Below are 230,686 nucleotides of genomic sequence, written 5' to 3' on the forward strand. Positions count from 1 at the left end.
GAGTCATGATATATTCCACTTATACCAATTATACTAAATATGTTGTCAATTCAGAGGTGCTCAAACATTTCAATTCAAGGCGCATTGATGAAAGAATGGTTATTCCCTTTTAAGTCAATGCAAAGCAGAAGTGGAATGTTTGAGAGCCTCCCGTAGGGCGGGTGTAGTTCAAAGCAAAGGGCAAAGCACTGCATACTACGTTGGATGATTTAGATATAGAATAACTATTAGCTTCAATCATCCGCCTTGCCTTCAGCACTTTGAATTCCCGCTGAATGAACAGATATTTGGTATAATTGGTATTATTACAAAAAATCCCAGCATAAATACCCTTAAGTACTCATACTGGGACAATACAACTTTCTGTTTTACTTAGTTACACGAGCAACATATTCGCCGCTACGGGTATCGACACGAATAACATCACCAATTTGAATAAACAGCGGCACACGTACTAAAGCTCCCGTCACCAAGTTGGCCGGTTTTCCGCCCGTTCCCGCCGTATCGCCCTTAAGACCAGGGTCAGTTTCAGCCACTTCTAACTCGACAAAGTTAGGTGGTGTTACGGCAATTGGTCTTTCATTCCATAGCGTTAATGTGTATATCTGGCTTTCAACTAACCATTTCACGCAATCACCCATTGCTTTTTCATCGGCAGCAAGTTGTTCGAAGGTGTCATTATTCATGAAATGCCAAAACTCACCATCTGCATACAGATAGGCTAACTCTGGGTCGGTAACATCAGCCGCTTCAACCGTCTCACCTGACTTAAAGGTCTTCTCAATCACTTTACCTGACAGAAGTCTACGGATCTTTACCCGGTTAAATGACTGACCTTTGCCGGATTTAACTACCTCGTTTTCAATAATGCTACAAGGTTCGCCATCCAACATAAATTTAAGGCCACCCCTGAAATCGTTAGTGCTATAATTAGCCATCTTATCCTCATTTATAAAATATCGGCACTCTATCCTGATGATACAAAGTATCGCCCCAACTTTGCAGTCCTGCTGGCAAAAAGAATTGGCTATGGCCGTAAGTAAGCCTGAAACATTGCTAAAAATCTTGTCAATCGAGCCTTCTTATTTCAATTCCAGCGATTTTGACGCACGAAAATTGTTTCCAGTTAAGGTCCCTCTTCCCTTTATCAATAAGATGGAAAAAGGAAACCCTAACGATCCTTTGCTTTTACAGGTCATGCCTGTACGCCAAGAGTTTCTCAAGGTGGCGGGATTTTATCAAGATCCGCTGCAAGAGCAAAGCAATCAACGACCAGGATTACTACATAAATATAAGTCCCGGGTGCTCATTCTGTTCCGGACTGGATGTGCGATAAATTGTCGATACTGCTTCAGGCGACATTTTCCATATAAAAACAACCACCTGAACAAGCAGTCTCTATTGGAAACTCTCGACTACATCGCCAATGACAATAACATCAATGAAGTTATCCTCAGTGGTGGTGATCCCTTGATGGCTAATGATGACGCCATTGAGTGGTTTGTCGATCGGCTAGAAAAAATTCCGCGTATAATACGCTTACGACTCCATACCCGTCTACCAGTGGTGATTCCTAACCGAATTACTGAACAGCTATGTCAACGTCTGTCCAGATCAAGGTTGCAGATTGTGATGGTAACTCATATCAATCATGGCAATGAAATAGATCAAGTGCTGACAGAAAAATTAACTCAGCTAAAAAATGCAGGGGTAACTCTTCTAAATCAGGCTGTATTGCTAAAAGGTATCAATGATAGCTGCCAAGCTCAGGTTGATTTAAGTGAATCACTGTTTGCAGCGGGTATCTTACCCTACTACCTGCACTTACTGGACAAGGTTGAAGGAGCAAGCCACTTTCATATTGAAGATAATGAGGCTAGCCAATTAATGCATCAGATGCTAATTGAGTTGCCAGGATTCCTGGTACCAAAGTTGGTACGAGAAAGCGGCGGTATGCAGAGCAAGACACCTATTGATTTGCATTTAGACTAGCAGGTGTTTTTGTAACATAGGCTCTCGCACTACAGTCACACTATGCAGATAACTGGCGTACGTCAGAGTTGGTAGCAGTAAATGCAACTCCAGCAGAAAAGAGTGATGCACTATCAATGCATCACCTTGTTTTTTTTAGAAAAATATCGAACGGTTACCGTTTAGATATCGATAACCTCAACGAAAATCAAAATTACAGCAGTTATGAGTTAACAAAAGGCGACTCATTAATGCAATTCTGAGAACAGCCCTGACAAGAAGGACTTCTCACAGTAATGGCACTTCAACTTTATATCGGATTTCGCTTGCTTAATATCGAAACGGCTATCGACGGGTTCGTTTAGACTAATACAGTTGCTATTAGGGCATGTAAACACCCCTGTGATGCGTTCTGGTATAGCAACCTTAAACTTCTTAACGACTTCAAAGTTTTCAATGACATTAATGGTGGCTTTAGGTGCAAATAAAGCTAACTGATTCGCCTGATTCTGATCAAATACCGTATTTTCAATCTTGATCAAATCTTTACAGCTCCCATCATGACTCGGTAGGTTCAAACCTATACTGATGCGCTGTAACCCTTCTGACAGCTCAAAAAACTTCAATATCTTAATACCCTGACCAGGTGAGATATGATCAATGACGGTACCATGCTCTATCGCTTCAACTGTTAATTGCTTCTTCATTACTGGTCTCCAAACTTATTGGTCAACACCAAAGCAAGCAAAGCTTGACGGGCATATACACCATTTTCAGCTTGTTGGAAATAATAGGCATAAGGCGTGTTATCTACGTCTGTTGTTATCTCATCTACCCTAGGTAGTGGGTGCAATACCCTGAGGTTATCCTTCACTCCTTCGAGCATCTCTGCGGTCAAGATAAAACTCGACTTCATATGCTGATACTCGGTCTCATCAAAACGTTCCTTTTGAACGCGCGTCATATAAAGAATATCTAAACTGTTCACGATAGGGTCTAACGTATCGTGTATCGTATATTTACAACCAGCCGCATCGAGCTCATCAATAATGTAATCAGGCATAGACAGGACACTCGGAGCGATAAAGTGAAACTCACAATTAAACAGCGCCAAAGCCTGCGTTAATGAGTGGACTGTGCGTCCATATTTAAGATCGCCAACAAAAGCCACCTGAAGTTTATCTAGGGTTCCCTGTGTCTCGTAGATAGTGAAGAGGTCGAGTAGAGTCTGAGTTGGATGCTGGTTAGAACCATCCCCACCATTAATAACCGGTACCGAGGAAAACTCACTTGCGAGTCTAGCCGCCCCCTCTTGGTTATGGCGTATAAAAAATGCATCACAATAGGAGGAGATCACTTTTACCGAGTCAGCAAGCGTTTCCCCTTTCTTTCCCAATGAAGTATTACCACTATCAGGAAAACCGATAATGTCTCCTCCTAACCTATTTACTGCCGTCTCAAAAGAGAGCCGCGTACGTGTAGAGGCTTCAAAAAAACAACTTGCGATGACTTTATTTTTCAACAAATCGGGGGAAGGATATTGTTTCAATTGTTTTGCTGTAGAAACAATGAGTTCAAGTTCTGAACGAGAAAGATTAGATATTGATATTATATCTTTATTATATAGGGGGTTACTCATTCTTGCAGTGTCCTTGTCCGATGATTAAATCGGAAAAGAATTATACCGTTTTCCCCTTGTTGAGTATAGATATATAGCCCCTGATACAAGAGATTTATTTTGGTAGGGCAAAGCCATTGATTTAACGGAAGAATAAACCGTTCACTCAACTACCCCAGTTCTTTTGAATCAATTTCACCTAAGTTTCTTGCAAAGGATAACTTTTTGAGTGAATAACAACTCTCCCCCCCACCAAACTTGATGTAGTAGCCATTTGGAAACTGGACGTTCGTAGATACTCAAGTGCACAGAATATGGCAGGAAAGCAGACCTGAAGATTAAAGCAATAACAGCTGGGCTCTCCAGAGAGAAACTAGAGAGAGCCCACTTTTAGGGGATCACAACAGAGGAGGCTGGCACCATCATAAAGCACACAAATTTTGCCGAGTTCGTCTTCAAAACTAAACCTTATGTGAAGCCGACTTAATTTGCAGCATGTAATAAAATAGCCGTGCTCATCAAAGGTCACGGCCACACCTCCCTATCACGTTAAGGGATACTTAAGGCTGACTTCCAAGCTTAAATTGGCTCACTATACCATTTAAGCTATTCGCCATTCCGCCCAGCTCTTGTGCGAGTTCCGTAGTGCTATCGGAGTGCTTATTTGTCTCTTTTGCCGAATCATTGATCTCAAGGACACTCTGGTTAATCTCCGCCGCAACCTGAGTCTGCTGCTCTGACGCCGTGGCAATCTGATCATTCATATTTAGAATAACTGAAACAGAAGTCGTTATTTGTGCCAGAGATTGATTCGCTTCCTCCGTCTTTGTCGAAGTCAGTCGAGCAAGCTGAGCGTTCGTACCCATCTTTTCTACCGCTTTTTTAGCCTCTGTCTGTAGTTTTTCTATCATTTCAGAGATCTCATTGGCACTCTCTTGTGTACGGCTTGCAAGACTTCTAACTTCATCTGCCACTACCGCGAAACCTCGACCTTGCTCACCGGCCCGTGCCGCTTCAATTGCTGCATTTAAAGCCAAAAGATTAGTCTGATCGGCAATGCCTTTAATCACATCGAGAATGCTACCAATATTGACAGTTTCGGCCTCAACGTTTTCGATGACATGGGTGACATCATTCATCTCATTGACCAGTGAACGGATATTGGCATTCATATCCTCTACCACCTTCATTCCAACCTCGGAATGCTCGTTAGCCCCCTGGGCCGACTCAGCCGCTTGCAGTGCACTTCGTGCCACTTCATCGACTGTGGAGGTCATTTCGTTCATCGCCGCCGAAGTCTGTTCGAGCTGCACAGTTTGTGCCTTTGAGCCGTCACTCATCGTCTCTGCTGACGATGAAAGGGAGACGGAGGAGCGATTAAGTTCACCTGTCGTTTCATTGATATTGGTGACTATGACCCTAAGGTTCTTTGTCATGGCGATCACATTGCCATAAATACCTTCCTCCAGCCCGGAGGAGGATAGATCCATACTCAAATCACCATCTGCCACTTGCTTAACAATATTTGAGATATCCAACGGTTCCCCGCCGATAGGTTTGTAGATAAGACGAATAACCATCCAGTACATAATGAGCATGAGCGCAACCAGGCAGATGACAATCAAGATAAGAGCGTCATACAGATTATTCATGCTGGCTGCTTCTATTTTCTTCACAGCTTCATAGCTAGCCACAGTCCAGTTACGAACCTTCAGCTTACTACTTGTAACGAAGTAATCGCCCAAACCGGGAGCAGTGTAAGTCATCGACTTGTTTGATTCAGATATCACCTTGTATTGCGGGCGTATCTCAAATATGTTTTTACCAATATTATCTTTATCCTCACTCGATAAAATATAGCCATCGCTGCGGTAGACGAACATCTGGTTCTTACTGGTAAGAGAGGCGGCGAAATCACTGAATAACTTAACGGGGATGTTAATTAACACGACCCCGGAAGTTCGCCCTTGATGCATAATAGGCACAGAAAGGCCAAACACTTCGACGTTCTTAGTTACATCCACAAAAGACCTTGAAACGACGTAATGCTCACCTTCAAAGATTTTCAAAAACCACTCACGCTTAGCCGTGATCGCATTGAAGTTAGCCACAACCTTACCATCACTAATCAGGGTGCCATCTTTCAAGCCCAGATAGATACCCGCCTCCCCTTTGACTGTCCTAGCAATCTGCTCAACCGTGATGTTTGCTCGTTCAAGATCGAGCTCGCCATTTTCGTCGAAGAAGAATGCGGCAGAGTCGATCACATCGAAAAAACGCATTAACTTTTCATCTAATGCCTGAGCCACCAGCTTAGACTGTGTTTCAACCTTTTCCTGGTAACTGGCTTGACTAAACTCTGCAAAATTCTGATAAGCAACAATTGATACGAGGAGCACCATAAAAAATGATAACGAAGTGAACAGCCCGGTTATTTTGTGTTTAAGCAGCATAGATATTTCAGTCCATATTTTAAGATCAAGCAATCAGTGATGTTTCACCGAGTCATCACTGTAGAGATCAGAAAAACCTCATTTCAGTTACATGTTAAGATACAAGTGGGATTCATAGTGAGCAATGTATTTGAGCCAGAGTTTTGAAGCATTCAGCAACGAAGAAAACATGTGCAAGCCCGGTCCACTTATGGAATTAATTCCAAACGGATAAACAGGTCAAAGACAAGAGGTACAAAGAGAACTTAAATACAAGGGCTGCGGATATCAGGGCTAGGAGCATGAACTATCGATGTGAAAAAAACCAAACAAAGAGAGGCCATTGGGACAATAGCCTCTCTTATTAACTAGCCCCGCTTATTGGATCTCGAGCTATCCTGTATGCGTTTATATAGCTTACTTTGACTGCGTCCCTGGGCACGTTTCTCGGCGATACTGGCACCATTTAGTGCCTGTTCGCGCAGCAGTTTTTGATAACTGATGAGGCGGCGCTCACTCAAGTTGCCCGATGAGATAGCAGCTTGTACCGCGCAGCCCGGCTCTTCTTGATGCTGGCAGTCGCCGAAACGGCACCGCTCGGCTAAGCTAACCAGCTCAGAGAAGGTGTCATTAACTCCATCTTCGCAATCCGCCAGTTGTAGCTCGCGCATACCCGGCGTATCTAGCAATAGACCACCACTTGGCATCAGATGCAGGGAGCGTCCCGTGGTCGTGTGTCGTCCCTTACTGTCATCGGCTCTAACGCCAGATGTGCTCTGCTCAGCTTGACCGAGTAAGGTGTTAACTAAGGTCGACTTACCCACACCGGACGAGCCTATCAGTGCCACCGTTTTACCCATGCAGCAGTAACTCTCTAACGCCTGCACGCTGTCATTTTCCAGACCATTGACAGTTTCAATCAACAAGTTACTGTCCAATGCCCTGAGTTGCTCGGTATAGGCACTAATATCATCACAGAGATCTTGTTTGGTCAGCACCACTACAGGTGTGACTTTAGCGTCATTGACCAACGCCAGATATCGTTCGATACGGTTGATATTAAAGTCGTGATTAAGCGATGAGACTATAAATACCCAGTCCAGATTCGATGCTATAAGTTGCCGCTCAGACCTGCACCCCGCCGCCTTGCGACTGAACAGTGAATCACGTTCAAACAGATGTAAAAAGCGATCCTGTTCATCGAGTAGTAGCCAGTCACCTACTGTCATAGGCGGGAGGTCACTCTTGATAGCTAAACTGGTTTCCCCCAGCTCGGTTAACAAGCCGTACTGACCACGGTGGTGGGCAGAGATTCGCGCCACTCTGCCGTCTTGAAACTCCTGCTCAGCTAACTGACGCTGAAAATGAGCACGCCAACCCATCTGCGACAGGCTTAACTTATCTGAACGTTCAACAACTTCTCTGTCAACAGAGTGCACGACAGCAGATTCCGGCTTAGCTGGCTCGGCTTGTAGTGTTGTAACGGTTTTTTTAGTGGAACGGATAGAGGCGAAACGATTTGATTTTGTCATATTGACCCCAGCGCAAAGCGCCTGAATATTTCATTCTGGGATTCTTAAACTTATAAGGTCCCGGTAAAAGTGAACATCACTACCGGACAGATGCAGGTTTAACTTAAGTGGAAGCCACTCTGGCAACTTAGGTTAGTTAACTTGCTGTGTTTGCCCGGTAAAGGGAAACGACAATCATCAAATACTCCTTGGATTAGCTATTAGTTTGAATTCAACCAATGACTAATTTACCAGCAAGCAAGCCGGCTTACCAGTGCCATCTCACACTTAAAGAAAGTTGATGCGCGAAGGTTGTGAAATTATATTGATTTAAATCTGACAGAACATGAGACATAATATGTCGAATCATTTAAGTTAAGGATAATAAATGAGATTCATCGCTTTTTTCGTGCAGTCATTATTGTGGTTATCCATTGCATGCTCACCAACACTCATAGGCGCTTTTATCGGCGTCATGATCAGCCTGCAATCGGGAGAGATATACTCATTAAACGTACCGCTATGGGCTGCGGTAGGATTTCTCATCGGCGCTTACTGGGCTGAGCATGTCAGAAAAACTATAGGTTTATCGGTATTTTTCGGCCGACTGATTGGTGCAAGGGATATCCCAAAAAACACCAAGTAATCGGGTTGATGATTTTCTATCTCACCTAGATGCCTTGAAGCTCGCCACATCATTGCGGGCTATCGCTTGCACAGGGCTTATGTGTAAGTAATCTATCGGTACGCTGGCTATTAATTTCATAAGAGCATACCTAGGCGCTCTGCGATTTCAAACAACATCCCTGCTTAAAAGCCTGTTAGGCCTCCATGCCTCTTGCTCGAAGAGCATCACTAAGTGATACCTCGCCATGAAATCGAGGTTTTCGATCTCACTTACACCGGGTAATTTGTCTCTTAGATTATCTTTACTCTTGGTTTCTATAACCACAATGGTCGTTGCTTCACAGAAATTTTACGGGCTCGCGGTTAAAATCGTTGCAAATATGTTGCACTAGGCAACTGAATTGGTTGGTTGTCAGTGAGTGAACTAAGCTGTTCAACAGACTAAATTGTTAAGTTTTTTGAAGGATTATTTTGTACAAACTCACAAAAATTCTGCTATCGATCGGATGTATATTTTGTTTACTTCCAACAATAGGCACTGCAAAAGAATCATTAAAGATTACGCTAATGGTTTCTAGTGCCGACCAGAGAAGCACTTTTTTTAATAAGATTAAAGAGTTTGAGAAGGAACATCCAGAAATTGAGGTTACACGTAGAGAGATAGGACAAGAAACTTATAAAGCAGCAATTGAAGGATGGCTTCATTCCAAGAAATTCCACAGTGATGTCTTGTTTTGGTTTGCGGGAGCAAAACTCGATGAGTTTGTGTCAAAAGAATGGGTAGAGCCGATTGACGACATATGGAAAAAACAAAATTGGGATAAAGAATTTTCTAAAACTTTCAAAACCGCTGTTACCACTCACGATAAAACCTACGGTCTCCCGATATCTTATTATCAATGGGGATTCTACTATCGGAAGTCGATTTTTAGACAACATAATCTCCGACCTCCTCAGACTTGGAAAGAGTTTATTCAAGTAGGGGAAACCCTGAAAGCGAATAATATCGTTCCTATTGCGCTAGGCTCTAAGGACCGTTGGGCTGCTGCCGGTTGGTTTGATTATTTGAATCTCCGCATCAATGGTTTACCCTTCCACCAAAACTTAATGAAAGGCAAAGTGTCTTATACCGACCCTCGCATAAAAGAGGTATTTCGATATTGGAAAGAATTGCTGGACCATCAATTTTTCCTTGAGCCTCACAACAAGCTCGATTGGCGAAGTACCCTACCATATATTTATCGGGGTAAAGCCGGAATGTTACTAATGGGAAACTTCCTTGTACCTCAGCTTCCTAAAAGTATAAGAGACGACATTGGTTTTTTTCGCTTTCCTCAGATCAAGTCAGACCTTCCATACTATGAGGAAGCTCCTATAGATATTCTTATCATTCCGCATAATGCAAGAAATAAGAAAACAGCGAAACAATTTCTGGCCTTTATGGGGAGGGCCGATATTCAATGCGCGATGAATAATCAAATGGGAATGATTTCTCCCAATCAAGCAGCTGAAAAAGGGAAGAACCAGCTCATACAGGCGGGATACACAATTCTCGAAGAGGCAGCTGGAATTACCCAATTTTATGATCGCGATACGCCTTCAGAAATGTCAGCTTCAGGTATGGATGCGATGATTCAATTCTTAAATCAACCGATGAGTACTGAGGAAATTGAGGAAATACTGGAAAAATTGGATAAGGTGAGAGAACAAGTATTCCAGTAACGGCTGTCGATAAAGAGTGTTGAAATAACGGCTGCATCTACGCTCTTTTACACTCTTTACCTGTTTGTGAGGGAGTTGCCTTTGCTAAGTTTCTCGTAGGTCTGCTGCAATTCACATAGTTCTATAATCTCAATCTATACCGACAGTACAGTGAACCTTAAAATTTGGAGTAACAATAGCTGTATCCAAAATACTGTTAAGTAAAAAACTAAAATCGAAGCAAAAATCAAAGCTAAACGCACCATTAAACTTTGATGACAAAAATGGAAGTCAGAGAACAGAAAAAGTGGCTGATCACTAGCCGCATCTAGTGTAAAATCTCCTCTTTCGTCCGCTGAATAAGCCTAACTATGACACAGACCCTATTTTATCTTATGCCAACTGAGCCTCGAAGCTCGGGAACGGCATTAGAGCAGATGTATCATTTGGCTTGTGAACTGGCTCAGCAGGCATTTACGCAGCAGCAACTGGTTTATCTTCACTGCCAGGATAGAGAGCAGGCTTATGCCATCGATGAACTTTTATGGCAGTTTGAACCGCGCTCTTTCGTTCCCCATAATTTGAAAGGGGAAGGACCCACCACCGGTGCTCCGGTTGAAATAGGCTTCGATAAGCTGGGTCCCAATAAAAATCGCCATCTTCTGATTAATCTTGCAGACCAAGTCCCCTCATTTGCGGTAAACTTTGGTCAGATTATCGATTTCGTTGCCAACGATACCGGCCATAAAGCGATCGCCCGCGATCGATATCGGCAGTATCGGAGCCTGGGAGTTACATTGAACACCCAGGATTTAGCAAAACAACCACTTAATTTAGTTTGAGAAGCACACGCTCCCATGGAAAAAACATACAATCCGCAGTCTATTGAACAGTCTCTCTACCAAAGCTGGGAAGAGAAAGGTTACTTCAAGCCACATGGCGATGAGTCGCAGGGCAACTATTGCATCATGATCCCGCCACCAAATGTGACGGGTAGTCTGCATATGGGCCATGCCTTCCAGGATACCATTATGGATACCTTGACTCGTTACCAGCGTATGAAGGGCAAAAACACCCTTTGGCAGGTCGGTACCGACCATGCGGGTATCGCGACTCAAATGTTGGTAGAGCGCAAAGTCGCCGCCGAAGAGGGGTTAAATCGCCACGATTTAGGCCGTGAAAAGTTCATCGACCGTATCTGGGACTGGAAGAACGAGTCCGGCGGCACTATTACTAAGCAACTACGTCGCCTGGGCGCATCGGTTGATTGGGATCGTGAACGTTTCACCATGGACGAAGGTATGTCTGAAGCGGTACAGGAAGTATTTGTACGCTTGTACGAAGACGACCTCATCTACCGCGGTAAGCGTCTGGTTAACTGGGATCCAGCCCTGCACACCGCTATCTCAGATCTCGAAGTTGAGAACAAAGAGAAGCAAGGCAGCATGTGGCATTTCCGCTACCCGTTGGCCGACGGCGCCCTGACTGCAGACGGTAAAGATTATCTGGAAGTCGCAACTACGCGTCCTGAAACCATGTTAGGTGACAGCGCTGTTGCGGTTCACCCCGATGACGAGCGTTACGCATCACTGATCGGTAAGTTCATCTTACTGCCAGTCGTTAACCGCCTTATCCCGATTGTTGCCGACGATTACGTCGACATGGAGTTCGGTACCGGTTGTGTGAAGATCACCCCGGCCCACGACTTTAACGATTACGAAGTCGGTAAGCGCCATGCATTGCCAATGTATAACATCTTAACCTTCGATGCGGCGATCCGTTCATCTGCCGAAGTGGTTAACACAGACGGCACGGCTAACAATGAATTAGATAACAGCCTGCCTGAGCGCTATGCCGGTCTGGACCGCTTCGAAGCCCGTAAAGTCATTGTTGCCGAATTCGACACGCTTGGCTTGCTGGGTAAGATCGACCCGCACGGACTGAAAGTGCCTTATGGCGATCGCTCTGGCGTAGTTATCGAGCCACTATTGACCGACCAATGGTATGTCTCTGTTGCGCCGATGGCGAAAACGGCGATGGAAGCTGTTGATAACGGTGATATCAAGTTCGTACCTCAGCAGTATGAGAACATGTACAACTCTTGGATGCGTGACATTCAGGACTGGTGTATCTCACGCCAACTTTGGTGGGGACACAGAATTCCGGCTTGGTACGACGAAGCAGGGAAAGTCTATGTTGGTCGTGATGAGGCCGAAGTTCGTGCTAAGCATAAGCTTGACGACTCTGTGGTACTTCGCCAGGACAACGATGTGTTAGATACCTGGTTCAGCTCTGCGCTTTGGACCTTCTCTACACTGGGCTGGCCAAAGAACACTGAAGAGTTGAAAGCCTTCCACCCTACCGATGTGTTGGTTACGGGCTTTGACATCATCTTCTTCTGGGTTGCGCGCATGATCATGATGACCATGCACTTCATCAAAGATGAAAACGGTAAGCCTCAGGTGCCATTCAAAACGGTTTACGTTACGGGTCTTATCCGTGATGAAGCCGGTAACAAGATGTCTAAGTCTAAAGGTAACGTACTCGATCCACTGGATATGATTGACGGTATCGACCTTGAGTCACTGGTCACTAAGCGTACCGGTAACATGATGCAGCCTAAGCTTGCAGCTAAAATCGAGAAGAGCACACGTAAAGAGTTTAGTGACGGCATCGAAGCCCACGGTACCGATGCACTACGTTTCACCCTAGCGTCTATGGCTTCTACCGGCCGTGATATCAATTGGGACATGAAGCGTCTCGATGGTTACCGCAGCTTCTGTAACAAGATCTGGAACGCATCACGCTACGTGTTGATGAATACCGAAGTTCAGTCAGAAAATGCTGATGAAGATGCGATTGGCGAGCCATTAGATTGTGGCCAAAACGGCGGCACACTAGAGCTATCATTAGCCGATCGCTGGATCATCAGCCTGTTCAACGAAACCGTTAAAGCCTATGACGAGCACATGGACAACTACCGTTTCGACTTGGCAGCTAACACCATCTATGAGTTCACCTGGAACCAGTTCTGTGACTGGTACTTAGAGCTGACTAAACCTGTTATGCAGAGCGGCACTGAGGCACAACTTCGCGGCACACGTCATACACTTGTGACTGTACTTGAGAAGATGCAGCGCCTGATGCACCCTATGATGCCTTACCTGACTGAGACCATCTGGAAGCGTATCCAGCCTCTAGCTGGCGTTGAGGGTGATACCCTGATGTTGGCCGAGTTCCCACAATATCAAGCCGACAAGGTTGATAGCACTGCGATGGAAGATATTGAGTGGGTTAAGCAAGTGATCACTGCGGTACGTAACATTCGCGCCGAGCTGAATATTGCTCCATCTAAGCCACTAAACGCACTACTACGTGGTGTGAGTGAGCAGGATAAGGCTCGACTTGATGCTAACCAAACCTTCTTTAAGACGCTGGCTAAGCTTGAGTCTATGACGATTCTTAGCGACGGTGAAACCGCCCCTATGTCGACCACTCAGTTGATTGGCGATATGGAGCTGTTGATCCCTATGGCCGGTCTTATCGATGTGGCAAAAGAGGTCGCTCGTATCGACAAGCTACTTGAGAAAGCAGCCGGTGAGTTTAAGCGTATCGAAGGTAAGCTTTCTAACCAAGGCTTCGTTGCAAAAGCACCTGCTGCCGTGATTGAGAAAGAGCGTGCTAAGCAAGCAGAGTACCAACGCGATATCGAGAAGCTAACCGAGCAGAAAGCAGAACTCGCTAAGCTTGAAGGTTAAGAAGCAAGTTTTAAGTTCTAAGCGATAAGCTTTAAGTTCAAGACAGAGCAAAGAAAGGCAGCCATTAGGCTGCCTTTTTTATTGCCTGTGTCCCGGCAGCTTATTGGCCGAAACCCACGCTTTTATCGGGAAGAAATGAGCTAATAAATAGTGGCGAAGCTGGATTCTGAATTATTCGCGGCTAAAGCAGCTCCTACATAAAGAATGTCGACCGTTATAGTCGAGTGACTCGTAGCCTTTAAGAATTCGCGGCTAAAGCCGCTCCTACATATAGAGCCCCTACCTCGCACCTCGCACCTCGCACCTCGCACCTCGCACCTCGCACCTCGCACCTCGCACCTCGCACCTCGCAGCCAACATAAAAAAGGGCTGTCATCGCGTCAGCCCTTTTTACGCTCTCAATTCAAACTATCAATTCCAACTCAAATAACACTACACCCGATACTGCGCGATCTCCTGCTGCATAGATTCAGCCAGATTAGCTAACTCCTGGGTAGCTACATTGCTCTGCTCTGCCCCTGCTGCGGTCTGATCTGAGATATCACTGATATTGATGATGTTCTTATTTATCTCTTCGGTGACCGAGCTCTGCTCTTCGGAAGCGGTCGCAATCTGCGCATTCAGGGCATTGATCTGTTCTATACTGGCCATAATTTGCTGCAGCGCATCACCGGCTTGCTGTGACTTATCGACACTCAATTTCGCCTGCTCGGTGCCACGTTCCATCATCACCATAGAGTCACGAGCACCTTGCTGTACTCGCTGGATCATCTTCTGGATCTCTTCCGTGGAGTCCTGAGTACGCTTAGCTAAATTACGAACCTCATCGGCCACGACCGCAAAACCTCGTCCCTGCTCACCGGCGCGAGCAGCCTCGATGGCAGCATTGAGTGCTAACAGGTTAGTCTGTTCAGAGATCCCCTGAATAACATCGACCACAGAGCCAATTTCATCTGAGTGTTGTGACAGTAGCTTCATCGCCTCGGTCGCACTGTCCATCTCTTGTGAGAGTGTTTCTATGACCTTGATGCTCTCATCGACAACACTCTGACCATTACTTGCAGCACTATTAGCTTCTTCCGAGGTCGTCGCTGCGGCGGCTGCACTCTGAGCCACCTCACGTACCGTCGCCGTAAATTGATGAATAGCCGTAGCGATCAGCTGAGTCTGCTGCTGTTGATCGACCACATTTCGTTGGGTCTGAGTCGATACCACTGAGTTTTGTTCGGCCGAACTCGCCAACCTGGATGTCGAATCATGGGTATTTAGCACCGCACTTTGAAATCTGGAAGTAATATGATTCACGAACTCTGCAATATGTGAAAACTCATCATCTCCACCCAGTTTGATACGCTTGGTCAGATCGCCATTAGTGATGTCGACCGCAGTATTTTCAAGTTGTGTCACTGACTGGTTAACTCGTCTGACAATCATAATAGAACAGATACTGATAATCAGCGTACTGATGCAGGAAAGCATAGCGACTAACAGAATGAAGGATGCCATATTCTCCTGAGACTGCTCAAAACTCTCTTCCCCTTCGGCTATCTGCAGATCCAAAAATGACTGCGCTTCTGTGGTGATATTCTTAAATAGAGGGTTAATTTGAGTCAATAATATGTGATTCGATTCCTCATACTCTCCCCTTCTTAACGCATCGAGTGCGGGCTCAAATCCTGAAATGGTGACCTTATCCAGCAGCTCAGTTAATCGATTAATTTGCTCACGTTCCTCAGCTTCCAGAGGAGAGCTTAAAATCTCATTATCAACGATATGATGCAGCAGCTTAATAGAGGCTTGAGTATCCTTGATATGCTTTTCCAGTGGGTGATTATGCATCTCTGAAAATTTGCCACTCGGGTCGTGTTGAAATGCCAGCAAAAGTCCACTGCGAGCACTTGCAAGCTCATTCAGCACCTTGCCAGCCCTTATGCTGTGCTGCATGCCCTGGCTGTAGAGATTCTCGATAGAGTCTCCCGCATCCTGCATGCCAGTGATCCCCTTATACCCCAAAAGTATAAAAGAGATAACCGTAAGAAATACAATTAACTTGAGTTGAAACCTAACTGATTTTATCTGCTGCATAAGACCAGATCCCGATGTAATGGACCTTTGAGCACTTCCATTCCCTGATTGAGCGATTAAAGCAGACATAATGATTCCCTATTAATATCTAATACAGTTCAGCTAAAGGTGGGCACTTTTAATAATTTTAGATATACAAATATAGGTATCAGCTTAGTACATTACCTACAATTAAGTAGCTTGAAGTAAAAGGAATGTAAAAAGAGTTGAGCCCTATCACATCATAAAAATGATTATCTCTTAACGCACAATAATAAGATTGAGATAGTGGTCTTACTGGGGCTGGTAAAGCTGCGCCTTATGCTTATGGGTGTTGCTAAAGACAGTGCTAAAGACAGAACAAAGAAAGGTACTAGCTTTACTTACCACTTATAACTTACGGCTTACGGCTTACGACTATTTGACCCGAAACATTCGCGGCTGAAGCCGCTCCTACATAAGGAACAACCTACCTCGTAGCCCGTAGCCCGTAGCCCGTAGCCCGTAGCCCGTAGCCCGTAGCCCGTAGCCCGTAGCCCGTAGCCCGTAGCCCGTAGCCCGTAGCCCGTAGCAAGAATAAAAAAAGGGCTGTCATCACGACAGCCCTTTTGCGTTCTCAATTCCAACTCAAATAATGCTACACCCGATAGTGGGCTATCTCCTGCTGCATCGACTCGGCCAGGTTAGCTAACTCCTGAGTGGCCACATTACTCTGCTCGGCCCCTGCTGCGGTCTGATCCGAAATATCGCTGATATTGATGATGTTTTGGTTTATCTCTTCTGTAACCGAGCTCTGCTGTTCGGAAGCGGTCGCTATCTGAGCATTCAAAGCATTGATCTGCTCGATACTGGCCATGATCTGCTGCAGCGCATCACCGGCTTGCTGGGATTTATCGACACTCAACTTCGCCTGCTCGGTTCCACGTTCCATCATCACCATAGAATCACGGGCACCTTGCTGTAGTCGCTGGATCATCTTCTGGATCTCTTCCGTAGAGTCCTGAGTTCGCTTAGCCAAGTTTCGTACTTCATCGGCCACGACGGCAAAACCTCGTCCCTGCTCTCCGGCGCGAGCGGCCTCGATGGCAGCATTGAGAGCTAATAGGTTCGTCTGCTCTGAGATCCCCTGAATAACATCGACCACTGAGCCAATTTCATCCGAATGTTGTGACAATAGCTTCATCGCTTCGGTGGCACTGTCCATCTCTTTAGAGAGGGTTTCTATGACCGAAATGCTCTCATCGACAACACTCTGACCATTAGTCGCGGCGCCGTTAGCCTCTTCCGACGTCGTCGCTGCGGCGGCGGCGCTCTGAGCCACCTCACGTACCGTCGCCGTAAATTGGTGAATAGCCGTTGCGATCAATTGGGTCTGCTGCTGTTGATCGACCACGTTACGTTGGGTCTGGGTCGATACCACTGAATTTTCTTCGGCCGAACTCGCCAAGCGGGATGTCGAATCATGGGTATTTTGCACCGCATGCTGAAACCTGTAGGCAATTTGATTCACATAATCTGCAATATGTGAAAACTCATCGTCTCCACCCAGCTCTATGCGTTTAGTCAGATCGCCGTTAGCGATATCGACCGCCGTACCTTCCAGTACGACAACCGCCTTACTAACCCTACGGATCAGCAAGGTTGATGAAATAGTAATGATTAAAATACTTATAGTAGAGAAGAGAATAACCATAGGAATAAAGGTGGCGACACTCGATTGGGACTCATCAAACTTGATCTTGGCTTTGTCTAATTCTAACGTCAGAAAAGCCTCCGTCTCGGCAGTGATCTCTTTAAACAGAGGATTAATCTGAGTCAGTAAAATTCGATTGGAACCCAGATAATCTCCTTGCCCCAGTGCATCTAAAGCCGGATTGAAACCTGATGTAGTCACTTTATCAAGAAGTCGCTCCAGCTGCTTAATCTTGGCCAGCTCATCTCCGGCCAGTGATGATTCTAAGAGCTCATTATCGATGATCTGATGAAGGCTTCGGATAGAGCTCTCGGTATCGGCAATATGTTTATCGACTTCATGGTTGTGCATTTCGGAAAATGGGTTAGTTGGATCATGCTGAAATGCCAGCAGCAATCCACTACGGGCACTACCTAACTCCTCAAGAACCTTAGTCGCCCGAATGCTCTGCTGCATCTCTTGGTTATACAGACTTTCTATCGATGAGCCTGCCTGCTGCATTGCCGTCACGCCTTGGTAGCCAAGAAACAGAAATGAGATGATCGTGAGGAATGCTATTAACTTTTGCTGGAACCGGACCGATTTAATTTTATCCATCAATCCGTTCGTTTGGTTATTGGAGTGTTGAACACGAACATTCCCTGTGAGGTGATCTACCGCAGACATAATGACTCCCGTTATCTCTTTATAAATCCAAAGCGGAATATTTAAGAGCTTTGATTTTTTGTTGGTACTAGTACGCACTGGTCTTAACAGTACGAATATAGCGACCAGCATAAAGTAATACCTCCAATTGGGTAGCCATTAGTTAAGGAAGGGTTAAAATAAGTGACGAGGGTCACACCTAAAAAAACAAATATTCAACATGACTCACAGAGCATCATGCTCAACCAATGGAAATCGGGATCCTGTTACGACCAAAGTGACCCGGAGCACCGGAGAAACATCCCGGCAGTTGAGTCCCGCAATAGGTACATTTACCCTCTGCGTTAAGGTGGTACTCTCCGAGCTCATACCAATCTCTGTTTATCACCTGCTTCTTGCAACCCGGACAGTAGGTACTGCCACCTGCGACATCGAACACATTACCGGTATAAACATGATTGAGCCCCTGTTGAAGGGCGATATCCCTGGCTCGTAGTAGGGTCGAAGCTGGGGTTTTTGGCTTATCCAGCATATGAAAATCCGGGTGAAAGGCACTAAAATGCAGGGGGACATCCGCCCCCAGGTTGTCATGAACCCACCTGCACTGCTGCTCCAATTCGGTAGAGCTATCGTTTTCTCCGGGGATCAGCAGGGTGGTGATTTCGAACCAGACCTGTGTTTCATGATGAAGATAGAGCAAGGTATCGAGCACATCACTGAGGTGGCCACTACAGATCTTATGATAGAAGTTTTGAGTGAAGCCTTTCAGGTCAACATTAGCGGCGTCTATATATTTGAAAAATTCGACTCTGGGTTCAGGCTTGATATAGCCTGCAGTGACGGCAACGGTTTTAATCTTATGCTCCCGGCAGGCCTTGGCAACATCGACGGCATACTCGAGAAATATCACCGGGTCATTATAGGTAAACGCGATGCTTTTACACCCCATTCTTGCAGCCGTTAGTGCCAGCTCCTCAGGACTCGCGCTGGCGCTGAGGGTATCGAATTCACGGGACTTGCTGATATCCCAGTTTTGGCAAAACTTACAGCACAGGTTGCAGCCGGCTGTGCCAAATGAGAGCACTGAGCTACCTGGATAGAAGTGATTCAGGGGCTTTTTCTCTATGGGGTCGATACAGAAACCGCTGGAGCGTCCATAGGTGGTCAGTTTTATCATGCCATCGAGATTCTGGCGTACGAAACACACTCCCCGTTTACCATCACGCAACTGACACTCTCGCGGACAGAGATCGCACTGTATTCGGCCATCATCGAGTTTATGCCAGTACTTGGTGGGAACAATGTGGCTATCGATATCCATGATATTGGTTTCTGCCTTCACCGCAGACCTCCTGCATCACCTATACTTAAAGCCTAGTTTAAATTTGTTTATTAAGCTTCCAGAAGCTTCAAGAAGGTTCAAATGTTAAGCTCGATACGCCAAGCCGCCGTTGCCGATCTTTTCTATCCTGCAGATCCCGTTGAACTGACAAATCAAATCAAACAATTCCTCTGCGTGACTAACGATAAAAGCTGTGGACAGGGAGTGAAAACCAGCGACAGGCGACGAGCTAAGGCGCTCATCGTTCCCCATGCGGGATATATCTATTCCGGAGCCGTAGCCGGGCGCGCTTTCGCTCAGATCCTTGACGATAATAAGATAGAGACTGTGGTATTACTGGGACCTGCACATCGAGTCTACCTCCGGGGCTGCGCCCTCCCCGAGGCTAATACCTTTGCAACCCCCTTAGGGAAAATCCCCATTGAGCAACAGAACTATGAAGAATTAAGCGGCTTGGATAAGGTGGTCATATCAGATCTCCCCCATCTGGATGAACATTGTCTGGAGGTACAACTGCCATTTTTACAGCTCTGTCTGCAGCAATTCCGTTTGCTTCCCATCGTAGTGGGTGAATGCTCTCCCTCTGTGGTAGCCGATATTCTGGAGTTATTCGGCCAGCGGGAAAATACCCTAATCGTGGTGAGTACAGATCTCAGCCATTATCACTCTTACGCCGAGGCCTGTAGACTCGACCAGGAGACCTGTGAGCAAATATCAGACTTAAGCACGCAACTCTCATCTCATCAGGCTTGTGGCTGCTATGCCCTCAATGGGCTGAACATGTATGCTAAGAGGCACGACCTGGCCATTGAGCAAATATGTTACCTCAACTCCGGCGACAGTGCTGGAGATAAGAGTAAGGTGGTAGGCTATGCCAGCTTCGCCCTGTATTAATCTCACCATAGAAGAGAAACAACGGCTGTTAGCCTTAGCCAGGCAGACTCTGGTCGATTATTTTGACCCGCAGCAAACTGACATCGAAAGCCTGTCAGATGATCCCCTGCTCTCCCGCCATGTCGGTTGCTTTGTCACCCTATTTCTCGATGGGGATCTCAGCGGTTGTATGGGGGATATCGAAGGTCATCGCCCCCTGTCAAAGAGCATTCCCGAACTGGCGCTTTGCAGTGCCTTTAAAGATAATCGATTTCTTCCCCTGCTCGCATCACAAATGGAGCGGCTCACGGTTGAGCTCTCGGTGCTCTCCCCCCTCAGCCCGTTAAAGGTCAGCGATGAGGATGCACTACTTCGTTATCTGGCAGATCATCGATACGGCGTGATATTGAGCGATGCCTTTCATCGCTCTGTGTACCTGCCTCAGGTATGGGAGCAGCTTCCTGAGCCGGGCCAATTTATCAGAGAATTAAAACGTAAAGGAGGCTGGAGTGCTGATTATTGGTCTGATGATATGCGGGTAGAGTTATTCACCGTAGAGCATTTCAGAGAGCAAGAACGTACCGATAGTGAATAAGCAACCTCGGCAGGAGTTAGGTCAGGGCCGGATATAGTGCTATCTGGTCCTATAACACTATCCACAAAGGTGAAGACTCATACGTGTAAATGCATAGGAGTGCCCATCTATCCTGAACATATCTTCAAGCTCACCATTTTTGATAAAACCCGTCGCTTCATAGAGACTGATAGCAGGTAAATTTTCAGATAATACCCAAAGATCTATCCACTCAATTTCAGCCTCATCGATAGCCCACTGCTTGGCGGTTTTTATAAGCTGTTGACCCAATCCCATGCGTCTGGCATCTCTATGTACCCCCATGCCAAGCAAGGCCCTGTGCTGCGTATGAGCCTCTGGATGACCACGAAGATCAATATGACCCATGATGACTCCATGCTTATCGAACGCTCCCCACACTCGTCGCCAGCCTGATTGTGGAAAATCCACGGTCATTCCTGACGTGAAGCGCAGTTCCATCTCTTTTGTTAACCCGTCCGAGTCTGGTGACTGGGGCTGGAAAAGCGGGTTAGCTCCCCGTCCGTTTTCAGCTAACTGTTCACTTAAATAGGAAAAAAATTGCACAAAATCATTCTCAGCAATAAGACTAACTTCAACCTTACTCTCTTCCATTACTTCACCTTTCCTTTAGTCACGCCGAGTCTCATAGAGGCACCAGCTCATCGGCTGGTTCCAATTCAATATTTATCTCATAAACAGGATAAACATGCATCACAATCATGATGCTACCAACTTAATCACTAAAGCCATGAAAATCTAACAATAAAGACAAAACAAACTTAAATACAATCAGTTACATACTCAGTAAATAATTTTCCTCCCCTACAGATGCAATGGGTTCTTTTCAATTTAAACGGGTCTGGATGACTCATAAACCGCAATATATCGGTGCCTGGCGCGGCTCAAAGGCAAAGATGATAAAAGCTCTGAAACATGAACTCTGTTTAAATATCCATATTCACTTTGGTGTTTTTCACCAAATTAGGTAAAGTGTCGGCAGCAATCATTAACGTTCCGGTAATCTGAATAACCGTTATTACCACGAACAATTAAAATAAAACCAAAAATTATAATATTAAAGGGAAGGGTATGAGCGACTCCAAAGATGCTTACGCAGGTAATGACCTGCGAGAAGTCAAGCAGCTGGGTATGTGGGCCTCCATTGCCAGCTTAAGTTACATTTTCTGGATCGTCGGCGGCATGGAGCTCGTTGAGCGAATTGCCTACTATGGCGTTAAAGCCAGTGCGGGCCTTTATGCGAAGGCGCCCGTTTCCGAGGGTGGCTTAGGAATAAGCCTTAACGACTACGGTATCATTATCGCTCTCTGGGCCTTGATGCAGACCTTTGTCCCGGTATTTACCGGCGGGATCTCCGATAGAGTCGGTTATAAAGAGACCATCTTTGTTTCCACCCTGATCAAAATCTCCGGCTACTTAGTGATGGCCTTCTTCCCGAACTTCTATGGCTTCCTGTTCGGAGCCATATTACTCGCTGGAGGTACCGGTATTTTTAAACCCGGTATTCAGGGAACTCTGGTGCTGTCCACCGGCAGGCAGAACACCTCCATGGCGTGGGGTATTTTCTATCAGGTGGTCAATATTGGTGGTTTCCTTGGCCCTCTGGTTGCGGTACATATGCGCCAACTTTCCTGGGATAATGTCTTCTACGCTTGTGCGGCGATAATTTCCTTCAATTTCCTGTTTCTACTCGCCTATAAAGAGCCGGGGAAAGAGGAGCGATTGGAACGTAACCGCAAAATAAAATCCGGTGAAATTCAGCAACAAGCACTGTGGCGAGATGCACTGCATGAGCTTAAAAAGCCTGTGGTTATCTACTATATGCTGGTATTTGCCGGTTTCTGGTTCCTGTTTAATTCACTTTTCGATGTACTGCCTATCCACATCGCCGAATGGGTAGACACCAGCGTCATCGTCACATCCCTGTTTGGTCCGGAAGGCACCTCAAATGGTTTCTTCCAATTCTGGCTGGGACTGGACAACACCGGAACTAAGGTGATGCCGGAAGGTATGCTCAACCTCAATGCGGGTATGATCATGACGACCTGCTTCCTGGTCGCGGCATTGACCGCTAAATACCGCATTACCACGGCTATGCTTGGTGGCTGTTTGCTGAGTATTTTCGCCTTCGTATTAATTGGCGCAACCAATGCGGCCTGGATGATAGTACTGGCCATTGCCATGTTCTCTTTTGGTGAGATGATGATCAGCCCCAAGAAGAATGAGTTTATGGGTAATATCGCGCCGGAAGGTAAGAAAGCCATGTACCTTGGTTTTGTCATGTTACCCCAGGGAATAGGCTGGACACTGGAAGGTTATTTTGGTCCTAAACTCTATGAGATGTATGCCTCGAAAGAGATCTTCTCTCTGGAGCTATTGTCGCAGCGTGGAATGAGTGCGGCCGATGTCAGCGCCATCCCACAGGGTGAGGCCTTCAGCACATTGGTCACCTATACCGGCGAGCCGGCTCAAGAGCTCACAACCTTGCTATATAACACCCATAACATAGGTATGGCCTGGTACATCATTGCCGCGATTGGCACCATATCCGCCGTGGGGATCTATCTGTATGGCAAATGGTTACTGAAGCTGCAGAGAGCTTAATCCCGGTATAGATACCGAGTGGTATTAGCTCAAACAGAAAAGGCTGACATCAAATGTCAGCCTTTTTTTTGAATCTGATATCACTCGCTATAAAACAGCGAATTAAGCGGCTTTTAGATGAGGTTCAGCTTGAAAAGACTGAGTCGCCTTCGGCGCTAGTTCACCAACAGGTAAAATAGTGCGGCCATACTCAGCATTCAGCACCTGCGCCATGGCGAAGTAGATAGCGCTTGCACCACAGAAGATACCTTCGAAACCGGCGATTGTGCCGATAAGCTCACTGCCGGTAAAGTCTCTGGCAGCCAGAAGGAAGAACAGAATAGTTAATGAACCGAATACTACTTGCTTAGCACGTGGATAGCGCAATGAGCCGACAAACATAAACGCGGTAAATATACCCCACATAGTCAAGTACCAGCCCATGAAACCTGCTGGGCTTGCAGCTGCCAGTCCCATCTTAGGCAATACAAGTAAGCCAACAAGCGTTAACCAGAACAGGCCATATGAGGTGAAAGCGGTAGTGCCGAATGTGTCACCGCGCTTAAAGCACATGCAGCCAACGATTACCTGGCTTAAGCCACCGTAGAAAATTCCCATTGCCAGGATCATAGAATCAATTGGGAAGAATCCCGCATTGTGTATGTTTAATAGAACGGTGGTCATACCGAAGCCCATAAGGCCAAGTGGAGCCGGGTTAGCTAGTTTCGTCGACATCGATTTCCCCTACAGGAATTTTCCAACAGAATTAAATTGATTTAAGTACACCCAAGCCACTTGTCGATCTCCTCAAACTAAAATCTTGAAGTGGTTTGGGCATAAATCATGCGCGGCGCATTCTAGAGGAAGGGATTTAACATATCAAACGAGTAAACAGCTGCGTGATTCGGACGGATAATAATCGGTGTACCTATTAACAAATGCAGGAATGAAATACGATAACACTCTGATTACAAAGCTATTAAACATAAATTCATTCATATTAAAAGCTTATTCGCATCATGAATGGAAAAACAGTCATGTTACTATAAAGTCCACTTATTTCAAAAGCTTAACACATGGCGGGCATTAGGTCTGAAACCTTGCCAAAGACAGAGCGTGACAGCCGTCACGCAAACGCAGGCAAACGTGAAGCAACACGCAGGAACGTGGCATTAGATATAATATGCGAACTCCCTAAACAATCGAAACTGCACGCCTGACGCAGCAAGATCGCAAATATCAAATTTATTGAGAGCACGATCACAGAATAACTAAAAGGGATCTCTATTGAGTAAAACTCACATGCTTTAGCTCTGGCTCTGCAGGGATTAACTTAAAATATCTGAAAGAAATGATGTTGTTAGGCACACTTGGGAACACTCAACTTAGTTACAAGATAGCATCAAATCGATAAAAAATGGGGCCCAAGGGCCCCAGAATTAACAAAGAACTGTTAACAAAACACCATTTGCAAAAGCTGTTTTCAAAAAGCTGTTTGCAAAAGCTGTGGGCTGCAGGGATGCGCCCACAGAGGGTGATTATTATCTCAGCTAGTGAGCACCTCCCGCATGCATTACGTCGATACCATACTGCTTACCTTCGCCATGACAGGTTGAGCAAGATTCGACTGGTAAATCAGCAGTACTACCTTCATCTCCCTCAACATAAGCACCGTTGCTCTTGAAGTGAGCTAGTGCAGCAGGTCCAGAGTGAGCGTGGCAAGTACGGCAAGCTTCTGCGACAGGTGAGATAAACCCTGTATCACTAATTTGGATAGAACGTTTACCTGAAGTCAGACCACCGTCTGCGCCAAAGAGCTCTGCACCATCTTTATGACACTCACTACAGTTAGTTTGTACTGCTGGATAACCGTGTAGTTCTCCATCTGCATCACGATAGACTAATGGTGTACCATCCCAATTACCACTGTGGAATCGATGTGCAACCGTCACTAAGTCACGGTTAGCATAAGTTAACCCCTCAACAGCTTCCCAAATAGCCTCACCATCGGCATCGACTTCATCAGTTTTGAACGTAACACTTGGATGATATGAAGGTCGTGAACCCAAGTTTTCACTATGGCAAGCCATACACTGAGTAAACTCGGTAGCACCATGCGTTCCTTTAACGTGAGTTAAATTTCCATGACATGTATTACACTTAGCTTCACTGATAGTCGTTCTATCCGGGTCAGCAATGCGCGCAGCAACCTCTACCGCTCCAGAGTCTGAAAGATTGAAGTATTTAACTGGTGCACTGTTAGCAACAGCGAGTTCATTAACGTCTCCGTCTTCATCCAGAGTACATTTAACAATCATTTCGTCTTCTGAACATAATTGAACTTCCGCAGTCGCATAGATAGGGCCAACTAAATCTACTGTGTCAAATTCAGTCTTATTAACCAGCATACCTGCCGTCATGACACCGCCAGTAAATGGCATTTTGAAGCTACCTGCGGCGCCATAACCATGGGCAACTGCACCTGTATCAGGGTTTAGACGACCGATTAAGAAGCCACGACCAGAATTTGTCATATAGTCTGTAATCGCTGCGTAAGTTGCTGCATCTACAGGTACACCATTCATGGTGACTTGAGAGGTAACGGTCAAATAGCTCATATCTAGTGTTGCCGAAGCTTCAACCACAGCGGATTGGATTTCAATCACGAATTTTTCAGCGACTTTATCTCTACCACCCACACTATGAGCAATCACAGGACTCAAGCTACCAGCCCCGTGACAACCGGAACATGCTGCGTCGCTTCCAGGAACGATACCGCGATGGTTTTCACCGGTGGTGAAATCAACGTCCATATGACAGCCCTGACATGCTTCGGCGTAAACATTATCATTCCAGCCCGATGCGCCATCGTGACAAGTCATACATTCATTAAGCTCTGCAGGAAAAGCTATTTCACCAAACTCGTCTAACGCCTCACCTGTTAGCTCATCGGCTAGGTGGTGACCGGCATGAATAGTATGGATCATCGCATTGAAGTTAGCGTTAAAGCCTTTTTCCGGATCGTCCTGTCCACCAGCGTACGCCGGGTTATGACAGGTGATACAGTTTTCAACTTTTTGATAGTTGTGGTGAGCACCGATATTGGCGATACGAACATCACCTTCTCCATAGCCTTCCATCTTAGTGTGACATTTGATGCAGGCAGCGTTGGAAACGATATCCTTTGTTGAAACAGCGAGTTCTCCGGTGGATGGGTTAAAGTCCAGAGGCGTAGAGAGTAACTTATCTGAGATCCCTTCGCCTTGACTGTCGACCACATTATATGAGCGGATCATGACCCGATAGAGAGTATTTGGATCGCCATCTGCCAATACGACAGGTGCATTACCGTCATGCACCCATGAGCCAGTATAAGTACCTGGGTTTTCAGCGTCTTCAACTAAGGTACATGCATCCACTTCTGCACCACCACGAGCCGTGGCCTTACCTGTTGGTGTACAGTACATGCTTGAGCCAAATTCATTGGTTAGGGCATTGTTGGCCCACAGCATGGGGGCACCGGTATCAGTGGTATTAACGGTCTGATTCGTCACGTATAGTGCAACTTTATCTAACCCTACAAAAGGTACAGCTTCACCTTTAGTGTTTTTACCGGTAACGGTGAATTTGAGTGAGAAATCTTCAGTTCCAACAACAACGATATCGGCTGGCGCTAAGGTCAGTACAAAATCAGCTGCTGAGTTTACAGTGTTAGTAAATGAGCCTGCTGGTAACCCCGGAGTACCGGGTGTTCCCGGTGTTCCAGGCTCTCCCGGAGCACCATCTTTACCATCATCGCCATCACACGCTGTCAGGCCAATGACACCAATCAGTGCCATGGCCATTAAGGATCTATTATATTTTTTCATCATCAGTCCCTATATGAGTTTTTTCCTGCTATCGCAGTAGATCAAATATAAAAGAACCAGAACAGAATGTTGTAATTAGGTGATCAACTTGTGATTAATAATTGAAGATTCAGATATCGTAATTTCAATATCTGAAAAACGTAATTTCGATAAGTAGAATTGAATTAAGAAATCCTTACGATCTCAATAACCCCTTAATAATATTGATTATCATTTCACGATTTTCAGCAGTATAGCGGCGATGGGAAGCTGGTTTTTCTATTAAATAGTATTGTGGAGACAGCATATTCCCATGAAGTTTCTTCACCTCGACTTCGGGCAACTGCTCTACACGGATCCCCGGCATGTTCTTACAAATTTCAGCTTCTACCGCAGGAGCAAAAGCCAGGCTCCCCATGGTCAATAAGTTGCTGTACCACTGCTCCTTACCTTTGACCTTCTCAGCACTAATAAGCTCTATTCCAGACTGACGGCTATAGACCTCCAGGGGGTCCACCTTGTCATTGAATCCTTTCCCCTCAAGATAGAGAAAAGGGTGCTTACAGATTTCATCTAAGGTCAGGTGAGGAAGGCTCTCCCAAATGGGATGTCTGGTATTTCCCGCCAGGTAAACCGAGTCTAAGGTACCTAAGTGTTCAAAATTGAGATCGAGATGATGAGAGGTATCGAAGGCTAACCCTAAGTCCAGCCCTCCGCTGTGGATCAACTCGGCAGAGTCATCTTTCCAAGGGTGGAGGCGAATCTTGCCTATAGTTTTAAGAGAGTCATTATTACATAAAACAAGAGAGAGACTCGCCATGATGCCCGGCGTCACTGCGATATTGAGGATCGGCGCAGCGTCGTAATGACTGACTTCAAACGCCACTTGTTCGATTTTAGCCACCGAGTCGCAAAACCGACAGATGGGCTCATACAGGTGCTCGGCTAACGGGGTTGGTTTCAACCCCAACTGACGACGATAAAATAGCTCATCATCAAACGTTGTCCGTAACATTGTCAGGCAGCGGCTGATTTTAGGTGCCGAGACATTCAGCTCTTTTGCAGCCGAATTAGCATGACCGGTTTGAAAAATAATTTTAAATACCAATAAACAAAATACATCGAGTTCACTGATTTTCTTGATTGCATGATTAGTCATTTTTTATTGAATTTATCTATTCATGCTGATAGGTATAGCACATCGGATATGTTAATTGAATGATCTAGATTAATTGAACCTTAAATCATCTCTTTGACTTTATTAGAAACTACAACGCTATTTCATCTATAGTGAGCGCCCTGCTTTGCCCGGATTTCAAGCCGTCATCGAGCACTATATTTCCTACTGAAATTCGATGTAATCCTATGACAGGGTTGCGAAAACGGCCGAACATGCGCTTAATCTGGTGGTAGCGTCCCTCATAAAGAGTCACCAATGCCGTATAACTATCGACAATTTCGAGCTCTGCCGGCAAGGTGGTAATATCTTCAAACTCAAAATACATACCTTGAGCAAACCCGGAAATATAGTCGGGAGTCAGAGGGTTCTGCAAATGAACACGATAAAGTTTACCTACCTTATGCTCAGGATCCATTAACCGCTTCGACCAACGCCCATCGTTAGTGAGTAAAAGCAGACCTGAAGTATTGAGATCCAACCTACCCACGATATGCAGGCTCTCCTTATCATCTCTGTCCAAGAGGTCTATCACTGTCTTATGTTTATCGTCTATCGTCGCACTCACTACTCCAACGGGCTTATGCAACATGATATAACTGGCTTTGTTCGCTTGTAACACTTTGTCATCCAGACAAATATGAGAAAATTCATCCACGACTTGGTCGATATCACGGGCAAGCTCACCATCGACTCTAACGCGACCTTTGGCCAACATAAGCCGAACATGTTTACGGTTAATACCTGTATTGACGCTGATAAACCGGTCTAATCTGGCGCGCTTCGATTCCATCTCTTTTTTACCACTAGTTAATCGGTGTTATCCGGTAAGCACAACGACGTGCGCCCTCGATAATATGCTCTTCACGGCTAACTTCTGCCTCCTCCTTTAACAGGGTTTGAAACAGATTTAACTCCGAGCGACAGAAGTTAAGGCACTTACTCGCCGCGGCGCAGATAGGACAATGATTTTCCAATAGCCAAAAGTCACTTCCCGCTTCGTTAACCGTTGCCATATAGCCCTCAATCGATCTCAATTCGGCCAATGCTCGGAGCTTAGACTTAAGCGTATCTTCACCGGCTAACCTCTGCTGGTAGAGCTCGAGGGAGCTTTGCTCTCGGTGCAAAATAAGCTTATCCAATCCACTATCGCCAAATACCGTGATAACAGAATCGATCAGTTGAACTGAGAGCTCTTCGTGGCGATCGGAAAAGTGGCTGTTGCTTTTTGGCGTTAGAGACCAGTACCTGGTAGGACGTCCCCGGGGGGCTTTTTTATCCTCGAAGCAGATATCCCCTTCCTCCTCCAAGGCTTGCATATGCTGACGCACTCCCATTGTCGTGAGAGACAACTCAGTGGCAAGCACCTTAGCGGTAAGCGGACCTTGAGTCTTAAGTAGCTGAATGATCTTTTCACTGGTTTTCATAACATCTCCTCTCTGCACCCTATTATTACCGATCCAGATCTTAAGTAAACTTTTTAATTTACTTTTTAGTGAATATCCTCTGTAGCCCCTTTACAAAGTTTAATAAAGCATCTACCTTATAAAACAATTAGTAAATAAAAAGGTTTATTTAAATGAGGTTACTTATTGTCAGTGGCAGCCAAAGAGCTCAGTCACAGAGCGCTAAAGTTGCGAAATATATGAGTTCGGTAGCGACAGGTTATTCAGAGGTCAGTCATATAGAGCTGTGTCGTTTCGACCTACCATTTTGGGACGGTGAGCCCGAGAGTAAATCCGGAGAGGGAAATCCATGGGCCATGATAAGTTATAAGGTTCGTCGAGCCGATGCACTGATCCTAATCACTCCGGAATGGGGTGGGATGGCCTCTCCACTTCTGAAAAACTTCCTATTGATGTGCAATAACCAGGATACCGCCCATAAGCCAGCCCTGTTGGTTTCGGTCGTCAGTGGGATCAGCGGTGCCTACCCGATTGCAGAGCTTAGAATGAACGCACTTAAGAACAACAAACTGGTTGCGCTACCGGACCATCTGATTATTCGAAACGTGACAGAAGTCCTCAATACTCCCCCCCTTCTCGCTAGTTCCTCCCTCGATGCTGAGCTGGATATTGAGTGTGAACTTGGACGTGAATTTGAGTCTGAACGTGAAATTGATTTAAGGGCACGCATCGATTACAGCTTACACATGCTGCATCAATACAGCGGCGCCTTGGTTGGGATCCGTGAGAGACATGAGTCAACTCCCTACCCTAAGCAACAGGAATATTGCTACGGCATGTAGTTTTAGAAAGAGGTCAGAAGCATGAGGATGAATCAAATCACTTTTCCGGTATATGAGATGAAAGCTGCAGTCGACTTTTACCAAAAGATGGGCTTCGAATTGATTGTCGATACCCCCCATTATGCAAGGTTTCACTGCCTGGATGGCGATGCCAGTTTTTCGCTCTCTTTACAGGAAAAAAGCGAGAAGAATACCAGCACGATATACTTCGAGCATGAACGACTCGATGAGCTGGTTCTGCAATTAATCGAACGCGGTTTCGTATTCGACCAGATGCCAACCGACCAGACATACCTCTGGCGAGAGGCCATACTTCATGATCCCAGTGGAAACCAAATTAAACTTTTTTGGGCCGGAAAAAACCGTTTAGACCCGCCCTGGCGAGTAAAAAAGCAGGATCAATTTTAGAAGTTCAAGCTACAAACAACGAGGAGCAAATCATGATACATCTCGAGCACGTAAACTTAGTCGTTGAAGATATCCCTAAAACACTGCACTTTTATCAAACGGTATTCCCACACTGGAAGGTTCGGGGAGGCGGCGTGGGAAACTGGCATGGTAAACCCAGAGACTGGGTCCATTTCGGTGACGACTACCAATACTTAACCTTTAACAATGATGGAGTCGGTGAAAACCGAGATCTAACGGGTCATCAAATTGGGCTGGCTCATTTCGCATTTGTCACCGATGATCTGGATGCAATCATCGAACGACTGGATAAGGCTGGATACCCGGTTGATAAAGAGGGTGCTGAAGATGATTTCAGGCGTAATGTTTACTACATAGACCCAAATGGCTTTGAAGTGGAGTTTGTAGAGTACCTGAGCGATATCCCGTCTGAACGAAACAGATACGATTAACAAAGCGATATAGGATAGGAAGATAGAGAAATAGCATTGAGCCTGATCGACTCAACTTTTCTCATAAACAAAACTGAATATGAAAACCACATGCTCTAAACAAGAGTGTCGCTTGCACTTATCAATGGGGCGCTCCATAGATAAAGCAGCAGATATTATTCAAATAAGAACGATGAACGAGGCTAGCCCAACCAGATGACCAGAGTAAGCAAAATGAGATAGAAAAAGAACCCGGTGATATATACAGAAAAGAAATCATTCTTCGCCAGACGCTTTTCACTATTGAAGACAACCGGGAGATAGAGCGGCTTTTGTATGCGACCAAAAGAGATCACGCCTAACACCACAGCTCCTGTGGTGTAGAGGAGGAATGAGAGTAAAAACTCCCAGAAAAACCAGAAAAAAAGTTCAGCTATGCTTCCTAACAACATGCCTTCTCCTTAATCATCATCTCATTCAACCAACCAGGTTTTATCTCAAGATTGACACAGTACCACTCTAACCACCCGAAGTGTAAATGTCATGTTAACCTTTGTTAACTGCAGGTTTAATGTTCTACTTGTCACATTTTAAGTCTGGCTGAACAATAATCTTAATTAATACAAGGCGAACACGGGGCGATACAGGCAAGCCTGTAGAATCAAGGCGCAGAAGATTTCGCATTAACGGTTGATATAGGGAGTCCAGAGAGTCGAGCGGGTGATAAAAATGATCATTCATCAAGTCGAAGCTGACTGGGGAGGCAGTACAGCCGATAATCGCCCGGAGAAATGCCAACAGCCCAAGCAACTTTCTAACGCTTAACTCTGTCTGATACTAACCGGTATAAAGAAGCTAACAAGCTTTCGGCCTGAATATTCGCTTGCTCAAGCCCTTAATGTCTCTATTGTCTCATTAAGAGCACTGAGTATGATGACCAGGCAGGAATAACAGTCATCGACTTTTCTTTACTTCAAGGTCATTGACTAACGGGGAATCCTTGTGAGCAAAGAAGCGGATCTCAAACTCTGTATCATCCGTTAATGGCTCGACCCGGTGCCAATACTCAGGGTGAGATATTGCCGTTTCATCGGCCTTTACCAGCACTATCTTTTCCGGCTCCCCAAGCCTATCTGCGTAACCATAAAACTTTAACTCTCCACTAAGTACATGGAGCTGACCATAGACACCTATTTTTGTATAGTGAGGTTCCAGCAATACCTTAGGCACACTTTTTCTGGTAAATACACAGGTCGATTGGTAGTTAATATAGCCCTTGGGAACGAATGACATCTCTATACCTTAACGAATTGCCTATCATCATTTGATTATAGGTTCCCCATTATAAAAATTACTAGATTTGAAATGAGATAGGTTAAGGTTAAACTAAGGTCAAACTCCACCAAGCCGATACCAATGAACTCTCCTTTTAGTTTCACCAGTCGCTATATTCTTGATAAAACACATTTCAGTGAATGCTTCGATGAGTCGGTAACTATCGATAAATCCCCCAGAGCTTACTACAAGGCGATTGGATTTATTTTAGTAGGTACGGCGTTATTGCTCACAGGCACGAATGCCTATGCTTCTCTCTTTCTTGTCGGCCTGGGCGCTTTAGAAGCCTTAAGTGTTAAATTTAAGAAAACCTGGTGGTTATGGCGGCAGATGATGAGCAAGGCTGCGAGCAATGAAGTAAAACTCACTATAGATGAACAAGGAATTAGCAGCGAATCAATCTATGTTAACAGCTCTATTTTATGGTCTGAGATCACCGAGTTAACTGTGACAAACAGAGGTTTTCTAATCAAAAACTCGAAAGGTATGAACTATATCTCTAAACGTTCTCTGGATGCTGCGGCCATCGAATTTATTAAGAGCAAGGCATAATACCAGTCTCATTAATATAGGTCATCACGCTCTCAGCCTCCCCTCTCCATTATTCATCTCATTAATACAGGGCTTGCCTCTCGACAGGCCCGAGTACTCATTCAAAACCAAATAAAAAAAACCATAAAAACAGCCTGTTAAAAAAGTAGACGATTAAGCACTATAAAAGGGTAATCTTAGTCAAAATCATTCTTATTTGGCCCACTTCTTTTGCTGATGTTTCGTCTACAGTTTACCAAGGGTTCCTAAATCAGATGAGCGTATTTATGATTGCATACAGACATATCTTAGCCGTAGTCGATACTCGCTCACCGACACAAAATGCCCTGCGTAAGGCGCTAATTTTAGCCGATAAAACTGACGCTAAACTGACCTTACTGGAAGTCCCCCCTAAGCACACTTTACTCTCAAGGCTGACCCACTCAAGTTCAAGCATCAATCCGTTCGTGGTTCATGAAAAAATTATTGAACAATACCGTGCTCAGGGAATAGAAATAGAGAGCAAGACTCGCCTCAATAACAGTGTCTCCAAAGCGATATTGGAGGAGCTCGAGCACGAACAATACGATCTCGTCATTCTCAACTATAAGCACCATCATCCTCTATTTCATGAGTTTTCATTTGCAGATGAATGGCGACTACTCAGAGAGAGTGACGTTGCCGTAATGTTGGTTGGGGCAAATGAGTGGGGAGAGAATGGCCATATCCTTACCGCGATAGAGACAGATGACGGGAGTCATCAACACAACACCTTCAATCAAAAGCTACTCGATGAAACCGAGCATATTGCCAGCCTTCTCAGTAGCGACATTCATCTTGTAAACTGCTTTCTTGAGCAAAACATCAGTATGGCGATAAAGCCACCCAAGGTGAAACATCATCGTATGAATGACCAGAGTCGTCACTGGATAAACTTAGTCGATTCGGCCAGGGCCCATCAGATCGAAAACAGCCACTTACATTTAGAAGAGGGGTTACCGGATCACATAATCCCCAATATGGCAGAAAAGTATGGAGCCAACATAGTCATACTTGGCGCCGGAGAACACCATGGGTTATTCAGCCAATTTAAGGGACACACCAGTGAACACATCATAGATCAGCTTAACTGCGATATCTTCGCAATCAAACCCTCATCAAGCTAAATACGGTGTGAATCATTCGTGTAGATGAGATCGACAAACTGGCTATTTTTTATCTAAATAACCGTCTCTAATAAACCCCTCGCATTAACTAGCCGTTTATCATGGCTATAGCAGCCTCAACGATGCTCTCTTTACTCGGTAGCGGCAGTATTGACGCATCGGCCAGAGGAATAAAGCAATCATCGGCTGTTATTCTGGCCAAGTGTGGGCATTGCTCACCTAAAATTTCTACAAACCCAGTCATAACCGCCTCGCTTATAGACCCAGTCTTACGACACTCATCGACGATTAAGATATGTTTACACAGCCTTGCACTCGCAACGATTGCATCAAGGTTTAACGGTGCCAGCCAACGAATATCAACCACCCTGACCCTAATACCTCTTGCCAACAAAACGTGCTCGGCCTGACGGCTCAGATAATAACCATTAGCGTAACTGATAATGCAGAGTTCAACTCCTTCACCATATTGTGCAATTTCACCTACTGCTAATGGCTCAGCCTCTTGCTCGGGGATATAGTCGCTCGCCCATAACCCGTCATCTTTCTCATGAAGATCTTTAGTCATATAAAGCGCGATGGGCTCAAGAAAGACAACAAGCCTTTGCTCCTCGAGCGCCAACCTGACACTCTCCCTGAGCATCCTTATTGCGTCGGCGCCGTTTGAGGGGCAGGCGATAATAACTCCGGGAATATCCCTTAGAACGGCGAAGGAGTTGTCATTATGAAAGTGTCCTCCAAACCCTTTTTGATAGGCAAGACCTGCAATGCGGATCACCATAGGATTGGTGAATTGGCCATCGGAAAAGAAGGAGATAGTCGCAGCCTCCCCCCTAATTTGGTCTTCCGCATTATGAAGATAGGCGAGAAACTGGATCTCCGGGATAGGTAATATTCCATTGTGGGCCATGCCGATAGCCAAACCAAGAATCGAGGTCTCATCTAAGAGTGTATTGATCACTCTGTTGGGACCAAAACGCTCAACTAAACGGGAGGTCACATGGTAGACCCCTCCCTTTTTCCCCACATCTTCGCCGAACACTAAGATCTGCTTATAACGGGCCATCAACTCCGTTAATGTAAGGTTGAGCAACTTGGCCATATGAAGAGGCTTTTTCAATGCCTGCCTGTCGGCCTTAAGTAACGCTTCCCTCCTGGCTGCATCCAGAGGCAATACCTCAGAGACAACCGCCTTATCAGGCACTATCGATTTCATTATCTGCTCTGCGGTCTCAAGCTTTGGCCTTGTCACCGCCACTTTGGATAGTGCCTCAATCTGTTCTTTCAGGCTCAGATAGAGTGTGATGATCTGCCCGGCATTCATGAGGCCCGCCGCAATAAGTTGTCCGGCACTGACCAACAAGGGGTCTTGGGATTCATTATCTAAAATTTGTTGCTCGCTCATGTAGGCTATCTCGGCATCACTGCCTGCATGACCCATCAGGCGAACGGTGCGAACATGTAAAAAAACCGGCTTTCGGAACTTCCGGGCATAATCCGCGGCAGCTTTACTCACCTTGTAGCAGTCCAGAATATCTCTGCCATCACAATGAAAATATTGAAGGCCTGCTCGTTGACTGAAATTTGCCGAGATCCACCCCTTAGGTGTCGGCGTCGAAATGCCTATGCCATTATCCTCACAGATAAATACTAAGGGCAACGGCACCTGTTGATAGGCCGCCCAACAAGCTGAGTTGATCGCACTTTGAGCGCAGGCATGATTAGCCGAGGCGTCACCAAAACTACATAGGACCACGCTATCAGATGGCATTTGTGACTCGAGCGACAAGCGGTCGCCCAAAGGGATACTTAATGCGGCGCCAACAGCTTTGGGGAGGTGTGAGGCGATAGTTGAGGTTTGGGGAGGAATATTGAGCCCTTTACTCCCCAACACTTTATGGCGCCCACCTGAGATCGGATCTTCACTGGATGCAGAAAAAGAGAGCAGCATATCGTAGAGTAACGTCTCTTGTGTAAGGTGACGTCCCCGCTCTAACATAAAGGCGGCACTCCGATAATGAAGAAATGCCATATCCTGGAGCTTAAATGCGAGCCCATATGCGGCATTACCTTCATGGCCAGAGCTGCCTATGGTGTAAAATCCCTGATTGCGAGCTCGCATCTGTCTCGACTCTAAATCCAATAGGCGGCTCTTGAGTTGAGACTCAAATAATCCGATAAACTCGCTATCTGATAAACCCAGCCTCAGATGTGACCAGCCCTCACCTATCTGACTGAACTCTTGTTTTCTGACCCGCTCGATGAAACATCGATCTATTGCTATGCCTCTATCTTCCATAATGCGGGTTACCTTTTTGATTAATCCACTCCAGGGGAAAAGACACCAAAGCTTAGTTATTGATCCTTATACCTATTGGTATGCCTCAACAAAATGCTTGAATACCTGTCTGAGCCCTTCCTAGAATCAATGCATGAATATCATGGGTTCCCTCATAGGTATTTACCGCCTCCAGGTTCATAACATGACGAATAATATGAAATTCATCGGAGATTCCGTTACCGCCATGCATATCACGAGACATACGGGCAATATCCAGAGCCTTACCACAGGAGTTGCGTTTAATCATAGAGATGGCTTCGACGGCTAATGCGTCATTATCCATTAACCTTCCCGCCTGCAAGCACGCAAAGAGACCCAGACTGATCTCGGTTTGCATATCTACCAATTTCTTTTGGATCAACTGGTTTGATGCTAAGGGGCGATTAAATTGAATACGATCCAGCGTATATTGACGAGCCGCATGCCAGCAAAATTCGGCGGCACCTAATGCTCCCCAGGCGATCCCATAACGAGCCTTATTCAAGCAACCAAATGGCCCCTTCAATCCCAGTGCATTTGGCATCAGCGCCGTTTCAGGCACTTCGACATTATCCATGACAATTTCACCCGTAACAGAAGCCCGAAGAGAAAACTTCCCCTCGATTTTCGGTGCACTCAGTCCAGGCATCCCTTTTTCGAGAATAAAGCCACGGATCTTGCCCTCAAGTTTGGCCCATACAATGAAAATATCGGCAATGGGTGAATTGGTTATCCACATTTTGGCCCCATTGATTCGGTAGCCCCCCTCTATGCGCTCGGCTCTGGTCTTCATTCCCCCGGGATCAGAGCCGGCATCAGGCTCTGTTAACCCGAAACAACCGACCCATTCGCCGCTGGCAAGTTTTGGCAGATATTTTTCCCTTTGCTCTTCCGTGCCATAGGCATGAATTGGGTGCATCACAAGAGAGGACTGCACGCTCATTGCCGAGCGATATCCACTATCGACCCGTTCAATTTCGCGAGCTATTAAGCCATAGCTCACATAGCTGACGTTTGAGCAGCCATATTTTTCAGGTAGAGTAGCACCCAGCAAACCCATTTCACCGAGTTCATTCATGATGTCTCGGTCGAAATGTTCATCTCGATTGGCCATCAAAATCCGGCTCATGAGTTTGTCCTGAGCGTAGTCATAAACACTGTCACGCACCATCCTCTCCTCTTGGGAGAGTAGAGCGTTAAACTGCAGGGGATCTGTCCAGTCAAAATGCACTCGCGCCATTTTTATTATCCTTTCTTGAGACTATAACCAGTTATGATGAAACGGGTTTATCGATAAGAACTCGATGAAACAGCTAGCTTAAGCATAATTAAGTTTCAGGAAAAATATTCTTTTTCTTTAGCCTCCATAGCTTTTTTCTATAACGATCTGCTCTGACAGCTGCTCTGACAATGGGATAGCCAGTACGTACAAGGTGGATATCATGAAGTGGGTAATGACAAATTGGATTGAAAATAGATAACAAAAAACAAAAGATTGTAATGAACAAAACGGAACGTCATCAGTTTGTAACCAGATCCCCGTCAAAAACACACAAGCCAGGATCACAATAAAAACACAACAAACACAAGTTAAAAACACTCCGTGCCACGCTGTATCAGTTTGCATCAAAATTGATTAAATCACTGCCTAATCTTGTTTGAAGTGATACTCTGTTACCCATTATGTTAATTCTGTGATGAGTATATAAACGGCGTCATGAAAAAGCTAAAAGTGCTTCTGCTAAGCTTCATCCTTCTTCCCGTATCGGTCTGGGCCGATGTGGTGGACTCCTGTGGGGAAAAGGTTGAGTGTATAGAGATTGGCAGATGGGATGTAGGCCTTGCACTTGGCTATGGTAACAGAACCAACCCGCTCAAAGATTATGACGATATACCTATCTATTTAGTCCCGACCTTTGCTTACTACGGAGACTCCTGGTTCTTCGAAAATGGTAATTTCGGCTACACACTCTCCGAACAGGAGAAGTTCACGATCAACCTGACCACGAGTCTCAGCAGCGATAGCGCCTACTTTCATCGCTGGGACCCATCAAATATTTTTATCGCCGGCACCAATAAATTTGAGCCTAAAGCACTATTAAATTCGACCTCCCAGACACCAACGGTAGTGAGAGCGGTACAGGAGCCCGAGATTGGTAAATTAGATAAACGACACTTTACCTATTTAGGTGGAGTAGAAGCATTTTTCTACACTCGTGCCGGCACAATTAATCTATCGTTGGCACATGACCTGTTAAATGTGCACCAGGGAACAGAAGCTAAGCTCAAATGGCTTTACAACCTGGCGGTCGAAGATTGGAAATTTGAATTGGCCCTCACTTTCGACTGGAAGAGTGAAGAGCTTGTAGATTATTACTATGGTATCAGACCCGACGAGAGTCGCTACTGGAGCGAGGCATATCAAGCCAAGTCTGCACTGAATACCGGGATCGAACTAACGAGTCACTATATAATCACCCAGCATTGGGATCTGCTATTTTTAGCCAGATACACGCATATCGGCGATGAAATTGTTGCAAGTCCCCTGCTAAATGAAGACTATACCAGTACCTTTTTTGTCGGCGCAGCCTACAGGTTTTAGCACGGGTGTTATTGTCGATATTTAGATTTATATTTTTTGGGAGCATTAGCCTCGCCTTAGCGAGCTGCTTTGCCGTGGCCGCTGATGAATATGATACATCAGGCTATAAACTTAAGATGTCACCCGAGTTTTGCATCACTTCAGAAGATGAACTGACCTGTGAACTCACTCTCGTTCTAGAGTGGGATAATGAACCTTTCAGGCCCATATGCATCTTATCTGATTATAAAGAGATGACGAAGTGGTGTGCCGAGTCGGCACAGACCCACTCCTTAACTTTGAATATCAAAGCAACTGACGATATTCAATTTGTAATGATCGATAAAGAGACACACCAAACATTAGCTGGAGTCAAACTCAAAGTTACACCGGCCTCCGAGCCGAAAGTTCGACGACGCTATCGCAACCCATGGAGTTTATTCTAATGACAGACCCTCAATCGACCCATAGAGTTTTACTGGTAGAAGATGACATTCGTCTCGCAAACCTGATTGTGGATTATTTAAAGTCGCATGGAATGCACGTAGAAGTTGAGCGCCGGGGAGATACGGTTTTAACTCGGCTAATCAGCTACAAGCCTGATATTATTCTATTGGATATCATGCTACCCGGAATGGATGGCCTGACACTGTGTGAAAAACTACCCGACTACTTTGCCGGCCCGATTCTGCTTATGAGTGCACTAGGCTCAAATGAGGATCAGATCAAAGGACTGGAGTTAGGTGCCGATGACTACGTTGTTAAACCCGTCGATCCTGCGCTGCTGATCGCCAGAATTAACAATCTGTTACGCCGTACCGCTAAGCCACCTAAGGTTGAATCTCACTGCCTGAGCTTTGGTAAACTAAGTATCGACCCACACACACAAGCCATCAGACTCGGTGATATTGAAGTCGATCTGACCAGCCATGAATTTGAACTACTATGGCTATTGGCCTCACAAGCCGGACAAGTATTGAGCCGCCAATATATCTATCAATACCTGCTCAATATTGATTTTGACGGTAAGGATAGAAAAATTGATGTCAGAGTCTCCCGCCTGAGAAAGAAATTGGGCGATAATATCGAGACACCATTCAGGATTAAAACGGTCTGGGGTCAGGGATACCTGTTTGCTCCTGAAGCTTGGAGCAACTAGTTGCTAGGGTCAATTTATCGAGTGGCCAGTTCAACATATTTATTATGGAAAAATAATTGAAACGACTTTTTATCAGTCTCTACCTGCTGCTAAGCCTCAGTGTTTTAGGTATAGGCTGGACACTCGATAGCATCTGGCAGAATAATGTCGAAGAGAGTGGTGCATTAGATGCACCACTTATCGCTTTGGCGCAGTTGCTGGCTAAGCTCCCTGAAGAGCAGCGCCATTTATATCTTCAAGAGTTAAACCAAAATCCTGACTACCCCATAAAGCTGATTGATGCCGGTCAAATAGCGATGACGGACCAAAGCTCACTCACAGCAAACAGTGTGCTTATCACCGAACAAGACGATGACCATGAGCTTCACTTCGTTAAAGTAAAAGATCAGATCTTAGTCGCCGGCCCAATCGAGATCGACCCCAGAAAGAGATTACGCGGGCTATTCACCCTATTTTTCTACCTCTCTTTAGCCTTTATCGCCTTAATCTGGGTTTGGCCACTCTCGAGGGATATTAAGACTCTGAGAAATGCGACTAAGGAGTTTGGTCAGGCAAATTGGGACACCCAGATAACCTTATCCTCTCGCTCTCAGGTATTGCCTCTGGCTATCACCTTTAACGAAATGGCGCAGCAGATCAGCACCCTTATCGAGAATCAGAAACATCTTTCGAACGCCGTTTCACATGAGATCCGTACCCCACTTGCCCGACTGAAATTTGCCTTGGCCTTAATGCCGCAATATTGCAAACCTGAATCTGACGAGCAGCGAAGAACTGATTTTTTAAACGATATGCAGCAAGATGTGAAGGAGATGGAGAATCTACTTCAGGAGCTCTTAACCTACGCCAGCCTTGAATCACAACGCAAAGAGGTTCAACTCGAACATTGTGATCTCAGCGTGTTAACTAAACAAACCATAGATAGGCTTTCTTCAACAACAGCGGCACCGATCGTGTTTGAAAACAGTGAAGACCCAGTCTATCTCATGGGCGATCCCTCTCTCATAGAAAGGGCGATACAAAATCTGATCACCAATGCACAACGATTTGGGCGTCAATCGATTCAGGTTGAAATAAAGCAGACCCCAGAGCTGATATCACTCTCGGTTACAGACGATGGTCAGGGGATCCCCTTTGAAGACCAATGCAAGATATTTGAGCCCTTCTATCGCAGCCAGTCAGTTCAGAATGGTAATAAAGGCCATGGACTAGGACTGGCAATCATCAAGCGAATCATGGAGCGTCACAACGGCAAGGTTACCCTCGAAAGCCGGGAGGGATACACCAGCTTCACACTGATGTGGCCTACACCTGCCCAGTCTAAAAATAAGGCTCAGAATAAGAGCCGGATAAAAAAATGAGCAAGGAAAGCAAAATCGATTAAACAGCTGGTGAGTCCGGATCAGCATCCTCGCCGACACCAAAATCTAAAGATGAGTTTATCACAGCCCTCTGCTGCACCAGTTGGGCTTTTTTCGTCTTTAATATCGCCAGCTGCCTGCGACGCTTACGCTGTTTGCATAAACGGATCACATCATATTTTTTGGCATCAGAGAACTCGAGCCAGTTAAAACGCTCATCTCTATTTCGCAAACAGCCCTTACAATACCCTCTCGCATCGGTCTGACAGATACCGATACAGGGACTGGGGATCTCAAAAAACTCTAACTGCTCCATACCCTAACTGTGCCAAAACCCTTTGGTTATCTGAATATGTAATACCTTAAACATAACTGATAACTATTCAGCTGGCTAAGTTTTATTCATTTAAAGCTGATACTATTAAAGGGTTCGTTAATATCGCATTGAATGAATCTGTCCTTACATAGAGAAATTAAGATGAAACTTAGTCGCTTATCCGCTTTACTCCTCTCTGGTTTATTATTGTCTGCTTGCGCCGCTAAACCTAAGAGTGACTACGATGTCGGCTACGACTTCAGCCAGCTAAAGAGTTTCATTGAGTTCTCACCGACTCAGACTAACGATCCCATCAGCTCTACCAGAATCATCAATGCCATCAATGGTGCATTGACCGCTAAAGGATTTATCAGGGACGAAGTAGATCCCAGTTTCAAGATCACATACACCTTCAAGGTCGATAACAAACCTAAAGACTCCGGCGTATCGATAGGGCTGGGGACTGGCACTTGGGGAAGTAATGGCGGCATCAGCATAGGTACTAGCGTGGGTGTGCCTATCGGAAGTGATACCGCTAAAATTCAGACCATACAGATAGATATCATAGACGCACAGAGCAACAAGCTCATATGGCGAGGCAGTGATAAGTTTAACTTCGATGCAGGCGGCGAAGAAAAGGCCGAGGATACTCACAACACAGTGTCAAAAATTCTCTCTCAATTTCCGCCTAAGAAAGCAGACTAAATAATTTGAAAACACTATGGGGAGTTAAGTTTAGATATAACTCCCTAATTTCATTAAGCGTTGGTGTTAATACCCGCACTAATCACAGATTAAAATCATCACTCTGGAGGCAGCTTAAAACTAAGCGATATTGCATGACATGGCAACATCTCCCCCTGATAGACCCAAGTCGATAGTGCTTCAATCCCAGCTTGATCGAAAACACCAGCTGGAGATGATTCTAACATAGTAATATTGATAGGCTTTCCATCAACAGAGAGATCAAACTCCATCGATACATGCCCCTCTACTCCAAGCCTTTTAGCATTAGCGGGGTAGATAGGCTCACGAACGATTTTAGTCCTAGCTAGGTGATGGTTATACTCATAATGCTCAAACTGATACTCATCAACTCGTATGCACCTAGAGGGATATTGCTTCACCCCCTTGCTCACTAAAAGCTCTCTCTCTATCTGCTCACTATTATTAACTCCACACCCTGAAAGTGACGTAAATGCCAGACCGCATAATAGCAATCGGCCGAATATAAGCTGAGTTCCATTCATTTCATTATCCTTATATTTATAATACCGAACAGTAATAAGAAGGTCATAAATCCATTTATACAGATAATAACTCACAAAACAATGCTCAAAAATTTAGCATCAATAAATGAAGAAAAAACGATACAAAATCGATAACAACAGAGCTTAAATAGATATTATGAGTTTCTATTGATGCGCATTTACAGTTCGTTCCGAAGCCCAATCTCTGAGTGCCTGGAGCTTTTCTCGCATCACCACTGAAAGTGGTCTGGTTTTCATTAACTCTTCGATGAGCAGGCTCTGTTCCACCTCTCTGTCCGATGCCTTTGCCGTATAGATGGCGGAGATGATCGCTTGCTCTATCTCTGCCCCGGAAAATCCCCGGCTCACCTTCGACAGTTGAGCCCAATCAAAGCGGTTAGGATCTAACTGACGACGCTTGACATGAATAAGAAATATCGCCTGACGGATCTCGTCATCCGGCAGGTCGACGAAGAAGATCTCATCCATACGACCTTTGCGCATCAGTTCGGGGGGCAATGCCGATATATCGTTTGCGGTCGCCACCATGAAGACATCAGATTTTCGCTCAGACATCCAGGTCAGAATGGTGCCTAAAATTCGTTTTGAGGTACCGTCATCACTACTGCCGCTACTTAAACCTTTCTCTATTTCATCGATCCACAATACACAGGGCGACATAAGATCGGCCAACTCTAAAGCATGACGCAGGTTCTTCTCTGTCTCACCGATATATTTATTATAAAGGGCCGACATATCCATTCTCAGCAAGGGACGTTGCCACATGCCAGCTACGGCTTTCGCCGCCAGACTCTTACCACTGCCCTGCACGCCGAGCAGCAGTATCCCTTTGGGCTGATCTTCGAGGGCCTGTGTTTTACCCGAGGGCGCTCTCTGATTTAACCACTTTTTCAAATTGTGCAGACCCGCCACCTCAGAGAAGTCACTGGTATCGTATTCAAACTGCAGTACACCTTTCATATCCAGCAGCTCAAACTTGCCCCGGTTTACCATATCGACATCTGAGTGAGTGATCGCCCCGTCATCGACAATGGCTTTATGGGCAAGACGGCGGGCATCATCAAATGTCAGCCCCCTTAGGTTATTAGCGAGTTTAGATACTGCGGAGTCATCTACATCAAGTACCAGCCCCTCACTCTTAACTTGCTCTACCTGCTCATAGATAAGGTTTTGTAGCTGAGCCGTGTTAGGCAGAGAGATACGAAAATGGGCGCAGTAACGCTTAATCTCTGGCGGGATCTGAAAGGCATGACTCACCAACACTATGGTATGTTTTAAAGACTCATACTCCAGCGCTATCTCTTTGAGCAGACGCACATTCTTAGGCGCGTTTTCGACAAAGGGATGAAAGTCACACAGCACATAGATCCCCTGCTGCTCGGTAGATTTAATCTGGCCTAAGATATCGGCAGGTTCACTATTAAATTTTTGAGTGCCGATAGCACGATCGACCCGCGTCAGTCCCTGAGTAATACTCCAGGTAAACAAAGGTTGATAGAGAATCGAAGACACTTTCTTCAGCAGTTCGACGACCCGATACTCCTCATAGGTTTCGATAACCACAATCGGGGTATTTGAGCGTAATACGGCGGTTAAATCTCTGATATCTTGCATCGATTAATACCAATTCAGTTAATTATCTGATTATTCAGCGGGAGCCCCCGCTACTCCATTTTGGTATTACCTGATAAAAAAAGTAAAGGGACAATCTAATGTCCCTTTATTTATTTTCAGCTCGTAGCTCGGCAGTATTAACTCACTGCATAGTTAATGAAACAAATAGTTGAGCCAGCCCAGCATTCTCAGTATAACTTTGCGCATTACAGCAACATGAGAGAAATGCTCGGTATAGATGGCCGCCTGACCCGCCACACCTGCAGGGAATGCGCTTTTCACATCATGATCGTCAAGCTCAATCAGCACGACAGCCCTTCCTCTCGGCATTAATACCATAGAGGAGATCAATACGCCTCGCGATTGTAGCTCTCCCTCGGCCATTGCGGGTAAGATTTTGGCTACCCGTCCCTTAAACACGACACCAGGGGCCGCATCTAAGATCACTTCGGCCTCATCGCCTTCTTTTAATCGTAACAGTGAGTTTTGCCAGAAAGCGCCGGCAAAATAGCGCTGCTCATCGGGAATAAAGCTCACCAATGAACGCAGTGGCATAGGTACCGCCACAATACCGGGACGCAGCGCCATCTGAGTGACCATGCCATCGCTCGGCGCCCTGACAACCGTCATCTCCAGATCGAACAGCGCTTTCTCGAGCTCTCCCTGGATCCCTGCAACTTTAGTATTGACGCCATCGACATTCGATTGGAACGCGAGCCGGACTCTTAGCTCTTCTGCTTTAACCGAGCTCAGTTGTGCTTCCGATGCTAAATAGAGCTGACGCTTGTTATCGAGCTCAAGCTCGGTAAATGGCGAGTTAACACCACCTTTTTTCTTACCTTTGGCATAACGTTCGAATGCCGACTTAGTCCTGTCTTTGTCCGCTGTCGCTCGCTCGACACTGGCCAGTGCAGCCTGCCATGCAGCTTCGAGCTGTGGCACCTCTTGCTCTGCAGAGACTAACGCCGCACGTTTCTGCTTAACCACAGCCTCAAAGGGACGTGGATCGATGCGAAATAGCACATCCCCTTTCTTAATAGGAACATTAGGTTTAACTTCAACTTCCGTCACTATTCCACGTACCGCTGGATTAATCGGTACCGTAACAAACACCTCTTTCGCAAATGGAGTATAGGGGTGGTTGTAGTTCATCAGCAGGATCAAGGCGCCTACGATAAATATTCCGCCTAAGATAGCCGTTGGAACTGTCCACTTAGTCAACGGAATTTTAAAAATCTTAAAAATGGCAATACAGATCGCTGTGTAAGTAAGAATCAGTAATAGATCCATCTTATACCTCCGTCTTACTTGTTGTGTGTTCACCGACATCGGTTTGCGCGTCGGCGGTTATGACCGGCTTTTCACCAGACTGCTCTATCGATTGCAAGCGTAACTCTAACTGAGTCACCGTTTCACTAAGCAGCTTCACCTCACCTTCCAGGGCCAACTCGCGTTCGATAACAGAATTGAACCCCCAACCTCGATCTTCCCGATACAAGGTGGCCCAGATCCAGAGAAATGGCCAGATGGCATGCAGGGTAAACAGGCTCACCCAGCCGGCTACATGCAGCGCATCCTGCTGCGGGTGGTTACGCTTCTTGGCAATTTCGTAGGGAATATCATGAATGACGATAACACCGTAAAAAATGAAAATTGCGACAAAGAAAATCACACCTAATGCAAAGTAATCCAGAAACACTACTCGCTCCTTACACCCGTATATCCACCGTCATCGGTCATATTTAGGTGTTTGTTTTTATTGGTTAAGACAGCCCCAACCTCTGAAACATTCTCTCAACATTTCATTAGCAATACCAGTGGTATTTTAAGCAGAAACACAGTATTCCGTGCCCCTAAAGTGATCCACTACACACTTGTAACCCTTGTTTCAACTATATTCAGCCATCAATGTAATATAGTGAATAAAAGAGCAAACATAAGCTCAAAAACAGAAAAAAACTAACTTAGCCTTAACAGCTAATACCTGTATAAAAAAAATAAGGTACCCACAATGATAGGAACACCACATTCAAATGGCGCACTTCGCGCCATGCTTCTCGGCTGCGGCGAACTCGGCAAAGAGGTGGCAATCGAACTACAGCGTATGGGAGTAGAGGTGATCGGTGTCGATCGATACCCTAACGCTCCTGCAATGCAAATCGCCCACAGATTTCATGTCATCAATATGCTCGATGGCGATGCGCTGAGAAACATTATTGAACAGGAGCAACCCCATCTGGTTATTCCTGAAATTGAGGCCATCGCGACCCAAACCTTAGTTGAGATGGAAGCGGAAGGTGTCAATATCGTGCCTACAGCTAAAGCTACACAGCTGACTATGGACAGAGAAGGGATCAGACGTCTGGCAGCAGAAACCTTAGGCCTTCCGACCTCACCCTACTTTTTTTGCGATACACAAGCCGAGTTTGAGCTAGCCATCGAAAACATTGGCATGCCCTGTGTCGTAAAGCCGGTAATGAGCTCATCGGGTAAAGGACAAAGCGTTATCCGCGAATCGGGGCAGGTACTCAACGCATGGAACTATGCCCAGGAGGGAGGTCGTGCGGGTGGAGGCCGGGTTATTGTAGAAGGCTTTGTCCCCTTCGATTACGAGATCACCCTGCTCACGGTAAGTGCAGCTAATGGCATCCACTTCTGTGATCCCATAGGACACAGGCAGGAAGATGGTGACTATCGTGAATCCTGGCAGCCTCAGGCCATGTCTGCTCAAGTGTTGGCCAAATCCCAGGAGATAGGTCGTAAAGTTGTCGAAGCACTTGGTGGCTACGGTCTATTCGGCGTCGAACTGTTTATTAAGGGCGATGAGGTCTATTTCTCTGAAGTCTCCCCGCGCCCACACGATACCGGGCTTGTGACCTTGATAAGCCAAGACCTATCCGAATTTGCCCTGCATGCGCGCGCCATTCTTGGTTTGCCTGTCTCCAATATCGCTCAGCATGGCCCAAGTGCGTCAGCTGTGATTCTGGCGGAGGGAAAATCTAACAATATTCGCTATCAGGGAATGGCAGCGGCGCTGGAAGCCCCAGACACTCAGCTGCGTCTGTTCGCAAAACCTGAGATCGATGGACGTCGCCGTCTGGGTGTTGCCCTGGCCCGTGGTGAAAGTATCGATAACGCGATAGATAAGGCGCTGGTTTGTGCCGGTAAGGTTGAAGTTATCTTATAGAAAGCGGTTTATATGAAAGCCACCTCCCGGATCATAACGTCCGGGAAGATGGGCTCAGTTCACCCTGTTCACAGGCTCTGCCAATAGAAAAGCCCGCAAATTATCTACCGCTATATCCAGTAAACTTTGCCTGGCCTCACGTGTGGCCCAGGAGTTATGGGGAGTGATACTTATGTTGACGGCACTGAGTAACGGGTTGTCTGCCTGTGGTGGCTCTGTCGAGAGCACATCGACACCGGCGGCCGCGATCTCCCCTTCGTCTAAGGCCTGTTTCAACGCCGCCTCATCGATTAATCCCCCACGTGCGGTATTGATCAAGATAGCACTCGAGCGCATCTTATCAAGCACAGTGCGGTTGATTATCTTATCTGTCGCCTCAGTCAAAGGACAGTGCAAAGATAGGATATCGACCTGAGGTATCATCGAGTCGAAGGCGGTCCATTTTACACCCAGTGGCAAGTCGAGGGGCTCTGTGCGCGTATTGACTAACACCTTCATTCCGAAGGCTAAGGCAATATTCGCAACCTGTCTGCCGATAGCGCCATACCCCATCAAACCTAAGGTTTTTCCCTTTAGGGATTGCAGCGGTGCCAGGGTAAAACAGAAGTCTTCACAGCCAGTCCACTTTCCCTCTGACACGGCACTATGGTGAATACTGACTCTCTGGGTATGGTGAAGGATATGAGCGAACACCATCTGCGCCACGGCATCCGGGCCATAACCGGGCACATTGGTCACGATAACTCCCCGCTCTGTTGCAGTGTTCAGGTCAACCACATTTGTGCCCGTAGCAAGCACTCCTATGTATTTAAGGTTCGGAAGCTGAAATAAGGCTTCGGCTGTAATAAGCGTTTTATTGGTGAAGATGATATCGGCACCCGATGCGCGACAGATAAGCTCAGCCTCAGAGGTTCGGTCAAAGCAGTTAAATTGTCCTTCACCATCCTGTTTGGCAATATCAGCCAAGGCTTGCCAGTCAAGATCGCCGGGATTTAACGTATAACCATCGAGTACGACTATATTCATCTGTCACCTTAGAATTCAGGAGTTAAGACTTAGAGCTTAGAGCTTAGAGCTTAGAGCTTAGAGCTTAGAGCTTAGAGCTTAGAGCTTAGAGCTTAGAGCTTAGAACTTAGAACTTAGAACTTAGAACTTAAAACTTAAATCTAGTACCTAGAACTTAAGCTTAACGCCGAGATTCGCCTGCCCCTGCCACATGATGTCGGAGCTAATAGACCAGAGGCAATCTCCACCGTCACAAAACAGTGCGCTACTACTATTAACAAAGGTGGCATAACCTCTGGCGTCGGCAAACAATGAGAAAGCCTCTGTCATCTGATATTCGATGCCAGCACCGAAGCCCATTGAAAATCGTGATTCGGTCGAGTAATTATCACCCGGACGCATCTGAGTCAGGCCTAAACTGGCCGTTACATAGGGCTTGAGGTTTCCATTGGGAAAGTAGAGTGAACCACCGAGGTGGAAATAATCCACATTTAAGTCGGTGATAACATTGGGGCTGAAACTGCCTCCGGTTCTAAGGTCAGTATCTTGGTGACTATAGAGAAAATAGATATCGCCCGGGTCATTGGTCGTTACGCCCGCAATGAATCCGTAATGTCCGGACTCAGAGATCTTTAATGAACCCGGCTCCCCTGTATTTTCGGCAGTGATATCAAACTCGCTGGCACCGAAACTATAACCACCAAAAGGGGCGACAAACACTTCGGCCACGACCGGTGTAGTAACAAAAACAGACGCCGCAACTAAAACCGAAAACGGCAAGTGGTCTCTAATTTTCATAACAAATCCTTTTATATACTCGACAAAATTATATCTATATATGCCACAAGTATACACATGCCTACTCGGCGTGACACTTTAAACCCTGACCACCAGTGATAAATCATCGATCCCAGCCTGAGAAGCTTAACGCATTCCTCTGTCGCTCTTCACTCTGTCATAAGCCGCCTGAATATCTTGCGCTTTCACTTTGGCTAACTCCATCATCTCTTGTGGTAATCCCTTAGCGACCAACTTATCTGGGTGGTGTTCATTCATTAACTTGCGATAACTACGCTTAACCTCTTGATCCGAAGATGCTTCTGATAACCCAAGTAGGTCATAAGCATCCTCAATCGTGGTCTGATTATTATTGCCACCTTGATGAAAATTAAATTCTGCTTGCCAGCGTTTGAGTAGTTCGTCCAGCTGACTGGCACTGAAACCTAACTCTTGAGCCACGGTTAACAGGACCGAGTGCTCCTTAGGATCGAGTTTGGCGTCAGATAAAGCGGTCTGGATCTGGATCTCCAGAAACATCTGCAGCAACTCTTTTCGGCCCATAGAGATGAGTCGAAATGTCTTAAGGCAAGCCTTAATATCGAAGTCACTCTCTTTACCCTCTTTAAAGGCCGCTTGGGCTTCTTTTCTCGCCTCTCCCTTGAGTTGCATCTGATCCATCAACAAGGTGGCGATACGGATATCATTTTCGGTGACTTGACCCGAAGCTTTCGCCACATGCCCCATCACGGCAAAGGTTGTATTAAAAAAGAGTGTCTGCCTATTGGCGCCTTTGCCTATGATGCCGCTAAGTTCGGCGCTTTTCTTATCATAAAGATGGCCTAACCACAGACCAATCAAACCACCAATGATTCGACCAAACATGAAGCCGATAGCGAAGCCAAAAAACTTACCCCAAATACGCATCAATAAACCTTACTCATAACATTAGTTGAAACTAAAAAATAAAAATTGAGATCTGGGTAGCCGATATCGATCGGCTTATCCCACCTCTTGCTGTCGACGCTCTAACTTGTCTAAACGTTCCTTCGTCCCTACATCACACCAAAAGCCCGGAAAATGTGAACCAGAAACCGCCCTTAACGCCATTTTCTCTCTTAGTAACGGCGCTAACGGAAAGCCATTATCCGGTGTATTTTCAAAAAGTGAAGGGTGATATATCCCCATACCAGAAAACGTTAGTGTCGGTTCATTATCAAGGATATCAGCTGCAACCAGGCCATCTCTTAAAGGAAAGTCCCCCTTGGGGTGCTGCTCCGGGTTATCTACCAACCATAGATGGGCAAGCTTTCCATCAAGCAGTTCGGTCGAATTCGGCTCGGAAAAATCGGGCAAGTCATCAATAAAGATGTCGCCATTAATCACCAGAAAAGGACGATTGCCCAATAAAGGTAATGCCTGTTTTATCCCTCCACCGGTTTCTAATGCGCTGGACTCTGCACTGTAGAGAATAGTGATGCCCCACCGACTACCGTCTCCCAATGCTTGAACCAACTTATCACCTAGCCAGGCGTGATTGATGATAATCTCGCTGATACCAGCCTTAGCCAGACGCTCTATGTGGTAGACAATTAATGGCTTGCCATCGACTCTGACCAGAGGTTTCGGAACCGAGTCGGTCAGAGGACGTAACCTCTCTCCCCGACCCGCCGCTAAGATCATCGCCTTCATCTGTTTTCCTCAAAAGTTGGAATAATCAGAGTTTCAACCCAATGACAAAAGTCAGACAGCTCGTGGTAACACCCTGAAATATCTCGGATATATTGTAGTGTTAACGGGATATCATTCATATAAGCAGGCTTGTCATCTCTGTATTTCAGTCTGGCAAAAATCCCCGCGGCCTTAATATGGCGCTGTAAGCCCATAAGGTCGAACCATCTGCGATAGGTTTCCAGCGGAAGATTCTCATCTAGCGAACCGGCCTCAATCAGCTGATGAAAATGCCTTAACATCAACATTTCCACGAGCTCATCAGGCCAGCGAACATAGCAATCTCTGAGCAAAGACACCGCATCATAGGTTATCGGTCCTAATACGGCATCCTGAAAATCGATAACATTCAGTTGGCCATTTTTCAGCATTAAATTACGGCTATGATAATCCCTATGCATCCCGACCACAGGCTGTTCTGCGGCGTTATGGATCAAGACTGAATAGGTTCTATCCAACATAGATTGCGTCGTATCATCGAGTTCAATATCGAGATGATGGTTTATCAACCATTCAGTAAAAATTTCCAATTCTCGTTTTACAAATTCGCCGTCGTACAGGGGCAGTGGAAATTCACCGTTATCCCTGACCCTGCTCACCCTATCCAGGAGGGCTAGAGCTTGTCCGTAATATCGTTCAACATTATCTGGGGTTAACTCAGATAGCAGCTGCACGTCCCCCAAGTCGCTCAGTAAAAGAAAACCATCTTCAACATTTATTTCAATAACTTGTGGCGTGAGAACCCCTTTGCTTTTGTAGGCGTTTGCCAGCTTAACAAACGGCATCACCGGAATCAGTTCTGGCGGAGAGTCCATAACGATAAAACTCTTGCCGGCGCTCTGAACCCGAAAATAGCGCCTGAAACTGGCATCACCGGAGATCAATTCCGGGGTGACTTGTGTATCAAAAATTCGGTTTAGCCATGCATTTAAAACAAGAAATCTGGGATCTGACAAGGGCACCTCATGGCTCTTATGGAAAAATTGCTTTATTATAAAGCAAAATGGAAACAGCTAATAAGCTCAATCTCGATATTTAGCTGTGTTGTCTGATTGAAGCGGCAACTTTTCTCACCAATACTTGTCCAGACTAAGAAATCATATTAAACGACTTAAGATGCAGATCCGTTATTTATTGGCACTAAGCCTACTTCCCCAATTAGTCTTGGCTGAAGAAACTCCAGTTACTACCAACTCCGATACTCAGTGTATCGTCGAGCCTCCGGTTCCCCGTTTGACGCCGCCGGAAAATAGCGATGTAAAGATAGATCTCCAGGAGATCCGCATCATCTCAGATCGCTCAGAAGCCCAAATGGGTAAACAAGCTAAATTTAATGGTGATGTCTCATTCAGTCAGGGCGGGCGTAATATCGCTGCCGATGAAGCCATTTTAGATCAAGAATCGGAACGTTTAGACGCTAACGGAAATCTTGTCTTCCAGGATCAAATGTTTACCGTCACCGCCGATTCTCTGGTTGCCGAGATGCGCAGTAACAGTGCCACCTTGTCGGGTGCTCAATACTGGTTGCATGGGCAACAGATCCATGGCGATGCTGAAAAGCTGGAGATCACACCAGACAACAACCTCTACCTGACCAAGACCAACTTTACCACTTGTCCTCCGGAGGATACGTCTTGGCTACTCGAAGCCGAAACGATAAAAATTGACAGTAAAGAGGAATGGGGTGAATTATGGGACGCCAAACTAAAAATTGGTAACGTGCCTGTTCTTTATATTCCCTATATGACAATACCTGTATCGGATAAACGTAAGTCAGGTTTTTTGTTTCCAACTTTCAGCACCAGTACCACCAATGGTGTTGAAGTTGCTACCCCCTATTATTGGAATATTGCACCAGACTACGATCTGACCCTCACGCCTCACTATATGTCTGCCCGTGGCCTGTTCTTAAAGAGTGACTTCAGATATCTGGCCGGTGATGCTCAACAGGGTCAACTGAATATCGAGTATTTGGGTAACGATGATATGTTGGCTAACTCGCCTAATCGCTATCTTTACCACTGGGAACATCAGGGTGCAATAGATGAAAACTGGCGAGTGCTCGCTAACTACACCGATGTTTCGGATAACAACTATTTCAACGATTTAAAGTCTGATGTTCAGCGCGCAACCGATAATCAATTGACTCGAATTGGTGAAGTCAGCTATTTCGAAACAAACTGGAATTTCAATGCCAGGGTTCAAGACATAAAAGTACTGGGCGAAGATGAAAAACCTTATAAGGTGATGCCACAGCTTGGTTTTAACTACCGTTCTCCCGATGTCTGGAAAGGTTTAGATCTTGGCTTCTTAAGTGAAGTGACAAATTTTGAGCATGAAGACAGCGACAAAACGACGGCAACACGACTTCATTTTGAACCTAGTATCTCTTTCCCGCTTCATGGGCCTGCCGGGTCGTTAACCAGTGAATTGAAGCTGCTGCAAACATACTATTGGCAGGATGATGCCCGTATTGATGCCAATAAAGATCTCGATAGCAGTGTGAGCCGTACTCTGCCACAAGTGCGGATCCATGGTCAGGTCAACTTCGAGAGATTTACCGACTACTTTAACGAAAACTATCGCCAGACTTTAGAGCCTCAATTCCAGTACCTCTATGTCGGTTATGAAGACCAATCTAATATTGGTGTTTATGATACGGCACAGCTTCAGGAAGATTACTTCGGGCTATTTCGTGAGCGACGTTTTTCAGGTCCGGATAGAGTCGCCGACGCGAATCAGATGACCTTAGGTTTGACCACCCGTTTATTTGATTCCCATAACGTCGAGAAGTTTAAGTTCAGTCTGGGTCAGATATTTTACTTTCAGGAGAGCCGGGTTGGCCTACCAGATTCCTCTTTTCAAGGTGAAACTTTTACCCAGGAAAATACTTCAAACTCAGTGTTAGCTGCCGAATTGAATACCCAGATTTACCAAGACTGGTATATGAGTGGCTCTATTCAGTATGATACTAAGCAGAGTGATAATAAGAAGAGTGAGGTAACTCTAGACTTCCGTCCAGGTGCCAACAAGCTATTACAATTTAGTTATCGCTATGTCCCGGACCTTCTGAATAGCAATACCAACGAGTCGGTCAATATTTCCCAGGCGGGCATGCGAGGAGCGTGGCCACTGAATGATAGTCTTTACTTGGTCGGTAACTGGTATTACGATCTCAACGAGAGCCGTAGTATCGAAACCTACGCCGGTTTTCAGTATGAGTCCTGCTGTTGGGCCTTACGTTTGAGTTATCATTATAGAATCAAGACTAATTATGATGATGACTATAATCCGGTACTGGATAATAGAGAGCTTTTCGAGAGCGGTTTATATCTCAACTTTGTAATAAAGGGGCTCGGTGGCTCTGGCCCATTAGGCGTATCAGATATGCTTAACGATGGTCTGTTTAATTACCGAAAGCCGCTTTACCTGAAAAACTAGTAAAACAATTGCATTTTCGATGAACCATGAGTTAGACCTGTAGTCCAACTTTTGATAATAGATTTTTTAGCCGGCATCATTTAATGCCGCACCAGACGTTAATATGCCAAGGATTTTTGTTGATGAAACCCTGTAAACATTTTATTTTTGCTTTTCTTACCCTGGCAATGAGCCACACAGTTCAAGCTAAAGTAGAGCCCCTGGACCGTGTTACAGTTCAGATAAACGAAGGTATTGTACTGGAAAGCGAGATTGCCGGTATGCTGCAGACAGTAAAAGCCAATGCCAGCTCAGCAGAACAGGCGTTACCATCAGATCAAGCGCTTAGAACCCAGGTTATTGAACGTTTAATCATGACTCGGTTACAGATGCAGATGGCCGATAGAATTGGTTTGCATATTGGAGACCTTCAGCTGGATCAGACCATAAGTAATATTGCCAAAGAGCAAAACCTTACCGTCGCTCAGATGCGAGAGAAGATTGGTCAAGAGGGAATGAGCTGGAGCCAGTATCGTGAGCAACTACGTGAAGAGATCACCTTAGGTGAAATCCAACGGATTCAGGTTCAACGCCGTATTCAGGTCTCACCTCAAGAGATAAATAACTTAGTTAAACTTATCGAAGAGCAAGGGCTGCAGCAAGTTGAGTTCCAGATTGGACACATACTGATTGAAGTACCAAGTAGCCCAAGCAGTGAAGAGCTACAAAAGGCAAGTGATCGTGCCAATACAGTGCTGAAACGTATTAAAAATGGTGATGATTTCCGCCGTACTGCGATTGCAGCATCGGCAGGTCCAAAAGCCCTCGAAGGCGGTGTTTGGGAGTATATGAACGTCAACGAAATGCCAACGCTGTTTGCTGAGGTGTTGGGTGGAGCTAAGACAGATGACGTCATAGGTCCAATTCGAAGCGGTGCAGGCTTTCATATCATCAAGGTGCTCGATGCCCGTGGCCTTCAAACAAAAGAGGTTGATGAAGTCAGCTCAAGACATATTCTAATTAAGCCATCACCGATCCTGTCAGAAGAAAGAGCTAAGGCGATGCTTGATAAGTTCGTGGAACAGATACGTTCCGGCGATGCTGATTTTGCAGCCCTTGCCCGTCAATACTCTGAAGATCCAGGTTCAGGGGCTAAAGGTGGTGAGCTGGGCTGGGCAGATCCTTCCGCTTATGTTCCAGCATTCGCTCAAACCTTGAATGCATTAGAAATTGGTGAGATCAGTGAGCCATTTCGTTCGAGTCACGGCTGGCATATAGTACAGCTTGAAGAGCGTCGAACAACGGATGCTACAGACAAATTTAATACTAATCGGGCGCACCAACTTATCTTCCGCCGTAAGTTTAATGAAGAGTTACAGAACTGGCTGGATGAGATGAGATCTGAAGCGTATATCGAAGTTTTCGATGCTGATTTCAACCGAGGTTAATTATTTTGACGACTAAACGAATTGCCATTACCCCGGGAGAGCCCGCAGGAATTGGCCCAGATTTAGTTATCCAACTAGCTCAGCAGGCTTGGCCTGCTGAGCTAGTTGTTTGCGCCGATCCTGAACTTTTGTCCGCCAGAGCTAAAAAGCTTGGACTTCCGCTTCAGTTAAAGCCCTATCAGCCGAATCTTGAGCCTAAAGCTCAAGAAGCGGGCACATTGACACTGGCTCCCTTTGCTCTGCTCAATGAAGCGGTATGTGGTCAGCTCGATGAGCAAAATAGTGCCTATGTCGTTGAAACACTGCGCTATGCCGGTGAGAAAAACATGAACGGTGAATTTGATGCCGTCGTCACAGGCCCTGTGCATAAAGGTATCATTAACCAATCCGGTATTCCGTTTAGCGGACATACCGAATTTTTTGCCAATCAGGCAAATTGCCAAGATGTTGTAATGATGCTGGCCGCGCCAGGTTTACATGTGGCCCTGGTGACAACCCATATTCCATTAGCCTACGTATCTAAGGCAATAACCCGTGACAGACTTCATCAAATAGTTAAGATCCTTCATACCGATTTAGTTGAGAAGTTTGCACTTGAACAACCTAAGATTTACGTCTGTGGGCTTAACCCACACGCCGGTGAAGATGGGCATTTAGGGCGAGAAGAAATTGATACCATCATACCGGCCCTCGAGGAATTACGAGCCGAGGGTATGAATATTGTCGGTCCACTGCCCGCAGATACTATTTTTCAGAAAAAATATCTGGAAGATGCCGATGTTATCTTAGCTATGTATCACGATCAGGGTTTGCCGGTCCTTAAATCCCAAGGTTTTGGCAGCTCTGTAAATATCACATTAGGGCTTCCCTATATTCGCACCTCTGTCGATCACGGTACCGCACTAGAACTCGCCGGAACCGGACAAGCAGACATTGGAAGCTTTGTCTGTGCACTTAATAAAGCCATAGATTTGGCTGCCAAATCTGAGTAGTTGAAAAAAGTAATGAGTAATAAAGTACATTTAGGCCATACAGCCAGAAAACGTTTCGGTCAAAACTTCCTGACCGACGGCAATATTATCAACCGCATCGTGGGTGCGATTGCACCCGATAATGATCATGTTATGGTTGAAATTGGCCCGGGTCTCGGCGCCCTAACCGAACCGGTAGCCAATGGCATCGATAAGTTAACGGTAGTTGAGCTGGATAAAGATCTTGTTGAGCGACTCAAAGAGCATCCGACACTGAAGCATAAGTTGGATATCCATCAAGGTGATGCACTCAAGTTTGACTTTAGTCAGCTGATCGAAGAAGGCAAACAACTTAAAGTATTTGGTAATCTGCCCTATAACATCTCGACACCTCTCATGTTTCATCTGTTCGAATTCGCAGAACAGATTAAGAATATGCACTTTATGCTCCAAAAAGAGGTGGTATTAAGACTCTCTGCCAGCCCTGGAACTAAGGCCTATGGCCGTCTAACTGTAATGGCCCAGTATCACTGTCAGGTACTACCGGTATTAGAAGTCCCACCGGGATGCTTTACACCTGCACCTAAGGTCGACTCGGCAGTTGTTCGCCTCGTGCCTTATAAGACAAAGCCATGGCCATGTAAAGATGTCGATCTGCTCAGACACCTGACCACCACGGCATTTAATATGCGCCGCAAAACGCTGCGCAACAACCTCAAGCATATGATCACCGATGAAGAGTTTACACAACTCGGCATCGACTCTTCGCTGAGACCGGAACAGATAAGTGTTGAGCAATATGTCGCTATGGCTAACCTCGTTATCGACAAGAAGTAAGCTTGCGATAACTGATTGCCATTGACAAATATTGATTAAACATCATAAATTTCAGGAGGGCTAAGCCCTCCTTTCTTTCGCCATAAGGAAAGTCATGTCAGCACCAGAAGACTCCATCAAGGTCGAAGTAAAAACTGAATATATTGAAGACCAATCTTCCCCGACAGAGGAGAAGTACCTGTTCAGATATACCATCACTATCATTAATCTCGGCGAAAAAGCAGTGACACTGAAGAGTCGCTACTGGTCCATTACCGATGCAAATAACAATAATAGTGAAGTGCGCGGTGAGGGCGTCGTTGGCGAGACCCCCACAATAGAGCCTGACAGTGCATACCAATATACCAGTGGCACAGTACTGGAGACTCCTCTGGGGATCATGCAAGGCAGCTACACCATGCTCACCGGAGAAGGAGAAAGCTTTAAGGCACAAATACCTCCTTTCAGGCTCGCAGTACCAGGTCTGCTCCACTGAAATGAATTTTTTAACCCTAATTGAGGCGACATAGATGGCGCATTATTTTGTTGGTGATATTCAAGGATGCTTCGAAGAGTTACAGCTTCTTCTGAATAATGTCGACTTTAACCCATCAAAAGATCAGCTTTGGGCCGTCGGAGATCTTGTGGCAAGAGGCCCGGGCTCACTGGAGACTCTGCGCTATTTTCAGCAACTGGAGGGCTCCGGTCGTGTGGTACTGGGAAATCATGACCTTCACCTTTTGGCAGTAAATGCCAAAATTAAAAGAGCAAATCCCAAAGATCAACTCGGTCCATTACTCACGGCCCCGGATATTGGCTCTCTGATTGACTGGTTACGACTGCAACCGCTTTACCAAGAACTGCCAGAACACAAGCTGGTCATGACTCATGCGGGAGTTCCTCCCCAATGGAGTCTTGAGACTTTAAGAGAGGAAGCGGACCAGGTCGCAGCAGCGCTTAGATCAAGTGATTACATCACCTCACTTATCAGTCATATGTATACCAATGGTTCAAATTGCTGGCACGACTCCATGTCTGAACTGGAGCGAAAAATATACTGCATCAATGCCCTGACCCGAATGAGGTTTCTCCATAGTGACGGGAGACTCGACTTTGGCTGTAAGCTGCCTCCGGCTGCGTGTGAAGATCCCGATCTCTCCCCCTGGTTTGAACGCGCCGGAGTCATTAATGAAACCCATACTTTAGTTTTCGGACATTGGGCCGCCGTTATGGGTAAGGTGCCCTCAACAAGGATCCATGCACTAGACACTGGTTGTTGTTGGGGCGAGCACCTGACACTCTGGCATTTAGAATCTAATCAAAAAATAACCCAAAGCAGGTTAAAAAAGAGTTAAACTAACTCATTAATTGGCCGATAAAAATTAATCACTAGAGCCAACCTGCCCAAGCTATGAATTTTAAAGGTATTTTTGCGAGGGAAGAGTAACTGACAGCTTTAAGCTGAATAGTTGTAGGAAATATAATAATAATCGGAGCACCCTATGAAAATGAATGTCGCCACAAGAGTCATTGGCGGGTTTAGTGTTGTTACCCTGTTACTCATCGCCTTAGGTGGAGCTTCTCTACTCACTAATAGTAAACTCAAGACGAGTACTCAAGTATTGCAGGAGCTCAGTCTTCCGGCACTCGAGTCCAGTGGCCATCTTGTAGAGAGCCTCTCAGTTCAGGAAACACAGCTACTTACCGCCTACCATAGCAGTAAATCGGCTCAAATCCCGGCAATCGAATCCAAATTTTCTAAATCCAGCCAAGCGTTTGTCAACGAATTAGATTCGCTATCCAATATTGTCAGTTCACAATCTCAAGCTGATTTTACCAGGGTGATCTCAGATCTGCGTCAAAGTTACCTTAACTTTGAAAGCAATGGTCTGAAGATGATTCAGACCAGAGAGAGTGCGCTGGTGACCCGGGAGAACTTAGCCTCAAAACTAGAAACACTTGAAGAGACGGCCGACGATACAGCATCTATCTTGCTAGATCTTATCGATCTTGAGATAAGTGAAGATCCCGTGGAGCAGCAAATTGCCGCGACAGCAGGTGATATTGATAATAGTTTGAGTGGTATTGTCAGCACCAGTATAGACCTGGTGAATAGTAGTAGTAAGCAGCAACATGAAACTATCACCAATGAGCTCGACTACTACATAAGAAACATCGGATATAAGCTTGAGTATATCAAGACAAACTGGGGAGGCGAAGTTGACGAGGAGTTACTTACCGAAATCAGTAACGAGGCAAAGAAAGTGTTCTCGATGCTTGAAGGCAATGACTCTATTCAAGCCTTAAAAGGTCATCAATTAAACCTTGAGTCTTCAACGGACCAGATGCTCGATCGGGTCGAAAAAGATACTCAGAGCCTCAATCAGAACATGAGAGCCTTAACCGATGCGGTAGAGTCCGTCTCTAAAGAGGTGAGTGACAAGGCTATCAGTGATATAGACTCGGCCAGCATCAACACCATGATCTTGGTAATCGTTGCAATTATTGTCTCTATTATTGTCTCTATTGCTGTGATCCGCCCCCTCACCCAATCACTTGCCAAGGTGAATAATGCACTTAATATTCTGGCATCGGGAAATTTAACTCATAAGTTGGATGATAGCGGGCATGATGAATTTGCCGAACTTTCCAAAAACTGTAATCGCCTGGTGGATAGTTTACGAAGCCTGATACAAGGGATTTTAGATCGCTCCAATCAGCTGGCAGCAGCAGCAGAGGAAACTTCGGCCATCACGATGCAAACGACCGCCAGCATACAGGAACAGAAGAGTCAGGTCGATCAAGTCGCTACCGCAACGACTGAATTGAGCTCCAGTGCGCAGCAGGTTACTACCAGTGCCGATGATGCGCTGCAACAGATAAAACAAGCCGATGATGAAGCGCAGCATATGCGAACCATCGCCGATGAGAATAAGCAGACAATTCTAGCTCTCGCCGACGAAGTAGGTAAGGCTGGGGTTGTGATCAATAAACTCCACTCAGATAGTGCCTCCATCGGCTCCATCCTCGATGTAATTCGAGGCATTGCCGAACAAACTAACCTGCTGGCACTTAATGCTGCAATCGAAGCAGCCAGAGCCGGAGAGCAGGGGCGTGGGTTTGCAGTCGTTGCAGATGAAGTCAGGAGCCTGGCTTCAAGGACTCAAGATTCTACCCAAGAGATACAGCAGATGATCGAAGTTCTGCAGCAAGGTGCTCAGGAAGCGGTCTCAGTGATGGAGTTGGGACGCGATCAAGCAAGCTCTTGTGTCGATAAGACCGAACAGGCCAATATTGCACTGGAGAGTATCAGTGAATCAGTCCATCAGGCACACGATTCAGGCACTCATATCGCCCATGCAGCACAAGAGCAAAACATTGTTAGCCAGCAGGTTTCAGAGAAACTGGAGCATATTGCAGCCATCTCGGAAGAGACCTCAACAGGCGCCGAACAAACTGCGCAATCGAGCCATCAAGTTGCACAACTGGCCGAGGAACTACAGGCTTCGGTAAGGGAGTTTACCGTTTAATCAAGGTTATTCCATAAGACTTGGTTCCATAAAAAATGCCGGGCTCATCAGCCCGGCATTTTTATGGAAACTCTGTTACTTAGTTACTTGCTATACGCTCATTAATTGCAGCCGTAATCGCACTGCCGTCATGTCCATTTGCCTCAGACCATTGCACGATCGTCATTCCATCGGCTTCTGCCGCCTTTAAATCTGTTACAGAGAGGCGTTTCGCAACAAATGTTCCAACCTTATCAGAGCCACTATCCATCGCGGTACGAAGCAGGCTACCACCATTACATGAGATACCATTATAGATATTGCGTAATTTTACGCGGCTCTCTTTTAGCTTTTTACGTAAACGGTTCTTATCATCAGCCTGCACATAGTTACAAATATTTGCCGCCAGCTGATCGTTAGCTTGAGCAGGAATAGAGAAAGTAGACGCTGCGATAACCACAGCAAGGGTAGTAGGTAACAGACGCATCTGATACTCCTTTATTATTATTTATTTTTATACTGTAGAGCACCAAACAATTATCTTTATATGCCCCACCCTGAACTTGAAACATAACAACTACGATAATTTAACATTTTTTCACCAAGTTGATAAAGCTATATTCCAACCCTTTGTCATTAATTGCAGTCTCTTTGCTAAGAAGCTCCCAACTATCATCGTCCCATGGGGGGAAAAAGGTGTCACCTTCCACATCGAGATTTATCTCTGTGAGGTACAGTTTATCGGCCTCTTTGAGTAAAGATGAGTACAACTGCCCTCCTCCGATAACAACCAGCTCCTCACAGTCACCGACCAAGGCTTTTGCATCTTCGAACGAAGTAACACAAGTCACCCCCTCAATATTCAGTGACGCTTGGCGGCTAATCACAATATTATGCCGACCAGGCAAGGGGCGCCCTATAGATTCAAACGTCTTTCGTCCCATCACAATGGGCTTACCTAATGTCATCGCCTTAAAGTGTTTAAGGTCCTCAGGAAGGTGCCAGGGCATTTGATTGTCTTTACCGATAACACGATTGTTAGCCATCGCCGCTATCATGGCAATTTTCATAATATCTCCAATTTTTGTTTTTAGAATAATAAGACTGAATGTATATTCCCAAGCCACTTCAAAATTTCGTTTCAGAACTCCCGAAGGGCAAGGAGAAGCAACATATTTCTGCATTCTTTATTTATAAGAATAAATAGTGAATTAGAATAACCAGTCCCGCTATTTCATGAAGACCACCACGGATGGTGAGAATGTCGTTAATGCAGGAGCAATTAACTACCTTGAACTCAGTCACTGCTCGATATGCTGAATCCTGCATTTCGAGGTCGTTTGGGTATAGATTAAATGACCGGGCGGGTACGAAAGTAGAGCAGACTAGGCATAGCTAATCCTACAGACAGAGCCCCCAGAATAAACACCGTTTTTAATCCGTTACTGATAACTTGCGAGGTCAATTCCGGACTGATCTCAGACTGAGCAGTAAGCTGAACGAGTGCTATCACGGTATTAAATGCATAGGTCCCTGGGATCATAGGAATTATCGCAGCAACTGCATACATCAAGGGTGGTGCTAAGTGACGTTTAGCGAAACCGATAGTCACCAAACCGACGAGAGCTGCAGCTGCGAATGTCGCCCACTCTATCGGTAGCCCTATATGCAGTAAAAGCGTCCTGAAACTATGTCCTATCGCGCCGGCAACGGCACAGTATGGCAGGAAACGTTTAGGTACATTAAACACCATAGCAAACCCTACAGCCGGAATTGCTGAGAAAAACGCATCATTGAGTAAGGCTAAGAGAAGCTCCATCATAGGAACAAGCCCCCCAATTGCATCGCTATGGTAATTCCTATTACCGAAGAGACAGTCAATAGAGTTGCATGCCCCCATCTCGAGATTCCGACATTAAGATGCCCTTTCACCATATCTGATATCGAGTTGATCATGGGAAAACCCGGCACCAACATCAACACACTCGCGGCCATAGGAAGTTTAGGCGTATCAGTTAGGGAAAACTGATAGCCAAGTTGAGCAATCAGGGTCGTAACGAAAGCCGTAACGGCAAAGTTAAGCAGCAAGTTGAAGTGATGCTTAGCAATGGAGACCCTGACAAACATCCCTAACGACGAAGCGAAAAAAGTGATCACACAGGCCGCTATATCACCACCAAAGAGATGACAAAAACTCGCACATGACAAACCTATCATCGGCACTAAATACCGCTTGGGATAAGTTCTGGGTTCTATGCGTGAAACACGTTTTCTGACTTCGTTAAGCCCATATAAGCCTTTTTCGGTCAGCAGACAGATCCTTTGAAGCTCACAGACTATGGTCATGTTGATACCATGCTCTCGAGTACGGCGAGTAGTAGTGATACAACGACCATGGACCAGACTGGTTAAAACAAGGGAGTTTGAGGAGATGGATATTTCGACACTGGCGAGTCCCAGTGCATGACCTAAACGCTGACTTATCTCTTCGACAAGTTCTGATTCAGCGCCATAGGCCAACAAGAGTTGAGCAACCCGGACAATCTGCCGGGTTATATCATTTTGAGTATCTGCGTACACACTAATCTCGAACAGTATAGTCTCAAAAAAATAGCCTCAATTTAAAGGTTATCGATGAAGCGAGACAACGACTACCTTTGATAGATAACTTCGACATCATAGTCATCGTCATCGAAGTCATCGTCGTCTGAATCATCATAATCTTCGTTTAACGAATCACTGTCTTTATGATAATTATCCCACTTGAATTCGACTTCGGCTTCTACATCCACCTCTTCCTCTTCAGGAAGCGAGTCGATGAAGTCAACGAGTTTCAGGCTAAGCTCTTCGGTCCCGTCACGATTATAAGCTGAGATGGTATAGACTTCGCCCTTCCACTCTAACTCGTTCACGATATGGTCGATACGCTCCTGAAGTTCCTCTTCAAGCAAGAGATCCGTTTTATTGATCACTAACCAGCGTGGCTTGCCTGCAAGCTTTGGTGAGTGCTTTTCAAGCTCACCAACGATAGCTCTTGCCGACTCGACAGGATCACTGCCGTCGATTGGATCGATATCCACAAGATGCAACAACACACGACAACGCTCGAGATGCTTCAAGAAGCGAACACCAAGACCCGCACCATCGGCAGCGCCTTCGATTAGACCAGGAATATCGGCAATGACGAAACTCTGACCATGTCTTGGGTTAACGACACCAAGGTTAGGAACTAAAGTTGTGAAAGGATAATCGGCGACTTTAGGCTTAGCTCTGGATACCGAACGGATAAACGTTGATTTACCAGCATTAGGCATACCAAGTAGACCAACATCGGCAAGCAACATGAGTTCGAGCTTAAGGCTTCGAACTTCACCGGGGGTTCCCAACGTTTTCTGTCTTGGCGCACGGTTAGTACTACTCTTAAAGCGAGTATTACCTAAACCATGGAAACCACCTTTAGCCACAAGCATTCTTTGACCATGAGCAGTTAAATCTCCGAGAGACTCTTCAGTTTCTTCGTCGATAGCGCGTGTGCCAACAGGAACTTTAAGCACTAAGTCCTCACCACCATGTCCGGTACAATCACGACCACGGCCATTTTTACCACGCTCGGCACGATGAAAACGTTCAAACTGGAAATCGATTAGTGTGTTAAAACTTTCATCTGCTTGCAGATATACATCACCGCCATCACCACCATCGCCGCCATCAGGGCCGCCATCGGGTACATATTTTTCGCGTCTGAAACTCACGCAACCACTACCACCATCACCAGCTTCAACTCTGATCACAGCTTCATCGACAAACTTCATACTTACTCCTGGCACCACAGACTAAAAGGATTATACGTCTTTCTATCCAAGGTCGCCAAAAAACAATTTGTAAACCCATTAAAACAATAAAGCCCCACCAAAGGCGGGGCTTTAATAAGCAATCTTAGCAGAAGCTAAAGATTAGCCTTCGATGCTAATGAACTTGCGGTTCTTAGGACCTTTAACTTCGAACTTAACTTTACCGTCAGTCAAAGCGAATAGAGTATGGTCACGACCAATACCTACGTTTACACCAGCGTGGAATTTAGTACCACGTTGACGAACAATGATGTTACCAGCAAGAACTGATTCGCCACCAAAGCGCTTTACACCAAGACGTTTACTTTCTGAATCGCGGCCGTTACGAGTCGAACCGCCAGCTTTTTTATGTGCCATGAGTTAACTCCTAATTATGCGCTGATAGCAGTGATTTTAACTTCGGTGAACCATTGACGATGGCCCATCTTCTTTTCGTGATGCTTACGACGGTTGAACTTTTGTATCGTAACTTTTTCACCGCGGCCATGACTGATAACTTCAGCCTTGACTAGACCAGTGGCAACAAGAGGTGCACCAACATGAACAGTCTCACCGTCAGCAACCAAAAGAACTTGGTCAAATTCAACAGTTTCGCCTGTAGCGATTTCTAATTTTTCTAGACGAACAGTATGGCCTTCAGCAACACGATGCTGCTTACCACCACTTTGAAAAACAGCGTACATAGCTATTTTACTCCGATATTTCAAACACGCCGGCTCATTATGTGAGGCAGGGGTGTTATAAAAGCTTTAATGACAATGGTCGCGGAGTTTACGCTAAGAACTTCAACCTGACAAGCCCTAATTGAGTAAGAATAAAAAAAGATCGGAATTAATCCCACAATCTCCTTCTAATGCTGTCTTGAATGGCGTTTCTTAGGTAGAATCCATATCATTATAACATTCATGCCTTCATTTGGGCCGCCTTTTTTATTGCAGCCCCACAAAACCAGAGCCTATATATGGATTTAAACGCCATTCGTCAGTTAGCCGATAACGATATGCAAAACGTTAATAAGCTAATATACAAACAACTAGAATCTGATGTCGCCCTAATCAATCAGTTAGGCTTCTATATTATCAATGGTGGTGGCAAGCGCATGCGTCCACTACTATCTATCCTGGCAGCTCGTGCAATTGACTATAATGGTGAGGCACACTTAAAGCTGGCTGCAATTATCGAGTTTATCCATACCGCCTCGCTGTTACATGATGATGTTGTCGATGAATCTATGTTACGCCGCGGTAGAGAGACGGCCAACGCACTCTTTGGTAACAGTGCGAGCGTATTGGTTGGCGACTTCCTCTATACGCGTTCATTTCAAATGATGACCGAACTTGGCAACATGGAAGTACTGGAAGTGCTTGCCGATGCCACCAATGTTCTTGCCGAAGGTGAAGTATTACAGTTAATGAACTGTAATGACCCTGACACGACTGAAGAGAGTTACATGCGTGTCATCTATTGTAAAACCGCTAAACTCTTCGAGGCGGCCACACGTTTAGCCGGTGTACTTGCCGAAAGCCCTATCGAAATGCAAAGCGCACTGGCCGACTACGGAAAGTTCTTAGGCACGGCATTCCAGTTAACCGATGATCTATTAGACTACACTGCCGATACCGAAGAGTTAGGCAAGAATATCGGTGATGATCTTGCTGAAGGTAAACCAACTCTGCCACTTATTTATGCCATGGCACATGGTACTGAAAAAGAGCAAGGCTTGATCCGCACAGCAATAGAAAAAGGGGATGGTACTCAGAACATTGAAGAGATTCTCAACGCATTGAATAGCTGTGGCGCCTTGGACTATACATTCAAACGCGCACAAGAGGAGTCAGAGAAGGCAATAGAAGCCTTGTCAATCATCCCTGAGAGCGATTACAAGCAAGCGCTGATATCATTAGCCAAGATTGCTGTAGAGCGTAGCAACTAGTCTTACGCCCTATACGCGATACCATTAAAAAAGGAGCCCTGAGGCTCCTTTTTATTTGCTTGGCTAATATCGGTATAAATTACTTAACGAACTCGACACCTAGCTTGATGTCGGCCTTGAGTGTATCTAGCATAGCATCACGAGCATTGGCTTCGAATTCACTGACTTCACCGTAAGCCAGTACCGACTCAACCCCATTCTTACCAAGCAGGATTGGCTGTGCGAAGAAGTCGGCATGTTCACTGCCGCCATCGACATAGGCACACTCGATGACATTCTCTTCACCTTGAAGGCCACGTACCAGAGACAGACCGAAACGACATGCCGCTTGTCCCATAGAAAGAGTTGCGCTTCCGCCACCGGCTTTAGCTTCAACCACCTCCGTACCCGCATTTTGGATACGTGTAGTCAATGCAGCAACTTCTTCATCGCTAAAGCTTACGCCTTGAACCTGAGAAAGAAGAGGAAGGATAGTCACACCACTGTGACCACCGATAACATTGATCTTAACATCATCAACATTAAGACCTTTGGCTTCGGCAATAAAGGTTTCAGAACGGATCACGTCAAGGGTAGTTACACCGAAAAGACGATTCTTATCGTATACACCAGCAGCTTTTAATACTTCAGCAGCAATAGCAACTGTCGTGTTAACCGGGTTAGTAATAATACCGATAAGCGCTTTAGGACAAGCAGCGGCACACTTTTCGACTAGATTTCTAACGATACCGGCATTGATGTTGAATAGATCCGAACGATCCATACCAGGCTTACGAGCCACACCGGCAGAGATCAATACAACGTCTGCACCTTCAAGTGCAGGTGTTGGATCTTCACCCGCAAAACCTTTAACTTCTACGGCCGTCGGGATATGACTAAGATCAACCGCAACACCAGGTGTTACAGGAGCAATATCATAAAGTGACAATTTAGAACCTGCAGGCAATTGAGTTTTTAATAGTAGGGCAAGAGCCTGGCCAATACCGCCAGCGGCACCAAGTACAGCAACTTTCATAGTTATCTCCGTCATTTCTTGGATATTTGTGATTTAGATCTACATCTCTCGATGCCGCAACATTACTGCAATCACAATAAAAATTCAATTATCCCTTAGTCTTGGTTAGATTTAATTTTTGTTCTACATCAATAAACAAGCTAAAGATGAACAATAAAGCAGCATAAGAGCAAATTCCCCCTCACCGTCTAGCACTAAAACATTTTCGCCATGTAACCAGCCTCTTTGCCGGGGTTCTTTTTTACTTGCTTATGCATCCCGACACACGCCCCAGGTTGCATTTTTATTCATCAAACTCGGATATTTGTTGACATAAACACCAATTATATTCAACATAGCAATGATTTTTGAATAAAGAACAATAAAATTATGCAAGCAAATAGAAGTCAAGATGAGCTAGTTAAGACCTTTAAGGCAATTTTAAAAGAGGAGCGCTTTGGCTCTCAGAGTGAAATTGTCATCGCCCTTCAAGCTGAAGGGTATGGAAATATTAACCAATCCAAAGTATCTAGAATGCTAAGCAAGTTTGGTGCTGTGCGCACCCGTAATGCGAAGCAAGAGATGGTTTATTGCCTTCCGGCGGAGCTGGGAGTACCTACAGCAGGTAGTCCACTCAAGAATTTAGTATTGGATGTCGATCACAACCAAGCCATGATCGTGGTAAGAACGAGCCCTGGTGCGGCACAGCTTATCGCTCGACTTCTCGACTCGATAGGGAAACCTGAAGGTATTCTGGGTACGATTGCCGGTGACGACACGATTTTCATTACGCCATCGAATATTCAAGAGATAGAAAAAACCTTAGACACGGTTAAGTCACTGTTTAACTTTAATGACTAACTAAGCTAACAGGCTAGTGATTCGTGGCCTTTGCTCACAAGCTTTTATCGGAACTCTCCGATAACTAACCAAGATTCAATTATCCCACATCCAAAGAGACGCTTCGCGTCTCTTTTTGTTTTCCTTTATCTGTCACAGTATTTGATTGTATCCAATATATTGAATCAAATTGGCATTCATGAGAAATTGGAAACTCGAAAGCTATATCGAGGGCTAAGGATTCTTTATGACAACAACCAAAATAATTAAAGTCGATGATATTTGCTGGGAGTCCTGGCAACATTCAGCTCAATATACCAGCCAACAAAAACACATAGGTGATGCCGTAGGTTGCGAAAAAATCGGCGTTACCATGGAGCGTCTCGCCCCGGGAAAGATGTCGACAGTTGCGCATTACCACACTAAAGAGGAGGAACACTTATACGCCCTGCAGGGCGAAGCAAGCTTGCTTATTAACGGAGAGCCTCACCCTTTTAAGCAGGGAGATTATGTCTGTTTTAATGCCGATACAGCCATTGCACATACCCTAAGAAATGATTCGAATGAAGAATTTACTTTTCTGGTCATCGGCAATAGAGATAAGCACGATGTCGTTGTCTATCCGGAGAATAATAAGGTATTAGTCAGGGCTGTCGATGAAATATACGCCAAACGCCCGACGAATTACTGGGATCCTGATACCGAAAAGTCGTGACTTCTCGACTAAATACCTTATTTGAGACATAAAAAAACGCACTCAAAATAGTGCGTTTCTTGTGTCAATCACTCTAATTTCATTCGCCAGCCTGACTTTCCAGGAAGTCGAGCGAAGGGGCGAAGAAGGAGGAGCCGGTCAGTGCCTGGGTAAAGTGCAGCAGATGATCATGATTTCCATGACCGTCACCGTGAACCATACTCTTAAGCATCTGCTCAAAGTTTACTGAATTACGACAAGTAGAGATAAACATCAATCCTTGCTCTTTCACTGAACCGTAAGGCATGCTCTGCCTTAAGATCTCCATTGATTTACCATCCGCGTCTTTTAAGTTAACACGCTTAATATGACTGGTTAATGGCTTGTCCTCTGAGGCATACTCTATATTATCTAACTTGGTTCTGCCGACAATATCTTCCTGCTTTTTCTGCGGTAATCGATTCCACTTACTCAAGTTATGAGCAAACTTCTGCACATGGACGTAACTTCCCCCCTTAAACATCTCATCTTCAACTCCGACAAGTGCCACCTCTTGGCGGCTACGACCCTTAGGGTTTTCGGTGCCGTCGACAAAACCTGTCAGGTCACGGTTGTCCATGAAGCGGAAGCCGCGCTCTTCGTCAATAAGTTCAACCAAGCCTTCAAACATCTGGCAAACTTCATTGGCAACCAGGTGAAGGATATCGAATCGGTCACAACGGATGTGTACGAAAAGGTCATATTCTAATGCGGGGGCATCACGCGTATCTGCGTTCATGGCAGGAAAAGGCTTTAATGCCACGGGCCGGCCCGATGGATATAGGCTATCCCAATAATTCGCGCCAATGGCCACAAAGCCATTAAAGGCACTATCGGCATATTGATCGGTAAGCTCATAGATATATTGAGCCACATTAGCGATACAAGGTCGTAATTGAGATTCTACACCTTCATTGGCATTGAACATCAAATACACACTGTGCAAGTTACCTTCAGCACACACTCCCAACTGTTCACGTGGCATAGCCTGATTATCCATCTCTGATTACCTTTTCACTAATTCATATTCGGCATCATTATCCATAACTTTAGATAATAATGGTATTAACTGACGCACAATTAACATTTTATTTGAACCAGTTAAATCAATATGAAACATTAAATAACCTAAACTAGGGGGAAAAACCTAATATCCTGCAGCCTGGCCATCTTTTCTACTCTCTGATGCCCCTCTATAAACACCTGTTTCATTGTTTATCGAAATGGCTTGATACCCACCGAAAGCACCAAGACTATCCCGAATAACATGTCCTTTTTTCTGCAGTTGCCGGCGTATCGTCATCTCAAACCCTGACTCTAAGCTGATAAAACCACCATCTAACATCTGCTCTCCCGTTGGCTGAGAAGAGCCGGTATGCAAAATTCTAGGCGCGTCTCCCGCTTCCTGCAAATTCATATCAAAATCGATCAAATTTATTAAAATTTGCGCGTGCATCTGCGGCTGTGTGGCTCCTCCCATAACACCAAAACTCAACCAAGGTTTATTGTCTTTAGTTACAAATGCCGGAATGATGGTATGAAATGGTCTCTTACCCGGCGCATAGCTATTAAAGCGTCCGGGCTTCAGGTCAAACAGCTGACCACGATCCTGCAGAACAAACCCTAAACCCGGTGGCGTCATTCCTGAGCCCATACCACGATAATTGCTCTGAATAAGAGATACCATGTTGCCCTCTCCATCGGCGGTAGTCAGGTATACAGTGTCGCCATGAAGCAACGCCGGATGACCGGCATCGACACGCTTAGCGGCCCTGTTGGCATCAATTAATTTTGAGCGTTGATAATTGTATGTTTCACTTAGAAGCTCAGAAACCGGAATGGTATTGAATGCCATATCGGCATAAAATTTTGCTCGATCGGCAAAGGCTAGTTTTTTTGCCTCTACAAAATGGTGTACGTATTCGGGGCTCCTTCGCCCCATGCCTCTCAAGTCGAAGGGTTCCAGAGTTTTAAGGATCTGCAACGCGGCGATCCCCTGGCCATTAGGTGGCAGTTCCCAAACATCATAGCCACGATAATTAACCGAAACAGGGTCAACCCACTCACTCGTGTGTTCGCTTAAATCATCATATGAAAGGTAACCTCCCTGCGCTTTCATATAGCCGGAAATAGTCCTGGCAATATCACCTTTATAGAAAACATCCCGCCCCTGCTCCGCTATTTTCTCATAGGTAGATGCCAGTGCCGGGTTCTTGAAAACCTCCCCGACTTCGGGCATGGAACCGCTTGGCATATAGGTTTCTTTGAACCCCGGAAATATGGCTAACTTTGTGGCGCTACGCGCTAAATAATAGGCAATTAATTCGGAGACAGGAAAGCCTTTGCGGGCGTAGTCGATTGCAGGCGCTAAATTGTCTGACATATCTAACTTACCAAACCTATTATGCAGCTCAAACCAGCCATCGACAGCACCGGGAACCGAGACAGGTATGGGCCCATAAGGTGGCAGGTAGTCTAAGTCTAAGGCTTGTATTTTATCTAAGGTAAGGCTCTTGGGACTTCTGCCCGACGCGTTGAGTCCATAGAGGCGTTTATCTTTAGCACTCCAGATAATGGCAAATAGATCGCCACCGATCCCGGCGCCGGTAGGCTCAACCAGCCCAAGCATAGCGTTGGCGGCAATGGCTGCATCGACAGCGCTGCCACCCTGCTTAAGAATATCGAGTGCGACCTGTGTGGCTAATGGCTGACTGGTAGCCGCCATGCCATTTGTGGCGTAGATCTCTGAACGTGTTGCGAATGACTCGCCCGTGACTCTATCCATGGCGCACACTCCCATAGAGAAAAAGGCTGCAGTTATTATTAATTTTTTAAGCATAACCCCTCCGATAACTTTCTAAGCTACCATATAAGGGGTTTAATTAACTCAGAATACGACTAAAGAATGAGCCTGCGCGTAAAGGCCCACTTTCTGACCAGGAACCAATTGACTAAATTGACTTTTAACCTCATAAAACTGCTGAGCAACCTGAACCTGATAGTGACAAATATTCCCCAAAAAACGCCGCTCGACTATGACTCCTTCCCCCTCCTCGTCGGCTGTTATTTCAAGCTGCTGGGGTCTTAGCAATATCTCTCCATGATAACTCACAGGTTGAGATAAGGCGCGGGTACTGACTAACTTCCCCAGAGGAGTCTCGACGCTGAATGCATCGGTAACCGATGCGGGTATGTAGTTACCACTGCCTAAGAAGTCGGCCACATACCTATCCTTAGGGGATGTATACAGCTCTTCGGCGGTACCATATTGAACAATATAGCCATCTTTGAATAGCGCCAGTTTGTCAGCAAAAACGAAAGCCTCATCCTTACTATGGGTCACAAATACCGCACTGACATTGCGCTGTTTCAATATTGAACGTATCTCCAGCATCATCTCGCCTCGAACCTTAGCATCGATATTTGAAAATGGTTCATCGAGGAGTAATAGTTCCGGCTCATAGGCTAAGGCTCTGGCGATAGAAACACGCTGTTGCTGACCGCCGGAAAGTTCATGGGGAAATCTTTGCGACAGCCCATCGAGCTTGACCAGTGCAAGCATCTCATCGAGCCGCGCTTTCCTCTCCTCTTTGGTCACATCTTTAACGCCGAACAAGATATTATCTGCAACATTAAGATGAGGAAAGAGCGCGTAATCCTGAAAGATCATGCCGATACCACGCTGCTCACTTGGCTCAAAACGATCGGGGCCGGATAATATCTGCCCATTAATACAGATCTCCCCCTCAGTGATGGGCTGCAGGCCAGCAATCGCTCTAAGTAAGGTTGTTTTACCACAACCGCTGGGACCAAGAAGAGCAGCAATCTCCCCCTTTGCCAGAATTAAATCCAGGCCTCTTAAGACCTGTTGCCCCTGATAATGGCTGTGAACACCTTTAATACTTAATGTCGACATAATCGTTTACTTACTCAAAGAGCCGTGAAGATGAATGAATAACGAGGACTACAGCAAAAGTTACTGTGAACTCCATAAATCGGCCAAATAAGGCCGTTTAGCTTTCCTGTTCCAAAGAACGATTGAGATAGATAAGCGGGACTAAGCCCACCAATACAATAACAATTGCGGCCAGTGCACCATGTTCAAGTTGTTCATCTGAAACAAATTGATAAACATAGGTCGCCAGATTCTCAAACCCAACGGGTCTAAGTAATAAGGCAGCGGGCAACTCTTTCATACACTCAATAAACACCAAGAGTAACCCCGCAAAAATCCCCTTTCTCAACAAGGGGAGGTGAACCCGACATAATAGTGCCTTAGGCTTTAAGCCCATGGTTATCGCGGCCATATCCAATGAGGGGGAGATTCGTTTATAACTGCTTTCGACACTACCGATGGCGATAGCGGAGAACCTGATACAAAAAGCGAAGATGAGCACAAATACGCTACCGGTAAATATGAGGCCTGGTCCCCGATATCCCAGATACTCGTAGAGATCATTTACAGCAAAATCGAGATAGGTCAAGGGTACCAGAATACCGATAGCTAAGACGGTTCCCGGCAATGCATAGCCTGTCGATGAGAGGCGTGAAGGCAGTAGATCGGACTTTCTAGGACTGATTCTGCGAATAAACATCAAGAGCACGCCGATGAAAACAGCAATGACACTAACGATTGCGGAGATATACAGGCTGTTCAGACTGTATTCCCAAAATTCGCTGCTCCAGCTCTGCTCAAAATACCCCCAGGCATAGTGAAACAAGATCATAAATGGCAAAAGAAATGAGAAAAAGAGCAGTAACCAGCAATAGCCACTGGCAAGATACGCATTCCCCCCTTTAAGCAGGTATCGCTCATCTTGATTAACACCCGTTTGTTTTTGGAATAATTGCTGCTTTCTTCGTGCAAATCGCTCAAAGCCTATCATGGAGAAAACCACAAGCAGCATGATGGCTGACAGTTTAGCTGCCGCCGACAAACTGCCATATTCAAGCCAAGTGTCATACACGGCGGTGGTCAAGGTGGGGACGGCAAAATAACTCACGGTCGCAAAATCAGCCGCAGTTTCCATTGCCACGAGTGCGACACCGACGGCTAAAGCCGGCCTTGCCATTGGTAAACTAAGGCGCCAAAAGCTCCGCCAAGGTCCACACCCCATGACTCGACTTGCATGTTGCAGGCTTGATGACTGCTCCATAAATGTGGTTCGAGCGAGCAGATAGATGTAGGGGAATAACACCAAGGCAAGCATCAAAGATGCCCCGCCTAAACTCCTCACCTCGGGAAAATAATAATCTTGTGGCGACTGCCAGACAAACAGTTCACGCAATAATTTTTGCAACGGTCCCGCATAATCGAGCAGGTCGGTATACACATAGGCAACCACATAAGCAGGCATCGCCAATGGCAATAACAGTGCCCATTGAAAAATATTACGCCCGGGGAAATTACACTTTGCCACTAACCAGGCAGCAGGAATAGCAATGAGAAGAGAGCCAAGACAGACCCAAAACATCAATAACAAGGTATTGGCGATATAGGTAGGCAAAACAGTCTCAAGCAGGTGACTGAATACAGCCTCATCCGGCACCAATGCCTGTGCGATAATAGCAATGAGTGGCAATGTGATGATTGCTGCGATCAGATAACCACTCACCGACCAACTTCTTGATAAACCTAAAATCATGATTATACCAATTTCATTAAATTTGTTATCAATTCAGAGCCACAGGGTGGCTGATGTTACAGTAAAGAGTAAACCCGGCATGCTAGGTTCGAAGCTTTTAATATAGAGTATTATCTATGACTCAATTATCGACTATCAACCTAAACTCAAACTTAAATAAGAATGATTATAATTCGAAAAGTGCACGACTGGCTCACAAAATAAAAAAGCCTCCCAGAGGAAGGCTATTTTTGTAGGGCAAAGATGGGAATTAAAGGTCGAATTTAACCTGATCTAACAGCTTTACCGCAGCTTTGTGATACTCGGCAAGCTTGAAGATAGGAAGGCTGTCGGCCTTAAAGCCACCCCATGATGCGACTAACTCTGAAGGATTTACATCCGCATTTATCGGATACTCATAATTCACTTCAGCGTAGGCTTTTTGAGCCTCATCACCGGAAAGGTACTCCATCAATTTAATGGCGTTCTCTTTGTTCGGTGCATATTTAGCTAATGCCATTCCCGATACATTGATGTGGGAACCACGGTTAGCCTGATTCGGAAAGTTTATCTCAACAGACTCAGCCCATGGCACTTGCTTGGGATCCTGAAGCATTTTTCCCAGGTAGTAACTATTTCCTATGGCGATATCACATAAGCCCTCTTTTACCGCTTTAACCTGAGCACGGTCATTGCCCTGAGGTTTACGAGCTAAGTTGGCTTTCACCCCCTCTAACCAGCTTCTCGTTTCGGCTTCACCATGGTGAGCAATCATAGAGGCAACCAGAGAGATATTGTAAGGGTGCTTCCCGCTTCGGGTACAGATCTTACCCATATATTTAGGGTCTGCAAGATCCTCATAATCTATGGCGAGTTTCCCCAGTCTCTCCTTAGACGAGTACACATTCCGAACTCTCATCGTAAGTGAATACCAACTATCATCAGGGGAGCGGAATTTTGCAGGAATATTATTATTTAAAACTTCACTCGATGCCGGCACCACTAAGTTTTTATCTACCAGCTCCATCAAACGTGAGAAGTCTGATGTCAGAACGATATCGGCAGGGGACAGTCTCCCTTCACGTACCATGCGCTCTGCAATGCCCTTCTTGGAAAAAACGACCTCGACATCGACCCCCGTTTCTTTAGTAAAGTTTTCCAGAATAGGGTCAATCAAAAATGCTTGTCGATATGAATACACAGTTAGCTTTTCAGCCGCATTAGCTGCTGACGTTAAGCAAACCAAGCCTAATATGGACAAACTTCTTGCGATCTTCATTTACACATCTCCCTCACAACACTGGCAACGAATTAAGTAATGATAATTATTATCAATCGCGATAAGAGTAATAAATCCACAACAAATGAGCAAGCAGTATCGGAAGAAATGTTAACTTAACAACATATCCCCCTAAAAGAGCTAAAAACATGGGCTAACGTCTGTCGTTAAACCAAGGTTCACAGAAGATACAAAGGATAGTCAGCTATATCGCAGGCTCGTCTCAACAGGGTCTGGTACTAACCATCGCCGGTTCGGTTTCAAAATCTGAAAGCCAGCTGGAGATCGCAGGCGCAAGCTTTCGCCAACTGATATCAGGATGCCTGAAATCCAAATACTCTAATAAACAGGCTAGACTGATCTGCTGAATAACCAAACGAGGCCTTGATATCACACCTGAACGCTCGAGTTGTTTTAGCCCTCTAAACAGGGCCTGTTCATGTCTTGCTGCCCAAAATAGAGACCGTTTCCCCTCTTCTCGCATCTGCTCCTGTCTCAATGCCACAGCGCTATCTAACATTCCCTTGATTAATGAAAAGTGGCTTTCGTTTCTCCAATCATGAGGGCCCGCTCCAAATAACTGGCTCCTGCCAAATTCAAAATCAAAGAAGCGTAATATCACCTCACTATCATAAATGGCAGAGCCGTCACTGAGCTGAAGACAGGGGATCTTTCCCAGGGGGTTGGCTTGAAGTAATGTCTCGCTATTATCGAATGGATCTGTTTTTAACTCATCTATGCCCTCAATTTCGAGATAGCGAATAACTACCCGAACACAGCGAGCATAGGGCGAAGCATCTGAATAGAAGAGTTTCATTTATCAATCCTTTGAGCCGAGAGTTACAAGTAAAAATGAACATACTAAAAGCAGTCAAACTCTAGTTTACCAATATTTCTCTTGAGTTATCTGGCCAGGTTTACGGCGAAGATTCTTAGTTAATCCCCTCTGTAAAAGGATATTATTCGCATCACGAACCATCTCAGGGTTACCGCACAGCATAATTTGAGATTCTTCCGGGCTAATAATAATGCCGGCAATTTTTTCAACTTCTCCTGATTGTAAACCTGTCGAAATTCGGCAACTCATCGAACCAGGATACTGCTCACGCGTGACGGAGAGCACCAACTTGAACTGCTCAGGATATAGCACCTCCATCTGTTTTAACTTCTCGAGATAAGCTAAATCTTTTACCTCTCTGACACCGTACACCAAAATGACCTTCTCGAATCTCGACCAGGGTTCAAGGGTGTCTAACATTGAAATAAAGGGGCCAACTGCGGTGCCGGTTGCCATTAGCCAGAGCTGCTTACCCTCTGAAGAGGAGACGGGGATTTCATCTAAGGTCATAAAACCTGTGGCTTTTGGCGACACATCTATAAGTTCGCCGACGGTGAGTTGTTGCAGGTTTGGAGATAGTTGTCCGTCGGCAACAGCAACTGCAAGCACCTCAATAAAATCACTGCCAGGCGCATTGACGATAGAGTAGGCCCGGCCAACTCTTTTATCATCGATAATCTGGCTTAACTTAATAAATTGACCCGCGATAAAAGGTTCAATATCGGCTTTAATTTTTAATGAAAACAGCTTGTCATTCCAATCGATTCGTTCAATGACTTCACCCTCAATCCACATCCAAAGCTCCCACCCACAAATCTTATCTAATTTATCTTTAACATAAACGGCAAATTGTGGCTAGGGCCTGTTGACCTTTCATGATTGTTTTTGCAGCGAGTTGTTGACCTTTACTCTTTATCTATGAAAGTTAGGCGGAGCTTGTGTGGTATAGTTATTCTCGGTAACGGCCCTGCATTACTCTCGATAATTGCTCCTGCATTATTCTACCTTCGCCCATCCATGGTCTCATACCTTCTGCATCTGACACCCACGGTCTTAAGTGTTCCAGACACTTTAAAGACATTTCCCATATCCCTACGGGTCAGGGGAGGAAATGTCTTACTTTGTATGGAACAAAATAGACCATGCAGTCGTACATAAATAAGCGATAAAAAAGCCTCGGGTGAGGCTTAAAAGAAGATGTTCACCAACGTTATGCTTCGGTATCGTCACCGATGTTAAAGCTGTCTCTAAATGCTGCCAACCCCTCTTGAACCAAGGAGTAAGTTTGTTCAACACCAGATTCGATATCTCCCTCCAGAACCTGAAGGCCAGTCAAAATATCCTTAGCTTCACTGAACCCCTGATCGATGGCTCCGCCAATAATATCCATAAACGAATTGAGCTGTTCGTCGAAATCCATATTGGAATTTTGTTCCTGATGAAAAACAAAAAATTGAGTCGCGAAACTAACAATTCTATCTGCCGTCGCTTCCGGAGAATGATCGACGCCACGCTCAAAAGCTGACTGAGTCGCGTTCTCCCCCATAGTGGGCGCTAATATTTCATCGATTGCTTCGATGGCCGCACGGTATAACAACACCATAGGCTCATCAGCAGAGCTTAGGTTAACCTCTTGCTGGTCAACAAGAATTTGCTTGTTAACCATCTGCCTACTCGCAGCGAATGCAGTTTGCCCTTTGGCAACTTCAGATACCGATTTACCATGGTTCTCAGTTGACTCAGTTTTATTGCGAGCTACTTGTGACACCTCTGCGCCATGATTACGAATTTCCATTACAGCCTCTCAAAAAGATATTTCCACTTAACTATTATCGGCTATTTTTTAATCTACTTTAGGATTTAATCATAATAATTTCTGTTTTATTAAGCTGCGATTAGCTATCGTTACAAGCCCCCCCCCAAAAAAAAGAGCAACATGATGAGACTGTTAATTCTGTGCCTCGGCCTTATTTCTCTGATCCCTAACGGGTTATACGCTAAAGAGGTTCAAGACTCTATATCGTCAATGGCTAATAAAATTATCGTTTTAGTCAGGCATGCTGAGAAAGCTGCATCGAGTTCCAAAGATCCGAGTCTTAGCCTAAAAGGCGAGTTACGGGCGAAATCTTTACTTTCCACTCTCGAGAAGACACAGCTCAGTGGATTGATCGCCACACCATTTAAGCGAACACAGGAAACGCTTCATCCAATGAGTGAACACAGGGAGTTACCTGTGATGATTATTGATATTAATTCCGGCATAACTGCACATATAGAAGCAACCGTGAAAACAATTCAAGCCCAAACGGGTAACGTATTGGTTGCGGGTCATTCAAATACGCTCCCATTAATTATCTCTGCTCTGGGTGGGCCGGAAATCGATCCTATCGATGAAGATGAATACTCGAATATGTACATTATTTCGCTATCAGAAACTAACAAAGTAGAGTTATCACATACATCTTATGGTCAATAATAAGGAATATCCGGAAAAATGGGCCTGAAGCAAACATGATTTATCAGGCATATTCCTTATCCCTAAGAGCCTAAATAATATTCACTTAATAAAATCGAAAAACAATAACAACCAAACACGAGCTGGATCAATTAATAAAAAACAAATCCGTGCTAGACGTTTCGGGTTTTATGCTTCAGAATCCATTGATGCGGGTAACTAACGAATTCAGTTAGGAGAAAGCACATGGAGGAGTTTGAATTGGGTTTAGGATATGTAAGCCAGATACCATCAACGAAGAAGCGTTCTTTAAGTTGTCAAAACTGCGAACGTTTGACTGTTATCGAAGGGGAAACGGTTTGCTTCAGACAGGGCGAGGTGATCAGGCTTCATCGGTTAGATGAAGAGCCGGCCAAGTTCCGCTTGTCATGCGATGGCTGGCGCTCGAAATAATCAACCTCGAAATAGTCAACTAAGATAAATAAAGGCATTCCACAAAAATCTGAGTGCTAACCTTGATAACAATATCAATATCAGCACTACAATACATCAGGACTAAAACCTCATCAGGCTAAGCATGAATAAGGGTTACGCCCTCATCATACCGGCATAATCGTTTGCCGAAAACTTCGTTTCACGAATGATACCGTGCAATTCCAGGTTAGGATTGATTTTGGCTAAGCTCAGACCCCTTGTCGTGACTCTCATTCCGGATGTTAATTCAAGGTATACACCCATCAGTTCATCTTGCTGTAAACCACGCTTCTTCAGGGTTGCCATAATGGCTAACCAATCCGTATCTACGCAGCTCGTCTGACCTTCTATGTTGACTTGTAAAGGAATATTCTTCATCACTATCATCTCGCCATAGTCGTTATTGGTTAATACTGGATATTATACAAACGTAAACTGAACCTATGCTGAACTATTAGCCTATTTATAGCGATCCGCGATGGTACCAAATAGAACTATGGTTAAAAGTAGCTAATCATTGATTCTGTATATTCCACAGTTTGGCATACAAACCATTATTGGCTAACAGAGATAGATGATCACCGGTTTCAACGACCTGACCTTTACTCAACACAACAATTTGATCTGCATCTACAATGGTTGACAGTCTATGGGCTATAACCAAACTAGTATGGCCTTTTGCCACCTCTTTCAAGGCATTTAAGATAGCCTGCTCAGAATGGCTATCCAGAGAAGAAGTAGCCTCATCAAAGACCAGCAGAGGGGACCCCTTGAGTATGGCTCTGGCAATAGCGACTCGCTGTTTTTCTCCGCCTGATAACTTTAAGCCTCTTTCACCCACCTTTGTATGCCAACCATCGGGCAGTGCCTCAATAAAATGAGAAAGATGAGCCATCTTAACCGCCGCAGCTATCTCCTCATCAGTCGCATCGGGTCTACCATAACGAACATTTTCTAACAGTGAATCATTAAATAACACCGTGTCTTGCGGCACAATAGCGATAGCTTGTCGCAGCGCGTCCTGGGTTAATTCATCGATTTTTATGCCGTCCAGAGAGATGCTCCCCGATGACACCTCATAAAAGCGAAAAAGTAACTTAACTATGGTCGACTTACCTGCGCCACTATCACCCACAATTGCAATCTTCTGCCCGGGCAAGACAGTAAAGCTAACACTATTCAAAATAGGCCTGGTATCGTAACTAAAACAGACCTTGTCAAACTTCAATTCTCCACGGGAAAGCTTAATAGCTTTAGCATCGACTTTATCTTCAATAAGAGGAACACGATCCAGCAGGCCAAACATTCTCTCGATATTGGCCAGCGCTCCCCGTATTTCACGATAGACAAAACCTAAGAAGTTAAGTGGAATAAAAAGTTGCATCATAAACGCATTAACCAGTACGAAGTCACCTATGGTCATGGTGTTTTCAACAACATGGTAAGCAGCGAGTGCTAACATTAAGGTCATAGCTACAGAGATGATTAATGCCTGCCCGGCATTCAGTGCAAAAAGAGACAGGCGGTTTTTTCGCTTTGCATCTTCCCAATCGGCTAATGCACTATCGTAGCGATTGGCTTCATAGGTTTCATTATTAAAGTATTTAACCGTCTCATAATTAAGCAGGCTATCGATTGCACGAGAGTTGGATCGAGAATCAGCCCTGGCAGCCTCTCTAACAAACTCCGTTCTCCACTCAGTCGCAAAAATTGAAAATAGTCCATATGCCGCCACCGAAGCTAAAGTTATCGCAGCGAAGGCGATACCATAATTATAAAACAGGATCCCAACAACCAAGGCTATCTCCAGAATTGTTGGCACGATATTGAACACCATAAAACGCATCAAAAAATTGATGCCACTGGTCCCTCTCTCAATATCTCTGGATAAGCCACCAGTTCTTCGCTCCAGGTGAAACTCTAAGTCCAATCGGTGAAGATGTTCAAAAACGGATAGCCCTAACCGCCTTATTGCACGCTCGGTTACTCTGCCAAAAAGCGTATCCCTAACCTCAGAGATCAAGGTATTAAGTAATCGCAACGACCCATAAGCGATAACAAGGGCAATCGGCACACTGATCATCTGCTCTGCTGAGGCCGAGCTTAATGTATCGACCAATTCCTTCAACACAAATGGCAAAGAAACACTGGCGATTTTAGCAATTATCAAGCAAAGCAGTGCTAAGCCCACTCTCGATTTGAACTCGAAAAGATACGGCCAAAGTAACTTAAGGACTTGCCAGTTCAATTTGTCTATTGGGCCATCGAAATAGAGAGAGGGACGCATGAAAGTTCCATTTATTAAAGAGTGGCAGTGTTAGGTGATAGCTCTTGCTATACCGATTGGTATTCAGTCAAAGAGCCCCGCTAAAAATAACGGCGAAGATAATCCTCGCAACTACAGAAGTAGCACTTTAGACTGACAAAAGTTGATATTCAAACCAACAAAAGAACTAGTAAACGCTTTTTTATTTGTAAATATGCCAGATGACGGCAAATCTTGTTAAACATAAGAAAATAATTTGATATTCTTTTGATCTATACCTAAGTCGCATATTGATACCGACTTCATCATCAAACCGTCTAGGTATAGGAATCATTCGGGCGAATAAGGTAAGGGAAGCCAATCTCACCCTTAATTAGCTATTAAAGGAAACTTACATGCTGGATTCATCAAAATCTCAATATCCACCACTGCCTCTTATCCAAACTTGGATATGGATGATGACCCAATCAGGTGATAGTGATATTCAACAAAAAGGTCAAAATAACCTTATTGCTTCGTTTGGCAGCCTTGCAAAAGCCAATGAATATCTGGTCAATCACAATCAAGATTAATAGGCTCATCCGACTAAAGCTATAGACAATTAAGCACAATCAAAATATCTATAACTAATTAATAATACATGTTTTTATGTGGAATGAGAATTTTTTGACTAAAAAGGAGGCATCAGCCTCCTTTTTTTACTTTCGAGTCGTTAATCATAATTCCATTTATTTCGACGACCTGCGAGCCTCCACGCTCTGTGAGAGGGTTGCCATTATACTTTCAGTATCATCCCAACCAATACAAGCATCGGTAATACTTTGGCCATAACACAATGGCTGACCTTCGATATAGTCCTGTCGACCTTCGATTAAGTTACTCTCAATCATGACACCAAAAACACTCTGGTTACCACCGCCTAGCTGAGACGCAACATCTTCACCAACCAACAACTGACGCTTAAACTCTTTCGAGCTATTTGCGTGACTAAAGTCGATCATCACATTGAGATCTAGGCCGGCCTTATCTAGCTGACTACTAATCTCAGCAACATGTTCGGCACTATAATTAGGTTCTTTACCACCACGGAGTATGATATGGCAATCAGGATTGCCCTTGGTCTCAACTATCGCTGAATGCCCATATTTAGTCACCGAGAGGAAGTGATGCGGCGCACTTGCAGCCCCTATGGCATCTATGGCTACTTTAATAGTGCCGTCGGTGCCATTCTTAAATCCGACTGGACAAGATAGCCCGGAAGCCAATTCACGATGAACCTGAGACTCGGTTGTTCTTGCCCCAATCGCTCCCCAACACATAAGGTCTGCGACATACTGAGGCGTGATCATATCGAGAAACTCACCGGCAGTAGGAATACCAATATCATTGAGATCCAGCAGTAATTTTCGAGCAGTTCTTAGGCCGTCGTTTAACTTAAAGCTACTATCCATGTATGGGTCATTGATCAAGCCCTTCCAGCCGACAGTGGTTCGTGGCTTTTCAAAATAAACCCGCATAACGATCTCAAGTTGATCTTTATATTGCTCACGTAATTTAACGAGTTTCTGACCGTACTCCAGAGCGGCTTTAGGATCATGAATAGAACATGGGCCAACCACAACTAAGAGGCGATCATCTTTTTTTCTCAAGATCTGATGTATGCTCTCGCGCGCATTAAAAACCGTAGCCGATGCGTTCTCTGTCACCGGAAATCGCTCAAGGATCGCGACTGGTGGCAATAACTCTTTAATCTTATTAATTCGAACATCATCATTTTGGTAATACATAGTAATTAATCTACTCCGGCTAACGTTTAAACAAAGGTCTCTCAACAGCGCTACTAAGTTCAATTTATCCAGTATTAGATTACAATGCAATCAAGATATGTATAATTAACAAAATTACATACTAACAGGCTGATAATTATAGTTATAATTTTTCAAATTTTATAATATACATTCCATTTTACGATCCTGACTGCTGTTATTTTGTTGCATAATACCAATTGCATTAAGTACATGACCATTCAGCGAGAATTCAAAGCTCTGTAGGCAAGGGCTATATTTGTTCCTGCAATATAGACATACGCCACATCCATGTGGCTATAAGATGATTGAAGCTAATAGTTATTCTCGGCAACAAGCTCCTGCGTTGCTCTACCTCCTGCATCTGACCTCCATGGATGCAGGAAATGTCTTATTTTGTATGGAACAAAATAGACCATGCAGTCGTATATCGAAAGCATCCAGTGCAGCATAAAGGGCTTTGCCCTTTGCTTTAAACATCAGTCGCACTACGTGAGCCCTAACGCTAAGCTGGATTCCCGAAACCTCATGTAAACCAAAGCATATAAGCCAAAGAGGGAGTATTAACGGCCAGGTAAGATAGAATTGTATTTAGGACTAATTATGCTGTGACCCTCCCAGGGCCACAGACAGCTAAAAATAGAGGAAGTATATTTATTGAAATTAATGGCTCTTCATCGCATGCAATTTGGACTGATAACGTAATTTATGACTCTCATCGTGAGTGAGACTCAAGGCCTTTTGCATATTCTGCTGCGCTCGTCGTTCGTCACCGGTTTTCCAATAAGCCCTAGATAACCCGAAATAGAATTCATGTCGATAATCGGCCTTAGCCACCGCACGTTTATACCATAGCAAGGCATCTTGATACTCTTTATCAAAATAGGCTTGCTGAGCCATATCATAGTAATAATAGGGGTTTCCTATGCGTTCCAGTTCCAGCCTTTTGTGAACCAATGCCCACTCCTCCAACCTATTCTGATCCCCCAGCATTACCGCATAATTATACAAGGCGTTCATATCGTTAGCATTAACAGCTAATGCGAGCTTATATAGAGTTTCAGCCTCCAGCTCTAAACCTTTGTAACGATACAGCACAGCCAAAGTATTCAACGCGGGTACAAAGTCGGGTTTTTGTTGCAAGCCCATTTTTAACAAACCATAAGCCTTATCATAATCCCCCATAACCAGAGACTCTGCGGCTACGTTGTTATAAAACATAGCTATCACAGTCTGCTTACTGATTTTTTTCTTACCATAGCCACGTACAGCCCGCTCAGGTAGGAAATCAACCTGAATAGCCCGCTTCCTCACATGCACAGTATCGCTATTTCTGGGAGGCAGCAGCCTCAAGTTAATGTGACCATTAACAAGATAAAAATCCCCTTGCTTATCCCATACGGGCGGTACCTCAACCTCTTGAAATTCAACTTCGACTTTAAGCACATCGGCTAAAGCTGAAGTTAATAACACCAGAGATAAGCAGTTACCCGCACGTTCATTAAAAGTTTCACTGGGGACTCTTGTCATATTGTCACGATATTGAAAGGCCCCCTCTTCGGCGTTTATATATTCCGCTAACCATTCATTAGCAGACACGTTATTTGCGCGTTGAATATTATTCCGCGCCAGTTCACGCCTTAGCTCACTACTCGCCTCGGATGGAAGTTTAAACAGATCATTCGGCTGAGGAAGCCTTGCGACATCCTCAAAGTAATCATCATAAAAATATTCTTCAATATTACTGACAGAAGTACGCTGTGAAGTGGCGCTGCATCCCTGAAGGACGAGCAAGAAAAGCAGGCTGATGACTGAAAGGAATTTTTCCATTGGAATCCAACTTAGAAACTTCAATACCCTAGCCCTAGCTTATGACATTGGACAAAGAACAAGCAACAGCGAAAGGTTACAAAACATTAACAGCCTCATATTCTTTTCCGCAGACTAACATAAACTACTTGTGTAAAGAGGGTGATTCGGAGTCAAGGGGGTCTATCTGAATATAGAGCTCTTTGTTCTGATACTGATAAGGTCTGTAGAAATTGCCACCACAGGAATAGTAGGCATAGGGGCGCACCATAGGTATGCAGCCTACAGGTAATGACTGCAAGATATTAATTTGCTGCTGCATCCTCAATGCTTCGCGCCATTCATGCTCACGCAAGACCTGATCTCTTACTGCAAAAGCATTGAAAGCTTCACTCGATTTTCGTACCACAACCTGCCCGGCCTCAGTGGAAACAGAAACGGTACAAGTCATGGCCGCAGCTAAGATAAACATCACTTGCTTCAGTCTTAAAAGATCAATCATACCCTAATGCTCCTGATTCCTAACCTGTACAAAAAGCACCCACTTTGTTCATCATACAAAAAAACAGGGTTTATACCAATCTGTATAAGCCCTGTTTTGGTCACCAATCGTTAGAATCTAGCGTGCGCTCTTCACCGAAACAAATTCAGGGTAAGCGTCGATACCGCAATCTGAGGCATCCATTCCCTTATACTCCTCCTCTTCGCTAACACGGATCCCCATAGTCAGTTTTAACAGATACCAGGCTGCAAATGAGGCCGTAAATACCCAGGCAAAAATAACACCAGCCCCATAAAGTTGCCCCAGAATCGTGGCATCAGCATTAGAGAACGGAACCAAGAGCAAACCGAAGAAACCTGCAACACCGTGAACTGAAATTGCACCCACAGGATCATCAATTTTAACCCTATCTAACGCCACAATAGAGAAGATAACAAGGCCACCAGCTGCAAGCCCTATGATACCGGCAAAGGTTAAAGAAGGTGATAATGGATCTGCCGTGATCGCAACCAGCCCGGCTAAGGCGCCGTTTAGTATCATGGTCAGATCAGCCTTTCCCCAAACCATCTTACATACGATTAACGCAGATACCGCACCGAATGCCGCTGCAGAGTTTGTATTCAGGAATATCTTAGCTACGGCCGTTGCGTTTTCAGCGTCAGAGACCAACAGTTGCGAGCCACCATTGAAACCGAACCAACCCATCCACAGAATAAACATACCTAATGTAGCCATTGGTAAGTTTGACCCCGGAATAGGATTCACCTGGCCACTAGCACTGTATTTACCTTTACGTGCACCGAGTAGGAGTACGCCGGCAATGGCGGCGGCTGCACCAGCCATATGCACAATTCCGCTACCTGCAAAATCGACAAAGCCAGCTTCAGAGAGAAACCCTCCTCCCCATGTCCAATAGCCTTCTACCGGATAGATAAAGCCTGTCATTACAACCGAAAACGCCAGGAATGCCCAGAGCTTCATACGCTCGGCAACCGCACCAGATACAATTGACATCGCTGTAGCGACAAATACGACTTGGAAGAAAAAGTCCGACTCCAGAGCATGGTCGGCATCACTCGCCTGACTCCCGATCAAGGTACTGATGGATGGCAACCAGCCGCCTTCGCCATTATCTACATACATGATGTTATAACCCACTATCAGGTACATCACACAGGCGATGGAGTAGAGACAGACATTCTTAGTTAAGATCTCCGTCGTGTTCTTAGACCTTACAAGGCCGGCTTCAAGCATGGCAAACCCCGCCGCCATCCACATCACTAAAGCACCTGAAATTAAAAAATAAAAAGTATCTAACGCGAATCGTAACTCTGAAACCGTTACTCCTAGCTTGACTAAATCTTCCATCACGTTTCTCCTCTAAAGTGCTTCACTATCAGACTCGCCCGTACGAATACGGATAACCTGTTCGAGATCGGTAACAAAAATTTTGCCATCTCCAATCTTTCCGGTACGTGCAGCATTGGTTATAGACTCAATTAACAACTCGAGGTGTTCAGCTTTAATCGCAATGTCGAGCTTAACTTTTGGCAGGAAGTCCACCTGATACTCTGCGCCTCTATACAGCTCCGTATGTCCTTTCTGGCGACCGAAACCTTTAACCTCAGTTACCGTCATCCCTTCGATTCCTACACCCGCAATGGCTTCACGGACATCATCCAACTTGAATGGTTTAATGATTGCACTGACCAGTTTCATACCGACCTCCCAAATAAATTATTCTTAGTTTCTACGCACTTCTATAGATGACTGATTCAATCATCAGGCCAAGTTAACAAAACGTTAACTTTTAATTGGTTACATAAAATAACGAACCTTCTCGTTGATTTTTATGCACCAAACAAGTGCGTTTACTCAGGAGGCGCACAAAGTTAGCGCAGTACAATTCACACGACCTATTAGACCAAAAGACAATTGGACTGCGCACTGTAGAAGCTATTATGGATTCATCAAAAATATGTATGGACATCCCTTATGCTAAAACCCGAAGAATGTGTATTCGTTATCATCGATATTCAGGGAACCCTGGCAAATGTCATGGAACAAAGCGAGTCGTTACATCAAAAGGTATTCAAGCTTATTCAAGGGTTACGTCTCTTCGACATTCCGACCCTATGGTTAGAGCAACTTCCGGATAAGTTAGGCAAGACGAGTCCTATACTGTATGAACAATTAATCGAAGCCTGTAACCCCATCAGCAAGCAACATTTCAGCGCCTGGAACTGCCAGGAGTTCAGAGAGCAGTTGCAGGACTTAAATCGCAAACAGATCATATTAGTCGGCATTGAAACCCATGTTTGTGTCTATCAAACCTGCAGAGACCTGCTCGATAATGAATTTGGTGTTCACTTAGTGATAGACGCTGTGTCATCCCGAACGGCCGGGAACAAACAAATAGGTGTAGAGATGATGCAAGCGAGAGGTGCCCAGATTACCAATATGGAGTCACTGCTATTTGAGTTGCAACATGAAGCCGTAGGAGAAAGATTTAAACAGCTACTGAGGTTGATAAAATAGAATAATATCAATCTATATAACCACCTCAGGACAAGTCCAATAAAAAAGCCCCCGTCTTACGACGAGGGCTTTTTCTATGCAGGTTTTCTATATCGCTCTTTACAGAGCTAACTTACTTAGTAAGTTGCTTCACGCTTCTTAGCTTCAGCATCCCACTTAGGAAGAGTGTTCTTCTTGAAGTCAGCCTTATCAGAGTTCAGCTTCTTCATGTCCATACCTAGAGCAGCTTGTGCTTTAGCTTTGGTAGAAGTATCTGGGTAAGCAATTGGTTGCTTAACGCCTTTAGCTGCAAGTAGTTGAGCTAGCTTAACGCGAGCGTCGGCCGCTTTATCTACTGAAGTACCTAATACACGTAACGCTTCATCCGGAGCGTGAGCTGCAACACCATGAGAGGCTGTCGCATAATCCCAACGCCACTGTGAATGACGAATATCAGTCAGGATTGGCTTCATTTCAGCTTCTGTTGCACCGGCATCCCAAGCAGCTTTCGCTTCGAAGTGAGCTTTAACAAGTTGGCTTTCAACACGTGCTTTCAGGTCAGCAACTTTAACTTTACGCTCGTGAGTCAGGTTAACCATGAACTCTTTGCTCTGCTCATGACAAGTACCACAAGTCTCTTCGAAACGATCAAATGGGTTACCCACTTTATGATCGGTATACTTACGACCTTTTTCATTCTTAACCTTAGGCATATGACAATCAGTACAACTTACGTTGTTCTTGCCGTGTACACCTAGCTTCCAAGTTTCATAACCAGGATGCTGTGCTTTTAGCATTGGAGTCTTAGATACCTTATGAGTCCAGTCTTTGAACTCCAGGTTATCATAGTAAGTTTCCATCGCTTCTACAGTCACGCCCTGATCCCAAGGGAACTTAACGAAACCTTTCTTATCTTTAGTCTTCTCGAAATAGTACTCTACGTGACACTGAGCACAAACCATTGACTGCTTATCTTTCTTAGACGCTTTAGCAAATGGAGTGTCTAGTGTTTCAAATGCGCGCTCGGCAAATGGACGAGAGACACGTAACTTAGACTTACCTTTTTCATGACAATCGCCACAACCGATAGTGTTTACGATTTCAGCGCCGCCTTTGTACCACTTACCAGTGAAGTAACCATCTTCACCTTGCTCTTCGATAACACGCGGTACATCAGGGCTCTTACAAGACCAACATGCCATTGGCATTGGACCGTCTGTAGCAGCCTTAGGTGCGCCGGTACGTAATGTGTTACGTACGTCAGTCACTGCATACATGTGACCACGTGGAGCATTATAATCTTTGGCGAAGCCATAACCTGCCCACAATACAACAAGGCTAGGAACTTCTTCCAGCATATCAACAACTTCTTTGCTTTCTGCAGTATCATGCCAGCTGTTATATTGCTTAGAGAACTTATCTTTATATTCTTCGTTACGAGGCTCAGTCTTATCGCTTGCCATCACACCGGAAGCCATTAAGCTCGCAGCGACCAATGCACTTAATGCAAAGGATTTTTTAGTTAAATTTCTCACCATCTCATCTCCGTGTTATTTTATAGTAGTCTTATATAACCACATCATCTCCAAGGCCAAAGTTAGTCCCTTAATGACATTAAAAATATACCCCTAAGTGGGTATCCGATGCAAAGTATGCGGTAGATCAAAATGTAAATGTGCTGTTGGTCACACTTTTGCATTTTTGTTAATGAGCTCAAGAGTTAACTAATTTAGAGCTCTCATAAAAAAATAGCGTAAAATACTAATTTAGTGAGTTTTTATATAATGAAAAAAGGCAGTTTAACATCGACTATTTTAGGTTTAATGTTAACTTTAATTCTCTTATCGAGCGGGTTAGCAACATTCTCTATAATCAATTTGTCGTATAGTCTCGGAGATGCGAAAGCCATCAACGCATCTGGCTCTTTGCGTATGCAAAGTTATCGCCTGATGTTCTACGCAAATTCAGGCAGTGATGAGGCGGATGAAAAAATTGAGGAGTTTGAAAACACCCTATACTCAGATGCACTCAAACGTTCACAAGCCTGGTACAGTTCTCAAGCTTCGACGGATCAATACCAGTTAGTGATCAGCAAATGGAAATTGATGAAGCACTACATCCAGGAGGAAAATTCCCGCCTCTATGCAGCGGCGCTGAAGGATTTCGTTGACACCATAGATCTCTTAGTTCTGGAGATGGAGCACCACGCCGCATTCAAAATTAAACTCCTGGCAGCCAGTCAGATATTTGGACTCGGTTTAATGCTGTTTATCGCTTTCCTGGCTGTTCGCTTTACCAAAAAGAAAGTCGTGACCCCTCTCCATAAACTGATGGAGTCGGCAAATACGATATCTAAAGGTAACTTTGATATAAAAATGCCACCAACCGACTATGTTGAACTTAGTGCACTAAGCAATGCCTTAGAGAGCACCGCCAAGGAACTTTCAACCCTGTATAAAGATCTTGAATCACAGGTAAAAGAGAAAACACATGCGCTGACACGTGCCAATGACGAGCTCACACTGCTTTACGATAACCTGGTCATGTTGCACTCGGGCACACTAGATATCGACACCCTCAAACAAGCTTTGAATCAATTAAGGGCCCATGAGCCCCACAGTTTTTTACGCTTAGTCATCTGTCAGGATGACGAAGAGAAACAGGTCATTGAAGCCGATGGCGGTTGGCCACTCGCGGCATCGAATCAACTCAACTTCCCTTTGAAATTCGAAGACAACGAACTTGGCTACCTTGAGGTCATCTCCACAGAGCAGCCGAACCATCCTCTGTTTGAGAACTTTGCCATCATGCTTGCGCGATCCATAGTGATCTACAGCGCGGGAGAGCAGAAGCAACAGCTTGCCTTGATGGAGGAACGCGGGGTTATCGCAAGGGAACTGCATGATTCATTGGGCCAACTGCTTTCATTTCTTAAGATTCAGGTAAACCTGTTATCAAAGGGGTTAGACAGTGCCTGCAGAAGTCCTCAAGTTGAGGAGCAGTTATCTGAAATCAACGAAGGAGTTAATACCGCCTACGTACAGCTCAGAGAGCTTCTGTCTACATTCAGGTTAACGATCAAGGATCCTAATTTAAGTCATGCTATCGAAGCCATGCTAGAACAGTTACGTGGGCAATCTAATGTCATTATTTCACTGGACTACAAGTTGCCTCTTCAGCTATTGGGCGCACATCAACATATTCATGTGCTGCAACTAACGAGGGAAGCAACGCTCAATGCCATCAAACATGCCGATGCAAAACATATCAATATCCGCTGCTTTATGAGCTCGCCTACCGATGTCACAATCAGTATCAGCGATGATGGTGTAGGCATTGAACAGTTAAGGGAGCGAGACCAACATTTTGGAATAGGCATTATGCATGAGCGTGCCAGCCGCTTATCGGGTATAGTAGAGTTCAGCAGTAACCCTGAGGGGGGAACAACGGTCACACTCACCTTCCCACCTCAGCAGGAACCATCTTAGATGAAGAATACAATCAAAGCCTTGCTTTGGATAAATAAGACTAATAACGACTCTGATGTCCACACCTCAGCAGGAGGAAGTATAAAACATGGGTAAGCCATATTCCGTTCTCGTTGTCGATGATCACCCACTGCTTCGCCGTGGGATATGCCAACTAATCACCTCTGACTCAGATTTTACCCTCTTTGGTGAGGCAGGTAGTGGTTTAGATGCGCTTTCTGCCATCGAAGAAAATGAACCCGACATTGTCCTCTTAGATCTAAATATGAAAGGAATGACGGGTCTCGATACGCTAAATGGTTTACGCCAGGAGGGCGTGACATCACGCATCGTTATTTTAACTGTATCCGATGCAAAACAAGATGTTATACGTTTAGTAAGAGCGGGAGCCGATGGCTACCTGTTAAAAGATACTGAGCCGGATCTATTACTGGAAAAACTTAAGAATGCGATGCAGGGTCACAGGGTGATCAGCGAATCGGTCGAAGATTATCTTTATGAGTTAAAAGATGCGGCCGAAGAAGAGGAGTGGTTGAATAACCTGACTCCAAGAGAACTGCAGATTTTACAGCAGGTAGCCGAGGGGAAAAGTAACCGGGTGATCTCAGAGCTACTGCACATAAGTGAAGGCACGGTAAAGGTTCACGTTAAGAACCTGCTGAGAAAAGCCAACGCGAAATCGAGAACTGAGATGGCGGTAAGATACTTAAATCAATAGCATGCTATTGATTTAAGTAAAAAAGGCAGCCAAGGGCTGCCTTTTTTATAATGTCCGATTATTAACGAGTCTCATCTAAAAACTCTCGCCACTTCACCAAGGCATCATAGAAATCTTCTAAACCACAAAATGCTTCCGATTCACCATCGTAGAGTGACATAGATTCCTCGAACTCAACCTCTTCACCATTTTCAAGCTCATTGGCAAATACTCTGGCTTGCTCACCGTCAAGTTCAAGCGACAATGCTTTGCCGACCCATCTCCATTGAGGGAGACGACTAGATTGCAGTTGAGCTATTATCTGACAAATTTCAACGTATTTATCAGTATCTTCACCGAGTTCCTCTGCAAACCAAAAACCCAACGCCTCATGATCCATACTAAAGCTGGCAAGTACGGTTCCCGTTAAAGTATTGCGTCGAAATTCATATTCCATAATCTTAAACCTGAAAACTTATCTAATCTAATTCTAACCCAATGCAGGATAAGATGTGTCATATCTGTCTAAATTACGCTGATTGCTCACCATTACTGAAAAACTCTTGCTCCCTATCAAGTGCCAAAGTTTCACTCGCCGCCGGTATTTGATTGAAGCAGGCATCTCTTTTCCAAAACAGAGAACTATCCAGCGCTCCCGCCCAATGTTCCTGAGTATCATTTTCAGGGGCTTGGGGCTATGACCTGATAGGTATCTTGAGTATATGGGACGTATCTATGGCCTATCCACTGCAGAGTATTAACGTCCTCATCATTTTAGCCGGAGAGAAAAATGGCTCACCAGTCTCAATCGATCCGCGGTCTGTTACTGCCGTTAATGCGCATACTATTGATATCGGTTGCTCAACTGTCCATGAAATGAGAAGTGAAAAAACGAAAGTTGGTGAACAGTTCAAATTTAGCAGAAAAAAAACGGCACCCGCAAATAAGGGTGCCGATCTATTCAAGTTGAGAGTTTAGAGCCGGAATAAGGTAGTGGCTCTATACCTGTCGACTTTTTAGTGAGCGTGACCATCTGTTGCCGCTTCGGCAGTAGGTGCACCCGCTTTTTCGATAGAAAGCAGCTCAACTTCAAATACTAATGTTGAATTTGCAGGGATCGAACCGGTATCACGGTCGCCATAAGCAAGTTCAGCAGGGATAACGAACTTGTACTTAGCACCAACAGGCATTAATTGAACACCTTCAGTCCAACCAGGGATCACGCGGTTAAGTGGGAACTTAGCAGGCTCGCCTCGTGCTACTGAGCTATCAAACTCGGTGCCGTCGGTAAGTGTACCAACATAATGAACTTCAACCGTATCTTCAGCCGAAGGCTTATCACCGGTGCCCGGAGTCATGACTTCATATTGAAGACCTGATTCAGTTGTAACAACTCCCTCTTTAACCTTATTCGCATCTAAGAATGCTTTGCTTTCAGACAAGGCTTTCTCTGCAAGTGCAGTAGCTTGTGCCTGACGCTTTTCATTAAGCTTCTCATCAAGGCCTTGAAGAACTGTCTGCATCTCCTCTTCGGTGAGCTTTAACTCATCGTTAAGGCCATTGGTAAAACCTGTAATGATAAGGCTACGATCGACGGCCAAGCCTAACTCTTCCTGCTCTTTGATATGACCTGACATATACTTACCGATAGAGGCGCCGACGCTGTAGGCTTCTTTCTGTGCTTCTGTTTTCAATTCGACATTGGCAGCAGTTTCAGCTGTTTTTTGTTCTTGGTTACAAGCAGACAGACCAATAACGGCCAACGCAACCAGCGAGATTTTATAAATTGATTTCATTAAAGCTTCCTCAGCATCTTCTTGTAGTTACAATAACCTTACTCTTATAAGGCGAACCACTTTATACTAGTTAAATACGTTATTCCAATTACATTATCTAAGTTTGCGCATCATAGATAAATGTAATTTCACTTGTGCTACAGACAACAGGTTACGGAGCAAGTTCATGAAAAAAATCTTTACGCTTGTTTTTTGTACTCTGCTCATCACCGCCTGTCAGCCAAAAGCCATACAGACTCACCAGTTAATCACCGAGCCCAGCTACGATGCTAGCCTGTCAGAACAAGGTGACCTCGCCCTGGTTAGCACTGCCAACAGTGGCTTACAGTTATGGGATCTGAAAACCAATCAACAGAAGTTTACCTGGATCCACGGAGAAGCAAACAACAGCGCCGTAGACACTTCAATATCGCCAAATCAGGCGTTTGCCGCATCGATGAGTCGAAGCTCGGTCGCACTGTGGAAAATTACCGATGGCAGCTCGCTGGGATGGTGGTCACTTCCCTCCTCGGGTCAGAGTGTAGCCGTCGCGAATAACGGTGCCCTACTCATTGGCCTCAACGATGGCAGCGTCATGTCACTTCGCCCCAATGGCGGCTCACTGATAAAATTCCTTGGTCATACTGAAAAAGTGAACAGCGTGTCACTTTCGGCCGATGGCAGACTCGCCTTAACAAGCTCAAACGATCAGCACGCAATCTTATGGAATGCCATCACAGGCCAACCCATACATGACTGGCAGCTGGACAACCGCATCATCAGCGTTGCGCTGAACCGATCGGGTAGCCTGTCATTTATTGGAGATAGCACCAATATAGCTAAGATTATTGACAATAAGCGTGGAGAATCTATCAGCCAGTTAAAGATCCTTCGCAGAAAAATGAACTTTTCAACGGCTAGATTCTCAAATAATGACACCATGCTTATCACGGGAACGCCGGCGAGAGAGGTCATACTCTGGAATGTCGAAACCGGGCAAAAAATCGCCAACTGGCAAGTTCAGCGAACCAAACGTGCCCAAATTAAGGGAGCCGTTGTATACTCTGTCGCTAACAAGGATCCTAATCAGATCATCAGCATCAGCAGTAATGGCCTGGTCGAGACCTGGCCAGTACCCATCCATTAGAGGTAAAAATGGATCAATTAGAAAGAAGAGTCGAAGATCTTGAAATGAAACTAGCATTTCAAGAGGGGACTATCGAAGAGTTGGACCAACAGGTAATCAAACTCAATGACCTGATTGCAGCACAGCAGCAACAGCTGCGTGTTCTTATCACTAAGCTGCAGTCGGTGGAACCCAGCAATATGGCAAGTCAGTCAGAAGAGGCGCCACCACCGCACTATTAAAGTATGACAAGCCACTTCTCGACTCCTTGATTGAGATATATTGAAGTGGCTTTTGCAGGACTCTTGATCTTATCTGATATTCGAGTCAGGCTGGATTCAGCTATAGCGTGCTTTAATTCGGAAGTGGTTAAATGCAAAATATGGATATTGAAGGATCGAAATGTTAGCCATTGCTCAAGTTGGCGAAGAGGTACTTACCCTTGTGGCACGAGCGGTCACAGACTTTTCGCCGGAATTACGCGGTATCGTCGAAGAGATGTTGCTATCGATGGAACAGGCCGAAGGGGTCGGTATTGCCGCACCTCAGATCCACTTAAGCCTTGCACTATTTATCATGGCATCACGTCCTACACAGAGATATCCCGAAGCCCCCTATATCGCTCCCACGGTTATCATCAACCCCGAGATTCTGGAGTATTCGCCAGAGTCAGAGGCGGGAGAAGAGGGATGCCTGTCGATTCCCGAGCGACGACTTTCCATCACCAGACATAGGTGGGTTCAAGTCAAATACCAAGATCTCGACGGCCAATGGCATAATCAAAGACTATCAGGTTTTATTGCCAGAATTTTTCAGCATGAATACGATCACCTGCAGGGGATCACCCTATTCGAAAGAGCCGCAATGCAAGAGCAAGGCAGAGATGAGGCCTCACAATGAAACAGTGGCTACTCCTCCCTCTGCTTAGTTTTTTAGTCAGTGGCTGTGCACTAAACAGCATTTTTATTAACTATCCCTCGCAAATCGCGCCTGTAAAAGCACAGCTCAATACCAACACCCCTATCAAAGGTGTGCTTGAGGTCGAATCAAATATCTCCGGCGCCGATGGACTCCTATATGCGCAGGAAGCCGGGCGCGTCGCACAGATCAGCGGCGACTTTGAAGCGAGTAAAGAATACTATCAACAAGCCGTTGCCGGTTACCTTAAGTTTGACGACAAAGCCACCTTGAGTGTCAGCGATATGGGAGCCACCACCAGCAGCCTGTTTATCAACGATAATGTGATCCCCTACCGTGGACCGGGTTATGAACGGGTGATGCTGCATCAATATCAGGCGTTAAACTATATTTTCAGTGGCGATCAACAGGGCGCATTAGTCGAGGTGAGACGCAGTAATGGTCTGCAAAGCTCCGAACAGGCCAGATACCAAAAATCGAATGAGTCGGTTCAGGCCATGGCTAACGGCACCATAGACGCCGAAGTCAACAAACTCGGAAAAGCAGCAGGCACTGTCACCAGCTCATTTCTTAACGCCTATAGCTATTACACGACAGGTGTACTGCATGAGATCTTAGGCGAGCCTAATGACGCATTTATCGACTACCGTAAAGCCGCACAGATATCGCCGGATAACCCCTACCTGCAAAAAGATCTGGTGAGACTGGCGAAACAGCTATCTATGCCACAGGCGGATGAATTCGAACGTCGTTGGGGGAAAGCGACAAGGGCAAAGAAAGAGCAAGGTGAGGTCATATTCTTAATTGAACGGGGATTTGTACCTGAAAAACAAAGCTTAACCGTACCATTTACCATTCACGGTAACTGGCAAACCGCCTCACTTGCCACCTATACTTCTAACTCTCGTCCCGTATCTCCGGGTAAGATAAAGGGATTAGGTAAAAGCTTGACCGCGGCGCCTATTGCTAACTTGGATGCCTTGGCCATCACGGCGCTCAAAGAGGAGCTCCCCGCCGCACTCATTCGTCAGGCTGCGCGAGTTTATGCAAAATCAGAGATGGCCAGAAGTGTAGAAAGTAACTCGAAGAAACGTAATAACGAAACAGATATCGGTGTCATTGCGATGCAGATTTTTAATGTCATCACAGAGCAGGCTGACAGGCGTAGCTGGCTCACGCTTCCTAAGCAGGCTCAGATAGCAAGAACTTATCTCAATAGTGGCAGTTATTCGGTTCAGCTGGACAACGGAACACCCGCTCAGATAGAGGTAAAAAGCGGAAGAACGACACTGGTTTGGGCAGTAGATACTGGAAATTACACACGTTTTTATTCAATAATCATCTAATAAACATTTAATGGAATTCACTATGAAACATTTCAAACTAATTTTTATGCTAGCTGTAGCCATTGGTCTGGCAGGTTGCCAATCTAAAGTCGAATACGGTGATGCCACTGAAGTGGAAACCGTTAATGAAAACTTCGGCTCAAGCGACCTTCAGGCTATCGCAGCTAAGATGGTCGACAGTATGTTGACCTTCCCGCCGGTTATGGTTTTGACTGCCAACGATCGTCCAATCATGTTTGTCGATAAGATTAAGAACAAAACTTCTGAGCATATCGACACCGAATCGGTCACCGACTCCATCAGTAATAAACTACTACGCTCGGGTAAGTTCCGCTTTATCGATATGACAAAAGTTGATGCGGTACGTAAGCAGCTGGATTATCAAAATAACGCCGGCATGGTAGACCCATCGACAGCGATCAGCTTCGGCCGTCAAATCGGTGCTCAGTATATGCTCTATGGCAACTTGTCCAGCATAGTTAAGCAAGATGGCAGCACCAAAGATGTCTACTACAAGATGACCATGCGCCTGATGGATCTCGAAACCGGCCTTATCGAATGGTCTGATGAGAAAGAGATCCGTAAAGTAAAGTCTAAGTCTTTCTTAGGTTTATAACCTTTAAAGTTTAATCGGTAGGATTCATCGCCGTGAGACTCACAAGATCTTTTTAAAATGCCGGTCAGCCCCTGACTGGCATTTTTGTTTTTTGCTAACAAGCTGCAACTCCCGGCAACCCTATCGCACATCATGTAAAAATACGTTAGTGTATCGGGCATAAAAATAATAAGCCTAAGGATCTATGCTGTGAATCTGCTGCGTGTCTGTTTACTCTCATTGCTCTCCCTCTCTATTATCTCCTGCAGTAGCACGGAAAATTCACAATCAGAGCACCGCGAAACAAACACCTATATCAGCCAGCAGCAGGCTCAATCCCGCTCAGAAAGAGTCTCCGAGGTGAGTTACCAGCTGGATTTCACCTTAACCGGTCAGAGTGAATTTAGCGGCGTAACAAGCGTCAATTTCACCCTGTCTGATACAGACTCCCCCCTGACCTTAGATCTCAATCAGGCCACAGTGAAAAGCTTTATCATCAACGGTCATAAGATCTATCCAAGGTACAATGGTAATTACTTCACCTTGAACCCCGGCCTGTTAATCTCAGGCAGCAACACCATAGAGGTAGCTTACACCCGAAAGCACAGCACTAATGGCGAAGGGTTGCACCGCTTTGTCGATCCTATCGATGAAAAGGTCTATCTCTACTCTCATTTCGAGCCCGCTGCCGCGCAGCAGATGTTTGCTCTGTTCGATCAACCCGACCTGAAAGCCAGCTATCAGCTCACCGTCACCGCCCCTAAGGAGTGGCTCGTCATCAGCGCCATGAAAGAGCAGAGCATAACGGCGACGGGAGAGAGTAATCGCTGGCATTTTCCGGCCAGTCCAAAACTGAGTCCCTATAATTTTTCGCTGCATGCAGGTCCATACCATGTGTGGCAAGATAACAGTGGTAAGTACCCACTCCGCCTCTTCGCTCGTCAATCGGTCGCAGAGCAGGTCACTGCCGAAGATTGGTTTACCTACACCCAACAGGGACTGACCTTCTTCGACGATTATTTCGCCATCCCCTACCCCTTTAATAAGTACGATCAGCTGCTGGTGCCGGACTTTCTCTACGGCGCCATGGAAAATGCTGCCGCCGTGACCTTCAGTGAAAATTATTTCCTGCATAAGAATAAGATGACCTTAGCTCAAAAGCAGAGCCTGGCAGGTGTCATCATGCACGAGATGGCACACCAATGGTTTGGCAATATGGTCACCATGAAGTGGTGGAATGGTTTATGGCTCAACGAGAGCTTCGCCTCCTTCATGGCGACACTCGCCACCGCCGAGGCCACCGAATTTACCCATGCATGGCGAAGCTTCTACGCCAAGGGAAAGCAGAAAGCCTATGAACTGGATAGCCGGATCACGACGCACCCTATCGAAGTACCGGTACCCACTTCTGGCAACGCCTTCGATAATATCGATGCTATTACCTATCAAAAAGGTGCATCTGTATTGGTGCAGCTTAACCACCTTTTAGGTGCAGAGGTGTTTAAACAGGGTGTACAACACTACCTGAAACAATACAGCTATCAGAATGCGGAGCTACAAGATTTTATTACCAGCTTGGGAAGCGTGGCCAAACGTGACCTCAGGGACTGGAGCGATGAGTGGCTCAACCATAGTGGGGTGAATACAATAAAGGCCGAATATAGCTGTGAAGCAAACCGCATCACCTCCTTCGCCCTGCTGCAGTTTCCCGCAAGTGACAAGTTGCCAAATTTAAGAGAACAGAGGATAAAGCTGGGCCTCTTTACCAAAGGACGCCGAGAGCTTCATCGAAACGTTACAGTCCCCGTAACTTATAAAGGAGCGAGGACCGAAGTTAAGCGACTCATAGGCTCCCGATGCCCGGATCTCGTATACCCCAACTATCAGGACTGGGGCTATGTAAAAGTCATTCTCGATGACAAATCATTCGAAACCGCCAGACAAGATCTCAACATGATGAAAGATCCCATGCTGAGATCTATGCTATGGCAAAGCCTTTGGGACAGCGTGACCAGCGGTGTGCTGCCGCTGGATAAGTATCTGGGCACGGTATTTATCAACCTCCCGCACGAGCAAGATTACATTATCTTAGGGCAGGTGTTAGCCACCCTCTATCAGAGTAAATCTTACCTGGAACAGATGCTTCCAATCCATCAAAGTTACACCAATAAAGCCCTCAAAGGCCTGGCGCAGATGAGCCTCAGAAACACCATGGTCAATAACGAAAGTAGTGACTTTCAGCGCCGTTGGTTCGATGCATATATCCAGTTCTCACGTACCCCGCGAGTCTTAGATCATCTTGAGCAGTTATTGAAAGGTCAAGCATCGATCCGGGGACTAACACTGGATCAAGACACACGATGGAAGATCATCACCCAACTCAACCGTTACGACCATAGCGGCAGTCGAAAGCTGCTTGAGGCTGAACAAAAAGCAGATCAGAGTGACTCAGGAGAGAAGGCGGCTATTGGTGCGCTGGTATCAAGGCCCGAAGCCGGCATTAAACGCCAATGGCTTTACCGTATTGAACATGAGAGTACCTTGCCTTTCTCTAAACTGAGAACCGCCATGTCTCACCTTTACCCATCTGAACAGAAAATGCTGAGCGCCGCCACTTCTGAGCAGAGATTAGCCGGCTTAACAGAGGTAGACGCTGATAAAGACCCTGTTTTTATGCGAAGCTATGCTGCAACCCTTATCCCGACTCAATGTGACCATGCTGGCATAGCCCTGTTACAGAGAGCTATCGATGAGCATACGCAGCTATCTATGGGGACAAGGCGAACGCTGTTAGAAGCGCATCAGGAAGAGCGTCGCTGCGTAACCATCAAAGAAAAGCTATTGCACTAGGACCTGTTTATTTTTCTGGCTTGAGTTTAGCGTATAAGGTGATAAAGTCGCAAAATTCACTATATTGTTACGATAACAAGTATATTTTGACCGACTAAAATGTGTAATCAGCTGATATAAAACACTATTAATTATTGGCACAGAGTTTGTATCGTACTGTGTATTAAGTCATTTAAGTTCGATTATATTTGTATTATAAAGACAGAAAAATAAGGAAATCAGGATTATGGGTCCATTTGAAGTCATGGCCATCGCCATTGTCGCAGTTTTTGGCGTTAAGGCTTATAAAGAGTTTAATCATAGAAAAACCAGCGTCGATACCAGCGAGGTCGATGCATTAAAAGCTGAACTGGTTAAATTGCAGGAAAGAGTGGCGACCCTAGAAACCATAGTCACAGATAAGTCTTACCAGCTAGGTGAGCAGATAGACAGATTATAAACATCTAAGTATAAGATATAATTCTAAAAAAGTTCATTTCGCCCCAAAATAAAAGGCCATCACCTAAGGTGATGGCCTGATAAAAGCGTTAAGCACTCGCTATAAACATCAACTTTAAAAGCACTTTTTACCGATTGCTATTAAACGAACAGGTGCTTAATGTTTTTCAGATCGCCCTTACCTTCCGCCAGCTCTTCCACAGAGAGCCCAGAAACTTCATGAGGGAAGACTAACCACTCTTCAGACTCATGGATGTAATAGTCAGGTTTTAGCGGTACAGAAGTATTTTTCGGCTTGTAATACGGGCAGGCAATACGCACATCTTTAGGCATATTGAAGCGCATCAACTCAGCCAGTTTCTCTTTGAGCGCGTGGACACTACGGCCGGAATCGAAAACATCATCGACAATCAAGAGTCCATCGCCAGCATTCGCATTTTCGACGATATAGTGCAAACCGTGAACCTTGATCTGTTTACTCTGCTGGTTGATGCCGTAGTAAGAGGAGGTGCGAACCGCGATATGATCCGTTTCAATCTCCTTGAAATCGAAGTATTCCTGTACTGCAATGCCTATCGGAGCGCCGCCGCGCCAGATACCGACAATAAACTGCGGACGAAAACCGCTTTCATAAACTTGCGCCGCTAAGCGAAATGAATCTTCAAGCAACTCTTGTGCTGTAATAAAGCATTTTTCCGACATCAGACCGTCCCCATCTTGTTATATTAGGTCAAATTGGCAGGCGATAGCGGACATTCCAAAGACGGAATGTACCGCAAAATAACCAGTTAGAAAATAAACAGGTTAAAGTGTAGGCACCGACCAGATTTTGGAGGCAAATTTTATACTAAAAGTGAGTTTTGTGCTGCAAATAAAATGAAAACTTAGACACGCGGCGATATTTTCCACTTAAACCCAGCCCCTGTATAAGTCCCAGTATAAGCCCTTGTATAAGTCCCAGTATGAGCCCTTGTATAAGTCCCAGTATAAGTCCCGGTATGAGCCCCTATAGATCCCCACACCTTTCCATCCATGGAGATGATGGGATAACTAAAGTGAAAACAGGTCCCTGTACAAACCCCACATCTTTCCATCCATGTAGATGGTGGGATAACTAAAGTGAAAACAGGTCCATGCATAGAAAAGCCACCCAAAGGGTGGCTGATTAGGATAGTGTTAACCTGCTAATTTGATTAACTGGCAGCGACTATCTGTGATGAGCCAATCTGGCTGACAGCACTAAATTGCTTATCCATATCTTCACTAAACTCCGTCGATAAGATGGTATCGACATAATGCCAATCACTTCGCACTTGTTCGGCTGTAAAAGTTAACACCATAAAGCCGCGATCACGCAGGTTAGTGTACTTAAGCCCATCAACCATCTGAGTCACTCCGGCCTCAGTCACCGCCTGTTGATCTTGCGGGATCCCTAAGTAATACTCCAACCCGGGTGAGGAGACAGAGCTGGTCGCAAATTCGACGCCAACGGCATCGCCTGCTGCGTCGGTCAGCTCATTAGCCCAGGCATTATGGGTATCACCCGCTATCACGACAAGGTTTAACGCCTTAGACTTGGCCGTGGCTAAGATAACCTCTCGCTCATAGGCATAACCGTCCCAGGCATCTAAGTTATAAGGCACATTCGGCATCTGTAGCAATGCCATCGCCTCAGGTGTTAGCTTATGCTGATTACCGATAAGAAAACTGTACTCGCTGGCGGTTAAACTTGGATCGTTAGCCTCAGCCCGTGCTGCCAGCTGAGCGATAGCTCCCAATTCGGCATACTCGGCAATGCTCAACTTCTGCATTGCGATCGCTGCCGGCAGTAGCATCTTGCCCATCAACACCTGCTGGCCCAGCAGTTGCCACTTACCTGTCGCGGTTAACAGGCTTCCCTGTAACCATTGCAGCTGCTCCGCCCCCAACATTGAGCGTTCGGTACTGGTCACATCGGAGGTAAACTTCGCACTATCCATGGCCTGAGTGGCCGGATCGATATAGTCGACATAGTCCAAAGGCTTATCTCTGGCTAACACACGAGTATCTAGCATATGCAGATCTACCAGATCGCCAAAACTGAACGAACGGTAGATCTCCTCGTGGTTACCTTCTCGCCACGGACGAATGGGTAACCATTCGAAATAGGCTTGCAGCGCCCCAATTTTACGGTCGGCAAAATCCCCTTCGCCTTCGTTATGATTCTCGGCGCCATCGGACCAGGCATCGTTAGCAATCTCATGATCGTCCCACACGGTAATGAATGGCACCTTAGCATGCAATTTTTGCAAGCTGCCATCGCCACGATACTGACCATAGCGAGTGCGATAGTCACTCAAGCTAAACAGCTCGCCTTCTGGCAGCACTTCACGACCCAGCTCGGCTGCATTCTCACTGGCATACTCACCACGGGCATATTCATAGATATAATCGCCAAGGTGGAGCACCGCATCCAGTTCCTCTTGTTGAGCTGCGAGCTCATAAGCATTGAAGTGACCGGCTGGGAAGTTAGCACATGACATCACCGCCAGCTTAACCGAGTCCACGGCGCCTTGAGGTAAGGTGCGGGTCATCCCCGTTTCGGTGACAACTCCTCCCGAGGAGAAGCGGTAGTAATAACGGCTCCCCGTCGCCAAGCCTATGGCATCGACTTTAACGGTATAATCACGCTCTGCCGTGGTCGTGGTTTCACCATTTGTCACCAGATCGGTAAAGCCTTCGTCGGTAGCCACCTCCCAAGCCACTTTCATCTCACCTTCTACCTGTGGTGTCACCCGGGTCCAGAGAATGATGGCACTATGGCTGGGATCACCACTGGCTATACCGTGTAGAAAACTGACCTGGCTAACGTTAGTATCATCATCGCTGCTACTGCACCCCATAAGACCGTATGACACGACTGCGGCGCCTACGCCTTTGGCCGACATTGCTAAAAAATCCCTACGAGAAAAAGACCGTTTCATTATTATTATTCCTTTATTTTTAATATCACTTGTAGTGGTAAGAGGTCTAACTTGCACCTATTTTGTAACACTCGGGTGACATTTTCGCTACAAATAAATTATCTAAAAAAATAATGCCGATAAAATTGTCTAATAAATACTTGGAATTAAGGCTATATTGACAGTAGCGAATCGATGAACTGTCAATGGAGTAATAACGATGAAAGTAAGTGATATTATGAGCACACAAGTGGTCTGCATTAGTCATAAGGCCAGTTTAAAAGATGCCCATGAACTGATGCAGAGTCGAGGCGTACGCCATCTGCCTGTAATATCAGAATTTGATTCGACACTCGTTGGGATCCTGACACACAAGAAGATGATCAGCACAGTGATGGCCATGATGCATAAATATGGTGGCAATGCCTTAGACAGAAAAGAGCGGGGACAACTCGTTGAAGACTTAATGGATACCGAATTTCAAAAACTTACCGATGACGAACCCCTCACCATCGTCGTAGAATATTTTATCGAGAACAAGCTAGGCTGCCTTCCCGTGGTTGACACTCAGGGAAAAATCGAAGGGATTGTGACCTCATCAGACTTCGTCAAGCTATGTGCAAGCTTATTGAACAAGTGAAACCCTCAATTCCCTATTAATTAATCATTTCTCTACCAAGCGTCGACAAAAAAGGGGCTGAAATCAGCCCCTTTTTCTTATTGTAGCTTAGCCATACTTGTAGCTTAACCCTAGTTAGCCACGAGTACACTCTTCGAGCAGATAGGCCAGATGACGATAAGGGACGCCGCTGTGTTGAGTCAGGCCAACTTCACACATACGGTTAGCGTAATAACCCTCCTTCACATCGACAGGGATCAGCTTCTTGATGTTACGCAGTGCGCTGGCATTGATCTCTGGCTTGTAGAGCCCTTTTTCACCCGCATACCCGCAACACTCGATCCCCGCCGGTCGAATCACCTGACCACAGCAAGCATCTGCAATTGCGGTCATCTTAGGTTCAACCTTCATGGTTCTGGCACTACAGCCAAGATGCAGAGCGGCGTGAGACTTCTTCTTAATGGTCAATTTAGGCAGTAATTTGTCATGCATAAATTCAACCAGATCCACAATCTCAACCTTCTCAGTCAATGCTTTATCACCGCCTAAGGTTCGCTTGGTACATGACAGTGCATCGATGATCACCGGGAACTTGCCACCTTGTGTCATTGCTGCAACAGCCTGGATCAACTCCAGACGCTTCGCATCGGCATTCTTAAAGTCTCCCTTAGACTCCCACATCTGGCCACAACAGAGATCTCGGGTCTTCTGCGGCGTAATAACGTTATAACCCGCTCGCTCCAGTAACGTCACCACGACTTCAGGCAGAGGTCGCTTATCGGTATCGACAGGCGTAGGCCCGAAAGTACGTCCACCACAAGCCGGGAAGTAGACCACAGTTTCCTGTCCGGGCTTAGCTGCAGAAACTTTAGGTAACTTGCCACCTTTAGGAAAATCCGGATTCCAGTACGGCACTTCGCTGCTCACCATACGGCCCGCCTTCATCATGGCTCCTGTTATGCCGTCACCGGTGATCTTATGGATCACACCCAACATATCGAAACCGGTACTGATAACGCCATTGACTGCGCCGAAGTGATTAGCCTGAAAATCGAGGAACTTTTGTTGGCCACTACTGATGGATGGTGTCCTGAGTTTACGCACCAACTGACCCATCTTATTATCGACCGGGCAAGCTATGGTACACAGCTGACAGGCAGCACAAGTGTCGATAACATCATATTTAGCGGCGGCGCGCATTTCATCGGCGGCCTGTTGCTCACCAACTTGCTCCAACCGGGCAATTTCACGCAATGTGGCAATACGTTGACGTGGGGTGAAATTAAGCGCCGAGGTAGGACAGGTCTTCTCACAGAAACCACACTCAAGACATTTATCGACAAAGTCATCGACCACGGGGCAGGGCTTAATGTCTTTAACATGGATTTTGGGATCATCATTTAAGATAACACCCGGGTTCAGGATCCCCTGGGGATCAAATAACTGCTTGATGCTCTTCATCAGAGTATAAGCATCCTTCCCCCACTCCATCTCAACATATGGTGCGACCGCTCGACCGGTACCATGCTCAGCTTTCATCGAGCCGTCGTACTTGCTAATCACCATTTTGGCAATTTCGTCCATAAAGGCATGGAAATTGTCGATATCAGCCTGAGTCGAGAACCTTGGCGTGATGATAAAATGGAAGTTACCGGCTAGCGCGTGGCCATAGATGCAGCCTTCCGGATAACCGAATTTGTGCATTAGCGCGGTGATATCACTTGCAGCGGTGGCCAGATGTTCAAGCTCAAATGCCACGTCTTCGATAATAACCGACGTGCCCTTAGGGCGCTCACCCGCAACGATAGGGAACAACCCCTTGCGCATCGCCCAATATTCGCCATAGACCGCAGCATCGCTGGTAAAGCAGATCGGACGCAGAAAATCAAATCCTTCAAGCTTAGTGATCACATCCCGGGTGTGCAGATCCAAAGTATCGGCGTCATCGGCACGGGACTCGATCAGCAAAATAGCTGACTGAGCTGGCAATTCAGATAACCAGTCAGGCATACCGGGTTTGCCGGTAACGGCCTTGATGGATGGCCAGTCGAGTAGTTCGGCTGCCGCGACACTCTCGCCATTGATCAATGGAATAGAGCGGGCCGCATCTTCCATGTTGTGGAAAACGGCCAGAGCTGACGCCTTAAACCTGGCTTCATTAACTGTGTGGTAGGTCACCTCGTCGATAAAGGCCAGGGTGCCTTCCATGCCGACCATAAGGTGATTGATGATGTCAAAGGGGTCGCTGAAATCGACTAAGGCATTGATACCGTAACCAGTGGTGTTCTTGATAGAAAATTTCTTACGAATTCTGTCGGCAAGCTCAAGGTTATGGCGCGTCTTATGAGACAGTTGATACACCTCCTCAAGCAGTTTTGCATGGGACTTGGCGAATGCGACCTTAGATTTTTTACACCCCGTATCGAGCTCAGTACCATCGGCGAACAGCAACTTGGCCGACGCTATCGTCTGGTAACTGTTTTGCGCGGTACCACAGCACATACCTGAGGCGTTATTCGCCACCATTCCACCAACCATGGCCGAGCCAATCGTCGCCGGGTCCGGACCAATTTTACGGTTAAGCGGCGCTAATGCTGCGTTGGCATCGGAACCTATAACTGCAGATCCAAGAGTGATCTTTCTGGCATCGTCGCTGACTTCTATCTTTCTGAAACCGTCATGACCCAGAATAAGCAAAATACCTTCACCGATAGCCTGACCGGCCAGACTTGTGCCTGCGGCGCGGAATGTCACAGGTGCATTATGCTCACGGGCAACGGCTAGAGTACGTTTAACTTCATCCATGTTCTCGGCATGAACAACGACTTCAGGAACAATTCTGAAATAACTGGCATCCGTAGACCAAGCAAAGCGGCGAACATACTCATCCGTCACAGGTTTGTCACCCAGTTGCTTACGTAAATCACTGACTACAGCTTTATAATTTATCGACATTTGACACATCTCTTTATTCGCTATGATTAAGAGCAGTCAGAGCCTAAATGTGGCTCTGACTGATTGAGTATTACTTTATTAGAAGCCGCCCCATAGGAAGGCTATGGTGCCCGCAGTCATCGCGTAGGCTAGTGCTACCGGCATAGTCTTACGAATAATTTCTGATTCTCTTCCCGCCATACCTACTACGGTGGCGGCGGCAACGACGTTCATCACACACATCATGTTACCGGCGTTGGCGCCAATTCCCTGTAGTGCCAGTACCATAGCTTGGTTCATGCCAATGCTGTCGGCGACGCTGTACTGCAGGCCTGAGAACATCATATTGGAGAAGGTGGCGCTTCCAGACAGGAAGGCACCGAAGATCCCGACTATAGGTGCAACCCAGGACCATACCGCGCCCATGCTGCCTGCCAGGGTATCAGCCAGAGCAACAGGCATAGAAGCCAGCCCGGAACCATTGGTGCCCGAGTTCAGGAAGATCTTCACCATAGGCACTGAAGCACCCAACGAAATGATGGTTGGCACCATAGAGCGGCACGAAACGGTCACTGACTCTTTAATGGCTTTCCTGTTCATTCTGAACAGGAAGAAACCTAAGATACACACGGCTACGAAGAAGGCGCCTGGTGCATACAGGGTCTTGAATCCGGCACCCAGCTCGGTACCCAGCAGGCCGGTCCACTTAACGTTGAAACTCAACAACCATGATTTTAGCGGGCCAATAACACGAGAAAGCACCAACAAGGCCGCCATGATGATATAGGGAGTCCAGGCGGCAAGTTGAGAGAACTGTGTTTTTTCTTCTACCTTGCCAGCTCTATAGGACGGTGCTTCGGCAAAATCGTTCCAGGGAGTCTCAGGTAACAGGTAGCCTTTCTTGGCAACCGGGATAACAATAGCCATACCAACCAGAGCACCGATAACCGATGGGAACTCGGGGCCGGCAACGAAGTTGATGATCCAGGCCGGAATCGTGAAGGCCAGACCCGCAAACAGGGCAAACTTCCAGATGGCAAAGCCTTCGGCGAATGACTTGTTACGACCGAAGAAGCCGGTCAGCAAGGACACCATGACCAGCGGGATAAGCGTACCGGTCACCATATCAATGGTGATCATATGCATTGCGATGAACTGGGCATAATCGGCAAAGTTGCCACCATGCTGAGCAATCTGTTCTGCGGCCATGTTGACGCCGCCGGACGTTAGCCCCTGTTCCATACCGAAGAGTACCGGCAGACCGATAGCACCGAAAGATACAGACGCAGAGTCGGCAATCAGTGCGACAACCGCTGCGGCGATTGGTGGAATGCCCAATAACACTAACAGAGGTGCGCCGATAGCAGCCGGTGTACCAAAGCCGGCACTACCTTCGATGAATGAGCCAAACAACCAACAGATGATGATGACCTGGACGCGGGCATCGGCACTGATATTGGTAAACCCGGCTCGAATGGTATCCATCGCACCGGAATACTTCAGGGTATTAAGCAGGAACACGGCACCGAAGATGATACTCAATGGTGTTAATGCGGCAAGCAAGCCTTCGACGACGGAGGCCGCCAAAAAGGTCGTATCCATCTGCCAGACAAACACGGCCGCCAAGCCGGTTAATATTGCAGAGATGGGCATAGCCCGTGATGCGGGCATCTTCAGCAATACTAAAAATAGCATTACGCTGATCACCGGCGTTAAACTTGCGAGTAGTTGAATTAAGGTCATGCTTGCCTCTTATTATCCTGTTTTGTTACTTAGCGTAATTTCCAGACACTAACGAATTTGTTGACTTGTTTTTATTGTCGTTTGCCTTGAGCGGTGACCTAAGATCAGATGCCCGGCAAACTTACTTGTTTATCTGAGGCTAATCATATGGCTTCGCGAGGGCATTTTTTATCCGTGTTTGCACCTAAGGCAACTAAGGGTTTACACGTAGAAGTACCGTTCCCCCTGTGTTCAGACTTGCATTTTTGGGGAGGGCGTATCGAGCAGACACCATTTTTCATCTGATAATACAGCCACTTAAAAAGAAACAGCCAAGGTGTGAATAGCAAGTTACAAAGAGTCATTCTAGAGGGCTGGCAATATGATTCAGATCAACTTTGTAACGATTAACCGTGAAGTGTGTTATCGATGAGTGTGGAATTGCGCTCGAGAGTTCACAAAATTACCCAGAAGCGAAAATTTACATCACCCCATATGGGCAAAAAAGTGGGACCTGAGCCTGACTATCTTCCACATATTTTGATTTCCCTCTCCTTTTTAGTGATTTTTGATGAGTCCGGCTACATATTTTAAATATTTATGACTGTGGGCGCCTGATTACGGTGCCGTGGCCAAGCTGGATTATTTGCTCTGTCTTTGATTTAATCCCCCTATATATGGGTATTTGTTGCTACTCGGTGGTTGATTAACTGTTAATATAACCTCCCTCCGTTTTGCGGGGGTCTGATATTGAGGAGTAGTTATCAGCGATGAATATTAACCATAAGTTACAGCTAATCACCGTACTTCCACTCATTCTATCTCTGATACTGGTGCTGTTTGTGACTCAAATGCAGTACCGGGAGCTCTCCCAGCAGGTGGTCGACGTTTATCGGCAGAGTATTATCGATCACCGCAAAGAGGAGCTTAAAAATTATCTGGCGATCGCCAATGTGGCGATTAAGCATTTCAAGCAAAATCAGAACAGTGACAGCCAAGCGCCTCAACAAACCCAGCAAGATGTTAAGTCTATGCTGTCCGATATGCGCTTCGGTAAAAACGGCTACTTCTTCGCCTACGATCTAAATGGTAAAAGCCTGGTCTTACCCGATCAGGAATGGCGGGTCGGTAAAAACTGGCTGGACCTGACCGATGACAACGGGGTCCCCTTTATCCAGGAGTTAATCTCAGGAGCGAGAAAAGGCGGTGGTTACCTCACCTACCTGTTTAACCAGCCCTCCAATGACGGTCAACTGGGACAAAAACTTGCCTACGCCGAGGTCTTGGGACAGTGGGAGTGGATGTTTGGTACCGGCGTCTATATTGATGATATCGATGAGGAGGCGGCATCGTTAAGCACCTCTATGAGTCATCACATCCGCAACACCTCCATCATGACTCTGGTGATCGGTACCTTAGCGGTCAGCGCCGTATTTATCGGCGGCATCTTTATGCGTGTGGGTGAGAAACGGCTGGCAAATGCTAAACTCAGAACACTCAACGAACGAATTTATCAGACTCAGGAAGAGGAATGTAAGCGGGTTTCCAGAGAGCTACACGATGGAGTTAGCCAAACTATTGCCGCGGCCCTTTTTGCTATGGAAACAGCACAGTTGAAAAAAGAATACGGCGGTGATTCCGGGCCGGAGCTGGAGAAGGCAATCACTATGACGAGGCAGATCATGCTCGATATCCGTAATATCTCGCACCAACTACACCCTAGCATCCTCGCAGACTACGGGCTGGGGGCGGCACTAACAGAGTTGGGCAGTGAATTTTCCTTACGTACCGGTATCGAGGTCAAGGTGCAACTACTATCGGTGCGCAAGCTTTTGTCAACCGAACTCAGTTGTGCACTTTATCGTATAGTGCAGGAATCACTGACCAATATTGAACGTCACTCGGGGGCAAAAAATGTGCTGATTTCGCAGACCCTCACCCCGGGATGGCTGACCCTGGAAGTTCATGATGATGGCCAGGGCTTTAACTATGAATGCTATGAGAAAAAATCGACCCCCTTTGAGGGAATAGGCCTGAGAAATATGAAGGAAAGACTGAGTTTTTATAATGGTGAGCTTAGGGTGGAATCAGCAATCGGCAAAGGCGTGACGCTGATAGCGCGTATTCCCCAAAGCGAGCTACGTTATCAAGCCGATAGCACAACAGAGGGGGCATTATGATCCGCGTACTTTTGGTGGACGATCATCCCCTGTTTCGCGAAGGGTTACGGCACCGTCTGGACCTTGACTGCGACATAGAGGTACAAGCTGAAGCAGATAATGGTCTTCAGGCTCTGGAGATCCTAAAGGATACACAGATCGATCTGGTGTTGATGGATATTAATATGCCGCAAATGGATGGCATGTATCTGCTTGAGCTGATTAAAGAGCAGGAGATGTCATGCAAGGTGGTGATGTTGAGCATGCATGACAACAAGGAATATATAGTGGCGGCAATGCGCCACGGTGCCGATGGCTATATTCTCAAGGATGTACCCGGTAAGGAACTTATCGAAGCGATTAAAAAAGTTGCCGCCGGTAAGCGCTATTTCAGTGCAGATGTCATAGACACCCTGTCACAGGAGCTCGCCAGTGGCAAACAAGTTCTGGTAACACAGCGGGAACAGTTAGTCTTACGCTTGATATCGCTGGGGATGAATAATAAACGCATTGCGCAGGAGATGAATGTCAGTGTACGCACGGTCGAAACCCATAAGCGTAATATCAAACAGAAACTGGATATAGACTGTACGGCCGGCCTGGTGCGTTATGCCATAGATCATGGCTTAGACAGGTAACACGGTTCACGCCCTGTTCTCAGGGGCAAGCCTATTGAAAAAAATACCCGAAGCGGGGTCATGCTTCGGGAGAAAACATGGCGAACCTGCCATGTTGTGGGAATTATACCAATTGGTATTAGGGTGTTTTCCTCATTTATGGTCAGAGGAACAAGGCCAACCATCCCACTGGATGACCTTTCGGAAGTTATGCTCTTGGGGGCTGATGGATGACTGCCAGTTTAAGTACTTTGTTTCCTGCCCTGCATAAAAGGCCAACAACTCGCTGCAAACACACGCATGAAAGCTCAACAGGTCCAGGAAAATCAACGGCATAAAAATAGGTTATGCCGCCATTCATTAAAGTACGTACTTGGCCGAAAGCTGGATATAATCAGAATCCGCACTTTCAGTGGCAGAGATATCGGCATCATAGTTACCGAATTCAACGCCCACGCTTAACTGCTTGCTAAGCTGCTGGATCAGGTTGATGCCGTAGTGGCTGCGATCAGAGTCAGCACTCACACCATTAAAATTTTCTACTTCAGAGTGGCCGTAGTAAACGGTAGAGCGCAAATCGTCAGTCCAAAAATGGCGATAGGCAACGGTGTAAGCTTGCGTTGTCAGAAGATCACCACTGCCATCAGCATTAACCTTGTCGCCGGCGTTGTGGCCAGGTGAAATATAACGACCCGCAGCGCCCGCGTTATAGGCGAAACGGAAATCATCTTTACCAAAGGTATTGATTTTACCGCTTATGCTGTAAGCCAACTGAGTGCCATCGGCATGACCAGTCACACCGTTGTCATCGAAGGTGCGAGCCAGCGCTGCAACGGCCAGCTGGCCAAAATCGCCTTTGAAAGTGTAACGAGCCACGACATCGGGGATACTCTGATTGTCATCGGTAGCGTTCGCCGGGTTTTCCAGCGCCAGTTCCAGCCCGCCATTGGTGTAACGTATCTGGCCTTGACGAATGAACACCTGACCTACGTGCGCTCCACCAAAGTCCAGCGCCTCGGCGATAGAGGCCAGTGGCATAAAGGTTGACCAGGTCTGGCCGACTTTCCAGTTCTTGTAAGAGATAAAGGCATGACGCATACGCGGCTCGTATGAGTTAGAAACCAGTGCGTTACCGTCACTGCCGTAGAAATCATACTCGAGGAATCCCGCTAACTCGCCATTGGAGTACTTAACATTGAAGCGCGACTCTCTGGCCTGAATGCTGGTTTTATTGGTATCTGGCGCGCCTGTACTGGAACCAATCCAGAAGTCTCGGTAAGCCTGGTCGCCACTGACATTACGCAAATCGGCTTTGAAGTAGCCACCGAAAGTTAACTTCGAGGTGTCATCAATTTGGACTTCGTAGCCGGCGAAAGAAGATGCTGAGAAAAATGTAGCTACCACTAACGCTGTTTTAGTTATTCTGTTCATCAAGGTGCCTTTTGGGATTTGTTGACTCTTTGGTTATTGTTGCTTGCCTTGGCGGCGACCAAAGGTCCATGCCCGGCAAGTTTATTGTTTATCCGCGGCTAACCATATGGGTTTATAGAAGGAGGGGTTATCGGTGTTTGCACCTAAGGCTGCTAAGGGTTTGCACGTAGAAATGCCGATTTGTTCGGCTTCAACCTTACGATTTTCCAGAAGATATATTGAAGGGATATTATTTTTAACATTTAAATACATGTAGTTACAAAACGGTTAACCACATGTATCAAACCTGGTTGTGAATGATAATTTCAGGCGATTACCAATATGATACAGATCAAGTTTATAACGATTAATTGTTAAACCTGTTATCGAAGAGTACCGAGAGGTGGTCACAATACCGGCAAGTGACACTGAAGCGGAAATTCATACCGCAATAGATAGAATGATTTATCAGACCAGAAAGATCGAAAAGAAGGGCGCGCCAAGCACCATAGCTATACCGGTAAAGATCATCGTTAAACTGGCAACCACCCCCTCTTCTTTACCAAACTCACTGGCTTTTGCGGCTCCCGCACCATGGGCTGCGGCTCCTAATGCTGCACCGATGGCTAAAGGTGAGTTAATTTTCGCCAGCTTAAACAAAGGTTCGGACACCAACATACCAATGATTCCGGTAAGCAATACCAGCATAGCGGTCAACTCGGGGACTCCACCAAATGCAGATGTAGCCTCCATGGCAAACGGCGTCGATACAGAGCGCACTAAGGTGCTGTGGGACAACTCTGGCGGCAGTGAGAATATCTGAGTCAATCCCCATGATGAGAGGAGCCCTAATAACAGACCTGTCACTACGCCAAAGCCTATCGTTAACGGGTAGCTGAAAATCAATTTCCGTTCCCTGTATATAGGCACAGAGAATGCTATGGTCGCGGGGGCCAACAGAGCCATTAACCAATGGGTATATTCAAAATAAGCCGGCAGAGGGATATTCAGGCTAATCACAAACAGGACAATAATCACAGGTACCATCAAGATGGGGGCTAACCACCAAACTCTCTTTTTCAGGTACAGCTGTTTAATCAAAAAGTAACAAGAGAGAGTAAAAGCCAGACTGACGATCGCTAACATTGACTGAGACATTTATACCTCCCCTATCGCTTTTGCTGCATTAAGGCGTCTAGTATTCATTTTAGTTTCAAACCTGAAGACCCTATCGACCACAAATCCGGTACCGAGTAACACACAAACACTGCCAATCACTAATGTGAGTATCAAAGGGAGTGAGTATTGCTCGAACAGGCTTTCATACTTAATAATTGAGATAACAGGAGGAATGAAAAACAGCAGTAACTCACCCGTTAACCATCCCGCGCCAAGTTTGACCGACTTTTCAGGTACCAGCTTTAACCCCATTAACAATAACAGGATAGCGAGCCCCAACACGCTGCCAGGAATAGGAAGTTCCAAATAAACCGAGAGTAGATCCATCCCCCAGGCCAATAGACAAAATAGTCCGATCTGGATCAGTAATTGAAGACTCCCATAACACTTCTTAATACGTTCAGCTGTCAACAAAGTAAAACCTAAATCTGAAATTCATTCGATACACAGAGTTTACTCTTGCCAAAAAGATAAAAAAAATGAATATTAAGAATAGAAAGTATAACTAAAGGTAATACAAATGGATCTCAGAGTGATCAGTTACTTCATCGACATTGTTGATAGTGGTGGCTTTGCCAAAGCTTCTGAAAAAATCCACATCACTCAACCCGCACTATCAAAGGCGATTATCGGGCTCGAACATGAGTTGGACTTAACCTTGATCGAACGAGGCAAACGCGGAACCCAACTCAAGCTGACATCGGCCGGAGAGGTGGTCTATCGCCACGGCATCGAACTCCTGGCCGGCAGGCATAGGATGCTCAACGAACTGGCCTCTCAACGGGATTTAACCTCGGGAGAGCTAAGGCTTGGTCTGGCTCCACTGGGCAGCGCCGAGCTTTTTGCCCCCGTGATAGCCAAGTTTAAAGACAGTTACCCTAAGATTGAGATGAATCTGTTCGTGCGAGGAGGCGTTGAACAAACCCTCGCACTTCAAAAAGGAGAGATTGAATTGGCAACGGGGATAATCTCATTCGATAAAGAGTTCGATGGGATCAGAATCCATGAGGACCCTATGGTCGTTGTCCTGCCCAAGAATCATCCCCTGGCTCACGAAGCATCCCTTCAGCTTTGCCAAATATCCGACATAGCCCAGATCATGTTCGAACATGATTTTGCTCTTTATGGTCAGGTATTCGAAGCCTGTGAAAAAGCGGGTTTCACCCCAAAAAATATCACCCGAGTGAGTCACCCCGATTTTGGTATCGCTTTGGTGGCAGCCGGTGCCGGAACTATGGTGCTTCCTAAGCTGATAGCCGAACGACATAGCGTGAGCGGTGTCGTCCATGTGCCATTAAAAAGCTCCGAGCTGTATTGGGAACTGTCCCTATACTGGCAAAAAGGAAAGCAGCTCTCATTCGCGGCCCAAGCTATGCTTAACATGGTGAAAGAGCGGTTTGGTACCCACAAACAAAGCGCTGAAACCTAGTGAGGTACGGCAGCCCTAAATGTAGATGACCGAGCAAAATGCCCGGCCAATGCCGGAGTGGATATCAGCTTCTGAACTTCTGGAACCCGGATACCATTAACAGGGCCAAAGCCCCGGCTATGACGCCAAAAACCGTGTTCAGCAGACTCGGAGTGATAAAGGCCAGTGTCGGCCCCACTGCGGCTAACAGCTCGACCCAATGGGCAATCGATTCGATCTGTACGCTCACGGCATGCAGACCGTGGGTAAGAATGCCGCCTCCCACCATAAACATGGCGATAGTGCCGACTATGGTAAGCCCTCTCATCAGGTAAGGTGCCGCGTTTACCAGCCCGTCGCCGAACCAGCGACCGAAGCGGGTCAGCAAGCCGCTACCTTGCCTTTGGCTAAGGTAAAGCCCGGCATCATCTAACTTGACGATACCGGCCACTAAACCATACACGCCTATGGTCATCACTAAGGCGATGGCCACCAGCGTAAATACCTGAGTCGTAAAACTACTCTCGGCAACAACCCCTAAGGTAATGGCAATAATTTCGGCCGACAGGACAAAGTCGGTCCTGATAGCCCCCTTGATCTTCTGCTGCTCATAAGCCTTAAGATCGTCAATCTGTGGGAGCTGAGCCGTTTCTGAATGCACCCCCGATTTTTTCGCCTTCCTATGTGTATAACTGTGATGCAGCTTCTCGAATCCTTCGAAACAGAGAAAAAGACCACCAAACATCAATAGAGGAACAATTGCCCAGGGGATAAAAGCACTGATAAGCAGCGCGGCCGGCACTAAAATACATTTATTGCGTAACGAGCCCATGGCCACGGCCCACACAACGGGCAACTCTCTATCGGCATTAACCCCGGACACCTGCTGGGCATTGAGTGCGAGATCATCACCCAAAACGCCCGCCGTTTTTCGTGCAGCGACTTTACTCATTATCGCGACATCATCCAGGATAGATGCGATGTCGTCCAACAGTGATAACAGGCTAGCTCCAGCCATAAATACTCTCCAAATTTCCTTTCCCACAAGCAGACATATCAGAATAACTCTGACTGGGTCTAAATTTACTCCTGCAATCTTTTTTTTGCCACCGTCTTTGGCCTATAGTTAAATTTATAGCCAGTGTGACATTTTCCTCTCACTTTCACGGTCTATTAGTAGAGTACAAATTAGTATTACCCACTGTTATAAAAAATGGATTGTTAATCATAAGGATAACCTATGAAATCTCTCGACTTACTTCGCTCTTTATACTCTATGGCTGCCGTTGTTGAAGCAAGAGATCCTTACACTGGTGGTCATTGCTGGCGCGTCGCTCAACTCAGTGAACTGGTGGCAATTGAGATGAATCTGGATGAGAGAACCCGCCTGCGTATTGGTTTAGCCGGTTTCCTGCATGACTTAGGTAAAGTAGGCGTTCCCGATGCCATCCTCAATAAGACAGGAAAGCTCACCGATGAGGAATATGAGGTCATCAAAACGCATCCAAGTATCGCAGCCCAAGTGCTCAAGCATCACCCCTTGGGCGATTTGGCGATTAACGGCGCCCTCGCCCACCATGAAAGACCCGACGGTAAAGGCTATCCCAATGGCCTGAACGAGGCACAAATACACTTAGATGCCAGTATTATTTCGGTTACCGATGCCTTCGATGCCATGACCTCTCACCGCCCCTACCGCAATGGAATGGGTGTCGATAAGGCCCTCGACATATTACAGGAAAACAGTAGTTCTCAGTTCAATAGCAATGTGGTCGAACATTTCTGCTCCATCGACAGACATGATATCGATGCCATAGTGTTGCATAGCGATCACCATACCCCCCTGCAGATCTGCCCTAATTGCGGCCCGGTTGTCGTAGTCTACAAAGAGATGGAGCAAGGCGATAAGACCTGCTGCCGTAATTGTGGAGGAGAGTTCAGCTTGCTCATCGAGGAGGGAGTTAGAAGCCTCAAGCCAACCGGCGGCGTCGCCACTCCCGAGCAGTTACAGCCATCAGCCGATCATGAACTGATAAACCGTCTGTCTCATCGCGCCCTGCCCCTGCTCAAAAAAGATCTGACCTGGTGGCAGAAGTTGGTTGGAACTGCTGATAGTTCAAGTTAGTTGAAGTTAGTTCAAAAGTGGGCCGAAGTTAACTTGAAAATGGGGTATTAGCACTGCAGTTTCAACCAAGTGAGAGTATAATAACGTCAGAATTTTTGAAAATACTCCTTACAGGACGCTACCATGACACAAGATGAGATGAAAAAAGCTGCGGGTTGGGCTGCACTGGAATATGTCGAGAAAGACAGTATCGTAGGTGTAGGAACAGGCTCTACCGTCAACCACTTTATCGATGCCTTAGCAACGATGAAAGCCGATATCGACGGTGCGGTATCAAGCTCTGAAGCTTCAACCGAGAAGATGAAAGCATTAGGGATCCCGGTTTACGATCTCAATTCAGTCGACGAACTATCTGTCTATGTCGATGGCGCCGATGAGATCAACGCTCATATGGATATGATCAAAGGCGGCGGAGCAGCACTGACACGTGAAAAGATCGTAGCGGCTGTCGCAGACAAGTTTATCTGTATCGTCGATAACACTAAAGAAGTGGATGTTCTGGGTGAGTTCCCACTGCCAGTAGAAGTTATCCCTATGGCGCGCTCTTATGTTGCTCGTCAATTGGTTAAGCTAGGTGGCGATCCTGTTTACCGTGAAGGTGTTGTCACAGATAACGGCAACGTTATCTTAGATGTGTACAACATGAAGATAGTAAACCCTAAAGAACTTGAAGAGCAGATCAACGCCATCGTCGGTGTTGTCACTAACGGACTATTTGCCCTACGCGGTGCAGATGTGTTGCTAGTGGGTACCCCAGAAGGGGTTAAAACGGTTAAGTAGACCGTTTTATTGCTACTTTTGCTCGTAGCATCTTAAAGCCACCCTCAATCGGGTGGCTTTTTTATACAAGGATGTGTTACTTGTCGGATAACAAGCTAGAAATATCTTTTGTTGGTTCTTCTGACTTAGTGGGTATTTAGTTCGATATTGAATGGCATGGCTTCAAATTAATCTATAGCCTGCGGCTCGCTGAATGTGCAGATACTTCTTCGGCACGCTGCAAGTACATCCATGTAAGCTCGACGGTGGCATCCATGCCACCAACGTCCTCAGCCGCATCTACACTTGAGTGTTTATTTCTTCGATTTAAGCTTTACTTGCTATCCCGATTTTGGACAGAATGTATGGTACGCCCCGTTATTGCAAATAATAAAGCAAGATAACAAGATATGAGATAACGCAGTTGTAACCAGTTGCCAAGTCACGTAGCGGCATGGTAATCCGAGTTGACAACATTGTTATGTAAGTACACTTAACCAGTTGGGATTACAGGCAATATATTCTTTATCTCAAGAATAACTTTCGGAGCCTGCTGGTTGTTTAGTATCCTAATCAACCAATGCTCAAACTCACCAAGCCTTGTGTTTTTCAAATGAGAAGAAGCTATTGCCATTAATCCCTTGTTGTCATAAATAGTTAGCAATTTAACTAGATCGCTTTCAGTAATAGCTATTTGAATTTTATCTCGAGCATAGCTTTCAAAAGCTTCAATATTCAATTCTGAAACTTCTTTGTCCAAAGATTCTCTCAGCTCGGAAACAGAACCGGATGCGCTTAAATCAATTTTCTTAAGAGCTCTATCAATACGTCGCCGACAAAACCTAATTATTGCTTGTTCTAGCTGTGTTTCATTAACACTGGAAATCACTGCATTAATAAAACCTTGCAGCTTAGTCTCAAGTTCAGCTCCAGAAAACCCCTCATGTTCGAGTATTGCTCGGGCAACATGAGGGTGAATGAAAATATTTTCAATTTCGGAAAGCGGTAGAGTTCTTACTTCTAAATTTTCTAGGTATTCGATATCCCTTTCACTGTAATCATCAGCGTCAACGATGCCCGCACAAGTTACTCTTGTAAGGGATGTATTCTGCCGCATAGTAACAACTGAATGAATTACCTGCTCGCAAGACCCTCTGGGGATTACTGTCCATTCTGGATAGCAACATCTGAAAGTTGCGATGTCTAAACTGGTATCATGACCCTCAACAAATAGAATAGGTTTACGACTCCCAAGTATAAGGGTTACCGTATTTTCATCGAAACCACTATCATTAGGGACCGGTTTAATCTCCCATGAAGGAGTTGGTTCAAATTTACTAATAACAAATTTATTAGCAATGCGAGAACATGCAAATTCAATATCATGAGTAATGAACAAAAAAGCACAATCAGGACGAATTGACTCTAATTCATCCCAAAGTTTTGACATTATAGATTTATGAACATGGAGCTCTGGCTCATCAAATATCAAAAGTGAATTTGGTTCGGCAACTAAGGATTGACCCAACATGTAGAACACTGCTCTCTCACCATCACTCATGTCCGTCGCCGAATAGCGGCTTTCTGATCCAGTGATTGAAACCAATATATCATCACCACTAATATGTAGTTCTCGATGTGGTAGCAATGACTGCCAAACTTTCGTTAGGGTTTCAAATTTTGTTTCTGTAGCTTCTTTTATCTCACCTAACCTAACACTTTTATGAGTTTTCAATGAAGTATTGGTTTGCTCGGCGAATAATGTTTGTAACAGGAAATCAAAGTCGTTTAATAAGGCTACAGGTGCGTTATCCCCCCATCGACTTCCTTTTCTATGTGCAATGGTTGCCTTCTTATGATTCCACCCAGTCTTTAGTGCAATCTTAGCTTCTCTTTCGCTTACCTTTGCAACGGCTGGGTTTAGAGATAGAGCACGATGAGCTGCTATTCGATGTGTAGCCTCCCCCAATTGCTCCTCAATATATGAGGCAAGCCGAGTTTTTCCCGCACCATTAGCACCAACAATTACTACCGAAGTTCCTTCTTCAATACATAATTCTTCCGTACCACTTTGCTTGGGGATATTTATTTTAAAGGCCACTACCGACTTTCTCCTTGATTCGATTTAAACTTCAAAGCTACATAACGCCAACCTGACCAGCGGCGTGCTGGCGCAGTTTTTTGCGTCTCTTTTGCGAAAAATGTGACAGTGTTAGCCGTCTGATTGAGGTTCTTGTTATACGTTTTAATCAACGTGCATTGCTGTTGTCGCATACTCCTGCAAGACCTCTTTTACTTCTTCGAACTTGGCTTTGGCTCGTAGATCTTCACTATGAGTCTTTAAGTATTCTTCGAGATACTTAACTTCGATATGCGCTAGATCTATTCTCAATCTTTGAAGCCAATTGGGTGTTCCGAGATTGTGTGACTCCCAATTTCTATTTTCAAAAGGGTTCTCATAATATGGGACGTCGTGAAACAACTCTGGAGAAATATCTTTCCTTAATAGAAGTCCCTCAAAATCAATTTTCAGAGATTCATCGCTTTTATGAAATGATTCTAAAAGATTTTCAATACCGCCAACTGCATCGTATGCACTTTCTATCACATCGAAAAAGCTACTATCACCATTCACGTCCATCGCTAAGCCACTATCAGCAAATACATGATCGAGTTTGTTTAGGCGCTCGACTTCAGACCAATACTTCTCCATTTCATAAGAGAGCTTAGTTAGTTCTGCTTCATCTAGTTTAAAGTCAGATTTTAGGAACAGCTGCTCGTGATCTCTTTTAATTTCTAAGAGCCGCTCCACAGGGTAATCGTCAACATCGTCAGTTTCAATGTGATGTGGATAACACAACACTAGTAAGTTTTCGTAACTTCTCCTGTGCTCGTCATTTCCCTCAGGGTTATATCGCTCCCCGCCTTCTGATGCAGCTTCAATGTGGCAAACTTGTGCTACAAATTTGTTCTTGCCGTTAATCAACGGCTGAGTACACCCCGGAAAAGCACATTGGTTTCCGGATCTGGCGAAGAGAGCCCTTAGTACATCCGTTTTTGGTGCTAATCGTGCCATCACAATCCTTCAATACGGGCTGACGTATAACGTCTTATTCAATAACAGCACGATAACGTTCTTGGCTGCTTGCTCAGTTAGGTAAAACTACCATCTACAACTCTTTGCTGCAAAAGGATTATTTTTTGTTTCTTGAAGAGAAACACTCAAAAGTTCTCTGTGAAAAGATACGTGGGGGTTTATGAGGTCTGCATAAAACTTTACTAAATAGCGGATAAAGCCTAATCGAAGAGGTTAATAAACGGGTGTAAGTGAGCTCGAGGACTTCGATTTCAGGGATGAAATCGCAGAGCGCCCAAGGATGGGTTTACAGCGTACCGAGAGATTACTTACACATAAGCTCACCGCAGGTGATAAATAGCAATGAAGGTGCAACCTTAAAACAAACATTCCAATACCATTGAGCAAAAGTAAAAATGTAACCGGTCTTCATTCGAAGACTAAACTTCTCCTAGCTTTACGAACGCTTCAGCGGCGGGTGTCAATGGCAGGTTCTTACGCCAGATAAGGGCCAGATCCCAGGTCAGCATGGGGGACATGGCTTTATAAACCAGTTTAGTTGAGCCTATTTTGTCACAGATGGGTTGAGGCAGTATGGCGACGCCGACGTTCGACTCGACCATGGCGCCAATAAAGTCCCACTGCCCGCTCTGGGAGGCGATATTGAGCTCGACACCATCCTCGCGGCTCAGACGCGTGAGTAACTTTGCCAGTGAAAAGTCATCGTTATAGAGCACGAAAGGCAGGTCCCTTAGATCTGACCAGGTGATAGACTCTTTATCAGCAAGGGGGTGCTTTATCGGCAGGCACACCTGCAACGGGTATTCCTCTAATGGCAGACAATGAAACTCCTCGGCATGGGTGGCCGGGAGGGCCGTGAATGCAAGATCTAAGCTGTCGTTGAGCAGAGCCTCCTCGGCGCCATAACCGCCCAGCTCCTGGATCTGGAGCTCAATTCCCGGATAACGGCTTCGAAATTCAGATAGCAAGGAGATGATGATCCCCCCCATCATGGGGCACACACCGAGTCTCAGTTGCCCCGTTTTAAGACCTTTAAGATTATTAAGATCCTCCTGCAGTCTATGCCACTGTCCTACAATCTTTCGGGAGCTATTGGCCAACAGGTTACCGGCTTCGGTCAATATCACCTTCTGATTATTACGAATGAGCAGCGGTTGCTGCAGGTTATCCTCGAGACGCTGGATCATCTTACTCAGCGTGGGCTGAGTCAGGTGTAACTGCTCTGCCGCGCGGGTATAGCTGCGGGTTTCCACTAATGTCAGGAAACACTGTAGGTTCTTAATCGGTATATTCATGCTTTATTGGAATGCACTTAATGGAATTAATTCATTTTACTTATAAACCGTGGTCACGTACTTTGATTTCGATCTTAAATACAGGAGTCATTATGAAAAAATTTGAAGGTTTATGGGTAAATGCCTTAGTGAGTGCCGCCGCCCCTTTGGCCGAAGACAGTGCGTTTCGTCAATCCCAAAATCATAGTGCAGAAAAGAGTGCAGAAAAGAGTGCAGAAAAGAGTGTAAAAAATAGCACAGAACAGAGTGAATCCTTGAGGATTAACGACACAGTAGATGCCGTTACCGCATAGGATCTGCTTGCCAGCCCAAAAGTCCAGGGCCTTCGAATGAAGGCCTGGTAGGTTTTTCTTTAGTGTCTTCAGAAGATTGAAGGGTTAACCTTTATGCGGGCCTAACCCCACCAGCCGATAAAGATTAGATATTTCAGTATCCTCCCCAGGTGCAGCCTTCTTCCCCTCTCCTCAAACACCTGATACCGCCTTATTTCTCATCTTGAGTCGTGAACTATCTGGATGTTTAATCATTTGTCGGCAATAGAATGCACAAATTGGTATAGAATTATCCATTCATGGGATTCAAACAAAAAATACTATTAAACAGTAACCTAACGGATAGACGAGATCGATATGAATAAGCTAATTGTGGCAATGTTGGTTCCCTTGCTCGCAGCCTGCAGTGCAACGACTCTGGAGAGAACCTACAGAGGTACATATTCTTATGGCCATGAAGTGCGTAGTTTCAAACCCTGCAACGAGAGAGAGGATTATTGGGTGAGCTTCGATTGGGCAGGGATAGAGATGCAGGACTTTTATGAAAATGCCCGCAAGCCCCCCTACCAACCACTGTATATAGAGTTCAGGGGGCAAGTTCTCAACGAGGACGTTGACGGCTTTGCCGAGCAATCATCCGGCCTGATACGAATCAGCGAGGTGTTTAACTACACATTTGAAGTGCCTTCCGGGTGTAACTAAAGCCAACTTAAACTATGAACTATGAACAAGATTAGAAGCGATGGGCTTCAACACGGATAAATGTATTTCTGTCGAAAAACGTGTTTGTAACAGAGAACCTAAATCGAAGAGATACCTTTCTCGAACCAGAGTCAGGCGTAAACGCGGCGGTGACCTTCCGTGACAGGGCGAGGTTTCACATAGTGAAACTCACCAAGCGAGAGATAGGGATATCGAACTGGCATTTAAACATGGAGGTTGTTTGTCACAGCAGAGCCCACAGGGCCGAAAATGTTCCCTACATTTTACGGCATTCCCACCATTCATGGCGGTCAGACTGTACTTGCAACGATATCCATATCTAACAGCCAGTTCGGCATCCATGCCGCTCGTTCATAAGAACAGAAACCATAGGTTTCTATTCACCGAGTCACCGAAGGGTTTGCGCATAAGCCTGCAGCAAGCAATAGACAACAATGAACTTATGAGTTCAAACACAGGTCACAAACATCAATTAAGTTATGAGCTAACTAAAAAAGGATAAAGACGGTGTATCCCTACACCGACGAACTACATGGCCTCAATCTGGTCCACCATCAGCTGCAGAGTCTGATTGCCCCTGAACTCGTTCACATCTAACTTATACACTACGCGGGCATGCTTGATTGTCGCATCCGGCCAGGTGGTCAGGTCAACATTGAAGGCGATGGCATCGAGCATAGTCTGGCCGCACTCGGTTTCTAATACCAACTTAAGATGTTTCTCACCCACGATACGCTGCTGGATCACCTTGAAATAACCATCGAACAGAGGCTCGGGGAACTCTTGCCCCCAGGGGCCTGCGTTTCTGAGCTCCCACGCCATCTCAAGCTTCATCTCATTCGGGATAAGCTCACCATCGGTGACTAATTCGCCGGTTAACAGCTCGGGTTTTAACAGCTCTCTGACACTCTGGTCGTAAGCCTGCTCAAACGCTGGAAAATCTTTCGCCTTTAGGGATAAACCCGCCGCCATTGCGTGACCACCGAACTTGAGGATCATTCCGGGATGACGACTGTTGATCAGCTCTAACAAGTCTCGCATATGCAGGCCTTTAATCGAGCGGGCAGAACCTTTTATCTCCCCCTCTCCCGCGTCGGCAAAGGCTATCACGGGCCTGTGATACCTGTCTTTGATACGCGAGGCTAATATGCCTATCACGCCCTGATGCCAGTCCTCTTGAAAAAGCGCAATCCCCCAGGGAAGCTCGGCCTCATTGAGTTCGACCGACGCCAGGCTCTTTAACGCCTCCTGCTGCATATCGGCTTCGAGATCCCGCCGTTCGGCATTGAGCCCGTCTAGTTCTGCCGCCATTCTTCTTGCGCTCATCATGTCATCACAGAGCAGGGTTTCGACTCCGAGTGCCATCTCATCCAGTCTGCCCGCCGCATTGAGCCTGGGACCGACGGCGAAACCAAAATCAGAGGCTACGATGCGCGCCGGATTACGTTTCGCCACCTCGAGCAGTGCCGTAATGCCCGCACGGCAACGCCCCGCTCTGACTCTCTGCAGGCCCGCTTCGACCAGAATTCTGTTGTTACAGTCTAAGGCGACAACATCGGCAACCGTGCCCAGCGCGACGATATCCAGCAATTGACCCAGGTTGGGAACCGCCAGACCTTGCTCCTGATACCAATTACGCTTACTTAGTTCGGCTCTCAAGGCTGACATCAGATAAAATGCCACCCCGACACCCGCAATCGACTTACTCGCGAAGTTGCAATCCACCTGGTTGGGGTTAACTATGGCATCGGCATCGGGCACCGTTTTACCCGGAAGATGATGATCGGTGATGACAACTTGCATACCTAAGGCTTTTGCCGCCGCAACGCCCTCTATCGATGAGATCCCGTTATCTACGGTGATCAATAACTCGGCGCCCTTGCTATGGGCGACGGCGACGATCTCAGGGCTCAAGCCATAACCATAATCGAATCGGTTCGGAATAAGATAGTCGACCTTAGTGGCTCCCATCATGGTCAGGGCAAGCATGCAGACGCTGGTCGAGGTTGCCCCGTCGGCATCGAAATCCCCCATAATGAGGATTGAACGCTGAGCCTTGATAGCGTCGGCAATAATGGCAGCCCCCTCGGCAAGCCCTTTCATGGTATCGGGCCTTAATAAGCGAGCCAGTGTGAGTTCACAATCTTCGGCAGAGCTACCACGACTGGCGTATATCTGCTTTAAGAGCGGCGAAAGGGTATTGGGAAGGTGACTATCATCGACCTTAGGACGGCGAACAATCTTATGGATCACTAATTTACTGCCTTATTCCGGGTTATATCGATTGCTTCTGTTCACTGAGAGTGGCGAAGAGCGTAACGCTGAGAGATATAGCATATCAAACTGATTTAGCGAAGACACAAAAAAGGCGAGCTAAGCTCGCCTTTCAGGAAACAACTGAGATTAATTGGTTGATTCCAATACGCGCAACAGATCTTTAGGCGGCTGGTAGCCAGGGATCATGCTGCCATCTTCTAAGATAATAGCCGGCGTACCGTTAATTCCCAGACTCTGTCCAAGATGATATTGCTCTGCAATTTTTGCATCACATTTAGCCGTCTTAATGCTCTTACCAGCCTTAGCTTCGGTCATCGCAGTCAGAGGATCGGCTGCACACCATACCGCTTCCATCTCATCGGCATTGGCAGAAGGGACGCCGCGACGAGGGAAGGCAAGATAGCGCACGGTAATGCCTAAGTCATTATATTCATCCATCTGATTGTGTAACTTACGGCAATATCCACAGCTGATATCAGTAAATACGGTGACGACATGCTTCTCGTTTTTAGCCTTATAGACCAACATATTATCTTCGAGTGGCTTAATCATCTTCATACGAGGACCCGCCATGGCCGCCTCGGTCAGGTTTTTCATCCCTTTGTCGAGATCGTATAAGCTGCCGTGAAACAGTTTAGAACCATCTTTAGAGATATAAAGCACACCGCGATCGGTTAAAGCTTCATATAAACCTGGAATGGGTGACTGCTGTAGCGAATGAACTTCCACGCTTAAAGTCTGGGTTAATTTCTGTTTTAGCTCAGCGCTGTTAGCAATAGCATTGGATTGAGTATTCGGTGCGGCAGCAGCAAAAGGGGCTAATACCACGGCTAAAATCAAAGAAAGTGCTCGGGTAAACTTCATTAGATATCCTGTTCTTTGTAGGGTTTACTTATACCCAATCTACTCAGTCATTGCTGCTCGGGTATGTTCATAAAAGATTAGACCTTATCAAGGCCTGAAAAGTTACAATTTCAATGTAAATAAAGCAAATAATAACTGTAAGCAGATTAGTGCGCGCTTACTATACACTATGTATTAGCAAAATATGAAAGCTATCTCTGCGATAAAATCCCATTAATTATTCTTGTATGGGAGTGAGGTCACATTCCGGCCCAGTACTAAACCTAATCAACAATAGCTTAGCCCCGTGGATGATGCTCGGTGTGTAACTGGCTCAAACGCGCTTTCGCAACATGAGTGTAGATCTGGGTCGTCGATAGGTCGCTATGACCAAGCAGTAGCTGCACCACACGCAAGTCGGCTCCATGATTGAGCAGGTGAGTCGCAAACGCATGCCTCAAAGTATGAGGCGACAGCTCGCAAGAAACGCCGGAGCGAAGGGCATAGTGTTTAATTCGATGCCAGAATGTTTGCCTCGTCATCATCACCCCGCGCTTGGAGGGAAACAGGACATCACTTTGCTTGTGTTTCAACAGCTCGGCTCTCGCCCCCTGAAGGTAGTACTCGATATTATCAACCGCAAGCTCGCCCATTGGTACTAAACGCTCCTTTCCTCCCTTACCTATCACCCGAACCAAGCCCTGGCGTAGGCTCAGCTGCTCCATTGTCAGACTAACAAGCTCTGTAACCCGCAGTCCTGTGGCATAAAGCAGCTCCAACATCGCCTTATCCCGGCACTCTATTGAGTCCTCAATATCGGGCTCAGAGAGTAATCTGTCGACATCGGACTCACTGAGTGATCCCGGTAGCTTACGGGCAATCTTTGGCGATTTGATCTGTGCAATAGGATTAATCTCAATCCTCTTGCTGATAACCAAGAAGCCATAGAAGCGTCTGAGACTACTCACCAACCTGGCACTACTGGTACGGGCAAAGCCTTGCTCGAAGCGGATATCCAGATAACTCCGGATCCCCTCTTGAGAAACCTCTATTAACTGTTGGTCAGCACGTTGAATATGGCGGTCAAAATGACTAAGGTCTGTCCGGTAAGCTGACAAGGTGTTATCACTCAGGCCACGGCTAGACCACAAGTCATCGAGAAAGAGTTCGATCAGAGGATCGGGGGAGTAGGTTTCTTCTCTGGACTCTGCCAATCTGTTTCCTTAATGATATAAACATGATTGATGAAAATGGGATAAAAAAAGGCGCAGCTGAAAACAGCTACGCCTTATTATATACCCAAGCCAGCTTAGTGACGAAAGGTAATCAGTTCAATAACGGCTCTGACTTTGGCTTTTTAACGAATAAGCAAGCCAAAATAGTCAAACCAGTCGGCAGTAACCAAGCCATGCCCTCATTATGCAGAGGCATAAAATCGGTCAGACTCATATCGATACCCGCCGCCTTCAGACCATCGATCACCCCGAATAACAGAGCAACGCTCAACACTATACGGTGAGAGAACTCAGGCATTGCAAATTTCTCAGTCAGGAAAGTTACCGCAACCAAGGCGATAGCCACCGGATAGATAGTATAGAGTACAGGCACACTGATACTGATCAGTTGTGACAAGCCAACATTCGCGACGGTTGCGCATATAACACTGATGATAACGACAAACTTACGGTAAGAGATCTTGGTAAATAACTCATTAAAAAACTCAGAGCAGGCAGTAACCAGACCAATAACCGTCGTCAGACAAGCCAGAGTAACCACAGCAGCCAAGAGTATCTGCCCCAGACTTCCAAACTCATGATTCACATACTTGGTTAAGATCACACCACCATTATCGGCACCAACGGCGATATCACCGGCGGTCGCGCCAAGATAGAAGAGTGAGATATAGACAAACGCGAGTCCGGCGGCAGCAATTAATGCGGCTCTGATCAGATACTTAGTCTGCTGCTTACTATCACTCACCCCTTTTCTGCGAAGAATATCGATGATCAGCATACCGAAGATCAGTGACGCCAGTGTATCCATGGTGTTGTAACCTTCCAGGATCCCTTTGGTTAACGGATTGGACTGATAATCACCAACTGCTTGACCCACTTCTGCGCCGGGTAACAGGAATACAGAAGCCGCTAAACCGACCAAGAGTATCAGCATGATAGGGGTCAGCACTTTACCGACACTATCAAGCAATTTACCCGGATAGAGCGCAAGTAACATGGCACCACCAAAGAAAATCACCGAATAGATCAGCTGAGATACATTCAAGGTAATACCCGCCACCATAAAGGTCGCGCTGCTATCTTCGAGGAAAGGTTTAAAGCCCATTTCGTAAGCGACAAGCCCGGCACGGGGAGCAGCAAAGGCAGGGCCGATAACGATATAGATGGCGACGGCAAATGCGGTGGCAGCGAACGCAGGCAATAGCCCCATCACTTTACCGTTTGCTTTAGCTACTGCAATCAGGGTTATCAGAGGTAGAGTCACTGCAGTAATTAGAAAGCCAATCATGGCCAGCGTCATATTCTCACCCGCCATGAAGCCGGCCAGAGGTGGAAAAATCAGGTTACCCGCTCCTAAAAAGAAAGCGAAGGTCATAAACCCTAACCCTAAGGTATCACCCATAGTCATCTGTTTATTTTGCACTTTTTGCCCCATCAAATTGTGTTTTTAAACGATCTCAAATTATTACGCCCATCACAGGCACCACTAACATAGAGATAGAAAATTGTGTGTAAACTTTAGATTACACTGGTCCGTGGTAAATTTGGCCGATACATGGCGAGTTTATGAACAGAAGCGGGAATATCTGACGCTAAAATTGTTTAAAACTGGTTTACCTTCCCGAAACTGGGTTAAAACCCAGGTTCCGGAGGCATACTATTATCAAAATCATCAGAGTTTGACAAGGAAACGCCTCAAAACGGGAACAATCAACACCAGAAGTTAAACCTTTAAATTACAAATTGACAACAAAGATCACCAGAGCCCAGCATTTACGGGCTCCGCTCGACCCGGTTTACAAAAATACAACACAATTAAAGGTCAGAAGCTTACTCCTCATAAGCGTCACGATAGAGTACAATTCCCGCCAATTTCATTCAGCAATAAACAATCCTGATGGCCTTTACCTTTAAACAGTTTCATATAGACGATTTTGGCTGCGGCATGCCCGTCAGCACAGATGCCGTGATCTTGGGTGCGTGGGCACCTCTGTCCGATGCACAAAACATTCTGGATATCGGCGCCGGCAGCGGCCTGCTTAGTTTAATGGCGACTCAGCGCAGTAATGCAGAGGTAACATCGGTTGAGCTCGATGATACCGCGGTCAACGCCTGCCAAAAGAATTTTGCCGCCTCACCCTGGACGTCCCGGCTGACAGTGATGCACTCGAGCGTACAGGACTTCAGCAAGCAGCATCTTGAGACTGAAGGGATGCTATTCGATCATATCATCTGTAATCCGCCTTACTTTAAAGGTGGCACCCAATCACAGAATAAACTCAGGGCCCAGGCTCGCCATACCGGTACATTGGACTTTTGCGCGCTACTCGAGGCTATCGGCACACTGCTGGCGCCAAACGGTACGGCCAGCTTGATTTTACCCAGCCAGAGTATGAGTGAATTTGAGCTTTCGCTTGCAGACTCTTTGCTTGAGTTTAGTCAGGTAACCGATATCTCAGACTCTCAGCGAAAAACGCCTCATAGGCATCTCTTCACCCTTTGCCATAAGAGCAGCTGTGCACCGGCTAAATCCATTGACCTTGTCACCGAGCACTTTTGCATCAAAGAGCTCGACGGCAGTTACACCGAAGAGATGAAGCAGTTGATCACCGGCTTTTATCTGAAATACTAAAGGTGCTTGGTGAGCCACTATCTAAACACCGTAAATGGGGAAGCAGCAAAGTTTAATCACCCTGAGCCGCTTTTCCTCATTGGGCTCAACTAATGATTTAAGTTAGTGCGATTAACCTTTATAATGTTCGGCTATTATTTATTGAGACGCTGCACATGCAATTTGAAGATCTCCTGCTTGACCCTATTTTACTAGAGTCATTGAAAGCCATGGGCCATCACAAGCCTACCACCATACAGCAACAAACGATCCCATTGGCCATGGATCAGCGGGACATTCTTGCGCGTGCACCGACAGGGACAGGTAAAACTGCCAGCTTCCTTTTGCCGGCACTTCAGCACCTGATCGACTTCCCGAGACGCTTTTCAGGTCAGGCTCGTATCCTGATTTTGACCCCAACACGCGAACTCGCGAGCCAAATCCACAGATATGCCTCTCACCTGGCTTCTGAATTGGATTTCAATACCGTCATCATCACAGGCGGTGTGCCTTATGGGCCACAAGAGGAAGCCCTGAAAGGCAACGTCGATATCTTGGTAGCGACACCCGGTCGATTGATGGAATACCTCGACAAGGGTCAGTTTAATGCCGAAGAAGTTGAAGTTCTGGTTATCGATGAAGCCGACAGAATGTTGGATATGGGCTTCTCTGCCGTCGTCGAAACCATAGCTATCGAATCAGTGGGTCGCAAGCAGACCATGCTGTTTTCCGCCACCCTTGAGGGGAGTGACGTAGGCCGTTTCTCTCATCAACTGCTGACTGACCCGGTTAAAGTTGAAGCCGAGGCGCCTCGCAGTGAAAAGGCTAAGATTCATCAGTGGATCCATATCGCCGATGATAAAGAGCATAAATTCAAACTCTTATGTAGCATCTTACAACAAGAAGAGACCAAGCGAGCCATCGTCTTCGTTAAGACTCGCGAGGCGGTCGCCAGCCTGGAAGGGTTACTGCAGAAAGAAGGCATTCCATGTAGCTTTATGCGTGGTGATATGGAGCAGAAGCAGCGCTTCCAAGCCCTTGGGCGTTTCACTAAAGGCGAAGTGAATGTGTTATTGGCTACCGATGTGGCCGCACGTGGTATCGATGTCGATGACATCACCCATGTGATCAACTTCGATATGCCCAGATCTGCAGACACTTATGTTCACCGTATCGGCCGTACAGGTCGCGCCGGCGCAAAAGGCACAGCAATATCTTTGGTCGAAGCCCATGATATTCGGGTGGTAGGTAAGATTGAACGTTACATGGATCAGCCACTTAAGCGTCGATTCATCAAAGATCTCAGACCTAAGAATAAAGAAGCTAAGCCACCGGGAAAAAACAAAGTAAAGCCTGGTGAAAAGACTTTCAGCAAGAAAAACAAAAAGAAGAAAAAGAAGTAAACGTTTAGCTTCTAAATTTAATTCTATTATGAGAGCCGCTATCAGCGGCTCTTTTTTTGCCTGGAAAGAATCATAGAGATTCGCGGCTGAAGCCGCTCCTACATTAAGAGCCTGCCACTCCAGCTATATCTCAAGCACTAACAGGCATGGGTCCTGAAACAAGACCCGGAATGACGGCGAAAAGCAGGAACATTCGAATTTTTTTGCCGCTTACAACTTCCAATCTTCAAGTATCTCTTACCACTTAAACCTTATCCCTTATAAATACCAAGCTTCAAGCCCCCCATACTATTTTAGCTCTAACTAGAGTTCGTAACATTCTCCCCTTCAAGGCCTGAAAATAAAAAAGAGTGTGCTTTTAACGACTTCTAACTCATCTTTTACAGCTTATCTCAGGCTTTGCCGTGGCAATTGATACATTTTATTTACAAAAACAGATGTATCCCGCCCTTCTACTCTGGTAATTTAGGGCTTAGAAGAATTTCAGCATGGAAAAGCGGGATAACAATGATAAAAACAATACTCAGGAGATTAACTCCCCTCTATATTCTTGTCTTTTTTGGCGTAGCCGCTTGGCTTCTCATTAGCACCAAGGAGGCTCCTGAACAGAAGGAAGAGCAAAAACCTATCCCAATCGTTGATGTGGTTAAGGTAGAGCAGAAAACAGTTTCATTGAACCTGCCCTCCTATGGTGTGGTAAACCCAAAGAACAAGACTCAACTGGTCACAGAAGTTCAAGGCAGGCTATTAACCATCTCCGCCAACTTTGTTGCAGGTGGCGTAGTGAAAAAAGGCGAACAGCTTGCAGTCATTGAACCATCGGATTATGAAGCAGATCTCAATCAAGCTCAGGCCAGCTTGGCACAGGCACAGGCGGCTTTAGAGGAGGAGATAGCTCGCGGTGAAGTGGCTAAGAATGATTGGAAAGGCTATGACGGAGGACTCCCGCCGGAGCTGGGATTACGCCTGCCTCAACTCAAGAAGGAGCAAGCTAATGTTAAATTTGCCCAAGCCTCACTAGCACGCGCTAAGCGTAACCTTGAGAGAACCGTTATTCGTGCGCCTTTTGAAGGGATAATCAAGACAAGAAGCGTAGATCTGGGCCAATACGTGACTTTAGGCACTAACCTGGGTGAACTTTATGACACTCGCATTGCGGAGATCCGTTTACCACTCGCCAATAACGATCTCGCCTATCTGGAGTCGGTAGACAATCCTGATACAGAGGTCACTCTCAGTGCATCCTTAGCTGGAAAAACCGTCACCTGGACAGGTAATATCATTCGCAGCGAAGGCGTGATCGATGCCGAAAACCGTATGGTTTATCTGGTTGCCGAAATTAAAGACCCATACCAGAGAAAAAGCAGCACTGAGGGTCAACTCCCCCTCAAGTACGGCAGTTTTGTCACGGCTGTGATAAAGGGCCGTACCGTAGATGGCATAGTTCAACTCCCTCGCCATATTGTCCGTAATGGCCAGGTCGCCGTTATCTCAGCCGATAACATTATTGAGGTTCGTGAAGTCAATGTCGTAAGAACCGATGTTAACAGTGTTTATATCAAAGATAGCTTGCAAGATGGCGAACGTGTCTCGTTAACTAAGTTGACAAATGTCTCATCTGGCCAGCTCGTCAAAATCTTAGGTGAAGCGAATGAAAATGGCACTAACCTGCCCGAAACCGATATTGCAAAAGAGCGGCGTTTAGCCGCGGCGGGTGATCAATAATGGTGCCACAAACAGGGATAATGGCTTGGTTTGCCAGAAATACGGTTGCCGCTAATTTGCTTATGGCTTTCCTGATCCTTGGGGGGTTATTCAGTAGTTTTTTTGTCATCAATAAAGAGATATTTCCCTCTTTTGAACTAAACTATCTGCAAATTTCTGTTGCCTATCCGGGTGCTGCTCCCCAAGAGATCGAAGAGGGGATCAACATAAAAATTGAGGAATCGATTCAGGATATTGATGGCATCAAGAAGGTCACTTCGGTTGCCAGTGAAGGCGTGGGCTCGGTGACCATTGAGGTTCAGGACAGCTACGATCCTCAAGATATCCTCGATGAAGCAAAACTCAGGCTCGATGCCATCTCTACCTTTCCGGATAATATCGAAAAACCTAATATCTTCCGTATCAAACCGGAAAACAATGTTATCTGGGTCTCTGTCTATGGTGATCTCGACCTGCACGAGATGAAGGAGCTGGCTAAAAGCATCAGAGAAGATATCACTTCACTGCCTTCTGTCACCCGTGCAAAGGTCGCCGGCGTCCGTGATTACGAGATAGGCATTGAGGTATCGGAAGATAAACTCAGAGAGTATGGACTTAGCTTTGCCCAAGTAGCAAAAGCGGTGCAGAGCTCCTCAATCGATCTTCCCGGAGGTTCTATTCGGGCACAGGATGGTGACATTCTACTGAGAACCAAGGGCCAGGCTTATACCGGCGATGACTTTTCGAAAATAGTGGTCTCTACCCGAACCGACGGTAGCCGAATCATGTTGCCACAAGTCGCCACGATTAAGGATGACTTTGAGGAGAGACTCGAGTACACCCGCTTTAACGGAAAACCCGCGGCAATTATCGAAGTCACCAGTATTGACGATCAAAACGCGCTGGATATCTCGGCGCAGGTAAAAGAGTACATCGCCGAGCGTAGCAAGACTCTGCCGGCCTCAGCCAAACTTGATACCTGGGGCGACCTGACTCACTACCTCAAGGGACGTTTGAACATGATGTTATCCAACATGTTCTACGGGGCCGTGTTGGTATTTCTGATCCTCGCTCTCTTCCTTGATGTTAAGCTCGCCTTCTGGGTAATGATGGGGCTGCCGGTCTGCTTCTTAGGCACCGCACTATTAATGCCTATCGAACCGTTTTCGATGTCGATTAACCTATTAACCCTATTCGCCTTCATTCTGGTACTCGGTATCGTCGTCGATGATGCCATCGTGATAGGAGAGAGCGCCTATAGTGAAACCGAACGGCATGGCCATTCCCTGGATAATGTCATTAAAGGCGCAAAAAAAGTCGCCATGCCGGCCACCTTCGGGGTATTAACCACCATAGCGGCCTTTATTCCCATGTTGATGGTATCGGGCCCTCAGGGGATCATCTGGAAATCCATCGGGATGATTGTCATCCTCTGTCTGGTTTTCTCCCTGGTAGAATCTAAGCTTATCTTACCGGCGCATCTGGCTCATATGAAGCCGAAAAAACCAAACCTTAACCCGAATGTCTTCGTGCGCTTTAAAGTTGCACTTAATAATAAGATCCAGCATTTTATCCATCATAAATATCGCTATTTTTTAGAGACCTGTATCAAGAATAGATATAGCGTTGTAGCGGTATTTATCGGAGTGCTCATTCTCTCTATCGCACTGGTTGTAAGTGGCACGGTGCGTTGGGTCTTCTTCCCCGATCTGCCTTCAGATTTCATTCAGGTTCAACTGGAGATGGAGCCTGGCAGCTCAGAAGACAATACTTTAAAGGTGGTAAAAGAGATTGAGGATGCACTCTATACCATGAATGAGCAGATAGAAGATGAAGTGGGATACCCGGTCGTCAAGCACAGTTTTATCGACATGAGCTCGCGCACCTCAGCCTTTATCTTTGCCGAACTCACCAAGGGTGAAGATCGTGAAGTCGATGGTGTGAGAATCGCCAACCTATGGCGTGAAAACATACCTGAACAGCTCTCGGTGAAGAAGCTTAATATCAATGCCAGCACCAATGATGCAGGCGCCGATATATCATTCAGGCTCTCCTCCAGTAATCTGGAGCAGCTTGCATTAGCCTCAGACGAGCTTAAAAACAAGCTGAAAACCTATGAAGGTATCTATGATATTTCCGATAACTACTCATCGGGAAGCCATGAGATCCGTCTCAATATTAAGCCTGAAGCTGAAGCGCAAGGCTTAACCCTTTCGGATCTTGCCAGCCAGGTTCGCTATGGTTTCTACGGCTTCGAAGCGCAGAGGATATTGAGAAATAAGGAGGAGGTGAAAGTGATGGTGCGCTATCCGCTCGATCAGCGCCGCTCTGTAGGTCATCTTGAAAATATGATGATCCGTACCCCCAGTGGGATCTCGGTCCCCTTCTCTACCGTGGCCGAAATTGAATTGGGCGACTCCTACTCATCTATCACACGTGTCGATGGTCGCCGTGCCATTTCCATTATCGCCAATGCAGATAAGGATAAGGTAGAACCATCTAAAATCGTTGCCGAAATTCAGGAGGAGTTTCTGCCTTATTTAGAAACTCAATATCCACAAATTTCGACAACCTTAGATGGTGGCAGCGCCGATGAGCAAAGTGCGCTGATTAGCTTAGTGCAAGGTTTCTTATTTGCACTATTTGCTATCTATGCCTTAATGGCGATACCGCTTAAATCCTATAGCCAGCCATTGATCATCATGGCCGTGATCCCATTTGGTATCATAGGGGCATTGTTTGGTCACCTGATCCAGGGGTTAGCACTCAATATCCTCAGTCTATGTGGCATAGTCGCACTTGCGGGCGTTGTCGTAAATGACTCACTCATCCTGGTCGACTTTGTTAATAAGGCTCGCGCTCAGGGGCAATCGATAACCCAAGCCGCCGTTGACTCCGGTTGCCATCGTTTCCGTGCGATTATCTTAACGTCATTAACCACTTTTGTGGGTCTTGTCCCCATCCTCTTAGAGACAAGTTTGCAAGCACAGATCGTGATACCTATGGCGACCTCACTCGCCTTCGGGATCTTGTTCTCTACTGTGGTGACGCTGATTTTGATCCCCTTGCTTTATATCGTACTGGACGATGTAAAGCGGTTTTTCTCATGGCTGGGAAGAGCGCTGCGACGTTTCTATAACTGGTGGTGGCAACCAAAGCCAACACCTAATCAAGATGGCATGGCTTAAACGCTCTAAAAATAGGAAACAATAGATAGAGAAACAATAAAAGGGAGGCACGGCCTCCCTTTTTCGATCTGACCGACAGTTTCATCATCATAGTTCCTATAGAATCGGTACCATTATTTACCAGTATTACTCCCTCCTATGACTCTTGCACCTCAATCCGCTTCAACCAGCACTAAGTCCATAAACGATCCCGTGACAGACCCAGCTTCGAAGAACATGAGTTCGACACTGGTTTATGATATTCGAAACAGCCGTTATCTGAACATCACCGGGCGCTGCACTCTACGCTGTCAGTTTTGTCCGAAGCATAATGGCAGCAAGCAGGTTCATGAGTACCAATTAGATCTGAATCATCAGCCCAAAGCGGAAGAGATCATCCCATTGCTGGGTGATGTTGAGAATTTTGATGAATACGTATTCTGCGGTTATGGCGAGCCCACCCTCAATTTAGACACCCTGCTCACCATAGCCAAAGAGATCAAACACAGAGGGGGATATGTCAGGGTCAATACCGATGGTTTAGGCAACCTTTTCCATAGGCGTAATATTTTGCCGGAACTCGCGGTTTGTGTAGATGCCCTTTCCATTTCACTTAACGCCGATACCGAGCAGGCCTATATCGAACACTGCCGGCCTAAGCTTAAAAACGCCTATCAAAGCGTCAGCGAATTTATTCGCCTTGCCCCAGGTTATATTAAGAACGTTCAAGTCTCTGCCATAGATGGGCTAGAAGGTGTCGACATCGCGGCTTGCAGGGAGTTTGTCGAGACCAGTGGTGCAGAATTTAAACACAGGATGCTCGGCGTCGTCGGATAGTAAACAGTGAGATAAAACAACAGCCCCAGATCATGCAACTGATCTGAATCACATTAATTATCACTAGGTTAGAAGGGTGTAACTGGCAGTGTCCGAAATGTGGATTTATGCTAACATGAACATCCATAAAATAAACAACATTAAAACTCTAAATGCTGACGCGAAATCTACCTCTGCTTATCGACGCCCAAGGGATCCATTGGTCTAACCAACGATTAATATCTGTTGGTGCCCAGCTGTGCCTGTTGCTACTTAGCGTTGTGTTGCTCAGTAACGTCATCATCACCCTTGGTGAGCGCAGGTTGCAGGAGGACTGGGCCACCCAGAGATACAGCGAACTTCAGGCCGTGGGGACACTGATCGCCGATAAAGTCTCGTTTCAACAATTCAGAACCCAGATGTTTGCTAAATCTGAACTTCTCAATCGTTACCTGAATATTCCCAACGTAGGCAGGCAAGAGAAGTTAGAGAACAACTGGCAGGTAATTACAAAGAATATTCCCGAATTATTGGATATCGCCCTGTTTGACCCCCAAGGCAATTTTAAATTTGCCACCACCGATGACTTTAGTCATGACCCCTTACCCCCCTCTCTGCTCGGCGGCTCACGTAATATGGGTGGAAACGAGATCTATACTTCGCCACTGGAGTTTAGTCCGATCAATGGCAAGCTTGAGCCTTATCTGTATCAGCTTGCCTGGCTCGAAAACCCCGATCAGAGTATAAGGGGCTATTTAGTCACCTATAACTCTATGTCGAAAATGCTCAAGAGCATTAAGCCCGCCTATTCAAGCACTGAGTCTCCACTACTGATGTTAGATACACAGGGACTGGTCTATGCGGGCGCGGATTCACGCCCCTCATTGAAGCGGGTTCCGGATACCATGGGAGGGAGTCTGAAACAGAGTTATCCTGCTCTTTGGCGAAAGATGGCCATGAGTAACTTTGGTCAATTCCATGGCGATAACGCCACCTTTGTTTATCTTAAGGTTGAACTGACGACACAATATGAAACCCGAAGAGAGTATTTTCTGGTTTCATATGTTCGTAACGATGATATTGCAGCAAACTTCTCTCAATGGCGCAGTATCCTTATCGGCGGAGCGACGGTACTCACCTTTCTGGCTTCGATGCTGATCATTCTCAGCCACTCCTATAGACTCGAGCAGCGCTCCAGACAATACAGTATCGAGCTTTCAAACAGCCTCTTCCACAGGGATGTTGGCAGCATCATAGTCAACGATAAGAACCGGGTTATCTCGGCGAATCAGATAGCGGCTCAGCTGTTAGCCCTGCCCAATGATGACCTGTTGGACCGGAGTTTACAGCGGATTTTGCATCTGGAAGATGAAGACTACTCCCTGATAATGAACCAGCTACAACAAGAAAATGAATGGAAGGGTGAATTTGATGCAGGTTCTGAGAGTCAGGCAAAGCTGATAGCTCACATTAAAACCCAACATACGCCGGATAAGAAAAACCAATACCTGCTGATCACTTTTGAAGATGTGACTGAGCTAAAAAAAGCTCAGGATGATGCTCATATCAACCACCTGCTCAATGAAAGTGCGGTTGCAACGGCACTGATAACAGCCGATGGAACGTTGAAGAGAACCAACACGGCATTCGATAAACAGATCCAACTAAAAGAGTGCACCAGCAAAAAGTTAACCGAAATATTGGACCATAACTTAGGCAATAAATGGTCACAGATTTTACAGCAGATCATTCTTCAGGGAAGCTGGAAGGGACAGGTACTTTGTTCACCTAATAGTGTCGAAAGTGCGTGTCTACAAGCCACCCTCAAAGGTAATTTAGACTCCTCAGGCGATATCGAATATATCGTCTGCACCTTCGAGCAAGCGACGCCTAAAGCCAGCATTCATGACATCGGCGACCTCGTGCCTCACCGCACAACCATCTTGGTTAACCTAAGGGATCTCGACAGTTATTTTAAGTCTCTGAGTCAATACAGCAGGGAGAATTCAAGCCTCCTGCTTATCGATATCACAGCCGAGAGTATGCTCAGTCATATGAGTGATATTGGTCAATTAGAAAGCCGTCAGAAAGAGGTAGAGATACAACTTCTCAGAGAGTTACCTACAGGCTACCAGATGTCCCATTGGCAACTGGGCAAGTTAATCATCATACTGCCGGACACAGATGCCGATAATGCCCATCACTTCGCTATCAAGTCCATGGGTAGCCTGAATGATATGGGGCTAGGTGAAGGCATCTGTATGGGCATAGCCGCCTATCAGGATAATCAGAGTCTGGAGCAATACCTGAGTAATGCAGAGGTGGCACTCAAACGGGCGAAACAAACGGGCGAACAGCGGATCTGTCAGGCCTTTACCAGACTGAGTTAAGATAGAGACGAGCTCGGGGCTCGTCACTACTTTTAATCCATATCAGGGATCCCATCGGGGAGATCACTTTGACTCACATCGACTATGGTCGAGCGATTCATGGTGATCTTGTAGCGTGCATATTGAACCTCATCCTTGTCATCTCTGACTGCCAAGATCAAATTTATCTGGTACCTGCGCTCGACAGAGTCATTACTGATCTTGCCATCTTGCTCTTTATAGATCTTGGCTTTACCACGTTCTAAGTATCGAGCAAATGGAGCGAGACTGAAGTTAACCTGCTCCTGAATAGTGGTATATCCGGCTAAGAAATCTTTCTGAGTCACTCTGGTATGTATGCCGTAATGCAGCACTTCTGCATCGAGTTTATTCTGGCTATGACGCCTCTTCAAAATCTCAGAAACCTTAGCAGGCAGCTCCGCAGACTTCATAAAGTCCATCCAGACGAGTTGTTTCGCAATCGGAGTCTGACTGGTGGTATCCCTGAGAATGCGACTCCACTTAGGACGCCCTTTCTGAATAACCCGCCATAGAGCGTTACGGATATCTTCCTTAAATATTTCTCGAAACCCGTAAATAACCGCTAATGTCAGCACCAATGCTATCGTTAGGCCACTGAAGACACCCTGAGCCTTTATAATTAAGGCGGAAACGACCAGCATTACCATTGCCGTAGCAAAGCCTGTGGTCATCTTCTTAAGACCAACGCCTAAGGTTTTGAGTTCGTCTTTTAAAACCACACCTTGCTGAATTAACCGCCTGAGTAATAGCATCTTATTGGAGATACGATTCGGATCATCTACGGTCTGAAGCGAGTTATATCGTTTCGACTTTCTATGCTCATGCTCTGAGCGACACAAGCCGACAACATTATCCACTATCTCGCTGTATTCGCTGCTTCTGGGCGCTCGCGATAACAACTTCAATAATCTCTGCTCACAGAACCAGGAGAGGTAGTTATCTGCATTTTCAAAATAGGACTTCCACTTAGGATCACTGGGCTCATTACGGCGGAACTTCTTCAACAGTTGAACAACCAGCTCATAGAGATCGTTTAGTGCAGCATAAAACTCCTTCGCATCCTCTACCTGCCCCACTTCCTTGCTGTCAGTTTCGATGGCAACTGCAAACTGATATGCAAACAGATTCAGATAGAGACGAAACTCCTCAACCGTACGCTTCTTCTGACTGGCGAAGCGACTCTGCACCAGGGGAAGATGTATGGCTGTGGAGTAATATGAACGACGACCGGTAATGGCTGAGTGGTAATACTCCTCCTCATTGAGGCTATGCGGGCCAATACCCATCTCTTTAGGGAGGAAAAAATAGAGATCCAGACGTCGGTTAGCTCCCACCTTCATCTGATGGATAAACTTAATAGAGAGGGATTCTTCCTGTTTGACTCGAATTTTAGCCACTGAACTCCTGAATAATTGCGAAATTAAATCATATAGTTATCTATGACTTTTATTATAGCCTATCAGGGCCTGTTGATCTTTCAGATCTGCAGCTGCTGGCTACCAAAACAAGCTGAAAAATAGCTAAGCCAATTTAAAGTCATTAAACACTGACCTTAAATAGACTTAGTTGGCAGCTGAACGAGTGGTTATGAGCCGGTACGACTAACTCAGCTAATTCAAGCAAGCTAGGCGACTCAACTAATACAATTAATGTAGCATCTCTCAACTAATGCACCAGACGACAGCCACAGACCGTATTACTCGGTTGAAACAGTACGATGGCGTAGTCTTTCTGCTCATCGAGATCTAATGTTTCAATACTAAGATTGTGCATCCCCTTATTATCCAGATTAAAGGAGCTGACGTAGGAGAGATACTGCATATGCTCAGGCTGTCTCTGTTCATCCTCGACCTCCGACTCCTCTTTCGTCTTTACAGAAAAAGAGTACTTGTTGGCATCGCTATCGTAGTTTAACAAACTGCCCTTCATGCGGATATTACCGGCCGAGCTACCATCTAAGTTGAAATACCGGTAATTAAACTGTGCCTGCTTCCCCTTAGCAATGACATCGACAAGCAGATAGTGGCGCCCCTTATCGCTATCGCCCTTGTGTCTGTCGAATAGTTCAGAGCTGCAATTTAACATCAAGGTCTCGCTCGGGTTCAGATAGCGATAGCTGATAGAGATACTGATTACCAGCAAGACTAAGATGATGGAGTTGACTCCCCAGAGTAATTTTCTATTCACAAAGCGCCACCTCATCTAACCAAGCTTCTGAGATAAATTGTTTCTGTTGCCGAAAATCAGATAACTTAAGGTTTCTTACCACCGACTGACCCAGTTTCTCCCCTCTCATGGTGATATTAAACACCTGCTCATCATGGGACAAAGATAGATAGATATCTTGCCATGGCGCCGAATAACAGCCTTTGAATCCGGCAGAAAATTGGGTGATAACACTCATCAGTGATTCATTATTTGTCTTAGACTTAGAGTAACTGATTAATTTAATCTGCTGACCGGACAGGAGAGTTAACGGCGTAACATTGTACGGCTCGGTAGTCGAACCACTCTTTGAAAACTGGCTAACCAATGCTATGGCTATGACAATAGCCACTATCATCAAGCCCAGGATCAACCCACGCTTGAGTTTGACCATCTGTGCCCATTGAGTATGTTTAGCCTCGCCCCGTAGCCGATAGCCTTTACTCTTTACCGTCTCAATCAACTGCTCGTGTTCCGGCCCTAAGAAAGAGCGCAACATAAAAACGGCGCGAGTCACGGAAGAATCACTCAAAGGTGGGTGCTCTTCATCTGCAGCACCTAATTTCTGTTTCGCAACAATCCTGTTGCGATTGGCAATAAGTAACTTAAGTACTTGTAGTTCGGCCCTGGGTAGGTGCCACACATCGCCATTTTCCAGATTTGTTAGTTGCGCTCGCTGAATATCAAACTGACAACTGCCCAATTGCATATCTCTAGCTTCCTTAACAGATAACAATTAAATCATATTCAATAAAACTAATAATTTCTGTGATCCCCCCTGTCTCCTATAAAAGTGCGCTAAAAAATATACACTTAGAGGCAAGATGATGACAATTTTGAGAACGAAATCACACTGTTGAAGAGATGAATAAGATTCTGAGCTTATCTTCACAATAGTCGAATTAACATGAATTTAACAAATAAAGTGATCTATATCTGTTCCAATTCTGTAAAACCGATGTTACTACCGCTCCCCAATCTATAAATCACATCATCCCGACTCTCATTTGGTTCAAAAGATTTTTCTAATCAACCTCAATATTCATATGGCGAAGATCACACTATTTATAAACCTGACGGCGCAAACTTAACTCAAGTCAAACGGCGGCGAAGTCAACCCAGGCCAAGCCACTTTAAGTAAGTAAGCCATACAAAAATAACGCTTATTCAGTAAGGAATGATTATGACTATTAACAGACGACAAGCATTAACCCAAATCATTGGTATCAGCACAGCGGCCGCAGGTGCGACCCTTATGGGTACTTCGGCTTTTGCGGCTACAGATGAAGCCGGGAACTACAAATTAGAACTGGGCGAGAAGCTCAAGTATTTTCCACTGGATGCTATGGCAACGGCCAAAGTCGCCTATGAGACAGGTGGCGGCTGTATGCATCAGGTCTTCCACTCTATGGTCCATATGTTAAGCTTGTCTGACAGTGCCGATGCAGCCAAGTTTGCGTCTATTCCTACCGCACTGGCCGGTTATGGTGCGGCAGGGATAGCAGGGCAAGGCACTGTCTGCGGTAACAACAACGCAACAGGTATGTTGGTGAATATCCTTGGTGATATAAACGGACAAAACTCGGCGGTTATCGGCTCACTATTCAGATATTACGAGAATACCGAACTTCCGCTTTCATCTGATGAGTTCGTCGCCGGTATCGGCTCTACTGCCGAGAAGACAAAAGATGAGGTTGTCACCTCTTCTGTTGCCAACAGCATTTTATGTCACTCATCAATCAGTAACTGGTCTAGGGCATCGGGCAGAACATTCGCCCAGAAAGGTGAGCGCTGTAAGCGTCTGTCGGCTTCAATCGCCTACCACCTCGTAGAGCTATTGAACCGCGCCTATGCAGGTGAAGACCTGAGTGCCCTTCCTGAGTCTAAGCCTTCGGAAGAAGCACAAGCCTGTAAGAGCTGTCACGGCGTAGATGCAACGATGGGCTCAGGTGCCAGCGTTAAAGCCGATATGGAATGTACAACTTGTCACACTGGCCACTTCAACTAGAGGAGCGCGTCATGAACTATAAACTATTTGGCGTACTCTTAGCCGGAACATTACTGACCACCGCCTGCAGTGATAGCGACAGTACTCCGCCGCCACCGCCGCCAGAGCCAGTGACAGTTGATATTGATCAGGCTGCTACCATTGGGCTGAAGTTAGCCACTTTTGATGGTGTCAGCGGCGCATTAAGCTTTAGTCTCAGCGATGCCGATGAATTGGCAATCACTAACGCTAAGGACTATCGAATTGTCTACTTTGGTTTTCCGGACCATGATGAGAAGTCATCTAAACCTAAAGCGTGGAAACGTTGGCACCTGAGCAAGTCTTATCTGTGCGACAGTGAAGCCAATGAGTGCGAAGGTTTGCTGACAGAGACTGAAACGAAAGGAACTTATACCTTCGAGGCTCCGGATCTGGATTGGGATAGCGATGCCACTCCTGGCGCAGTACAGAAGTACAAAGTTGCCATCGAAATAAAAGGAGCGTTAAGCAGCAGTGAGTTGGAGCTACTTCCACCACCATCTGTATAAGAGTAAATGTTTTAATGTGTTCCACCGATGGGAATTGGAGCTGCTTTACATAGCATGGTGTTTGTCGCCATTGCGAGCCTGGGTTCATCACCATGACTTAGTGTAAAGCAGTTCCCCATCGTTAAACGTTAGCCGCCCTTTATTTACCATCAAATTGGCGAAATATTAATTAGATTGCTATCGTCCCCACTTTGGAGAGGTTTCCCCTCTCCTTTTTTTGTCTCCTCCCTATCCTCGTCACAGTAAAACTTATAACTCATTACTCTTCAAATTCCCCCTCAAGCCAGTATTGGAAAAACAGATACATACCGCCTCCAGACTCGTCTCGGGTGACTAACTACAGACGCCCACTAAGTACAGAGCAGCGAGCAACATCATGATCCTTTAAGCGAGCCTATGACAAGTTGCAGATGACTCATGGCCGGAAGAATATGTTTTAAAGCATGGACAGAGCGACTCATTGAAGACCGGGCCCAATGCCTCTAAAGCAGCTCCCATAAACTTAGCACTCTGCACTGCTCAGGGCTTTCAGCTGAATAAAATGATGATTTATACCGATTGGTATTTACACTTACTGGAAGGCTAGAAATAAGGAGCGAATGGCTAAGATAGAAGCTAACACAGTCGATGTTTATCGCGGTGTCTGTTCTGATAGAACATTAAAATTAAAGAGCTACAGGGAAACTGCGCAGAGAGTATATAGGAATAAATGAGTTAATTGAGATCGCAGGCCCAGATGCCATTACCGGGACGAAACTGAATGACCGCATTGCCTTGCACTGCATTCATATCGAGTACATGAATATCGAGTGGGATAGAGTGGGGAGTATCGCCAGAGAGAGGGTTACGACTATATTCGATGAGCCTGCTCATCCGTTCAGGAAATCGGGGGGGAGAAATATGAGAAAGCAACTCGCCACTATCGAGTGCTAATCGGTAGGTCATAGTCTCAAGGTCAAGCTCGAGAAGCGTCCCTCTCATGATGATGCTGCTCTGTTCAATTTCCTCTTCGAGAAACCGGTACTGAAGTTCGACCAACTTTCCCTTAGTGGTGATATCGATAACAACATCCGTGGGTCTACCTTCGAAAGCATTGTAGATATTGGCTTTGCAGGATGCGGTGAGGTTCTCGCCATTCATCACGTAGTAATTAAGTCCCAAACAGAAGCCGACAATCATCAAGAAGGTGATGATAAGCGGCCAGACTTTCACACCCTGTCTTAGGTTACCGGGAAAGCGATTAATCACAGATCCCAACTTTTTTTAACCAGCTATGATTGATGAAATTCCACTGCGCATCTATCGGCACGATCTTCAGTGTCTTCATTTCGGCTTTTCCGCCGATATCGTTTCTAAGAGCGATGCTGATAACGCCATTTTTCGGGTTATCAGAGGAAACAGACAGAAAAATCTGTCGCCACGGCGTAACTGAGCAGGTTTCGACTGACTCTATAAAGTGATTACTCTGATAAAAATAGGCCTGTTCCTGCTCCTCTGAACTAAAGGATGGAAAATAAGATACGGTGCCAGACTGTGTTGTCAGTACGTGTTTATTTTCAGGCTTGATATCCACCGCAGGCTCAAAAAATGAGTAGATGAGAACAATCAATAATAAGATTTGAGCAACCAAGATGCTGTAATGCTTCTTAGAGATACTTCTGAAAGGTGTAGAGGAAAGCTCGCCTGATTTAACCGAAGGTTTATTATGTAAAACATAACCTTGATCATCGACGCGTTCGATCAAAGAGGCGTATCGCTTCTCAAGGTAAAAACAGATCCGCTCTATAGATTCGGTTAATATCTCTACCTTACGGTTTTCTACAGGCATCCCCTGCAATAATTCCTGAATAGAGAGTACCTTACCGCGATGTTTAACCAACATATCAAGTACAGAGAATTCAACAGCAGACATTTTCCAACTGGTGTCATTAATCAGATTGGACAAAGTCTTTCGACTCACATCAAACCAACAGCAACCAATTTGCATTTATCTGCCTCAAATCAAGTATATGGCAAAACATTGTAACGATTCCTAACACGTCAATCTGTGATCGCAATAAGCTATGCAGGAGCAAAGAGCAAATTCGTGATAGGGAACACGTTAATAGTTTAAAATGAACAAGATAGCTATAGCGGGAAGGTTACATCGGTTAACTAAAGGTAAATAGATAGGTGAGTAAAAGTCATATTTAAGCTGAGTTTTTACAATAAAAAAGCACCCGAAGGTGCTTTTCTTTAAATTAGTATGGCTTAAAATGCATACAATAAGGTCATATTAGTTTCGGTATCTGTGCTTTTCTTATCGTCTAACGGCTCACTGTTATAACGAACAATAACCGCAAACTTCATCGCTAGTGCTCCGATAATATTAGCTGTGATAGAGGTTTCCGAACGCCCCTCTAAACTGTCACCATAATCGGCAACAAACATCTGCTTAAACTTTGAAGAGTCTGTTATCTGTTGCTCGTAGTTAACCACACCGTGAGCCACCCAGCTATCTTCTGTGTCATAACCGGCAACCGCAGCGCTTTCATTATCCAGACGTTTATACTGAAAACCCGGACCGACTTCAATATTGAAAAGAGTCTTGCCCGTATCGATAAACTTGTGACCATAACCGGCAGAAACAGTAGATTTTGAATCGAAGCCGGTAAATGGGTCTATCTCATGGTTACCGTTAACGAACGTGTAGCTCTTTTCATCGAACTTATAATCCGCCTGAATTAAGCCGTAGTAACGCTTACCGGTCACCTCACCAGTGTCCTCTTTATATAAAGCTTCCAACAGGTACTGGTTTTCCCAGTTGCCCAGTTCATGCTTCATATCCAGACGAGCCTTTACTGACGTCGTTTCGGTGTTACCCGTGGTCATCGTCGCACCCAGCTCGGCATCTCCGCCGAAGATCTTATCGCCTTCGACAAAGTTAGCGCCCGCTTGAGCAGCAAAAGGTGCAGCCATTAAAATAGCAGATGCTATAAGCAATTTTTTCATTTTTATACCACTCCGAAAGATCATATCCCTTAAAATCGGCGCAATATTAACACTCACAAAACAGAATTGAAAATACTTGATACAGTTCAAATATGACTTATCAGTAACTGGTGTTTATCCTACTGATATTGCTAACCAAACTAAACATGACAGAAATAAAAATGCCCGCACTGGGCGGGCATTTAAGACAAGTTGCCTTTTAGATTAAAACGATTTATTTAATCTGCGGATCAAGTTCACCTGACTGGTATGCTTTATACATAGCCTGTAGTGACTTAGGCTTAATCTTAGAGCCCATGCCTGCACAACCAAAGGCTTCGTAGCGCGTAGTACAGATATCGGCCATCGCTTCCATAGACGCCTTAAGGAACTTACGTGGATCAAATTCACTTGGGTTTTCGGCTAAGAACTTACGTACGGCACCCGTAGATGCTAAACGAAGATCGGTATCGATATTGACCTTGCGAACACCATGCTTGATACCTTCAACGATCTCCTCTAATGGGACACCGTAGGTCTCAGGCATATCGCCACCGTACTCGTTAATCACCTTCAACCACTCCTGTGGTACTGATGAAGAACCATGCATCACCAGGTGAGTATTAGGAATACGTGCGTGGATCTCTTTAATACGGTCGATACGCAGTACATCGCCGGTAGGTTTACGGCTGAACTTATACGCACCATGACTGGTACCGATGGCAATAGCCAATGCATCGACATGAGTATCGGCAACGAAACGTGCTGCCTCTTCAGGTGTGGTTAGCATCTGGTCCATGCTCAAAATACCCGCAGCACCGATTCCATCTTCTTCACCGGCTTCACCGGTTTCAAGACTCCCCAGACAACCGATCTCGCCTTCAACAGATACACCACAAGCGTGAGCAAATGCTACCGTCTTGCGTGTTACGTCGACGTTATACTCATATGAAGCAGGCGTCTTACCGTCTGCCATCAATGAACCGTCCATCATTACCGATGACATACCTAACTGAATTGAACGCTGACAAATGTCAGGATCTGTACCGTGATCCTGGTGAATACACACAGGAATATCAGGGTACTGCTCAAGTGCTGCGGCCATCAGATACTTAAGGAACTGAGGACGGGCATATTTACGTGCACCAGCCGAAGCCTGAACGATAACAGGGCTATCGGTTGCCTCAGCAGCTTGCATAATTGCACGCATCTGCTCAAGGTTGTTTACGTTAAAAGCGGGGACGCCATAACCATGTTCTGCAGCATGATCTAGCATTTGACGTAGGGAAATTAAAGCCATTTTTTACTCCAATAATAGGGTGATTGGCATCACCGAGGTCACTATCGTTTGGATTGATTTTTATATGCTTTAACCCATGAACATGAATGAATAACAGTTCTGAGAACTAGTACTCCCACCTATAACAGTGGTTCATTAACATGAGTCAAAGCACGGTTTTTTTTATTTTAATTTAAACTATTCAGCTGATTTTTATTATTTTTTCAGCTTTTTACTTACTCTTTATTTGCTATTCGCCGCGAGACTCAAGCATAGCAACGGCTGGCAACTCTTTTCCTTCGAGGAACTCGAGGAATGCACCGCCACCCGTTGAGATATATGAAACTTTATCCGCAATATCATACTTATCGACAGCCGCTAGAGTATCACCACCACCGGCAATCGAGAAAGCATCAGATTCTGCAATCGCTTGAGCGATACGCTTAGTACCTTCACCAAACTGATCGAATTCAAATACGCCTACAGGACCATTCCATACGATTGTACCCGCATTTTTAAGAATCTCAGCCAACGCCTCTGCACTGTCAGGTCCGATATCGAAGATCATATCGTCGCTGGTGACTTCACTGACGTCTTTAAGTGTTGCGCTCGCCGTAGGACTAAACTCACCGGCAACAACGACATCGGTCGGTACCGGAATATCACCACCACGGCTCTGTGCGTTAGCCACAAGACGCTTAGCTTCCTCAATCAGATCGGCTTCATAAAGTGACTTACCCACTTCGTGTCCAGCTGCTGCGATAAAGGTATTCGCGATTCCACCACCAACAACAAGTTGGTCAACGATGCCAGAAAGGCTTTCGAGAACGGTAAGCTTAGTCGACACTTTTGAGCCGCCAACGATGGCAACCAGTGGGCGTGCCGGGTTATCCATCGCCTTACCAAGAGCTTCCAGCTCACCGGCAAGCAAAGGACCCGCACAAGCCACAGGAGCATGCAGACCGACGCCATGAGTCGATGCCTGTGCACGATGCGCAGTACCGAAGGCATCCATCACATAGACATCACATAATGCGGCTAATTTCTTAGCTAAAGCTTCATCGTTTTTCTTCTCACCGACATTGAAGCGTACATTTTCAAACACAACAAGTTCGCCCACATTGGCTTCTACACCATCGAGGTAATCCGTCGCCAGACGTACCGGACACGCTAAGGCTTTTGTCAGGTAATCGACGACAGGTTGCAGTGAAAACTCTGCATTGTATTCACCTTCAGTCGGACGACCAAGGTGAGACATGACCATAACGGCAGCTCCCTTCTCGAGTGCAAGCTTGATAGTAGGCAGTGCAGCACGAAGGCGCGCATCACTGGTCACTACACCGTCACTGACCGGTACATTAAGATCTTCACGAATAAGCACTCGCTTACCTTGGAGATCTAACTCTGACATATTGATAATAGCCATTTTATGTTTCCTTAAATGTTTAAAATTAAAAGTTAAAAGTTAAAGGTTAAAAATAAATTGGTTCCTGATCGCTGGGACACTACACCAAGCCATCAAGTAAATTATAAGTCCAAAGCTAAGGTGATGGCCTTCGGCCTATTGCTTCGCTGGCGGCTCCGCCTATTCGACGGGCTTTGCCCTATTTCGGCAAAGAAAAGATAGCCAGTTTGCTGGTGTCATCTTGGCACCACCGGCGCAGTTTCGTCTTGGCCCTAAACTCTATGCGGCTCTTATGGCCTTTATCATCTCTAAACTGGTATCTAACATGCGGTTAGCAAAGCCCCATTCGTTGTCGCACCATAGGAGCAACTTCACTAAATGACCGTCACTGACTCGGGTCTGGGTACCATCTACTATGCTGGATCTTGGATCGTGGTTAAAATCACACGATACTAATGGCTCATTAGTATAGCCTAAAACGCCCTTATAAAGGCCTGTAGAGGAAGTAGAAAGCACCCGATTTACGTGAGCAATGTCAACTCTTGATTCCAGAGTCACAGAAAGATCGATAGCTGTGACATTGATCGTGGGCACCCGCACCGAAATTGCTTCAAATTTATCCTTCATCTGAGGCAATATGCGCTCGATTCCTCTGGCTAATTTGGTATCAACCGGAATAATTGACTGACCTGCGGCACGTGTCCTTCGCAGATCATCATGATAGGCATCGATCACTTGCTGATCATTCATCGCGGAGTGAATCGTCGTTATGGCCCCACTTTTCACTTTAAAGTGTTCATCTAACACTTCGATGACAGGCACAATACAGTTTGTTGTACACGAGGCGTTAGAGACCACAGTATGCTCTGCTTTAAGAAGGTGGTGATTGACCCCATAGACAATTGTCGCATCGACATCACTCGAGCTTGGATGACTAATCAATACTTGCTTCGCCCCGGCATGGACATGGGCTTCACAGCTTTCTCTATCGGAAAATGCCCCCGTCGCCTCATAAACAATATCGATATCCATCTCCCGCCACGGGAGCTCTGTGGGATCACTTTCATGTAAAAGCGTAATGGCATCATCACCGATAACCATCTTTCGGCCGTCAGCATCGAGAGCAGCCTGAGATTGAAAGCGTCCGTGGGTCGTATCGTATTGGGTAAGATGAAGCATGGCTTCTGGAGTTGCGAGTTCATTGATGGCCACGATCTGAATTTGATCGCGTTTACCCGACTCGTAAAGAGCACGAAGAATTGAACGACCGATACGGCCATATCCATTGATTGCGACTCTGATCATTAAACTAATTCTATCCTTTCATACCAATTTCTTGATACTCATTTTTTGATACGATAACGGCCTACCATTCTCGGTAAGCCGTTATAACATGAGCACTTAAAACTTAAAAAAGGAAAAGTCTGCAGCGCTCAATATTTTGTATCTTTACCAGCAAAGGGACGCACTGAATTATCAAGTTTGATAATCAAGGTGCATCACGATTTGCTTTGGCTAAAAACAGATTAAAGGGCTTTTTTGAAGCCCTTAAATTCAAGTCTTTTACTTAAAGCTCTTTAAATTAAAGCCCTTTAGCCGTTGCAACTACATTGTCGACAGTAAAGCCGAAGTGTTTCATCAGCTCTCCACCTGGAGCCGACTCACCAAATGTAGTCATACCAACAACCGCACCACCGAATCCAACATACTTATGCCAGAAATCTACGTGAGCCGCTTCGATGGCTACACGCTTAGTCACAGTGCTTGGCAACACAGACTCTTTGTATGCCGCATCTTGCTTATCAAACTCGTTAGTCGATGGCATAGACACTACGCGTACCTTCTGACCCTGTTCTGTAAGCACTGCTGCCGAATCGATAGCTAGCTGTACTTCAGAACCTGTAGCGATAAGGATTAAATCAGGAGTACCGGCACAATCAGATAGTACATAACCACCCTTAGCCACATCCGCTAACTGCTGAGAGCTACGTGGTTGAGCCTTAAGACCTTGACGGCTGAAGATCAACGATGTTGGTGCCTCGCGACGTTCGATAGCATTTTTCCATGATACAGCCGTTTCAGCAGCATCACATGGACGCCATACAGCCATATTAGGAGTCATACGCAGGTTAGCCAACTGTTCTACAGGCTGATGCGTTGGACCATCTTCACCCTGACCAATTGAATCATGGGTATAAACAAAGATGTTTTGAATGCCCATCAGCGCAGACATACGTACCGCGTTACGGGCATATTCCATAAACATCATGAACGTAGCGCCGAAATTGATGAAACCACCATGCAGTGACACACCATTCATGATGCCGCTCATACCGAATTCACGAACACCGTAATAGATGTAGTTACCGGCGGCATCGTCCTGAATACCTTTAGAACCCGACCAAAGCGTCAGGTTAGAACCCGCTAAATCGGCACTGCCACCTAACATTTCAGGTAGGATAGCACCGAATGCTGCGATAGCATTTTGTGATGCTTTACGGCTGGCGATGCCTTCCGCTTTATCCTGACACTCTTGGATAAAAGCTTGTGCTTTAGCTTCGAAATCAGCAGGTAGTTCACCGGTAATAACACGACGCTCATATTCACTTGCAAGCTCAGGGAACTCAGCCTTATATGCGGCTAGTTTGTCGCTCCAGGCAGATTCTCTGCTAGCGCCAATATCTTTTGCATCCCATCCCTTGTAAACGTTCTCAGGGATTTCAAATGCGCCATGTTCCCAACCAAGGAATTCACGTGTCGCGGCAATTTCAGCATCACCTAGCGGTGCGCCGTGACAGTCGTGGCTACCAGACTTGTTTGGTGAGCCAAAACCGATAGTTGTCTTACAGCAGATCATCGTTGGCTTATCGGTGACAGATTTAGCTTCTTCGATCGCCGCACGGATAGCATCACTATCGTGACCATCGACGTTAGCAATGACATGCCAGCCATATGATTCGAAACGCTTTGGCGTATCGTCGGTGAACCAACCTTCGACGTGTCCGTCGATAGAGATACCGTTGTCATCCCAAAATGCAACCAGCTTACCCAGACCTAGAGTACCAGCTAGTGAACAGGCTTCATGGGAGATACCTTCCATCAAACAGCCATCACCCAAGAAGCAATAGGTGAAATGATCGACAATATCGTGACCAGGGCGGTTAAACTGAGCAGCCAGAGTTTTCTCTGCGATAGCCATACCTACAGCATTACTGATGCCGGCGCCTAATGGACCTGTCGTCGTTTCAACACCTGGTGTGTAACCATATTCCGGGTGACCAGGCGTTTTAGAGTGAAGTTGACGGAAGTTTTGCAACTCTTCGATTGGCAATGCATAACCCGTAAGGTGAAGCAAAGAGTAGATAAGCATTGAGCCGTGGCCGTTTGATAGAATGAAACGGTCGCGATCAACCCATTCAGGGTTGTTAGGGTTGTGCTTAAGGAAATCATTCCATAGCACTTCAGCAATATCCGCCATCCCCATTGGTGCACCAGGGTGACCAGATTTGGCTTTCTGAACGGCATCCATGGTTAATGCGCGGATAGCGTTTGCGAGTTCTTTGCGAGATGACATGCTCTCTCCTGCTTATTATTGGGGGTTTGCGGGCAATTGTGGAGGCATATTTTCCCCTACTAGGCAGTGGGACGCAATTAAAATTCGCTCATATCGAAAATATTCACCGCTTTACCCCCTCGCGGAGGGAAATCATCTTTCAACTTAACGCAACAACAACAATCAGTTACCAGAGCCACACCGCTTTAAAGATAAAAATTAATCAATGTCTGATATCCAAAAAATTGAATATAAAATGAGAAACCAACTTATTTATGAGCATTAGAGCAGATAAAAAATTAACAATGGCAGAAATAACAAGATGATATGATAACAATTACCTATATTTTCCTGAGCTTACGATAGGAATACTGAGTCTTACTCCACAAAAATCAGCGAAAAGGGTGTCATCCAATCTGTTTTCAACTAGAATAGCCGTCTAGATGTAGATACTTCTACACACTTCATATTGTTTAACGACGAGATTTACCACCATGGCAAAGCACTTGTTTACCTCTGAGTCGGTCTCAGAAGGTCATCCTGATAAAATCGCCGATCAGATTTCTGATGCGGTACTAGACGCAATCCTAGAGCAAGATCCAAAGGCTCGTGTTGCGTGTGAGACATACGTAAAGACCGGCATGGTCATGGTTGGTGGTGAAGTCACTACTTCAGCCTGGGTTGATATCGAAGAGATCACCCGTAAGACGGTTCGTGAAATTGGCTACACTCATTCAGACATGGGCTTCGATGCAGATTCATGTGCTGTTTTAAATGCCATTGGTAAGCAATCGCCTGACATCAACCAAGGTGTTGACCGCGCGGATCCTAAGGCACAAGGTGCCGGTGACCAAGGTCTTATGTTTGGTTATGCCAACAACGAAACCGATGTACTGATGCCAGCGCCTATCACCTATTCTCATGCATTGGTTAAACGCCAGTCTGAAGTGCGTAAAGCAAAAATACTTCCTTGGTTGCGCCCCGATGCAAAGAGCCAGGTAACTTTTGCATACGAAGACAACAAGATTGTTGGTATCGACGCTATCGTACTATCTACTCAGCATTGTGACAGCGTAAGCCAACCGGATCTGATTGAAGGCGTGATGGAAACGATCATCAAGCCTGTACTTCCGGCTCAATGGTTGAACAAAGATACTAAGTACTTTATCAACCCAACCGGTCGTTTCGTTATCGGTGGCCCTATGGGTGACTGTGGTCTTACGGGTCGTAAGATTATCGTTGATACCTACGGCGGCATGGCTCGTCACGGTGGCGGCGCATTCTCTGGTAAAGATCCTTCTAAAGTTGACCGTAGTGCGGCGTACGCTGCCCGTTATGTAGCGAAGAACATAGTTGCAGCCGGCCTTGCCGAACGTTGTGAACTACAGGTTTCTTACGCTATCGGCGTAGCTGAACCGACTTCAATCAGTATCGAAACATTCGGTACCGGCAAAGTGTCTGAAGAGGTATTGATCGCTCTCGTTCGTCAGCACTTCGACCTGCGCCCTTATGGCCTGACTGAGATGTTAGATCTGGCTCGTCCTATCTACCAATCAACGGCAGCATATGGTCACTTCGGTCGCAACGAATTCCCGTGGGAACGTACCGATAAAGCAGAAGCCCTTAGAGCCGACGCTAAGCTCTAATCTGCATTAAGCTATAATCAGCGTTGAGCTATAATCAGCGTTGAGCTAATAGTTAAGAAACCGCCTTCTGGCGGTTTTTTTATATCTGAATTTTATTAGATTAATTCTGTCGGCCCATATGACTTCAATTAAGTTCCTATTCAGCTGACGGCCACTATACTTCGCCCGCATTTTCAAACTTATATCCGGTGTAAAGCCCGCGCTACTTGCTTGAACCTCGATTGTATTGGTATCACCTATTCTATAGAGTGAATTGATATAACAAAATATCAACAAGATTCAGTAATAGAAAAGGATAAGCCATGAATCTAAATAGCGGAAAATTAATCCTGGCCCTGCTGCTGACTGGCATCTTTATCTACTGGGGACAATCCTGGCAGCCCGAATTCCCAGAGTCCGGTGATGTCGGTTCAAATAAAGTCGCCCCAGCCACCGCTACGGCTTCAGGCAAGGCGACAAGCTTAAGTTCGGCAGAAAAGATACTCATCACCCTCTCCCCAAATCGCCCAACTCAAGCGGCCAAAGATGTGCGGCTAGGTTCATTGGACGATCTTATGGCCCTGTTCGACTCGCTTGATTACAACACTCAAAGCTGGATAGAGGGCAATCGTGAAGTACCACGTCTGACCTTCGAACGGGTCAGCGACAGCTGGCATAAGACCTCTAATGAGATCCCGGTTCAACAGAAGAAGATGGTATTCTTTCGTCTGATGGCCCCCCTGATATTGGTTGCCAACGAGAATATTCTTTTAGAGCGTCAGGTAATCGAAACGGCCGCACTAAGCGACAAGAAATTGTTAGCGATAGCCACCAAATACAGACTAATCACTGACCAAAACACGCACATCGACGAGAGCCAACGCCTTGCACTACTAGAACGAGTCGATATTATGCCGCCTTCTCTGGTACTGGCCCAAGCCGCGGAAGAGAGTGGCTGGGCAACCTCAAGGTTCACCTTAGAGGGGAATGCCTTCTTTGGCCAGTGGGACTTCAGTGGCAAGGGGATGGTGCCAAAACAGCAACGTAAAGAGCTGGGGAACTATGGACTCGCACGGTTCGATAGCCCACTGGCATCGGTTGAAGGATATATGCTTAACCTCAATACCAATAATGCCTATCAGAAGCTGCGCCTGCTTCGCGCAGAGCTCAGATTGAACGAGCAAGCTATAACAGGACAGTTACTCGCAGGAACCCTGGATAAGTATTCAGAGCGAGGCCAGGCTTATATCGACGGCATAAGAGAGATGATCCGCTATAACCAGCTGGAACAGGTGGATCAGGCCTACCTCAGTAGTGCAACCCCTCTCCATTTGATTGGTAAAAACCAGTGAGCAGCAGGGCTGCTATCCACTTGACTATGATGCTCTGCGAACTCCGGCGGTTCAGAGAAACCTCAGCAGTGATCGAAATGGGCATTTTCCATACACATAAACGATACTTGTTGCATCGTCAGCACTGGAATATCAAGCTCACGTAATGATGCCATATCAATAATACCCTCCTCACCTTCGTTGAGGGGAGTCAGACTTGCAGCATAGTTATTGGTTCGACCACAATCGATCCATACTCCCTGCCATTTTACACAGTAGAATGCCTCGGGGCCGTGTTCCGTCGTACGCTGCGCTTCATAGGCAACAGGCCTCAGCTCAGAAGAGCCTTGGGAAGAATGATCCGCTGATACTTCGGCGCTTAACACGGATACCGCTAACTTAAGGTTATCAAATGCAGATAGAGTGACACCAACATAGGGGGCGAGTAGACGATCCAGTTGCTCGAGCATGATAAACTCCAATTTATTTCGCTGCTAAAGCAAGCAGGTAATAGTCTCTGTCATCGAAGGTAAAGAAATCCAACACTTGCATCGATGCCTTATTGGTATGAGCCGAAAATGATGCCAAGTTATCTTCCGCAATAAAAGTCAGCATAAACTGATATTTGGGCTGAACCTGTAACTTAAGGTAGTTAACTAAGGCCTCGAAAATCCCCTGACCCCGGCAAGATTTTTTAATCCAGATGGGTCCATATTGACACGAGTTAACTTTAGTTATTTTAGAACCATTGACACTGAAGTCACCCAGCCTTCTCAGAACATTTCGGTAGACAGGCCAAGACTCGAAAAACGGCCAACCACCTGCGATAACATAACCGACAATTTCCCCCTTTTCGCCATGTTCCTCTTCGGCAACGACGATCCAATGCTCTGCAATAAGCTGTTCAAGCTCGGCTAAACCAAACGCTTGCCCATCTAATCCATATGATTGCTCTGAGCCACTCAGCTCATCGTTAAGATAGGTTTGTTCAAGTTGTTGAAGCTGATTGAGGTCGCCAGGATGAGCTAATCTGATATTCATCACTCTACTCTAAATCTGATAATTAACATTCTATTATGAGACCGATTATACCAGCCCTTCCCCGCATTCATAATGCTTTAAATATCCTCTGTTTCTGTAGCTGGGAGCTGTTTATCTTTCTAGCTTGAACTTTGCTCAATCTCAATGGCCCTAATAGTTTGCATAAATCCGATATGGCTACCACACTTAAGAAAATATCCACAGACCTTGGGCACGGTTCCCATGCTTCCTGAAAATGTCGATACAAATATCAGTTTACTTGAGAGTGATAATACCCAACTCAATTTAGTTCGCTGGATGCACCAATGTGAATTGATGAAACGCTATTATCAAGCCGATGTCGTATTTGTTATCCAGGAAACCGGCATCGGTTTCGAAGTTATCGTCAGTTCCATCAGTCAGAACCGATTATTAACGACAGGCACTCTCTTCGAACCCGATGATCAAATATTCCAGCGCTTAGTGCACTCACAGCCAGAAGGGTTGAATATCGACCTGAGCAACCAGAAGAAATTAATTCTACCGGATGTTTTTGCCAACGCAGACAATATGCTGACCCGCCCAATTTTATGGCCCGACGGGACTCACTTCGGCTGTATCTGCGTACTTAACGCCAGAATATCTTCTAATGAAACAAACTCCTTTATGCTTGAGCCTTTCCAAATATTATTGCAGCAAGAGCTCACCCTATATTGCCAGACTCAGCGTATCGAGTCGCTGTCGATGAGAGACAGAGAAACAGGCATGCTGAACCGATATGGCTTTATCATGATGGCCCCGCGGCAACTCAGTCTCGGTCGGCGTTTTGGCGCATCCGCAGGTATTATATTTTTCGAGCTGTACCCAACGCTCCCACTGGAGCATATAGAGGATAAACATAACCGTTTATTAGGCTCCATAATCCAAGACACGATACGAACCGCAGACATTGCAGCACACTATAGTGAAACACAATTTGTTGTTCTGGTATTTGTAGATTCGGAGCGTGACCTGATCCACATAGGTAAACGTGTAGAGAAACTGCTTTTTCAACAAAATGATAAGCTCAAGGTAGATTCAAGCTGTAATTATTTCACCCCCGACTCATCAGTAAAACTTGCACCTATGTTGGAAGAGTCGAAACAAGGGCTCAAATCAGAGCTCAATAAACTTGAGGCAGTCCAAGCTAAAGTCAGAGGCTCACAAGAGGTGCATGCCGATAGTAGCGAGGAAAATGATCGGATTAGCCACTAAAAGAACCGTACAAAACATGCACGAATATCAATTTTCAATGCAACTCATCCGATGAGCATTTGAAAGCGGGCCTTTTTCAAATAAACAACAAATTTACATTTAGATAACCAGCAAGTTTAAGTATGCTAACATCAGGTTTCGTTTACAACTAAAGTTTGACTGATGAATAATTAGAATCAGTAACCGGGTTATAAACGAGTCAGCATGAAAACACCATAAGTGAGAAAACCTATGTTAGCCCAAAGCACACATCATCTACTTTGGCTAAGGGAGCAAGATCATCCGGCTATTAGCCTGCCAAGGTGGCAACAACAAGTAGAGTTATTAGGTAATTTTTATCAATCACAGGCTTGTCTGATCCTTCAAGTGGTCAACGGCAGCGTTCAAGTTGTCTGCGCGCGTCAGAGTCAGAATCTCCACCTAAACGGAGGCACAGGCTTTGAAGATGCAGGCTTGTTAGCTATGATAGATGACTATGATGGCTACAATTTGACTAAGTCGTCAGGGACTAACTTTACTTCTGAGCTTTCTCAATTTAATCAGGTGTTGTCCCGACCTATATTTTGGCCAGATGGTGAGCTATTCGGCTGTATCTTGATCTGTGACCCGGTGCAGGCTAAATACCGTGAACGATTAACCCCTCTCGTCGAAACTGCAACCTCATTGATCCAAGCTGAATTAAAGCATGTCTTTCTTATGCAACAGGTAAAAATGCTCTCGGTACAAGATGAGCAAACCTGTATGCTCAACCCCTACGGTTTCAGCTTAATGGCTCCGAGGCAACTCAGCCTCAGCCGACGTTTTGGCTCCCATGCCGGGATCATTTTAATTGAAGAGATGATGAGCGAGTCGCTCGAATCTTCCAAGGAAGACGCGGGACAGAGAATCCGCATGTTGGCCAGAATTATTCACGATAACCTTAGGGATGCCGATGTCTCCGCAAGAGTAGGTCACCGGCAATTTATCATCCTCTGTTTCATCGATAATGAATCTAATCTCGACGCCCTTGTTTCCAGGTTGAAAAAGCAGATATCTAAAGAGGACCCAAATTTAAGACTTGTCACGGGACAAAGCTATTTCACGCCAGATACTCAAATCAGCCTGGATCCGATGCAGAAAAAGGCTAAAGAGAACTTAAACATAAACAAACTTGAGCATCAGAAAACGGCTCGATAACTCTATACTGGTTAGGTCTATGCCGGCTCGTCTCGTTTCTTATCCTGCTCCCTTGCCCATTGTATAAAAATGACAATGGGGAAGGGGGACATCATCACCAGACCTAAACCGATTAAACTCGATACCAGTACCATCCCGCTTATCACTAATGCCATGTCTGTATATAGATAGGCTAACATTCCCGTAATAAACATGAATAATCCCAGCCAATGCATCACCTTTAAGGTTTTCATTGCTCTTTTTACTCCAAAAAAAGACTTATCGCTTTTTATATTGCACTAATATTGTCACAATATGGTGAATATTAATTTGGATCTCAGTAATGTCTATAAAATCATATGCGATTGCCGCAGCCTTGCTCGGTTTAACCGCCTGCCAAAGTACCATTGAAACTCAGCCACAAGATATTGCTCTTCAGGGAAGCTGGCATATCGAGGTTGTTACACAAAAACCTGTTATCGATTACAGTCCGGCTCAACTGACTTTTGCTCCAGACGGCAAATTGACCGGCAATAACAGCTGCAATAACTTCTTCGGCCAATACTCGATTGATGGTAACAAGATAACACTGACTCCTGCCGGCAGTACAATGAAAGCCTGCGTCGATGCGTTAATGGACCAAGAGCGCAGGGTGATGGCAGCCATGCCTGAAGTGACCACCGGCGAGCTTACCAAGGGGAAGTTACTGCTTAAAGATACAGCAGGAAACACCCAGTTAGTTTTAAGTAAGATATAGGGCTGCCCCCTATTTAAGAACATTAAAAAAACCGCCATTCGGCGGTTTTTTATTATCTCACGATTTCAGTAAGAGGCTCACTTTTCTATCAGCTTTTCCCTCAGCCAGACACGAACAGCTCCTTCGAGCTAACCTTTCATCGCGGCTTCACTGTTTTGCACCGATAGCTGCTCTGCTATCAATGCACTTTGTTCCATATCCGCATTGTAGTGAGCCACATTAAGCTCACCTTCCGATTTGGCTATTACAGTCGTTGCCACTAAATCACCCGATACGTTTACAACTGTGCGTGCCATATCCAGGATCCTATCGATACCCGCGATTAACGCGACCCCTTCAAGGGGTAAGCCAACGGTGGTCAGCACCAGAGTCAACATCACCAGACCCGCACCCGGCACACCGGCAGTACCAATAGAGGCCAGCGTAGCGGTTAGAATTATGGTGATATAGTCCACCCAAGTCAGGTCGATACCGAAGGCCTGCGCGACAAACAGGGCGGTGACCCCCTGATAGAGCGCAGTTCCATCCATGTTGATGGTCGTCCCCAGTGGCAGAACGAAACTGGAGATCTTCTTGTTAACTCCTAAAGACTCACTGGCGCATTTCATGCTGGCAGGCAGGCTGCCAGCAGAACTTGATGTGGTATATGCCACAGCCAATGCGTTACTGATCCCCTTAAAAAACTGCACAGGATTGAGCTTAGCAAATACGCTCAGCACCACACTGTAGAAACCCACCACATGTATGAAGCAACCGATATAGACGGCAATAATGACTTTTATCAATGGCAGCAGCATCTCAATACCATATTCACCCGCCACCCATGCCATCAAGCCAAACACCCCATAAGGCGCTAACTTCATGATCATATCGGTCAACTTGTACATGGCTTCGGCTAGACTTTCAAACACCTTAATCGCTGGCTTTCCATGCTCGCCGATTAACACCAAGGCGATACCTAAAGCGACCGCAAACACTATCACTTGTAAAATTTGTCCACTCGCTAAAGCCGCAATAGGGTTAGTCGGTACGATATTGATTAGGGTCTCCATCACAGAGGGCACTTCTTTGGCCGCAGTAAGATTTGACTCTGCCTGCATTCCCAAGCCTGAACCTGGTTGCATAAAGTGACCGACCGCTAGCCCTAAGGTGATCGCTATCGAGGTTGTACCGAGATAAAAAACAAATGATTTAAAACCGATCCTCCCCATCTTAGCGGTATCTTGCATTGAGGTGACGCCCACAATAAGAGAGCAAAATACCAAGGGAACAATCAACATCTTAATGGTATTAACAAAGAGGGTACCAATGGGTTTTAGTACGACCGCTTGCTCACCTAAACCGAGCCCCGTGGCAATACCTAAAAGCATACCAATAAGAATTTGCAGCCAGAGAGGCACAGACATCCAGCGTGACCAGGCACGGCCAAAGAACGAGGGTTTTTGTTCAGACATTTTTTCAACCTTGAGTGTAGAAAGCGATAGTGTTTTGGATGTGTCAATTTGAAGAGATGAGCCATTAAATCCGCTCGATAGCGAAGTTTACAAGGCACTAATGGATCAAACTAAAACGAGGCGAGAGTTTACCATAGCTGGTAATATTCTAGAGTGATCAATATCAAGCAGAGAAGGCTTGCAACTCCGACCAGGCAAGGAAAGTAGAGCGTCTGTTCATCACAAAACTCACAGTGCAACAAACCTGAAACAGCAGAAGACAGAAATGACAATAAGTATAAAACAAAATTCTAAATATTAAGCTGGGTCATGCATCATGCATCGAAAGAACCTTTACTCTCCTCTTTATCAAATTTCATTTTATGCAGTGCGGCCGGCGGCTGCTCTCTCTCAATTAAATAACTCCAATATGCATCATCGAAACCGCGAAACAGTTGTTCGGTTTTGCCTTCAGATTTTAAAATTAACCACCACCAAACCAAGCCCCACAAACCAAAAGTGAGTATAGTCAGCGCAAAATGAACCACTTTATTCCTCTCATAACTTGGGGAACGGGTTGCATAGCTGCAATTAACCACTCGTTCATGGCTGTTATTTATCGATTTACCTGACAGATTACGATGTACACGATATTTATGATGAGTCGCGGCCATAATCGCCTCCTGTTTTACTCTCTACTAAAAAGTTTAGCAGAGTTAGACTTTAGTCGAATAAAAAAGATCAAACGTCCCCGTTGAAGTGAACGGCATAAAATTCAACAGGCGGTTACGGATCATGCTAGAGTATTCGAAAAAATGGAGTCGATAATGAAAATAAGAAAAGGCCAACAGTCTGACCTTAGCGCTTTAATTCAGTTTAACCAGGCCATGGCCATGGAAACAGAAGAGCTTGCTTTGGATGATAATTTATTAAAAAAGGGTGTAAATACCTTACTTAGCCAACCCGAAAAAGGTTTCTACCTGGTCGCTGAAATAGGCAATGAAATCGTCGGTTCACTCATGGTCACATTCGAATGGAGTGATTGGAGGGCTAAGGACTACTACTGGATCCAGAGCGTCTACATTCGTCCTGAAAATCGTCGTCAGGGGATCTATGGAAAACTCTATCAAGCGGTAAAAGATATTGCAGAAGAAAATGGTGGAGCCGCAAGTTTCAGACTCTATGTCGAACAGGAAAACAGTAAGGCCCAACAGACATATCAAGCTCTGGGAATGGAACAAAGTTACTATCGGATGTACGAAGAGAAATAAAAGCTAACAGCTCCCAGGCGTTGTTACCTGGGAGCTACAATCTATTTCACCTCCCTTCCTGGCAACATTCCGCCCCCTGGCACCCCACACAATCAACAACCAAGAAACAAAAGGTAAACACAATAAAAACATGGGCTTAGATAATGATTAGCGGAAGTTAATAACCACTAACATACTTTATAAATATCGGCTATCATGCCCCCCACAATTACTTGTCAGAATACGATATGCGGCACTTGAAGCGACTAAAAGAACAGACTCTATCTCTGCTACAGGTAAAAAAATATCAGTGGCTGATTTCTGTATTATTATTTGTTGCCCCGTTTGTCACTCTTCTCCCGACAGAGCCAGCCTTCGTTAATTACAGCGTTAATTCACACGTTAACGACATGTTAGACAGCATCTTTCTTAAAATCGATACGATAAGCACTACGAGTATGCAAGACAAAAGGCTGATGAAAAAACTCAATTTCGACTGCGGAACCGACGATCTGGCAATGTTGAGCAGCCGGGAGTTCAATCCACTCTATGTCAGAGTGATTCAACTTGAGCTAAGCAACGGTGAAAAATGTTCAAATTTTGGGCCTTCCGTGATTCTAAATATGAGCCCTGCTATCTTTGTCGCCAAATATAATATCACCCTGGCCTCAACGATAAGCCCCCTGTCACAGAGAAGAGAAACCATTTTAATTCAACCCTATGGAAAGCATAGGCTACTCACAGTGATCAACAGCAGGATTCTTAATAACTACCTGGATTCTGAGTGCGCCGATTGTTATCAACTCGAATACTCAATCGCAGGTCTTCCTACAATGCTCCGCGGCGAAAAAGAGCTACAGCAGAATAGTCATCATTACTCAGCAGGAATTCACTACCCAAACAAAAACTACAACATCACCTTGCACGCGGGTGACAGACTCTATCAAGAGCAGAAAGAGGAGATCGATGCCTACCTCTATATCGCAAGTTTCATCATAGCCATCTTGTTTAATATTATTTTTTGGAGCTGGTGCTCTTCAAGAGCCTCCCTCAGAGGCATGATCATTTCAGCACTGAGTAATAATGAATTTATCCCTTACTACCAGCCAATTATTAACAGTAAGACAGGCAAGGTGATCGGTCAGGAAGTACTCATCAGGTGGCGTCTGAAAGACATGAGCCTGATACCTCCCGGGCAATTTATTCCTTACGCTGAGGAGAATAATCTGATTATAGCCATTACCGATAACCTTTTAGAAAAGGTCTACCAGGATCTGACTGAGTTAACTGGCTGGGTCAGTGTCAATATCGTTGCTGAGCATCTGGAGCAAGGCTTGCTCTCTTCCTGGCTCAAGGGTCGCAACAATGAACTGATTAAACGTCTGAGTTTCGAGCTCACAGAGCGGGAACAGATTAAACAGTTCAAACAAGCCGAATCAGAGATCTTGTTAGTCTCTCACTATTGTAATGGGGTGAAGCTCGATGATTTTGGTACCGGATATGGGGGCTTTAGTTACTTGCAGAGGTTAGGAGTAAAGAGCATAAAGATAGACAAGATGTTTATCGATACGATTGGTACCGACGATCTGAAATGCAGTGTGCTCGACGCGATAATAGCCTTCGGCCATAAAGCAAATATGGAGATGATTGCCGAAGGGGTAGAAACTAAAAACCAGGTAGACTATCTCGCAGAAAAAGGTGTCTATCTCATTCAGGGTTTCTATTACGCCCAACCGATGGCGAAATCAGAGCTGTTCGACTTCTATCGGAAGAATAACCAATAATACCAGTTGCATTAAATAATTAACCAATTTAGAGCCCATCAGGGTTTTCAATTCAAGGCGCATTGATGAGGAAATGCTGCTCTTGGTTGTAGAACTCGGCCTTTTAAGTCAATGCAAAGCAGAAGTGGGAAGCCTGAGGGGCTCACATAGTACGACTGATGTTTAAAGCAAGGGGCAAAGCCCTTTATGCTTCACAGGATGCTTTCGAGATACGACTGCATGCTCTATTTTGTTCCATACAAAATAAGACATTTCCTGCATCCATGGAGGTCAGATGCAGAAGGTAGAGCAACGCAGGAGCTTGTTGCCGAGAATAACTATTAGCTTCAATCATCCTATAGCCACATGGCTGTGGTATATGTCTATATTGCAGGAGCAAATATAGCCCTTGCCTACAGAGCTTTGAATTCTCGCTGAATGGTCAGGTACTTAATGCAATTGGTATAATAAAGGCCATCAAAGATGGCCTTTATCTACAATACTTCCCTAAACTGACAGGAATATCAGGCGCAGATGCTGGTTACCTTTATCGCTAAACCACCCTGACTGGTTTCACGATACTTAACATGCATATCTTTTCCCGTCTCATACATGGTTTCGATCACCTTATCAAGGCTCACCGTTGGCTCACTGTTACGGCGCATAGCCATGCGGGATGAGTTGATAGCTTTAACGGATGCTATCGCATTACGCTCGATACAAGGTACCTGCACCTGGCCAGCAACCGGGTCACAAGTTAAGCCCAGATTGTGCTCCATACCGATTTCTGCTGCGATACATACCTGAGAAGGGTTCGCGCCCATGATCTCAGCCAAACCTGCTGCAGCCATCGAACAAGCCACACCAACTTCCCCCTGACAACCCACTTCGGCACCGGAAATCGAAGCGTTACGCTTGTAGAGCGAACCGATTGCAGAAGCAGCAAGGTAGAAACGCGTATACTCTTGCTTACCCATAGGCTGAATAAACTTATCGTAATACGCCATCACAGCAGGAATGATACCCGCAGCGCCATTAGTTGGAGAGGTAACAACACGGCCGCCGGCAGCATTTTCTTCGCTGACCGCCAGAGCAAACATATTAACCCAGTCGATGATAACCATAGGATCGGAAGAGAGACGCTCACCCGTAACTAACTGGCGGAAAAGTGCAGGCGCTCGGCGCGGAACCCTTAGAGGACCGGCAAGTACACCTTCAGTCTGACAACCTCTTTCGATACCTGCTTTCATGGTATCCCAAACGGCACCAAAGCCTTCGTAGATAGCCGCTTCGCTTTGGAAAACTTTTTCATTTTCCATCATCAGCGCACTAATACTGATCCCTTCACGCTTACAGGTCTCAAGCAGGTCAGACGCATAGGCAAATGGGTAGGGAACGATCACTTCATTAGCCGCAGTCAGGCCGAAATGCTCTTCATCGACAATAAAACCGCCACCTGTCGAATAGTAAGTTTTACTAAATGCACAGGTGTCGCCAATCCAAGCGTGAAGTGACATACCATTTTCATGCAATGGAAGTGCATGTTCGTGGAATGTCACTGACCCACTTGGAAACGCGACATTTAGAGCTTCTTCGCCTAAAGGTAAAGTTGAAGTCAGCTCAATCTGACGAATATATTCCGCAATAGACTCGATATCGACACTCTCGGGAAGGTTACCGCCCAAGCCGACTAAGATAGCGGTATCTGTATGGTGTCCCTTGCCGGTTAAGGAGAGCGAACCATAGATATCAACACTCACGCGAGTGATCTGTTTCAGCTCACCACGTTGACGCAACTCATCGACAAACTCTTTGGCGGCCTTCATCGGCCCGACAGTGTGTGAACTCGATGGACCCACACCTATCTTAAAAATATCAAATGCGCTAAACATAATAAACAACCTCTAAAAAAGCAGGAAAGGGCCAGGACTAAAATAGTACTGACCCTCTAACAAGCATGATGTATGACTTAATTTAAGACAACATGCCGAATAGAATCGCCGTCATTGCTAACAGGCCAGCAATGATAACGAAGATGTTGCTGATACGACCGCGATAAGCTTTCAGTGCCGGCACTTTGTAAACCGCATACATTGGCATCAAGTAAAGTATTGCGGCGATGATTGGACCACCTAACGCTTCGATCATACCCAGGATGCTTGGGTTGATGATGGCAACACCCCAAATGGTGAAGAACATGAAACCAAGAATAAACTTATCAACTTTCTTTTCTGAAACTTCTTTCTTACTGCCAGCCAGTTGCTTAGTGATCAGTCCTTTCAGACCTTCAGCAGCTCCCATGTAGTGACCGAAGAAAGAAGATAGAATTGCAATAGTCGCAATGATAGGACCAAAATAACTCACAAAGCCGCTTTCATGAACGTTTGCCAGGTAAGATAGAATCGCCAGGTTCTGTTCTTTAGACTCAGCAAGTTGTGCCGGGCTTAGAGAAAGCACGCAAGAGAAGACGAACAACATTACGAAGCCAACCAGCATCATAGTTGTATTACGTAGAATCACATCGGCTTTCTTAGATGCATTCTTACCGTGCTCACGCTTCAAAGAGACAGAGAACTGTGAAATGGCTGGAGAATGGTTAAAAGCAAACACGAGTACCGGTATGGTCAGCCACACTGTACCTAAAAACTCTCCGGCAGCAGGCACCTGTGTCAGCGCATCCATCTTCCAGCTAGGAATAAGGTAGAGAGACATAAAGGCCAAAATTGCAACCAGTGGGTATACCAGGAATTGAGTCACCTTCAACATGAACTTCTCACCGGAAACCATCACTGACATCATGCCCAGGATAAGCACACCAGATAATAACCAACGTGGTGGTGAAGCCATTCCAAGTTGGTTAACGATGAAACTGTCGATAGTATTGGTAATACCAACACCATAGATCAAAACGATTGGGAAGATAGCAAAGAAGTAGAGTAAGGTTATCGCCTTACCAGCTCCAACACCAAAATACTCTTCAACTACGTGAGTGATATCGCTGCTCTGCTTTTGTGAAGAACAGACAAACCGAGACAGACCACGGTGAGCCAGATAGGTCATAGGACCGATGATGAGTGCCATCATGACCAATGGCCAAAAGCCCCCCATACCAGCATTGATAGGTAGGAAAAGAATACCAGCACCGACCGCGGTGCCAAATAGACTCAACATCCAAGTTGTATCCTGACGTGTCCAACCCTGACGGCCAGCTTCTTGTACTTGGGTATTAATCGCTTCTTCTTGCATAAATATTACCTTTGAGGTGCTAATAACACCTTTGGTGTTCTTGGTATAAACAGAAACGTCGAAATGAACAGTTCACTTCGAAGTAAGAGCAAATTTCGGGGCAAGAATATAGATATGGAATCGTGAAAAATTGATCTGGAACCGGGTTTTGTAATCAAATTTCAGAACAAGCTGATATTGGGATCAATGTCTAATTTATTATGTTCTAAATTTTCATATTGCATCCACTTCGGCAACCTGATTGAACCTCGAATTAACATCGAAACCACATACATTACCTATCGGTGATATTCGAGAATCAGAGATTTAACCTCGAGTTACGAGCCATATCTCAGAAACGGGAAAATTCGAGATGCAACCCAGCAATCACGCCGTAAAACTTGAGGCAAATCACAGTCGATTTAGCTATAAAAATAGCCAGAGCTAGCGGGACCCACTAAATCAAGTTTTCATGCACTGGGTTCAAATAACAAATCCCACAGTTGATGACACTTTCAGTGATGGGGAGTAAAATATTTGCCAACGAAAAGCTAAACCCATGTTTTAGTTATAACTCCCCCAAATCAGATACGATAATCGATAAACAGGAAAGTGATAAGCATGCAAGAGATCTCCAATCTGAAGAAAATAAGAGTCCTGGTTGGTTCGACGAATCCGGTAAAGATCAATGCAGCAAAAGTGGCCATCTGTCAGATATTTCCGCAAACAGATATAGAGTGCGTAGGTATTCACTCTCCTTCCGGTGTTCCTGACCAGCCTATGACCGAGTTGGAAACCCGACAGGGAGCAATCAACCGGGTCTCTTATTGCCAATCTTTAGCCGAATCTGGTGAGCAATCTGCACAACTATTTGTGGCTATGGAGGGTGGAGTGGATAACTTTGAGCATGGTCCGGCAACGTTTGCCTATATTGTTGTCGCCACAGCCACGCAAGTTTCTGTCGGTCGCAGCGCACTGTTACCACTCCCCTCATGCGTCTATCGCTCATTAGCTGCAGGGGAAGAACTTGGCGATGTCATGGATAGATTATTTAATACCGAAAATATCAAGCAACAAGGCGGAGCTATTGGCCTACTGACCAGAGGACACGCAACCCGTGAGAGTATCTACACCCAGGCACTTATTCTTGCCATGGCTCCTCTATTAAATCCTGAGCTATATCAAGACTAATACCAATCAGTATAAAGATGTGATCGCTCAGCAAGAATTTAGTGCTTCTGAGGCAAGGCCATTGATTGCTCCTCGGTAACAGCTCCTTGCGTTACTCTCGATAATAGCTCCTGCATTATTCTACCTTCAACCATCCTTGGTCTCGTACCTCCTGAATCTGACCTCTATGGAAGGAGGAAATGTCTTATTTTGGATGGAACAAATTAGACCATATAGTCGTGCATAAATGGCATTCCCAACATCTGACCTCCAAGGTCTTAAACGTTCCGTACGCTTTAATGACATTCCCCATATCCCTATGGGTCAGTGGAGGAAATGTCTTTAGTATGTCAGGAACATACAAGACCATATTGCTCGCAACGATTAAAGAGCATAGTGACCCTAGGTTTAAGCTCGTTAACACAGCATCGGATGCGCTAAAACTCGCCTTTCAGGAGTGTTTTTTGCTGCCTGCTTCTGCGTTGAATGACTTCACAAGGGATCACCATTGTCTCATCCATTCGCCTTGAATCAGTTTGCTAAAAATCACTCTGAGCAGATCACTTTCTTATACTGTTTGGTATGAAGCATTACAATTATTGACTTGCATTTTTGCCAGTAACTCCCTAGTTTAGTGACTTAATCTTTAGTTTGAAGTTATTTAGCTCTCACCTATATGCGATTAACCAGAACCCCCTCTTAACAGAAAAATCTGATCCACAAACACTTGCATTCTTCCTCATTACCCTCTAGGTTAGACAATTAGATGTTAGTCGCAACTAATTAAGAGGTTGGTGGAACCGTGTTAAATAGCAAAGGTGATACTTTTAGCAAGGATAAGGCAGAGCAGGTGCAAGGCTCTGATCTCAGAACATTATCCAGACACTTAGTCAGACAGTTAGGCATGCTCAATTCGGCATGTGGCGATCTGCCCCTCTCTCCGGTTCAGGCTCACGCGTTGCTCGAACTCAGGCATCAGGCGATTCCGATAAAGCAACTCGCTCAAACTCTCAATATAGATAAATCTAATGCCAGCCGAGCCATTACTAACTTAGTGGAAAAAGGGCTTGCACATACAAAGAGCAACCCCAAGGACAGCAGAAGTCTGCTCGCCCACCTAACTCCTCAGGGAAAGAAGTTACTTAACAAGCTGGATCAGCAACAAAATATGATTTTTGAGCAGATCCTGTCGCAACTTTCAGCCGAAGAGACAGAGCAGATAGAGAATGCGATATCCCTCTATCATAAAGCGATTTGCTGCTCCCAAGCTCAACAGGGATTGACCATCCGCAAGATAAAACCGCAAGATGATCAAGCTATGGCTCAGATCATTCGTGAAGTCTCTGCCGAATATGGCCTCACCCCGGATAAAGGCTATGGCGTCTCAGATCCCACTCTGGACTCTCTCAGTCAAGAGTACCGCTCCGATAACGCCTGCTACTGGGTGATAGAGGAAGATGGGGTATTACTGGGTGGCGGAGGAATTGCACCACTCAACGCAGAGACTAACTCTGTTGAAAGTGATGCTTTTAAATCAGAGCCAGAACCTGAGACAGAGTCGGTCTTCGAAGATGGAGTTTGCGAGCTTCAGAAGATGTATTTTTCACACCAACTGCGTGGCAAAGGTCTAGCGAGACGCCTCGCCTATCAGGCGATCGACTTCGCACGTGAACGCGGTTTTCACTCCTGTTATTTAGAGACCACAGACTGTCTCAGGGAAGCCGTAAAACTCTATGAATCAATAGGCTTCGAGCACCTGCAGTCCCACCTTGGTAATACGGGCCACGATGCCTGTGAGATGCCGATGTTATTGAAGTTAACGAAAAACTGAAACGCTTAGATATGAACTAAGACGTTGGCCTTTGGGCTAATCGACGCTTAGCTGTAGAATCTAAGACGACGCCCTTTGGGCTATTGAAAAAGACTAGAGCTTGCGTCAGATGAATGGGCGCAGCCATCACATCGTCGCATCCGCCACCTGATATATCTAGTCTTTCCCCCAAAACCTTGTTAGCCTCAAATGATTCTCGTTGCGCAATCAGCGCCAAAATAGAGTGGAGATTTTATGGAATATAGACGTATCCCACATTCCAGCCTTGACGTAAGTGAACTCTGCTTAGGTACCATGACTTGGGGTGAGCAGAATAGCCAAGAGGAAGCTTTTTCCCAACTCGATTATGCCATAGGTGAAGGCATTAACTTTATCGACACGGCAGAGATGTATCCGGTCCCCCCCAAAGCTGAAACTCAGGGGGAAACGGAACAAATTTTAGGTAACTACCTAAAAAAAAGTGGCAACCGCAATAACCTTGTCATCGCGACTAAGGTCTCGGCACCTGGTGGTAAGAGTGACTATATCAGGCCGAATATGGCTCTGGACTGGCGTAATATTCATGAAGCGGTCGATGCCTCCCTGGAACGACTTCAAATCGACACCATAGATCTGTATCAGATCCACTGGCCAGACAGAAACACCAACTTTTTCGGCGAGCTCTCTTATCAGCAGATCGATGACAATGAAAAACAAACTCCCATCATAGACACGCTTGAAGCCTTGGCCGACTTGGTCAAGTCAGGAAAAATCCGCTACATAGGTGTATCCAATGAAACCCCCTGGGGTCTGATGAAGTACCTGCAATTAGCAGAAAAGCACGGTCTCCCCCGCGTCATTAGTGTCCAAAACCCCTATAACTTGCTCAATCGCAGTTTTGAAGTGGGCATGGCTGAAATAAGCCACCGGGAGGAGGTGCCACTACTGGCCTACTCACCGCTGGCATTCGGAGCTCTTAGTGGTAAATACCTCGATAACCAATGGCCTGAAGGTGCACGACTGACCCTGTTTAAACGCTTTGCACGCTATACAGGCAGCCAGATGGCACTCGAAGCGACGAAGGCATATGTCGAGTTGGCAAGAGAGTTCAATATGAGCCCGGCCCAGATGGCACTGGCATTCGTTAACTCACGCAAATTTGTCTCCTCCAATATCATAGGTGCAACGAGTCTTGAGCAGTTAAAAGAGAACATCGACAGCATTAATACCAGTATCTCACCCGAGTTACTTATCCGCCTGGATGAGTTGGCACAGATATACAGACTGCCTTGCCCTTAACAAAAATGAGTAACAGCAGTGATAAGTGATAAGTAGAGACTTGCAATATATTCTGGATGACAGAATAACAAGCAAGCATAAATGACACTTGCAATAGGCGTTGAGATCTCCGAAGATCACAACGCCTTTTCTTTTTAATATATACCTGCGGATTAAACCATGGACCTTACCAAATTGCGCGCTCAATTTCCGACTCTGGAGCAGACCTTAGAGGGGTATCCATTGTGCTACCTGGATACGGCGGCCACCAGCCAGAAACCGCAGCGAGTCATGGATGCTATGGTTCAATATTATGAAAAAGATAATGCCAATGTTCACAGGGCCGCTCATCAACTGTCATCCAGAGCCACCAGCCAATATGAAGCGGTTCGCGACACACTTACCCGTTTCATTAACGCTGAGCGCCGGGAAGAGATAATATTTACCCACGGCACCACAGAAGCTATCAATATGGTGGCTTATGGATTAACTGCTCATATTAAAAAGGGCGATCTGATCCTCATAGATACCGCGGCTCATCATGCCAACATTGTCCCCTGGCAGCAGCTTGCCCAGCGCACCGGCGCAATCATTAAGCCCATTCCCCTAACAAGTGAATGTCGTCTCGATGAAACGGCCTATGATGCGTTACTGCAAGACAAGCCTGCCATTGTTGCACTAAGCCATGTCTCTAACGCCTTGGGTACACTTAACCCGGTTCACTCCCTGATAGCTCGTGCCAAACAAGCCGGCGCACTCACTTTAGTCGACGGCGCACAGGCAATTGCTCATCTGGCTGTCGATGTCCGAAGTATCGATTGTGATTTCTACGTATTCTCCGCCCATAAAATGTATGGTCCAACCGGGGTTGGTGTGCTTTATGGCCGTTATGAGATATTAGATACTCTTGCCCCCATGATGACCGGCGGTGAGATGATCAAAAGCGTCAGCTTCGAAGCTACGGAGTTTAATATTCTGCCAAACAGGCTCGAAGCAGGAACCCCACCGATCGCCGAAGTGATAGGCTTAGGCGAAGCCATCGCCTTTATTGACGAGCTTCCGAGAACCGAGACCTGCAGAGTGGAGAATGAATTAATCTGTTACTTACAATCTCAGCTCGAGCAGTTAGGCGATATCATCCTATATGGTGCTCATCAGGATAATGTCGGTGCCGTGGCATTTAATCTGGCTGGGGAGCACCATCAGGATGTTGGGATATTATTAGATCAGCAGGGAATTGCGGTTCGTTGTGGCCATCATTGCGCCATGCCACTGATGCTGAGCCTGCAGATCAAGGGCTGCTGTCGTGCATCGGTCGGTGTATATACCAGCAAAGATGATATCGACAGTTTTATCACCGCACTCACATCGGTAAAAGAGTTGCTGTTATAATCAAATTCCAGGTTCTAGGTTCTAGGTTCTAGGTTCTAGGTTCTAGGTTCTAGGTTCTAGGTTCTAGGTTCTAGGTTCTAGCAAATTATTAAATTAACCGTATTCAGGTCAACTATGAGTCAAGCAGTACAGCCCGCCACAGAGGAGTTTTTAGCACTTAAACTCGACAGCAGTGAGATATTACCTCTGTTTGATAATGCCAATAATTGGCAAGAGCGCTATCGTCAAATCATGCTGCTTGGTAAAGCTCTGCCTAAACTAGACGAGGAGTTTCGTGTTGAACAGGCACAAGTCAGAGGATGCGAAAGTAATGCTTGGCTGTACCACTGTGAAATAGAGGGCAAACATTACTTTCTTGCCGACAGCGATGCCCGTATCGTAAAAGGCTTGGTAGCTCTGTTATTGGCAGCTTGTCATGGTAAAAGCTCAGAAGAGATAGCTACTTTTGATATAGAAGGCTACTTTGACCGGCTAGGATTAACGGGCCAACTTAGCCCGTCACGCACCAATGGACTGTTCGCCTTGGCTAAGGCGATTAAAGCATCCGCTTAGAAACGAATAGCGACAAAATCAGCCTATTTTAGTCATCTCGCTGATCACAAAGCTTGCAACCGCCCCATCAACGGCTTTCAGGTATGCCTCGATATGTTCACTACCAAGATGAGCCTGCAATAATGCTTTACTTTGCCACCCTTCATAAAACACAAAGAGTTCGGGTCGCTCGTTATCCTGATGCAAGTCGTACTGCAGACAGCCCAGCTCCTTACGTGTTGGCTCAATCAGTTTAATCAGCTCTGCTTTCACTAGCTGAACTTGATCTTGTTTCGCTTCGATACGGGCTACGACAGTTAATATATTCATGGCTTACTTCCATTGGATTATTTGAATTAGCAACAATTATAGAGAGCTATATTCAAAGATAAATACGTCAACCACTCGAACACTTTCAAAATATTTTTGTTAATGAAGGCGTGTTAACCCAGACAACAGCAGTAAAAAGATAGCGCATTATTAATGCGTTTACTGCCGAAAATAAAATGGCCGAAATCTATTTAGACATATTTGATGATATCAAGCCCGCCATCTGGCGAATGGTTAGAGTTAATGTCACTATCTACCTTAAGCAAACTCAATCCCGGGGACAACTGAATACCTATGCTCACCACCTTGGCCATTCAAAATTATCGCTCTTTACGGGAGATCAGAGTACCACTCGAGCGACTCAACCTCGTCACGGGCGCTAATGGCAGCGGTAAGTCCAATCTCTATAAGGCGCTGCGCTTACTCGCTCAAACGGCACAAGGCGGAGTGATTAATGCACTAGCGTTGGAGGGTGGGCTGGAATCCAGCTTTTGGGCCGGTCCCGAAAACATCACCAAGGGAATGCTCGATGGTAGTACAGCTATCGAACCGACCGTTCGTCAACAGGCTAAGCGCCTCAAGCTGGGGTTTGCCAGCGATGAATACAGTTACCTTATCGAACTCGGGCTTCCTAAGCCTGACTCGACAACCCTGTTCGGTTTAGACCCCCAGATAAAACGTGAATCTATCTGGGTCGGTAATAAATATCGTCCCGCATCGGTACTGGTTGAACGCCGTGGAGCACTGGTTAAAAACAGAGCCGAGAACAGCGGTCAGGCTGGCTGGCAGGTGTTAAATTTACATATGCAGCACAGTGACAGCATCTTCACCGAGCTTGCAGATCCCGAGCGTACGCCGGAGGTCATCAAGCTTAGAGATAATATCCGCGCCTGGCGCTTCTACGATCACTTTCGCAGTGATAGCGATGCGCCTGCTCGTAAGTCTCAACTCGGCACTCGCACACCGGTTTTGCATCACGATGGCAGAGATCTGGCTTCGGCTATTCAGACTATTTTTGAGGTGGGTGACAGAGCAGGATTCGATGAGGCGGTTAGCGATGCCTTTCCCGGCGCCAGAGTGCATATCGAATATGAATCTAACGGCATGTTAAGCGTGCGATTTAATCAAGAGGGGCTGTTACGCCCGCTCAATGCGGCAGAGCTTTCCGACGGGACACTCAGGTACCTGCTGCTCGTCGCCGCCCTGTTAACGCCCAGACCGCCCGAGCTGATGGTGCTCAATGAACCGGAAACCAGTTTGCATCCGGATCTGTTACCTGCACTATCTCGACTGATAGCTAAAGCTTCACAGCAGTGTCAACTATGGGTCGTCTCTCACGCCAACCGTTTGATCAACGCCCTCAATGAATTTGAACACTGTAATCTGATTGAACTGGATAAGCAGCTGGGGCAGACCGAGATCCTAGGTCAGGATATATTGAGCAAGCCAAGCTGGAACTGGCAGAGCCGCTCTTAGCTACCGTAGCAACAAGAGTAAGATAAAAACCACGAGCCGGAAGCGAGTTGCTCCCGGACTCAAACTGATGACTCATAGCTAATCACTCATATCACCCTAGGTTCTAGGTTCTAGGTTCTAGGTTCTAGGTTCTAGGTTCTAGGTTCTAGGTTCTAGGTTCTAGGTTCTAGCAATAAACTAAAGCGAAAAGTTTGCGATCGTCTTCTGAATACCGACCACATCGGTGCCCTTTTTAAGTTCTTTAACCAAGGGATCTTTCTGACCCGAAATCCATAATTTAAGCTCAGAGTCCATATCGAAGCGTCCGGCGGTTTCAACTTCGAAGTGGGTAATTGCCTTGTAGGGAATGGAGTGATAACTGACTTTCTTGCCCGTCACCCCCTGCTTATCGATTAAGATGAGTCGCTTGTTAGTAAAAACAAACATGTCCCGTATGACTTTATAGGCCAAATGTAGCTGTTCGTTATCACCTAAAATTGGATTTAGCTCTTCGGAGAGCTCCTCTAAATTAACTTCAGATGCATTCCCCATCAGTGAATCTAATAATCCCATATTTCTTCCTTAAAAAGTGCTTGGTCCTTATACCGAGTAGCATAAGTGCCCATCTATAGATGAGTCTCAAGATAGCATATTACATCAGGGTTAACAGAATCTAAATCAATGGCAATTCAAAGGGAAGTTAGAGGTAGAATAGGAAATTTGAAACAACAAACAAAATTACAGAGTAAAGAGATAGTTGAATAAAAAATAAAGCAACTGCAACCTTTGGGAGACACGATGTACTCCAAAGGTTGCCTTGAGTTCGAGAACCCTAGCCTCTGCCGTCGCTCTTCACCTGACGATTGGCGCCAACCACCATCATTTCACACTTAGGGCAATCGAAAACCAGCTTTAAAACATCTTTACCTATCTCAAGCACCATAGGCTCAGCCTTGATCCCCGGCACCTCTTTAGGGCACAAATTGAAGTTGAATCGTAAGCAGTGCTTAGTCACCATTAAAGGCACCTCTTCGGTGATGCCGTTCTTCTCATAGGTATCTTCAATCTCAATGACCCCATGCTGCTGGTAGAAGTCTTTCGACTTTTGGTTTGCCACATTAGCCAGATAACTAAGGTGCTTGGTCGGATACATGGCGTCTTGATTATGTTTCCAAGGCTGCGGTCTTTGATACTCATCGACTCGGGCTTGCTCCAGCGCTGCAACTGCATCGCGACGAAGTCCATTAATCACTGAGGCTGGCGCAAACCAGACCTGTTCGGTCTCGACAGTGATCTCACGGGCAACAAAATCGGTACTGCCAAGTTTGCCTAACTGTTTACGCAGCTTTGCGCCGGCGCTTTCAGGTTCATTGGCGGCCTGTTTATCTAAAGGCAGAGTCACCACGCCCCGATGACCATAGATATCTGTCATTGTAAGCATGATGCCATCAGGAGTATCTGTCAGCTTGATATCGACTTCGATAGCACGCTTCGATGACTCCTTGGCTAACACCGCCTCGAATGCCTGGTCACGGTTACGGTAGATAGTCATGCCCACCTCAAGATCGCCAGGCACCGCCAATACATGCAGTTTATTACCTTCGGCGCGATTCAATCGTAAGCCTCTCAACTTATCATCGGACTGCTTGGCACTGGCATAGTTTGCCGGGAAGTAACAAAGGCCATCACCATTATTAAAACTATGGGTGGAGTTGACCTCGATATAGTCTTTGCCTAAGGCTTTAACGGTTGCGACCTCTTCACCAATATATTTTGGTGAGCGAAAGTCACTGACCCCCTGACTACGCTCATGAACAAAGTAATCTGTTCGCCCACGGTTAAAGGTCTTCTCTGGATTTGGAGTAAAATTATGCACGCTGCGGCCATGAGATGAGGCTTTCAATTCCGGGCGGCGAGCGATGATCTTGTCCAGCTCCTGCCTGTAATGGGCGGTGACGTTTTTCACATAGTTGATATCTTTCAGGCGTCCTTCAATCTTAAACGAGCGAACGCCAGCATCGATCAAGGCTTCGAGGTTATCGGTTTGGTTATTATCTTTTAGCGATAACAGATGCTCATTTTCGGCAAGTACTTCGCCCTGACGGGTCTTAAGCTCACCAGGGAGACGACACATCTGAGAGCATTCGCCTCGATTGGCGCTGCGGTTGCTGAATGCATGGCTTAAGTTACACAGACCACTGTATGCCACACACAGGGCACCATGAATAAAGAACTCGAGTTGCATCTTGGTATGAGCCGCCACTTCGCGGATCTGACTTAATCCCAGCTCGCGGGCGAGTACCACCTGTGAGAAACCAACCTGTTCAAGGAAAACCGCTTTTTCTGCGGTGCGGTTATCCATCTGAGTGCTGGCATGCAGTGCGATAGGAGGAAGGTCGAGCTGCAGTACTCCCATATCCTGTACGATGAGTGCATCGGCACCGGCTTCATAGACCTGCCAGATCAGCTTTTCTGCATCAGCCAGTTCGTCATCCATCAAGATGGTATTGAGCGCAACGAACACCTGGGCATGGTACTTATGAGCAAAACTACAAAGTCTGGCGATATCTTCCACGCTATTACCTGCAGTTGCACGAGCGCCAAAATCAGGGCCACCGATATAGACCGCATCGGCACCATGAAGAATCGCTTCCATACCAAATTCGGCATTTTTAGCCGGGGCAAGCAGTTCTAATCGGTTCGATATATGCGAGATATCATCGGGTGTAAAGATGGCAGCTTTGCTCATAAAAAGTCACTCAAAAGGTTAACGCGAAATTTTGGTGGGATATTATAGCAAAAAATGATCCTCAATTGGGATTAGCTAATATAAAATCACAATCTGTCATTAAGAGCAGATGAACAAGGTGAGCAGGCCAAAATCAGTAATGTACTGCTAACCATAAGGTTTCAGTCTCTTCACTGGTCCAGCTCACCCTATGTTTTCTATGTGCCTCTATATCGACATAATCGCCCGTTTGCAGGTGTATAAGCTCTCCATGTTCAAACTGTAACTTGGCTTCTCCCTTCAACACCATCACCCACTCGCTTCTGTCTTGATCGTACCACTGACCTTCAGGAGTCACATGGGCCTTAGAGATAATACGCTCGATTAACACCTTGTCGTTGCCACCCACCTGCTCAAACACTTCCATAGACAGATCACCGGGGAGCTGATTTAAAATATTACTCTTATTCATATATCCTCAATATCAATCTCATAAAGCCGGCTATTGTTCAGGCTTCTCAGCACTCACTCTTTGATAAAGAGCAAATAAAGCCGACCGCTCATAACTTAACCATCAGACTATTGTGTTAAGCGACACAAAAAGTCCCCGTCACCCCCCAAAATTTTTCGATATCTGGATTAAAGAAAACTGGCGATCTCATCTAACGACTTTTTCTGGGTAGAATGAGCCGGGATCGTTGCCCCCTCATCCGGGTACCCGACCACAATCAGCATATAGGGGCGGTCGACATCATTATCTCGCCCACAGACCTTACTCAGAAAAGACATAGGCTTAGGTGTGTGAGTTAAGGTGCCAAGACCCGCATGATGCAAAGCTTGCAACAAAAAACCGGTAGCAATACCTACAGACTCATGGACATAGTAATTCGTTTTACTGGCATCATTTTCTATTCCGCCACGCTTTTGAGAAAATACAGCAATAAGCCATGGCGCGCGTTCGAGGTATGACTTATTGGCATCGGTCCCTAAAGGTTTCAACGCCTCCAACCACTCCTCCCCCGCTCTGCCTTCGTAAAAAGAGCGCTCCAATGCCTCTGCTTCATGACGGATCTGAGCTTTGACTTCCGGGGAGCTTATCGCTACGAAGTGCCAAGGTTGGTGATTCGCCCCGCTAGGTGCGGTTGAGGCAGTTTGAATACATTGCTCGATAAGCGCTCTGGATACCGCTTTATCAGAAAACTGCCTGATAGAGTGACGTCTTTTAACGTCATCGTAATGGCTCTTAGCTCTGGCGAGCATCTCCTCTTCACTGTATTCAATAAAGTCTGTCAGGGGAAAATGGGCTTCAGTTGCTGTCATCTCTCTTCCTTGTATTTTTATTCTCTGTTTACCATAACCCAAGAAGGGCAAAAAACCAGCAAATAAACCTGCAGCAACTTATAGCGAGTAATTCTGTACATTTTTGCGCCACAGCTTTACTGTTAACGGTAACCCTAAAAGTCTTAACCTAAGGTTTACACTGGCTTCAACTATGCAGCGTGTTACTCTCGCATTCGTATCCCTGTTCTTGGCAATATTATCAAGTCTATTGCCTGTATTAGCTGCGCCTTTAGATACCTCGAACGTATTTAAACAACCGATAGGTAAGGAGCTGCTTTTCCTTCAAGAGCAACACCCCCTCTCACTTAATTCAGCCCTGTCACACTATCAGCAAGGGGACTTTACCGCTTCCCATTCAAACGTACTCAGCTTCGGTATCGGCTCTAACCCCGTCTGGTTAGCCTTTGACGTAGACAACCCCCTCGATTCGCAGGTTAAAAGGCGTATTCAGATAGCCACATCCTGGCTAGACAATGTCGATATCCATTTCATTTCAACGCACCTCCCTTACGGTAGAGCGGCTTTGAGCCAGTATTCGGGGGACAGAAGTTCATTTATCCAACGTCATTCCGACGATAGATATTTCAGCTTCGATCATGCCTTTCCTCCCGGTGGGACAAAGGTATTAATTCGTATCGAATCGCCGGACCCTATGGTATTACCGGTCTACTTTTCAAGCCTGGACGTTGCACAGCAGAGGGCTCATTTTCAAAATTATAGCTATGGCTTTCTTTATGGCGCAGTGATCTGCCTGCTGATCTATAATCTAATGTTATTCATCGGAATGCGGAGCATCAGCTACCTCCTGTACTCTATGTTTCTGCTCTCATTTCTATTGATGAATTTATCCTACACAGGCCATGGTTATCAATGGATATGGCCTCAGCTCCCATCATGGCAACAGTGGGCAAACCCTGTGTTCATGATGCTTTTCAATGTTGCTGGTTTACTTTTTGCACTACGTTTCCTGCGGGTAAAATCTTTCCTGCCTGGAACCTACAAACTCACTAAGCTTATCTGCGTCCTATTCCCGTTTTTACTACTCATGGCTTTCGTCATGGGCGATCAGGTGTTAGGCCTGATTTTTGCTTTCGACTTTATGCTTTTGTTTTCATTTATGATGATACTGCTTGGCGTGATGGCATTAAAGGCGGGAAATCCAAGCTCTGGCGTATTCCTGCTGGCATCGACATCTTCAATGGTTGGTGCCGCTGTGACAGGAATGGCGGTTTGGGGATTTATTCCGTTTAACAATCTAACCTATCGCGCTGCCGAGATAGGTATTCTCATCGATATAGTGCTACTGGCATTAGCGCTGGCCAGTAAATTTCGCGCCACCGAGAGGCTGAAGATCATTGCCGAACATCAGGCGAAAACAGACCCTCTCACGGGGCTCAATAATCGTCGGGCATTTTATGAAATCACCCAGTCATTCTGGAAACAAAAGAAAAGTGGAACAGGGATATCGGTGATCATTATCGATATTGACTATTTTAAGGTTATCAATGACACCTACGGTCATGTCGCAGGCGATGATGTTCTTACACAATTTGCAAATCGATTAAACAAGAGCCTAAGACAACAGGATATTGCAGCACGTTGGGGAGGAGAGGAGTTTATTATATTACTTCCCCACACCCGACTGAAAGAGGCTTCAACAATTTCGAAGCGGCTGTGTGAGAGCATTTCGAACCATCCATTTACTATTGAAAGCAATGAATTTCAGGTAACCGCCAGTATCGGGCTCGCCCATGGACGACCAGATGGATTAACTCTTGAACACCTGATCTCCCTCGCAGATCAACAGCTCTATCGAGCCAAAAAACGCGGAAAAAATCAAATAAGTTATGAGCAAGAGAGTGTGGCATAGCAGGTCAATACACAAGGAAGATTTCATACCATCAGACCTTCATGGATGGAGTCAATGCCAGTTGATGCCGGGAACATCTATGGCCATGGCAAATCTTCATCACTCTTCTATTACAAGAACTCCTGACACAAATAAACCATCATTATGGATGGCTTTCTGTAAGAGTTCGGACCGATGTTCAGAGCCATGCTTACAACTGACTAGGGGAGTTTAGCCATCAGCTTCTGGTTTTCATTTTCGATGTGTATATAAAAGTCACGGTCTGACAGCTTAGATGCTGCGGCCTCGTCTATCACCAAAACCGCATCGGTGTGTAGTTGTAGCGCAGATGCCGGGCACGCAGCCATCAAAGGTCCTTCCACAGTGGCCAAAATGGCATCGGCTTTATTCTCACCGGTTGCCAATAACACCACTCTCTTCGCATCTAAGATGGTACCAATCCCCATGGTCATCGACAAATGAGGCTGATACTCATCATCGCGAAAGAATCTGGCATTATCTTCGATAGTAGCCTTAGTTAATGTCTTTACACGAGTCCGTGACATTAAGCCTGAAGAGGGCTCATTGAAACCTATGTGACCGTTACGACCAATGCCCAGAAGCTGAATATCGATACCACCGGCGGCTTCTATCTTCTCCTCATAACCCACACAGGCTTCCAGTGGATTGTCGGCATCTCCCGGGGGGACATGAGTTTGCGCCTTGTTGATATCGATATGATTGAACAACTGCTGATTCATGAAATAGCGATAACTTTGCGGGTGTGTCCCCTCCAGTCCCAGATATTCATCAAGGTTAAAGCTAGTCACATCCCTAAAGGAAACCAACTTAGCATCACACGCCTCAATCAGGCCTCGATATAGTGAAACCGGGGTCGATCCTGTCGCCAGACCTAAAACAGAGTTAGCCTTCTTCTGTAGTTGCTTAATAAAAATATCAGCGCCATAAGCTGCGACTTCGGCACTATCTTTTAAAATGACGATTTGCATAATTTCAGAACCACCCACACCCAGTTAGATACATAATCAATACTTGATAACATTACTATAACCTCAAATGACAACGCTGTCATTACTAATTATTAAACAGTGAACAAGTGGATCAGAGACGTTTTAGAGTGATAATAGACTCTCAATAAAAGGGGCAATGCCTATTGATTTATATTGCTTACGGATACCGCTCGCTGGTTCGGGTTATACTTAGCCCAGCTTAAGACCAATGACCGAACCAGAGATGCCAGAACAAAAACCGATGCCACGACCACAAATGGATAGAAGCACAGAGAGCAATACTTCAGATAAGATCAATACTGAGTGTGTATCGATAAGCGATGCTTCTCAACCACATCACCACTATAAAATTTTCAAGCCCTATGGTTACCTGAGTCAATTTGTGCCAGAAAGAAGAAAGAGTAAAAAGCTACTCGCCGAACTGGCCTTATTCCCGACTGGCACAATGGCAATCGGCAGGCTTGACCATGACTCAGAGGGGCTACTTTTATTGACCACTGATGGTATGGTCAGCCACCAGGTTCGCAGTAAAAAAATTGAGAAAGAGTATTATGTACAACTTGATGGGGATATCGATGAAGATGCAATACTTAAGCTGCAAACCGGGGTCGAAATAGGTATAAAGGGGGAGAAATACCTCACATTGCCCTGCAAGGCATACAAACTTAAAAATGAACCTGAACTCCCCAGTAACGGACGTAAGCCACGAGATCCCAGACATGGCCCGATGAGTTGGGTCTCTATCACGATAAGTGAAGGGAAAAACCGTCAGATAAGAAAAATGACCGCTGCCGCAGGTTTTCCGACTCTGAGATTAGTCAGAGTAAGAATAGGCAATATTCATCTCGAAAAGATGCAATCCGGTGAAGTTATTCAACTTGATGACCCATCGGATATCCGATGATTTGATATTCAAATAGCCTCTTTCGCTCAACTCACTCGAACAGCTCCCGACTTTAACGGAAACGAGAGCCCGTCGAGCCGCAATACAGAAGCACTTTAATCAGAGTAAGAATTTCTGTAAGTCTTCGGGTAACTGAGGTCTGCTGTAGAGGTACCCCTGAACTTCATCACAGCCGCTTTCACGTAAAAAATCGGCCTGTAGCTCTGTTTCAACCCCCTCCGCAACCACTTGTAAATTTAATGCATGACCCAGGGCAATCACAGCTTTAGCAATGGCGGTATTGTTAGCGTCAACTGGAATATCCCTGACAAAAGATTGATCAATTTTTAATTTATGAATAGGCAGCTTTTTCAGATAATTAAGTGACGAGTAGCCGGTACCAAAATCGTCTACAGAAAGTTCAATGCCCAAATCACCTAACACCCTGAGATCACGAGCAGCCGCTTCCGGGTCCGACATCATAAAGCTCTCGGTTACTTCTAACTCCAACGACTGAGCAGGAAAGCCGGTCTCACTCAGGATCTGTTTAACCTCGTCGACAAATGAGCTTCGCTTTATCTGCTGACCGGCGACATTCACCGCGATGCGACCAAATGTTTTTCCCTGTCCAATCCACTTAACACCTTGCTGGCATGCCTCTCTCAGCACCCAGCTACCGATCGAATTAATCAGGCCTATCTTCTCAGCGATGGGTATAAATATCCCTGGAGAGATAACGCCTAAGACAGGATCCTCCCACCTGAGCAAGGCCTCGAATCCGACAGTTTTAAGGCTATTGAAATTCAACTTCGGTTGGTAAACCAGATGGAAGTTCCCCTCTTCCAGAGCCACATGCAGTGCACTTTGCAGCTTAAGATGCTCACGAGACTCTAAGGTCAGAGACTCAGTGTAAAAAGCATAACTGTTACGACCATCCTGCTTAGCCCTGTGCTTAGCCGCATCGGCATTTCTTAACAGGGTGTAACAGTCCTTGCCATCATGGGGGTAGACAGAGACGCCCATACTGGCGGTCAGTCTAATCTGCTCGTTATCCCCTACAGAAAATGGCTGATCGAAGGCTGCCCTTAACTTACTCACGGCTAAGGTGAGCTCTTCACTGCCTCCGCCCTCAGGAAACAACACCACAAATTCATCACCGCCAATACGCGCAAGCGTATCCTCGGTACTCTTTTGCATCGTCAATCTGGCAGCAAGTTCAACCAAGATCTCATCACCCATTAGATGACCGAAACTATCATTGATATGTTTAAACAGATCTACATCGATAAATACGATGGCCAACTGGGAGCCCTGATGTTGAGCATGACGGATCTCCTGCTCGATCTGGGCAGTCAATGTCATCCTGTTAGGCAGTTTGGTTAATGGATCATGGTAAGCAAGGTGGGCCAATTCGGCTTCACTCTTCTTCTGTGCCGAAATGTCAGCAAACACGGCAACGAAATAACGCACCAAGCCATCATCACCAAGCATGGAGCTGAGGGTAAGCAATTGCGGGAAGATGGCGCCATTCTTACGTCGATTCCAGATCTCTCCATGCCACCGTCCCTTGTGCAACAGCCCTGTCCACATGTCACCATAGAAGGCTTTATCGTGTCGACCGGAACTGAACATGCTGGGATTTTTACCTAATACCTCCTCCCTTGTGTACCCCGTTATTTCAGAGAAAGCACCATAAGTTTCAAGGATCTTTCCATCTCGGTCGGTGATCATCACCCCTTCGACAGAGTTTTCAAATACCCGTCCGGAAAGCTCTAACTGTTCTTGTATAGCCTTATGTTGAGAGATGTTTCTGGATAGTCCTATGACCCCCTTAAGACTACCATCATCGGTCACGACAGGAACTTTCGAGGTCTCCAGCCAGTATCTATCGATTTCGGCATGCTGTCCCTTACACTCGCCCACCGTGATCTGCTCGCCCTTATTAATGGCTTCAATATCGGCTTGAATAAACTCTTTGGCTAAGTCGGAAACAAATAACTCTTCATCCGTCTTGTTGATAATCTCTTCACGGGTTTTCCCCCATGATTTTTCGACACTTCGGTTGAAAATGACATAACGCCCATCAACATCTTTCATCCAGACATGTTCTTTCAAACTATCGATAAAAAGCTGTAGTTCTATGTTTCTCTCTTCATCTATAGCACCTCTTGCTTCAGATTCTTGCTGTCGATAACCGCGATAGATATTTGCCAGATGAAGTTCGATATTGTCTGCGGCGAGCTGAGCAAGCTTCCGAGCCTGCTCGGGAACTTCGGGAAGATTATCGGCTTGAACAGTGAAATTGACACTAAGCTCACCAAAGACTGCTTTTGATGGCCACAATACTTCGATAGAGAAACTGGTTTCAGAGCGTCCATTTTGGACATTGCTCACCACATCAGAGGTAACGTCTTTAGCCTTCACTTCGGCTGCGATTTTTTCACATAGTTGCCCCTCACCATCAATGACACTCAGCACAATAGTGCAGTTCATGAGATTGGCAATAAGCTCAACTGACGCCTGCCACTGTAACCAGTGATCTTGAGGTATTTTAATATCAATCATGGCGAAACCAACTTAAACAAGGTGTAACTCCAATAATTTGAGGAACCCAAAATGCTGAAAAAATGATTAGTGAAAACAAAGCAATGATGAATCACTTTTAACACTATTAAAATAAGTGTGAAACTTCAACATAGAAAGAAAAAAACCAGCCAAATGGCTGGTTTTTAATAAACTGCTACGCAATATTAAATCAATAATGCGCGGCTATAGTTCCGACTGAGTGTTAGTCAAGAACACTCAAATCAATTCCAAACTAATCTTAAGCCTGTGGACGCATAGCCGGGAACAGGATCACGTCACGAATAGTATGAGTGTTAGTAAATAACATCACCAAACGATCGATACCTATACCTTGACCCGCTGTCGGCGGTAAACCGTGTTCCAGAGCTGTGATGTAATCGGCGTCATAGAACATAGCTTCATCATCACCGGCATCTTTAGCATCTACTTGAGCCTTAAAGCGGTTATCTTGGTCTTGTGCATCGTTTAGCTCAGAGAAACCATTAGCAACTTCACGTCCACCAATGAAAAACTCGAAACGGTCAGTGATGAAATGGTTATCATCATTACGACGTGCAAGCGGTGAGATATCTGCAGGGTAGCCAGTAATAAAGGTAGGCTGCATAAGCTGAGTCTCGGCGGTTTCACCGAAGATCTCCTCAAGAAGCTGACCACAGGTCCAGAACTTCTCGATTGTCATGCCCAGGCTCTTAGCCAGGTTACGCATAAACTCGACATCTTTCACTTCATCGTAAGTCATAGACTGGATCGTGGCATTGTCCGGGTTGTACTTCTTAATCGCATCCAACATGCTTAGGCGCGCATATGGACCACCGAAATCGACAACGTGCTCACCGTATGGCAGTTTTGGAGAACCACAAAGCTCGGTAGCAATAGAGCTTAGCATCTCTTCGGTCAGATCCATCAGATCTTTATAATCTGCATAGGCCATATAGAATTCCATCATAGTGAACTCTGGGTTATGGCGAGGCGACAGACCTTCGTTACGGAAGTTACGGTTAATTTCGAACACACGTTCGAAGCCGCCAACAACCAGACGCTTAAGGTAAAGCTCTGGTGCAATACGCAAGTACATAGCGATATCTAGAGCGTTATGATGCGTCTCGAACGGACGAGCCGAAGCGCCACCTGGAATGCTGTGCATCATAGGCGTTTCAACTTCCATGAACTCTTTCTTAACCATGAAGTTACGGATAGCAGAAACAACCTTCGAGCGCATAATGAAGGCTTCACGAGACTCTTCGTTAACGATCAGGTCGATGTAACGCTGACGGTAACGCGTTTCCTGGTCTGTCAGACCGTGGAATTTTTCAGGCAATGGACGAAGTGCCTTAGTCAACAGCTCGTAATCTTCCATGTTCACGTAAAGATCGCCTTTACCTGACAAGTGAAGTTGACCGGTAACACCGATAATGTCACCAATGTCCAGCCCTTGGAATTTAGCCTTAAGCTCTTTCTGAACATCTTTTCCGGCATATGCCTGGATACGTCCACTGACATCTTGAATGACCAGGAAAGGACCACGCTTTGCCATGATACGGCCAGCGATACTGCGTTGAATGCCCATGCCTTCAAGCTCTTCTTTGGTGTTATTACCAAACTCTGCCTGAATGTCTGCCGCTTTGTGTTTACGATCGAAGGTATTCGGGTGACCATTTGCAGGGCAGTTTTCGCGAATGTGCTCAAGCTTGGCACGTCGCTCTGCAATTAATTTGTTCTCATCTTGTACTTGTTCAGTCATCTTCTTCTCTCGTAAATGTTACAGATCACACATTAAAATTAATTAGTTAGCTAATTAAGCTAAATATCACTTATAAGCCAGATTTCAGGCTGGCTTCGATAAACTTATCCAGATCGCCATCGAGGACACTCTGGGTATTACGGCTCTCGACGCCGGTACGCAGATCCTTAATACGTGCATCATCGAGTACGTATGAACGGATCTGGCTACCCCAACCGATATCAGACTTAGAATCTTCGGCTGCTTGCTTGTCGGCATTTTGCTTGAGCATCTCTAACTCATATAACTTAGCTTTAAGCTGTTTCATTGCTGAATCACGATTCTTATGTTGCGAACGGTCATTCTGGCATTGAACCACGGTATTAGTCGGAACGTGTGTAATACGGATCGCCGATTCTGTTTTGTTGACGTGCTGTCCACCAGCGCCCGAAGCGCGATATGTATCGACTCTCAGATCTGCCGGGTTAATATCGATCTCAATCGAATCATCAATTTCCGGATAAACAAATACCGAACAAAAAGAGGTATGACGCTTACCCGAAGAGTCAAATGGTGACTTACGCACTAAACGGTGAACACCTGTTTCAGTTCTCAGAGAACCGAAGGCATATTCACCTGTAAATCTAATGGTCGCACCTTTAATTCCGGCCACATCACCATCAGTAACTTCAATAAGTTCCGGTTTATATTCATGTGCCTCGCCCCAACGCAGGAACATACGTAGCACCATATTGGCCCAATCCTGAGCCTCGGTACCACCCGAGCCTGATTGAATGTCCAGATAACAATCAGCAACATCGTGAGGGCCGGAAAACATACGACGAAATTCAAGTTCTTCGAGTCGCTTCTCCAGGCCATCGAGCTCACTGCTGGCATCATCGAAGGTTTCTTCATCATCCTCTTCGACTGCAAGCTCAACTAAGTCCTGAACATCTTCCAGACCTGAGTCCATATCATCAATTGTCTTAACTACGGCTTCTAAAGAGGAACGCTCTTTACCTAAAGCCTGAGCATTTTCCGGATTACTCCATACTTCAGCACTCTCTAATTCTGCACACACTTCTTCCAGACGCTCTTTCTTAGCATCGTAGTCAAAGATACCTCCGGAGTAGAAGGGTGCGATCGGCAAGGTCTTTGATTTTAAATTTAACCGGATTTACTTCAAACATAACTCTTCTACTTAAAATACGTTGGGCAGAGACTGCAAACCCGCTATTTTAACTCAATAGAGACATTTCGACCAGAGCATGAAGGTGATGAATTGCGGTTATTTCAACCTTTATTTCAACTCGGGTTATTTCAGATTATTGAACCTATGTTGGCTAATCCCCTCCTTAATCAATAGCTAATAAAGACACAAACCTTAAATCTCCTGTCTATACTTCCAACATGACCGAAAATACTCCTACATGCTGCTATCACGAAGATGAAGGGTTTTCCTGCTCAGAACCTGCAGGAAGCTCTGGGTTGTGCTACTGGCATGACCCTAAAATCATTAAAAATAAGCCCGAGGATATCCATAATTTGGAGCAGTTCGCCCGTAATGGCGGCATGCTCAGAGGCTTGGCGCTTAAACGCGCCAAGTTGCCCGGTATAGACCTGGTCAGGCATCATCAGAAAGTCGGTTTCGATATGACTCACGCCGAGTTATATCGCGCAGATCTGCAAGGTGCACATCTATTCAACCTCAATCTTCATAAAGCCAGTCTGATGAAAGCAGATCTCAGAGACTCAAATGTTCACTGCGCTAACTTAGTAGGGACGAACCTATTGGGCATCAAGTGGAATGGCGCCAAGATTGAGAACATCTACACCGGAACAAAATTAAAACAGGAAACCTTAGCCTTGGAAGCCGTACGTGTCGGTGAAAAAGAGATAGCCAGAGATTATTTTGAGCAGGCGGAAGAGATCTACCGCGACCTTCGTAAAGCCGCCGACCGAGAGGGTCTGTTTGCGATGTCGGGAGACTATATTCGCAAAGAGCTCACCATGCGCCGCCATCAAATGCCAAAGTATAGCTTTCACCGAATAATCTCTAAAATGATCGATCTGTTCTGTGGCTATGGTGAAGCACCATTGCGGGTGATTGGATTTTCACTGGGTCTGATTATTGTCTGCGCCATTTTCTATCTTTTTACGGGGCTGAGTTATGACGGTCAGATCCATGTCTTTGAAACGAGCCACGGTTTTTCAAAAAATGTATATCTGTTTTTCAACTGTATTTACTACTCGGTCGTGACTTTTACGACCCTGGGATATGGTGACTTTACGCCTATCGGCTTCTCGCGAGCCATTGCAGCGATAGAGGCATTTACCGGCAGTTTCACCATAGCACTGTTCGTGGTCGTCTTTGTGAAAAAGATGACAAGATAAAAAGGTAAGCAGATTCAGGTTTCTAAATGTTGTACCTGTATATTCCTGCTTCTGATTCCCGGCTAATAGCTCGTAGCCCCTCCCGACACTTTTGAGGGGTAGCTCACATTTCAACTTGACACATTCAAGCCAACCCCGCAATCATCGCGTGTTTTGTGAAGATCTCTGCAGAATCAGTGCCGGATAATACTGCTAAGACCTGATCCACAATCAGCCGTGGTTATACTCATTAGAATTAAAAATGATCTCTTTATCGCTCACGCTTTGCAGAGCGATCCCTCCCTACATATAAAGAGACCTCATTGTACCAACAAAGAAGTGCCAACTAAGAAACTTGCTCCTGATAGCTAATTAATAACTAAGGCAGATACGATGAAAAAGCTGAAAATCGATGGTACGCTGCTATCGGCTCGACCGGAAGAACTCCTGATCGACATAGCAAGAGATGCGGGGATAGCGATCCCAAGCCTTTGCGAGCGCCCTATCAAGGGTCAACACAAGAGTGGCGGTGAAGAGAAAAGTCACTGTAACCTCTGTGTCGTTGAGATCCATTCTCATAAAACCAGCACGGGTGATGAGACTCCCCCCTCAACCGTAAGATCCTGTGAAACGACATTTGCATCCCTGTGTGGTAATGCACAATCGAACGCAACAGACACAAATAGCCAGATTGAAGTTGTCACTCAATCGGCCTACCTTAGTCAGCAGCGACAAGCCTCGCTGACAGAAATATTGAGTGACCACTTTGCAGACTGTGAAGCCCCCTGCCAACAAGCCTGCCCGGCAGGCGTCGATGTACAGTCATATCTGTTTCATATCTCACAAGGCAACCATAAAGAAGCCGTAAAAGTGATTAAGGAGACCCTGCCACTCCCGTTATCCATCGGCAGAGTATGCCCCGCATTTTGTGAAACCGAGTGCAGACGAGGCCTGGTTGATGAGCCTGTAGCGATAAGACAACTCAAGCGACATGCTGCCGACCTGGATATCGAAGACAGCGAAAGCTATGTGCCGCCTAAATCTCCGGCTACGGGGAAAAAAGTCGCCATAATCGGCAGCGGACCTGCTGGTATTACGGCCGGATATTATCTGTCCAACTCAGGACACGATGTCACCATCTATGAATCTATGCCGAAAGCCGGTGGGTGGTTACGCTACGGAATTCCTGAATACCGTCTACCTAAGGCGATACTAGATAAAGAGATCGACTTACTTTGTCAAAATGGTTTAAAGATCCAGACTAACATCAGGCTGGGTGAGCAGATCCACCTGAAACAGCTCGTTGATGATTTCGATGCAGTCTGCTTAGCCATTGGCGCACAAAAAGCAGTACCGATGAACTATCCGGGTATCGATCTTGAAGGTTGTTACTTAGGTGTCGACTATCTCAAAGATCACTGCACAGAAAAGCACTACAGGACCGGAGATAAGGTAGCCGTGATCGGAGGAGGGAACACCGCCATAGATTGCGCGCGAACCGCAAAACGCGACGGCGCCGATGTCACCCTCATCTATCGTCGCACCCGTGACGAGATGCCTGCCGAGCCCTTCGAGATTGAGGAAGCCGAACACGAAGGCATTAATTTCCATTTCTTGACAAACCCAATAGAGAATCACAGTGATGCCAATGGAAGAGTAAAGAGTATCACTCTGGAGAAAATGGCATTGGGGGAACCCGATGCGACGGGAAGAAGGGCCCCTATCGCTACCGGAGAGCATTTTACCGAAGCCTTTGACACTGTTATTCCAGCCGTTTCACAGATGCCTGATATGGAGTTTCTCAAACACCCGGAAAGTCAGCTCACCACAGGTAAGCTTGCGCTTACCCGCTGGAATACATTTGAAGGTTGCGATCACACTATGTCGGCGGGCCTATCATCCGGCGTCGATAAACTCTTTGTCTTAGGTGACTCGAGGACGGGACCGGCTACGGCTGTCGCTGCGGTTGCCGACGGCAGAAAAGCCGCTCAAGCTATCGAAAAATTACTGACACAAGGCCTGGTCTGTGAACTGAGCCCTAAGCAGTTCAATGCTACTAAATCCGGTGACAATACTGAGTTATCTGCAGCACTTTACCCAGGTATAAAACAACAATCTAAAGCCAAGATGTTAGAGCTGGGCCTGAAAGAGAGAAGTTTTAATTTCAATGAAATAGAACTCGGCTTCGAGCCTGATCAAGCGATGCAAGAGGCTGCACGGTGTCTTGAGTGTGCATGCCAAGCCAATACCGACTGTAAGTTGCGCGACTATGCGACCGAATACAAGGTTGATTCAGCCTCCCTCACCAATGTTGAACCACAGAGTTCACCGAGACAGTTCAGTGTCGATACCAGCAGTCCTTTCATTACCTTCGATGCTAACCGCTGCATCAGCTGTGGTGCCTGCGTTGAAGTTTGTCAGAATCAGGATGGCCATAATGCCATCAGCTTTGCGCCCGATAATTATCAGGCTCTACCAACCGAAATTGCAGCTAAGCAGTGTAAACGCGCCCCTCGCGTCGGCTTTAGCGCCTCCATGAATGATAGTGACTGCGTGCAATGTGGTAGCTGCATTCAAGTCTGCCCCACCGGAGCTCTGGTCGATGCGCGGGATAAGACTCAGGGAGTTACTACTGAACTTAAGCAGGTGTCAACCATCTGCACCTACTGCGGTATCGGTTGCAGGCTTAATATGCATATCGATGAAAACAAAAATAAAATTAAACGGATCACCGGCGATACCCGCTCAGTCGTCAACGAGGGAATGTTATGCGTCAAAGGTCGATTCGGTTTTGACTTTATCGACAGTGAACAAAGACTGACTCATCCGCTCATTCGAAAAGAGGGAAAACTCGTTCGAGCATCCTGGAGTGAAGCTATCGATTATATCGGCAGTAAACTCAATCCTATTATCGAAGAGCATGGCGGTAATGCGCTGGCTGGACTCGCCTCGGCCAAAGCGACAAATGAAGATAACTACCTGTTTCAAAAGCTATTTCGAAGCGTTATCGGCACGAACAATATCGATCACTGCGCCAGGCTCTGTCATGCATCGACTGTGACCGCACTGTATGACAGCTTAGGCAGCGGGGCCATGAGCAATGATATTCCGGGCATTAAAGAGTCCGATCTGATCTTCATATTAGGCTCGGATACCAGCAACGCCCACCCCATTATCGGCTCCCATATTAAGGAGGCCATTCGTGACCATGGTGCCAGACTTATCGTGGCCGATCCCAAGCGAGTCGATATTGCCGATCACGCTCAGCTCTACGTCAAACAGAGACCCGGCACTGATATCATGCTGCTCAATGCCATCATGCAGCAGATCATTGCTAATAACTGGCACGATCAGGCCTATATCCAGAACAGAGTCGATGGGTTTAGCGCCCTTTACGACGAAGTGATGAAGCCAGATTACAATCTGGAGAATGCTGAGCTTATTACCGGCGTAGATGCAGCAGATATTGTCGCTATCGCACAGCAGATAGGAACCGCAGAGAAGACGGCTGTGTATTACGCCATGGGGATCACCCAGCATACTTCTGGCCATGACAATGTCACCGCAATTTCCAATCTACAGTTACTGTGCGGGAACATAGGTATTCGTGGTGCAGGCATTAACCCACTGCGAGGTCAGAGTAATGTTCAGGGAGCCTGTGACATGGGGGCTCTGCCGAATTACTTCAGCGGTTATCAAAGAGTCGATGATCCTCAGGTGCAGCATCAATTCAAACAGGCCTGGAATAATCAAGAGCTCTCCAACCGTGAGGGGATAGCTGCAACAGAGATGATGCTTTCAATTCTCAAGGGAGATCTTAGAGCACTGTACATCATGGGTGAGAACCCGGTATTGAGCGATCCCGATCAGACTCATGTTCTCGAGGCTTTGCAGGCTGTAGAGTTTATGATTGTACAGGATATCTTTTTAACTGAGACCGCCCAGCTTGCCGATGTGGTACTCCCAGCCCTGACGTTTGCAGAAAAAACTGGACACTTCACCAATACTGAGCGCCGGGTACAGCAACTGCAAGTAGCCGTTACGCCTGTTGGAGAAGCAATGGAAGACTGGAAGATAGTACAAGCAGTGGCTAAGCAGTTAGGCGCCGACTGGCACTATGAAAATGAGCAAGCAATATGGCACGAAATCACTCAGGTCACCCCTCAGTACCGCGGAATTAGTTGGGACTCTGTGGACGCTAACACTGAGCACGGTATCAGGGGAGTTCAATGGCCCTGCCCGGCGCAGGGGCATTCAGGCACACCTGTATTGCATACCAGTCAATTCACCCGTGGCCGGGCACAGATGAGGCCTGTCAGCCATACGCTTCCGCCAGAGATGCCTTGCAGCGAATATCCGCTTATCCTTTCAACCGGACGCTTACTCGAGCAATTTCATACAGGAACTCTCACCCGAAAGACGGCGGGACTGGATGAACTTGGTGCACCAAAGGTGATGATATCTGTCTATGATGCAGAGATATTAGGGGTTAAAAATGGCGATATGCTAAAGATCTCATCTCGCCGTGGAGAGATTGAAATCGCGGCCTTCGTGACAAAACGAGCCCAGGCGGGAGTGCTGTTTTTACCCTTCCACTTTGCAGAAGCGGCAGCCAATAAACTGACCATAAATGCACTCGATCCTATCGCGAAGATCCCCTCGTTTAAGCTCTGTGCCATCAAAGCGGAAAAACTTGAAGCGGCAATGGTGTAACGTGTTACAAACATAAACCATCAGCAAAAAGGGAAGCGCTTAGCTTCCCTTTTTGTTTTTACAGAAATTAACGGTTACACCTTAAACTGCCCAACCAGATCTCCTAGGTTATCCCCCTCCTGAGCCAGCTTTTGACTCACACCAGAGGTACTCTGACTCGAATTCATCAACTCATTGACGATATCCTGAATCGCAAAGACGTTACGATTAATCTCCTCGGTCACTGAACTTTGCTCCGTTGCTGCGGTAGCGATCTGCGTACTCATGTCATTTATCGACGTCACGGCCGATGTCACCGCACCAAGACTCTCAGAGATGGCTCTTGATGACTCAACCGAACGCAAACAACTCTGCTGACTCGCATCCATGGTACTCACAGCTTGTGAAACAAGGTTATGGAGTTCACTAAGCATCTCATTGATCTCTAATGTGCTGGCCTGAGTCCTGCTGGCCAGGCTGCGAACTTCATCGGCAACTACGGCAAAACCGCGCCCCTGCTCACCGGCTCTCGCCGCCTCTATGGCTGCATTTAACGCCAATAGATTAGTTTGCTCGGCAATACCGCCAATCACGGTTAAAACACTATTAATTTTCTGAGATTGTTCACGCAGGGAGTTAATATGCTCGGCAGCCGTGTCTATTTCAGCCATTAGTGACGATACTTCGGTTAATGAAGTATCAACACAATCCTGAGCCGTGGTCACATCTCCGGTTGCGGCGAGTGTTGCTTCAGCCACTTGAGAAGTATTTTGTGCTACCTCACTCGCGGTCGCTGACATCTCGGTGATAGCAGTGACCACCTGATCAGTCTCATTGTTATGGTTAGCCAACTGCTCAGCCATCACCTGTGTCTGACTATTAATATCATCTGCGCCACTCTTGACCTCTAGGGTGACATTGGCGACATCCCTGATGATCCCCTGCAGCTTGTCGACAAACAGATTAAATGCCCGGCCAAGCTGCGCAATCTCATCACGCCCCTCAATATCGAGTCGCTTAGTAAGATCTCCTTCCCCTTTGGCAATATCTTCTAAATTGGTCACCATATTTCTTATGGGGTGTACCATACGTTGCGCCGCAATAAGCACGCCCACTACTGTCAGCAAACCTAAAACCAAGGTAATAACCAGTATGGTTATCGCTTTACTCTTCATATGTTCGGTGAGCGTTTGTTGAAAACCGGAGATCTCCGCTTCGATATCATCCATATAAGCCCCGGTACCTATCATCCAGTTAGTATTGGGGATCATCGCGGCATAACTCACCTTAGGCACCAACTCGGTTACACCGGGTTTTTTATGGTGATAGTGGAAAATGCCATCACCATTTCTGGCGGCATCCAGCAGACCGACTATGACTTTCTTGCCATTAGGATCTGTCATGCCAATGTTATTCATCCCCTCTTTCTCAGGCGTTGCACCGTGAAAGATGTTGATCCCCTGCTCATCATAGATGAAGAAATAGCCCGACTTACCGAAACGAATTTTACGCAGTGCAGCTTTCGGGTCTCCTCTCTCACCCAGGGTTAGTTGGTAAGCCACGATTTGGACGGCTATCTCAACCTCCTCTTGAAGCTGGTGCTGACGACTCTCAAGCAACTTTTCTCTGAAAGAGACAATATTTTGCTCTAAATTACTCGACTCAATCTGGTAAGAGAGGGCCATCAAACAGGTAAAGACTAACACCAAAGGAAGCAGTGCGAATAACAACAGTTTATTTTTCAAACTCATGTTTAGCATCTCTATACTCTCCCCACATGAACTTTTTGGTAATAAATACCCATAGTGAATAAAGTATAGATGACATGTACATTTGGTTATGTTTTAGGCAGAAATATTCAGTCTTAAGAATGAGAAAGCATACTCGTTACGTGCACCCGCTAATGACACCAAAAGAGATAAACAGCAACACTAAGATCAAAATGTGGGGCTTGAATATCTTAAGAAGACCAAAACCCAAGAGAACTAATACCATGTCGATGGGTTCAACCACAGCCCCGGTAAATATCGGCTGATACAAAGCTGCAAGTAAGAAACCGACCACACAGGCATTCACACCGGTAATTGCTCCGATGATTTGTGGACGTTGACTGAGCCCATGCCAACTCCTCAATGCCACCAGCATGAGTAAGAAGCCGGGTAGGAAGATTGCAAGCGTTGCGACCAAGGCGCCAGTTAATGGTTGAGTTCCCCATAGCTCAGCCCCCAGGAAAGCAGCCAGTGCAAACATAGGTCCCGGAACCGCTTGTGCCAATGCATATCCGGTTAAGAAACGGTCGCTGCTCATGCCGTCCCCAACACTAGCCTCCAACAAGGGAAGCACTACATGCCCGCCTCCGAAGACCATGCTGCCCACCTGATAGAATTGGCTAAACAGATAAATAAGTTCTTGCTGTATGTTCCCCGTAGAATGAACATCCGCTTGCGATGAGAGTAGCAACACAGAGCCACTCAGAAAGAGAGCGAAAATACCCAGCCAAAAATAATTAAGCTTCACCGGCTCTCTAACAGAGGTCACATCAGAAAAAGTGCCGGATGCCATCTGTCCAGACTTGTCAGACAGAGCGACGCTTCCTACCAAAGCCGCAAATATTAACAATACAAACTGAAGCCAGACGGCGGCCTGTAACAAGACGATAGCGCCACTGATAATCATCACCAAACGTGATGGTGTATTTCGGCAAAATTGGTTAAACATGAGCCACACCGCATCGGCAACCACAACCACTGCCAATAACTTCAGGCTATGAATGATGGATGTCGTTATCGGGTACTCCATCCATTGAGCACTGGTAACCGCCAACAATAATAACAGGATAAATGAAGGTAATGTAAATCCTAGAAAGGCGGCTACCCCACCGAGGAGCCCGCCTCTGAGGTAACCGATGGCGAATCCGACCTGGCTCGAACCTGGCCCGGGTAAAAACTGGCTCAGTGCAACAAGCCCACCGTACGCCTTCTCGTCGAGCCATTTGAGTTCAATAACGAAAGTTTGTCTGAAATAACCGATATGTGCGGCGGGGCCGCCAAAGCTTACTAAGCCTAATGAGAGGAAACGAAAAAAGATCTGCCACATATGAAAGCACGAATAGAAACGGTGCCTTACTTTAGACGGGCAATATGACAAAAAGATGAATTTGATACCAAAATATATTAATTTAAAAAATCTGAATGGTACGCATTAATACAGTGGCATTTTATCTACATTGTCGAGTGGAGCTCGTTTTCCAATAAGCCCTTCAACCCAGGCTACCACCTCTTTAGAGGTCGCTCTGAATGTCGTTAGCTTCCCGCCATAAAGGCTCATTATTCTTGGGTGGGATATACGCTTTAATAGCAGTATCTCTCTTGGGCTCTCAAATGCACTGCCACTGTGTTTAGGTAATACTCTTACACCACAAAATGTCTCGACAATCCGCTCCTCAAGCTTTTCCACACTACCGGTTCCGGGGAAATAATGCTGATAGATACCCAGCAGATAAAATTGCTCCTCACGAGTAGGTTCGGGTTGATAAGCTAAATGCTCAATGCTTGTTTCTGTCGTTCCCAGTAAGGTCTTTCCCTTCCATGGCATAACAAATACAACCCTTTCATCAAAACACGACTCTAAGTACAAGATCCCATCAGGTGGGGATATATCGAGTAGAAGATGGGTTCCCTGAACCAGCTCAACTTCCTCTTTCACCATAGGGGGGGCAACGCGGTTCAGAACCTCATTAACCCAGGGACCAGCGGCATTGATAACCGATGAAGCCTGTACCACAACCTCCTCATCCAGGTGTGTATATTTCACTTCACAAGAATCTGGCCTATGTGTTATTGACTCACAGGTCGTATCTTGTAACACCTTTGCTCCTAATGACTCAGCACTTTTTATCACAGCTTTCGTTAATGCTTTATCATCCGTTTGCGCATCCCAGTATTGAAATACGGCCTTTAACCCCTGGAGTTTTAACCCCTTGAGCTTTGACCATTGAACTGCTGGAATGCTCTTAAAGCGCCCTAGAGGATCTAACTCGCTAAGTAATGCGTAGAGACTCAAACCGGCCCGGACAGTCCATTGGTTGCGGTGGCTATTATGATAAACGGGAATGTAGAATGGAACGGGCTTAACAAGACTAGGCGCAAGAGTAAGCAAACTTCTGCGTTCGGCCAAAGACTTTCGAACTAAGGGAAGCTGTCCGGTCTCCAGGTATCTCAAGCCACCGTGGATAAGCTTACTGGAGTTAGCCGAAGTCTGTCCTCCCACCTCCCCTCTTTCCAGCAGCAATACACTGAAACCTGAAGCGGCAGCACACTGGGCGATGCCGGCCCCATTGATCCCACCACCAATTATGACCACATCCACTTTCTTCACAACATCTCCTTATGAGTCCCGGCGAAAATAAACTATCCGGCAGGCCTTATGTTCAAGATTGCATGAACGTTAAGTATTAAGCTTATGACTTTTCTACCGCTAACTCATGATAGACCTCATCACATAAGGTTTTAAGCTGCACCAACGATTGTGTTGGTGTTCCCACTTTACAACGCATCAATTCAGGAACTTCCATTGCTGATTCTCTCAGAGATTTCCCTTCAGGCGTAATATGCAGCACCCTGACTCTTTCATCTTTTTCACTTCTCCCACGGCTAATCAGCCCTTTTCCCTCTAACCTTTTGAGTAGAGGGGTTAGGGTGCCGGAATCGAGGTGAAGCTTATCGCCTAAGGTTTTAACGCTGATACCTTCGTGTTGCCAAAGTACTAACATAGCCAGATATTGTGGATAAGTAAGATCGAGTTTATTAAGCAGAGGTCGATACGCCCTTACCATGGCATTTGCAGCACTATATAGTGAGAAACAGACTTGATTGTCCAGTGACAGTGGATTGCTATCTTTTTCTGTAGTCATATTTGAGTAAAAAATTGATTCAGTTGTGCACAATATACTTCTATCCTGACAGTAAATCGATCACTTTCCTCAAAAATAACCTCTCTTCTCGAGAAAGAATGTAAATTTTTAGCAGACTTTTCACCTCCTTCCAGGCAATAGGTTTACCGTCAAAGAACAGCATTAACGATAGAGAATACAGATTCAGGCTTGTGTGCCTGCCGGCTTTCTGACTCCTGTAAGTGCAAGATAATTGGTCTCATACGCCGATAGAAATTCTCATCTTCTTTTAAATTGATTTTCCTCCTGCATTAGCTTAAATTTGCGCCTAAAATATGGAATACACTTAGCAAAAATGGTAAGTCGACACTTACAAACCAGATAATTGCTTCAACGGAGTTGAAAATGAAAGCAGAAATCGCTGTTTTATTTCTGATGTGCACATGGAATGTTGCCGCGCAATGTGACAATAATATTTACCTGACCTCTATCCCTTACGCTAAAAACAGCTCCTACTTCCCATCTGAATATTCGAAGAAGCTGGATACTGTGCTTGAACAAACCTCAGCCAACAAGGGGTATCTGTTACTCGAGTTCCAAGTCACTGAACAGGCAGATGACGAGAGTAAAAAATACAATATGTGGCTCGCCGGCCGCAGGATAAATAGAGTAAAGGAATACCTGACAAGCTTGAGTTATCCCTCACCTATCGTCAGCAAAATACTAACGGCAAGCACTCACGATAGACGTGATGTCAGTATCAGTTGGTGCAAGCTTTCGGAAGATCAGGGCTCAACGGTTATCGCCGCTCATGGCGAGCGGAAGGTCTCTGAAAGCAATATAATACCAATCGGTATAAATCACGCTCCGCACTAACACTAATCCTGCTGATGTGACCAAAATCTATTTCATCCCCCTCGAATGACATCATAATAGGTGTCAGATCCAGTAGTTAATAACGAGTGATACAGTAGTGCTTAGTTTCCAAAGGGGATTTATACCGATTGGAATAAGCACTATTTTGAAGTGAGCGACTCATAAACCCCGAATAAGTTTAATATTTTTTTATTAAACAAGCCTCAGTTCCCAAATCCGAATGTTTCGAGATTTACGTTGCAACTATTGAACACAAATTTATCTATTAAGCTAACAAAGCGTAAAATATTAGCATATTCCATTATTCTCGATTGAGACCATCCCATGGGAGGGAACATGGCCAGAACCATACTATTGCTTATTTTTTTCTGCCTCAGCTCGTTTTCCACAGCCAGTTATGCTGTACCTACAACTTCAGAGGCAACCCCACCTCAAACTTGGCATTATGTGAATGCAGATGGTGAACTCAAGGTAAAGCTCTACTTTTTCTGGTCTAAGACTTGCCCTCACTGCGCCGAAGCCCATCCATTTATCGACTCACTTCCCCAAAGATACCCCTGGATAGAGCTGGAGTCCTATATGGTTTCAGAACCCGGGTCGATGAAAAAGTGGAAAGAGATCTCTGCATTAACAGAGACAGAGGCAAGATCGGTTCCCTATATGGCATCGTGTGAAAAAGCCGTTATTGGTTACAGCAGTGAAGCGGTTACAGGGCAGTATTTGCTTCAAAACCTCAAAACCTGTTATCAATCTTTAGGCGGAACACTCGACCCTAACGAGACTTATCAGCCGGTCGCCTCAACGGCAGCAAAGGATGCCCCTCTTTTCGGCACTTGTAGTGACAGCAGTGGAGATGAAGCTGGTGCTGGTACATGCGATCTGGGTTTAACCGAATCCCAGGTTCACACCAGCTCAGTCCAACCGGTAGAACTGCCCTTAATTGGCGTTGTAAACCCCGAGCAACTGTCACTTCCTCTGCTGACAGTTGTGCTTGCAGGCGTGGATGCCTTTAACCCTTGTGCCTTCTTCGTACTCCTGTTTTTACTTTCTATCATGGTCAATGCAAAGAGTCGAACACGTATGCTTATCGTCGGAGGAATATTCGTTTTCTTCTCAGGCTTTATCTACTTTCTCTTTATGATCGCATGGTTAAATATATTTGAACTTTTAGGCGCAGGCAGCGATGGAGGAATGATTATTCTCGGGGCGGGTATTCTGGCTCTTATCGCCGGCATGATTAACTTAAAAGACTACTTCTATACCAAGGGGGAGGTATCGCTCTCCATGTCGGCAGAAAACCGAACCGGGCTTATCAAGCGGATGGGGAAACTCACCAATGCCAGCTCAATGGCGGCCATGATAGCCGGTACCGTTGTCCTGTCCATTCTAGCCAACGCTTATGAGCTACTCTGTACAGCGGGTTTCCCGATGATATATACCAGCGTACTGGCAATGCATGAGTTACCGGATATGGAGCGCTACTTCTACTTAGCTTTCTATAATATCGTTTATGTCATTCCACTGGCGGCTATTGTTATCGCCTTCAGCGCAACCTTAGGTAAGCGTAAACTCACCGAAAAGGAAGGACAAACGCTAAAGCTGATGTCAGGCATCATGATGGTAGGGCTTGGTGGAACGTTAGCGGCAGATCCCACAGCATTGCAGAATGTCGCCCTTGCTATCGGTCTTATCCTGAGCTCGATTCTGCTTACGTTCGTCATCACAATGACAAGAAAGACACTGGCAAAATCTAAGCGTTAAAAATCAGGTTTAGTATTGATATAACTACTTCAAAAGGGTGCCCCTCATCAGGCACCCTTTTATTTTGGCGCTATTGGCATTGATATTTGTAGTCCTAAGAACTTTTATATTAAAGTTTACCGATATACGGCCGATAAACACCTATCGAGATAGTAGGAGCACAGCATGGCAGTAACAATTGGTACCCCGAATTTAGAACCCAATATGAGCAATGGAAGTATTGGTGTGAAAGTGGCTCAGCTAGCCAAAGGGCAGCAGGAAGCCGAAGGTGAGATTGCGCTCCAACTCATTCAAGCTGCTGAGCCTGCAACTCCGGCTGCTCCCGTAGGAAACTCAGGGCACAATATCAATATCAAGGTATAAAGTAAGACGGAATGAACAAAAAAAACCGTTGACCTCATCGAGGTAAACGGTTTTTCAGTTCTTCCAAGGACACAGGTTTAATCAGCCCCCTCTCTCAGTTGAGATACATAGGAGCCTTTATGTCAGCCTCCGATGTACCTGTCCCTTCCCGTTGATTTTGCGCTGTAGAGTAACTTATCGGCTTCAGAGATAAATTCATCGGCACTCATGCTCTCTCGGCACTGACATACACCTTGAGAGACGGTGATATAGCTGCCTAACTCTGAGTCGGGGTGAATAAGTTTAGCCTCCGCGAGCTTCAGCTTCACCTTTTCAGCAACCTGGCAAGCTCCATTCAAATCGGTATCGGGAAGCAGCAGTACAAACTCCTCCCCCCCATATCTGGCGGCGAGATCTCTCGGGCGATGACAGATACCGGCAAGCACCTTAGCGACCTCAACCAGACATTCATCTCCCACCTGATGGCCGGAGCTATCGTTGAGACGCTTGAAGTAATCGATATCGATAAGAATAAGGCATAGTGGGTGATTATTTCTTTCAGAAGCCCTGATCTCCTGTGACAATATCTCATCGAAATGACGGCGATTGCTGATATTGGTTAAACCATCCACCAGCGCCATTCTCCTGAATTGCTTTAACAGATACTGCTTTTCAACATCCCGCACGATCGCTTTCCTGAACCAGGAATACAGCACTTTCTGACCAGTCACCAATATCGCCAGGAAACAAAACAGCTTCGTCGCCGGAAACAGAGGGTTGGCAGGCACCTCTATTAAGCGGGTAAAAAAACTAATCAACATCAGGGGCAGTACAGCCGTCAACATGACTCTTCTATCGGGGAACAATGCGATCGCGAAAGTTAACACCAGCACATCAATTAATGACTCAACCCCGATTAAAGCGGCATGTTCAGCATACATTTCCCCCCCATTTTCAAACAATTTCCAAATTAAGAATAGCCAGGCAACTTCTAACATAAATAGATAGGTGAAAAGCGCCCTGTTTGAAACTTCAACGCCTTTGAAAAACCGGCTCGTCACTGTGCCAATCGAAGCAATGATCACGATAGGGGCCAAGAAAAAGGTTGCCTGATGCAGACTGAGCAAAGGAGTGGAGTGCATTTTTATATTGGCTAAGAATACAACAACGAGGAAGAGTGATATTAGTGTTGCCCACATCATCCCCTTGACCAGATAATGGTGGGTCTCTTTTTTTAGCTGCGACTCAATTGATGAAATAGTGAGATCCATAACAATAATGCTACATCCTTATTAGCTAAAAATATTACACCCCGATTAAACGACTCAATTCTCAATCAAATATATCTTCATTATAAGCAGCTTAGAAAAAACAGCCAAGCAAACCTGCTTATTATTCAGCTGGTAACTGTAGAACAAAAAGCCAGCACTGACGGCTGGCTTAGTAAAAAAATAATATTAATTTTTATGCTGCGTCTTGTTCAAGCTCTGGTTCGCTATGCCTGATAAGGTAATCGAACGCTCCCAAGGAAGCAGTTGCACCACTACCCATGGCAATAATAATCTGCTTAAAGGCAGAGTTAGTCACATCACCTGCGGCAAAGATGCCCGGCACTGACGTTTCAGCCTTTCCATCGACCATGATCTCACCTCTGGCGGTTAAATCTATGGTGCCCTTCAACCATTCAGAGTTGGGTATCAGGCCAATTTGAACGAAGATGCCGGCAAGAGCTACATGATGTGATGCCCCCGTTGCTCTGTCGGTGTAATTGAGTCCGTTAACACGCTTACCATCACCGATGACTTCTGTCGTCATTGCCTGAGTGATGATCTCGATGTTACCCATCGACGCCGCTTTACGCTGCAAGACCTCATCGGCTCTTAATTTAGTGTCAAACTCCAGCACGGTGACATGTTCAACGATGTTAGCCAGATCTATGGCCGCTTCGATGCCCGAGTTACCACCACCAATGACCGCGACACGTTTGCCCTTAAATAGCGGGCCATCGCAGTGCGGACAGTAAGCCACACCTTTACCACGATACTCCTGCTCACCGGGCACATTCATTTCACGCCATCTTGCCCCCGTCGCCAGAAGTACAGTTTTACTCCTTAACACGGCGCCATTCTCCAGCTCCAGTTCGAACAGTTCACCGGACTTAAGGCTTAGCGCTCTCTGGTTATCCATGATATCGACATCATATTCATGAACATGGGCTTCCAGATTGGCTACCAGCTTAGGCCCTTCGGTGGCCTTAACTGAGATAAAGTTTTCAATGCCTACAGTTTCAGCAACCTGGCCACCAAATTTATCGGCTACGATCCCGGTGCGCAACCCTTTACGTGCCGCATAGATGGCCGCCGATGCGCCAGCCGGGCCTCCACCAACAACTAAGACTTCAAAAGGCTCTTTTTCCGCCAGCGCTTCTGCCTGACGGGCTACAGCTCCGGTATCAATTTTATTTAAAATTTCAGCTAAGCTAATACGCCCTTGAGCAAAGAGTTCACCATTTAGGTAAACAGAAGGTACGGCTAAGATATCCCGCTCAAAGACCTCAGTTTGGAACAGAGAACCATCGATCATCACGTTGGTGATATTCGGATTAATCGCCGCCATCATATTGAGTGCCTGCACAACATCCGGGCAGTTCTGGCAACTTAAAGATACATAGGTTTCAAAATGGTATTCGCCCGGCAATGCCTTTATCTGCGCAATAGTGGCATCATCCAGCTTTAGTGGATGACCGCCGGTATGAAGCAAAGCTAAAACCAGAGAGGTAAACTCGTGCCCCATAGGCAGGCCGGCAAACGTAATATCGGTCATGCTATCTGCATTAGTCACTTTCATCGAAGGCATACGTTTGCCTTCAGTTTCGGAAATACTAACTAATGGTGACAGACTCTCGATGTCCCGGGCTAATGACCTGAGCTCTTGCGCTTTAGGGCTGTGATCTGCAGACACGACAAGTTCAACTGGGCGCTTGAGGTTTTGCAGATAGGTGTTCAGTTGATTTTTTAGATTCGCATCTAACATGATAACTCCTAAAAATTGATACCTATATCTATGAGTATCAATGAATAAAATGGGATATTAATAATGACTGGCTCGGTCATAGCAGGGGGATTGTCCGAGCCGGTTTGGAGATGAAACATCACTTGAGTGACTGTCAATCTGTCACTCAAGTGGCCGGTAGTTTGGAGGTATATACTGGGTATATCTACCGGCTATAGGTTTATTTAGATCTTACCGACGAGGTCAAGAGAAGGTGCAAGAGTCTCTGCACCAGGCTGCCATGCAGCAGGACAAACTTCACCGTCGTGGGTAGCAACATACTGAGCAGCTTGAATTTTACGAACAAGTTCAGCAGCACTACGACCTATCCCTAAGTCATGAACTTCACTGACTTTGATTTGACCTTCAGGATTAATAACGAAAGTGCCGCGAAGTGCTAAACCATCTTCTTCAATCATCACACCGAAGTTGCGTGAGATAACACCCGTTGGGTCACCGATCATTGGGTACTGGATCTTGTTGATAGTATCTGAAGCATCGTGCCATGCTTTGTGGGTGAAATGTGTGTCAGTCGATACTGAGTAAACTTCAACACCCATCGCCTGCAATTTCTCGTAGTGATCAGCCATGTCGCCAAGCTCAGTAGGACAAACAAAGGTGAAGTCAGCAGGGTAGAAGAAAACAACTGACCACTTGCCTAACAGGTCTTGTTCAGTAACCGGTACAAACTCACCTTTATGGAACGCTGTTGCTGAGAATGGTTTGATTTCGGTGTTGATGATTGATTGATTCATTTAAAGCTCCGTTAGAGGTTATTAATTCTTTTAACTGACCCTGTACCTGTTTGTCAGTTCGTTTTCGATGTGAAGATAATAACCAAGAGCATTAATTAAATATAACGAGTAAAATCTATTATCCTAATCGTTTTTTCAGAACAACCAATTCTGATGAGCAATTTGATGGATAAACAGACATAAACATGCACTTTATGACTAAAAAGCCGACTTCGCTTCAACTACTCCCAAATGTCGAAGCGTGTCAAAGAGCGTCCCAAGGTAAAATCCAATTGCTGTGACAAACTGTGCGCCTTGGTTTTTAACCCACTACTGCTTATCTCCCTTTGAGTCTTACCCGCAAGCACCACCCAGTTTCCGCCGCCAGTCAAGCAGGCCCTAACCTCGCAGAAATGTTTCTGTAGCAGGCTCAGCAAAACACGGTTTTGGCTATGCTCCTTCCAACAATTCAGCACCAGAAACCCGTCGGACTTTATCAATGACGCCGAATTTTCGATGAACGCTTCGGATAACTGGCTCTCATCCACACCATCGGCACCATAAATGTCGGCAAAGATAACATCGGCCTTTTTATGATCACCTTCCTGAAGAAACTGTGCAGCATCTTGATGAATAACGGTGAACTTCTTGCCAATCGGTAATTGAAAAAAGCGTTTAGCCAGCTCAATCACTTTTGACCTCAGCTCGACCGCGGTGACTTTAATACCGGTATCGAAATGACGAAGCGCATGGATCAAGCCACCGCCACCTAAGCCTAAAATAATCACGCGCTTAGGCTTGATAAATAACAGGACTAAAAGCATGGCTTGCAGATATGTATGCTGAGGAATATGGGGTTCCAGCTTAAGGAGCTTACTCTGCTCATCGTTGTCACCAAAGGAGAGAACACGCATGTGTCTATCGTCCAGGACCAATAGAGGCCCATGTTCATCTTCGCATTGGTGAAGTATTTCTAAATCTGTCATGAGGTCTCCAAAAATTCGGCGTGTATTATGCTCCAAAACAGCTAAATAACAAAGCTACCGACTCTCTCTACTCGTCAAAATTAACGGTTCACGAAGAGCTACAAGCGTTAACGACATGGCCAAAAGTGATGAATAAAAGCACTGGATCCATCAATAACAAACTAAATAAAACAGATTTGATAACAGCCACGCTAAACAACACAGCATTCAACACCAAATCTCAACCTGACATTGTGATCCAGCTCCCCCACATTTTAATTTTTGTCATTACAATCTTGCCGCTTTCCCATCAACGACTCGCATACACCAGGAATACGATGAAAAAATCCCTTATTTCGATCACTCTCGCCGCCCTATTAACCAGCCAACTGACAGGCTGTATGGGACAGATGGGTCTCAGCGCTATGCTTACAAAAGGAAATTTGAGCGCTGTAGATAACCGCTATGGTAGAGCCGGACTGTTCGTCTTGCTTAGCCCAGTCTATGGTTTAACCGCAACCGCAGATCTATTTATCTTCAACAGCATCGAATTTTGGACCGGCACTAATCCCATCACCAAACGCTCTCCAGCGGTTGTTGATATGCCGGTAGAAGCGATTTTTAAGGTTAATTCACATTTAAATAAAGAACTCACGACAGCGCCACTTCCAGAGGTGAAGCTGACCAATGCCACCATGGAAGCAACCGATGAAGAGACTTTAGTAATGACTTTGACCTTCGATGATGGCAGTCAGCAACAGATGTCAGGACATAAACGAGGGGAACAGGTCGATTTCTATCTCGATAATGAATTTATCGCCAGAGTCAGTGTCGATGAGTTGGCCAGTTATTCCTGCCCGGAAAAGGCATAGGAGTATCTTGATTAGGGCCACATGCGTGGCCCTAATCAAATATATTAATACTCTCTATGAAAAAGTGGCTTAACTGCTTAAGCAGACGATGGAAGAATCCCACAGCCCCCAGATACATCTGGCATTAACAATGATCTGGCTCCGATACTCCCATAAACAGTGAGCGAAACTTACTTAAGCAGACGATGAAAGAAACCCACAGCCCCCAGAGACATCGGCATTACCAATGATCTGGCTCCGATACTTCCATAAACAGTGAGCGAAACTTACTTAAGCAGACGATGGAAAAATGCAACAGACTCCTGATACATCTGCATAGCAAGCGCGGGGTCATAACGAGCCTCACCATCACGCATAAAGGCGTGTTGCGCGTTAACCTCGAGCCAACTGAAGTTCTTGTCTGTTTTTTCAAGGTTGGCATACACCAGCTTGCGCCCTTCGCTTGATACATGGGGATCTTGTTTCCCCCACACCATAGTCAACTCTCCCTGAATGTCTTCAGTTCGGGAAAGCGAGTCATTGCCCTCTTCACAAGGGATAGTATTAGAATGAACATCTGTAGCATAAAGACAGAAAGCCGCTGAGATATCCGGGTTAATGGCTGCACGATATGCTAAGTGGCCACCAATACAGACCCCCATACTTCCGACATAACTGGTACAAAAAGCCAGGCTTCTCGCAAAGTGAACCAATGCCTCGGTATCACTGTCATGATGCTCCAGTGGTTTGGCAAACTTATCTGCATTGCCTTTATCTTTGCCTGCATCATCGTAGGCTAAAACGGTGCCTATGGGGTTCAACTCATGAAACACTTCAGGAACAAGCACCACAAAGCCATGACCGGCCAGTATAGTGGCAGCTCTTGCGATTGGAGCTGTCTGCTGGAATATCTCAGAATAGAAAATAATGGTGGGAAACTGCCCTTCTGCATTCGGACGATAAAGATAGGTACGCATCGTTCCGGTAGCGGTGGGAATATCGTGGAGCTCTTGACTAACCATCATAATGTTAAACCCTCGGCTGATAGATTAATCATTAATCTATCAGCCAAATATCAAGATGTCAGGTAAAACTATTCGATGAGTCAAAGCTGAATTTAAAACAGCTCGTTCGGGCACGCTTCCCCTTTAACTAACTGCTCCACATTCATCAAGCTCGTATAAGCAATCGAACTTAATGCCTCGTGAGTCAGAAAGGCTTGGTGACCGGTGAAAATCACATTATGGCAAGCCGATAATCTTCTAAATACATCATCTTGAATGATCTCATTGGATTTATCTTCGAAGAAAAGTTCTTTTTCATTTTCATAAACATCTAAGCCAAGTGAACCTAACTGACCAGATTTAAGGGCTTCCATGGCATCGAATGCATTGAGTAACCCACCGCGACTGGTATTTATCACCATCACACCCGGCTTCATTTTTTCGAAACTTTCTTTGCATAAAAGATGATGATTATCCGGAGTCAGAGGGCAATGAAGGCTAATAATGTCACAATTCGGGTATATCTCATCGAGCGACACATAATCGACACCCATATCGATCACGGCCTGATTAGGAAAAGGGTCATGAGCCAGCACTTTACAGCCGAAACCTTGTAAAACCTTGATCGTGGCTAAACCGATTTTTCCAGTGCCTATCACTCCCACCGTGCGATTATGCATATTAAAGCCGACTAAGCCTTCTAATGAGAAGTTCGCATCCCGGGTTCGTTGATATGCCTTATGAACTTTACGATTCAGAGTGAGCATAAGGGCAATCGTGTGTTCTGCCACAGACTCCGGAGAGTAAGCTGGCACATTCACGACTCTTATCCCTAACCTTTTGGCGGCATCTAAATCGACATTGTTGAAGCCGGCACAGCGCATCGCTATTATTTTAGTGCCATTCTTGGCAAGTTCGACTAACACCTCTTCACAGAGTGAGTCGTTTACAAATGCACAAATGGCTTCGAAACCGTGTGCGAGTTTGACCGATTTCATACACAGACGATAATCGAAATACTCGATCTCAGCACCGAAAGCCTCATTGGTTCTATCGAAGTGCTCTATGTCATAGTGCTTAGCACTGAAAAATCCTATTTTCATCTCTTTTCCCCCACCCACTAATTTCACCTAATCTGCTAGTATGTACGCTTTTTTATCCTGAGTGTGCAAGCAATATCAAATTTTAACCTTGATTCTCAACCTGTCAGTAATTTCTTTTATTGTGAAGATTATTTTCTAAATCCGCTGAAGTTGACCTTCACAGGCGATAAATTCCTGATAAGCTTGCTCCACTTTCTTCTAAAACTTAGCATTATCTCTCCTCTATCATGAAAAAATCTAAGCTATCTGAAAAACAGTTTTGGTTTCAAAGAATTGGTAAAACCAGCCTTAGGGCATTTCATATTCTTGGGATCACAGGTGCCGGTGGTGGTATTCTTCTTGGTGTTGCTCAAACCGAGTGGATCTTTTACTGGTGTATGGCCATGACGACCGGTTCACTGCTTATGCTATGGGAGATTGTCAGAGATTGGCGCTGGCTGATACAGCTAAAAGGGGTGCTCACACTGGTAAAACTTGGGTTACTGGCTCTTTTTATTCCCTTTTCGCATCTTAAACCGGAACTGTTAATTACAGTCCTGCTCCTCTCCGTTGTGGTATCTCACGGCCCCGCTGGTTTACGCCACTTTTCAGTTATTCATGGACGAAGAATCGATGCAAGAAAAGAAGTTAAAGGTTGAGCCTGAAACGGCCGCCGAGTTAATCACCCACTTTGCACCTGTCGATCTTCCCTCCCTTTCAGGAGAGGTCTTAGACCTCGCATGTGGTAATGGGAGAAATGGCCTTTGGTTCGCTCAAAGAGAGCACAGGGTCACCTATATCGACAAGTCACTGGATGATCTTAGTTCCCGTTCATGTAAACATAGCTACCTGGAATGGGACTTAGAAGATGGCACCGCCCCCCATCTGCCCCAAGAGCAGTTTGATATCGTGCTTGTTTTTAATTATCTGCACAGACCACTATTCTCACAAATCAGAGAAGCGGTTAAGCCTGGAGGTTTAATTTTCTATGAGACATTTACCGAGAAGCAGGCGGAGATCGGCCGCCCCAGAAACCCTGACTTTCTCTTAAAACCTCTCGAACTAAGATCAAAGTTTGATAAATGGGACTGTCTGCATTACTTTGAAGGAGAAGTAAGTACCAATAACAAGCAGAGCTTTAAAGCGCAGTTAATTGCTCGCAAGCCAATAAGCTAAAAGCTATAACCCACTGAGAAGATATACAAAGTAAAGGGATTGCTTCTTAAGCTTATGGCTCACAACGTCACAAGGATGAATATGTTTCCATATCCAGAACAATATAGACAAGCAGCCCCTCCCTTAATCACCGGATTTATGGTTATCTGGGCGCTCTTGAGTCGTTTAATCTTCGGTGACAGTAGCAGTATCGCCTTCTACCCCCTGTTTATCCTCTTTCCTATTATTGCGCTGCTTCACGCCCAATTAATCTGGCAAGCGAAAGGGATGGAAAGACTCGATCAAGCCGTTTACGCCTTTATTCACCTCTCACTATCATTTGTTGTCTGGACCTTCTCATTGATGCACGTTAATGGCAGCGGTTTTTCTTAAATCATAGCTTTATAACCATTGAGCTCTAAAACTCCCAATCAGCAACTGAAATATTTTATTATAAAAGGCCGTTTTCACTTGCTTCCCCGTCCCCCTTGCAGGTATCTTTGCCTCGCATTCATACCTAGGTCCTTTTAATGTCTGACTTCGTATACTCACCACCCACTTCTCCCTGGCTAGAGGTGATCTATCAAGATAAAGATATCTTGGTTGTCAATAAACCCTCAGGCTTGTTATCCGTTCCCGGTCGTGATCCGGCTCATAGTGATAGCATCTTTACCCGGGTACTAGCCGAACACCCTAACGCACAGATAGTTCATCGATTAGATATGGCGACATCGGGTGTTATCGTTGTTGCTTTGAGAAAAAGTGCAGAGCGGGAGTTAAAACGGCAATTTCGAGATAGAGAAACGAAAAAGACTTACTATGCGCGTGTCGCCGGTCATGTGAAAGCGGATAATGGTAGCGTCGATCTCCCTCTCATCTGTGACTGGCCTAACCGCCCAAGACAAAAAGTAGATCATGAAGTAGGTAAAGCTTCACTGACACACTTTGAAGTAATAAGCAGAGCGAAACGATCGACATTAGTAAAGCTGACACCTATTACGGGTCGCTCACATCAACTACGTGTGCACATGATGGCAATAGGACATCCCATACTTGGCGATAATTTCTATGCAGATCCGTTAGCAAAACGATTAGCCACTCGACTGTTACTGCACGCCCAAGAGTTAACCATTAAACAGCCATATTCTGGTGAGGAGATGACATTTAACTGTGACACGCCTTTCGTTAAGGCAGAATCAGAACAGTAGTTTGTCTCATTCACGTGGCCAAATCATCTAAGATTTTGGCCCTCCTTCTCTTCTCCTTCTCCCTAACTAATCCCTTCCACCGAATCAAACATCTATCATCAGATATGAACATTTAATGGAAATTCAAAACCTAAAAGCGTAAATTAACTGACAATCATTGCAAAAATAAGCATTTCACCATGGAAACATCATTTCAAAGAGATAAGCTCGATAACCAGATCCTATCGGCGCTGATGCAAGAAGCCAGAACGCCATTCGCCGAGCTGGCAAAGCGATTTAATGTCAGTGCAGGTACGATCCATGTTCGTGTTGAAAAAATGAAACAGGCAGGGATCATTACCGGCGCGCAAATCACCGTTAACCCTAAAGCACTAGGCTATGATGTCTGCTGTTTTATCGGCATAAATTTAAAAAGCGCAGGCGATTACCCTGCCGCAATATCTAAACTCAATGCGCTGGAAGAGGTCGTTGAAGCTTATTACACAACCGGTAACTACAGTGTATTTGTTAAGGTTATGTGTCAATCCATCGATGGGTTACAGCATGTGTTAATCAACCGAATTCAGTCAATTGACGAAATTCAATCGACAGAAACCTTAATTAGCCTGCAAAACCCTATCATCAGGGCCGTAAAACCTTAACAAACTTGTCATTCGCCCCACTTTCCTCCCTCAGATAGTACGACCAAAAAAGTTACGTTCAATAACTTTTTTGGTTGCAAAAGTTAACATTTAGATACGTTTGTGTTACAAACACTTCCTACCTCTTGAAACAGAGAGGAAACAGATAATAAGTAAACCATTACAGTTGCCTCACGGATATGTACCTAAGGCAAATTATTGACAAGGAATGAAGTTGTGAAAACAAAAGTATCTATAGCAGTCACCGCCGCGCTAATTTCATCGGCTACATACTCTATTGCTGCATCAGCAAGCAATACAACCATCAGTCAGCTCCCTCATGCTGTGATGCAACAAACCAATCTAACAAGCCCTACAACTAGCGTTAGTGGCATGTATGACCAGTTCGATACAAAAACTGGTCAAGCTACTTTTCAGTGGGCAAAAAAAGGACAATTGGCTCCGGCTTTAGGTGCACTTGAGCAAAAATATAAAGTCGCCACCGCCGCTGATTATTACCTAAATAAAATTACCGGTATTTCCACTGCAAATAAAGGCTCATCTAAAGCAGTCCTTTCGAACATGCATGATAATGGTCGTGGAGCAACTGTCGCCAAATATAGCCAAGAAGTTAATGGTGTTGAAGTCTTTAATCATGAAGTAAATATCATGATGGACCGTGAGTTCAATTTAGTTGCTTCATCAGGAAAGTTCGCTAATGTTTCCAATCAAAACAGGAGCATTAGTGCAATCCAAGAAAATTTTGGTGATAGTGCCGTTGCGGTCAGTGCGGCATTTTCTGAGATGGGCGGAACTTCTGTAACGCTCACATCAAAAGAAACTAAATCAAACAAGTACCAATCATTCTTGAGCTCAAACGCTTCAGGTTCAAAGCAGATCGTAGGCGAGCCTCGAGCTAAGCAAGTTTATTTCGAAAAGAAAGGTAAGCTTGTTGCCGCACACTATGTCGAACTAGAAGTATCAAATGAAGAAAGTGTCGATTCTGAGTTTTATAGTTTCGTTATTGATGCCAACACAAGTGAAGTTCTCTTTAAACATAACCTAACCTCTGAAGACTCTGCATTTGACTATCGAGTTTATGCAGATGAAACAGGTGTGCCTTGGGATAGCCCTCATGGAAACGTAATTCCGGCAACAAGTGCCGATCAGGTTGACTCTACTGAATACCTTGAAGCACCAATGGTAACCATGACACATGGTCCAATTAGCACTAAAGACGCTTGGCTTGCTGAAGACGCAACCATCACTTCAGGTAATAACGTTAATGCTTATGTTGATGCAATAGCTCCTGACGGATTTACTAATGGCGACTTCACCGCAGAAGTCACTAGTGCCAATACGTTCGATTATAAGTACAGCACTTCTGAGCCTGAAAGCTCTGTCGGCAACCGCAAAGCGGCAATTGTTAACCTTTTCTATATCAATAACTACTTGCATGATACTTTCTACGACCATGGTTTCGACGAAGCCGCTGGTAACGCACAGGCATTAAACTACGATCGTGGTGGTGTTGAAGGCGATGCACTACGTGCAGAAGTTCAAGATAACTCAGGCTTTAACAATGCCAACATGAGCACGCCTGCTGATGGTTATTCACCACGTATGCAGATGTACCTATGGGACAGCAAAGACGCAATTGTTGGTGAGCATTTTGGTGTAACAGTTACATCAGACAATTCGGTAGGGCTACTTGAATCAACTCAACGTTCTAGCTTTGGCCAAGGCCAATTTGAGGTTTCAGGCTCAGTAGTTCGTATTGACGATGCAACAGATCCTGTTACAGATGGTTGTGAGGCGACATCAAATGCAGCTGCAATAGCAGGTAACATTGCAATAATAGATCGTGGTGCTTGTGCATTCACACAAAAAGTGAAACACGCTCAAGATGCTGGCGCTATTGCTGTACTGATTGCTAATAACTCCGGTACGACAGAGCCAGCCCCAATGGGAGGTAGTGACGATTCAGTTAAGATCCCAAGCATGGGTCTATCTCTAAATGATGGTGCTCAAATCTACGCTCTACTCGATGCTGGTGAAGATGTATCTGTATCGATGTTCAACCAGAAGCCGTATAAAGCCAGCTCTTGGGACAATGCTATCGTTGCTCATGAGTGGGGACATTATATCTCTAATCGCCTGGTCGGTAACTCTTCAGGTTTAATCAACCAACAGGGTCGCTCTATGGGTGAAGGTTGGGGTGACTTCCACGCATTACTATTAGTTTCTGAAGCTGATGATGCCAAGCTTGAAGGTAACGAACTGTTCCAGAAAGCCTATGCAGCAGTATCTTACGTTGGCTCTTTCTATACAGGTATTCGTAATTACCCCTACAGTACCGATATGACTGTCAACCCACTGACATTTGCAAACGTTGAACTAGGAAATGGTACAGGCGCTGACCGTTATGGTAATGCTGAAGTACATGATGCTGGTGAGCCATGGGCAGCAATGCTATGGGATAGCTACGCAGCATTGATTAACGATGAGCGTCATTCATTTGAAGAAGCCCGCAGCTTAATGATGGATTACCTTGTTGCTGGATATAAAATGACGCCTATAGCGCCAACTTATACAGAGGCTCGTGACGCAATTCTTGCTGCAGCTTACGCAAATGACATTAAAGATTACGATCTCATGCTGGCTGCTTTTGCTCGCCGAGGTATGGGACTTGGCGCTGTGTCTCCTGAGCGTTTCGATACCAAGCATGCTGGTGTTGTTGAGTCTTATGAAACCAAACTAGCGACATTCACTGTATCGGATCATTCTATTGATACTGATTACGAAGGGATGACGGTTGGTTATTGCTCGAAAGATGGCATCTTGGATAAAGGCGAAACAGGTACAGTATCTTTTACCGTAGCTAATAAAGGAAGCGAAGCCTTCGAAAGTATTGAGGCAGAGATAAAAGTCACGAGTGGCCACGATGTGACATTTGCTAACGAAGGTAAAATATCCTTCTCAGCTGTACCACTATTTGGCGAAGCAACAAGCTCTCCAATTGAGTTTACGCTTAACGAAGCAGGTATCGCTGATGAAGTCACTTTCGAGCTTTCATTTCCTGAGTTAGATGAAGAAGTGAAAGCAAGTGATTACACTCTTTCAACAGTTGTTAATATGGACTTCGCTAGCAAAGATATTGACGCGAACATGTCAACAAGTGATATGGAAGATTACTCTGGTTTAGTGGACTTCCAAGAAGTTGTTTTAAGTGGCGGTGAACTAGCTAATAACACGGCTTCACTAGATGGTCGTTATGCTGATTACTTCCCAGTGGATACTCAATATCTATATATTGCTAACAATGGCTTTGCATCAGATGTTGCATATGAAACCAAGCCTTTCACCGTTGGCTATGGTGGCGATTTCAGTGTTAGTTGGTTCCAGTACTATGAAATCGAAGAAGCCTATGATGGTGGTGTCGTTGAGATCCGCGTCAACGGTGGAGACTGGGTTGACGTCACAGAAATGGGTGGATACTTTAGTGGTGCAGGTTATGCTGGTGAACTCGCAAATCTCCTTCCTGGAAGAGAAGCATTTACCGGTGACATTGCGTGGCCAGGTGAAACTGAATCAGTTAACTTTGGCACTTCGTTAAATGGTAACCAAGTACAATTCCGCTTCCGTATCGTAACTGATACCAATACGAATTCGTTCGGTTGGATTGTTGATAATGTAACCTTCAGCAATATAACGTCAAATGTCTTCAATGAGCAAATTGCCGGCGATGTGAATGCTTGTGAAAACCGTCTTCCAACAGTCAAAGCTAAAGCAAGTGCAACACTTGTTAAAGAAGGAGATGTGGTTACATTATCAGCTACAGCGATTGATCCAAACGCGGATGATACTTTAACTTACTCATGGGTGCAGGACTCGGGTCCAGCCGTAACAATTACTGGGGCCAATACAAAAGAAGCCAACTTCGTTACTCCTAAGCTCGATCCTAAGCAGGCGATGAACTTTACCGTAACGGTAAATGATGGTACTTCTAATGTGACTAGCTCTGTTAAAGTAAGTTTTGCAGCAGTGCCTAAGGTCGAGACAAGTAGCAGTGGGGGTTCTTTAGGTTGGTTATCTCTATTACTTGTGCCATTTGCAGCTTTCCGTCGCCGTAAGTAGTATGAAGGTGTAATATAGACAGCAATTAAATCTACACCAAAAAAGCCATAACAACGTTATGGCTTTTTTAATTCTATTTGCCAACTACAACTAATATTTTTCAGTGTTATCTAAAGGGCTATAATCGATCTCGATTTCGACTCGTGAGAAATTATCATTATTGAGTAAATTTAAATACAGTGCATATAAGTTTGCTTGAGCTTTTAAAGGTGTTAATCGGTAGGTATTTTTAGCAATTTTATTGACTCGATAATCAGAAGATAACTGACCTGCTTCTTTCGTTGTTATAATAACAAAACTCCCTTTCAAGACTCCACCTTCAGACATAATAAGACTAGAAACAGGACTACCCTTTATTAAAACATCAGCATTAGAGGTAAATTTCATATCATTTAATCTATAGCTATATGTTTTAGAAAAAGTCAGACTATCTTTAACCGCTCCGGACTTCTTAGTTCTGCTAATAGCCTCTTGTTGCTCAGTATTAATCGTCGAAACACTCGTTCCCATAGGCGTGCTTTTTGCTGTATTTGCATAATTGATTTTATCACTCGAACACGAAGCTGTAAGTATTAGTAAGGTACTCAACATCGCTTTTTTCATAATATCACCTATGTTTTGTCAGTATAGTCAACGTAAACATAATCGTAACATTTGTAGAAGACTAGTGTCTTCTCGAGAAGATATTTAATCAAATCTCAAACACTTGCGTCATCACCTTATACAACTCAGTTCCCTGATAAACAGATGCTGAGGCAAAATGTAAAATCGGAACACAATCCAGGCTCAGACACAGTGGGGTCAACACCCGCTCACTGCCATAAAGATCCAGACGAAGAATATTTGCCAGCGGGCTTCCAGCCTCAAGGGGCTCACCCAACTTTGCCAGATACTCCACCATTCCTCCCATGGGGGCGTGGTATTTCTTATAATTTTTAAGATAACAGGCATAGCGTAGCATTTTTTGAGGCTCAACTTTTTGGGCGATAACACCTCGGGAACTCAGATAAGCTAAAATCCCTTTAGCATCGACAAGGGCATCCTCGAGATTAATGTACTCCTGAGGCCCCAACTCCAGAGTAAAAGCTGACACCGGTACCTTACATCCCCGACCAATCGAGTTCATATAGTCAGTTAACTGCCACCAAGGACAAAAAACAGATTCGTCCATGGCGCCACCAAACTCGTTGGGAATAAGTAAGGTATAGGGTATAGAGAAAAGTGACGCAGCCTTGGTATCATATTCAGGACAATAGAGGTGTTTGCACGACTTAGGCCCTGTGTGCAGATCTAACACTATATCAGCCTGATGTGCCATCAACTGCAGACTAACGGCCTGCCTATGCCCGGAAGTCACTCCCCACCCATCGGACAGGCGCTGATGACAACTCTCCACCAGCATCTGTCTGAAACGAACAAAGATCTCTTTGTCACTGAACTGACGGTGCGCTTCATACCAGGCGGCAATATCCAGCTTATGATCCAGATACTCCCTATTCCAATTCACACCTGTAATAGGATCGAAACGACCTAAGGTAAATTCGCCGCTCTTTTGATTGATACCCAGAGGGTTCGCCAAAGGGACAAGTGTAATATCTCCACATAAGGTATACCCTTTCAACAGCTGCATCAGCTGATAAATAACGGCATTCCCCTGCACCTCAGCGCCGTGAACATTCGCTTGAATATAAACGCTCGGTGCCGTTGCTATTTCAGCCTTTAAACTGAATATGGGAACCGTAAGATCTTGGCCTGTAGCTAATTCACCTATCTTAAGCGACGATTGGCTAACGCTCATTATTTATCCTTTAACAACTATATTCTCTATAACCAATGGCTCAAAACTTTAATTTTCGACGCAATTACTCTCGAAACACAGGTTCGAAACAAGTGCTCTGGAAACTATTGTTCGAATAGGTTCTTATGAAGCGCACTCACAACTTGAGCTGCTTCAGATTCTGACACTAGCACACAGAGGTTATGCGGGCTGGCCCCCTGACAGATCATGCGGACATTATGGGGCTCTAACACTTCAAACACCCGGCGACAAACACCTGGGGTAGAAGCAATCTTATTACCTACAATGGCCACTAATGCCAAATCATCTTCGACTCGAACGCGGCAATGTTGTGACAACTCTTGCAATAGAGCTTCACTCAACAGACCATTTCCAGCCGAATCTGAGCCCGTCTTATCTAACGTCAAGGAGACATTCACCTCAGAGGTCGTGATCAGATCGACACTGATCTTGTGTCTTGCCAGAGTGGCGAATGTTTCAGCCAAAAAACCCTGAGCATGAAGCATCTGCAGGCTGTGGAGGTTGAGTAATGTTTGATCACGACGAACCGCTACGGCCCTGTAAACCGGCTCGTCTTCAACTTGATGGCGGATCCAGGTGCCGCCTCTTTCAGGTTCACGGCTTGAACCGACGAACACCTGAATTTTCTGCCTTACGGCTGGTAAAATTGTCGCGGGGTGCAACACCTTTGCACCAAAGGTTGCCATTTCTGCGGCCTCATTAAAGCTGATTTCAGCAATGGGGCTGGCATTAGGTGCCAGTCGGGGGTCGGTCGTGTAGATCCCCGCCACATCGGTCCAAATTTCCACAGCTGTCGCTTTTAGAGCCTCTGCCAATAATGCCGCTGAATAATCACTGCCACCACGACCTAATGTTGTCGTACTGCCATTTTCATCAGCGCCTATAAAGCCTTGCGTCACGATACGCTGCGAGCTTAATAGTGGGGCTAAATGCTTACCGGCGAGGTCGGCAACTAGCTCAATTTGAGGTTCTGCCCGCCCGAAGTGACTATCTGTTCGCATCACCTGACGGACATCGAATGCGCTGGCCGCCTCTCCTTTCTCTCTGAGTACCGCAGCAAACAGAGCCGATGAACACTGCTCACCTTGAGCGAGTAACTCATCCATTGTCGCTTTGTTTCTGTTACGACTGAGTTCCTCACTGAGCGATGAGATACGGCTAAGTACAGTATCTAATCTTGCGGCAACATCTTGAGGACTGCCCAAAGCGTCGAGAATTTGATATTGAATATGAGCAATTTTCTTAATGAGCTGCATGCTACGCTCATCGGTAGTTTGCTCTTGGGTCAACTCAACAAGAAGGTTGGTAACGCCACTGGATGCGCTGACGACGACAACACGAGTATCAGGGTTTGCAAGAATAATATCGGCACAGCGACTCATCGCAGGATAATCTGCGACAGAGGTTCCACCAAACTTAGCAACAATAAGGGACATTACACGGCCTCCACAGAAAGTAGACTCAGGCCAGACAAGCAAGGATATAAAATTAACATGATTACGCTCCGAACATCATTCGTTCGAAGAGCCTGGTGCAAAGATTACGCACCCCAAAGAGGGGAAATGACGATCATCACCAGAAGCTCTCCACCAATAAACAGGTGACAATCGATGGGATTCAGCCCGAACGACCGATATTGTATTAATCCAAACATACCAATATCTCGGCGCTAATCTCCCTCATAAGTCGTCATCAGAGTTTGGCCTCTTCAAACTTACTACCTAGTTAACGCTCCTCTTCTGTACCTAATCCCGAGCACTTTATTGAGTGTCAGAAGAAGGAGGTTAAAAATTATCAAATTTTGACCAATTAAGTCAATCAATAAAGATGTCAAAGTAGTAAAGAAAGAAAGAACCGCCTTCTACTCAGGTATATTTGCCGATATCCGAAGCTCTCTTTAACCTTCAATCAAAGTCAGGTAACTCGTTAACCAAACGCACCCGGGAAGAGAATGGACCGATCTCCACCTCTTTCCGCTCACTCTCAGATAAAAGGCAGGGGATCAGTTGAAGATTATCGTGTTCAACGAAGTAGATCGCATTTTGATTGAATTGACAACCGAGTCGTATTGCAGATGCCTTATCTATCGAAACAGCCCAACTCTTCTCCATGTGACAACGATCGGCGGAGGCACCAATCATGGCACGATAGGGTCTATGCAATTGCTGAATTTCGAATTGAAGCTGTCTGTCGAGAAGACGGTTTTGACTGGCTGAGAGAAGCTGGCCTTTTGGGTTATGTGCGGTAATTATTGCAAATGTAAGTTCAGAGGATAATGCTTGTGTAAAAAGAAACTCGGCTTCTTGATAGCATTGCCACTGGCTGTTTGACTCACTCATCTGGATCATGTTCCCCAATTTGATTCAGAAGATTATAGCAAATCCAATATATCTTCCCAGTCGCGTGACGCAGATCACGCTCCATTATTTTTGCGTTACTAGTAAAATCAGCACCTTACAAACCCACATGTGACTTAGATCATATCCACAGGTAATTTTGTTAACATTTCATTTGTTAACAAATGCCTAAAACGAGTACAATAGTCTCTGTTGATTCGCTTACCATCGCTAAAAGGTAAGAAGCTTTTTGTTACAAATAGATCTGACAGTGAACAAAGAGTTAGCCAGATTTCTGTATAAAATGTGAACTGAATTGAGTTTCACATCTTAACTTCAAATAAATTTAATTCTAGGGGAACTAATTTCCGCTATTGTTAATCGAAGTGGATACAGCTCGCGTTACATTTATTGAGATACACATACTTTACTAATCATGGAAGCGTGTTGCTGTTTCAGGCCAGTTTTGAAAGCACCTATACCAGACAGTAAATAGTCAACATGACAAGTTCGAGCGTTATTATCGCCAAGATAGTCCGCGCTCATGGTTAGAACAGATTTGAACAAATTAGGTAAATTAATATGCAAAACCCGCACATTCTGATCGTTGAAGATGAAGCAGTTACCCGGAACACGCTAAGAAGTATTTTCGAGGCAGAAGGATATGTGGTAACTGAAGCCAATGATGGCGCAGAAATGCATAAAGCCATGCAGGAAAACAAAATCAATTTGGTTGTTATGGATATCAACCTTCCTGGTAAAAACGGTCTTTTGTTAGCACGTGAACTTCGTGAAATCAATAACATTGGTCTGATCTTCCTTACGGGTCGTGACAATGAAGTTGATAAAATTTTGGGTCTGGAGATTGGTGCTGATGATTACATCACTAAGCTATTCAACCCACGTGAGCTGACTATTCGTGCACGTAACCTGTTGACTCGCGTTAACAGTACTGGTGCCGAGTCTGAAGAGAAGAGTGCCGTTGAGTACTATCGCTTCAACGGTTGGAGCCTTGAGATTAACAGCCGCTCTTTAGTTAGCCCACAGGGTGAATCTTACAAGCTGCCACGTAGTGAATTCCGCGCTATGCTGCACTTCGTTGAGAACCCAGGTAAGATCCTAAGCCGTGCAGACCTTCTGATGAAGATGACTGGCCGCGAGCTTAAGCCACATGACCGTACTGTCGATGTTACTATTCGTCGTATCCGTAAGCACTTCGAAAGCTTACCTGATACGCCAGAAATCATCGCAACGATCCACGGTGAAGGTTATCGTTTCTGCGGTAACTTAGAAGAAGCATAAAAGGAAAAGCATAAAGCTAGCGCTTATCTTGCTATTCAATAAAAAAAGCCAGTCTTACGACTGGCTTTTTTGTGTCCGGAACACTTATGCCAATTTGCCAGGGATGGCAGTAAATTGGCTTTATGTCTGGAACATTTATGAAGATTTACCATGGACGGTATAAAATCTTCTTTGTGTCTGAAAAATTGATGAAAGTTCGAAAAGCAGAGACGACAGCCTTCGGCCTATCGCTTCGCGGACGGCTACGCTTTAATCGGAAAAGACAAAGCTACACAACCATTCGACACAATCCTTTCCTATAGCCAGCAACGCTGACACCGATTAACTCACGCAGTGAGTGTCATCTTAGATTCTACAGCCAGCAATGCTCGCATCAATTAACTCACTTAGTGAGTGTCATCTTTGGTTCTACAGCCAGCAACGCTGATGTCAATTAGCTCACGTAGTGAGCGTCCAGGGTTCTAGAGCCTAGAACCCATTGACTCCTTCTACTTCAACTCTCTTTCCAGAAAGTTTGCCAGTGAGCGATACAGGTGTGTTCTGACTTTTTCACCACGCATCGAGTGCTTCGAGCCCGGATAATCGATCATCTGAAACAACTTACCTTCATCCTGCAGCGCCTTATAAACCTTAGTACTGTTCTCGAAAAGCACGTTATCATCTGCCATACCGTGGTACATCAACAAACCCGATTGATAGTTCTTCACATAGGGAAGGACACTACTGGCTTCATAACCTTTAGCATTCTTTTCGGGATGTCCAAGGTAGCGCTCGGTATAATGGGTGTCATAAAGCGCCCAGTCAGTCACCGGCGCACCGGAGATGGCCGCCTTAAAATAATCCGGAGCCTTAAATAACCCCATCAGGGCCATGTAGCCACCGTAGCTATGTCCATAAAGCGCGATATTATCACCATCTACATATGGCAGTGTTCTTAAAAAGTCCACACCGGCTTTTTGGTCGTTAACTTCCGCCTCTCCCAGGTGTTTATAGATCACATGCTCAAATCGGGTGCCGCGATGTGCTGAACCACGATTATCGAGTTGAAATACCATAAAACCTTGTTGAAGCAAATACTGAGTAAAGTAATCATGTTCGCTCCAACTGTTCACAACCAGCTGAGCATGAGGACCGCCATAGACTCGCACGACCACAGGGTACTTGTTATCTTTGCTGAAGTTTATTGGTTTAAACAGGCGATACTGAAGTGATTGACCATCCTCGGCCTCAACCAGCCCGAACTCAGGTACTTGCCACAATCCCAGATACTCATTGAGTGGGTGAGTCGAATCCAACTTATTCTGTTCAACCCAGGCAAGATGCTGACCCTTATCGCCGTGTAAACTGACTTGGGGTGGCTGCACTAAAGAGCTGAAATAATCCAGATATACAGCCTCCTTCTCGGCAAAAACCGGTGAGTGCATACCCCGGCGTTGACTGACTCCTTCAATTTCACCGCCCGTTAGCGCTACACGATAAAGGTGTTGTTCAACGGCTGTATCTTTACGGCCGGTGAAATAGATCCAACCAGCTTTCTCGTCGATAAACTCAACCGTATCAACAACCCAGTCACCCGAAGTCAGCTGTTTCTTTACCTCGCCATCTAAACTGATGAGATAAAGATGGTTGAAACCATCACGTTCTGATGCCCAGATAAAGCTCTCCTGCAGCTTCAAGAAGTGAAGATCATTGTTGAGGTTTACCCAGGCATCACTTCGCTCTTCGACCAGGTTTTTAGACTTATCTGTTTGCTCGATATCTACGACTCGAAGATCCAGCACCTGCTGGTTACGGCTCTGCCATTGGTATGAGAGCCGCTTACTGTCGGGTAACCATTTCACCCTGGGCAGATATATATCTTGCTCTTTTCCAAGTTCTACCCAACTAACTTTTTTGTCAGCCAGTTTAATCACGGCCAATGAAATTTTGACGTTATTCTTGCCGGCATAGGGGTAGCGTTGCTCGGTGAGCTTGATGCCATCGGCATAGATTTCGTTACGCGTAACCAGCTCAACATCGGACTCGTCGATTCGGGTATAGGCAATTGCACTCTCATCCGGCGACCACCAATAGCCGGTCATTCTGTCCATCTCTTCCTGAGCAACGAACTCAGCCATGGCGTTCTTAATCGGGCCGCCGCCGTCTGTTGTCATAGCCGTCACAGTCATATCTTTCAAGGATAAAACATAGAGGTTTTGATCACGTACGAAGGAGACATACTTCCCTTTTGGAGATAGACGAGCGTCGGTAGCAAACCCCTCTCCAGTAGGCAGGAGTGTCACCTTGTTATCGCTCAGAGAGTAGTAATATAGGACCCCGGATGCTGGAATTAATATTGCCTGACTATCATCGGACCAAAAATATTCCATGATACCCTGGCCGTAAAGTCGTTGTCGCTCACGCCTTGCCTTCTCCTCATCGGAGAGCTCGCCTATAGTTAACTTATCGGCATCGAGCAAGATAGATTGCTTGCCGGACTCGACATTCATCTGCCATAAGTCATAAAAATGCTGATTATCCTTGCGCCCGGCTAAATAGGTCACTCTTTTGCCATCGGGAGATAATATTAACCCTCGGGGACTCGTCCCCGTTAAGGCTGGTGAGGCATACATACGCTCGATTGACAGTGTGTTCTTACCCGCTTTCGAGAGTGTTTCCAGCATATCACCGCTGACTATGCCTTGATTGACTTCAGCTTGAGATAGCTGATTCGGGCTTGCAATAACTTGGGGGGATAGAAGCATAGGCACCGCCATAAGAGCTGAGGTTATCCATGTTTTTGTCATTATTATTTCCTGGACTTAATACTGTTGAATCAATAAATTCACATGTTCGAATTTGTGATAAATGAACATAAATAGTGCCCGTCATTGTGCACTAAAGTCTGATAAAACAAAAACAGTCGTTATTTGCTGCACATTTGCCCCGTACCTACGCTGAAAAAAGGTTCGATCTCAGGTATGATCCGCACAAATAAAAGTTTACCGACCTCAACTCGAACCAAAACTCGAAATTGTCATAGGAAATAACATGCAGACCTTGGCCCAAAACCTGACGTCACAAGGGGTAAATGCCTCTCTGACTCAGCTTATTCATACCTTAGCTAACACCTCCAAAGAGATCAGTCATGCCGTACGCCACGGCGCGCTTGCCGGTGTACTCGGTGCGACTGAGCAAGAAAATGTTCAAGGTGAGACACAGAAAAAACTCGACGTTATCACCAACGATATGCTCAAAGATGCATTAAAGGGCGATAACACAGTTCGCGGTCTGGCATCGGAAGAGGAAGATTATATTGTCGAAGTCGGTGATAAGGGCGAATATCTGGTCTGTTTCGATCCGCTCGACGGATCATCGAACATAGATATTAACTCGTTAGTGGGAACGATTTTTTCAGTACTTCCAGCCCCAACTGGTGAGCTATCCGAATCCAGCTTCCTGCAAGCGGGCCGTCAGCAAGTCGCCGCGGGCTACGTGCTTTATGGTCCATCGACCATGTTGGCCTTAACCACAGGGAATGGTGTACAACTTTTCACCTTAAACCCTGAAACCAATGAGTACTTGCTAACCACTGAAGCGATGAGTATCAGTAAAGATACGGGTGAGTTTGCCATCAATATGTCTAACCAGCGTTTCTGGGAAGCACCGATGCAGACTTACATCAGCGATCTACTGCTTGGC

General features: G+C 45.7%; 198 protein-coding genes and 1 riboswitch (2 of these 199 cut by a window edge). Of the genes, 87 read left to right on the plus strand and 111 right to left on the minus strand.

Annotated features, from left to right (window positions below; all coding sequences use genetic code 11):
- On the minus strand, positions 1-7 hold the 5' end (the start) of the coding sequence (epmA, locus tag EKG39_RS03985; protein ID WP_126504410.1) for an elongation factor P--(R)-beta-lysine ligase. Its footprint begins 968 nt before the window's first position; the window shows 7 of its 975 coding nt (coding positions 1-7); its start codon is at positions 5-7; the stop codon falls past the left edge of the window.
- A 361-nt stretch (positions 8-368) separates the two neighbouring features.
- Positions 369-938 carry an elongation factor P gene (gene efp, locus EKG39_RS03990; RefSeq protein WP_126504412.1) on the minus strand — a complete coding sequence of 190 codons (570 nt, stop codon included), beginning with the start codon at positions 936-938 and terminating at the stop codon, positions 369-371.
- Between the two features lie 37 nt (positions 939-975).
- Between efp and epmB the strand changes: the two genes are divergently transcribed.
- Positions 976-1,992: an EF-P beta-lysylation protein EpmB gene (gene epmB / locus EKG39_RS03995; RefSeq protein ID WP_126504415.1), complete on the plus strand. Its 1,017-nt coding sequence runs from the start codon at positions 976-978 to the stop codon at positions 1,990-1,992.
- 227 nt (positions 1,993-2,219) lie between these two features.
- Here epmB and pyrI read toward each other — a convergent pair whose 3' ends face one another.
- From pyrI to rsgA, 4 genes are all read right to left on the minus strand, one after another.
- Positions 2,220-2,678: an aspartate carbamoyltransferase regulatory subunit gene (pyrI, locus tag EKG39_RS04000; protein ID WP_126504416.1), complete on the minus strand. Its 459-nt coding sequence runs from the start codon at positions 2,676-2,678 to the stop codon at positions 2,220-2,222.
- Positions 2,678-3,610: an aspartate carbamoyltransferase gene (pyrB, locus tag EKG39_RS04005; RefSeq protein WP_126504418.1), complete on the minus strand. Its 933-nt coding sequence runs from the start codon at positions 3,608-3,610 to the stop codon at positions 2,678-2,680. The genes pyrI and pyrB overlap by 1 nt, the downstream gene beginning before the upstream one ends.
- Before the next feature lie 539 nt (positions 3,611-4,149).
- Entirely contained in the window at positions 4,150-6,042 is a 1,893-nt protein-coding gene (locus EKG39_RS04010) for a methyl-accepting chemotaxis protein (protein WP_126504421.1), read from the minus strand.
- Positions 6,043-6,389: 347 nt separating this feature from the next.
- On the minus strand, positions 6,390-7,553 hold the full coding sequence (gene rsgA, locus EKG39_RS04015) for a ribosome small subunit-dependent GTPase A (protein ID WP_126504423.1): 1,164 nt from the start codon (positions 7,551-7,553) through the stop codon (positions 6,390-6,392).
- A gap of 367 nt (positions 7,554-7,920) precedes the next feature.
- On the opposite strand from rsgA, the gene EKG39_RS04020 reads away from it, so the two are divergent.
- The 4 genes from EKG39_RS04020 (at position 7,921) to EKG39_RS04035 (ending at position 13,618) form a co-directional block, all read left to right on the plus strand.
- Positions 7,921-8,178: a hypothetical protein gene (locus EKG39_RS04020; RefSeq protein WP_126504425.1), complete on the plus strand. Its 258-nt coding sequence runs from the start codon at positions 7,921-7,923 to the stop codon at positions 8,176-8,178.
- Between the two features lie 548 nt (positions 8,179-8,726).
- The gene (locus EKG39_RS04025) at positions 8,727-9,881 is read left to right on the plus strand and encodes an ABC transporter substrate-binding protein (protein ID WP_148103048.1); all 1,155 of its coding nucleotides are present in this window, start codon (positions 8,727-8,729) and stop codon (positions 9,879-9,881) included.
- Between the two features lie 350 nt (positions 9,882-10,231).
- The gene (locus EKG39_RS04030; protein WP_126504428.1) at positions 10,232-10,702 is read left to right on the plus strand and encodes a DNA polymerase III subunit chi; all 471 of its coding nucleotides are present in this window, start codon (positions 10,232-10,234) and stop codon (positions 10,700-10,702) included.
- Between the two features lie 15 nt (positions 10,703-10,717).
- Positions 10,718-13,618, plus strand: coding sequence for a valine--tRNA ligase (locus EKG39_RS04035; protein WP_126504430.1), 2,901 nt, complete (start codon positions 10,718-10,720; stop codon positions 13,616-13,618).
- 432 nt (positions 13,619-14,050) lie between these two features.
- On the opposite strand, the gene EKG39_RS04040 is transcribed toward EKG39_RS04035, so the two are convergent.
- The 3 genes from EKG39_RS04040 to amrS all read right to left on the minus strand — a co-directional run bounded on the left by EKG39_RS04040 (position 14,051) and on the right by amrS (position 19,341).
- Positions 14,051-15,772 (minus strand): methyl-accepting chemotaxis protein, encoded by a 1,722-nt coding sequence (locus EKG39_RS04040; protein WP_126504432.1) that lies wholly within the window; start codon positions 15,770-15,772, stop codon positions 14,051-14,053.
- A 547-nt stretch (positions 15,773-16,319) separates the two neighbouring features.
- Complete coding sequence (locus EKG39_RS04050; protein ID WP_126504436.1) at positions 16,320-18,041, minus strand: methyl-accepting chemotaxis protein; 1,722 nt, start codon at positions 18,039-18,041, stop codon at positions 16,320-16,322.
- 220 nt (positions 18,042-18,261) lie between these two features.
- Positions 18,262-19,341 (minus strand): AmmeMemoRadiSam system radical SAM enzyme, encoded by a 1,080-nt coding sequence (gene amrS / locus EKG39_RS04055; RefSeq protein ID WP_126504717.1) that lies wholly within the window; start codon positions 19,339-19,341, stop codon positions 18,262-18,264.
- A gap of 102 nt (positions 19,342-19,443) precedes the next feature.
- Between amrS and amrB the strand changes: the two genes are divergently transcribed.
- Together amrB and amrA are read left to right on the plus strand one after the other, a co-directional pair.
- Positions 19,444-20,256, plus strand: a complete 813-nt coding sequence (amrB, locus tag EKG39_RS04060; RefSeq protein WP_126504438.1) for an AmmeMemoRadiSam system protein B — start codon at positions 19,444-19,446, stop codon at positions 20,254-20,256.
- Positions 20,234-20,830: an AmmeMemoRadiSam system protein A gene (amrA, locus tag EKG39_RS04065; RefSeq protein WP_126504440.1), complete on the plus strand. Its 597-nt coding sequence runs from the start codon at positions 20,234-20,236 to the stop codon at positions 20,828-20,830. Before amrB ends, amrA begins: the two co-directional genes overlap by 23 nt.
- 57 nt (positions 20,831-20,887) lie before the next feature.
- On the opposite strand, the gene EKG39_RS04070 is transcribed toward amrA, so the two are convergent.
- On the minus strand, positions 20,888-21,442 hold the full coding sequence (locus EKG39_RS04070) for a GNAT family N-acetyltransferase (protein WP_126504442.1): 555 nt from the start codon (positions 21,440-21,442) through the stop codon (positions 20,888-20,890).
- A gap of 477 nt (positions 21,443-21,919) precedes the next feature.
- Here EKG39_RS04070 and EKG39_RS04075 point away from each other — a divergent pair, with 477 nt between their 5' ends.
- A complete protein-coding gene (locus tag EKG39_RS04075; protein WP_126504444.1) occupies positions 21,920-23,452 on the plus strand; it encodes an MFS transporter in 1,533 nt (510 codons plus the stop codon).
- Between the two features lie 102 nt (positions 23,453-23,554).
- Here EKG39_RS04075 and EKG39_RS04080 read toward each other — a convergent pair whose 3' ends face one another.
- The 5 genes from EKG39_RS04080 to EKG39_RS04100 all read right to left on the minus strand — a co-directional run bounded on the left by EKG39_RS04080 (position 23,555) and on the right by EKG39_RS04100 (position 29,883).
- Positions 23,555-24,166, minus strand: coding sequence for an acetate uptake transporter (locus EKG39_RS04080; RefSeq protein WP_126504446.1), 612 nt, complete (start codon positions 24,164-24,166; stop codon positions 23,555-23,557).
- An 815-nt stretch (positions 24,167-24,981) separates the two neighbouring features.
- Positions 24,982-27,300 carry an OmcA/MtrC family decaheme c-type cytochrome gene (locus tag EKG39_RS04085; RefSeq protein WP_126504447.1) on the minus strand — a complete coding sequence of 773 codons (2,319 nt, stop codon included), beginning with the start codon at positions 27,298-27,300 and terminating at the stop codon, positions 24,982-24,984.
- A gap of 175 nt (positions 27,301-27,475) precedes the next feature.
- On the minus strand, positions 27,476-28,438 hold the full coding sequence (locus EKG39_RS04090; protein ID WP_126504448.1) for a LysR family transcriptional regulator: 963 nt from the start codon (positions 28,436-28,438) through the stop codon (positions 27,476-27,478).
- 109 nt (positions 28,439-28,547) lie between these two features.
- Complete coding sequence (locus EKG39_RS04095; protein ID WP_126504449.1) at positions 28,548-29,249, minus strand: pseudouridine synthase; 702 nt, start codon at positions 29,247-29,249, stop codon at positions 28,548-28,550.
- A gap of 13 nt (positions 29,250-29,262) precedes the next feature.
- Entirely contained in the window at positions 29,263-29,883 is a 621-nt protein-coding gene (locus tag EKG39_RS04100; RefSeq protein ID WP_126504450.1) for a helix-turn-helix transcriptional regulator, read from the minus strand.
- Between the two features lie 152 nt (positions 29,884-30,035).
- Here EKG39_RS04100 and EKG39_RS04105 point away from each other — a divergent pair, with 152 nt between their 5' ends.
- From EKG39_RS04105 to EKG39_RS04115, 3 genes are read left to right on the plus strand one after another with little or no spacing between them, the layout of a single operon-like run.
- The gene (locus EKG39_RS04105; protein ID WP_126504451.1) at positions 30,036-30,704 is read left to right on the plus strand and encodes an NAD(P)H-dependent oxidoreductase; all 669 of its coding nucleotides are present in this window, start codon (positions 30,036-30,038) and stop codon (positions 30,702-30,704) included.
- A 21-nt stretch (positions 30,705-30,725) separates the two neighbouring features.
- A complete protein-coding gene (locus tag EKG39_RS04110) occupies positions 30,726-31,112 on the plus strand; it encodes a VOC family protein (RefSeq protein WP_126504452.1) in 387 nt (128 codons plus the stop codon).
- Between the two features lie 32 nt (positions 31,113-31,144).
- Positions 31,145-31,564 carry a VOC family protein gene (locus EKG39_RS04115; RefSeq protein ID WP_126504453.1) on the plus strand — a complete coding sequence of 140 codons (420 nt, stop codon included), beginning with the start codon at positions 31,145-31,147 and terminating at the stop codon, positions 31,562-31,564.
- 182 nt (positions 31,565-31,746) lie between these two features.
- Here EKG39_RS04115 and EKG39_RS04120 read toward each other — a convergent pair whose 3' ends face one another.
- Positions 31,747-31,995, minus strand: coding sequence for a hypothetical protein (locus EKG39_RS04120; RefSeq protein ID WP_126504454.1), 249 nt, complete (start codon positions 31,993-31,995; stop codon positions 31,747-31,749).
- Between the two features lie 502 nt (positions 31,996-32,497).
- Positions 32,498-32,836, minus strand: coding sequence for a TehB-like domain-containing protein (locus EKG39_RS04125; protein WP_126504455.1), 339 nt, complete (start codon positions 32,834-32,836; stop codon positions 32,498-32,500).
- Between the two features lie 123 nt (positions 32,837-32,959).
- On the opposite strand from EKG39_RS04125, the gene EKG39_RS04130 reads away from it, so the two are divergent.
- The gene (locus EKG39_RS04130; RefSeq protein ID WP_126504456.1) at positions 32,960-33,430 is read left to right on the plus strand and encodes a YcxB family protein; all 471 of its coding nucleotides are present in this window, start codon (positions 32,960-32,962) and stop codon (positions 33,428-33,430) included.
- 254 nt (positions 33,431-33,684) lie between these two features.
- Positions 33,685-34,575: a universal stress protein gene (locus EKG39_RS04135; RefSeq protein WP_126504457.1), complete on the plus strand. Its 891-nt coding sequence runs from the start codon at positions 33,685-33,687 to the stop codon at positions 34,573-34,575.
- Between the two features lie 88 nt (positions 34,576-34,663).
- Here EKG39_RS04135 and EKG39_RS04140 read toward each other — a convergent pair whose 3' ends face one another.
- Entirely contained in the window at positions 34,664-36,874 is a 2,211-nt protein-coding gene (locus tag EKG39_RS04140) for a thiamine pyrophosphate-dependent enzyme (RefSeq protein ID WP_126504458.1), read from the minus strand.
- Positions 36,875-36,959: 85 nt separating this feature from the next.
- Positions 36,960-38,135, minus strand: a complete 1,176-nt coding sequence (locus EKG39_RS04145) for an acyl-CoA dehydrogenase (protein WP_126504459.1) — start codon at positions 38,133-38,135, stop codon at positions 36,960-36,962.
- Between the two features lie 477 nt (positions 38,136-38,612).
- Here EKG39_RS04145 and EKG39_RS04150 point away from each other — a divergent pair, with 477 nt between their 5' ends.
- Genes EKG39_RS04150 through EKG39_RS04165 form a run of 4 tightly spaced genes read left to right on the plus strand, consistent with a single transcriptional unit; the run spans position 38,613 to position 41,996 of the window.
- Complete coding sequence (locus tag EKG39_RS04150) at positions 38,613-39,497, plus strand: MipA/OmpV family protein (protein ID WP_126504460.1); 885 nt, start codon at positions 38,613-38,615, stop codon at positions 39,495-39,497.
- Between the two features lie 5 nt (positions 39,498-39,502).
- The gene (locus EKG39_RS04155; protein ID WP_126504461.1) at positions 39,503-39,922 is read left to right on the plus strand and encodes a DUF3019 domain-containing protein; all 420 of its coding nucleotides are present in this window, start codon (positions 39,503-39,505) and stop codon (positions 39,920-39,922) included.
- Complete coding sequence (locus tag EKG39_RS04160; RefSeq protein WP_126504462.1) at positions 39,922-40,635, plus strand: response regulator; 714 nt, start codon at positions 39,922-39,924, stop codon at positions 40,633-40,635. Before EKG39_RS04155 ends, EKG39_RS04160 begins: the two co-directional genes overlap by 1 nt.
- 56 nt (positions 40,636-40,691) lie before the next feature.
- Positions 40,692-41,996 carry an ATP-binding protein gene (locus tag EKG39_RS04165; protein ID WP_126504463.1) on the plus strand — a complete coding sequence of 435 codons (1,305 nt, stop codon included), beginning with the start codon at positions 40,692-40,694 and terminating at the stop codon, positions 41,994-41,996.
- 19 nt (positions 41,997-42,015) lie between these two features.
- Here the strand turns inward: EKG39_RS04165 and EKG39_RS04170 are convergent, their stop codons facing one another.
- Positions 42,016-42,312: a DUF1289 domain-containing protein gene (locus tag EKG39_RS04170; RefSeq protein ID WP_126504464.1), complete on the minus strand. Its 297-nt coding sequence runs from the start codon at positions 42,310-42,312 to the stop codon at positions 42,016-42,018.
- Positions 42,313-42,474: 162 nt separating this feature from the next.
- Here EKG39_RS04170 and EKG39_RS04175 point away from each other — a divergent pair, with 162 nt between their 5' ends.
- Complete coding sequence (locus tag EKG39_RS04175; protein ID WP_126504465.1) at positions 42,475-43,017, plus strand: DUF4136 domain-containing protein; 543 nt, start codon at positions 42,475-42,477, stop codon at positions 43,015-43,017.
- Positions 43,018-43,115: 98 nt separating this feature from the next.
- On the opposite strand, the gene EKG39_RS04180 is transcribed toward EKG39_RS04175, so the two are convergent.
- The 4 genes from EKG39_RS04180 to EKG39_RS04195 all read right to left on the minus strand — a co-directional run bounded on the left by EKG39_RS04180 (position 43,116) and on the right by EKG39_RS04195 (position 46,896).
- Positions 43,116-43,562 (minus strand): energy transducer TonB, encoded by a 447-nt coding sequence (locus EKG39_RS04180; protein ID WP_126504466.1) that lies wholly within the window; start codon positions 43,560-43,562, stop codon positions 43,116-43,118.
- 165 nt (positions 43,563-43,727) lie between these two features.
- Positions 43,728-45,197: an AAA family ATPase gene (locus EKG39_RS04185; RefSeq protein WP_126504467.1), complete on the minus strand. Its 1,470-nt coding sequence runs from the start codon at positions 45,195-45,197 to the stop codon at positions 43,728-43,730.
- A 153-nt stretch (positions 45,198-45,350) separates the two neighbouring features.
- Positions 45,351-46,487, minus strand: coding sequence for an HlyD family secretion protein (locus tag EKG39_RS04190; protein ID WP_126504468.1), 1,137 nt, complete (start codon positions 46,485-46,487; stop codon positions 45,351-45,353).
- Position 46,488: 1 nt separating this feature from the next.
- Positions 46,489-46,896 (minus strand): DUF3302 domain-containing protein, encoded by a 408-nt coding sequence (locus tag EKG39_RS04195; protein ID WP_126504469.1) that lies wholly within the window; start codon positions 46,894-46,896, stop codon positions 46,489-46,491.
- A gap of 312 nt (positions 46,897-47,208) precedes the next feature.
- On the opposite strand from EKG39_RS04195, the gene purT reads away from it, so the two are divergent.
- Positions 47,209-48,384, plus strand: coding sequence for a formate-dependent phosphoribosylglycinamide formyltransferase (purT, locus tag EKG39_RS04200; RefSeq protein ID WP_126504470.1), 1,176 nt, complete (start codon positions 47,209-47,211; stop codon positions 48,382-48,384).
- 54 nt (positions 48,385-48,438) lie between these two features.
- Here purT and EKG39_RS04205 read toward each other — a convergent pair whose 3' ends face one another.
- From EKG39_RS04205 to EKG39_RS04225, 5 genes are all read right to left on the minus strand, one after another.
- Positions 48,439-49,410 (minus strand): D-2-hydroxyacid dehydrogenase, encoded by a 972-nt coding sequence (locus tag EKG39_RS04205; RefSeq protein WP_126504471.1) that lies wholly within the window; start codon positions 49,408-49,410, stop codon positions 48,439-48,441.
- 147 nt (positions 49,411-49,557) lie between these two features.
- Positions 49,558-50,187 carry an outer membrane beta-barrel protein gene (locus EKG39_RS04210; RefSeq protein WP_126504472.1) on the minus strand — a complete coding sequence of 210 codons (630 nt, stop codon included), beginning with the start codon at positions 50,185-50,187 and terminating at the stop codon, positions 49,558-49,560.
- Positions 50,188-50,313: 126 nt separating this feature from the next.
- Positions 50,314-51,093, minus strand: coding sequence for a co-chaperone DjlA (gene djlA, locus EKG39_RS04215; protein ID WP_126504473.1), 780 nt, complete (start codon positions 51,091-51,093; stop codon positions 50,314-50,316).
- A gap of 75 nt (positions 51,094-51,168) precedes the next feature.
- Positions 51,169-51,858, minus strand: coding sequence for an N-acetylmuramate alpha-1-phosphate uridylyltransferase MurU (gene murU / locus EKG39_RS04220; protein WP_126504474.1), 690 nt, complete (start codon positions 51,856-51,858; stop codon positions 51,169-51,171).
- A complete protein-coding gene (locus EKG39_RS04225; RefSeq protein WP_126504475.1) occupies positions 51,855-52,859 on the minus strand; it encodes an aminoglycoside phosphotransferase family protein in 1,005 nt (334 codons plus the stop codon). The genes murU and EKG39_RS04225 overlap by 4 nt, the downstream gene beginning before the upstream one ends.
- A 154-nt stretch (positions 52,860-53,013) precedes the next feature.
- On the opposite strand from EKG39_RS04225, the gene lptD reads away from it, so the two are divergent.
- From lptD to EKG39_RS04260, 7 genes are all read left to right on the plus strand, one after another.
- Positions 53,014-55,338: an LPS assembly protein LptD gene (lptD, locus tag EKG39_RS04230; protein ID WP_126504476.1), complete on the plus strand. Its 2,325-nt coding sequence runs from the start codon at positions 53,014-53,016 to the stop codon at positions 55,336-55,338.
- A gap of 122 nt (positions 55,339-55,460) precedes the next feature.
- The gene (gene surA / locus EKG39_RS04235) at positions 55,461-56,765 is read left to right on the plus strand and encodes a peptidylprolyl isomerase SurA (RefSeq protein WP_126504477.1); all 1,305 of its coding nucleotides are present in this window, start codon (positions 55,461-55,463) and stop codon (positions 56,763-56,765) included.
- Positions 56,766-56,770: 5 nt separating this feature from the next.
- Complete coding sequence (gene pdxA, locus EKG39_RS04240) at positions 56,771-57,757, plus strand: 4-hydroxythreonine-4-phosphate dehydrogenase PdxA (RefSeq protein ID WP_126504478.1); 987 nt, start codon at positions 56,771-56,773, stop codon at positions 57,755-57,757.
- A gap of 12 nt (positions 57,758-57,769) precedes the next feature.
- The gene (rsmA, locus tag EKG39_RS04245) at positions 57,770-58,573 is read left to right on the plus strand and encodes a 16S rRNA (adenine(1518)-N(6)/adenine(1519)-N(6))-dimethyltransferase RsmA (RefSeq protein ID WP_126504479.1); all 804 of its coding nucleotides are present in this window, start codon (positions 57,770-57,772) and stop codon (positions 58,571-58,573) included.
- A gap of 94 nt (positions 58,574-58,667) precedes the next feature.
- Positions 58,668-59,048 carry a Co2+/Mg2+ efflux protein ApaG gene (gene apaG / locus EKG39_RS04250; protein WP_126504480.1) on the plus strand — a complete coding sequence of 127 codons (381 nt, stop codon included), beginning with the start codon at positions 58,668-58,670 and terminating at the stop codon, positions 59,046-59,048.
- Between the two features lie 34 nt (positions 59,049-59,082).
- Complete coding sequence (locus EKG39_RS04255; protein ID WP_126504481.1) at positions 59,083-59,907, plus strand: symmetrical bis(5'-nucleosyl)-tetraphosphatase; 825 nt, start codon at positions 59,083-59,085, stop codon at positions 59,905-59,907.
- A gap of 147 nt (positions 59,908-60,054) precedes the next feature.
- Positions 60,055-62,082, plus strand: a complete 2,028-nt coding sequence (locus EKG39_RS04260) for a methyl-accepting chemotaxis protein (RefSeq protein WP_126504482.1) — start codon at positions 60,055-60,057, stop codon at positions 62,080-62,082.
- 79 nt (positions 62,083-62,161) lie between these two features.
- Here the strand turns inward: EKG39_RS04260 and EKG39_RS04265 are convergent, their stop codons facing one another.
- The 7 genes from EKG39_RS04265 to rplU all read right to left on the minus strand — a co-directional run bounded on the left by EKG39_RS04265 (position 62,162) and on the right by rplU (position 66,595).
- Positions 62,162-62,548: a DUF3718 domain-containing protein gene (locus tag EKG39_RS04265; protein ID WP_126504483.1), complete on the minus strand. Its 387-nt coding sequence runs from the start codon at positions 62,546-62,548 to the stop codon at positions 62,162-62,164.
- A gap of 100 nt (positions 62,549-62,648) precedes the next feature.
- Positions 62,649-63,131 carry a type 3 dihydrofolate reductase gene (folA, locus tag EKG39_RS04270; RefSeq protein WP_126504484.1) on the minus strand — a complete coding sequence of 161 codons (483 nt, stop codon included), beginning with the start codon at positions 63,129-63,131 and terminating at the stop codon, positions 62,649-62,651.
- A 281-nt stretch (positions 63,132-63,412) separates the two neighbouring features.
- Positions 63,413-63,883 (minus strand): threonine/serine exporter family protein, encoded by a 471-nt coding sequence (locus EKG39_RS04275; protein ID WP_126504485.1) that lies wholly within the window; start codon positions 63,881-63,883, stop codon positions 63,413-63,415.
- Complete coding sequence (locus EKG39_RS04280; protein ID WP_126504486.1) at positions 63,880-64,641, minus strand: threonine/serine exporter family protein; 762 nt, start codon at positions 64,639-64,641, stop codon at positions 63,880-63,882. Before EKG39_RS04280 ends, EKG39_RS04275 begins: the two co-directional genes overlap by 4 nt.
- Before the next feature lie 71 nt (positions 64,642-64,712).
- A complete protein-coding gene (gene cgtA, locus EKG39_RS04285; protein ID WP_126504487.1) occupies positions 64,713-65,873 on the minus strand; it encodes an Obg family GTPase CgtA in 1,161 nt (386 codons plus the stop codon).
- A 141-nt stretch (positions 65,874-66,014) separates the two neighbouring features.
- Positions 66,015-66,269, minus strand: a complete 255-nt coding sequence (rpmA, locus tag EKG39_RS04290) for a 50S ribosomal protein L27 (RefSeq protein WP_012141302.1) — start codon at positions 66,267-66,269, stop codon at positions 66,015-66,017.
- 14 nt (positions 66,270-66,283) lie between these two features.
- A complete protein-coding gene (gene rplU / locus EKG39_RS04295; protein ID WP_126504488.1) occupies positions 66,284-66,595 on the minus strand; it encodes a 50S ribosomal protein L21 in 312 nt (103 codons plus the stop codon).
- 278 nt (positions 66,596-66,873) lie between these two features.
- Here rplU and ispB point away from each other — a divergent pair, with 278 nt between their 5' ends.
- Entirely contained in the window at positions 66,874-67,845 is a 972-nt protein-coding gene (ispB, locus tag EKG39_RS04300) for an octaprenyl diphosphate synthase (RefSeq protein WP_126504489.1), read from the plus strand.
- A gap of 79 nt (positions 67,846-67,924) precedes the next feature.
- Here ispB and mdh read toward each other — a convergent pair whose 3' ends face one another.
- Complete coding sequence (mdh, locus tag EKG39_RS04305) at positions 67,925-68,860, minus strand: malate dehydrogenase (RefSeq protein ID WP_012141299.1); 936 nt, start codon at positions 68,858-68,860, stop codon at positions 67,925-67,927.
- Positions 68,861-69,229: 369 nt separating this feature from the next.
- Between mdh and argR the strand changes: the two genes are divergently transcribed.
- Positions 69,230-69,700, plus strand: coding sequence for a transcriptional regulator ArgR (gene argR / locus EKG39_RS04310; RefSeq protein WP_126504490.1), 471 nt, complete (start codon positions 69,230-69,232; stop codon positions 69,698-69,700).
- A 226-nt stretch (positions 69,701-69,926) separates the two neighbouring features.
- Complete coding sequence (locus tag EKG39_RS04315) at positions 69,927-70,394, plus strand: cupin domain-containing protein (protein ID WP_126504491.1); 468 nt, start codon at positions 69,927-69,929, stop codon at positions 70,392-70,394.
- 79 nt (positions 70,395-70,473) lie between these two features.
- Here EKG39_RS04315 and EKG39_RS04320 read toward each other — a convergent pair whose 3' ends face one another.
- The 8 genes from EKG39_RS04320 to EKG39_RS04355 form a co-directional block, all read right to left on the minus strand.
- The gene (locus EKG39_RS04320) at positions 70,474-71,412 is read right to left on the minus strand and encodes a Dyp-type peroxidase (RefSeq protein WP_126504492.1); all 939 of its coding nucleotides are present in this window, start codon (positions 71,410-71,412) and stop codon (positions 70,474-70,476) included.
- Between the two features lie 147 nt (positions 71,413-71,559).
- On the minus strand, positions 71,560-73,251 hold the full coding sequence (gene ggt, locus EKG39_RS04325) for a gamma-glutamyltransferase (protein WP_126504493.1): 1,692 nt from the start codon (positions 73,249-73,251) through the stop codon (positions 71,560-71,562).
- A gap of 48 nt (positions 73,252-73,299) precedes the next feature.
- Positions 73,300-74,331, minus strand: coding sequence for an ABC transporter ATP-binding protein (locus tag EKG39_RS04330; protein WP_185817527.1), 1,032 nt, complete (start codon positions 74,329-74,331; stop codon positions 73,300-73,302).
- A gap of 94 nt (positions 74,332-74,425) precedes the next feature.
- Positions 74,426-76,057, minus strand: coding sequence for an ABC transporter permease (locus EKG39_RS04335; protein WP_126504495.1), 1,632 nt, complete (start codon positions 76,055-76,057; stop codon positions 74,426-74,428).
- A 250-nt stretch (positions 76,058-76,307) separates the two neighbouring features.
- Positions 76,308-77,315, minus strand: coding sequence for a Fe(3+) ABC transporter substrate-binding protein (locus tag EKG39_RS04340; protein WP_126504496.1), 1,008 nt, complete (start codon positions 77,313-77,315; stop codon positions 76,308-76,310).
- Positions 77,316-77,538: 223 nt separating this feature from the next.
- Complete coding sequence (locus tag EKG39_RS04345; RefSeq protein WP_126504497.1) at positions 77,539-78,132, minus strand: glutathione S-transferase N-terminal domain-containing protein; 594 nt, start codon at positions 78,130-78,132, stop codon at positions 77,539-77,541.
- 66 nt (positions 78,133-78,198) lie between these two features.
- Positions 78,199-78,948 carry a ferredoxin--NADP reductase gene (locus EKG39_RS04350; RefSeq protein WP_126504498.1) on the minus strand — a complete coding sequence of 250 codons (750 nt, stop codon included), beginning with the start codon at positions 78,946-78,948 and terminating at the stop codon, positions 78,199-78,201.
- A gap of 415 nt (positions 78,949-79,363) precedes the next feature.
- Positions 79,364-79,948 (minus strand): DUF5610 domain-containing protein, encoded by a 585-nt coding sequence (locus EKG39_RS04355; RefSeq protein ID WP_126504499.1) that lies wholly within the window; start codon positions 79,946-79,948, stop codon positions 79,364-79,366.
- A 141-nt stretch (positions 79,949-80,089) separates the two neighbouring features.
- Between EKG39_RS04355 and EKG39_RS04360 the strand changes: the two genes are divergently transcribed.
- Positions 80,090-80,629, plus strand: a complete 540-nt coding sequence (locus EKG39_RS04360; RefSeq protein ID WP_126504500.1) for a phosphoglycerate mutase family protein — start codon at positions 80,090-80,092, stop codon at positions 80,627-80,629.
- A 567-nt stretch (positions 80,630-81,196) separates the two neighbouring features.
- On the opposite strand, the gene EKG39_RS04370 is transcribed toward EKG39_RS04360, so the two are convergent.
- On the minus strand, positions 81,197-81,460 hold the full coding sequence (locus EKG39_RS04370) for a hypothetical protein (RefSeq protein ID WP_126504502.1): 264 nt from the start codon (positions 81,458-81,460) through the stop codon (positions 81,197-81,199).
- Between the two features lie 136 nt (positions 81,461-81,596).
- Entirely contained in the window at positions 81,597-83,369 is a 1,773-nt protein-coding gene (locus EKG39_RS04375) for an ABCB family ABC transporter ATP-binding protein/permease (protein WP_126504503.1), read from the minus strand.
- Between the two features lie 374 nt (positions 83,370-83,743).
- On the opposite strand from EKG39_RS04375, the gene EKG39_RS04380 reads away from it, so the two are divergent.
- A complete protein-coding gene (locus tag EKG39_RS04380) occupies positions 83,744-83,920 on the plus strand; it encodes a hypothetical protein (RefSeq protein WP_012141285.1) in 177 nt (58 codons plus the stop codon).
- A 156-nt stretch (positions 83,921-84,076) separates the two neighbouring features.
- On the opposite strand, the gene aroG is transcribed toward EKG39_RS04380, so the two are convergent.
- The 5 genes from aroG to glnK all read right to left on the minus strand — a co-directional run bounded on the left by aroG (position 84,077) and on the right by glnK (position 89,183).
- Positions 84,077-85,135, minus strand: a complete 1,059-nt coding sequence (gene aroG / locus EKG39_RS04385; RefSeq protein WP_126504504.1) for a 3-deoxy-7-phosphoheptulonate synthase AroG — start codon at positions 85,133-85,135, stop codon at positions 84,077-84,079.
- A 681-nt stretch (positions 85,136-85,816) separates the two neighbouring features.
- Positions 85,817-86,983 (minus strand): tetratricopeptide repeat protein, encoded by a 1,167-nt coding sequence (locus tag EKG39_RS04390; protein WP_126504505.1) that lies wholly within the window; start codon positions 86,981-86,983, stop codon positions 85,817-85,819.
- Positions 86,984-87,107: 124 nt separating this feature from the next.
- On the minus strand, positions 87,108-87,434 hold the full coding sequence (locus EKG39_RS04395; protein ID WP_425470134.1) for a hypothetical protein: 327 nt from the start codon (positions 87,432-87,434) through the stop codon (positions 87,108-87,110).
- Between the two features lie 147 nt (positions 87,435-87,581).
- The gene (locus tag EKG39_RS04400) at positions 87,582-88,832 is read right to left on the minus strand and encodes an ammonium transporter (RefSeq protein WP_126504507.1); all 1,251 of its coding nucleotides are present in this window, start codon (positions 88,830-88,832) and stop codon (positions 87,582-87,584) included.
- A gap of 12 nt (positions 88,833-88,844) precedes the next feature.
- Positions 88,845-89,183 (minus strand): P-II family nitrogen regulator, encoded by a 339-nt coding sequence (glnK, locus tag EKG39_RS04405; protein WP_126504508.1) that lies wholly within the window; start codon positions 89,181-89,183, stop codon positions 88,845-88,847.
- Positions 89,184-89,459: 276 nt separating this feature from the next.
- Between glnK and EKG39_RS04410 the strand changes: the two genes are divergently transcribed.
- A complete protein-coding gene (locus EKG39_RS04410) occupies positions 89,460-90,002 on the plus strand; it encodes an isochorismatase family protein (protein WP_126504509.1) in 543 nt (180 codons plus the stop codon).
- A gap of 116 nt (positions 90,003-90,118) precedes the next feature.
- Here the strand turns inward: EKG39_RS04410 and nrfA are convergent, their stop codons facing one another.
- The gene (nrfA, locus tag EKG39_RS04415) at positions 90,119-91,519 is read right to left on the minus strand and encodes an ammonia-forming nitrite reductase cytochrome c552 subunit (protein WP_126504510.1); all 1,401 of its coding nucleotides are present in this window, start codon (positions 91,517-91,519) and stop codon (positions 90,119-90,121) included.
- 246 nt (positions 91,520-91,765) lie between these two features.
- Between nrfA and narQ the strand changes: the two genes are divergently transcribed.
- Entirely contained in the window at positions 91,766-93,469 is a 1,704-nt protein-coding gene (gene narQ / locus EKG39_RS04420) for a nitrate/nitrite two-component system sensor histidine kinase NarQ (protein ID WP_126504511.1), read from the plus strand.
- Positions 93,470-93,557: 88 nt separating this feature from the next.
- The gene (locus EKG39_RS04425; RefSeq protein WP_126504512.1) at positions 93,558-94,187 is read left to right on the plus strand and encodes a response regulator; all 630 of its coding nucleotides are present in this window, start codon (positions 93,558-93,560) and stop codon (positions 94,185-94,187) included.
- Positions 94,188-94,248: 61 nt separating this feature from the next.
- Here EKG39_RS04425 and EKG39_RS04430 read toward each other — a convergent pair whose 3' ends face one another.
- Positions 94,249-94,623, minus strand: a complete 375-nt coding sequence (locus tag EKG39_RS04430; protein ID WP_126504513.1) for a YacL family protein — start codon at positions 94,621-94,623, stop codon at positions 94,249-94,251.
- Between the two features lie 278 nt (positions 94,624-94,901).
- On the opposite strand from EKG39_RS04430, the gene EKG39_RS23320 reads away from it, so the two are divergent.
- Complete coding sequence (locus EKG39_RS23320) at positions 94,902-95,144, plus strand: hypothetical protein (protein WP_185817514.1); 243 nt, start codon at positions 94,902-94,904, stop codon at positions 95,142-95,144.
- Positions 95,145-95,182: 38 nt separating this feature from the next.
- Here EKG39_RS23320 and fkpA read toward each other — a convergent pair whose 3' ends face one another.
- Complete coding sequence (gene fkpA / locus EKG39_RS04440; protein WP_126504514.1) at positions 95,183-95,962, minus strand: FKBP-type peptidyl-prolyl cis-trans isomerase; 780 nt, start codon at positions 95,960-95,962, stop codon at positions 95,183-95,185.
- 166 nt (positions 95,963-96,128) lie between these two features.
- Here fkpA and EKG39_RS04445 point away from each other — a divergent pair, with 166 nt between their 5' ends.
- The 7 genes from EKG39_RS04445 to EKG39_RS04475 all read left to right on the plus strand — a co-directional run bounded on the left by EKG39_RS04445 (position 96,129) and on the right by EKG39_RS04475 (position 103,215).
- On the plus strand, positions 96,129-97,088 hold the full coding sequence (locus EKG39_RS04445) for a WD40 repeat domain-containing protein (RefSeq protein ID WP_126504515.1): 960 nt from the start codon (positions 96,129-96,131) through the stop codon (positions 97,086-97,088).
- Between the two features lie 8 nt (positions 97,089-97,096).
- The gene (locus EKG39_RS04450) at positions 97,097-97,309 is read left to right on the plus strand and encodes a SlyX family protein (protein ID WP_126504516.1); all 213 of its coding nucleotides are present in this window, start codon (positions 97,097-97,099) and stop codon (positions 97,307-97,309) included.
- A gap of 160 nt (positions 97,310-97,469) precedes the next feature.
- Complete coding sequence (gene def / locus EKG39_RS04455; RefSeq protein WP_126504517.1) at positions 97,470-97,967, plus strand: peptide deformylase; 498 nt, start codon at positions 97,470-97,472, stop codon at positions 97,965-97,967.
- Positions 97,964-99,331 carry a COG3014 family protein gene (locus EKG39_RS04460; RefSeq protein ID WP_126504518.1) on the plus strand — a complete coding sequence of 456 codons (1,368 nt, stop codon included), beginning with the start codon at positions 97,964-97,966 and terminating at the stop codon, positions 99,329-99,331. Before def ends, EKG39_RS04460 begins: the two co-directional genes overlap by 4 nt.
- Before the next feature lie 22 nt (positions 99,332-99,353).
- On the plus strand, positions 99,354-99,947 hold the full coding sequence (gene lpoB / locus EKG39_RS04465; RefSeq protein ID WP_185817515.1) for a penicillin-binding protein activator LpoB: 594 nt from the start codon (positions 99,354-99,356) through the stop codon (positions 99,945-99,947).
- Between the two features lie 189 nt (positions 99,948-100,136).
- Positions 100,137-102,776 carry an aminopeptidase N gene (gene pepN / locus EKG39_RS04470; protein ID WP_126504520.1) on the plus strand — a complete coding sequence of 880 codons (2,640 nt, stop codon included), beginning with the start codon at positions 100,137-100,139 and terminating at the stop codon, positions 102,774-102,776.
- Positions 102,777-103,002: 226 nt separating this feature from the next.
- Positions 103,003-103,215, plus strand: coding sequence for a hypothetical protein (locus EKG39_RS04475; RefSeq protein WP_126504521.1), 213 nt, complete (start codon positions 103,003-103,005; stop codon positions 103,213-103,215).
- A gap of 140 nt (positions 103,216-103,355) precedes the next feature.
- Here EKG39_RS04475 and EKG39_RS04480 read toward each other — a convergent pair whose 3' ends face one another.
- Together EKG39_RS04480 and EKG39_RS04485 are read right to left on the minus strand one after the other, a co-directional pair.
- A complete protein-coding gene (locus tag EKG39_RS04480) occupies positions 103,356-103,916 on the minus strand; it encodes a phosphoribosyltransferase (protein WP_126504522.1) in 561 nt (186 codons plus the stop codon).
- Positions 103,917-104,407: 491 nt separating this feature from the next.
- Complete coding sequence (locus tag EKG39_RS04485) at positions 104,408-106,177, minus strand: alkaline phosphatase D family protein (RefSeq protein ID WP_126504523.1); 1,770 nt, start codon at positions 106,175-106,177, stop codon at positions 104,408-104,410.
- A gap of 199 nt (positions 106,178-106,376) precedes the next feature.
- Between EKG39_RS04485 and EKG39_RS04490 the strand changes: the two genes are divergently transcribed.
- Positions 106,377-106,796 carry a CBS domain-containing protein gene (locus tag EKG39_RS04490; RefSeq protein ID WP_126504524.1) on the plus strand — a complete coding sequence of 140 codons (420 nt, stop codon included), beginning with the start codon at positions 106,377-106,379 and terminating at the stop codon, positions 106,794-106,796.
- Positions 106,797-106,910: 114 nt separating this feature from the next.
- On the opposite strand, the gene EKG39_RS04495 is transcribed toward EKG39_RS04490, so the two are convergent.
- Together EKG39_RS04495 and EKG39_RS04500 are read right to left on the minus strand one after the other, a co-directional pair.
- A complete protein-coding gene (locus tag EKG39_RS04495; protein ID WP_126504525.1) occupies positions 106,911-109,730 on the minus strand; it encodes an FAD-binding and (Fe-S)-binding domain-containing protein in 2,820 nt (939 codons plus the stop codon).
- A gap of 78 nt (positions 109,731-109,808) precedes the next feature.
- Positions 109,809-111,452, minus strand: a complete 1,644-nt coding sequence (locus EKG39_RS04500; RefSeq protein ID WP_126504526.1) for an L-lactate permease — start codon at positions 111,450-111,452, stop codon at positions 109,809-109,811.
- Positions 111,453-112,201: 749 nt separating this feature from the next.
- Here EKG39_RS04500 and EKG39_RS04505 point away from each other — a divergent pair.
- The gene (locus EKG39_RS04505; RefSeq protein WP_126504527.1) at positions 112,202-113,611 is read left to right on the plus strand and encodes a cache domain-containing protein; all 1,410 of its coding nucleotides are present in this window, start codon (positions 112,202-112,204) and stop codon (positions 113,609-113,611) included.
- Positions 113,608-114,228 (plus strand): response regulator, encoded by a 621-nt coding sequence (locus tag EKG39_RS04510; RefSeq protein ID WP_126504528.1) that lies wholly within the window; start codon positions 113,608-113,610, stop codon positions 114,226-114,228. The genes EKG39_RS04505 and EKG39_RS04510 overlap by 4 nt, the downstream gene beginning before the upstream one ends.
- A 339-nt stretch (positions 114,229-114,567) precedes the next feature.
- Here EKG39_RS04510 and EKG39_RS04515 read toward each other — a convergent pair whose 3' ends face one another.
- The 3 genes from EKG39_RS04515 to EKG39_RS04525 form a co-directional block, all read right to left on the minus strand.
- Complete coding sequence (locus tag EKG39_RS04515) at positions 114,568-115,638, minus strand: DcaP family trimeric outer membrane transporter (protein ID WP_126504529.1); 1,071 nt, start codon at positions 115,636-115,638, stop codon at positions 114,568-114,570.
- A 447-nt stretch (positions 115,639-116,085) separates the two neighbouring features.
- Positions 116,086-116,775, minus strand: a complete 690-nt coding sequence (locus tag EKG39_RS04520) for an LrgB family protein (RefSeq protein WP_126504530.1) — start codon at positions 116,773-116,775, stop codon at positions 116,086-116,088.
- Positions 116,776-117,210 carry a CidA/LrgA family protein gene (locus EKG39_RS04525; protein ID WP_126504531.1) on the minus strand — a complete coding sequence of 145 codons (435 nt, stop codon included), beginning with the start codon at positions 117,208-117,210 and terminating at the stop codon, positions 116,776-116,778.
- A 106-nt stretch (positions 117,211-117,316) separates the two neighbouring features.
- Between EKG39_RS04525 and EKG39_RS04530 the strand changes: the two genes are divergently transcribed.
- Complete coding sequence (locus EKG39_RS04530; RefSeq protein WP_126504532.1) at positions 117,317-118,225, plus strand: LysR family transcriptional regulator; 909 nt, start codon at positions 117,317-117,319, stop codon at positions 118,223-118,225.
- Positions 118,226-118,289: 64 nt separating this feature from the next.
- On the opposite strand, the gene EKG39_RS04535 is transcribed toward EKG39_RS04530, so the two are convergent.
- Positions 118,290-119,222: a DUF808 domain-containing protein gene (locus EKG39_RS04535; RefSeq protein ID WP_126504533.1), complete on the minus strand. Its 933-nt coding sequence runs from the start codon at positions 119,220-119,222 to the stop codon at positions 118,290-118,292.
- A gap of 222 nt (positions 119,223-119,444) precedes the next feature.
- On the opposite strand from EKG39_RS04535, the gene EKG39_RS04540 reads away from it, so the two are divergent.
- Positions 119,445-120,329: an HD-GYP domain-containing protein gene (locus EKG39_RS04540; protein WP_126504534.1), complete on the plus strand. Its 885-nt coding sequence runs from the start codon at positions 119,445-119,447 to the stop codon at positions 120,327-120,329.
- Positions 120,330-120,452: 123 nt separating this feature from the next.
- Positions 120,453-121,109 (plus strand): ribose-5-phosphate isomerase RpiA, encoded by a 657-nt coding sequence (rpiA, locus tag EKG39_RS04545; RefSeq protein ID WP_126504535.1) that lies wholly within the window; start codon positions 120,453-120,455, stop codon positions 121,107-121,109.
- A gap of 472 nt (positions 121,110-121,581) precedes the next feature.
- Here rpiA and EKG39_RS04550 read toward each other — a convergent pair whose 3' ends face one another.
- From EKG39_RS04550 to EKG39_RS04560, 3 genes are all read right to left on the minus strand, one after another.
- Positions 121,582-123,189, minus strand: coding sequence for an AAA family ATPase (locus EKG39_RS04550; protein WP_126504536.1), 1,608 nt, complete (start codon positions 123,187-123,189; stop codon positions 121,582-121,584).
- Positions 123,190-123,333: 144 nt separating this feature from the next.
- Positions 123,334-124,164: a hypothetical protein gene (locus EKG39_RS04555; RefSeq protein ID WP_126504537.1), complete on the minus strand. Its 831-nt coding sequence runs from the start codon at positions 124,162-124,164 to the stop codon at positions 123,334-123,336.
- 440 nt (positions 124,165-124,604) lie between these two features.
- Positions 124,605-125,480, minus strand: coding sequence for a LysR family transcriptional regulator (locus tag EKG39_RS04560; RefSeq protein ID WP_126504538.1), 876 nt, complete (start codon positions 125,478-125,480; stop codon positions 124,605-124,607).
- A gap of 92 nt (positions 125,481-125,572) precedes the next feature.
- Here EKG39_RS04560 and EKG39_RS04565 point away from each other — a divergent pair, with 92 nt between their 5' ends.
- Together EKG39_RS04565 and EKG39_RS04570 are read left to right on the plus strand one after the other, a co-directional pair.
- Positions 125,573-125,773 (plus strand): hypothetical protein, encoded by a 201-nt coding sequence (locus EKG39_RS04565; RefSeq protein WP_126504539.1) that lies wholly within the window; start codon positions 125,573-125,575, stop codon positions 125,771-125,773.
- 336 nt (positions 125,774-126,109) lie between these two features.
- On the plus strand, positions 126,110-126,454 hold the full coding sequence (locus EKG39_RS04570; RefSeq protein WP_126504540.1) for a hypothetical protein: 345 nt from the start codon (positions 126,110-126,112) through the stop codon (positions 126,452-126,454).
- A 549-nt stretch (positions 126,455-127,003) separates the two neighbouring features.
- Here EKG39_RS04570 and recJ read toward each other — a convergent pair.
- The 4 genes from recJ to brnQ all read right to left on the minus strand — a co-directional run bounded on the left by recJ (position 127,004) and on the right by brnQ (position 132,265).
- The gene (gene recJ, locus EKG39_RS04575) at positions 127,004-128,728 is read right to left on the minus strand and encodes a single-stranded-DNA-specific exonuclease RecJ (RefSeq protein ID WP_126504541.1); all 1,725 of its coding nucleotides are present in this window, start codon (positions 128,726-128,728) and stop codon (positions 127,004-127,006) included.
- Positions 128,729-128,878: 150 nt separating this feature from the next.
- Entirely contained in the window at positions 128,879-129,616 is a 738-nt protein-coding gene (gene dsbC, locus EKG39_RS04580; protein WP_126504542.1) for a bifunctional protein-disulfide isomerase/oxidoreductase DsbC, read from the minus strand.
- Between the two features lie 278 nt (positions 129,617-129,894).
- Complete coding sequence (gene xerD, locus EKG39_RS04585; RefSeq protein ID WP_126504543.1) at positions 129,895-130,809, minus strand: site-specific tyrosine recombinase XerD; 915 nt, start codon at positions 130,807-130,809, stop codon at positions 129,895-129,897.
- A 112-nt stretch (positions 130,810-130,921) separates the two neighbouring features.
- Positions 130,922-132,265, minus strand: coding sequence for a branched-chain amino acid transport system II carrier protein (gene brnQ, locus EKG39_RS04590; RefSeq protein ID WP_126504544.1), 1,344 nt, complete (start codon positions 132,263-132,265; stop codon positions 130,922-130,924).
- A 462-nt stretch (positions 132,266-132,727) separates the two neighbouring features.
- Here brnQ and EKG39_RS04595 point away from each other — a divergent pair, with 462 nt between their 5' ends.
- From EKG39_RS04595 to EKG39_RS04620, 6 genes are all read left to right on the plus strand, one after another.
- Entirely contained in the window at positions 132,728-133,462 is a 735-nt protein-coding gene (locus EKG39_RS04595; RefSeq protein ID WP_126504545.1) for a tRNA1(Val) (adenine(37)-N6)-methyltransferase, read from the plus strand.
- A gap of 155 nt (positions 133,463-133,617) precedes the next feature.
- Entirely contained in the window at positions 133,618-134,844 is a 1,227-nt protein-coding gene (srmB, locus tag EKG39_RS04600; RefSeq protein WP_126504546.1) for an ATP-dependent RNA helicase SrmB, read from the plus strand.
- Positions 134,845-135,351: 507 nt separating this feature from the next.
- Complete coding sequence (locus tag EKG39_RS04605; RefSeq protein WP_126504547.1) at positions 135,352-136,569, plus strand: efflux RND transporter periplasmic adaptor subunit; 1,218 nt, start codon at positions 135,352-135,354, stop codon at positions 136,567-136,569.
- Positions 136,569-139,736 (plus strand): efflux RND transporter permease subunit, encoded by a 3,168-nt coding sequence (locus EKG39_RS04610; protein ID WP_126504548.1) that lies wholly within the window; start codon positions 136,569-136,571, stop codon positions 139,734-139,736. The genes EKG39_RS04605 and EKG39_RS04610 overlap by 1 nt, the downstream gene beginning before the upstream one ends.
- A 138-nt stretch (positions 139,737-139,874) precedes the next feature.
- Positions 139,875-140,552: a TatD family nuclease-associated radical SAM protein gene (locus EKG39_RS04615; RefSeq protein ID WP_126504549.1), complete on the plus strand. Its 678-nt coding sequence runs from the start codon at positions 139,875-139,877 to the stop codon at positions 140,550-140,552.
- Between the two features lie 152 nt (positions 140,553-140,704).
- Positions 140,705-142,921, plus strand: a complete 2,217-nt coding sequence (locus EKG39_RS04620; RefSeq protein ID WP_126504550.1) for a PAS domain-containing protein — start codon at positions 140,705-140,707, stop codon at positions 142,919-142,921.
- 32 nt (positions 142,922-142,953) lie between these two features.
- On the opposite strand, the gene EKG39_RS04625 is transcribed toward EKG39_RS04620, so the two are convergent.
- From EKG39_RS04625 to EKG39_RS04635, 3 genes are all read right to left on the minus strand, one after another.
- On the minus strand, positions 142,954-144,339 hold the full coding sequence (locus EKG39_RS04625) for a hypothetical protein (RefSeq protein WP_126504551.1): 1,386 nt from the start codon (positions 144,337-144,339) through the stop codon (positions 142,954-142,956).
- A gap of 268 nt (positions 144,340-144,607) precedes the next feature.
- Positions 144,608-145,129, minus strand: coding sequence for a hypothetical protein (locus EKG39_RS04630; protein ID WP_126504552.1), 522 nt, complete (start codon positions 145,127-145,129; stop codon positions 144,608-144,610).
- A complete protein-coding gene (locus EKG39_RS04635; protein ID WP_126504553.1) occupies positions 145,122-145,856 on the minus strand; it encodes a winged helix-turn-helix domain-containing protein in 735 nt (244 codons plus the stop codon). The genes EKG39_RS04630 and EKG39_RS04635 overlap by 8 nt, the downstream gene beginning before the upstream one ends.
- A 474-nt stretch (positions 145,857-146,330) precedes the next feature.
- Between EKG39_RS04635 and EKG39_RS04640 the strand changes: the two genes are divergently transcribed.
- Positions 146,331-147,155: a cytochrome c3 family protein gene (locus EKG39_RS04640; RefSeq protein WP_185817516.1), complete on the plus strand. Its 825-nt coding sequence runs from the start codon at positions 146,331-146,333 to the stop codon at positions 147,153-147,155.
- Positions 147,156-147,166: 11 nt separating this feature from the next.
- Positions 147,167-147,682 (plus strand): hypothetical protein, encoded by a 516-nt coding sequence (locus EKG39_RS04645; RefSeq protein ID WP_126504554.1) that lies wholly within the window; start codon positions 147,167-147,169, stop codon positions 147,680-147,682.
- A gap of 714 nt (positions 147,683-148,396) precedes the next feature.
- Here the strand turns inward: EKG39_RS04645 and EKG39_RS04650 are convergent.
- The 7 genes from EKG39_RS04650 to tkt all read right to left on the minus strand — a co-directional run bounded on the left by EKG39_RS04650 (position 148,397) and on the right by tkt (position 156,910).
- Positions 148,397-148,894: a hypothetical protein gene (locus tag EKG39_RS04650; RefSeq protein ID WP_126504555.1), complete on the minus strand. Its 498-nt coding sequence runs from the start codon at positions 148,892-148,894 to the stop codon at positions 148,397-148,399.
- A 28-nt stretch (positions 148,895-148,922) separates the two neighbouring features.
- On the minus strand, positions 148,923-149,642 hold the full coding sequence (locus tag EKG39_RS04655) for a helix-turn-helix domain-containing protein (protein ID WP_185817517.1): 720 nt from the start codon (positions 149,640-149,642) through the stop codon (positions 148,923-148,925).
- 290 nt (positions 149,643-149,932) lie between these two features.
- Positions 149,933-150,673, minus strand: a complete 741-nt coding sequence (locus tag EKG39_RS04660) for a DUF481 domain-containing protein (protein ID WP_126504557.1) — start codon at positions 150,671-150,673, stop codon at positions 149,933-149,935.
- Positions 150,674-150,887: 214 nt separating this feature from the next.
- Entirely contained in the window at positions 150,888-151,952 is a 1,065-nt protein-coding gene (fba, locus tag EKG39_RS04665; protein WP_126504558.1) for a class II fructose-bisphosphate aldolase, read from the minus strand.
- Positions 151,953-152,181: 229 nt separating this feature from the next.
- Positions 152,182-153,357 (minus strand): phosphoglycerate kinase, encoded by a 1,176-nt coding sequence (locus tag EKG39_RS04670; protein ID WP_126504559.1) that lies wholly within the window; start codon positions 153,355-153,357, stop codon positions 152,182-152,184.
- Between the two features lie 258 nt (positions 153,358-153,615).
- A complete protein-coding gene (epd, locus tag EKG39_RS04675; RefSeq protein ID WP_126504560.1) occupies positions 153,616-154,641 on the minus strand; it encodes an erythrose-4-phosphate dehydrogenase in 1,026 nt (341 codons plus the stop codon).
- Between the two features lie 277 nt (positions 154,642-154,918).
- On the minus strand, positions 154,919-156,910 hold the full coding sequence (tkt, locus tag EKG39_RS04680) for a transketolase (RefSeq protein WP_126504561.1): 1,992 nt from the start codon (positions 156,908-156,910) through the stop codon (positions 154,919-154,921).
- 473 nt (positions 156,911-157,383) lie between these two features.
- Here tkt and metK point away from each other — a divergent pair, with 473 nt between their 5' ends.
- Both metK and EKG39_RS04690 read left to right on the plus strand, forming a co-directional pair.
- On the plus strand, positions 157,384-158,535 hold the full coding sequence (gene metK / locus EKG39_RS04685; RefSeq protein ID WP_126504562.1) for a methionine adenosyltransferase: 1,152 nt from the start codon (positions 157,384-157,386) through the stop codon (positions 158,533-158,535).
- Positions 158,536-158,837: 302 nt separating this feature from the next.
- A complete protein-coding gene (locus EKG39_RS04690; RefSeq protein WP_126504563.1) occupies positions 158,838-159,866 on the plus strand; it encodes a glucosaminidase domain-containing protein in 1,029 nt (342 codons plus the stop codon).
- A 62-nt stretch (positions 159,867-159,928) separates the two neighbouring features.
- Here EKG39_RS04690 and EKG39_RS04695 read toward each other — a convergent pair whose 3' ends face one another.
- A complete protein-coding gene (locus EKG39_RS04695) occupies positions 159,929-160,315 on the minus strand; it encodes a hypothetical protein (RefSeq protein ID WP_126504564.1) in 387 nt (128 codons plus the stop codon).
- Between the two features lie 13 nt (positions 160,316-160,328).
- Entirely contained in the window at positions 160,329-160,886 is a 558-nt protein-coding gene (locus EKG39_RS04700; protein ID WP_126504565.1) for a GNAT family N-acetyltransferase, read from the minus strand.
- 222 nt (positions 160,887-161,108) lie between these two features.
- Here EKG39_RS04700 and EKG39_RS04705 point away from each other — a divergent pair, with 222 nt between their 5' ends.
- Together EKG39_RS04705 and EKG39_RS04710 are read left to right on the plus strand one after the other, a co-directional pair.
- Positions 161,109-162,119, plus strand: a complete 1,011-nt coding sequence (locus EKG39_RS04705) for a GGDEF domain-containing protein (protein WP_126504566.1) — start codon at positions 161,109-161,111, stop codon at positions 162,117-162,119.
- A gap of 231 nt (positions 162,120-162,350) precedes the next feature.
- A complete protein-coding gene (locus EKG39_RS04710) occupies positions 162,351-163,295 on the plus strand; it encodes a GGDEF domain-containing protein (protein WP_126504567.1) in 945 nt (314 codons plus the stop codon).
- A gap of 17 nt (positions 163,296-163,312) precedes the next feature.
- On the opposite strand, the gene EKG39_RS04715 is transcribed toward EKG39_RS04710, so the two are convergent.
- Positions 163,313-163,528, minus strand: coding sequence for a hypothetical protein (locus EKG39_RS04715; RefSeq protein WP_126504568.1), 216 nt, complete (start codon positions 163,526-163,528; stop codon positions 163,313-163,315).
- A gap of 89 nt (positions 163,529-163,617) precedes the next feature.
- Here EKG39_RS04715 and EKG39_RS04720 point away from each other — a divergent pair, with 89 nt between their 5' ends.
- Positions 163,618-164,031, plus strand: coding sequence for an META domain-containing protein (locus tag EKG39_RS04720; protein WP_126504569.1), 414 nt, complete (start codon positions 163,618-163,620; stop codon positions 164,029-164,031).
- A gap of 128 nt (positions 164,032-164,159) precedes the next feature.
- Here EKG39_RS04720 and EKG39_RS04725 read toward each other — a convergent pair whose 3' ends face one another.
- The gene (locus tag EKG39_RS04725) at positions 164,160-165,485 is read right to left on the minus strand and encodes a dicarboxylate/amino acid:cation symporter (RefSeq protein ID WP_126504570.1); all 1,326 of its coding nucleotides are present in this window, start codon (positions 165,483-165,485) and stop codon (positions 164,160-164,162) included.
- 314 nt (positions 165,486-165,799) lie between these two features.
- A complete protein-coding gene (locus EKG39_RS04730; RefSeq protein ID WP_126504571.1) occupies positions 165,800-166,138 on the minus strand; it encodes a DUF4234 domain-containing protein in 339 nt (112 codons plus the stop codon).
- Between the two features lie 153 nt (positions 166,139-166,291).
- Between EKG39_RS04730 and EKG39_RS04735 the strand changes: the two genes are divergently transcribed.
- Together EKG39_RS04735 and EKG39_RS04740 are read left to right on the plus strand one after the other, a co-directional pair.
- Positions 166,292-166,735 (plus strand): GNAT family N-acetyltransferase, encoded by a 444-nt coding sequence (locus EKG39_RS04735; protein ID WP_126504572.1) that lies wholly within the window; start codon positions 166,292-166,294, stop codon positions 166,733-166,735.
- Between the two features lie 227 nt (positions 166,736-166,962).
- Positions 166,963-168,498, plus strand: coding sequence for an EAL domain-containing protein (locus EKG39_RS04740; RefSeq protein ID WP_126504573.1), 1,536 nt, complete (start codon positions 166,963-166,965; stop codon positions 168,496-168,498).
- Positions 168,499-169,001: 503 nt separating this feature from the next.
- Here the strand turns inward: EKG39_RS04740 and EKG39_RS04745 are convergent.
- Both EKG39_RS04745 and EKG39_RS04750 read right to left on the minus strand, forming a co-directional pair.
- Positions 169,002-170,369, minus strand: a complete 1,368-nt coding sequence (locus tag EKG39_RS04745; protein WP_126504574.1) for an L-serine ammonia-lyase — start codon at positions 170,367-170,369, stop codon at positions 169,002-169,004.
- Between the two features lie 82 nt (positions 170,370-170,451).
- On the minus strand, positions 170,452-171,723 hold the full coding sequence (locus EKG39_RS04750; protein ID WP_126504575.1) for a serine/threonine transporter: 1,272 nt from the start codon (positions 171,721-171,723) through the stop codon (positions 170,452-170,454).
- A 600-nt stretch (positions 171,724-172,323) separates the two neighbouring features.
- Between EKG39_RS04750 and yjjX the strand changes: the two genes are divergently transcribed.
- From yjjX to EKG39_RS04775, 5 genes are all read left to right on the plus strand, one after another.
- A complete protein-coding gene (yjjX, locus tag EKG39_RS04755) occupies positions 172,324-172,893 on the plus strand; it encodes an inosine/xanthosine triphosphatase (protein ID WP_126504576.1) in 570 nt (189 codons plus the stop codon).
- Positions 172,894-173,674: 781 nt separating this feature from the next.
- Positions 173,675-174,703 carry a bifunctional helix-turn-helix transcriptional regulator/GNAT family N-acetyltransferase gene (locus EKG39_RS04760; RefSeq protein WP_246028402.1) on the plus strand — a complete coding sequence of 343 codons (1,029 nt, stop codon included), beginning with the start codon at positions 173,675-173,677 and terminating at the stop codon, positions 174,701-174,703.
- Positions 174,704-174,937: 234 nt separating this feature from the next.
- The gene (locus tag EKG39_RS04765; protein WP_126504577.1) at positions 174,938-175,981 is read left to right on the plus strand and encodes an NADP(H)-dependent aldo-keto reductase; all 1,044 of its coding nucleotides are present in this window, start codon (positions 174,938-174,940) and stop codon (positions 175,979-175,981) included.
- A 159-nt stretch (positions 175,982-176,140) separates the two neighbouring features.
- On the plus strand, positions 176,141-177,352 hold the full coding sequence (locus tag EKG39_RS04770) for a cysteine desulfurase (RefSeq protein WP_126504578.1): 1,212 nt from the start codon (positions 176,141-176,143) through the stop codon (positions 177,350-177,352).
- 114 nt (positions 177,353-177,466) lie between these two features.
- Positions 177,467-177,904 (plus strand): SufE family protein, encoded by a 438-nt coding sequence (locus tag EKG39_RS04775; protein WP_126504579.1) that lies wholly within the window; start codon positions 177,467-177,469, stop codon positions 177,902-177,904.
- Positions 177,905-177,922: 18 nt separating this feature from the next.
- Here the strand turns inward: EKG39_RS04775 and EKG39_RS04780 are convergent, their stop codons facing one another.
- Positions 177,923-178,213, minus strand: coding sequence for a putative quinol monooxygenase (locus tag EKG39_RS04780; RefSeq protein WP_126504580.1), 291 nt, complete (start codon positions 178,211-178,213; stop codon positions 177,923-177,925).
- 294 nt (positions 178,214-178,507) lie between these two features.
- Between EKG39_RS04780 and EKG39_RS04785 the strand changes: the two genes are divergently transcribed.
- The gene (locus EKG39_RS04785; RefSeq protein WP_126504581.1) at positions 178,508-179,689 is read left to right on the plus strand and encodes an AAA family ATPase; all 1,182 of its coding nucleotides are present in this window, start codon (positions 178,508-178,510) and stop codon (positions 179,687-179,689) included.
- 177 nt (positions 179,690-179,866) lie between these two features.
- Here the strand turns inward: EKG39_RS04785 and EKG39_RS04790 are convergent, their stop codons facing one another.
- The 4 genes from EKG39_RS04790 to EKG39_RS04805 all read right to left on the minus strand — a co-directional run bounded on the left by EKG39_RS04790 (position 179,867) and on the right by EKG39_RS04805 (position 183,716).
- On the minus strand, positions 179,867-180,241 hold the full coding sequence (locus EKG39_RS04790; protein WP_126504582.1) for a PH domain-containing protein: 375 nt from the start codon (positions 180,239-180,241) through the stop codon (positions 179,867-179,869).
- A gap of 259 nt (positions 180,242-180,500) precedes the next feature.
- Positions 180,501-182,417: a peptidase U32 family protein gene (locus EKG39_RS04795; RefSeq protein ID WP_126504583.1), complete on the minus strand. Its 1,917-nt coding sequence runs from the start codon at positions 182,415-182,417 to the stop codon at positions 180,501-180,503.
- Positions 182,418-182,550: 133 nt separating this feature from the next.
- Positions 182,551-182,868, minus strand: a complete 318-nt coding sequence (locus EKG39_RS04800; protein ID WP_126504584.1) for a cupin domain-containing protein — start codon at positions 182,866-182,868, stop codon at positions 182,551-182,553.
- A gap of 167 nt (positions 182,869-183,035) precedes the next feature.
- Complete coding sequence (locus EKG39_RS04805) at positions 183,036-183,716, minus strand: nitroreductase family protein (protein WP_126504585.1); 681 nt, start codon at positions 183,714-183,716, stop codon at positions 183,036-183,038.
- A 172-nt stretch (positions 183,717-183,888) separates the two neighbouring features.
- Here EKG39_RS04805 and EKG39_RS04810 point away from each other — a divergent pair, with 172 nt between their 5' ends.
- Positions 183,889-185,607 (plus strand): sensor domain-containing diguanylate cyclase, encoded by a 1,719-nt coding sequence (locus EKG39_RS04810; protein ID WP_126504586.1) that lies wholly within the window; start codon positions 183,889-183,891, stop codon positions 185,605-185,607.
- A gap of 200 nt (positions 185,608-185,807) precedes the next feature.
- On the opposite strand, the gene nagB is transcribed toward EKG39_RS04810, so the two are convergent.
- A complete protein-coding gene (gene nagB / locus EKG39_RS04815; RefSeq protein ID WP_126504587.1) occupies positions 185,808-186,596 on the minus strand; it encodes a glucosamine-6-phosphate deaminase in 789 nt (262 codons plus the stop codon).
- 277 nt (positions 186,597-186,873) lie between these two features.
- On the opposite strand from nagB, the gene EKG39_RS04820 reads away from it, so the two are divergent.
- On the plus strand, positions 186,874-187,521 hold the full coding sequence (locus EKG39_RS04820) for a pseudouridine synthase (protein WP_246028403.1): 648 nt from the start codon (positions 186,874-186,876) through the stop codon (positions 187,519-187,521).
- Positions 187,522-187,620: 99 nt separating this feature from the next.
- On the opposite strand, the gene EKG39_RS04825 is transcribed toward EKG39_RS04820, so the two are convergent.
- The 3 genes from EKG39_RS04825 to prfB form a co-directional block, all read right to left on the minus strand.
- Positions 187,621-190,065 (minus strand): sensor domain-containing protein, encoded by a 2,445-nt coding sequence (locus EKG39_RS04825; protein WP_126504588.1) that lies wholly within the window; start codon positions 190,063-190,065, stop codon positions 187,621-187,623.
- 259 nt (positions 190,066-190,324) lie between these two features.
- Positions 190,325-191,827, minus strand: a complete 1,503-nt coding sequence (lysS, locus tag EKG39_RS04830) for a lysine--tRNA ligase (protein ID WP_126504589.1) — start codon at positions 191,825-191,827, stop codon at positions 190,325-190,327.
- 70 nt (positions 191,828-191,897) lie between these two features.
- Positions 191,898-192,996 (minus strand): peptide chain release factor 2 gene (gene prfB / locus EKG39_RS04835; protein ID WP_185817518.1). Its coding sequence is split into 2 segments (ribosomal slippage): positions 191,898-192,920 and positions 192,922-192,996, totalling 1,098 coding nucleotides; the frame shifts between segments, so codons are not numbered across the junction.
- Positions 192,997-193,216: 220 nt separating this feature from the next.
- On the opposite strand from prfB, the gene EKG39_RS04840 reads away from it, so the two are divergent.
- Entirely contained in the window at positions 193,217-194,200 is a 984-nt protein-coding gene (locus EKG39_RS04840; RefSeq protein WP_126504591.1) for a pentapeptide repeat-containing protein, read from the plus strand.
- Between the two features lie 372 nt (positions 194,201-194,572).
- Positions 194,573-198,892, plus strand: a complete 4,320-nt coding sequence (fdhF, locus tag EKG39_RS04845) for a formate dehydrogenase subunit alpha (protein WP_126504592.1) — start codon at positions 194,573-194,575, stop codon at positions 198,890-198,892.
- Between the two features lie 74 nt (positions 198,893-198,966).
- Here fdhF and EKG39_RS04850 read toward each other — a convergent pair whose 3' ends face one another.
- From EKG39_RS04850 to ohrR, 4 genes are all read right to left on the minus strand, one after another.
- On the minus strand, positions 198,967-200,631 hold the full coding sequence (locus EKG39_RS04850; RefSeq protein WP_126504593.1) for a methyl-accepting chemotaxis protein: 1,665 nt from the start codon (positions 200,629-200,631) through the stop codon (positions 198,967-198,969).
- A 127-nt stretch (positions 200,632-200,758) separates the two neighbouring features.
- The gene (chrA, locus tag EKG39_RS04855; protein WP_126504594.1) at positions 200,759-201,967 is read right to left on the minus strand and encodes a chromate efflux transporter; all 1,209 of its coding nucleotides are present in this window, start codon (positions 201,965-201,967) and stop codon (positions 200,759-200,761) included.
- 105 nt (positions 201,968-202,072) lie between these two features.
- Entirely contained in the window at positions 202,073-203,248 is a 1,176-nt protein-coding gene (locus tag EKG39_RS04860) for a glycerol-3-phosphate dehydrogenase/oxidase (protein WP_126504595.1), read from the minus strand.
- Between the two features lie 82 nt (positions 203,249-203,330).
- Positions 203,331-203,783: a transcriptional regulator OhrR gene (gene ohrR / locus EKG39_RS04865; protein WP_126504596.1), complete on the minus strand. Its 453-nt coding sequence runs from the start codon at positions 203,781-203,783 to the stop codon at positions 203,331-203,333.
- Positions 203,784-204,167: 384 nt separating this feature from the next.
- On the opposite strand from ohrR, the gene EKG39_RS04870 reads away from it, so the two are divergent.
- From EKG39_RS04870 to EKG39_RS04880, 3 genes are all read left to right on the plus strand, one after another.
- Positions 204,168-204,638, plus strand: a complete 471-nt coding sequence (locus EKG39_RS04870; protein WP_126504597.1) for an OmpA family protein — start codon at positions 204,168-204,170, stop codon at positions 204,636-204,638.
- A gap of 336 nt (positions 204,639-204,974) precedes the next feature.
- Complete coding sequence (locus EKG39_RS04875) at positions 204,975-206,399, plus strand: TlpA family protein disulfide reductase (RefSeq protein ID WP_126504598.1); 1,425 nt, start codon at positions 204,975-204,977, stop codon at positions 206,397-206,399.
- Positions 206,400-206,564: 165 nt separating this feature from the next.
- Entirely contained in the window at positions 206,565-206,762 is a 198-nt protein-coding gene (locus tag EKG39_RS04880) for a cytoplasmic protein (protein WP_126504599.1), read from the plus strand.
- 122 nt (positions 206,763-206,884) lie between these two features.
- Here the strand turns inward: EKG39_RS04880 and EKG39_RS04885 are convergent, their stop codons facing one another.
- The 4 genes from EKG39_RS04885 to EKG39_RS04900 all read right to left on the minus strand — a co-directional run bounded on the left by EKG39_RS04885 (position 206,885) and on the right by EKG39_RS04900 (position 211,512).
- A complete protein-coding gene (locus EKG39_RS04885) occupies positions 206,885-208,012 on the minus strand; it encodes a GGDEF domain-containing protein (protein WP_246028404.1) in 1,128 nt (375 codons plus the stop codon).
- 193 nt (positions 208,013-208,205) lie between these two features.
- Positions 208,206-209,774, minus strand: a complete 1,569-nt coding sequence (gene ahpF, locus EKG39_RS04890) for an alkyl hydroperoxide reductase subunit F (protein WP_126504600.1) — start codon at positions 209,772-209,774, stop codon at positions 208,206-208,208.
- 203 nt (positions 209,775-209,977) lie between these two features.
- Positions 209,978-210,547, minus strand: a complete 570-nt coding sequence (gene ahpC / locus EKG39_RS04895) for an alkyl hydroperoxide reductase subunit C (protein WP_126504601.1) — start codon at positions 210,545-210,547, stop codon at positions 209,978-209,980.
- Between the two features lie 221 nt (positions 210,548-210,768).
- The gene (locus tag EKG39_RS04900; protein ID WP_126504602.1) at positions 210,769-211,512 is read right to left on the minus strand and encodes a spermidine synthase; all 744 of its coding nucleotides are present in this window, start codon (positions 211,510-211,512) and stop codon (positions 210,769-210,771) included.
- Between the two features lie 317 nt (positions 211,513-211,829).
- Here EKG39_RS04900 and EKG39_RS04905 point away from each other — a divergent pair, with 317 nt between their 5' ends.
- Entirely contained in the window at positions 211,830-212,363 is a 534-nt protein-coding gene (locus EKG39_RS04905) for a DUF3332 domain-containing protein (protein WP_126504603.1), read from the plus strand.
- A gap of 266 nt (positions 212,364-212,629) precedes the next feature.
- On the opposite strand, the gene EKG39_RS04910 is transcribed toward EKG39_RS04905, so the two are convergent.
- Together EKG39_RS04910 and EKG39_RS04915 are read right to left on the minus strand one after the other, a co-directional pair.
- Positions 212,630-213,367 (minus strand): dienelactone hydrolase family protein, encoded by a 738-nt coding sequence (locus EKG39_RS04910; protein ID WP_126504604.1) that lies wholly within the window; start codon positions 213,365-213,367, stop codon positions 212,630-212,632.
- A gap of 92 nt (positions 213,368-213,459) precedes the next feature.
- The gene (locus tag EKG39_RS04915) at positions 213,460-214,449 is read right to left on the minus strand and encodes a 2-hydroxyacid dehydrogenase (protein ID WP_126504605.1); all 990 of its coding nucleotides are present in this window, start codon (positions 214,447-214,449) and stop codon (positions 213,460-213,462) included.
- A gap of 227 nt (positions 214,450-214,676) precedes the next feature.
- Between EKG39_RS04915 and EKG39_RS04920 the strand changes: the two genes are divergently transcribed.
- The 6 genes from EKG39_RS04920 (at position 214,677) to EKG39_RS04945 (ending at position 221,548) form a co-directional block, all read left to right on the plus strand.
- A complete protein-coding gene (locus tag EKG39_RS04920) occupies positions 214,677-215,087 on the plus strand; it encodes a membrane protein (protein ID WP_012141171.1) in 411 nt (136 codons plus the stop codon).
- Entirely contained in the window at positions 215,062-215,604 is a 543-nt protein-coding gene (locus EKG39_RS04925) for a class I SAM-dependent methyltransferase (RefSeq protein WP_126504606.1), read from the plus strand. Before EKG39_RS04920 ends, EKG39_RS04925 begins: the two co-directional genes overlap by 26 nt.
- Positions 215,605-215,685: 81 nt before the next feature.
- Positions 215,686-215,976: a hypothetical protein gene (locus EKG39_RS04930; protein WP_126504607.1), complete on the plus strand. Its 291-nt coding sequence runs from the start codon at positions 215,686-215,688 to the stop codon at positions 215,974-215,976.
- A gap of 137 nt (positions 215,977-216,113) precedes the next feature.
- Positions 216,114-216,791 carry a bifunctional tRNA pseudouridine(32) synthase/23S rRNA pseudouridine(746) synthase RluA gene (gene rluA, locus EKG39_RS04935; protein WP_126504608.1) on the plus strand — a complete coding sequence of 226 codons (678 nt, stop codon included), beginning with the start codon at positions 216,114-216,116 and terminating at the stop codon, positions 216,789-216,791.
- 179 nt (positions 216,792-216,970) lie between these two features.
- Positions 216,971-217,432, plus strand: a complete 462-nt coding sequence (gene asnC / locus EKG39_RS04940) for a transcriptional regulator AsnC (RefSeq protein ID WP_126504609.1) — start codon at positions 216,971-216,973, stop codon at positions 217,430-217,432.
- A gap of 216 nt (positions 217,433-217,648) precedes the next feature.
- Positions 217,649-221,548, plus strand: a complete 3,900-nt coding sequence (locus tag EKG39_RS04945) for a rhombosortase-dependent M36 family metallopeptidase (protein WP_126504610.1) — start codon at positions 217,649-217,651, stop codon at positions 221,546-221,548.
- A 90-nt stretch (positions 221,549-221,638) separates the two neighbouring features.
- Here the strand turns inward: EKG39_RS04945 and EKG39_RS04950 are convergent, their stop codons facing one another.
- The 4 genes from EKG39_RS04950 to EKG39_RS04965 all read right to left on the minus strand — a co-directional run bounded on the left by EKG39_RS04950 (position 221,639) and on the right by EKG39_RS04965 (position 225,706).
- On the minus strand, positions 221,639-222,151 hold the full coding sequence (locus tag EKG39_RS04950) for a hypothetical protein (protein ID WP_126504611.1): 513 nt from the start codon (positions 222,149-222,151) through the stop codon (positions 221,639-221,641).
- An 88-nt stretch (positions 222,152-222,239) separates the two neighbouring features.
- Complete coding sequence (locus EKG39_RS04955; protein ID WP_126504612.1) at positions 222,240-223,346, minus strand: succinylglutamate desuccinylase/aspartoacylase family protein; 1,107 nt, start codon at positions 223,344-223,346, stop codon at positions 222,240-222,242.
- A 104-nt stretch (positions 223,347-223,450) separates the two neighbouring features.
- Complete coding sequence (lysC, locus tag EKG39_RS04960; RefSeq protein WP_126504613.1) at positions 223,451-224,803, minus strand: lysine-sensitive aspartokinase 3; 1,353 nt, start codon at positions 224,801-224,803, stop codon at positions 223,451-223,453.
- Positions 224,804-224,938: 135 nt separating this feature from the next.
- A riboswitch (Lysine riboswitch) is annotated at positions 224,939-225,114 on the minus strand.
- 157 nt (positions 225,115-225,271) lie between these two features.
- Positions 225,272-225,706: a DUF3293 domain-containing protein gene (locus EKG39_RS04965; RefSeq protein ID WP_126504614.1), complete on the minus strand. Its 435-nt coding sequence runs from the start codon at positions 225,704-225,706 to the stop codon at positions 225,272-225,274.
- 579 nt (positions 225,707-226,285) lie between these two features.
- Here EKG39_RS04965 and arcA point away from each other — a divergent pair.
- Positions 226,286-227,005 carry a two-component system response regulator ArcA gene (gene arcA, locus EKG39_RS04970; protein ID WP_126504615.1) on the plus strand — a complete coding sequence of 240 codons (720 nt, stop codon included), beginning with the start codon at positions 226,286-226,288 and terminating at the stop codon, positions 227,003-227,005.
- Between the two features lie 488 nt (positions 227,006-227,493).
- On the opposite strand, the gene EKG39_RS04975 is transcribed toward arcA, so the two are convergent.
- Positions 227,494-229,791 (minus strand): S9 family peptidase, encoded by a 2,298-nt coding sequence (locus EKG39_RS04975; protein WP_126504616.1) that lies wholly within the window; start codon positions 229,789-229,791, stop codon positions 227,494-227,496.
- Positions 229,792-230,035: 244 nt separating this feature from the next.
- Between EKG39_RS04975 and EKG39_RS04980 the strand changes: the two genes are divergently transcribed.
- Positions 230,036-230,686: the 5' portion of a class 1 fructose-bisphosphatase gene (locus tag EKG39_RS04980; protein WP_126504617.1), read on the plus strand. It continues 339 nt past the right edge of the window; only the first 651 of its 990 coding nucleotides appear in the window; its start codon is at positions 230,036-230,038; its stop codon lies beyond the right edge, outside the window.

The organism is Shewanella atlantica, assembly GCF_003966265.1.
GTDB classification, from domain to species: domain Bacteria; phylum Pseudomonadota; class Gammaproteobacteria; order Enterobacterales; family Shewanellaceae; genus Shewanella; species Shewanella atlantica.

Bases quoted from the DNA above. Each gene is read 5' to 3' on its own strand.
- efp (WP_126504412.1), bottom strand. From the start codon at position 938: ATGGCTAATTATAGCACTAACGATTTCAGGGGTGGCCTTAAATTTATG.
- epmB (WP_126504415.1), top strand. From the start codon at position 976: ATGATACAAAGTATCGCCCCAACTTTGCAGTCCTGCTGGCAAAAAGAA.
- pyrI (WP_126504416.1), bottom strand. From the start codon at position 2,678: ATGAAGAAGCAATTAACAGTTGAAGCGATAGAGCATGGTACCGTCATT.
- pyrB (WP_126504418.1), bottom strand. From the start codon at position 3,610: ATGAGTAACCCCCTATATAATAAAGATATAATATCAATATCTAATCTT.
- EKG39_RS04010 (WP_126504421.1), bottom strand. From the start codon at position 6,042: ATGCTGCTTAAACACAAAATAACCGGGCTGTTCACTTCGTTATCATTT.
- rsgA (WP_126504423.1), bottom strand. From the start codon at position 7,553: ATGACAAAATCAAATCGTTTCGCCTCTATCCGTTCCACTAAAAAAACC.
- EKG39_RS04020 (WP_126504425.1), top strand. From the start codon at position 7,921: ATGAGATTCATCGCTTTTTTCGTGCAGTCATTATTGTGGTTATCCATT.
- EKG39_RS04025 (WP_148103048.1), top strand. From the start codon at position 8,727: ATGGTTTCTAGTGCCGACCAGAGAAGCACTTTTTTTAATAAGATTAAA.
- EKG39_RS04030 (WP_126504428.1), top strand. From the start codon at position 10,232: ATGACACAGACCCTATTTTATCTTATGCCAACTGAGCCTCGAAGCTCG.
- EKG39_RS04035 (WP_126504430.1), top strand. From the start codon at position 10,718: ATGGAAAAAACATACAATCCGCAGTCTATTGAACAGTCTCTCTACCAA.
- EKG39_RS04040 (WP_126504432.1), bottom strand. From the start codon at position 15,772: ATGTCTGCTTTAATCGCTCAATCAGGGAATGGAAGTGCTCAAAGGTCC.
- EKG39_RS04050 (WP_126504436.1), bottom strand. From the start codon at position 18,041: ATGTCTGCGGTAGATCACCTCACAGGGAATGTTCGTGTTCAACACTCC.
- amrS (WP_126504717.1), bottom strand. From the start codon at position 19,341: ATGGATATCGATAGCCACATTGTTCCCACCAAGTACTGGCATAAACTC.
- amrB (WP_126504438.1), top strand. From the start codon at position 19,444: ATGTTAAGCTCGATACGCCAAGCCGCCGTTGCCGATCTTTTCTATCCT.
- amrA (WP_126504440.1), top strand. From the start codon at position 20,234: ATGCCAGCTTCGCCCTGTATTAATCTCACCATAGAAGAGAAACAACGG.
- EKG39_RS04070 (WP_126504442.1), bottom strand. From the start codon at position 21,442: ATGGAAGAGAGTAAGGTTGAAGTTAGTCTTATTGCTGAGAATGATTTT.
- EKG39_RS04075 (WP_126504444.1), top strand. From the start codon at position 21,920: ATGAGCGACTCCAAAGATGCTTACGCAGGTAATGACCTGCGAGAAGTC.
- EKG39_RS04080 (WP_126504446.1), bottom strand. From the start codon at position 24,166: ATGTCGACGAAACTAGCTAACCCGGCTCCACTTGGCCTTATGGGCTTC.
- EKG39_RS04085 (WP_126504447.1), bottom strand. From the start codon at position 27,300: ATGAAAAAATATAATAGATCCTTAATGGCCATGGCACTGATTGGTGTC.
- EKG39_RS04090 (WP_126504448.1), bottom strand. From the start codon at position 28,438: ATGACTAATCATGCAATCAAGAAAATCAGTGAACTCGATGTATTTTGT.
- EKG39_RS04095 (WP_126504449.1), bottom strand. From the start codon at position 29,249: ATGGAATCGAAGCGCGCCAGATTAGACCGGTTTATCAGCGTCAATACA.
- EKG39_RS04100 (WP_126504450.1), bottom strand. From the start codon at position 29,883: ATGAAAACCAGTGAAAAGATCATTCAGCTACTTAAGACTCAAGGTCCG.
- EKG39_RS04105 (WP_126504451.1), top strand. From the start codon at position 30,036: ATGAGGTTACTTATTGTCAGTGGCAGCCAAAGAGCTCAGTCACAGAGC.
- EKG39_RS04110 (WP_126504452.1), top strand. From the start codon at position 30,726: ATGAGGATGAATCAAATCACTTTTCCGGTATATGAGATGAAAGCTGCA.
- EKG39_RS04115 (WP_126504453.1), top strand. From the start codon at position 31,145: ATGATACATCTCGAGCACGTAAACTTAGTCGTTGAAGATATCCCTAAA.
- EKG39_RS04120 (WP_126504454.1), bottom strand. From the start codon at position 31,995: ATGTTGTTAGGAAGCATAGCTGAACTTTTTTTCTGGTTTTTCTGGGAG.
- EKG39_RS04125 (WP_126504455.1), bottom strand. From the start codon at position 32,836: ATGTCATTCGTTCCCAAGGGCTATATTAACTACCAATCGACCTGTGTA.
- EKG39_RS04130 (WP_126504456.1), top strand. From the start codon at position 32,960: ATGAACTCTCCTTTTAGTTTCACCAGTCGCTATATTCTTGATAAAACA.
- EKG39_RS04135 (WP_126504457.1), top strand. From the start codon at position 33,685: ATGAGCGTATTTATGATTGCATACAGACATATCTTAGCCGTAGTCGAT.
- EKG39_RS04140 (WP_126504458.1), bottom strand. From the start codon at position 36,874: ATGGAAGATAGAGGCATAGCAATAGATCGATGTTTCATCGAGCGGGTC.
- EKG39_RS04145 (WP_126504459.1), bottom strand. From the start codon at position 38,135: ATGGCGCGAGTGCATTTTGACTGGACAGATCCCCTGCAGTTTAACGCT.
- EKG39_RS04150 (WP_126504460.1), top strand. From the start codon at position 38,613: ATGAAAAAGCTAAAAGTGCTTCTGCTAAGCTTCATCCTTCTTCCCGTA.
- EKG39_RS04160 (WP_126504462.1), top strand. From the start codon at position 39,922: ATGACAGACCCTCAATCGACCCATAGAGTTTTACTGGTAGAAGATGAC.
- EKG39_RS04170 (WP_126504464.1), bottom strand. From the start codon at position 42,312: ATGGAGCAGTTAGAGTTTTTTGAGATCCCCAGTCCCTGTATCGGTATC.
- EKG39_RS04175 (WP_126504465.1), top strand. From the start codon at position 42,475: ATGAAACTTAGTCGCTTATCCGCTTTACTCCTCTCTGGTTTATTATTG.
- EKG39_RS04180 (WP_126504466.1), bottom strand. From the start codon at position 43,562: ATGAATGGAACTCAGCTTATATTCGGCCGATTGCTATTATGCGGTCTG.
- EKG39_RS04185 (WP_126504467.1), bottom strand. From the start codon at position 45,197: ATGCAAGATATCAGAGATTTAACCGCCGTATTACGCTCAAATACCCCG.
- EKG39_RS04190 (WP_126504468.1), bottom strand. From the start codon at position 46,487: ATGGATCTATTACTGATTCTTACTTACACAGCGATCTGTATTGCCATT.
- purT (WP_126504470.1), top strand. From the start codon at position 47,209: ATGATAGGAACACCACATTCAAATGGCGCACTTCGCGCCATGCTTCTC.
- EKG39_RS04205 (WP_126504471.1), bottom strand. From the start codon at position 49,410: ATGAATATAGTCGTACTCGATGGTTATACGTTAAATCCCGGCGATCTT.
- EKG39_RS04210 (WP_126504472.1), bottom strand. From the start codon at position 50,187: ATGAAAATTAGAGACCACTTGCCGTTTTCGGTTTTAGTTGCGGCGTCT.
- djlA (WP_126504473.1), bottom strand. From the start codon at position 51,093: ATGCGTATTTGGGGTAAGTTTTTTGGCTTCGCTATCGGCTTCATGTTT.
- murU (WP_126504474.1), bottom strand. From the start codon at position 51,858: ATGAAGGCGATGATCTTAGCGGCGGGTCGGGGAGAGAGGTTACGTCCT.
- lptD (WP_126504476.1), top strand. From the start codon at position 53,014: ATGCAGATCCGTTATTTATTGGCACTAAGCCTACTTCCCCAATTAGTC.
- surA (WP_126504477.1), top strand. From the start codon at position 55,461: ATGAAACCCTGTAAACATTTTATTTTTGCTTTTCTTACCCTGGCAATG.
- rsmA (WP_126504479.1), top strand. From the start codon at position 57,770: ATGAGTAATAAAGTACATTTAGGCCATACAGCCAGAAAACGTTTCGGT.
- apaG (WP_126504480.1), top strand. From the start codon at position 58,668: ATGTCAGCACCAGAAGACTCCATCAAGGTCGAAGTAAAAACTGAATAT.
- EKG39_RS04255 (WP_126504481.1), top strand. From the start codon at position 59,083: ATGGCGCATTATTTTGTTGGTGATATTCAAGGATGCTTCGAAGAGTTA.
- EKG39_RS04260 (WP_126504482.1), top strand. From the start codon at position 60,055: ATGAAAATGAATGTCGCCACAAGAGTCATTGGCGGGTTTAGTGTTGTT.
- EKG39_RS04265 (WP_126504483.1), bottom strand. From the start codon at position 62,548: ATGCGTCTGTTACCTACTACCCTTGCTGTGGTTATCGCAGCGTCTACT.
- folA (WP_126504484.1), bottom strand. From the start codon at position 63,131: ATGAAAATTGCCATGATAGCGGCGATGGCTAACAATCGTGTTATCGGT.
- EKG39_RS04275 (WP_126504485.1), bottom strand. From the start codon at position 63,883: ATGATGGAGCTTCTCTTAGCCTTACTCAATGATGCGTTTTTCTCAGCA.
- cgtA (WP_126504487.1), bottom strand. From the start codon at position 65,873: ATGAAGTTTGTCGATGAAGCTGTGATCAGAGTTGAAGCTGGTGATGGT.
- rpmA (WP_012141302.1), bottom strand. From the start codon at position 66,269: ATGGCACATAAAAAAGCTGGCGGTTCGACTCGTAACGGCCGCGATTCA.
- rplU (WP_126504488.1), bottom strand. From the start codon at position 66,595: ATGTACGCTGTTTTTCAAAGTGGTGGTAAGCAGCATCGTGTTGCTGAA.
- ispB (WP_126504489.1), top strand. From the start codon at position 66,874: ATGGATTTAAACGCCATTCGTCAGTTAGCCGATAACGATATGCAAAAC.
- mdh (WP_012141299.1), bottom strand. From the start codon at position 68,860: ATGAAAGTTGCTGTACTTGGTGCCGCTGGCGGTATTGGCCAGGCTCTT.
- argR (WP_126504490.1), top strand. From the start codon at position 69,230: ATGCAAGCAAATAGAAGTCAAGATGAGCTAGTTAAGACCTTTAAGGCA.
- EKG39_RS04315 (WP_126504491.1), top strand. From the start codon at position 69,927: ATGACAACAACCAAAATAATTAAAGTCGATGATATTTGCTGGGAGTCC.
- EKG39_RS04320 (WP_126504492.1), bottom strand. From the start codon at position 71,412: ATGGATAATCAGGCTATGCCACGTGAACAGTTGGGAGTGTGTGCTGAA.
- ggt (WP_126504493.1), bottom strand. From the start codon at position 73,251: ATGCTTAAAAAATTAATAATAACTGCAGCCTTTTTCTCTATGGGAGTG.
- EKG39_RS04335 (WP_126504495.1), bottom strand. From the start codon at position 76,057: ATGATTTTAGGTTTATCAAGAAGTTGGTCGGTGAGTGGTTATCTGATC.
- EKG39_RS04340 (WP_126504496.1), bottom strand. From the start codon at position 77,315: ATGAAGATCGCAAGAAGTTTGTCCATATTAGGCTTGGTTTGCTTAACG.
- EKG39_RS04345 (WP_126504497.1), bottom strand. From the start codon at position 78,132: ATGAAACTCTTCTATTCAGATGCTTCGCCCTATGCTCGCTGTGTTCGG.
- EKG39_RS04350 (WP_126504498.1), bottom strand. From the start codon at position 78,948: ATGTGGATTGAGGGTGAAGTCATTGAACGAATCGATTGGAATGACAAG.
- EKG39_RS04355 (WP_126504499.1), bottom strand. From the start codon at position 79,948: ATGGAAATTCGTAATCATGGCGCAGAGGTGTCACAAGTAGCTCGCAAT.
- EKG39_RS04360 (WP_126504500.1), top strand. From the start codon at position 80,090: ATGATGAGACTGTTAATTCTGTGCCTCGGCCTTATTTCTCTGATCCCT.
- EKG39_RS04370 (WP_126504502.1), bottom strand. From the start codon at position 81,460: ATGAAGAATATTCCTTTACAAGTCAACATAGAAGGTCAGACGAGCTGC.
- EKG39_RS04375 (WP_126504503.1), bottom strand. From the start codon at position 83,369: ATGCGTCCCTCTCTCTATTTCGATGGCCCAATAGACAAATTGAACTGG.
- EKG39_RS04380 (WP_012141285.1), top strand. From the start codon at position 83,744: ATGCTGGATTCATCAAAATCTCAATATCCACCACTGCCTCTTATCCAA.
- aroG (WP_126504504.1), bottom strand. From the start codon at position 85,135: ATGTATTACCAAAATGATGATGTTCGAATTAATAAGATTAAAGAGTTA.
- EKG39_RS04390 (WP_126504505.1), bottom strand. From the start codon at position 86,983: ATGGAAAAATTCCTTTCAGTCATCAGCCTGCTTTTCTTGCTCGTCCTT.
- EKG39_RS04395 (WP_425470134.1), bottom strand. From the start codon at position 87,434: ATGTTTATCTTAGCTGCGGCCATGACTTGTACCGTTTCTGTTTCCACT.
- EKG39_RS04400 (WP_126504507.1), bottom strand. From the start codon at position 88,832: ATGGAAGATTTAGTCAAGCTAGGAGTAACGGTTTCAGAGTTACGATTC.
- glnK (WP_126504508.1), bottom strand. From the start codon at position 89,183: ATGAAACTGGTCAGTGCAATCATTAAACCATTCAAGTTGGATGATGTC.
- EKG39_RS04410 (WP_126504509.1), top strand. From the start codon at position 89,460: ATGCTAAAACCCGAAGAATGTGTATTCGTTATCATCGATATTCAGGGA.
- nrfA (WP_126504510.1), bottom strand. From the start codon at position 91,519: ATGGTGAGAAATTTAACTAAAAAATCCTTTGCATTAAGTGCATTGGTC.
- narQ (WP_126504511.1), top strand. From the start codon at position 91,766: ATGAAAAAAGGCAGTTTAACATCGACTATTTTAGGTTTAATGTTAACT.
- EKG39_RS04425 (WP_126504512.1), top strand. From the start codon at position 93,558: ATGGGTAAGCCATATTCCGTTCTCGTTGTCGATGATCACCCACTGCTT.
- EKG39_RS04430 (WP_126504513.1), bottom strand. From the start codon at position 94,623: ATGGAATATGAATTTCGACGCAATACTTTAACGGGAACCGTACTTGCC.
- EKG39_RS23320 (WP_185817514.1), top strand. From the start codon at position 94,902: ATGGCCTATCCACTGCAGAGTATTAACGTCCTCATCATTTTAGCCGGA.
- fkpA (WP_126504514.1), bottom strand. From the start codon at position 95,962: ATGAAATCAATTTATAAAATCTCGCTGGTTGCGTTGGCCGTTATTGGT.
- EKG39_RS04445 (WP_126504515.1), top strand. From the start codon at position 96,129: ATGAAAAAAATCTTTACGCTTGTTTTTTGTACTCTGCTCATCACCGCC.
- EKG39_RS04450 (WP_126504516.1), top strand. From the start codon at position 97,097: ATGGATCAATTAGAAAGAAGAGTCGAAGATCTTGAAATGAAACTAGCA.
- def (WP_126504517.1), top strand. From the start codon at position 97,470: ATGTTAGCCATTGCTCAAGTTGGCGAAGAGGTACTTACCCTTGTGGCA.
- EKG39_RS04460 (WP_126504518.1), top strand. From the start codon at position 97,964: ATGAAACAGTGGCTACTCCTCCCTCTGCTTAGTTTTTTAGTCAGTGGC.
- lpoB (WP_185817515.1), top strand. From the start codon at position 99,354: ATGAAACATTTCAAACTAATTTTTATGCTAGCTGTAGCCATTGGTCTG.
- EKG39_RS04475 (WP_126504521.1), top strand. From the start codon at position 103,003: ATGGGTCCATTTGAAGTCATGGCCATCGCCATTGTCGCAGTTTTTGGC.
- EKG39_RS04480 (WP_126504522.1), bottom strand. From the start codon at position 103,916: ATGTCGGAAAAATGCTTTATTACAGCACAAGAGTTGCTTGAAGATTCA.
- EKG39_RS04485 (WP_126504523.1), bottom strand. From the start codon at position 106,177: ATGAAACGGTCTTTTTCTCGTAGGGATTTTTTAGCAATGTCGGCCAAA.
- EKG39_RS04490 (WP_126504524.1), top strand. From the start codon at position 106,377: ATGAAAGTAAGTGATATTATGAGCACACAAGTGGTCTGCATTAGTCAT.
- EKG39_RS04495 (WP_126504525.1), bottom strand. From the start codon at position 109,730: ATGTCGATAAATTATAAAGCTGTAGTCAGTGATTTACGTAAGCAACTG.
- EKG39_RS04500 (WP_126504526.1), bottom strand. From the start codon at position 111,452: ATGACCTTAATTCAACTACTCGCAAGTTTAACGCCGGTGATCAGCGTA.
- EKG39_RS04505 (WP_126504527.1), top strand. From the start codon at position 112,202: ATGAATATTAACCATAAGTTACAGCTAATCACCGTACTTCCACTCATT.
- EKG39_RS04510 (WP_126504528.1), top strand. From the start codon at position 113,608: ATGATCCGCGTACTTTTGGTGGACGATCATCCCCTGTTTCGCGAAGGG.
- EKG39_RS04515 (WP_126504529.1), bottom strand. From the start codon at position 115,638: ATGAACAGAATAACTAAAACAGCGTTAGTGGTAGCTACATTTTTCTCA.
- EKG39_RS04520 (WP_126504530.1), bottom strand. From the start codon at position 116,775: ATGTCTCAGTCAATGTTAGCGATCGTCAGTCTGGCTTTTACTCTCTCT.
- EKG39_RS04530 (WP_126504532.1), top strand. From the start codon at position 117,317: ATGGATCTCAGAGTGATCAGTTACTTCATCGACATTGTTGATAGTGGT.
- EKG39_RS04535 (WP_126504533.1), bottom strand. From the start codon at position 119,222: ATGGCTGGAGCTAGCCTGTTATCACTGTTGGACGACATCGCATCTATC.
- EKG39_RS04540 (WP_126504534.1), top strand. From the start codon at position 119,445: ATGAAATCTCTCGACTTACTTCGCTCTTTATACTCTATGGCTGCCGTT.
- rpiA (WP_126504535.1), top strand. From the start codon at position 120,453: ATGACACAAGATGAGATGAAAAAAGCTGCGGGTTGGGCTGCACTGGAA.
- EKG39_RS04555 (WP_126504537.1), bottom strand. From the start codon at position 124,164: ATGGCACGATTAGCACCAAAAACGGATGTACTAAGGGCTCTCTTCGCC.
- EKG39_RS04560 (WP_126504538.1), bottom strand. From the start codon at position 125,480: ATGAATATACCGATTAAGAACCTACAGTGTTTCCTGACATTAGTGGAA.
- EKG39_RS04565 (WP_126504539.1), top strand. From the start codon at position 125,573: ATGAAAAAATTTGAAGGTTTATGGGTAAATGCCTTAGTGAGTGCCGCC.
- EKG39_RS04570 (WP_126504540.1), top strand. From the start codon at position 126,110: ATGAATAAGCTAATTGTGGCAATGTTGGTTCCCTTGCTCGCAGCCTGC.
- dsbC (WP_126504542.1), bottom strand. From the start codon at position 129,616: ATGAAGTTTACCCGAGCACTTTCTTTGATTTTAGCCGTGGTATTAGCC.
- brnQ (WP_126504544.1), bottom strand. From the start codon at position 132,265: ATGGGGCAAAAAGTGCAAAATAAACAGATGACTATGGGTGATACCTTA.
- EKG39_RS04595 (WP_126504545.1), top strand. From the start codon at position 132,728: ATGGCCTTTACCTTTAAACAGTTTCATATAGACGATTTTGGCTGCGGC.
- srmB (WP_126504546.1), top strand. From the start codon at position 133,618: ATGCAATTTGAAGATCTCCTGCTTGACCCTATTTTACTAGAGTCATTG.
- EKG39_RS04605 (WP_126504547.1), top strand. From the start codon at position 135,352: ATGATAAAAACAATACTCAGGAGATTAACTCCCCTCTATATTCTTGTC.
- EKG39_RS04610 (WP_126504548.1), top strand. From the start codon at position 136,569: ATGGTGCCACAAACAGGGATAATGGCTTGGTTTGCCAGAAATACGGTT.
- EKG39_RS04615 (WP_126504549.1), top strand. From the start codon at position 139,875: ATGACTCTTGCACCTCAATCCGCTTCAACCAGCACTAAGTCCATAAAC.
- EKG39_RS04620 (WP_126504550.1), top strand. From the start codon at position 140,705: ATGCTGACGCGAAATCTACCTCTGCTTATCGACGCCCAAGGGATCCAT.
- EKG39_RS04635 (WP_126504553.1), bottom strand. From the start codon at position 145,856: ATGCAATTGGGCAGTTGTCAGTTTGATATTCAGCGAGCGCAACTAACA.
- EKG39_RS04640 (WP_185817516.1), top strand. From the start codon at position 146,331: ATGACTATTAACAGACGACAAGCATTAACCCAAATCATTGGTATCAGC.
- EKG39_RS04645 (WP_126504554.1), top strand. From the start codon at position 147,167: ATGAACTATAAACTATTTGGCGTACTCTTAGCCGGAACATTACTGACC.
- EKG39_RS04660 (WP_126504557.1), bottom strand. From the start codon at position 150,673: ATGAAAAAATTGCTTATAGCATCTGCTATTTTAATGGCTGCACCTTTT.
- fba (WP_126504558.1), bottom strand. From the start codon at position 151,952: ATGGCTTTAATTTCCCTACGTCAAATGCTAGATCATGCTGCAGAACAT.
- EKG39_RS04670 (WP_126504559.1), bottom strand. From the start codon at position 153,357: ATGGCTATTATCAATATGTCAGAGTTAGATCTCCAAGGTAAGCGAGTG.
- epd (WP_126504560.1), bottom strand. From the start codon at position 154,641: ATGATCAGAGTCGCAATCAATGGATATGGCCGTATCGGTCGTTCAATT.
- tkt (WP_126504561.1), bottom strand. From the start codon at position 156,910: ATGTCATCTCGCAAAGAACTCGCAAACGCTATCCGCGCATTAACCATG.
- metK (WP_126504562.1), top strand. From the start codon at position 157,384: ATGGCAAAGCACTTGTTTACCTCTGAGTCGGTCTCAGAAGGTCATCCT.
- EKG39_RS04690 (WP_126504563.1), top strand. From the start codon at position 158,838: ATGAATCTAAATAGCGGAAAATTAATCCTGGCCCTGCTGCTGACTGGC.
- EKG39_RS04695 (WP_126504564.1), bottom strand. From the start codon at position 160,315: ATGCTCGAGCAACTGGATCGTCTACTCGCCCCCTATGTTGGTGTCACT.
- EKG39_RS04700 (WP_126504565.1), bottom strand. From the start codon at position 160,886: ATGAATATCAGATTAGCTCATCCTGGCGACCTCAATCAGCTTCAACAA.
- EKG39_RS04705 (WP_126504566.1), top strand. From the start codon at position 161,109: ATGCTTCCTGAAAATGTCGATACAAATATCAGTTTACTTGAGAGTGAT.
- EKG39_RS04710 (WP_126504567.1), top strand. From the start codon at position 162,351: ATGTTAGCCCAAAGCACACATCATCTACTTTGGCTAAGGGAGCAAGAT.
- EKG39_RS04715 (WP_126504568.1), bottom strand. From the start codon at position 163,528: ATGAAAACCTTAAAGGTGATGCATTGGCTGGGATTATTCATGTTTATT.
- EKG39_RS04720 (WP_126504569.1), top strand. From the start codon at position 163,618: ATGTCTATAAAATCATATGCGATTGCCGCAGCCTTGCTCGGTTTAACC.
- EKG39_RS04725 (WP_126504570.1), bottom strand. From the start codon at position 165,485: ATGTCTGAACAAAAACCCTCGTTCTTTGGCCGTGCCTGGTCACGCTGG.
- EKG39_RS04730 (WP_126504571.1), bottom strand. From the start codon at position 166,138: ATGGCCGCGACTCATCATAAATATCGTGTACATCGTAATCTGTCAGGT.
- EKG39_RS04735 (WP_126504572.1), top strand. From the start codon at position 166,292: ATGAAAATAAGAAAAGGCCAACAGTCTGACCTTAGCGCTTTAATTCAG.
- EKG39_RS04740 (WP_126504573.1), top strand. From the start codon at position 166,963: ATGCGGCACTTGAAGCGACTAAAAGAACAGACTCTATCTCTGCTACAG.
- EKG39_RS04745 (WP_126504574.1), bottom strand. From the start codon at position 170,369: ATGTTTAGCGCATTTGATATTTTTAAGATAGGTGTGGGTCCATCGAGT.
- EKG39_RS04750 (WP_126504575.1), bottom strand. From the start codon at position 171,723: ATGCAAGAAGAAGCGATTAATACCCAAGTACAAGAAGCTGGCCGTCAG.
- yjjX (WP_126504576.1), top strand. From the start codon at position 172,324: ATGCAAGAGATCTCCAATCTGAAGAAAATAAGAGTCCTGGTTGGTTCG.
- EKG39_RS04765 (WP_126504577.1), top strand. From the start codon at position 174,938: ATGGAATATAGACGTATCCCACATTCCAGCCTTGACGTAAGTGAACTC.
- EKG39_RS04770 (WP_126504578.1), top strand. From the start codon at position 176,141: ATGGACCTTACCAAATTGCGCGCTCAATTTCCGACTCTGGAGCAGACC.
- EKG39_RS04775 (WP_126504579.1), top strand. From the start codon at position 177,467: ATGAGTCAAGCAGTACAGCCCGCCACAGAGGAGTTTTTAGCACTTAAA.
- EKG39_RS04780 (WP_126504580.1), bottom strand. From the start codon at position 178,213: ATGAATATATTAACTGTCGTAGCCCGTATCGAAGCGAAACAAGATCAA.
- EKG39_RS04785 (WP_126504581.1), top strand. From the start codon at position 178,508: ATGCTCACCACCTTGGCCATTCAAAATTATCGCTCTTTACGGGAGATC.
- EKG39_RS04790 (WP_126504582.1), bottom strand. From the start codon at position 180,241: ATGGGATTATTAGATTCACTGATGGGGAATGCATCTGAAGTTAATTTA.
- EKG39_RS04795 (WP_126504583.1), bottom strand. From the start codon at position 182,417: ATGAGCAAAGCTGCCATCTTTACACCCGATGATATCTCGCATATATCG.
- EKG39_RS04800 (WP_126504584.1), bottom strand. From the start codon at position 182,868: ATGAATAAGAGTAATATTTTAAATCAGCTCCCCGGTGATCTGTCTATG.
- EKG39_RS04805 (WP_126504585.1), bottom strand. From the start codon at position 183,716: ATGACAGCAACTGAAGCCCATTTTCCCCTGACAGACTTTATTGAATAC.
- EKG39_RS04810 (WP_126504586.1), top strand. From the start codon at position 183,889: ATGCAGCGTGTTACTCTCGCATTCGTATCCCTGTTCTTGGCAATATTA.
- nagB (WP_126504587.1), bottom strand. From the start codon at position 186,596: ATGCAAATCGTCATTTTAAAAGATAGTGCCGAAGTCGCAGCTTATGGC.
- EKG39_RS04820 (WP_246028403.1), top strand. From the start codon at position 186,874: ATGGATAGAAGCACAGAGAGCAATACTTCAGATAAGATCAATACTGAG.
- EKG39_RS04825 (WP_126504588.1), bottom strand. From the start codon at position 190,065: ATGATTGATATTAAAATACCTCAAGATCACTGGTTACAGTGGCAGGCG.
- lysS (WP_126504589.1), bottom strand. From the start codon at position 191,827: ATGACTGAACAAGTACAAGATGAGAACAAATTAATTGCAGAGCGACGT.
- EKG39_RS04840 (WP_126504591.1), top strand. From the start codon at position 193,217: ATGACCGAAAATACTCCTACATGCTGCTATCACGAAGATGAAGGGTTT.
- fdhF (WP_126504592.1), top strand. From the start codon at position 194,573: ATGAAAAAGCTGAAAATCGATGGTACGCTGCTATCGGCTCGACCGGAA.
- EKG39_RS04850 (WP_126504593.1), bottom strand. From the start codon at position 200,631: ATGCTAAACATGAGTTTGAAAAATAAACTGTTGTTATTCGCACTGCTT.
- chrA (WP_126504594.1), bottom strand. From the start codon at position 201,967: ATGTGGCAGATCTTTTTTCGTTTCCTCTCATTAGGCTTAGTAAGCTTT.
- ohrR (WP_126504596.1), bottom strand. From the start codon at position 203,783: ATGACTACAGAAAAAGATAGCAATCCACTGTCACTGGACAATCAAGTC.
- EKG39_RS04870 (WP_126504597.1), top strand. From the start codon at position 204,168: ATGAAAGCAGAAATCGCTGTTTTATTTCTGATGTGCACATGGAATGTT.
- EKG39_RS04875 (WP_126504598.1), top strand. From the start codon at position 204,975: ATGGCCAGAACCATACTATTGCTTATTTTTTTCTGCCTCAGCTCGTTT.
- EKG39_RS04880 (WP_126504599.1), top strand. From the start codon at position 206,565: ATGGCAGTAACAATTGGTACCCCGAATTTAGAACCCAATATGAGCAAT.
- EKG39_RS04885 (WP_246028404.1), bottom strand. From the start codon at position 208,012: ATGGATCTCACTATTTCATCAATTGAGTCGCAGCTAAAAAAAGAGACC.
- ahpF (WP_126504600.1), bottom strand. From the start codon at position 209,774: ATGTTAGATGCGAATCTAAAAAATCAACTGAACACCTATCTGCAAAAC.
- ahpC (WP_126504601.1), bottom strand. From the start codon at position 210,547: ATGAATCAATCAATCATCAACACCGAAATCAAACCATTCTCAGCAACA.
- EKG39_RS04900 (WP_126504602.1), bottom strand. From the start codon at position 211,512: ATGACAGATTTAGAAATACTTCACCAATGCGAAGATGAACATGGGCCT.
- EKG39_RS04905 (WP_126504603.1), top strand. From the start codon at position 211,830: ATGAAAAAATCCCTTATTTCGATCACTCTCGCCGCCCTATTAACCAGC.
- EKG39_RS04910 (WP_126504604.1), bottom strand. From the start codon at position 213,367: ATGATGGTTAGTCAAGAGCTCCACGATATTCCCACCGCTACCGGAACG.
- EKG39_RS04915 (WP_126504605.1), bottom strand. From the start codon at position 214,449: ATGAAAATAGGATTTTTCAGTGCTAAGCACTATGACATAGAGCACTTC.
- EKG39_RS04920 (WP_012141171.1), top strand. From the start codon at position 214,677: ATGAAAAAATCTAAGCTATCTGAAAAACAGTTTTGGTTTCAAAGAATT.
- EKG39_RS04925 (WP_126504606.1), top strand. From the start codon at position 215,062: ATGCAAGAAAAGAAGTTAAAGGTTGAGCCTGAAACGGCCGCCGAGTTA.
- EKG39_RS04930 (WP_126504607.1), top strand. From the start codon at position 215,686: ATGTTTCCATATCCAGAACAATATAGACAAGCAGCCCCTCCCTTAATC.
- rluA (WP_126504608.1), top strand. From the start codon at position 216,114: ATGTCTGACTTCGTATACTCACCACCCACTTCTCCCTGGCTAGAGGTG.
- asnC (WP_126504609.1), top strand. From the start codon at position 216,971: ATGGAAACATCATTTCAAAGAGATAAGCTCGATAACCAGATCCTATCG.
- EKG39_RS04950 (WP_126504611.1), bottom strand. From the start codon at position 222,151: ATGAAAAAAGCGATGTTGAGTACCTTACTAATACTTACAGCTTCGTGT.
- EKG39_RS04955 (WP_126504612.1), bottom strand. From the start codon at position 223,346: ATGAGCGTTAGCCAATCGTCGCTTAAGATAGGTGAATTAGCTACAGGC.
- lysC (WP_126504613.1), bottom strand. From the start codon at position 224,803: ATGTCCCTTATTGTTGCTAAGTTTGGTGGAACCTCTGTCGCAGATTAT.
- EKG39_RS04965 (WP_126504614.1), bottom strand. From the start codon at position 225,706: ATGAGTGAGTCAAACAGCCAGTGGCAATGCTATCAAGAAGCCGAGTTT.
- arcA (WP_126504615.1), top strand. From the start codon at position 226,286: ATGCAAAACCCGCACATTCTGATCGTTGAAGATGAAGCAGTTACCCGG.
- EKG39_RS04975 (WP_126504616.1), bottom strand. From the start codon at position 229,791: ATGACAAAAACATGGATAACCTCAGCTCTTATGGCGGTGCCTATGCTT.